187 protein-coding genes, 2 tRNA genes and 2 riboswitches (1 of these 191 cut by a window edge) are annotated in these 230,686 nt (G+C 33.2%); of the genes, 93 read left to right on the top strand and 96 right to left on the bottom strand.

The window, feature by feature from the left end:
* From pbpC to ACHRVX_RS10560, 5 genes are all read right to left on the bottom strand, one after another.
* Nucleotides 1–2,217, bottom strand: partial view of a penicillin-binding protein 1C gene (gene pbpC / locus ACHRVX_RS10580; RefSeq protein ID WP_395331974.1) — the 5' portion only. The gene continues 159 nt to the left of window position 1, outside the view; only the first 2,217 of its 2,376 coding nucleotides appear in the window; the start codon lies at nt 2,215–2,217; its stop codon lies beyond the left edge, outside the window.
* 129 nt (nt 2,218–2,346) lie between these two features.
* A complete protein-coding gene (locus tag ACHRVX_RS10575) occupies nt 2,347–8,031 on the bottom strand; it encodes an alpha-2-macroglobulin family protein (protein WP_395331972.1) in 5,685 nt (1,894 codons plus the stop codon).
* A gap of 311 nt (nt 8,032–8,342) precedes the next feature.
* Nucleotides 8,343–8,975, bottom strand: a complete 633-nt coding sequence (locus ACHRVX_RS10570; RefSeq protein WP_395331970.1) for a hypothetical protein — start codon at nt 8,973–8,975, stop codon at nt 8,343–8,345.
* Nucleotides 8,976–9,008: 33 nt separating this feature from the next.
* Entirely contained in the window at nt 9,009–9,452 is a 444-nt protein-coding gene (locus ACHRVX_RS10565; RefSeq protein WP_395331968.1) for a nucleoside deaminase, read from the bottom strand.
* A gap of 70 nt (nt 9,453–9,522) precedes the next feature.
* Nucleotides 9,523–10,632: a Fic family protein gene (locus ACHRVX_RS10560; RefSeq protein ID WP_395331966.1), complete on the bottom strand. Its 1,110-nt coding sequence runs from the start codon at nt 10,630–10,632 to the stop codon at nt 9,523–9,525.
* A 145-nt stretch (nt 10,633–10,777) separates the two neighbouring features.
* On the opposite strand from ACHRVX_RS10560, the gene ACHRVX_RS10555 reads away from it, so the two are divergent.
* The 3 genes from ACHRVX_RS10555 to ACHRVX_RS10545 are packed head-to-tail and all read left to right on the top strand — an operon-like array spanning nt 10,778 to nt 14,510.
* Nucleotides 10,778–11,668 (top strand): energy transducer TonB, encoded by an 891-nt coding sequence (locus tag ACHRVX_RS10555; protein WP_395331964.1) that lies wholly within the window; start codon nt 10,778–10,780, stop codon nt 11,666–11,668.
* A 19-nt stretch (nt 11,669–11,687) separates the two neighbouring features.
* The gene (locus ACHRVX_RS10550; RefSeq protein WP_395331962.1) at nt 11,688–13,475 is read left to right on the top strand and encodes a 1-deoxy-D-xylulose-5-phosphate synthase; all 1,788 of its coding nucleotides are present in this window, start codon (nt 11,688–11,690) and stop codon (nt 13,473–13,475) included.
* A 33-nt stretch (nt 13,476–13,508) separates the two neighbouring features.
* Nucleotides 13,509–14,510: a DUF3078 domain-containing protein gene (locus tag ACHRVX_RS10545; RefSeq protein ID WP_395331960.1), complete on the top strand. Its 1,002-nt coding sequence runs from the start codon at nt 13,509–13,511 to the stop codon at nt 14,508–14,510.
* A 101-nt stretch (nt 14,511–14,611) separates the two neighbouring features.
* On the opposite strand, the gene ACHRVX_RS10540 is transcribed toward ACHRVX_RS10545, so the two are convergent.
* Together ACHRVX_RS10540 and ACHRVX_RS10535 are read right to left on the bottom strand one after the other, a co-directional pair.
* On the bottom strand, nt 14,612–15,958 hold the full coding sequence (locus ACHRVX_RS10540; protein ID WP_395331958.1) for a deoxyguanosinetriphosphate triphosphohydrolase: 1,347 nt from the start codon (nt 15,956–15,958) through the stop codon (nt 14,612–14,614).
* A 301-nt stretch (nt 15,959–16,259) separates the two neighbouring features.
* Complete coding sequence (locus ACHRVX_RS10535) at nt 16,260–16,721, bottom strand: Lrp/AsnC family transcriptional regulator (RefSeq protein WP_089477889.1); 462 nt, start codon at nt 16,719–16,721, stop codon at nt 16,260–16,262.
* Nucleotides 16,722–16,878: 157 nt separating this feature from the next.
* Here ACHRVX_RS10535 and metE point away from each other — a divergent pair, with 157 nt between their 5' ends.
* Nucleotides 16,879–19,200: a 5-methyltetrahydropteroyltriglutamate--homocysteine S-methyltransferase gene (gene metE / locus ACHRVX_RS10530; RefSeq protein ID WP_395331956.1), complete on the top strand. Its 2,322-nt coding sequence runs from the start codon at nt 16,879–16,881 to the stop codon at nt 19,198–19,200.
* A gap of 293 nt (nt 19,201–19,493) precedes the next feature.
* Here the strand turns inward: metE and ACHRVX_RS10525 are convergent, their stop codons facing one another.
* Nucleotides 19,494–19,799 (bottom strand): hypothetical protein, encoded by a 306-nt coding sequence (locus ACHRVX_RS10525; RefSeq protein ID WP_395331954.1) that lies wholly within the window; start codon nt 19,797–19,799, stop codon nt 19,494–19,496.
* A 171-nt stretch (nt 19,800–19,970) separates the two neighbouring features.
* Here ACHRVX_RS10525 and ACHRVX_RS10520 point away from each other — a divergent pair, with 171 nt between their 5' ends.
* From ACHRVX_RS10520 to ACHRVX_RS10510, 3 genes are all read left to right on the top strand, one after another.
* Nucleotides 19,971–20,387: a helix-turn-helix domain-containing protein gene (locus ACHRVX_RS10520; protein ID WP_395331952.1), complete on the top strand. Its 417-nt coding sequence runs from the start codon at nt 19,971–19,973 to the stop codon at nt 20,385–20,387.
* Nucleotides 20,388–20,754: 367 nt separating this feature from the next.
* Entirely contained in the window at nt 20,755–21,459 is a 705-nt protein-coding gene (locus ACHRVX_RS10515; RefSeq protein WP_395331950.1) for a hypothetical protein, read from the top strand.
* 3 nt (nt 21,460–21,462) lie between these two features.
* Nucleotides 21,463–22,245 carry a hypothetical protein gene (locus ACHRVX_RS10510; protein ID WP_395331948.1) on the top strand — a complete coding sequence of 261 codons (783 nt, stop codon included), beginning with the start codon at nt 21,463–21,465 and terminating at the stop codon, nt 22,243–22,245.
* 97 nt (nt 22,246–22,342) lie between these two features.
* Here ACHRVX_RS10510 and ACHRVX_RS10505 read toward each other — a convergent pair whose 3' ends face one another.
* From ACHRVX_RS10505 to ACHRVX_RS10495, 3 genes are all read right to left on the bottom strand, one after another.
* The gene (locus ACHRVX_RS10505) at nt 22,343–22,930 is read right to left on the bottom strand and encodes an outer membrane beta-barrel protein (RefSeq protein WP_395331946.1); all 588 of its coding nucleotides are present in this window, start codon (nt 22,928–22,930) and stop codon (nt 22,343–22,345) included.
* Between the two features lie 197 nt (nt 22,931–23,127).
* Entirely contained in the window at nt 23,128–26,799 is a 3,672-nt protein-coding gene (locus ACHRVX_RS10500; protein ID WP_395331944.1) for a T9SS sorting signal type C domain-containing protein, read from the bottom strand.
* A 501-nt stretch (nt 26,800–27,300) separates the two neighbouring features.
* On the bottom strand, nt 27,301–27,882 hold the full coding sequence (locus ACHRVX_RS10495) for an outer membrane beta-barrel protein (RefSeq protein ID WP_395331942.1): 582 nt from the start codon (nt 27,880–27,882) through the stop codon (nt 27,301–27,303).
* Between the two features lie 145 nt (nt 27,883–28,027).
* On the opposite strand from ACHRVX_RS10495, the gene gldA reads away from it, so the two are divergent.
* Together gldA and ACHRVX_RS10485 are read left to right on the top strand one after the other, a co-directional pair.
* The gene (gene gldA, locus ACHRVX_RS10490) at nt 28,028–28,924 is read left to right on the top strand and encodes a gliding motility-associated ABC transporter ATP-binding subunit GldA (protein ID WP_395331940.1); all 897 of its coding nucleotides are present in this window, start codon (nt 28,028–28,030) and stop codon (nt 28,922–28,924) included.
* 532 nt (nt 28,925–29,456) lie between these two features.
* Entirely contained in the window at nt 29,457–31,580 is a 2,124-nt protein-coding gene (locus ACHRVX_RS10485) for a TonB-dependent receptor domain-containing protein (protein ID WP_395331938.1), read from the top strand.
* A gap of 283 nt (nt 31,581–31,863) precedes the next feature.
* Here ACHRVX_RS10485 and ACHRVX_RS10480 read toward each other — a convergent pair whose 3' ends face one another.
* The 20 genes from ACHRVX_RS10480 to ACHRVX_RS10385 all read right to left on the bottom strand — a co-directional run bounded on the left by ACHRVX_RS10480 (nt 31,864) and on the right by ACHRVX_RS10385 (nt 56,902).
* Nucleotides 31,864–33,024 (bottom strand): PepSY-associated TM helix domain-containing protein, encoded by a 1,161-nt coding sequence (locus ACHRVX_RS10480; protein WP_395331936.1) that lies wholly within the window; start codon nt 33,022–33,024, stop codon nt 31,864–31,866.
* Between the two features lie 134 nt (nt 33,025–33,158).
* Complete coding sequence (locus ACHRVX_RS10475) at nt 33,159–34,382, bottom strand: DUF4374 domain-containing protein (RefSeq protein WP_395331934.1); 1,224 nt, start codon at nt 34,380–34,382, stop codon at nt 33,159–33,161.
* Nucleotides 34,383–34,431: 49 nt separating this feature from the next.
* On the bottom strand, nt 34,432–36,813 hold the full coding sequence (locus tag ACHRVX_RS10470) for a TonB-dependent receptor domain-containing protein (protein WP_395331933.1): 2,382 nt from the start codon (nt 36,811–36,813) through the stop codon (nt 34,432–34,434).
* A gap of 286 nt (nt 36,814–37,099) precedes the next feature.
* Nucleotides 37,100–38,503 carry a pyridoxal phosphate-dependent decarboxylase family protein gene (locus ACHRVX_RS10465; protein WP_395331931.1) on the bottom strand — a complete coding sequence of 468 codons (1,404 nt, stop codon included), beginning with the start codon at nt 38,501–38,503 and terminating at the stop codon, nt 37,100–37,102.
* A gap of 123 nt (nt 38,504–38,626) precedes the next feature.
* Complete coding sequence (locus ACHRVX_RS10460) at nt 38,627–39,850, bottom strand: dicarboxylate/amino acid:cation symporter (protein WP_395331929.1); 1,224 nt, start codon at nt 39,848–39,850, stop codon at nt 38,627–38,629.
* 168 nt (nt 39,851–40,018) lie between these two features.
* Nucleotides 40,019–40,672: a class I SAM-dependent methyltransferase gene (locus ACHRVX_RS10455; RefSeq protein WP_395331927.1), complete on the bottom strand. Its 654-nt coding sequence runs from the start codon at nt 40,670–40,672 to the stop codon at nt 40,019–40,021.
* Nucleotides 40,673–40,911: 239 nt separating this feature from the next.
* Nucleotides 40,912–41,868: a methylenetetrahydrofolate reductase [NAD(P)H] gene (gene metF / locus ACHRVX_RS10450; RefSeq protein ID WP_395331925.1), complete on the bottom strand. Its 957-nt coding sequence runs from the start codon at nt 41,866–41,868 to the stop codon at nt 40,912–40,914.
* A gap of 107 nt (nt 41,869–41,975) precedes the next feature.
* Complete coding sequence (gene metH, locus ACHRVX_RS10445; RefSeq protein WP_395331923.1) at nt 41,976–44,651, bottom strand: methionine synthase; 2,676 nt, start codon at nt 44,649–44,651, stop codon at nt 41,976–41,978.
* A gap of 375 nt (nt 44,652–45,026) precedes the next feature.
* On the bottom strand, nt 45,027–45,347 hold the full coding sequence (locus ACHRVX_RS10440; RefSeq protein ID WP_395331921.1) for an NTF2 fold immunity protein: 321 nt from the start codon (nt 45,345–45,347) through the stop codon (nt 45,027–45,029).
* Nucleotides 45,348–45,371: 24 nt separating this feature from the next.
* On the bottom strand, nt 45,372–46,376 hold the full coding sequence (locus ACHRVX_RS10435; RefSeq protein WP_395331919.1) for a homocysteine S-methyltransferase family protein: 1,005 nt from the start codon (nt 46,374–46,376) through the stop codon (nt 45,372–45,374).
* A gap of 325 nt (nt 46,377–46,701) precedes the next feature.
* Nucleotides 46,702–46,816, bottom strand: a riboswitch (SAM riboswitch).
* A gap of 201 nt (nt 46,817–47,017) precedes the next feature.
* Complete coding sequence (locus tag ACHRVX_RS10430; RefSeq protein ID WP_395331917.1) at nt 47,018–47,257, bottom strand: type II toxin-antitoxin system RelE/ParE family toxin; 240 nt, start codon at nt 47,255–47,257, stop codon at nt 47,018–47,020.
* A 44-nt stretch (nt 47,258–47,301) separates the two neighbouring features.
* On the bottom strand, nt 47,302–47,529 hold the full coding sequence (locus ACHRVX_RS10425) for a hypothetical protein (RefSeq protein WP_395331915.1): 228 nt from the start codon (nt 47,527–47,529) through the stop codon (nt 47,302–47,304).
* 148 nt (nt 47,530–47,677) lie between these two features.
* On the bottom strand, nt 47,678–48,730 hold the full coding sequence (locus ACHRVX_RS10420; protein ID WP_395331913.1) for an NAD(P)/FAD-dependent oxidoreductase: 1,053 nt from the start codon (nt 48,728–48,730) through the stop codon (nt 47,678–47,680).
* 243 nt (nt 48,731–48,973) lie between these two features.
* Complete coding sequence (locus ACHRVX_RS10415) at nt 48,974–49,555, bottom strand: bifunctional precorrin-2 dehydrogenase/sirohydrochlorin ferrochelatase (RefSeq protein ID WP_194658110.1); 582 nt, start codon at nt 49,553–49,555, stop codon at nt 48,974–48,976.
* 185 nt (nt 49,556–49,740) lie between these two features.
* Nucleotides 49,741–50,514: a uroporphyrinogen-III C-methyltransferase gene (cobA, locus tag ACHRVX_RS10410; protein ID WP_395331910.1), complete on the bottom strand. Its 774-nt coding sequence runs from the start codon at nt 50,512–50,514 to the stop codon at nt 49,741–49,743.
* Nucleotides 50,507–52,597: a nitrite reductase gene (locus ACHRVX_RS10405; protein WP_395331908.1), complete on the bottom strand. Its 2,091-nt coding sequence runs from the start codon at nt 52,595–52,597 to the stop codon at nt 50,507–50,509. Before ACHRVX_RS10405 ends, cobA begins: the two co-directional genes overlap by 8 nt.
* Before the next feature lie 117 nt (nt 52,598–52,714).
* Complete coding sequence (locus tag ACHRVX_RS10400) at nt 52,715–53,959, bottom strand: sulfate adenylyltransferase subunit 1 (RefSeq protein WP_395332884.1); 1,245 nt, start codon at nt 53,957–53,959, stop codon at nt 52,715–52,717.
* A gap of 145 nt (nt 53,960–54,104) precedes the next feature.
* Nucleotides 54,105–55,004 carry a sulfate adenylyltransferase subunit CysD gene (cysD, locus tag ACHRVX_RS10395; protein ID WP_395331906.1) on the bottom strand — a complete coding sequence of 300 codons (900 nt, stop codon included), beginning with the start codon at nt 55,002–55,004 and terminating at the stop codon, nt 54,105–54,107.
* A gap of 261 nt (nt 55,005–55,265) precedes the next feature.
* A complete protein-coding gene (locus ACHRVX_RS10390) occupies nt 55,266–55,976 on the bottom strand; it encodes a phosphoadenylyl-sulfate reductase (protein WP_395331904.1) in 711 nt (236 codons plus the stop codon).
* A 23-nt stretch (nt 55,977–55,999) separates the two neighbouring features.
* On the bottom strand, nt 56,000–56,902 hold the full coding sequence (locus ACHRVX_RS10385; RefSeq protein WP_395331902.1) for a sulfite exporter TauE/SafE family protein: 903 nt from the start codon (nt 56,900–56,902) through the stop codon (nt 56,000–56,002).
* Nucleotides 56,903–57,210: 308 nt separating this feature from the next.
* On the opposite strand from ACHRVX_RS10385, the gene ACHRVX_RS10380 reads away from it, so the two are divergent.
* Nucleotides 57,211–57,993 (top strand): sulfite exporter TauE/SafE family protein, encoded by a 783-nt coding sequence (locus tag ACHRVX_RS10380; protein WP_395331900.1) that lies wholly within the window; start codon nt 57,211–57,213, stop codon nt 57,991–57,993.
* A 91-nt stretch (nt 57,994–58,084) separates the two neighbouring features.
* Here ACHRVX_RS10380 and ACHRVX_RS10375 read toward each other — a convergent pair whose 3' ends face one another.
* From ACHRVX_RS10375 to ACHRVX_RS10330, 10 genes are all read right to left on the bottom strand, one after another.
* Nucleotides 58,085–58,495 (bottom strand): Rrf2 family transcriptional regulator, encoded by a 411-nt coding sequence (locus tag ACHRVX_RS10375; protein ID WP_056244942.1) that lies wholly within the window; start codon nt 58,493–58,495, stop codon nt 58,085–58,087.
* A gap of 233 nt (nt 58,496–58,728) precedes the next feature.
* Nucleotides 58,729–59,901, bottom strand: coding sequence for a trans-sulfuration enzyme family protein (locus ACHRVX_RS10370; protein WP_395331898.1), 1,173 nt, complete (start codon nt 59,899–59,901; stop codon nt 58,729–58,731).
* Nucleotides 59,902–60,036: 135 nt separating this feature from the next.
* Nucleotides 60,037–60,462 carry an OsmC family protein gene (locus ACHRVX_RS10365; RefSeq protein WP_395331896.1) on the bottom strand — a complete coding sequence of 142 codons (426 nt, stop codon included), beginning with the start codon at nt 60,460–60,462 and terminating at the stop codon, nt 60,037–60,039.
* Between the two features lie 114 nt (nt 60,463–60,576).
* On the bottom strand, nt 60,577–62,991 hold the full coding sequence (gene thrA, locus ACHRVX_RS10360; RefSeq protein WP_395331894.1) for a bifunctional aspartate kinase/homoserine dehydrogenase I: 2,415 nt from the start codon (nt 62,989–62,991) through the stop codon (nt 60,577–60,579).
* Nucleotide 62,992: 1 nt separating this feature from the next.
* Nucleotides 62,993–63,982: an alpha/beta fold hydrolase gene (locus tag ACHRVX_RS10355; protein WP_395331892.1), complete on the bottom strand. Its 990-nt coding sequence runs from the start codon at nt 63,980–63,982 to the stop codon at nt 62,993–62,995.
* Nucleotides 63,983–64,054: 72 nt separating this feature from the next.
* A riboswitch (SAM riboswitch) is annotated at nt 64,055–64,163 on the bottom strand.
* A gap of 188 nt (nt 64,164–64,351) precedes the next feature.
* Nucleotides 64,352–64,555 carry a hypothetical protein gene (locus tag ACHRVX_RS10350; RefSeq protein WP_395331890.1) on the bottom strand — a complete coding sequence of 68 codons (204 nt, stop codon included), beginning with the start codon at nt 64,553–64,555 and terminating at the stop codon, nt 64,352–64,354.
* A gap of 611 nt (nt 64,556–65,166) precedes the next feature.
* Complete coding sequence (locus tag ACHRVX_RS10345; RefSeq protein WP_395331888.1) at nt 65,167–66,255, bottom strand: aspartate kinase; 1,089 nt, start codon at nt 66,253–66,255, stop codon at nt 65,167–65,169.
* Between the two features lie 218 nt (nt 66,256–66,473).
* The gene (locus tag ACHRVX_RS10340) at nt 66,474–67,778 is read right to left on the bottom strand and encodes an O-acetylhomoserine aminocarboxypropyltransferase/cysteine synthase family protein (protein ID WP_395331886.1); all 1,305 of its coding nucleotides are present in this window, start codon (nt 67,776–67,778) and stop codon (nt 66,474–66,476) included.
* 73 nt (nt 67,779–67,851) lie between these two features.
* Entirely contained in the window at nt 67,852–68,040 is a 189-nt protein-coding gene (locus tag ACHRVX_RS10335) for a hypothetical protein (protein ID WP_395331884.1), read from the bottom strand.
* Between the two features lie 467 nt (nt 68,041–68,507).
* Entirely contained in the window at nt 68,508–71,354 is a 2,847-nt protein-coding gene (locus tag ACHRVX_RS10330) for a TonB-dependent receptor plug domain-containing protein (protein WP_395331882.1), read from the bottom strand.
* A 529-nt stretch (nt 71,355–71,883) separates the two neighbouring features.
* Here ACHRVX_RS10330 and metK point away from each other — a divergent pair.
* Nucleotides 71,884–73,134, top strand: a complete 1,251-nt coding sequence (metK, locus tag ACHRVX_RS10325; RefSeq protein WP_395331880.1) for a methionine adenosyltransferase — start codon at nt 71,884–71,886, stop codon at nt 73,132–73,134.
* Nucleotides 73,135–73,459: 325 nt separating this feature from the next.
* Here metK and ACHRVX_RS10320 read toward each other — a convergent pair whose 3' ends face one another.
* Nucleotides 73,460–74,926: a M28 family metallopeptidase gene (locus ACHRVX_RS10320; protein ID WP_395331878.1), complete on the bottom strand. Its 1,467-nt coding sequence runs from the start codon at nt 74,924–74,926 to the stop codon at nt 73,460–73,462.
* Between the two features lie 180 nt (nt 74,927–75,106).
* Here ACHRVX_RS10320 and ACHRVX_RS10315 point away from each other — a divergent pair, with 180 nt between their 5' ends.
* A complete protein-coding gene (locus ACHRVX_RS10315; RefSeq protein WP_395331876.1) occupies nt 75,107–76,885 on the top strand; it encodes a DUF4153 domain-containing protein in 1,779 nt (592 codons plus the stop codon).
* A 39-nt stretch (nt 76,886–76,924) separates the two neighbouring features.
* Here ACHRVX_RS10315 and ACHRVX_RS10310 read toward each other — a convergent pair whose 3' ends face one another.
* From ACHRVX_RS10310 to ACHRVX_RS10295, 4 genes are all read right to left on the bottom strand, one after another.
* The gene (locus ACHRVX_RS10310; protein WP_395331874.1) at nt 76,925–79,144 is read right to left on the bottom strand and encodes a hypothetical protein; all 2,220 of its coding nucleotides are present in this window, start codon (nt 79,142–79,144) and stop codon (nt 76,925–76,927) included.
* Nucleotides 79,145–79,293: 149 nt separating this feature from the next.
* Nucleotides 79,294–81,519, bottom strand: a complete 2,226-nt coding sequence (locus tag ACHRVX_RS10305; protein WP_395331872.1) for a hypothetical protein — start codon at nt 81,517–81,519, stop codon at nt 79,294–79,296.
* 95 nt (nt 81,520–81,614) lie between these two features.
* Complete coding sequence (locus tag ACHRVX_RS10300; protein WP_395331870.1) at nt 81,615–84,302, bottom strand: carboxypeptidase-like regulatory domain-containing protein; 2,688 nt, start codon at nt 84,300–84,302, stop codon at nt 81,615–81,617.
* A gap of 101 nt (nt 84,303–84,403) precedes the next feature.
* Complete coding sequence (locus tag ACHRVX_RS10295; protein ID WP_395331868.1) at nt 84,404–85,306, bottom strand: GLPGLI family protein; 903 nt, start codon at nt 85,304–85,306, stop codon at nt 84,404–84,406.
* Nucleotides 85,307–85,528: 222 nt separating this feature from the next.
* Between ACHRVX_RS10295 and ACHRVX_RS10290 the strand changes: the two genes are divergently transcribed.
* From ACHRVX_RS10290 to ACHRVX_RS10270, 5 genes are all read left to right on the top strand, one after another.
* Entirely contained in the window at nt 85,529–86,344 is an 816-nt protein-coding gene (locus tag ACHRVX_RS10290) for a hypothetical protein (protein ID WP_395331866.1), read from the top strand.
* The gene (locus ACHRVX_RS10285; RefSeq protein ID WP_029271825.1) at nt 86,344–86,958 is read left to right on the top strand and encodes a deoxynucleoside kinase; all 615 of its coding nucleotides are present in this window, start codon (nt 86,344–86,346) and stop codon (nt 86,956–86,958) included. Before ACHRVX_RS10290 ends, ACHRVX_RS10285 begins: the two co-directional genes overlap by 1 nt.
* Before the next feature lie 81 nt (nt 86,959–87,039).
* Nucleotides 87,040–87,339 carry a hypothetical protein gene (locus ACHRVX_RS10280; RefSeq protein ID WP_395331864.1) on the top strand — a complete coding sequence of 100 codons (300 nt, stop codon included), beginning with the start codon at nt 87,040–87,042 and terminating at the stop codon, nt 87,337–87,339.
* Nucleotides 87,340–87,480: 141 nt separating this feature from the next.
* Entirely contained in the window at nt 87,481–87,753 is a 273-nt protein-coding gene (locus ACHRVX_RS10275) for a type II toxin-antitoxin system HigB family toxin (RefSeq protein WP_395331862.1), read from the top strand.
* A 1-nt stretch (nt 87,754) separates the two neighbouring features.
* A complete protein-coding gene (locus ACHRVX_RS10270) occupies nt 87,755–88,123 on the top strand; it encodes a type II toxin-antitoxin system HigA family antitoxin (protein ID WP_395331860.1) in 369 nt (122 codons plus the stop codon).
* A 59-nt stretch (nt 88,124–88,182) separates the two neighbouring features.
* On the opposite strand, the gene ACHRVX_RS10265 is transcribed toward ACHRVX_RS10270, so the two are convergent.
* The 5 genes from ACHRVX_RS10265 to ACHRVX_RS10245 form a co-directional block, all read right to left on the bottom strand.
* On the bottom strand, nt 88,183–90,732 hold the full coding sequence (locus tag ACHRVX_RS10265; protein ID WP_395331858.1) for a sodium-translocating pyrophosphatase: 2,550 nt from the start codon (nt 90,730–90,732) through the stop codon (nt 88,183–88,185).
* A gap of 113 nt (nt 90,733–90,845) precedes the next feature.
* Nucleotides 90,846–91,376 (bottom strand): inorganic diphosphatase, encoded by a 531-nt coding sequence (locus tag ACHRVX_RS10260; RefSeq protein WP_042566140.1) that lies wholly within the window; start codon nt 91,374–91,376, stop codon nt 90,846–90,848.
* A 132-nt stretch (nt 91,377–91,508) separates the two neighbouring features.
* Nucleotides 91,509–92,108 (bottom strand): DNA-3-methyladenine glycosylase family protein, encoded by a 600-nt coding sequence (locus tag ACHRVX_RS10255; RefSeq protein WP_395331856.1) that lies wholly within the window; start codon nt 92,106–92,108, stop codon nt 91,509–91,511.
* Nucleotides 92,109–92,342: 234 nt separating this feature from the next.
* Nucleotides 92,343–94,844: a DUF5686 family protein gene (locus ACHRVX_RS10250; protein ID WP_395331854.1), complete on the bottom strand. Its 2,502-nt coding sequence runs from the start codon at nt 94,842–94,844 to the stop codon at nt 92,343–92,345.
* Nucleotides 94,845–94,914: 70 nt separating this feature from the next.
* Complete coding sequence (locus ACHRVX_RS10245; protein WP_072954767.1) at nt 94,915–95,892, bottom strand: pyruvate dehydrogenase complex E1 component subunit beta; 978 nt, start codon at nt 95,890–95,892, stop codon at nt 94,915–94,917.
* A 490-nt stretch (nt 95,893–96,382) separates the two neighbouring features.
* Here ACHRVX_RS10245 and ACHRVX_RS10240 point away from each other — a divergent pair, with 490 nt between their 5' ends.
* The 4 genes from ACHRVX_RS10240 to ACHRVX_RS10225 all read left to right on the top strand — a co-directional run bounded on the left by ACHRVX_RS10240 (nt 96,383) and on the right by ACHRVX_RS10225 (nt 99,902).
* Nucleotides 96,383–97,129, top strand: a complete 747-nt coding sequence (locus ACHRVX_RS10240; protein ID WP_395331852.1) for an electron transfer flavoprotein subunit beta/FixA family protein — start codon at nt 96,383–96,385, stop codon at nt 97,127–97,129.
* 87 nt (nt 97,130–97,216) lie between these two features.
* Nucleotides 97,217–98,185: an electron transfer flavoprotein subunit alpha/FixB family protein gene (locus tag ACHRVX_RS10235; RefSeq protein ID WP_395331850.1), complete on the top strand. Its 969-nt coding sequence runs from the start codon at nt 97,217–97,219 to the stop codon at nt 98,183–98,185.
* Nucleotides 98,186–98,348: 163 nt separating this feature from the next.
* Nucleotides 98,349–98,972, top strand: coding sequence for a bifunctional nuclease domain-containing protein (locus tag ACHRVX_RS10230; RefSeq protein WP_395331848.1), 624 nt, complete (start codon nt 98,349–98,351; stop codon nt 98,970–98,972).
* 78 nt (nt 98,973–99,050) lie between these two features.
* Nucleotides 99,051–99,902 (top strand): thymidylate synthase, encoded by an 852-nt coding sequence (locus tag ACHRVX_RS10225; RefSeq protein WP_395331846.1) that lies wholly within the window; start codon nt 99,051–99,053, stop codon nt 99,900–99,902.
* Between the two features lie 148 nt (nt 99,903–100,050).
* On the opposite strand, the gene ACHRVX_RS10220 is transcribed toward ACHRVX_RS10225, so the two are convergent.
* Complete coding sequence (locus ACHRVX_RS10220; protein ID WP_316635271.1) at nt 100,051–100,347, bottom strand: isoamylase early set domain-containing protein; 297 nt, start codon at nt 100,345–100,347, stop codon at nt 100,051–100,053.
* A gap of 237 nt (nt 100,348–100,584) precedes the next feature.
* On the opposite strand from ACHRVX_RS10220, the gene ACHRVX_RS10215 reads away from it, so the two are divergent.
* The 4 genes from ACHRVX_RS10215 to ACHRVX_RS10200 all read left to right on the top strand — a co-directional run bounded on the left by ACHRVX_RS10215 (nt 100,585) and on the right by ACHRVX_RS10200 (nt 103,442).
* Nucleotides 100,585–100,929 carry a 2TM domain-containing protein gene (locus tag ACHRVX_RS10215; RefSeq protein ID WP_395331844.1) on the top strand — a complete coding sequence of 115 codons (345 nt, stop codon included), beginning with the start codon at nt 100,585–100,587 and terminating at the stop codon, nt 100,927–100,929.
* 12 nt (nt 100,930–100,941) lie between these two features.
* Nucleotides 100,942–101,424 carry a dihydrofolate reductase gene (locus ACHRVX_RS10210; RefSeq protein ID WP_395331842.1) on the top strand — a complete coding sequence of 161 codons (483 nt, stop codon included), beginning with the start codon at nt 100,942–100,944 and terminating at the stop codon, nt 101,422–101,424.
* Between the two features lie 574 nt (nt 101,425–101,998).
* Nucleotides 101,999–102,730 (top strand): bifunctional demethylmenaquinone methyltransferase/2-methoxy-6-polyprenyl-1,4-benzoquinol methylase UbiE, encoded by a 732-nt coding sequence (ubiE, locus tag ACHRVX_RS10205; RefSeq protein ID WP_395331840.1) that lies wholly within the window; start codon nt 101,999–102,001, stop codon nt 102,728–102,730.
* A 1-nt stretch (nt 102,731) separates the two neighbouring features.
* A complete protein-coding gene (locus ACHRVX_RS10200; RefSeq protein WP_395331838.1) occupies nt 102,732–103,442 on the top strand; it encodes a porin family protein in 711 nt (236 codons plus the stop codon).
* A gap of 9 nt (nt 103,443–103,451) precedes the next feature.
* Here the strand turns inward: ACHRVX_RS10200 and ACHRVX_RS10195 are convergent, their stop codons facing one another.
* On the bottom strand, nt 103,452–104,180 hold the full coding sequence (locus ACHRVX_RS10195; RefSeq protein WP_395331836.1) for an RNA methyltransferase: 729 nt from the start codon (nt 104,178–104,180) through the stop codon (nt 103,452–103,454).
* A 37-nt stretch (nt 104,181–104,217) separates the two neighbouring features.
* Between ACHRVX_RS10195 and ACHRVX_RS10190 the strand changes: the two genes are divergently transcribed.
* From ACHRVX_RS10190 to ACHRVX_RS10175, 4 genes are all read left to right on the top strand, one after another.
* The gene (locus ACHRVX_RS10190) at nt 104,218–106,773 is read left to right on the top strand and encodes a BamA/TamA family outer membrane protein (RefSeq protein ID WP_395331834.1); all 2,556 of its coding nucleotides are present in this window, start codon (nt 104,218–104,220) and stop codon (nt 106,771–106,773) included.
* Nucleotides 106,774–106,831: 58 nt separating this feature from the next.
* Entirely contained in the window at nt 106,832–107,899 is a 1,068-nt protein-coding gene (gene fbaA, locus ACHRVX_RS10185; protein ID WP_395331832.1) for a class II fructose-bisphosphate aldolase, read from the top strand.
* A gap of 74 nt (nt 107,900–107,973) precedes the next feature.
* The gene (gene accD / locus ACHRVX_RS10180) at nt 107,974–108,828 is read left to right on the top strand and encodes an acetyl-CoA carboxylase, carboxyltransferase subunit beta (protein ID WP_213294720.1); all 855 of its coding nucleotides are present in this window, start codon (nt 107,974–107,976) and stop codon (nt 108,826–108,828) included.
* A 345-nt stretch (nt 108,829–109,173) separates the two neighbouring features.
* Entirely contained in the window at nt 109,174–109,566 is a 393-nt protein-coding gene (locus ACHRVX_RS10175; protein WP_395331829.1) for a helix-turn-helix domain-containing protein, read from the top strand.
* A gap of 383 nt (nt 109,567–109,949) precedes the next feature.
* Here the strand turns inward: ACHRVX_RS10175 and ACHRVX_RS10170 are convergent, their stop codons facing one another.
* Both ACHRVX_RS10170 and ACHRVX_RS10165 read right to left on the bottom strand, forming a co-directional pair.
* Nucleotides 109,950–110,996 (bottom strand): NAD(P)-dependent alcohol dehydrogenase, encoded by a 1,047-nt coding sequence (locus ACHRVX_RS10170; protein ID WP_395331827.1) that lies wholly within the window; start codon nt 110,994–110,996, stop codon nt 109,950–109,952.
* A 96-nt stretch (nt 110,997–111,092) separates the two neighbouring features.
* A complete protein-coding gene (locus tag ACHRVX_RS10165) occupies nt 111,093–112,340 on the bottom strand; it encodes an ABC transporter permease (RefSeq protein ID WP_395331825.1) in 1,248 nt (415 codons plus the stop codon).
* A 165-nt stretch (nt 112,341–112,505) separates the two neighbouring features.
* Here ACHRVX_RS10165 and purH point away from each other — a divergent pair, with 165 nt between their 5' ends.
* The 6 genes from purH (at nt 112,506) to rodA (ending at nt 119,743) form a co-directional block, all read left to right on the top strand.
* Nucleotides 112,506–114,032: a bifunctional phosphoribosylaminoimidazolecarboxamide formyltransferase/IMP cyclohydrolase gene (purH, locus tag ACHRVX_RS10160; RefSeq protein ID WP_395331823.1), complete on the top strand. Its 1,527-nt coding sequence runs from the start codon at nt 112,506–112,508 to the stop codon at nt 114,030–114,032.
* Nucleotides 114,033–114,086: 54 nt separating this feature from the next.
* Entirely contained in the window at nt 114,087–115,115 is a 1,029-nt protein-coding gene (locus tag ACHRVX_RS10155; protein WP_007804822.1) for a rod shape-determining protein, read from the top strand.
* A gap of 108 nt (nt 115,116–115,223) precedes the next feature.
* Entirely contained in the window at nt 115,224–116,048 is an 825-nt protein-coding gene (gene mreC / locus ACHRVX_RS10150) for a rod shape-determining protein MreC (RefSeq protein WP_395331821.1), read from the top strand.
* Nucleotides 116,041–116,547, top strand: coding sequence for a rod shape-determining protein MreD (locus tag ACHRVX_RS10145; protein ID WP_395331819.1), 507 nt, complete (start codon nt 116,041–116,043; stop codon nt 116,545–116,547). Before mreC ends, ACHRVX_RS10145 begins: the two co-directional genes overlap by 8 nt.
* A complete protein-coding gene (mrdA, locus tag ACHRVX_RS10140; RefSeq protein WP_395331817.1) occupies nt 116,544–118,493 on the top strand; it encodes a penicillin-binding protein 2 in 1,950 nt (649 codons plus the stop codon). The genes ACHRVX_RS10145 and mrdA overlap by 4 nt, the downstream gene beginning before the upstream one ends.
* A 14-nt stretch (nt 118,494–118,507) precedes the next feature.
* Nucleotides 118,508–119,743, top strand: coding sequence for a rod shape-determining protein RodA (gene rodA / locus ACHRVX_RS10135; RefSeq protein WP_395331815.1), 1,236 nt, complete (start codon nt 118,508–118,510; stop codon nt 119,741–119,743).
* A 226-nt stretch (nt 119,744–119,969) separates the two neighbouring features.
* Here the strand turns inward: rodA and ACHRVX_RS10130 are convergent, their stop codons facing one another.
* The 6 genes from ACHRVX_RS10130 to xrtF all read right to left on the bottom strand — a co-directional run bounded on the left by ACHRVX_RS10130 (nt 119,970) and on the right by xrtF (nt 124,758).
* Entirely contained in the window at nt 119,970–120,650 is a 681-nt protein-coding gene (locus tag ACHRVX_RS10130) for a DedA family protein (RefSeq protein WP_395331813.1), read from the bottom strand.
* A 130-nt stretch (nt 120,651–120,780) separates the two neighbouring features.
* Entirely contained in the window at nt 120,781–121,125 is a 345-nt protein-coding gene (locus tag ACHRVX_RS10125) for a heavy-metal-associated domain-containing protein (RefSeq protein ID WP_395331811.1), read from the bottom strand.
* A gap of 95 nt (nt 121,126–121,220) precedes the next feature.
* A complete protein-coding gene (locus tag ACHRVX_RS10120) occupies nt 121,221–123,227 on the bottom strand; it encodes a TonB-dependent receptor plug domain-containing protein (RefSeq protein WP_395331809.1) in 2,007 nt (668 codons plus the stop codon).
* A gap of 114 nt (nt 123,228–123,341) precedes the next feature.
* Nucleotides 123,342–123,740 (bottom strand): HYC_CC_PP family protein, encoded by a 399-nt coding sequence (locus tag ACHRVX_RS10115; protein ID WP_395331807.1) that lies wholly within the window; start codon nt 123,738–123,740, stop codon nt 123,342–123,344.
* A gap of 45 nt (nt 123,741–123,785) precedes the next feature.
* The gene (locus ACHRVX_RS10110; protein ID WP_395331805.1) at nt 123,786–124,232 is read right to left on the bottom strand and encodes an exosortase F system-associated membrane protein; all 447 of its coding nucleotides are present in this window, start codon (nt 124,230–124,232) and stop codon (nt 123,786–123,788) included.
* On the bottom strand, nt 124,222–124,758 hold the full coding sequence (xrtF, locus tag ACHRVX_RS10105) for an exosortase family protein XrtF (RefSeq protein ID WP_395331803.1): 537 nt from the start codon (nt 124,756–124,758) through the stop codon (nt 124,222–124,224). The genes ACHRVX_RS10110 and xrtF overlap by 11 nt, the downstream gene beginning before the upstream one ends.
* Nucleotides 124,759–124,829: 71 nt before the next feature.
* Between xrtF and ACHRVX_RS10100 the strand changes: the two genes are divergently transcribed.
* The 3 genes from ACHRVX_RS10100 (at nt 124,830) to ACHRVX_RS10090 (ending at nt 128,075) form a co-directional block, all read left to right on the top strand.
* A complete protein-coding gene (locus ACHRVX_RS10100) occupies nt 124,830–125,285 on the top strand; it encodes a GAF domain-containing protein (RefSeq protein ID WP_395331801.1) in 456 nt (151 codons plus the stop codon).
* Between the two features lie 165 nt (nt 125,286–125,450).
* Entirely contained in the window at nt 125,451–125,717 is a 267-nt protein-coding gene (rpsO, locus tag ACHRVX_RS10095; RefSeq protein WP_041516556.1) for a 30S ribosomal protein S15, read from the top strand.
* A gap of 222 nt (nt 125,718–125,939) precedes the next feature.
* Complete coding sequence (locus ACHRVX_RS10090; RefSeq protein WP_395331798.1) at nt 125,940–128,075, top strand: polyribonucleotide nucleotidyltransferase; 2,136 nt, start codon at nt 125,940–125,942, stop codon at nt 128,073–128,075.
* 107 nt (nt 128,076–128,182) lie between these two features.
* Here ACHRVX_RS10090 and ACHRVX_RS10085 read toward each other — a convergent pair whose 3' ends face one another.
* Nucleotides 128,183–128,785 carry a CDP-alcohol phosphatidyltransferase family protein gene (locus ACHRVX_RS10085; RefSeq protein WP_395331796.1) on the bottom strand — a complete coding sequence of 201 codons (603 nt, stop codon included), beginning with the start codon at nt 128,783–128,785 and terminating at the stop codon, nt 128,183–128,185.
* Nucleotides 128,786–128,789: 4 nt separating this feature from the next.
* A complete protein-coding gene (locus ACHRVX_RS10080; RefSeq protein WP_395331794.1) occupies nt 128,790–129,536 on the bottom strand; it encodes an LA_2272 family surface repeat-containing protein in 747 nt (248 codons plus the stop codon).
* Between the two features lie 106 nt (nt 129,537–129,642).
* On the opposite strand from ACHRVX_RS10080, the gene ACHRVX_RS10075 reads away from it, so the two are divergent.
* The 11 genes from ACHRVX_RS10075 to rpe all read left to right on the top strand — a co-directional run bounded on the left by ACHRVX_RS10075 (nt 129,643) and on the right by rpe (nt 142,981).
* Nucleotides 129,643–130,605, top strand: a complete 963-nt coding sequence (locus tag ACHRVX_RS10075; protein WP_395331792.1) for a helix-turn-helix domain-containing protein — start codon at nt 129,643–129,645, stop codon at nt 130,603–130,605.
* 212 nt (nt 130,606–130,817) lie between these two features.
* A complete protein-coding gene (locus ACHRVX_RS10070) occupies nt 130,818–131,240 on the top strand; it encodes a hypothetical protein (protein WP_395331790.1) in 423 nt (140 codons plus the stop codon).
* A 227-nt stretch (nt 131,241–131,467) separates the two neighbouring features.
* Nucleotides 131,468–133,126 (top strand): ATP-binding protein, encoded by a 1,659-nt coding sequence (locus ACHRVX_RS10065; protein WP_395331788.1) that lies wholly within the window; start codon nt 131,468–131,470, stop codon nt 133,124–133,126.
* Nucleotides 133,119–133,865, top strand: a complete 747-nt coding sequence (locus tag ACHRVX_RS10060) for a LytR/AlgR family response regulator transcription factor (protein WP_395331786.1) — start codon at nt 133,119–133,121, stop codon at nt 133,863–133,865. Before ACHRVX_RS10065 ends, ACHRVX_RS10060 begins: the two co-directional genes overlap by 8 nt.
* Before the next feature lie 190 nt (nt 133,866–134,055).
* Nucleotides 134,056–134,307 (top strand): hypothetical protein, encoded by a 252-nt coding sequence (locus ACHRVX_RS10055; protein ID WP_395331784.1) that lies wholly within the window; start codon nt 134,056–134,058, stop codon nt 134,305–134,307.
* A gap of 203 nt (nt 134,308–134,510) precedes the next feature.
* On the top strand, nt 134,511–135,230 hold the full coding sequence (locus tag ACHRVX_RS10050; protein ID WP_395331782.1) for a hypothetical protein: 720 nt from the start codon (nt 134,511–134,513) through the stop codon (nt 135,228–135,230).
* Between the two features lie 20 nt (nt 135,231–135,250).
* Nucleotides 135,251–137,992, top strand: coding sequence for a carboxypeptidase-like regulatory domain-containing protein (locus ACHRVX_RS10045; protein WP_395331780.1), 2,742 nt, complete (start codon nt 135,251–135,253; stop codon nt 137,990–137,992).
* A 5-nt stretch (nt 137,993–137,997) separates the two neighbouring features.
* The gene (locus ACHRVX_RS10040) at nt 137,998–139,230 is read left to right on the top strand and encodes a DUF4249 domain-containing protein (protein WP_395331778.1); all 1,233 of its coding nucleotides are present in this window, start codon (nt 137,998–138,000) and stop codon (nt 139,228–139,230) included.
* A complete protein-coding gene (locus ACHRVX_RS10035; RefSeq protein WP_395331776.1) occupies nt 139,218–140,945 on the top strand; it encodes a hypothetical protein in 1,728 nt (575 codons plus the stop codon). Before ACHRVX_RS10040 ends, ACHRVX_RS10035 begins: the two co-directional genes overlap by 13 nt.
* Before the next feature lie 100 nt (nt 140,946–141,045).
* Nucleotides 141,046–141,909 carry an RNA polymerase sigma factor RpoD/SigA gene (locus ACHRVX_RS10030; protein WP_140508168.1) on the top strand — a complete coding sequence of 288 codons (864 nt, stop codon included), beginning with the start codon at nt 141,046–141,048 and terminating at the stop codon, nt 141,907–141,909.
* 409 nt (nt 141,910–142,318) lie between these two features.
* Nucleotides 142,319–142,981 (top strand): ribulose-phosphate 3-epimerase, encoded by a 663-nt coding sequence (gene rpe / locus ACHRVX_RS10025; RefSeq protein WP_395331774.1) that lies wholly within the window; start codon nt 142,319–142,321, stop codon nt 142,979–142,981.
* Nucleotides 142,982–143,065: 84 nt separating this feature from the next.
* Here the strand turns inward: rpe and ACHRVX_RS10020 are convergent, their stop codons facing one another.
* On the bottom strand, nt 143,066–143,905 hold the full coding sequence (locus ACHRVX_RS10020) for a helix-turn-helix domain-containing protein (protein ID WP_395331772.1): 840 nt from the start codon (nt 143,903–143,905) through the stop codon (nt 143,066–143,068).
* A gap of 84 nt (nt 143,906–143,989) precedes the next feature.
* Here ACHRVX_RS10020 and ACHRVX_RS10015 point away from each other — a divergent pair, with 84 nt between their 5' ends.
* On the top strand, nt 143,990–145,534 hold the full coding sequence (locus ACHRVX_RS10015; protein WP_395331770.1) for an MFS transporter: 1,545 nt from the start codon (nt 143,990–143,992) through the stop codon (nt 145,532–145,534).
* A gap of 2 nt (nt 145,535–145,536) precedes the next feature.
* On the opposite strand, the gene ACHRVX_RS10010 is transcribed toward ACHRVX_RS10015, so the two are convergent.
* Together ACHRVX_RS10010 and ACHRVX_RS10005 are read right to left on the bottom strand one after the other, a co-directional pair.
* Nucleotides 145,537–146,319 carry a DNA/RNA non-specific endonuclease gene (locus tag ACHRVX_RS10010; RefSeq protein ID WP_395331768.1) on the bottom strand — a complete coding sequence of 261 codons (783 nt, stop codon included), beginning with the start codon at nt 146,317–146,319 and terminating at the stop codon, nt 145,537–145,539.
* 94 nt (nt 146,320–146,413) lie between these two features.
* A complete protein-coding gene (locus ACHRVX_RS10005; RefSeq protein ID WP_395331766.1) occupies nt 146,414–148,600 on the bottom strand; it encodes a carboxy terminal-processing peptidase in 2,187 nt (728 codons plus the stop codon).
* Nucleotides 148,601–148,813: 213 nt separating this feature from the next.
* Here ACHRVX_RS10005 and surE point away from each other — a divergent pair, with 213 nt between their 5' ends.
* The 5 genes from surE (at nt 148,814) to ACHRVX_RS09980 (ending at nt 153,637) form a co-directional block, all read left to right on the top strand.
* On the top strand, nt 148,814–149,593 hold the full coding sequence (gene surE / locus ACHRVX_RS10000) for a 5'/3'-nucleotidase SurE (protein WP_395331764.1): 780 nt from the start codon (nt 148,814–148,816) through the stop codon (nt 149,591–149,593).
* The gene (locus ACHRVX_RS09995; protein WP_395331762.1) at nt 149,586–149,858 is read left to right on the top strand and encodes a hypothetical protein; all 273 of its coding nucleotides are present in this window, start codon (nt 149,586–149,588) and stop codon (nt 149,856–149,858) included. Before surE ends, ACHRVX_RS09995 begins: the two co-directional genes overlap by 8 nt.
* Before the next feature lie 67 nt (nt 149,859–149,925).
* Complete coding sequence (lpxB, locus tag ACHRVX_RS09990) at nt 149,926–151,044, top strand: lipid-A-disaccharide synthase (RefSeq protein ID WP_395331760.1); 1,119 nt, start codon at nt 149,926–149,928, stop codon at nt 151,042–151,044.
* An 11-nt stretch (nt 151,045–151,055) separates the two neighbouring features.
* The gene (locus tag ACHRVX_RS09985; RefSeq protein ID WP_395331758.1) at nt 151,056–151,559 is read left to right on the top strand and encodes a C40 family peptidase; all 504 of its coding nucleotides are present in this window, start codon (nt 151,056–151,058) and stop codon (nt 151,557–151,559) included.
* Nucleotides 151,560–151,615: 56 nt separating this feature from the next.
* Nucleotides 151,616–153,637 (top strand): ComEC/Rec2 family competence protein, encoded by a 2,022-nt coding sequence (locus ACHRVX_RS09980; protein WP_395331756.1) that lies wholly within the window; start codon nt 151,616–151,618, stop codon nt 153,635–153,637.
* A gap of 14 nt (nt 153,638–153,651) precedes the next feature.
* Here the strand turns inward: ACHRVX_RS09980 and ACHRVX_RS09975 are convergent, their stop codons facing one another.
* The 7 genes from ACHRVX_RS09975 to ACHRVX_RS09945 all read right to left on the bottom strand — a co-directional run bounded on the left by ACHRVX_RS09975 (nt 153,652) and on the right by ACHRVX_RS09945 (nt 161,640).
* Complete coding sequence (locus ACHRVX_RS09975) at nt 153,652–154,101, bottom strand: thioredoxin family protein (RefSeq protein WP_395331754.1); 450 nt, start codon at nt 154,099–154,101, stop codon at nt 153,652–153,654.
* 258 nt (nt 154,102–154,359) lie between these two features.
* Nucleotides 154,360–154,806: a thioredoxin family protein gene (locus ACHRVX_RS09970; RefSeq protein WP_395331752.1), complete on the bottom strand. Its 447-nt coding sequence runs from the start codon at nt 154,804–154,806 to the stop codon at nt 154,360–154,362.
* 270 nt (nt 154,807–155,076) lie between these two features.
* Nucleotides 155,077–155,529, bottom strand: coding sequence for a thioredoxin family protein (locus ACHRVX_RS09965; protein WP_395331750.1), 453 nt, complete (start codon nt 155,527–155,529; stop codon nt 155,077–155,079).
* Between the two features lie 221 nt (nt 155,530–155,750).
* Nucleotides 155,751–156,218, bottom strand: a complete 468-nt coding sequence (locus ACHRVX_RS09960; RefSeq protein WP_213294607.1) for a thioredoxin family protein — start codon at nt 156,216–156,218, stop codon at nt 155,751–155,753.
* A 51-nt stretch (nt 156,219–156,269) separates the two neighbouring features.
* The gene (locus ACHRVX_RS09955) at nt 156,270–157,754 is read right to left on the bottom strand and encodes a peptide MFS transporter (RefSeq protein ID WP_395332882.1); all 1,485 of its coding nucleotides are present in this window, start codon (nt 157,752–157,754) and stop codon (nt 156,270–156,272) included.
* Nucleotide 157,755: 1 nt separating this feature from the next.
* A complete protein-coding gene (locus ACHRVX_RS09950; protein WP_395331748.1) occupies nt 157,756–159,432 on the bottom strand; it encodes a peptide MFS transporter in 1,677 nt (558 codons plus the stop codon).
* Nucleotides 159,433–159,468: 36 nt separating this feature from the next.
* The gene (locus ACHRVX_RS09945) at nt 159,469–161,640 is read right to left on the bottom strand and encodes a S9 family peptidase (RefSeq protein WP_395331746.1); all 2,172 of its coding nucleotides are present in this window, start codon (nt 161,638–161,640) and stop codon (nt 159,469–159,471) included.
* A gap of 183 nt (nt 161,641–161,823) precedes the next feature.
* Between ACHRVX_RS09945 and ACHRVX_RS09940 the strand changes: the two genes are divergently transcribed.
* Nucleotides 161,824–163,137: a hydroxymethylglutaryl-CoA reductase, degradative gene (locus tag ACHRVX_RS09940; protein WP_395331744.1), complete on the top strand. Its 1,314-nt coding sequence runs from the start codon at nt 161,824–161,826 to the stop codon at nt 163,135–163,137.
* 122 nt (nt 163,138–163,259) lie between these two features.
* Nucleotides 163,260–164,180 (top strand): GYDIA family GHMP kinase, encoded by a 921-nt coding sequence (locus ACHRVX_RS09935; RefSeq protein WP_395331742.1) that lies wholly within the window; start codon nt 163,260–163,262, stop codon nt 164,178–164,180.
* A gap of 67 nt (nt 164,181–164,247) precedes the next feature.
* On the opposite strand, the gene ACHRVX_RS09930 is transcribed toward ACHRVX_RS09935, so the two are convergent.
* From ACHRVX_RS09930 to ACHRVX_RS09900, 7 genes are all read right to left on the bottom strand, one after another.
* A complete protein-coding gene (locus ACHRVX_RS09930; RefSeq protein WP_395331740.1) occupies nt 164,248–164,658 on the bottom strand; it encodes a hypothetical protein in 411 nt (136 codons plus the stop codon).
* Nucleotides 164,659–164,924: 266 nt separating this feature from the next.
* Nucleotides 164,925–167,024, bottom strand: coding sequence for a peptidylprolyl isomerase (locus ACHRVX_RS09925; protein ID WP_395331738.1), 2,100 nt, complete (start codon nt 167,022–167,024; stop codon nt 164,925–164,927).
* Between the two features lie 108 nt (nt 167,025–167,132).
* Nucleotides 167,133–168,395 carry a hemolysin family protein gene (locus ACHRVX_RS09920; RefSeq protein ID WP_395331736.1) on the bottom strand — a complete coding sequence of 421 codons (1,263 nt, stop codon included), beginning with the start codon at nt 168,393–168,395 and terminating at the stop codon, nt 167,133–167,135.
* Between the two features lie 2 nt (nt 168,396–168,397).
* Nucleotides 168,398–168,592 (bottom strand): hypothetical protein, encoded by a 195-nt coding sequence (locus ACHRVX_RS09915; RefSeq protein WP_395331734.1) that lies wholly within the window; start codon nt 168,590–168,592, stop codon nt 168,398–168,400.
* A 2-nt stretch (nt 168,593–168,594) separates the two neighbouring features.
* Nucleotides 168,595–169,152 carry an LPS export ABC transporter periplasmic protein LptC gene (gene lptC / locus ACHRVX_RS09910; RefSeq protein WP_395331732.1) on the bottom strand — a complete coding sequence of 186 codons (558 nt, stop codon included), beginning with the start codon at nt 169,150–169,152 and terminating at the stop codon, nt 168,595–168,597.
* A gap of 52 nt (nt 169,153–169,204) precedes the next feature.
* A complete protein-coding gene (locus ACHRVX_RS09905; protein WP_395331730.1) occupies nt 169,205–170,437 on the bottom strand; it encodes a hypothetical protein in 1,233 nt (410 codons plus the stop codon).
* Nucleotides 170,430–171,164, bottom strand: a complete 735-nt coding sequence (locus tag ACHRVX_RS09900; RefSeq protein ID WP_395331728.1) for a type III pantothenate kinase — start codon at nt 171,162–171,164, stop codon at nt 170,430–170,432. The genes ACHRVX_RS09905 and ACHRVX_RS09900 overlap by 8 nt, the downstream gene beginning before the upstream one ends.
* Before the next feature lie 98 nt (nt 171,165–171,262).
* Between ACHRVX_RS09900 and ACHRVX_RS09895 the strand changes: the two genes are divergently transcribed.
* The 4 genes from ACHRVX_RS09895 to ACHRVX_RS09880 all read left to right on the top strand — a co-directional run bounded on the left by ACHRVX_RS09895 (nt 171,263) and on the right by ACHRVX_RS09880 (nt 174,590).
* A tRNA-Phe gene (locus ACHRVX_RS09895) sits at nt 171,263–171,338 on the top strand.
* A gap of 802 nt (nt 171,339–172,140) precedes the next feature.
* Nucleotides 172,141–172,569 (top strand): helix-turn-helix domain-containing protein, encoded by a 429-nt coding sequence (locus ACHRVX_RS09890; RefSeq protein WP_395331726.1) that lies wholly within the window; start codon nt 172,141–172,143, stop codon nt 172,567–172,569.
* Between the two features lie 285 nt (nt 172,570–172,854).
* Nucleotides 172,855–174,351 (top strand): MFS transporter, encoded by a 1,497-nt coding sequence (locus tag ACHRVX_RS09885; RefSeq protein ID WP_395331724.1) that lies wholly within the window; start codon nt 172,855–172,857, stop codon nt 174,349–174,351.
* Nucleotides 174,352–174,362: 11 nt separating this feature from the next.
* Nucleotides 174,363–174,590, top strand: a complete 228-nt coding sequence (locus ACHRVX_RS09880; protein ID WP_395331722.1) for a DUF6814 family protein — start codon at nt 174,363–174,365, stop codon at nt 174,588–174,590.
* Nucleotides 174,591–174,679: 89 nt separating this feature from the next.
* Here ACHRVX_RS09880 and ACHRVX_RS09875 read toward each other — a convergent pair whose 3' ends face one another.
* The 4 genes from ACHRVX_RS09875 to ACHRVX_RS09860 all read right to left on the bottom strand — a co-directional run bounded on the left by ACHRVX_RS09875 (nt 174,680) and on the right by ACHRVX_RS09860 (nt 183,391).
* Complete coding sequence (locus ACHRVX_RS09875) at nt 174,680–177,556, bottom strand: alpha-amylase family glycosyl hydrolase (RefSeq protein ID WP_395331720.1); 2,877 nt, start codon at nt 177,554–177,556, stop codon at nt 174,680–174,682.
* Nucleotides 177,557–177,635: 79 nt separating this feature from the next.
* A complete protein-coding gene (locus ACHRVX_RS09870; RefSeq protein WP_395331718.1) occupies nt 177,636–178,733 on the bottom strand; it encodes a SusE domain-containing protein in 1,098 nt (365 codons plus the stop codon).
* A 17-nt stretch (nt 178,734–178,750) separates the two neighbouring features.
* Nucleotides 178,751–180,379: a RagB/SusD family nutrient uptake outer membrane protein gene (locus ACHRVX_RS09865; RefSeq protein WP_395331716.1), complete on the bottom strand. Its 1,629-nt coding sequence runs from the start codon at nt 180,377–180,379 to the stop codon at nt 178,751–178,753.
* Between the two features lie 36 nt (nt 180,380–180,415).
* Complete coding sequence (locus ACHRVX_RS09860) at nt 180,416–183,391, bottom strand: SusC/RagA family TonB-linked outer membrane protein (RefSeq protein ID WP_395331714.1); 2,976 nt, start codon at nt 183,389–183,391, stop codon at nt 180,416–180,418.
* Nucleotides 183,392–183,626: 235 nt separating this feature from the next.
* On the opposite strand from ACHRVX_RS09860, the gene ACHRVX_RS09855 reads away from it, so the two are divergent.
* From ACHRVX_RS09855 to ACHRVX_RS09805, 11 genes are all read left to right on the top strand, one after another.
* Nucleotides 183,627–184,658: a LacI family DNA-binding transcriptional regulator gene (locus ACHRVX_RS09855; RefSeq protein WP_395331712.1), complete on the top strand. Its 1,032-nt coding sequence runs from the start codon at nt 183,627–183,629 to the stop codon at nt 184,656–184,658.
* Between the two features lie 179 nt (nt 184,659–184,837).
* Complete coding sequence (locus ACHRVX_RS09850; protein WP_395331710.1) at nt 184,838–186,190, top strand: MFS transporter; 1,353 nt, start codon at nt 184,838–184,840, stop codon at nt 186,188–186,190.
* 21 nt (nt 186,191–186,211) lie between these two features.
* Nucleotides 186,212–186,865 (top strand): beta-phosphoglucomutase, encoded by a 654-nt coding sequence (gene pgmB, locus ACHRVX_RS09845; RefSeq protein WP_395331708.1) that lies wholly within the window; start codon nt 186,212–186,214, stop codon nt 186,863–186,865.
* A 413-nt stretch (nt 186,866–187,278) separates the two neighbouring features.
* A complete protein-coding gene (locus ACHRVX_RS09840; RefSeq protein ID WP_395331706.1) occupies nt 187,279–189,582 on the top strand; it encodes a glycoside hydrolase family 65 protein in 2,304 nt (767 codons plus the stop codon).
* A gap of 22 nt (nt 189,583–189,604) precedes the next feature.
* The gene (locus ACHRVX_RS09835; RefSeq protein WP_395331704.1) at nt 189,605–191,719 is read left to right on the top strand and encodes a glycoside hydrolase family 97 protein; all 2,115 of its coding nucleotides are present in this window, start codon (nt 189,605–189,607) and stop codon (nt 191,717–191,719) included.
* Nucleotides 191,720–191,824: 105 nt separating this feature from the next.
* Nucleotides 191,825–193,690, top strand: a complete 1,866-nt coding sequence (locus tag ACHRVX_RS09830) for a glycoside hydrolase family 13 protein (protein ID WP_395331702.1) — start codon at nt 191,825–191,827, stop codon at nt 193,688–193,690.
* A gap of 372 nt (nt 193,691–194,062) precedes the next feature.
* Complete coding sequence (locus ACHRVX_RS09825) at nt 194,063–195,652, top strand: alpha-amylase family glycosyl hydrolase (RefSeq protein ID WP_395331700.1); 1,590 nt, start codon at nt 194,063–194,065, stop codon at nt 195,650–195,652.
* 207 nt (nt 195,653–195,859) lie between these two features.
* Nucleotides 195,860–196,537 (top strand): glycerophosphodiester phosphodiesterase, encoded by a 678-nt coding sequence (locus ACHRVX_RS09820; RefSeq protein WP_395331698.1) that lies wholly within the window; start codon nt 195,860–195,862, stop codon nt 196,535–196,537.
* Between the two features lie 110 nt (nt 196,538–196,647).
* The gene (locus tag ACHRVX_RS09815) at nt 196,648–197,856 is read left to right on the top strand and encodes an NAD(P)/FAD-dependent oxidoreductase (protein ID WP_395331696.1); all 1,209 of its coding nucleotides are present in this window, start codon (nt 196,648–196,650) and stop codon (nt 197,854–197,856) included.
* Between the two features lie 3 nt (nt 197,857–197,859).
* Nucleotides 197,860–198,522 carry an HAD family hydrolase gene (locus ACHRVX_RS09810; protein WP_395331694.1) on the top strand — a complete coding sequence of 221 codons (663 nt, stop codon included), beginning with the start codon at nt 197,860–197,862 and terminating at the stop codon, nt 198,520–198,522.
* A 153-nt stretch (nt 198,523–198,675) separates the two neighbouring features.
* Nucleotides 198,676–199,425 (top strand): hypothetical protein, encoded by a 750-nt coding sequence (locus ACHRVX_RS09805; protein WP_395331692.1) that lies wholly within the window; start codon nt 198,676–198,678, stop codon nt 199,423–199,425.
* A gap of 2 nt (nt 199,426–199,427) precedes the next feature.
* On the opposite strand, the gene ACHRVX_RS09800 is transcribed toward ACHRVX_RS09805, so the two are convergent.
* Nucleotides 199,428–199,904, bottom strand: a complete 477-nt coding sequence (locus tag ACHRVX_RS09800) for a TspO/MBR family protein (RefSeq protein WP_395331691.1) — start codon at nt 199,902–199,904, stop codon at nt 199,428–199,430.
* Between the two features lie 153 nt (nt 199,905–200,057).
* On the opposite strand from ACHRVX_RS09800, the gene ACHRVX_RS09795 reads away from it, so the two are divergent.
* The 7 genes from ACHRVX_RS09795 to ACHRVX_RS09765 all read left to right on the top strand — a co-directional run bounded on the left by ACHRVX_RS09795 (nt 200,058) and on the right by ACHRVX_RS09765 (nt 205,612).
* A complete protein-coding gene (locus ACHRVX_RS09795; RefSeq protein WP_395331689.1) occupies nt 200,058–201,158 on the top strand; it encodes a diphosphomevalonate/mevalonate 3,5-bisphosphate decarboxylase family protein in 1,101 nt (366 codons plus the stop codon).
* A gap of 30 nt (nt 201,159–201,188) precedes the next feature.
* Complete coding sequence (locus ACHRVX_RS09790; RefSeq protein ID WP_395331687.1) at nt 201,189–201,407, top strand: hypothetical protein; 219 nt, start codon at nt 201,189–201,191, stop codon at nt 201,405–201,407.
* Nucleotides 201,407–201,712 carry a type II toxin-antitoxin system RelE/ParE family toxin gene (locus tag ACHRVX_RS09785; RefSeq protein WP_395331685.1) on the top strand — a complete coding sequence of 102 codons (306 nt, stop codon included), beginning with the start codon at nt 201,407–201,409 and terminating at the stop codon, nt 201,710–201,712. The genes ACHRVX_RS09790 and ACHRVX_RS09785 overlap by 1 nt, the downstream gene beginning before the upstream one ends.
* Nucleotides 201,713–201,714: 2 nt before the next feature.
* Nucleotides 201,715–202,653, top strand: a complete 939-nt coding sequence (locus tag ACHRVX_RS09780) for a mevalonate kinase (RefSeq protein WP_395331683.1) — start codon at nt 201,715–201,717, stop codon at nt 202,651–202,653.
* Between the two features lie 71 nt (nt 202,654–202,724).
* Entirely contained in the window at nt 202,725–203,315 is a 591-nt protein-coding gene (locus tag ACHRVX_RS09775; protein ID WP_395331681.1) for a DUF502 domain-containing protein, read from the top strand.
* A gap of 66 nt (nt 203,316–203,381) precedes the next feature.
* Nucleotides 203,382–204,338, top strand: coding sequence for a geranylgeranylglycerol-phosphate geranylgeranyltransferase (locus ACHRVX_RS09770; protein WP_395331679.1), 957 nt, complete (start codon nt 203,382–203,384; stop codon nt 204,336–204,338).
* Between the two features lie 365 nt (nt 204,339–204,703).
* Nucleotides 204,704–205,612, top strand: a complete 909-nt coding sequence (locus ACHRVX_RS09765) for a pseudouridine synthase (RefSeq protein ID WP_395331677.1) — start codon at nt 204,704–204,706, stop codon at nt 205,610–205,612.
* A gap of 63 nt (nt 205,613–205,675) precedes the next feature.
* Here ACHRVX_RS09765 and ACHRVX_RS09760 read toward each other — a convergent pair whose 3' ends face one another.
* Together ACHRVX_RS09760 and ACHRVX_RS09755 are read right to left on the bottom strand one after the other, a co-directional pair.
* Nucleotides 205,676–206,278, bottom strand: a complete 603-nt coding sequence (locus tag ACHRVX_RS09760; RefSeq protein WP_395331675.1) for a DUF937 domain-containing protein — start codon at nt 206,276–206,278, stop codon at nt 205,676–205,678.
* Between the two features lie 264 nt (nt 206,279–206,542).
* The gene (locus ACHRVX_RS09755) at nt 206,543–207,043 is read right to left on the bottom strand and encodes a DUF456 domain-containing protein (RefSeq protein ID WP_395331673.1); all 501 of its coding nucleotides are present in this window, start codon (nt 207,041–207,043) and stop codon (nt 206,543–206,545) included.
* 48 nt (nt 207,044–207,091) lie between these two features.
* Between ACHRVX_RS09755 and ACHRVX_RS09750 the strand changes: the two genes are divergently transcribed.
* Nucleotides 207,092–207,475: a hypothetical protein gene (locus tag ACHRVX_RS09750; protein ID WP_395331671.1), complete on the top strand. Its 384-nt coding sequence runs from the start codon at nt 207,092–207,094 to the stop codon at nt 207,473–207,475.
* Nucleotides 207,476–207,523: 48 nt separating this feature from the next.
* On the top strand, nt 207,524–208,009 hold the full coding sequence (locus tag ACHRVX_RS09745; RefSeq protein WP_395331670.1) for a hypothetical protein: 486 nt from the start codon (nt 207,524–207,526) through the stop codon (nt 208,007–208,009).
* A 245-nt stretch (nt 208,010–208,254) separates the two neighbouring features.
* Here the strand turns inward: ACHRVX_RS09745 and ACHRVX_RS09740 are convergent, their stop codons facing one another.
* Together ACHRVX_RS09740 and ACHRVX_RS09735 are read right to left on the bottom strand one after the other, a co-directional pair.
* Nucleotides 208,255–209,361, bottom strand: a complete 1,107-nt coding sequence (locus tag ACHRVX_RS09740) for a glycosyltransferase (RefSeq protein ID WP_395331668.1) — start codon at nt 209,359–209,361, stop codon at nt 208,255–208,257.
* A gap of 254 nt (nt 209,362–209,615) precedes the next feature.
* Nucleotides 209,616–210,566 carry a hypothetical protein gene (locus ACHRVX_RS09735; protein ID WP_395331666.1) on the bottom strand — a complete coding sequence of 317 codons (951 nt, stop codon included), beginning with the start codon at nt 210,564–210,566 and terminating at the stop codon, nt 209,616–209,618.
* 111 nt (nt 210,567–210,677) lie between these two features.
* On the opposite strand from ACHRVX_RS09735, the gene ruvC reads away from it, so the two are divergent.
* The 8 genes from ruvC to ACHRVX_RS09695 all read left to right on the top strand — a co-directional run bounded on the left by ruvC (nt 210,678) and on the right by ACHRVX_RS09695 (nt 215,824).
* Nucleotides 210,678–211,232, top strand: a complete 555-nt coding sequence (gene ruvC, locus ACHRVX_RS09730; RefSeq protein ID WP_065449180.1) for a crossover junction endodeoxyribonuclease RuvC — start codon at nt 210,678–210,680, stop codon at nt 211,230–211,232.
* Between the two features lie 89 nt (nt 211,233–211,321).
* Nucleotides 211,322–212,455: a radical SAM family heme chaperone HemW gene (hemW, locus tag ACHRVX_RS09725; RefSeq protein ID WP_395331664.1), complete on the top strand. Its 1,134-nt coding sequence runs from the start codon at nt 211,322–211,324 to the stop codon at nt 212,453–212,455.
* A 116-nt stretch (nt 212,456–212,571) separates the two neighbouring features.
* Nucleotides 212,572–212,949 (top strand): GxxExxY protein, encoded by a 378-nt coding sequence (locus tag ACHRVX_RS09720; RefSeq protein ID WP_395331662.1) that lies wholly within the window; start codon nt 212,572–212,574, stop codon nt 212,947–212,949.
* A 77-nt stretch (nt 212,950–213,026) separates the two neighbouring features.
* Nucleotides 213,027–213,806: a cyclase family protein gene (locus tag ACHRVX_RS09715; RefSeq protein ID WP_395331660.1), complete on the top strand. Its 780-nt coding sequence runs from the start codon at nt 213,027–213,029 to the stop codon at nt 213,804–213,806.
* A 101-nt stretch (nt 213,807–213,907) separates the two neighbouring features.
* Nucleotides 213,908–214,306 (top strand): GNAT family N-acetyltransferase, encoded by a 399-nt coding sequence (locus ACHRVX_RS09710; protein WP_395331658.1) that lies wholly within the window; start codon nt 213,908–213,910, stop codon nt 214,304–214,306.
* Nucleotides 214,306–214,656, top strand: coding sequence for a DUF4260 domain-containing protein (locus tag ACHRVX_RS09705; protein WP_395332880.1), 351 nt, complete (start codon nt 214,306–214,308; stop codon nt 214,654–214,656). The genes ACHRVX_RS09710 and ACHRVX_RS09705 overlap by 1 nt, the downstream gene beginning before the upstream one ends.
* A gap of 8 nt (nt 214,657–214,664) precedes the next feature.
* Nucleotides 214,665–215,036 carry an MmcQ/YjbR family DNA-binding protein gene (locus tag ACHRVX_RS09700; RefSeq protein ID WP_395331656.1) on the top strand — a complete coding sequence of 124 codons (372 nt, stop codon included), beginning with the start codon at nt 214,665–214,667 and terminating at the stop codon, nt 215,034–215,036.
* A gap of 71 nt (nt 215,037–215,107) precedes the next feature.
* The gene (locus ACHRVX_RS09695) at nt 215,108–215,824 is read left to right on the top strand and encodes a PH domain-containing protein (protein WP_395331654.1); all 717 of its coding nucleotides are present in this window, start codon (nt 215,108–215,110) and stop codon (nt 215,822–215,824) included.
* A gap of 122 nt (nt 215,825–215,946) precedes the next feature.
* On the opposite strand, the gene ACHRVX_RS09690 is transcribed toward ACHRVX_RS09695, so the two are convergent.
* The gene (locus tag ACHRVX_RS09690) at nt 215,947–217,047 is read right to left on the bottom strand and encodes a DUF4407 domain-containing protein (protein WP_395331652.1); all 1,101 of its coding nucleotides are present in this window, start codon (nt 217,045–217,047) and stop codon (nt 215,947–215,949) included.
* Between the two features lie 232 nt (nt 217,048–217,279).
* On the opposite strand from ACHRVX_RS09690, the gene ACHRVX_RS09685 reads away from it, so the two are divergent.
* Both ACHRVX_RS09685 and ACHRVX_RS09680 read left to right on the top strand, forming a co-directional pair.
* Nucleotides 217,280–220,090, top strand: coding sequence for a TonB-dependent receptor (locus tag ACHRVX_RS09685; RefSeq protein WP_395331650.1), 2,811 nt, complete (start codon nt 217,280–217,282; stop codon nt 220,088–220,090).
* 73 nt (nt 220,091–220,163) lie between these two features.
* Nucleotides 220,164–221,219 carry a phytase gene (locus ACHRVX_RS09680; protein ID WP_395331648.1) on the top strand — a complete coding sequence of 352 codons (1,056 nt, stop codon included), beginning with the start codon at nt 220,164–220,166 and terminating at the stop codon, nt 221,217–221,219.
* A gap of 240 nt (nt 221,220–221,459) precedes the next feature.
* Here ACHRVX_RS09680 and pckA read toward each other — a convergent pair whose 3' ends face one another.
* Nucleotides 221,460–223,064, bottom strand: a complete 1,605-nt coding sequence (gene pckA / locus ACHRVX_RS09675) for a phosphoenolpyruvate carboxykinase (ATP) (protein WP_395331646.1) — start codon at nt 223,062–223,064, stop codon at nt 221,460–221,462.
* 299 nt (nt 223,065–223,363) lie between these two features.
* Nucleotides 223,364–223,750 (bottom strand): DUF423 domain-containing protein, encoded by a 387-nt coding sequence (locus tag ACHRVX_RS09670; protein WP_395331645.1) that lies wholly within the window; start codon nt 223,748–223,750, stop codon nt 223,364–223,366.
* Between the two features lie 191 nt (nt 223,751–223,941).
* Between ACHRVX_RS09670 and ACHRVX_RS09665 the strand changes: the two genes are divergently transcribed.
* Nucleotides 223,942–225,306, top strand: a complete 1,365-nt coding sequence (locus ACHRVX_RS09665; protein WP_395331643.1) for a saccharopine dehydrogenase family protein — start codon at nt 223,942–223,944, stop codon at nt 225,304–225,306.
* Between the two features lie 369 nt (nt 225,307–225,675).
* Here the strand turns inward: ACHRVX_RS09665 and ACHRVX_RS09660 are convergent, their stop codons facing one another.
* The 4 genes from ACHRVX_RS09660 to ACHRVX_RS09645 all read right to left on the bottom strand — a co-directional run bounded on the left by ACHRVX_RS09660 (nt 225,676) and on the right by ACHRVX_RS09645 (nt 229,878).
* Nucleotides 225,676–226,899 carry a M56 family metallopeptidase gene (locus tag ACHRVX_RS09660; protein ID WP_395331641.1) on the bottom strand — a complete coding sequence of 408 codons (1,224 nt, stop codon included), beginning with the start codon at nt 226,897–226,899 and terminating at the stop codon, nt 225,676–225,678.
* Entirely contained in the window at nt 226,896–227,267 is a 372-nt protein-coding gene (locus ACHRVX_RS09655; RefSeq protein WP_194620443.1) for a BlaI/MecI/CopY family transcriptional regulator, read from the bottom strand. The genes ACHRVX_RS09660 and ACHRVX_RS09655 overlap by 4 nt, the downstream gene beginning before the upstream one ends.
* Nucleotides 227,268–227,488: 221 nt before the next feature.
* Entirely contained in the window at nt 227,489–227,911 is a 423-nt protein-coding gene (locus tag ACHRVX_RS09650) for a hypothetical protein (RefSeq protein WP_395331639.1), read from the bottom strand.
* 578 nt (nt 227,912–228,489) lie between these two features.
* Nucleotides 228,490–229,878 carry a dipeptidase gene (locus ACHRVX_RS09645; protein ID WP_395331637.1) on the bottom strand — a complete coding sequence of 463 codons (1,389 nt, stop codon included), beginning with the start codon at nt 229,876–229,878 and terminating at the stop codon, nt 228,490–228,492.
* 108 nt (nt 229,879–229,986) lie between these two features.
* Here ACHRVX_RS09645 and ACHRVX_RS09640 point away from each other — a divergent pair.
* Nucleotides 229,987–230,068, top strand: a tRNA-Leu gene (locus tag ACHRVX_RS09640).
* Nucleotides 230,069–230,686: the final 618 nt, after the last annotated feature.

The raw sequence follows: 230,686 nt of genomic DNA, 5'->3' as shown, positions 1-230,686 counted from the left end.
ACGTTCTGAATAGGCAACTTTTAAAATTACAGGCTGCACTTCGCTATTAAAATTCTTAGTTAAATAGATTTTACTATTCGTTTTCGGGTAAATAAAATCCATACTTGTAGTTTGTGTTCCCTGACAATCTTCCTTGAACGGAGGCAAAGGTAAATACTCTATATGCTGGCTTTTGTAATACCAAGCCATTACAGGAGGTAAAACAAACCAATTTTTAGTGACGATATTATCAATACTTTCGCAACTGCTATTGACCTGAAATTGCTGCGCCTTATCTAAATGCACCGTTTTATGATACGGACAAGCTACCGTAGATTTTCCTTTTTTAGGAACCCATTGTTTGATTTTCGGACAGCCGTCTTTTGCCAGATAACCACTTAAACGACAAACCTCCACCTGATCTAAATCTTTATAAGGGGTTTGAAACCATCTTTGTCTTGGCAATAGATTAAAAACATCAAATAAAATTGGTGCCGCACTTGTAACGCCGGTTAGAGTAGGTCTTCCCTCGCCTGTTGCGTTCCCAACCCAAATTCCCACTACATATTTTGAATTTGTTCCAATTGCCCACGCATCTCTGTTTCCAAAACTGGTTCCGGTTTTCCAGGCAATTTTCAACGAACTGTCATAAAACTTCCAGGCTTCATCCCCTTCCGGTCGGTTTACTTCTTCCATTGCATTATACGTTAACCAAATTGATCCTGCGCCTAAGATATTCTTATGATCACTTTCAGAACCAAAATCAGGCTCAAAATCATTTCTATAATTTAATTCGGTAAACTCTTTGGTACGATATTTTGCATTATTTTTAGTGTAATAATTTACTGTTGAAGAGAGATTAGCATAGGTTCGGCACAAATCCCACAAATTACTTTCTGCACCTCCCAAAATAAGCGATAATCCGTAATGATCCGGTGTTTTATTGATGTCTCTCAATTTAAACTTTTGCAGTTCTTCATAAAATTTATTTACTCCAAAATCCTGCAACATCAAAACTGCGGGAATATTTAACGATCTCGACAAAGCCCGATGTGCCGGAACAGCTCCGTCAAACGTAAGATTAAAATTTTGCGGCGTATAACCTGAAATTTGAGTTGGAATATCAGCTACTAAAGTATTGGGCAATAATTCACCATCATCTAACATTGCAGCGTATAAAAGTGGTTTCAGGATACTTCCGGTACTTCTTGCAGCATCAATAATATCCACATCTTTTTGATGGTCTTTATCTGTTGGCGCATTCCCAACATAACTCATTACGTTTCTGTTTGAAACATCAATAACTAAAATCGCTAAGTTATTGACTTCATTCTGTTTATACTGATTGTAATAATATTTTGCAATTTGGTTTACTCTATTTTGTAAAGCATAATCAATAGTGGTTTTTACACGTGTTCCTTCATCGCCTTTTGCTACTCTTTGTAGTAAATGTGGGGCGATTTGTGGTAAATCATACGGTTTTTGAGGCAATGGTTCTTCAACAGCAAGTTCGTAAGTCTGCTGATCGATTATTCCTTCATTGTGAAGTTTTAGTAGAAGTTTGTTGCGTTTGTTTAATAATTTAATCTGGTTTTTACCCGGATAAATCAAACTGGGCGCATTTGGTAAAACAGCCAAAGTCGCATTTTCCGCCCATGATAATTGATTTGATTGCACGCCAAAATAGCGCCACGCTGCCATTTCAAGCCCAACAACATTTCCGCCAAATGGCGCATGAGCAGCATATAATTCCAGAATTTCGTTTTTAGAATATCCTAATTCTAATCTGGTCGACAAAATAATTTCGATAAACTTTTCAAAATAAGTTCTTCCTTTTCCTTTTCGGGATAATCGGATCACTTGTTGTGTCAGTGTACTTCCTCCCCTTACTACTTTCCCCGCTTTTCTATTTTGTTTGATCGCATTTACCATCGCAATCGGATTAAACCCGGGATGTTTATAAAAATATTCGTCTTCAAAATAAACAATACATTTTTTGAATTTATCCGGCACACTATCCTGAGCAGGAAAACGCCATTGTCCGTCGCGAGCAATTTTAGCACCTAATAATTCTCCTTCTTTACTTTCTATAACGGTAGAATAAGGTTCCTGAAACAACGTTCGGGGTATAGAGAAATAATAAATCAGCAAGAGCGTAAACGCAATTGCTGATTTTATTTTATTCTTTTTTATCCAATTTATAATGCGTTGTGAGAACGCTATAAGTTTATTTTTCAAAGCTTTTAATTTTAGCCCACAGGTTTTACGGGTTGAACGGGTTTTCGCAGTTTAAAATTTATTTTATACAATCTTATAAAAAAAGACCTGTGCAAATCAGTTAAACCCGTAAAATCCGTGGGCCATTTTTTATTTTACAACCTCAACCCAAAACCCTTTTGTTCTTGCCAGGAATGTATTATCATACATAGCCTCACATTGCAATCCAGGTAAGTAATAATTCCCTAAATAAGATGCATTTAGCAAAATCCTGAAAACTTTTGTCTCTCCGGCTTTCATTCCAAAATAAAAATTAGTTCTGTCATCACGAATGTCAATATAATCTGCAATGTTGTTTGTTGCATCTCCATAATCGGTAAAACGGGTATTTACAATTTCGAACCCTGAAGGAAGAATTTGTGATAACGCCACATTTTGTACACTTTCGTTTCTTTGATTTCTAATTGTAACCTCGGCAATAAATTCAGTTCCCTGACTAATTTTTGAAACATTTATCGTACTTCCTTTTCTATTTTTGAAAACAATATCGGCAGAGACATCACTCTGAATTACATTTTCCTGTCCAATTGGTAATATTCCGGTGTTTAGAACACGAACGTAAATAGTATTATTTTTCAGGTTTTTCAAAGTCACATTATTCGAACCAGTCTGAACAATTAAGCTTCTGTCGGCAATTGTTTTTTGTGTGCTTATCGTTTCGCCTTTTCCGTTTTTACTAAACTGGATATTAATTCCTTTAGGACCATTACTCACAGCAAATTTCGACATTGCATACAAACAATACGCTGTTGTTTGGGTACTCATCCACTGATTATTCGACATTTCTTTGGCTAATTTTGAAGCTGTTGAAAATGCCTTTTGTTTCTGACCTAAAAGCAACATTGTTTCTAAGACCATTGCTCTGTTTCTTTCGCTTGAACCATAATAGTAATAGTTGTATTCGCTGGATTCATTATCAATGCTGGTGTGCAATAATAAGTTTTGTCCTGCTGATTTTTGTCCCGCCAAAACATATGCTGCTGCCAAACGAAGTTTACTTTCATTCGAAATACCTTTTGTTTCACGTAATCTGTTCATCGATGATAAGTCTGCATTTCCGGCTAAAGCCAATGTATATAATCGGTATGCCTGAGCTAAATCATTACCGTATTTGGGTTCAAAACGCCATTGTTTCGATTCTTTTTGTTGATACAAAACCCATTTTGATTTGAAATTAATGGGTAAAACATACCCTTTTTTCTCTGCTTCTATCAGGAAATGTCCAGCGTATGAAGTTCCCCAATCATCAGCAATTGTATTTCCCTGCCAGTAAGATAATCCTCCATTTGATAACTGAAAAGTTCCTAATCTGGTAATTCCTGCACTAATATTCTTTTGAATAAGTGCTTTTCTGTTGGCATCTAAATCAACCACATCATTTAAAAATAATTGTGGAAATACAGATGAAGTCGTTTGCTCAACGCATCCATGAGGATATTGAATCAGGAATTGTAATCTTCCGTTCAAATTGATTGTTGGCATTGACGAAACTTCTAATCTCGCTTTATTACTTCCTGAAACTCCAAACGTTTTCCATGAAATAGTTTTTGTGCTGTTTGGAGGTAAAATAACATCTGTATAAGTATTCGTAACCGGATTAGGATTCGTCATATCAATTTCGACATCATAAACCGACTTTTCGCTTCCTGAAGTCGCAATAACCTGAACCTTAGCAATTCCTGTTGCCGAACCTACAACTAAATTAAAATAAGCCATTTTTTCGTCGGGTTGGGCAAAAGTCAGTCTTTGAGTTGCGCTTCCCATTACTTTTAGTCCGGCACTTGTTTTTATCTGAATTGAAACATTTTTGATCTTACTTTCAGTCGCAAAAACCGTTACCGGAATCGTCACTTTTTCTGAAGGTGAAATTTTTCTCGGCAACGAAGCCAATACCATCAGCGGACTACGAACCGGCGTAGCTTTTTCTACACTTCCGTAAGCACTTGTATTTGCATCTCCTGCAACAATCATTGTTCTGACAGAACCAATGTATTTTGGCAATTTTAACTGATGTGATTTTGTTTGTCCTTTTTCTAATTTATAAGGTCCGTAATACAATACAACGGGTTTAAAACGATTGGCTTTTTTGGCTTTTCCACCGCCTAAATCCTGATCTCCACCAATACTGAAAATCTGATTTATTTTTCCGCCATATGCGCCAATTACATCATCATAAATATCCCATGTTTTAACGCCTAAAGCTTCACGAACATAAAAACTATCCCAAGCATTTGGTGTTTTAAAACGGGTTAAATCCAGTAAACCTTCATCAACAACTGCAATTGTATACGTCATTTCCTTGCCTGTTTTCTCTCCTACTTTTACAGTAAATGTCTGCTCTGGTTTTAGAACATCCGGCATGGAAAGTGTTGGTGCCAAAATCGTATTTTTGTCTACCACCTCAATTGGAACAATTCCGTACATACGAATTGGCGAATCGTTTTTAGTAGAAGCATGAGGCTGTAAAAGCGTGATATCAAAATATACATTTGGCGCCATTGCTGAAGTAATTGGAACTTCAACTTTAGTTTCTCCTTTTTGTGTTTTTGCCCAAATTGTCTGTACTACTTTTGATCCGTTTTCGATAGAAATCAAAGCGCGTCCGCCTTCACTTGAAGGAAAAGATATTTGCGCTTTTTCTCCAACAGCATAATTTTTCTTATCAGTCGAAAAAACCAACATATTAGCTGTCGAAGCATCTCTGTTACGCGTTTTTCCGGACCAGATTGGCCAATCGATATTTACGGTCAATGCCGTTGCATGTCCATCTGTACCATCTGCAACACGAACTAAATAACGTCCCCATTCTTCATCTGACAGATTAAACTGAATACTTCCTTTTCCGTTTGAATCTGTATTGATTACGTAAGTCTTATACGAAGTCGTGGCATCCGAAGAATTATAATTTGATAAATTATCACTTGATGAATCCCACCACCAGCGCCAGTCTACTTTAAATACTTTTACTTCCAGATTTCTAACAGATTTTGGTCTTCCGTTTTCATCCACCGTAACAATATCAAAACGATTGTTGGTTCTGGTTTCCAGCATTCCGTATTTGTTAGGTTCCGGAGCTTTTATCCCTACGTATGTTTGATAAGGCGAATAAGTAGTCGAAATAACATCTGTACTAAAATCCCCTCCTTCTTCATATACTTTTGTGATGAATGCCGCGCGAAGCATTCCCGGCGCCTGACCTTGTAATTTTGGTTCAATATTAACCGTAGCTTTTCCGCTTTCATTTAATTTTCCGGAGAAAACATTAATTTCTTCTGTACTAAATTTGCGCACTAAATCATCAAAAGTAAACTTCTCGTATCCTTTAAAAGTGGTTGTTTGCTGTGAAAATTTAGCCTGCATTTCTACATTCAGATTTTTAGCAATTGCACCGTGAAGCCAAGTCACTTCTAAGTTACTATTATTAGGATAAGAGGATGAAAGTGTTTTTCTTGAAAAATTATTTTTAATTTTTAAACGGTTGGGTTTTATCGTTTCAATTTTAATGCTTTTGTAAAACTTGGCACCACCAACGCTTATCATTGCTTCCCAGTTTCCTGTTGGCGCATCTGCACTTGTTGGAACTATAAAGGAATAATGATTTAAATCGTTTGTTTTCTGGATGGTCTGATACGTAGTTTTTCCGTTAGGATCATTCAATCTTAATTTAATAGGATGTGATTTCGGAAGTTTATTCGACGCATCATTTAATATAAAGGACAAATACAAATTATCTCCCGGACGCCAAACGCCACGTTCTCCATAAATAAATCCTTTGAGTCCTTTTTGTAAAGTCTCGCCAGAAACATCAAAGTTACTTACCGATAACGAAAGTCCGTCATCGAGTTTAACATACGTCGATTGATCTCCTAAAGTAACAATTGCAAAATAGGCGAATTTATCCAATTGAAAAGTCGCTATTCCTTCGCTATTTGTAGCCGCAGTTGTTATTTTTTGTTGCTGAAAGGTGTATAAATCTACTCTTGCATTGGAGACTGGCTCTGTTGTAACTATATTATTTACGGCAAATAAGTATGATTTATTTTCGCCTCTTTTGGCAATAACCCCTAAATCAGTTGCTAAAATATTTGTTCCAATTTTGGCATTATAATAATACGAACCGGAACATGGATCTTCACTTTCTCTCCAGTCATAATCTCCGTAATCAGAATCGTAATCATCATAAGAGTTACCGCTGTAATTTACATCATTTTCGTCAACCTCTTCTTCTTCCTCATTTTCATCTCCGTCTGATGTTTCACATTTGTACAGCGAATATTTCTCTTTATACGCAAATTCCACTCTGTAAATTGCTCCGGGTTCTGGCGTAATAATTTTAGATAAATCTAATGCAAACGTGTTCCATTTACTCGGATTTATCAAACTGCTTTCATTTAATTTAAGTGTTGTTTTCGCAATTGGCTGTCCAACTTTCTTGAGATTCTGACTTCCGTTTAATTGGTTATATTGAAGAAACTGAAGAATATTATTTTTATAAATTTTATATACTTTTACATCGACGGCGCTTAAATTCACCGCTTCAAAATTCAGTTTTAAATTGTTTGAACTTGGCAGAATTGTTCCGTTTTTAATAAATCGAACACTTGGTTTTATCTGGTCAAAAGTAATTTTCTCCGTATAATTTGCGTCCATTTTTTTACCATACTGACTTTCGATTCCTTCAAAAACTTCCAGAAGTAATTCACCTGTTATAGCGGTTGCAGGTTCTTCGTCAGGAACAACCTCTACTACTGCTTCTTCATAAACAGTATCTACTGCAACAGCGGCAGAATCTACAATGATCGTAGTTGAATCTGGCGTAATTGTCGCCGTTTCTTCTTGAACTACAACCGGAGCAGGAACTTCTTTTTTAGCCACGGCTTCATTAGTAAAATAGACTTTCAATACATTTCCCTGAGTCGAAAATTTCAGGTTATTGGTGTTCTGAATCGAAACTAACCCTTTAAAATCCTGTCCTTTTTCCAGTGGTTCTGAGAAATTAATTAAAACCGATTGATTGCTGCCTTCCGGAACATCAACTTTTACAATTTTAAATTCGTTTATGCTTGTAATCGCATAATCGATTTCGCCTTTTTGATCGATATCAAAATCACTTCCGTCATATTCAATTTCAATGTTTGATGCTTCATTATAACGCTGAATACTATCAATTATAAAATTGAACTCTTTAGCGGTTCCTGATTTTTTTTCGAATTTTATTTTAAGATCATTCCCTTTTTGATTTGCCGAAACCAGTTTTACAGCGGTTTCAAGATCAATATTATCAGCTGTTTTCAACACACAATTCAAATATTGATATTGTTTGCTATACGACTGAATATCTACCGTATTGATTGTAAAATCCTGTTTGATTGTTTTAACCGTAAAGTTGAATTTTGAAAGTGCCGCCTCTTTCTCTTTCGGAATTGTGATTAGTTTATCTAAATTTAAAGTAACCTGATATTCTGTTCCGGGTTTTAACTTTTCGTCAGGAATAAAAGCAAGCGTATTAGTGGAAAGTGCCACCACTTTTCCATGAACACTTGGCGAAATATCAAATAAATCATCGTCCAGTTCCTGATTGACTTTCCAGTCTTTTTTATCGAAAGCCAAAACTACCCGAATATCAGATTCCGAAGAAACAATTCCCCCCGTAAAACTGACTATATACTCTTTAAATAGTGAAAAATCCGAATTGAAATCGGCAGCAGATTTTCTACCGCAAGATTGAAAAATAAAAAACACACAAAACACGAGAACTAATCCTTTTGCTTTCACTTTTATTTAGAGTTTTTAGGTTACAAATTTAAAATTGACAGTATGTTTTAACTTTTCACAGCCAAATCCATAACTAGTGGTTTGTCAATTATGTTGTAGTAAATGTAAAGTATTTTTCTAAATAGTTTAAGAGGAAAATTCGGTAAATGAAATTATTTAAATTCTTAAAAAAGAAAAAAGAATATTTAGTTTTATAAGGCGCTATTTCTCCCGAAACTTCTGGATCCGTTATATATTTTCCTTCCGCCGCGACAGAAGAAGAAAAGGATACCTCTCCCACCGAACCAGGCATTTTCTTTTCACAAGATTATTTAAAGTTCTGTTCCCAGCTTCGATAAAACTTTATTCATCTCAAGAAAATGAGTTTTTGAATTTGAAGCATAAAACAATTGGTTGCCATCCATAATTATAATCACATCATCTTGATAATTACCATAGAAATTTATTCCATCAAGCCATTTTCTAAAAGAAACATCCTTGTTAGCGAAATTTTGAGTTATAAAATCGAGTTCATGCAGTTCTAATTCGTAAAATGTATTACATGGAAAATCTAATGCAAATCCAGCCTGAAGATAAGCCATAGCAGTAAAAAAACCTATTAAAGTTTCGGTTTCTAATTCCCATTTTTTTTGATCGTAACTCATGTAAACAGGAGGATTATCAAGAAACAAATCATCTTTAAGAATTCCCCATACACAAGCGTGCTGATTTTCAGTATAAAAAATCAAATAATTATCATGATTGTAATATTGAAATCTTTCGGGAATAATTAAGGAATCCTGAGTTTGATTTATAATTTGAATTTTACCTAACTCAGCATAATAATCAACGAATACTTTTGGGAGATTTCCAAAAATATTTTTTACAATTTGAATTTCATCATTAGTAAAACCACAACATTCTGTAATATTAAATAGTGTTTTAATTGTGGAGAAATCAGTCATGTCATTAATTTATAAAAGATAATTCAGCTTATCTTACTTACGTTTTTCAACAAAGAATCGCTTCATTAAATCAGCAGCTTCATTTGCCATAATTCCAGAAACCACGGTAGTTTTGGGGTGTAATTTTGTTCCCATTGTCATGAAACCACGCTGTTCATCGCGAGCACCAAAAACAATTTTAGAAATCTGACTCCAATACAAAGCACCTGCACACATCTGGCACGGTTCAAGCGTAACATAAAGCGTACAATCTTTCAGGTATTTTCCGCCAAGGAAATTTGCGGCGGCAGTTATGGATTGCATTTCGGCATGAGCTGTAACATCATTTAGTAATTCGGTTAAATTATGGCTGCTTGCAATTACTCTGTCGGCAACAACAATTATAGCTCCAACAGGAATTTCGCCTTTTTCAAAAGCAATTTCAGCTTCCTGCAAAGCTTTCTTCATAAAATATTCGTCGGTGAAGGGATTTATCATACTTGCAAAAATAAGGTTTTGAAATAATTTTTGCTGAAATTAAAACTAATATGTCTTAACTTTTATTTGCTTATTTATTTAACAAGTTCAAATCATACGCTCGATTTCTACCTTCTCCTCTTGGTATTAGAATGTTTTTTTCTGCTAAATCCTGCAAATCTCTTGTGGCTGTTGCCCGTGAAGTTTTAGTTATAGAAATATATTTTATAGCTGTTATTCCACCCACAAAACCAGAAACGCCGTTTTCGAACATTTTCAAAACAACTTTTATCTGTCTTTCATTCATTATATTTTTAAACTGATCTATAAATTTGCTTTTATTTAATGTAAACAGAACAATTTGCTTCGCATTTTTTTGTGATTCTAAAATCAAGGTAGAAAAATATAAAATCCAATCTGTAACGTCACTGCTTCTCTGCGCTTGTTTTAAAGATTGATAATACATTTTTTTATTTTGTTCAATAGTACTTGAAATGCTCATTAAAACTGGGCGATTCAAAGATTCAGAAAGACATTTTTCGGCAATAGCCCTGCCAATTCTTCCATTTCCATCCTCAAAAGGATGAATGCTTTCAAAATACAAATGAGAAATAGAAGTTTTAATTAATGCTTTTTTTATATCATTTACTTTTACCTCAAAATCATGATACCATTTAATAAATTTTTCCATTTGAACAGGCACTTGATCTGAAGGCGGAGCTTCAAAATGAACAATTTCGTGATTGTAATTACCTGAAACAATTTGCATAGGTTCTTCGGCAGTTCGATAATCGCCCGGACTAACGCGTTTTGAATATTCCATCAAAATAGAATGCCATTGTTTTATGGTGGATTCATCTAGTTTATCAGAATAAGAATTTCGAACCATTACCATTAATTTCGCAATTCCTTGCGAATTTTTGTCTCTGATTTGATCATAAGTTTCGACTATTCCCAAATTTTTCTTGATGGAAGACATGATATCTTTTCTGCTAAAAAATTCGCCTTCGATTTCTGAAGTTTTAATAGCTTCCGAAATCATAAATTGCAAAATAGTTTCCTGCTGGATAGCAGTTGGTAATGAATCCAAAAGTCCCTTTACTTCTCCACTTTCAAATGCAAATTCTATACATAATGAATCTATTACAGTATCGTTATATACAAATTTTCCCCAGTCTGGTAGTTGCCAATTGTATTTCATGAGGCGATTAATTAAAATAATTGCCTCAAATATAGCGATTTTTTGAGGCGATTAATAGATTTAATCGCCTCATGTTTCAAACAAAATCATTTTTCAAACACTTTAATATGTATTTTTCATTACATTTAAATCCTGATATTCAAACATGGAAAGAGATTTTAAAATAACCATTCCCAAACCCTGTCATGAAAACTGGGACACAATGACGCCTAGAGATAATGGTCGGTTTTGTATGAGTTGTTCTAAAACTGTTGTGGATTTTACGACGATGTTACCGGATGAAGTTCAGCATTTTTTTATCCAAAATAAAAATACTAGCATTTGCGGAAGATTTAAGAAATCTCAATTAGATACAATAACCATCCAAATTCCAAGTCGCGTTTTATATACACAAACGCACTATAGTAAAATGTTTTTACTGGCATTGTTTATTGCTATGGGAACAACTTTGTTTAGTTGTGCGGATAAGGATGGGAATAAGAAAAAAATTGATAAGATAGAAGTTGTTCAAGATGTTGCACCTGTAGAACAAATTTCTGTTGGCAAGTCAAAAATCAGTACTTTAAACGACACTCTTTTACTGCCCCCACCTCCGCCAAAAGTAGATCAGGTTAAATTTGTGAAACCTTTATATAAAGATAAAAACAAAAAAGCAAAAATAAATTATGTGGAAAAAATTGCTAAGGATTCTATTGTAGAAGATGAGACTATATTTATGGGAGCAGCAATTGAAACGTCGCCATGTTATTCAGGAGGAATTAGTAATTTTTATGATTTTTTCATAAAAGAATTTAAATTGCCAGAAGGAGCTGAAAATTTTAAAGCGCCTATTATAGTTTCATTCGTTATAGGGAAAGACGGTTCATTGTCCTCTTTTAATATTCCAAAAGAGACAGATCCACAATTAGAAGCAGAAATAATTCGTGTTTTAAAATTGTCGCCAAAATGGATTCCCGGCGAACAAAACGGTAAAAAAACCAGTACGAAATATAGCGTAGAAATTATCTCCGACAAAAAATTAAATTTAAAAACGTAAATTTGCTTTTTACCAAACAATGAAAAGCAACTTACTTTCAAACATAAATAATCCCGCTGATTTACGCTTGCTTCTTGAAGCGCAACTTCCTGAAGTTGCTCAAGAATTAAGGCAATTTATTATTGATGTTGTTTCTGTTAAAGAAGGACATTTAGGTTCAAGTTTAGGTGTAATCGAATTGACAATTGCTTTACATTATGTTTTTAATACTCCCGAAGATTTATTGGTTTGGGATGTGGGACATCAGGCTTATGGACATAAAATACTGACCGAAAGAAGAGAAAATTTCCATACCAACAGACAAATAGACGGCATTTCAGGTTTTCCTAAAAGAAGCGAAAGTGTTTACGATACTTTTGGCGTAGGACATTCCTCAACTTCAATTTCTGCGGCACTGGGAATGGCAATTGCATCTCAGTTAAAAGGGGATTATGACAAACAACATATCGCTGTAATTGGTGATGCATCGATTGCATCCGGAATGGCTTTTGAAGGTTTGAATCACGCTGGTGTTACTGATGCGAATGTTTTAGTGATTTTAAATGATAACGCTATTGGGATCGATCCGAGTGTTGGCGCATTAAAAAAATACCTGACTGCTGTTAAAAACGGAAAAAACCCGCGACAGAATAATATGATCAAATCATTGAATTTTGATTATTCGGGACCAATTGACGGGCATGATCTCCCTGCTTTAATTAAAGAATTAAAGAGATTAAAAAATATAAAAGGACCTAAGTTTTTGCACATTGTAACGACAAAAGGAAAAGGTTTACAACAAGCTGAAGAAAATCAGGTAAAATATCATGCTCCCGGAAAATTTGACGCTTCAACCGGAGAAATTCATTTAAAATTTGAAGAAAATCTTCCTCCTAAATATCAGGATGTTTTTGGTTTAACCATTTTGGATTTAGCCAGAAAAAATGATAAAATTATCGGGATTACGCCTGCAATGCCTTCCGGAAGCTCATTGAAGTTTATGATGGACGAAATTCCGGAACGCGCCTTTGATGTGGGGATTGCAGAACAACACGCTGTAACCCTCGCTGCCGGAATGGCAACCCAGGGAATGATTGTATATTGTAATATTTATTCGACTTTTCTGCAACGTGCCTATGATCAGGTGATTCATGATGTGGCTTTACAAAATTTACCGGTTATTTTTTGTTTAGACAGAGCAGGTTTAGTTGGTGAAGACGGTGCAACACATCACGGTGTTTTTGATATTGCTTATTTACGGGCAATTCCCAACATGATTATATATGCTCCACTTAATGAAATTGCGTTACAAAATATTTTATATACTGCTCAATTAGGTCTAAATCATCCTATCGCAATTCGATATCCAAGAGGTCGCGGCGTTATACCAAATTGGGAAGTAGAAAATTTCGGACATTATCAAGAAATAAAAATAGGCGAAGCACATCTTTTAAAAGAAGGAACAAAAATTGCTGTTTTATCTACCGGAACAATCGCAAATAATGTGACTTTAGCCATTAATGAAACCAGGAATCCTGAAGCAATTGCCCATTACGATTTTCCATTCATTAAACCATTAGATATCAATTTATTAAATCAAATATTTTCTGCTTTTGACACTATAATTACTATTGAAGACGGCACTATAAACGGCGGTTTCGGAAGCGGTGTTTTAGAGTTTGCAGCATCAAAAAACTTCAGGAATAAAGTAAGAATTTTGGGTGTTCCGGATGTATTTATTGAGCACGGAAGTGTAAGTCAGCTACAACAATTGTGCAAAATAGACGTTAAAAGTTTGATAAATCTTTTTTCAAACGAGACAAAATAATTATTTTGCACTACCAAAAAAACTGAAATTCTAATGAAATTATTGCGTTCTACCCTTTTGCTTCTATTGCTTTTGTGTACCTCACATAACTTTGCTCAAATTATACAAACCACTTTAGCGCCAAATGAATTACCGCCGCCTCCATCAAACTGGACTAAGAAAAATCAGGTAGGTTTTGATATTTCCGAAATTGCTTTCGTGAACTGGAGCGCCGGGGGAACAAGCTCGATTTCCGGTCTTTTTAAAGGCGAATTTAATAGAACTTATGTAAAAGGAAATCATAAATGGGTAAATGAACTTATTGTAAAATATGGTTTAAATAAACAGGATGGTACTGAACTTAGAAAAACAGATGACGCTCTTATGGTGAATTCTACTTACGGATTCAGAAAAGATACACTTTCAGACTGGTATTACTCGGCTAAATTCAATTTTAATACTCAGTTTACTGATGGATACAATTATCCAAACAGAGATATTGCAATTTCCAAGCCTTTTGCACCAGCTTATGTATTTTTAGGAGCTGGAGCTGAAAACTCAAATAAAGATAAAAACAGGGTGTTTTATTTCTCTCCTATTACTTTAAAAACCACTTTGGTTTTAGATCAGACTTTAGCAGATCAAGGATCTTTTGGTGTTAAAAAAGCAGTTTATATGACAGATCCTGCAAATCCTGACAATGAAATCCTAATCGAAAACGGACAAAAAGTAAAGGCGGAATTTGGTATTTTATTAACCGGATATATGAAAAATGAGATTTATAAAAACATTTTCTATGAGAACCGTTTAAGCTTATATACTGATTATCTGAACAAATTTGGGAATGTCGATGTTGATTATGATACTCGTCTAGATCTTGTGGTTAATGCTTATGTAAAAGCAAATGTAGGTGTTCATTTAGTTTATGACGATGATATCAAAACCAAAGTGGATGTGATTGATCCGGTTACAGGATCAACCTCTCAGGTTAACGACGGACCAAGAGCTCAGTTACGACAAGTTTTAGGTGTTGGTTTGGTCTATACTTTCCAATAAATAATCTTATTTGCTCAAAACATTTAAGCAATAAAAAACACCACATAGAAACATTGTTTTTATGTGGTGTTTTTCTATTTTAAACTATTCTATAGATTGACTTAATTTTTTTTCCTTCCGTTTATAGTTTCGAATAATTCCAGCGCATTTCCATCTGTTAAAAGAGAAACATAATGACAAATGTGTAATAAACGTTCGTATAAATTCGTTTTCTCCAGATGATGCTTTTCAGGCAACATTTTCAAAATCAATTTATCATAGTTTGAAGCAGTTCCTTCAAAGTTATTATTAAAAGCAGTTATAAATTTATCCAGTAAAGTCTGTATGATTTGATAGCCTACAATTTCTTTTTCGATAACCTCGCGGCTCTGATAGATTTTATCAACGCTTAATTTGATAATATCATCCATTTGGGCTTTGTATTTACTTTTATCTGTTAAGGCAAAAGGAAATTGTCCGGCAAGAATAGCTTCTTCATTTTCAACAAAAACATTTACCGCATCATTGATTAAAGTTCCAATTGCCAGAGCGCGCAAATAACTAATTCTATCCTCTTTAGTCGTTAAAGTCTTGTATTTAGCAACACCAATATTATCTTTTACGAGTTTTATTAAATATTCAAGAGCATAATCTTCAGATACTAAACCTAAATTTATACCATCTTCAAAATCTATAATGGTGTAGCAAATATCATCTGCCGCTTCTACTAAATAAGCTAAAGGATGTCTTTCAAAACCAATATCGTCTCCGGATTTATTAGCAATCATTCCCATATCTTTTGCTACTTCTTCAAAAAATGATTTATCCGTCTGGAAGAAACCATATTTTTTATCGGCAATACTATTTGTGGGTCTTTTAGGCAAGCTTTCTTTTGGATATTTCATAAAAGCTCCTAAGGTTGCATACGAAATTCTAAGTCCTCCTTCAATTCCCGGACGACTTGCTGTAAGAACCGAAAATCCGTTTGCGTTTCCTTCAAAATCAATTAAATCCTGCCATTGTTTTGCTGTTAACTGCTCTTTATATTTTAGTCCGTTTCCTATTGAAAAATATTCTCCAATGGCTTTTTCACCGGAATGTCCAAAAGGCGGATTCCCAATATCGTGTGCCAAAGAAGCCGCTGCTACAATTGCACCAAAATCATTCATATGATAACCGTGAATTTCTTTTAAATGCGGATATTTCTCAATGATCTTTTTTCCAACCAAACGTCCCAGCGAGCGTCCTACAACCGAAACTTCTAAACTATGCGTTAATCTGGTATGGACAAAATCTATTTTTGAAAGCGGAATAACCTGCGTTTTATCTTGTAGTGATCGAAATGCTGATGAAAATATAATTCTGTCATAATCAACCTCAAAACCCAATCGGGTATCATCTTGTTCTACACGTAATCTCTTGCTTGTATCGCCTTGGCGTTTAAGTGATAAAAGTTGTTCCCAGTTCATTTTGTTATTTTAGATATCAGATTTTAGATTTTAGATTGAGTATCTTACGTCAAAAATACGTTTTATTTTATTATTTTATCAAAACAAAATACACTTCTAACGCTAATAATTATAAGTAAAACTTGCTTAAAAAATTATTTAACACATAGAAACATAGATTTTAAATTGAAGTTAGAGGAGTTTTAAAAAATCATGCTTTTTCACATAGCACTATGCGATTTATTTTGAGTGAAACATCTTTTTATGCCAGTTTAGCTATGTCTCTATGTGTTCAAAATTAAACGCAAGAAACTTGAAACTATTAAAACTCTAACGCCGTACTGTGTTTAATTTCTCCCATTACAAAAATGCTGTTCGTATTGCCTATGTTTTCTATTGTCGATAATTTATTCATTACAAAATCCTGATAACTCGCCATATCCTGAACCAGAATTTTAAGCATAAAATCATAATCACCGGCAATATTGTAGCATTCTATAATTTCAGGAAGTGCAACAATATCTTTTACAAAATTACTTCCTACATTTTTTGCGTGCTCTTTTAAACGAACGTTACAAAAAACGATCATGCCGCGATTCATTTTTTTCTTATCCAGCAACGCCACATATTTGGTAATATATCCGTCTCTTTCTAACCTTTTGATTCGCTCATAAACTGGCGTAACAGTCAGAAATAATTTACTTGCAAGGTCTTTTGTATTGATATTTGAGTTTTCCTGAAGGTATTTTAATATCAGCAAATCGGTTTTGTCCAGGTTTTCCATAGTTTTTTTTACGGCTAAAGTTCTCTTAAAAAGGTTTTATCAGTAATATAATCTTCAAATTATTGAATTCAAAACACTATTTACTTAAATAATAGTCAAATATAAGTTATAAAACCTAAAACAATAAATTTGTTCAGTAAAAAATACTGAAACAAAAATGAAAACAAATAATTTAGGTTATCCAAGAATTGGTAGCAACAGAGAATTAAAAAAAGCATGCGAATTGTATTGGGCAGGGCAACTTTCGGTGGATGAATTACTTCAGACCGGAAAAGACATTCGTCGCAAAAACTGGCATTTACAAGCAGAAGCCGGAGTAGATCTGATTCCGTCTAATGATTTTTCATTTTATGATCAGGTATTAGATTTGACTTTAACATTAGGCGCAATTCCGCAGCGATACCACGAACTGGCAAAAACAAACTCCTCAATTGATTTGTATTTTGCAATGGCAAGAGGCGCTCAAAAAGACGGTCAGGATGTTGTGGCAATGGAAATGACAAAATGGTTTGACACCAATTACCATTATATTGTTCCTGAATTTACGAAGAACCAAAAATTCGAATTGTTTTCAGAAAAAATAATCAATGAATTCAAAGAAGCAAATACCTTAAAAATCGCTACAAAGCCAGTTTTAATAGGACCAATTTCGTATTTACTTTTAGGAAAAGAAAAAGAAGAAGGTTTTCACCGAATTGATCTTATCGATAAATTATTGCCTGTTTATTTTGAAATTTTCGAAAAACTACAAACCGAAAAAGTAGAATATATTCAGCTTGACGAACCTTTCCTGGCTTTAAATTTATCTGATAAGGAACGTAATACTTTTACAGAAGTATATAATGAAATCAACATTCGTTTCCCGAAAATCAAAATCGTTCTCGCGAATTATTTTGACTGTTTTGGCGAAAACCTTGAAACAGCATTGGCTTTGCCGGTTGATACTTTTCACCTTGATTTAGTACGTTGTCCATCACAATTAGATGATATTTTAGAATCCGGAAAACTGGCTGAAAGCGTAAATCTTTCTTTAGGAGTAGTTGACGGACGAAATATCTGGAAAAATGATTACAAGAATTCTTTGGCATTAATCAAAAAAGCAACCGATGCATTGGGAGAAAACCGAATTCTCGTTGCGCCATCCTGCTCTTTAATTCATAGTCCTTGCGATCTGGATTTAGAAACAAATGACGAAACGCTTACGCCGGAAATTAAACAATGGCTGGCTTTTGCCAAACAAAAAGTAAACGAAATTGTTGTTTTAAAACAATTAGCATCAAACGAAGTTATTGCTCAAAATTCTGTTGCTTTTGAACGAAATACAATTGCAAATGACAATCGTAAAACCTCAACATTAATTCATAATAATGACGTTAAGGCACGTGTCGCCGGAATTACAGCAACTGATGATCAACGTAAAAGTAACTTTGCTACAAGACGAAAAAGCCAAATCGAAGCTTTGAATCTTCCGTTATTCCCTACAACCACAATTGGATCTTTTCCTCAAACAGCCGAAGTAAGAAGCTGGAGAGCAAAATTTAAAAAAGGAGAATTAACGACAGAAGAATACAACGAATTAATCGAAAAAGAAACCGAAGCGACAATTCGTTTTCAGGAAGAAACCGGCATTGATGTTCTGGTTCATGGTGAGTTTGAACGTAACGATATGGTGGAATATTTTGGGGAACAATTGTCCGGTTTTACCTTTACAAAAAATGGCTGGGTACAAAGTTATGGTAGCCGCTGCGTGAAACCTCCCGTAATTTACGGTGATGTTTCAAGACCAAACCCAATGACGGTAAAATGGTCAAAATATGCACAATCCCTAACCTCTAAATTGGTAAAAGGAATGCTTACAGGTCCTGTAACTATTTTGCAATGGTCGTTTGTTCGTAACGATCAGCCTCGTTCTGAGACTTGTACGCAAATTGCTCTTGCGATTCGTGATGAAGTTGTCGATCTTGAAAAAGCAGGAATTAAAATCATTCAAATTGATGAACCAGCGATTCGCGAAGGTTTGCCTTTAAGAAAAGAAGAATGGGCAAATTACCTGGATTGGGCAGTGAAAGCGTTTAGAATTTCGGCAAGTGGCGTTCATGACGATACGCAAATTCACACGCATATGTGTTACAGCGAATTCAACGACATTATCCAGAATATTGCTGACATGGATGCCGATGTGATCACAATTGAATGTTCGCGCTCGCAAATGGAACTTTTAGATGCTTTTGCTAACTTTAAATATCCTAACGAAATTGGTCCCGGCGTTTACGATATTCACTCGCCACGCGTTCCTTCAAGTGCCGAAATGGTGCGTTTGCTGGAAAAAGCTTCGGCAGTAATTCCTGTTGATCAATTATGGGTAAATCCTGATTGTGGTTTAAAAACACGTCATTGGGATGAAACTAAAAAAGCCTTGATCGAGATGGTTGCCGCCGCTCAGGAAATGAGAGCAGCCGTTGAAAACCCTGTTACTTAATAATTTTTTTTAGATATATTTTTGTTTTTTAGTGTCAACTGGTGGAGTCGAAGTTCTTGTAGTTATGAATTAGTTTCGACTTCACCTTTGTTGGCATTTTTGCATTTTGGGTTTTTGGTCTCTTCTGAAAATTTTAGTTTTCAAAACACCTTTTGTCCCGCTATCCGCTATATCTATTTTGGCGAACCCCGCCAAAACAGGATATCGCTTCTATCGGGGCTAGATGAGAAATTTTGTTTTTAAAATACTTTTTAGAGAAAAACACAAGATAATCATGTCAACACAACACGATTTTAAGAATGTGTTATCAACATTTGATTGAGTTCGCCTAAAAGTTCAAATTCATCCAAAGGAAACATTTCGATTATCATTTCTAAAATAAGAGACACATTTATTAACTGACTTTTATTTGCATCATGCTCCAACGCCAAAACACACATTTTTAGCATATTGGTAATTAAACAACCAAGCTCATAATAATCCAGTTTTTTTATTTTAGTTTCAACTTCTAATTTGTCATCGACAGGTTTTAAAGTATTGATATACGAAGAAAGTATTTTTTTAAGATGCTGTAATTTTTTGATTTCGTTAATTTCCATAATTATATATTTTGTTGTTTTTTACTATAAGTAAAATCGTACTTTTGTTTACCGATTCAAAACTAATCAATAGATTTTGAGGTAGCGAACTATTTAGAATTGTACGCCACTAATGCATATTGTATTTTACCAAAAGAAAAGTTTTACAGAATTTTTAAATATCTTTGAATTATGAGCACAGCAACAAAACCAAAACACATTGGCAGAAATATTAGCCGAATCAGAGAACTTCGTGGAATGAAACAAGAATCTCTCGCAATTGCAATTGGTGTAAGCCAACAATCTGTTTCGAATATTGAAGGAAGCGAAAATGTTGATGACGAAAAATTAAATGCTATTGCCGAAGTTTTAGGTGTTTCGGCTGAGGCAATTAAAAATTATAGTGACGAAACTGTTCTTAATAATATTCAAAATAATTATGAAGGATCAGTTATTAATAGCGGCCCAACCGTAAATCACAATTGCAACTTCAATCCTTTAGACAAATTAATTGAAGCTTACGAAGAAAATAAAAAATTATATGAGCGTTTGTTACAATCGGATAAAGATAAAATCGAATATTTAGAAAATTTCATAAAAACGAAATAGCTTTTATAAGATATATTTAAAACAAAAAGAGACTTTCGAGTCTCTTTTTTGTTTTAAAGAAATTGTGTTAATCCCTAAAATACGGTATTGTATATTATCACTTTATTGCGTATATGCTTTAAATAATCAAGAACTTTATAATTAAATGCTCTAAAAATCTTATTGCCCACTGTCAAAGGCGAAATTGAACATTTAAAAAAATTTAATAAACCAGAATAGCTTTTTTAAAGCTTAAAAAAAAGAGAATCACGACTCTTTTTTTATTTTATTCAAAATTATGTTAATCACTAAAACACGGTATTGCAGGTGAATCATTTTGCACGTATCATTACTTAAAATAAGTAATAGCTTACAAAATTAATTAGCCATGTTTAAAAACTTTGATAACTTTCATACTTTTGACAATTTTAAGATAGAGGAAGATCTAGGACAATATTCTTCATATTCAGCTTATAACAACGATTTATTACGTCTAGTAGATTTTTACGGACGAACTCCATTTGATTGGTATCGAAATAAAAAAACGGGCGAAATAAAGTGGCTTGACGGAAAAGCTAAAATTGACCATTATTCTAATTTAGGACATACTTGGGGCAAAACCTTTAGTAACAACAACAGAATATTACTGGACGGAGACACGAAAAAAATATATTATAACGGAGAAGTAATCCATAACTTCCAGAAAAAGAAATCATCATTTTTTAGTGGAGGATATGCATTATCTGACGGAGGAGCGTTTCAAAATCCCGGTGCTTTACCAAAAGGCGGAAGAAATGTTACATGGATTGATTTTGGCGGTGTATTTGACTTTCTTATTGTTTTACTGGCATTTGAAAAGAGCGGCACGACAAGTTCCCCAAAAGGAAAAGGAACAAACGGAGGAAAACGAACAATAGATAATAAAAACGATGATGTGATGAATGCTTTTGATAATGGTGCGAATGCGGCAAAGGAAATAAGGGAGTTGAAAAAGGGTAAAATTGATATAGAAAAAGGGAAAACTACAGATTCCGTAACTATTTTTAATTATGAGAATGGAATATTTATTAATAAAGAGCGTAAAGCAAAATAAACAATGACAAAAAAGAACATAATAATTATAGCTACACTATTCACTATGATATTGTCTTTCATACTGTTGTTTTTTCTCTATAAAGCTGAACATACAAATGTATTAAAGCAATATGATGCTGAAACAAAAGAGACAACAACGTTGGAATACATCCTCAAAAATGGAGACACTATTTTTCATGGAAAGTTTGTTAATTACAATGAAAAAGGAAATAAAATATATGAAGGTAAGTTTGTTAATGGGCACATATCCGGTAAAAGTTTTTCTTACTTTGATAACGGCACAGTAGAATCAATACATTATAGAAAAAATATCAATATAATACAAGAAAGTACATACAATCATCCCAATGGAAAGATTATGAAATATATGATGTACGATGATTTTGGTATACTTGATTTTTTAATTCGTTATGATGAACTTGGTAATATGAAAAGCTACGAAGGTTTACCATTAATAGAAATTTACCAATATAAAATAGCAAACAAAGAACAATTTAAAACAAAAATTGAACAACATCTTAAAGTTGGAGATACTTTAAAACAGCATTATTTAATAGCGAATATCCCAAATGCTAAACGTACTCTTAAAATAGAAAATCAAGGCGTTGACAATACAAAAGTGTACCGAACAATCAAAAAAATATCTCAAACTGGTCTTGAAGTAAAAGAAACACTAATCAAAAAGGGAATCAATAAAATAAGAACTATCGTTAAATATGAATTTAATGATAAAAGAAAGTCGGTTATTAATGATACGGTTTCTTTTGAGGTTGAGGTTCATTAACCCATATATCTCATAAACAGCTTTCATTAGAACTTTTCTATAAATTAAAACAAAAAACACCCCAATTGGAGTGCTTTTTTATGGAATGTAACTAAGATTAAAAATTCTTTGAAATCCCTACAGAAAATGCTTTTCCAAAGGAAACCTCGAAATTTTTAACTTTATTTCCATCTACATTTTCTCCGTCTATATTCAGGGTATTATAGCCTAAACCTCCAATATTAAAGTTTAAACCAAATCCTTTACTCACATTGATAAAGATCGCCGGAGTAATACCAATATAAAAACCATTCCCTTCAGTTTCAGACATTCCAATATCTGTAGCGTTTGTAGATTTTCTTTTTTGATAACCAGCACCTAAATCAGCATACGCGGCAAAAGTTTCGCTTATTGGTTTAGAATAACGTAAAAATCCACCTATTGAAAAGTCTGTAGCTTTACTTTCGGCAAACACACTGTTTTGCTTTGAATTACTAAATGCTGATTCAACTCCAGCCGTCCAGTTCTCGTGAAACTGATACCCCACTTTAGGTGAAAAAGCAAAATTATGGCTTTTGGTTTCTAAATTAGAAACCGATAAATTCTGAGAACTGTAAGTAACATTTCCCATAACTAAAATTGTTCCCTTTTGGGCATTTGCAAAGCTAATCATAGCTAATGCAAGAATAAGTAGCATTTTTTTCATATGTAATAATTGTTTAAATTTCACATATACATAACAACAAAAATACCAACATTTAAATGTAAGACATTTATTAACAATTTGTTAAAACCACTAGGCTTTCAATTGAACTTTAATGATGCTTTTAAATTTTTTACAAACAATAAAAAAGCCACTGGTCTTTCGATAAGTGGCTTTTGAATTTTCTAATCTTTTATAATTTAATAAATTATTTTTTTTGTTTTGACTTCATTATTATCCAAAACTACTTTGACCACAAGAACCTGATTGCTTCTTGTTACAACATTATCGATAATTAATTTAGAATCTCTAACTCCGTCTTTCTGGTAGATTAAGTAACCTGATACATCATAAACAAAAACCTTATTGATATTATGTTCTTTATTTTCAATATTAATCACTTTGTTTGCAGAAGTGATTGAAATTTGGTTTTGAGCTGATTTACTTGTTTCTACAATTTCAGGACTATTATCAATTGTTCCTCTAGCTCCTGAAGAATTAATAACAAGAGTTATTATTGGACCACTTCCCTGACAAAAAGTACCATTAGCATATATTGCGCCTTTATAAGTTCCAGCTGGAACATTTGCAGGTATCACAATACCAGTTATAGTACCACCGCTTGGAGAAAAAGTAAATGGAGTACTTGCCTGATCTGCTAATGACGCCGCATTTGCAGCAGTATCCCAATCAATTACATATCTTACCGGCTGATTAAAGATACCAATATAATTTAATGTTGTCGTTTGCGAGCTGGTACTTGCAGTAACAGTAGTTACAACTCCATTAGTATTAACAGTAGCATATCTTTCCAAATTCACATTAAAAACTATTGAGGTACTTACGAGACCGTTTGCATTTTTTACAGTCAATGTACCCTGATAAGTTCCGGACGGTTCTGTATGTGGAACCGGAACATCAATTCTGGTTGAATTCAATACAGCATCAGTAACTGGTACAAAAGTATTGGGTAATGATGAATTCCAAACTATACTAAATGTCGTAGGGCTTCCTGTTGTTGCGGTATATGGCAATGCAACATAGTGCTGATAATTATAATTATCCAGACATCCATCTACTGTAGAAGATGAAAGGGTGATTGTTGGTGCTGCTGCTGGATTAACCGTAATAGTTACATATTTAGAATTTAAAGCACAAAAAGCTCCTTCAACAATCAAAGTACCAGTATAAGTTCCTGGCAGCACATTAGCCGGAACCACAACATTATCTATAAATCCACTTCCTGGAGAAAAGTCAAATGCAGTAAAGGGCTGATTTTGCAATAAAGCAGCATTTGCTTCGGCATTCCAATCAATACTATATCCCAAAGGATTAGCAAAAACAGTATCATATTCTAGTGTTGTAGTTTGTTCACTGGCACTTGTGGTAACAGAAGTTATGTTTCCATTCGTCTGAAAATTAGGAGTTGTTTCTACATTTGCAGTAATTAGTATAGGATTACTAACATTACCATTGGCATCTTTTACAGTTAATGTTGCCTGATAAGTCCCATCGGCTGTGCCTACAGAAACTGAAACGTCAATTGGACTTTCAGGCAATACGGCATCTATAACTGATGGAATAGTATTAGGAGGTGATGAACTCCAGACTAAACTATATGTTACAGGGTTTCCTGTTGTCCCGGTATACGGTAACGCACCATAATAACTACTGCTTCCACAAATTGATATTGTATTGCTTGCCAGAGTTATAGTAGGTAAATCCTGTACTGTAACAGTTGTTGGTTCAGAATAGGCAAAAGGACAAAGTCCTTTTCGAACAATCGCTCTAAATTGTGTCGTTTCTGTTAATGGTCCTGAAGTATAGGTAACATTTGTATTATCAATTTCTGTCCATTCTGTAAAAGGACTTACAGATGATTCCCAGGCTACGACAGTTCCTGTCTGACCAGAAAGTGTCAATAAACCACTTGTGCTTCCGGAACCAATAGTTGCACCACCTGTAACGGTACCTCCAACTGCTCCTGATGTTATTGTTATGGATATTGTCTGAGCTCCAAAACAAAGCCCATTAAATATATAGAGTATTCCTGTATAGGTTCCTGGTACAACATTTGCCGGCACTTTGATATCGAGAGAACCTCCATTAGGATCAAAAGCATAGTCCGTAGAAAGTTCATCTTCAAATAACGCATCATTTGCCTGACCACTCCAATCAATAGAATAACTTGTAGGATTAACAGTTGTGCCTGTGTATTCTAAAGTTGAAACTTGTGCAATGTTAGTACTACAAGTCGCAGAAACTACTCCATCTGTAATAAGGGAGCCAGGCGCATTTATAGGTACACTAAAATTATAGCCCGTACTAACGCCTCCACCTGCATTTTTCACAGTCAATGTCCCTGTGTAAGTCCCGGCAGCAATACCCGCAGGAACAGCGATCGTTATTGGACTATCTTCCATGGCTGCATCTGTAACCGCTGCAAAATCATTTGCTGGTAATGAATTCCAAACTATACTATACGTTGTTGGAGAACCAGTTGTTGCACTGTATTCCAAAAATGTAGTTTGCGCATTAGTATTTAAACATCTGGGAATTGTTGAGGCTGATAATGTTATAGTTGGTCTTGGATTTACTGTAACCGTTGTTGGCTCAGAATTTACAACACTACAAACACCACTTTGAACGACAGCTCTAAATTGAGTCGTTTCTGTTAAAACTCCTGAAATATAGGTAGTAGTTGTATTAGCAATATCTGTCCATGTTGTAAACGGACTTACAGATGATTGCCACTTAACAACTGATCCTGTATGACCTGACAAATTTAATACGCCACTTGTGTCTCCTGAGTTAATTGTAGTACCTCCTGTAACTGTGCCTCCAACTGTTGCCGGCGAAACTATTACTGTAACCGTATTATTGGTTGTAATAGTAGAAGAACAAGTCTCTGAAGTAAGTTTGGTAATTGTTATAGTACTAGAACCTGCGGTCGTTAGTCCCCCAACTGTAAAAGTTCCTGTTCCTGCTGTACTAACCGTTAAATTTGCAGTTAATGCTGTAGCACTTGGAATGCTTCTATTATAAGTTACTACATAATTACCAACTGGCAAAGCCCCTGCTGTAGATATTAATGTCACTGTAGTTGTTGAACCTGTCGAAGAACAAACATCTGTAGCTGATGTACTTGAGATATTAAAAACAGGACAAGTGTACGAAATAATAACCTGTCCCGCGCCACCGGTTCCGCCTGACTGAGCAGCACCCAATGCAGAATTTATTCCTCCGCTACCTGCTCCTCCGGGAGCTGAGCCTGAACTTCCGGCTGCATTACTAAATATTAAACCAGAAACAGCTGCACCTCCGGCACCACCTGAATTTGCTCCATTACCACCTGCACCGGATGAAAGTAATAAACCTAATAGATTCCATGAATTACCATTTCCTCCGTTTGCACCTGCAAATTTAGTAGAGCCAACAGAAGCTGCAACTGTTCCCCCAATTCCTCCTGATGGAGTGCCGCCTGCATTATTGGCTGAACCGCCTGATCCTCCGGCTGCTAAAATAGAGGATTCAAAACCTGTAATAGTAGAGTTTCCTCCTGCTGTACCATTTCCGGTCGTTCCGGAAGTCTGACCTGCAACGACAACATTTAAAGTTGCTCCGGCGGTAACCGAAATAGCAGCGCTCGCAAAAGCACCTCCGCCTCCACCGGCTGCACCTCTTCCTAATAGTAACGGAGCACTACTGGCACCTCCGCCAGATCCGCCACCACCCCAGGCCTGAACATTAATACTGGTTACACCTGCGGGAACAACAAATGCTCCACTGCCGGTAAATGTTTTCATAGATCCTGATTGACCCCACGAATACGTAATAATAAAAACGAGTAAAAAACATAATTTTAGTCTCATAATAATAATTTTTAAGGATTAAAAAATTAAATTTTGGTAATTATGAGGCGTGTACTAAAGAAACTATCGAAATAAGTAGAATAAATAGTTCTTTACTTTTACGGGGTATTATTTCACAAATCACTCATTAACAATGAGTTGAAAGCTTGTTTTGTGAATTTAACAAATAAACATATAAATATCGTGTATAATTTCGTACTTTTTTATACGCTTGAACAGATATCGTAGTATTATTCTTTATTTATTAACAATTTTTATAATAAAAAATTACAATTAGCGTTTATCGATAAAAAATAAGTTTTATATTACATTTATTTTGTTCGATTTTTCTAAAATTCATCAATATACCCCTTATATAGAATAAGTTATAAGATTATCATCTTAATCAGCGGTAATAGTACCATCAATAAATAGTAGAGTTTAACATTAACGACACTGTTTAAAACAAAAAAAGCATCCGACGACGCGGATGCTTTCTGAAATTGAATCTATAATTTAAGATTAGAAGTTTTTAGAAACTCCAATATTAAATGTTTGCCCAAAGTTGAAGTAGAATTTACTGTAATCAGCACCGTTATTATCATAACTTAGTGTTTCATATCCTAAACCACCAATGCTAAAGTTTAAACCAAAACCTTTTTTCATATTGATAAAAAGAGCTGGAGTTACACCCACATACATTCCATCTGCTTTAGATTTTGAGAACGCGTTTCCAGGACCGTAGATTTTAGATTTTGCATTTTGAAAACCTGCACCCATATCAGCAAAAATGGAGAAAGTCTGGCTCAATGGCACTGCATAACGTACAAATGCTCCAATTTTAAAATTGTTGTTTTTTTCTTCAATAGTACCATTGTCATCATTAGCTGAAGCCACTGTAAATTCACCCCCAACAGTCCAGTTGTCATTAAATTGGTAACCAACTTTAGGAGAAAAGCTAAAGGTATTTGTTGTTGCTTCACCAAATTGAAATTCTGATTTTTCAGAAGTGAATCCAATGTTTCCACCAACTAAGATTGTTCCTTTTTGTGCATTTGCAAAGCTAAACATAGCTAAAGCCAGAATAAGTAAAATTTTTTTCATTATAAATTATTTTTTTAATTACTACTGCTTTAACAATAACGGTGCCGTTGCACTTGGGCTTTGTGATTTTTTTATGATTTCTTTAAAAGACAAAAATTTAGAAATGAAGACTATTTCTGTTTACTTTTGTAGCAAATAAATATTCATGTCGATAGAAGTAAACAACATATCAAAAAGTTACGGAACGCAAAAAGCGCTAAATTCAATTTCGTTTTCTATTCAAAAAGGAGAAATCGTAGGATTTCTAGGGCCTAACGGAGCGGGAAAATCTACATTGATGAAAATTTTGACTACTTATTTATTGGCAGATGATGGCTCAGCCCTTGTAAATGGTCACGATGTCATGACAAATGCAAAAGCTGTTCAACGTTCTATTGGTTATTTACCGGAGCATAATCCGTTGTATCTGGATTTGTATGTTCGTGAGTATTTGGCTTTTAATGCCGATGTTTATAAGGTTGAAAAATCAAGAATTGAAGAAGTAATTCAACTGACAGGACTGTCAGCCGAAAGCCATAAAAAAATTGGACAGCTCTCAAAAGGATATCGCCAGCGCGTGGGACTTGCGAATGCTTTATTACACAATCCTGATGTTTTAATTCTGGATGAACCAACTACCGGACTGGATCCTAATCAGTTAATGGAAATTCGTAATGTTATCAAAAATGTTGGGAAAGATAAAACTGTTTTTTTATCCACTCATATCATGCAGGAAGTCGAAGCCATTTGTGACCGTGTCATAATTATTGACAAAGGACAAATTGTTGCCGATAAAAAATTAGATCATCTGGTATCCGAAAATAAAGAACAAGTAATTGAAGTAGAATTTGATTATCAGATCGAAGAACAACTTTTAGCCAAACTTGAAAATATTACTTCTTATAGAAATATTCACGATATGACATGGGAACTAACTTTTGTTGCTGAAAAAGATATGCGTCCGGCTATTTTTGATTTTGCCAATGCAAATGGTTTAAAAACATTGCAACTTAATCAGAAAAATAAAAATCTGGAAGCAGTTTTTAGAGAAATTACTAAGTAGTTTTTAGTTTACAGTCTCAGTTTACAGTCTCAGTCTACAGTCTCAGTCTACAGTCTCAGTCTCAGTCTACAGTCTCAGTCTAGAATAATTCCAATACTTTTTTAAAACTAAAAAGTATTGGAATTATTATTTTACCTTCCTTCTTAGTCATAAAGAACACCTTTATTTACTGAGTTTTTGTCTCAAATTCCTCATTTATTTTAAATATCATATTTTTTATCAAATTGCGAATAACTTATTATCAATAGGTTATATTTTTTTCTGCCAAATTTTAATTATTTTTATTTAGACTTGATATAAATAGTGTTATATTTGAAAACTGAAACTTCAAAAATACCACTTCGATGTACTCCGTATTCCGATTTATCAAAACCTGTTTTCATAAGCTAATAAGCCGTATTCTGCGCTTTCGCGAAAAACTTTCTGATAAACTGGAACGAATTGTTTTAAAATAGAGCGAGACTGTTTTAAACAATTGAAAGTGGATTGCATTAAAATCAATTATTAATTCCCAAAAAAACAATCTAATATCATGAAGAATTTTATAACATCAATTATGCTCGCATTTTCGGTTTATGGATACTCACAAACAGAAAAAGAAACCGACAGTATTGTTGAAACCTCTATCAATGTTTTAGATGAAATTGTAATTACAAAAAAGAAAGTTTTATATACTCAAAAATCAGATCGATTGGTTTTTAATGTTGAAAATAGTATTGTGTCTGAAGGCGGAACTGCATTAGATGTTTTATCACGCGCTCCGGGAGTTGTAGTGTCTCAGGATGGCGAATTATCTATTCGCGGACAACAAGGCGTTGGCGTCATGATAAATGGTAAATTAACGCAGCTTTCTCAAAAGGAACTGGCGAATTATTTAAAATCTACTACCTCATCGAATATTAAACAAATTGAGGTAATTACAAATCCTTCATCTAAATATGATGCAACGGGAAAAGCGGGAATTATTAATATCATATTAAAGAAACCAAATGCCGGCGGACTTAAAGGAACTGTTTTTACCAATTACGCAAGAGGAAGAAAAAACAGAACAAATTCTGGTGCCAACTTAAGCTACAACAAAGAAAAATTTGGTGTTTACGGAAATTACAGCTACACTTTTAGAGGTGAAGAAGAACGTAAAGAATTCGATCAAAATCAATATACTGATGCAAATCGTCAAACCATTTTGATAAAAAATCATCAAACTTCGACTACGGATGAACCTTTGACTTCAAACAATTTTAAGATAGGAACTACTTATGAAATCACTCCTAAAACTAATTTAGAATTTTATGTTGATGCAAAATTAGGTCGGTACCAAAACATTGCTAATGGTCGAAATACAGTAGTAAATGCATTAGATGAAATTCAATTTGATGCTTCAACTTACAACGACAGCAAAGAGAAATGGAATGATTACACTTATGCTTTTTCCGGAATTCATAAATTTAATACTGAAGGAAAAAATATGTCTTTTGATTTTGAATATGAAACTTCAAAATTCAGGTCAAATCAGTTTCAGAGTGCTACAAACATAGACGCTTCTAATGCAAATGCTATTAATGACCGAAGAGGTTTTATCCCATCACAATTAAAAGTTTTTACCGGAAAAATTGACTTTACAAATCCATTAAAGGAAAAGCAATCTATAGAATGGGGATTTAAAGCCAGCGTTAAAAACAATGATAATCCATCTGTTTACGAATACAAAACAAATAATCAATGGATTGTTGATCTTAACTCTACCAATCATTTTGAATATAAGGAACAAATTTATGCGGCTTATGCCAACTATAAATATCAAATGGAAAAATTGAATATTCAGGCAGGTTTACGCTCCGAATATACTGCAATAAACATTTTACAAAAAACGCTGAATGAAGAGCATAAAGACGATTATTTAAAATGGTTTCCAAGTGTTGCCATGAAATATGAATTGAGCAGCAATCATTCGCTTCATGCATCCTACAGTAAAAGAATCAACAGACCAAGCCAGTTCGATTTGAATCCGTTTCGTTTCTACGATGATTCATTCAACTATTCTCAGGGAAATCCTAATTTAGTTCCTGAAATTACACATTCAGCAGAGATTGGTTATGCGTGGAAAAGTGCTTTTATGGCTTCATTATATTTTAGTAAAAACAAAGATGTATTTACAGAAGTTTACGTTTATAATCCTGCTGATAATACTACGGTTACATCACAAATCAATGTAGACAAATCATACAATTACGGTGTGAATATTACCAATACAGCCGAAATTTATAAATGGTGGTCCGTCAATACGCTTTTTAATATTTTCGAAAATAAATTTATGGGCAATGTCGTCAATACAGAAAAAATTGACCCAATAATCACTTTGAATTTAAGCGTACAAAATTCATTTACAATAACTGAAAGCTGGAAAGCCGAAGCAAATGCACAATACCAGTCAAAATCGAATCTTGGTATTTATGAAAGAGATTCGTTTTTTGATTTCAGTATTGGGATTTCGAAACAGGTACTTGCTAAAAAAGGAAATATCAAATTGAATGTTACCGATATTTTCAACACTAATAATTTCCACATCAATTCGGTTATAGCACAAACGAGTATCAATAAAAGATATGATCTTGATAACCGTATTGCTACGATAGCGTTTACATATAGAATCTAATATTTTGAGTCTTTAGTTTCCCTTGTTTTTTGTTTTTTTTGATGTTAGTTAAGAGCCTGTTGTAGTTAGCGGGCTCTTTTTTTAGTCAATAAATCAATTAGTTAATATTGTGAAGAATGGCACGCTTATGACGCGGATTTAAATGGATTTATGCTGATTTATTTTTTTTATTTTATTGCTATATATTCAATATTGTCAGACAAAAATCATTTCTATAAACAATTCGTTACTCATTGTTATCTTACTTATTAAACAAGAAAAAGTTAAACAAATAAACTCAGAGTTACATTTTTAATTTTTGTTTTTTCTTTCTTCCCCACCAGATATAAAACCCGGTAACAGGTAAACTGGCACATACTAAACTAGCCATAGAATAAATAATCTTAGTGGTTATTCCTCCTATTGCACCAATATGAAGACTATAATTAGATCGCATTAACCACATTGAAAAACGTTCGTCGTTGATATATTTATGCGAATTAGGAAGTAATTCTAATGTTTGTGAATTAAAATATAAATCTCTCCAGACTCCTTTATTCATATCGGTACAAGCGTAAAAATCGTCTTTGGGCTCATCCGGAAAATGAATGATTACGGCTTCTTTATTTTCTTTGGCAATTTCTGTTCTTACCTTTTTCCAGATAAAATCGGCTCCGGCCAAATTATCTAATTCTTGTTTCGATAAATTGTCTTTTTTAGTTGCAGCAACTTGTTCTTTCTTGTCCTTTTCATCTGCCCATCCACCAGCTATCCAATAGGTGCTTTCACGTAACCAATGAAAACTCATCAACAAACCGCTAAAAGCAATAAGCATGGCTAAAATCAGTGTATAAAATCCCATTACATTGTGCAAATCATAATTCAGTCGTTTGAACTTTGCATCCCATTTTATTTTAAAACTACTGTTTCGGGTGGTTTTATTCCATTTTTTCGGAAACCAAAGTATCAATCCGCTTATCAACAAGAAGAAAAAAATTACTGTTGCCCAGGCTGTTATTTGAGAACCAATCTCACGATCCAGCCAAAGATTACGATGTCCTTCATCCATAAAATGAAAGAAATCTTCATGATGAACCATTCCGGTAATTTTACCGTTATACGGATTTACATAAATCAAGGAATCTGATTCGATATCAACTTTAATTGATTTGTCTAAACCATTATACCAGAGTCCATGAATTTCTTTATTGGGCAATGCTTTATGCACAGCAGCATAAATTTTTGAAGGCGGTAATAATTTGTCCGGATTTTGAGCTTCGACATTTAAATACGGCGATGTTAGCGCTTTTATTTCTTGTTCAAAAACCAAAATACAACCGGTAATTCCCATAATAAACACGATAATTCCTGAAGCCAGGCCAAGCCATAAATGAAGCCAGGCGTTGATTTTGCTGAAACGCGATTTTTTACTTTTTTGATTTTTTGATGACGATGAAGAAAACATATTTAAAAGAGTATAAAAGATAAAAACCACAAGCCATCAAAATGACTTGTGGTTCAAAAAATAATTTAGTATTTTAATTTAATGATAGTAATTGAACCAATTAATCAAATAAAAAAACAAGTATTTTATTTAGATTATTTCAAATTATCTAAACGTAAAATATAATCGTAACCACCTATAATTTCTACACCCGGAGTTACAGCGCCTGTTGTAGTATTCACTTCCCAAACATAATCTTTAGTGGTTTCAGCATTCACCTGAATAAATACTTTACCATTAGATACAATTACATTTTGCAATTGACTTCCTTTGTCTGCAGGTAAATCTAATTTTTGAATTACCGAGCTTGTAGCTATATTGATTAAAGCAAATTTAGTATTAAACAATGTAGAAGGACTTGCTGCTACTATTTTTGAATCTACGTATTTAACAATAGCTTTACCATTACCCACATACCAAAATCCATTAGCAGTTTCTCCTCCTAAAGCAGTACCAAGATTAAAATTATAAGAAGCGTCTATTGCACTTGTACCTTTTTTAATTCTAAATATTTTTGTTGGACTTTCTTTAGCAGTCATCCAATCTGCAAAAAACATCATATAAACATCACCAGCCTCATCTGTACAAGATGTTGGCATCCACATATTAGATCCTCCATTACCATCAGCATCAGCGCTTTCGATAATTTTTTCAACAGCAAAACTTGGATAATTTACTACTGCAATATTCATTCCTGATTCTGCAAGTGCCGGCCAAACCCCCATGTTTGAGAATGCTACATATAGTTTTCCGTTTGAATATTCAATATTACCCTGATTATAAGTTTTATATCCTGTTGGAATTGCAGGCAAAGCCAATTCTCCATTTTTAATTTCAAGCGTTGTGGCATTTACAACAGTATATAATACTTTGTTTCCATCACCATTTGTACCAAACAATAATAATGTATTGTCATCTACCCAAGTATAACAATTTATGGCTTTTTGATACGTATAAGGAACTTCTTTTACAACAGCTAATTGATTGTTTTTGAATTCGAATTTGGTCATTTTACCAAAGTTAGAACTTGTACTTGGATAGTAGTAAAAGCCATTTTTAGCAATAATTCCATAATCTGCCTTGCTTGTAACTTCGGCACCATTACCTACTAAACTTACACTGCCTTTTGATAAATCATCAACTCCTACAATGTATTGAGTTGTATTGGGCCAGCTCCCTAATTGCAGCCAAAGTGCGTAATCAGCTTTTCCATCATCAGCAGTACTGCCAGAATCATCATTGCTGGAGCAAGAACTAGCTGTACCCATAATCAATGTACTTAGAAATAGAAAATAAAAGGGTTTAATAAATTGTTTCATGTTTAAAATATTTTTTTATATAGTTATTAAATAAAAGTTCGTTCGGGGGTTATTTTAAGAAATAGTGAAATTTAATCGAAAAAGAGCGTCCTTGTTTTTGCAGCTTAAAATTATCATAAGCCAAATCGTTTGTTAAATTGTTACACTCTAACGAAACATTATATCTTCCTTCGTTCATAGAATACGAAACAGATGCATTTTGTATATATTGGTCAGGAATTATACTTTTTCCTTCTTTTGTACCATAGTTTTCCCAAGTAAGGTAATACCAGTGTGTATATTGCAAATCCCAATTAAATTGTAGATTATTTCCTTTTTTTATAAAGTCAGCTTTTCTATATCCTAAATTCGCATTACCAAACATCCACGGTCTATTAGGCAAATCATCTTTGTATGTTGCTGATATTGTTCCTGAATTTGATCCATTAGGATATTTCGTATTATCAATTGTGCTTTGATAAGTGAAATTTATTCCTGCGTTTATTTTATTCTGATAATTGTATTTGATATCTGCCTCAACTCCTTTGATAAGAACATTTGAGGTATTCTCGAATCTGCTTATCTGGCTATTAGACTGATAAACAACTGCGGAAATAAAGTCTTTAGCATTTCTTAAATATCCTCCGGTTTCAACAAAAAAGTGGTGATTTTCGGCTTCATTTTTCCAATAAGCGCCCACATTGTAATTGTTGCTATTTTCTGGATTAAGTCCCGGGTTGGCTACAACCGAGTATCCATTACCAAATACTTCATCTACTCTTTGTAAACGATATGCTTTTTCATAAGATGCTTTTACCCCTATAGATGGCGTTATTTTATAGCGCGAAGCAATTCCATATCCGGTGTAACCATTATTATCTTTAACCGTTTCACCCGCTCCACTTCCTGAATCAGTAATAGCAAAAGGCTGTTGCAACAGCATACCATAATATTTCCCGAAAAATGTGTTGGTCAGTTTTTCTTCCAGGAAATTCTGTTGATAGGATAATCCTATAATATTTTTTGTCAGTTTCCCCGGATTATGATCTTTGTCACTAATCAATTCGTTATAAGTATTATTTTCAACTTTATCTAAAGTATAATTAAGACTTAAAGAATTATTATCGTTTATTTTGTAACTAAGATTCGATCCTATAAAATATTTTGGACGTTGAATATTCCATTTAGTTGCAGGCCCTCCCATTTCTGAAGAAGTAGTCTGTACATAACTTCCATCCCAATAATATTTTCTAAATGCAGTATCTGTAACGGTATATTGATCGTCTGAATAGGAAGAAAAAAAGCTTAAATCAAGGTCTTTTGTGAACAGATTCTTTTTTAAATATCTTAGCGAAAATGAATATGCATCTCCACCTCTATGTACCTGACCGTATACTACATCTTGGTTAGTACCTGTTTGTATTCCTTTTTCTGTTGCCGAATAACTTCCTCCAATAAAAAACGTATCAGCCCATGATTTATTAACAAAACCCAGTTCCGCCTGCCCCATAGCCGCCTTATACTGATCATTGAATCTTTTAAAATCACCAGTAACAAAACGAGAATTATCCTGGTTAATCACTTCTATTACCTGTACATCTCTCATTTTATAATCATTATCAGAATAATTGAAGAAACCAGAAGCTTTAAAAGTTAGTCCTGATTTTTCATTACGAACCTGACCTGTCAATGATGCACTATGCGTATTAAAGGATCCGAAACTATACGACATATCAAAATAATCTGATATTTGATGATTCGTAATAATATTTACAGCACCACCAAGAGCATCAGAACCTAAGTTCACGGGAACTACTCCTTTATATACTTCAATTCTTTCAGATAAATTAACCGGTATATTGTTTAACGCCATTGAGCTTCCCATAATATCCAAAGGCACACCATCTATAAAAAACTTTACGGCACTACCGGAAAGACCATTGATAGAAAAATCAAAATCAGAACCCATACCTCCCTGTTCCCTAACTTTTACTCCAGTCGTTTTATTCAACACCTGGCTCAAATTAGATGTAATATTAGCCATTGATCTGGTATCAACTGCATTAACCTGAAAAGCAGATTCTTTAATTTTAGTTACTTTCGATAGTCCTTTAACCTGAACTTCATCTAACGCAGCCATATCTTCCTCAATAGTGAGAGTTGGAACTATTTGATCTGTTTCTTTTAAATTAATTTTTATTTGCTTTGATTTATATCCAACAGAAGTAATAGACAAAAGGTAAGTCGATGGTTCTGCTAAAATTTCGTATTCACCATTATCATTCGTTAATGTTGAATAAGCAGTACCCTTTAAAACTACAGAAACACCTGCTAAAGGCTGACCGCTGTTTTCTAAAATGACGCCGGTTAATTTTACTTTGTTATTCTGTGAAAAACCCTGAATTGAGGTTAAGATTACTAAGATTAAGATAAATATTCTATTTATTTTCATTACCTAAAGTTGAAATTAATTTGGCACAAAATTAACTTCTATATATGCACTTTGCAAGTTATTTTTAATTATTCTAAATAAGAATACTAATTAACTTTTTCATTGAGTTATCTTCAAAAAATGAAATGTATTTTAATATTAAATTAATTTTAGCTTAATATTTACTTAAAATTAAGTGTAAAAAGAGTTAAATATCCGCGAAGTATTTTGTAAAAAAACTTACAAATAAAGCAAAAAAAAGTCCTGTCTAATAAATAAACAGGACTTCAAAAAAGAGTATAAAAATTTACATTTTTGAAAACACAGACTTAATTTCTTCAATAATAATTTTAACGTCATTTTCGGTTGTGCGCCAGTTTACAAACGAAGCTCTGATTCCTTTACGTCCTTGATAAACTGTTGGCGTCATAAAAACTTTTCCACTATCATTTAAAAGAGTTAAAAACTTACTTACATTTTCCTGATTCTGATTACCTTTTAAAGTAAAACAAACATTATTTAATCGGATTGGTGCCAGAAGTTCAAAATTATCATCTTCTATAATTGCATTTGCAAAATGTAGTGCTAACGCTGCGCTATTTTCTATAATGTCCTGAAAACCTTCTTTTCCGTAAGCCAATAATGAGAACCAAACTGGTAAAGCACGCAAACGACGTGAGTTTTCCGGCAATACATTCAGATAATTAAAATTCTCTAATGGATTTCCTAAATAGGGTGCATTCGAATTTTGAAAAGTTTCTACCTGAAAACTCATATGCTTTTCATTAACTAAATAAAAAGCACTTTCATAAGGCACATTGAGCCATTTGTGGCAATCAATGGTGATACTATCAGCTCCTTCCCATCCTTTAACAAGATGTTTGAATTTATCTGATACTGCTGCAAATCCGCCAAAAGCAGCATCAATATGCCACCAGAAATGATATTTCTCTCTTAGTTTTGCAATGGCTTCAAAATCATCAAAATCTGCTGTATTAACTGTTCCTGCACTAGATATTAAGATAAAAGGTTTACCATTCAAACTTTGAATATTTTTTTCTAAATCGTCTATATCAATTGCTTCACGATTGCCTTCGATAGTTTTAATTGTCGTGTAATTATTACTTCCTATACCTAACATTGACAATGTTTTTATAGAAGAAGAATGCGGAGTTGCGGTTACTATATTGATGGTTTCAGATATTCCGTTTTTTGCAAAGTCTTTTCCTGATTGAGCACCAAACCATTGTCTTGCAACGCCTAAACAAGTAAAGTTTGACATTGTAGCTCCAGTTACAAATCCTCCAAAAAATGATTTTGGCAAGTTTAATAATTGCAATAACAAATTAATTGTCTCAAACTCTATCAAAGCCGAAGTTCCTCCCTGTGCTTTTACAGCTTGTGTATTTTGATCGTAAACTGTTGCCAGCCAATCGCCCACAATTGAAGCCGGAGTTGAGCCTCCTGTAACAAATCCTAAATATCTTGGTCCGGACGAAGCAACCATTAATGGCGCTAATCGTTCATTAAACTCTTTTAAAGTGGCTAAAGATCCTAAACCTAATTTATTTAAATTCCTTGTGGGATCAATTGAATTTTTATTTGAAGTTGGAATGTTTTCGAGATTGTTTAGAAAATCTATTCCTTGTTGTTTGGCCTCATTAAGTATATTTTCGAGATCATGAAGATCGTGCTGAAGTACTGAATTCATTTTATGCTATTTAATGTGCCTCATTGATTGCTTAAATTTAGTCCACAAATTGAACTGCTTAAGCAGATTGACACTGATTTTTAATTTATTTGATTTAGGATTGAGGTTTATTTGTAAAGTTTTTTACCACTTTGTCCTTTCAGAAAATCGAGAAACTAACATTGAAGAAATAACATCACCATTTGCATTTAATAAAGTGGCTATTGGGTCAACAAGAGTTCCCAGAATCATAGCTACCGGCAAAGCTTGTTCCATTGGTAATCCATAAACGGTGATTGCTAAAACTTCTCCTATATAACCTCCGTTTGGAATTCCGCCTTCTACAATTGAAACGATTACTGTAATTCCTAATGCTAAAAGTAGGGTTGACGGAGATGTAAAATCTTTCCCAAACATGGCAAAAAGAAAGGTGATTTTTAAGATGGATGACATACTTGAACCGTCTTTATGTAATGGGGCTCCTAACGGAATAACCAAATTGCGAACATGTTTAGGGATTCCCATTTTTTCGGCTGCTTCCAGATTTGCGGGAATTGTTGCGATACTTGAACATGTTCCAACTGCTGTTAATGACGGTGTAATATTATTGATCCAGAAAACTTTGAAAGCTCTTTTTCCTCCTGCTACAAAAGCGTACAAACTAAAGAATACAAAGAAATAAAAAACACAGGCTCCATAATAAACTCCTAATGGTTTGGCATAAATCCCGAATAATTGTGGCCCGAAAACACCGACCTGATAAGCAAAATAAGCACCTAAACCTAGTGGAGCTAATTTCATAATCATGTTTAAAAGCTGCTTCATTACTTCGTTTCCTGAATCCAGAAAACTTCTAAAAGCACTCCCTTTTTCTCCGGATTGTAAACTTGCAAAGCCTATAAGGAAAGAAAATATAATTAATGCCAGCATACTTTTCCGGGACAATAATTCGAAGAAATCATTTACGGTCAATAATTGTGCAATTTGATCGCCAATACTTCCCGATTGAATATTTTCTAAAGGAACTTTAGAAATGATTACGTTTTGATGAATTGGAAAAATATAAACAGCAACAATCATCACTATTCCCGAAATCAGAACCGTGCTTACAAATACGGTTATCATGATAATGAACAATTTTCCTAATTTTTCTGTCCTTTCTAAACTGGCAATTGAAGAAGCGATTGTAAAGAAAATAAGCGGAATAATAGCCGTGAAAAGTAAGTTTAAAAATATATCTCCAATAGGTTTTATAACGGCAACTTTCTCTTTAAAAATTAATCCAAATATACTTCCAACTGTAATCCCGCCCAGAAGCAGTAAAATACTGCTGTAACTTTTTAGAAAATTGATCTTTTTAACCTCCATAATTAGTCGTATATGATTTGGAATAGAAACGTGAAATAAGAATTAATTAAAGTAATCAAAAATAGAATGCTAAATTATTTTTTTAATGCCACAGATTTAAATGATTTTTTTAATCTGTGTTAATTTATGAGATCAGGAGTTAAAACGAAACATTAGGCACTTAATTAGCTATTTTTCTAAAACTAAAGTAGTAAAAGCCCTGTCGACTAATTCACCGGTTTTTGTTTTCACTTTCTCTGTCAACGTCTCTTTATGAATGATTGTAAAAGATGTTTTCTCCATTAATTTTTCAGCTTTTTGCGTGGTGTAAAGTTCAAATTCAAATTGCGTAAATGGCAATTGTTTCATGAAACTCTCTTCGGCAAAAGTGATGCACAGAATTCCTTTTGGCTGTAAAACCCTGTAAATTTCCCAAAGTAATTTTTCAGGTTCCTGCCAGAAATAAATGGTGTTTACTGTAAATACTTTATCGAAATATGCATCTTGAAACGGAATTATATCCCCATCATAAAGTGAAAAGAAAGCTTGCTTTTGAGATACATAATTTCGATTAATCTGACGCGCTTCCTGAAACATTAATTCAGACATTTCAAGTCCGTAGTATTTAATATTTTCAGCTTGTTGGAATATATATTCTACGTGTCCCGCGTTTCCATGTCCTAATTCTAAAATGGTATTTCCTGATATTATATTTAGATTTTGAATAGAATGAAGCGTCATGTTGATGTTGGTTTCATTCATCATATGACCCATTTCGGTTCCTTTTTGTCCCGTTGGATGTTTGAGCTGAGAAGCTATTGCTTGTAATTCTTCTTGTTTCATAATTTAAAATTAAATTCCAATTAAAAAATTCCAAATTCCAACTCACGAATACCTAATAGAGATCTTAATTTAACTCCTGATATCCTAGCCCAGATGGGAGCGGCATCCTTTTGTGGTGGGGTTCACCACAAAAGATATAGCGGACAGCTGGAAATAGCTCCTAAAAACTTTTATTCTCTTTATCATTAAAAAATTAAGCCCACACTTCATAATCTTAATTTTTTAATGGTGAAATAAAATCAAAAAAGATGGCTCGCAATCTGGCGAATATTCTCAGATTTTCCCATTGAATAATAATGCAAAACAGGAACTCCGGCAGCTTTTAATTCTAATGATTGCTGAATTGCCCATTCAATTCCCACTTGTTTAATCTCTGCGTTATTTTTGCATTTATCTACTGCATGAATTAAATCTTCCGGTAAATCAATGCGGAAAATCTGTGGTAGAACCTGTAAATGTCTTTGAACCGCGATTGGCTTAATTCCAGGGATAATAGGGATTGTAATGCCCATTTCTCTGGCTTTTTCTACAAAATTAAAATATTTTGAATTGTCAAAAAACATTTGTGTCACTACATAATCAGCTCCTGCATCTACTTTTTCTTTCAGCCTCTTTAAATCAGATTGCAATGATGGCGATTCTAAATGTTTCTCAGGATATCCGGCAACTCCAATACAAAAATCAGCTTTGTTGTCGATATCCATTACTTCATGAAGATATTTTCCCTGATTTAATAAATTAATTTGCTTCACCAAATCAATCGCATAATCATTTCCTCCGGCTTTCGGGATAAAATATTGTTCGTCTTTCATGGCATCACCACGCAAAGCCATAATATTGTCGATTCCAAGATAGTTACAATCTACCAAAAGATATTCAGTTTCTTCTTTTGTAAATCCTCCGCATAGTACGTGAGGAACAGTATCTACGTTGTATTTATGTTTTATAGAAGCGCAAATTCCAAGCGTTCCCGGACGCATACGAGTCAGTTTTTTATCTAAAAGTCCGTTGCCTTTATCAATATAAATGTACTCTTCGCGAGAAGTCGTTACATCAATAAACGGCGGATTAAACTCCATCAACGGATCAATATTATCGTATAATTCCTGAATGCTTTTCCCCTTTTGAGGCGGAATAATTTCAAATGAGAATAATGTATTTCCTTTGGCGTTTTCTATATGTTGTGTTACTTTCATGATCCTCCCCCGACCCCTCCAAAGGAGGGGAGAACTCGGGTAATTTTAATTGAACAATATTTTTTTATCTCTTTTTGGCCCTCCCCTTTGGGGAGGTTGGGTGGGGATTAGTCTGCTATATTAGGGTTTAACCATTTCATGGCGTAATCTGTTGGTACATTGCGTCGTTTGGCGTAATCTACCACCTGATCTTCTTTTATTTTTCCGAGTCCAAAGTATTTACTTTTTGGATTTCCAAAGTAATATCCAGAAACTGAAGAGGCCGGCCACATTGCCATACTTTCTGTTAAGGTTACTCCAATTTCTTCGTCTACGTTTAAGAGTTTCCAGATTGTTGGTTTCTCTAAATGATCCGGACAAGCAGGATATCCTGGCGCAGGACGAATTCCTTTGTAATTTTCTTCGATTAAATCTTCTGTCGAAAGCGATTCTTGCGGATCATAACCCCAGAATTCCTGACGTACTTTTTCGTGAAGATATTCGGCGAAAGCCTCTGCAAAACGATCGGCTAATGCTTTTACCATAATCGAATTATAATCATCCAAATCTTTCTCAAATTCGGCTGCCCATTCATCTACACCAAATCCAGTTGTTACACAAAAAGCTCCCATATAATCTGTAATACCAGAATCTTTTGGTAAGATAAAATCAGATAAAGCGATGTTTGGCGCTCCTTTTGTTTTTTGTGATTGCTGACGAAGTGTTAGGAATTTCTCCAAAACTTTTCCGTTTTCATCACGCAATTCAATATCATCGTCATCAATTTGATTTGCAGGGAAAATTCCGTAAATTCCTTTTGCAGACAGTTTTTTCTCTTCTAAAATTACTTTTAGCATTGCCTGAGCATCCGCAAAAAGAGAAGTCGCTTCTTCACCCACAACCTCATCTGTCAAAATCGCCGGATATTTCCCGAACAATTCCCAAGTTCTAAAAAATGGCGTCCAGTCGATATACGGAACCAAAATATCAAGATCAACTTCAACGATTTGTTTACCAATTACTTTTGGTTTGGTTGGTGTATATTCAGCCCAATCCAATTGTAATTTATTTTTACGTGCCTGTTCAATTGTCAGGAAGTTTTTGTCTCTTGAACGATTCAAAAACGTTTCCCTAAACGCATCATAATCAGCACGAATATCGCTTGCATATATTTTACGGTTATGATCTAAAAGGTTTCCTGCAACGGTAACGGCGCGCGAAGCATCGTTTACGTGAATTACAGTTTCTCTATATTGAGGCGCAATTTTCACGGCGGTATGCGCACGCGAAGTGGTTGCTCCACCAATCATAATTGGGATTTTAATTCCTTGTTTGTCTAATTCTTTTGCCAAATAGACCATTTCGTCAAGCGAAGGCGTAATCAATCCGCTTAGTCCAATTATGTCAACATTATGTTCTATCGCAGCGGCAATAATTTTTTCCGGAGGCACCATAACACCAAGATCAACAATCTCATAATTGTTACAAGCCAAAACCACCGAAACGATATTTTTACCAATATCGTGAACGTCGCCTTTTACAGTTGCCATCAAAATTTTTCCATTCCCCTGCTTGTCGCCGGCCTGTTTGCTGGCTTCAATGTAGGGCAACAAATAAGCAACGGCTTTTTTCATCACACGTGCCGATTTTACAACCTGAGGCAAGAACATTTTTCCGCTTCCAAATAAATCTCCTACCACGTTCATTCCCGTCATCAAATTGATTTCGATCACTTCAATAGGTTTTACAGCGGCCAAACGAGCTTCTTCAACATCTTCTTCAATAAAAGCATCAACTCCTTTTACCAACGAATGCGTAATACGTTCCTGAACCGTACCTAAACGCCATTCCTGAATCGCTTTTTCATCACTTTTTACCTCGCCTTTTACATTCTCCGCAAAATCCAAAAGTCGTTCAGTCGCATCATCACGTCTGTTAAGGATTACATCTTCTACATGTTCTAATAAATCTTTAGGGATATCATCATAAATCGAAAGCATTTCCGGATTCACGATTCCCATTGTCATTCCGTTCTGAATCGCATGGTATAAAAACACCGAGTGCATCGCTTCACGAACGTGATCATTTCCTCTAAAAGAAAACGAAACGTTACTTACTCCACCACTAATATGGGCATGTGGCAAGTTATCACGAACCCATTTTGTACCTCTAAAAAAGTCCAGAGCATTTAAGCGATGTTCTTCCATTCCGGTTGCAACTGGGAAAATATTCAAATCGAAAATAATATCCTGTGGAGGAAACCCAACTTTATCAACCAAAATATCATACGAACGCTGACAAATCTCTACTCGACGTTCAAAATTATCCGCCTGACCTACTTCGTCAAAAGCCATGATAATAGCCGCAGCTCCGTATCGTTTGATTAATTTGGCATGGTGAATAAAGGCTTCTTCACCTTCTTTCAACGAGATCGAGTTTACAACACTTTTTCCTTGTACTACTTTAAGACCTGCTTCGATGATTTCCCATTTCGAGCTGTCGATCATAATCGGCACTCTCGAAATATCCGGTTCTGATGCAATTAAATTCAAAAATTTTGTCATTGCCTGAACACCATCAAGCATTCCCTCATCCATATTAATATCGATGATCTGTGCTCCACCTTCTACTTGTTGCCTTGCAATATCAAGCGCCTCGTCATATTTCTCTTCCTTGATTAAGCGAAGGAATTTTCGCGAACCTGTTACATTCGTACGCTCGCCAATGTTTACAAAAACACTGTTTGGCGTAATAATCAACGGTTCTAATCCTGCTAATACAAGGTCTCTTCTGTTTTCTGCCATTTTTTCTAAGTTACTGAGTTCCTAATTTGTTTAGGTTCTGAGTTTTATATGTTATAAGGCTTTTAATACCTTTAATTTTTACAATCTTATTTTGGGCGTGTCCCTCCGGGTCGGGCTATCCGTTTCTAGTCCTCGCACTTCCTTCGTCAGGCTGTGGGCTATCCTCTTCTATCCCTCACGCAAACTCGGTTTCATAAGAAATTTTATGTTTTTCCCGAGATTTTAATTCTATTTTTATTGTGCTAGCGCGTGCTTCACGCTCGTGCAGATTCCAATTATAAAATTCTTACAATAATCTTTCTTTGCGTTCACGAGCTAGAAGCTCGCGCTAGCCGGAGTTCCTTCGGAACTTTTCTAAAAAGCGTTTGCTTCGAATTATTTTCCATGTATCATATAAAGAACTTTACCATTTTTTGCTGAGATTTTAATATCAAACACACCACCAAAACCAATTTTATTAAAAGTCCCTTCAATATGCCAAATAGAATCATTTTCAATTGTTACCGTATAAGGTCTTTGATCTTCTATTTGATCTTTACCATATGATTCAAACAAAATAGGCTCTGCTATTCCTACAGCTGTTTCCTCTTTTGTAACTAAACAATCTTCACATTTAATACTTTTCTCAAAAACTGTATCCGTTGTGTAATTACAACTAATTAACATTAAAACAAACACAAACAAAATTCTCTTCATTTTAAATTTTAAACTTCAAGAAGGTTATGCCAAGACTGGCGCAACTCTCGGCTTATAATCCTTCGCCACCTCAGCAATCAGTCGAATATGATCCGGAGTTGTTCCGCAACAACCGCCAATGATGTTGATTAAATTATCGTCTAAATATTCTTTGATGAAAGCCTGAGTTTGTTCGGGTGTTTCATCATATTGTCCGAATGCGTTTGGCAAACCTGCATTTGGATGCGCCGAAACGTTAAAACTAGTATTTTGTGATAATGTTTTAAGATATGGTTTCAACAAATCGGCTCCAAGAGCGCAATTGAAACCAACACTCAATAACGGAATGTGTGACACTGAAATCAGGAAAGCTTCTACCGTTTGCCCTGAAAGTGTTCTTCCTGAAGCATCGGTAATTGTTCCTGAAACCATGATTGGAATATCGATATTACGGTCGTCTTTTACTTCTTCAATTGCAAAAAGTGCTGCTTTTGCATTTAGTGTATCGAAAATAGTTTCTACCAAAAGTAAATCGCATCCGCCATCCATTAAAGCTTCTACTTGTTGTTTGTACGCAATACGCAAATCGTCAAACGTTACCGCTCTATAACCCGGATCGTTTACATCTGGCGACATACTTGCGGTTCTGTTTGTTGGCCCGATTGAACCCGCAACGAAACGTGGTTTGTCCGGATTTTTAGCGGTGAATTCATCGGCTACTTCTCTGGCAATTTTAGCCGATTCGTAGTTTAATTCATAAACCAAATCTTCCAGGAAATAGTCGGCCATACCGATCGTAGTTCCTGAAAAAGTATTGGTTTCTACGATGTCTGCACCAGCTTCATAATATGCGGCGTGGACATCGCGGATCGCTTGTGGTTGTGTTATGGATAGTAAATCGTTGTTTCCTTTTAAGGGATGTGGAAAATCTTTGAAACGCTCTCCACGAAAATCTTCTTCCGAGAAATTATAGCGCTGCAGCATTGTTCCCATTGCTCCATCAAGGATTAGGATATTTTTTTTTATTGCTTCCTGAATTGTTATTGCCATTTCTTTTGTCTTTTAGCTGCTAAGGTGCTGATGTACTAAGATGCTAAGTTTTTTATTCTATTATTAAAACATACCTAACAGGTTTTAAAAAGCTGTTAGTATATGCGTTTTGATTCCCATTAATTCCAAAAATTCACTATTATACGCTAACTAGCCCCGATGGAAGCAAATATCCTTTTATTCTGGGGTTCAGAATAAAAGATATTGTGTACAGCGGGAACGATGACAGCAAAAAATGCGTCAATGATTCGCTCATAATACTGAATTCAGTAAAATAATATTGTAGTTTGTCAGGAAGAGTTTTGGAAAATACTTTTATGTATTTGTGTTATCTATCTTATATACTATGAATTAGTATTAAGTAGAATGTAGCACCTTCTTTATGATAAAGGGTTGCTAAGGTTTCATTGGGTCTATCCCTCCGCCTTTCGTGATAACTTTCAATAATTTTAAGAACAGTGCAAATGTATGAAATGAACTTGCTATTTGCAAGTGTTTTTTTTTTAAGTTTCTGAGGTTCTGAGTTGCTAAGGTTTAAAGCTTAAAAAAAGAGAATAAGTTGCTAAGGGACCAAGATGCTGAGTTTAATGCTTTGTTTGAATTAAAAGCTCCAGCGGAGCGATATGATTTACAAAGATGATTTAGTGCTTAGGCTTTTGTTTTGTTCCTCTAAAATTAATAATCTCAATAATATTGGACTGATCATTAATTTTGTAGACTAAATAATTATTTTTATCTACAATCGCTTTAAATAAAGATTTGTTTTTTATCGATTTTGGAAATTGCCCTGGATTAATATTGATTTGACTGATAACTTGTTGAATTTTATTTTCTAAATTTAAAATTTCTTTCGCTGTCCATTCTGCTTCTAAGTAATCCATAACCTTATTAAAACCTTTTACAGCTTATGAAGTCCAAATAAATTTTAATGCCATTTTGTAAATCTTTTCATGACATCTTCATGACTTGTAAATTCACCTTTTTCAGCCTGATCTAGTCCAATATGAATTTCAGCTTTCTCCGAATCTGATAATTCATCAAACCAATCGCTTTGATTTGCTTTCAAAACCAATTCAAGTTTTTCTAAAATACGTTCATCCTCAACCTTAACCAATTCTTGAATAAACTGATATTTTCTCGTTTCTAAATTCATGATAATCAAAATTTATATAACCCAAAGGTACGTTTTTTTAGGTTCTGAGATGCTAATGTTCTAAGTTACTAAGCTTAAAAAAAGCCCAAACTTTAAAGTTTGAGCTTCTATATAAAATATTAGAATCTTAGTCCCTTAGAACCTTAGATTAAACTATCGCCTTAACAACTGCTTTTGGCGCTTCTTTACGAGTTCCGTCGAAACCGTCTACACCTGAAACTGTTGTGTATTTAAGGACGTATTTTTTACCGGGATTGATAATTCCGTATGCTGCCTGACACATTAAAGTTGCTTCATGGAATCCACAAAGGATTAATTTTAATTTTCCAGGATATGTATTGATGTCTCCAATGGCAAAAATTCCAGGAATGTTTGTTTGGTAATCTAATGCGTTGTTTACTTTGATTGCATTTTTTTCGATTTCTAATCCCCAGTCTCCAATTGGACCTAATTTAGGAGTCAATCCGAAAAGTGGAATAAAGAAATCTGTTTCGATTTTACGGTGTGCACCGTTTTCTTCAATATCTAATGACTCAACGTGTTCAGCACCATTGATTCCGATTACTTCTGCCGGAGTAATCATTTTTATTTTTCCGGATGTTTTTAATTCCTGTACTTTTTCTACAGAATCAAGAGCTCCTCTAAATTCGTTTCTACGGTGAATTAAAGTTACTTCTGATGCTACATTTGCAAGGAAAATACTCCAGTCTAAAGCTGAATCTCCTCCTCCTGCAATTACAACTCTTTTATCTCTGAATTTCTCCGGATTTTTGATGAAATATTTTACTCCTTTATCTTCATAAAAGTCGATATCTTCAATAAGTGGTTTGCGTGGCTCAAAACTTCCTAAACCTCCTGCAATAGCAATTACCGGTGCGTGAAATTTTGTTCCTTTATTTGAGGTTACAATAAAACTTCCGTCTTCTTGCTTGTCGATCGTTTCAGCACGTTCACCTAATGTATAACCTGGCTCAAATTGTTTAATTTGCTCTTGCAGGTTATCAATTAAATCTCCTGCTAAAACTTCCGGGAAACCAGGAATATCATAAATAGGTTTTTTGGGGTATAACTCTGAAAGTTGCCCTCCTGCTTGTGGTAAAGCATCTAGGATATGACATTTTAATTTTAATAATCCTGCCTCAAAAACGGCAAATAAACCTGTTGGTCCTGCTCCAATTATCAGTATATCTGTTTTAATCATTATGTTGTTGTTTATAATCATTCTTAATAATGCAAAGAAACGAATAATATCTTCTAATATCAAATGATTTTTATCATCGTTTTCTTTGTGAATCTTTTTTCATCGGGTTAAAACCAGACGCTATAATATGAACCTTTCCTCCGAAATCATCAGATTAAAACCTAACGATACAATATAAATCGTTCCTCCTCCATCGGGTTGAAACCCGACGCTACAATATGAAACGTTCCTCCGGAACTCTTACTATTCTTTATTTTTTAATGAAGAGGTAATTTCGTTCATTCTTTTAACCTTTTCTTCAAAATCACCTTTTAAGGTTTTCCGGTATTCATTTAGGTTTTCGACCATTTGGTTGATATCTTCCGGAATAACTTCTTCGAAAAACTCTCTTAATCTTTTAGCCGTTGTTGGTGATTTTCCGTTGGTCGAAATGGCGATTTTCACATTTCCTTTTGTTACGATTCCGCCTAAATAATAGTCACATAAATCTGGCGTATCGGCAATATTGCAAATCAAATAACGCTTTCTGGACAAATCATATACCCTTTTATTGACTTTTAAATCATCGGTACAAGCAATTACCATATGTCGTTTTTTGAGCATTTTCTTTTTGAACTTTGCTTCGGTCAATTTAATTGAAGGATGATTTTCAGCTAAAACCTTAATTTCTAAGTGAAAATCCGGTGCCACAACCTCAACATTTGCATTTGGACTTGACTTTAGTAAAAAAGAGAGCTTTTCTAATCCAACATTTCCTCCTCCAACAATTAAAACATTCAAATTGTGAAGTTTTAGAAATATTGGATATAATTCATTTTGTTCCATTTTAATTTATTTTCATCTAAACAAAATTAGATGATTTATTTTTAACAACATTAAAATATGTCATGTGTCATCGGGTTGAAACGATTTTATATGCTATAGGTAAATCGGATTGAAACCTGACGTTATTACCATGCGTTCATCGGGTTGAAACCCGACGCTACAATATTGTTCATCCCTCCGGGATTTTATCTGTCGATTTCTTTTGATAGAAATTCTTCGTAAAAGCCTTTTAATTTATTGCTTGCTTTTACAACTTCTCCGAGAACAATAATTGCCGGTGAACTCAATTTTTGCTGTTTTACAATCTCTAAAATCGAATCTACTGTTCCAACACCTAATTTTTCTTGAGATGTTGTTCCATTTTGAATGATCGCTACGGGCAAATTGCCTTTATTTTCTTTTTGAAACAAATCAATAATCTGAGGCAATTTGTGCATTCCCATCAAAATTACCACTGTTGCAGATGATTGTGCTGCCAAAGCTACATCTGAAGATAATTTTCTATCAGAAGTTGTTCCTGTAATTGCCCAAAAACTTTCTGAAACACCTCTTTTTGTAATCGAAATTCCCTGACTTGCAGGAACTGCCACTACCGAAGATATTCCGGGAATTACAACTGTTTCAATTCCGAAGCTTTCTGCAAATTCTATTTCTTCGCTTCCACGACCAAAAATAAATGGATCTCCTCCTTTTAAACGCACGACATTTCCATACGTTAATGCATTATCAACAATCAATTGATTGATTTGATCTTGCGTATAAGCGTGGTTTCCTATCTTTTTTCCAACAAAAATTTTGATGGAATTTTTAGGAGCGTGTGCTAATATTTCGTCATTGGCTAAGGCATCGTACAAAACCACATTTGCTTCAGCTAGTGCTTTTACGGCTTTGAGCGTAAGCAAATCCGGATCGCCGGGACCTGCACCAACTAAAGTTACTTTTGGTTTGATATTAAGCATTTGCTAATTCTTGAGCTCTGTATTTTTCTATAATTGCAAAAAATGCAATTCCTTCTTCAATATATTGTTTTGCAAACGCTTCACTTGGTTCATTTTGATTGATTTGATAAACCAATTCTCTGAATGTTGTTGGCAATCCAATTTTATCGGTTGCAATAAAAACAGTATCAAATAAATCTACAATTCCAGCGTGATTGTTTGTTTTTTCGTTTTCTGAAAGTAATAATGCTTTGGCACCATTTACAAATCCTGCATAAGCATGGTAAATAGCATCTGACCATTTTCCTTCGTCAAATGATTCTTGTGCGAATGTCAATTTATCTTTGGCTTCTAATAATAAAGTAGCTACTAAATCGATCACAACTCCGGCACATTCTCCTACGCCAACTGCTTTTACGTAGTTATCTGCGTTACCCCAGTCTACAAAATCAGCTTCGGTTAAATTGGTTACGTCTGCGAAAGGTTTTAAAATTTCATAGAAATATTTTTCTCCTTTAAAATCATAATAATTAAGGAATTTTTCTCCGTTTGCATTTTTGTCAAAATCATTTAAGATGGTACGCAATGCATCTGGTCCTCTACGGCTTGGAATTTTAATTACTTTGTCAGCAAAACGTCCTGAACCGTTTCCTAATCTTCCTCCACCTAATAAAACCTGCAATGCCGGAGCGACTAATTTTCCTGAATTGATTGACATTCCCTGAAAACCAATTGCTGACATATTGTGTTGACCGCAAGCATTCATACAACCAGAAATTTTAATTTCAATTTCATGATTGTTTAAGTACTGAGGATATTCTGCATTTAGAACTTTTTCTAATTCTTCTGCAATACCGGTACTACTTGCAATCCCCAAATTACAAGTATCTGTACCGGGACATGCCGTAATATCTGCTGTAGAATTATATCCTAAATCTACAAATCCTAATCTGGCTAATTCCTGATAAAAGAAAGGCAAATTAGCTTCTTTTACGTGACGAATTACAATATTTTGACGCAATGAAAAACGTAATTCGTTTGCTGCGTAATTTTTAATTAAAGCGGCTAATAATCTGGCTTTATCGGTATAAAAATCTCCTAATAAAACTTTGATTCCAATCGCGTAATAACCTGCTTGTTTCTGAGCAATTACATTCGATTTTTTCCAGGCTTCATAAGCTGCAGTATCCTCAATTGTAACTTGTGGCGCTTGTAATAATGGTTCCGGAATTGGTCCCTCAAAAGCAGTTGTATCAATTTCGTAGGTTTCAAAAGCGATGGCTTTTTTCTCTTTTTCAACCAAATCAAGAAAAACATCTCTTCCCATTTCTTTGATTAAGAATTTCATACGGGCTTTCATTCTTTTTGCACGTTCACCGTAACGGTCAAAGATACGGATGATCCCTTCTGCTGTGGGGATGATTTCGTTTGCGGGCACAAATTCTGAAAGTAATTCAGCATGCGCCGGCTGAGATCCTAAACCTCCACCAAACATGATTTTGAAACCACGAACGCCATCTACAATTTTCGGAATAAATCCTAAATCGTGCAAATAACTCAAAGCCGTATCTTCATCAGATGATGAGAACGAAATTTTGAATTTACGCCCCATTTCCTGACAAATTGGGTTTCTTAATAAGTATTGAAATAAAGCGTGTGCATAAGGCGAAACATCAAATGGTTCATTTACATCTACACCTGCCAATTCGCTTCCTGTAATGTTTCTTACCGTGTTTCCACAAGCTTCACGCAAAGTAACATCGTCTTTTGCTAAATTTGCCCAAAGCTCAGGAGTTCTGTCTAAACTTACATAGTGAATCTGAATGTCCTGACGCGTTGTAATGTGCAAACGTCCTGTAGAATATTCATCAGAAACTTTAGTAATACGCACCAATTGTTCGCTGGTTACTTTACCGTAAGGCAACTTAATACGAATCATTTGAACGCCTTCCTGACGTTGTCCGTAAATTCCACGCGCTAAACGAAGACTACGAAAACGCTCATCATCAATTTTTCCTCCACGGAATAAATGAATCTTTTTTTCTAAATCGATGATCTCTTTCTGAACTATCGGATTTTCTATTTCTGTTCTAAAACTTTCCATTTTATTTTCTTGCTTTCCCCTCCCCAACCCTCCCCAAAGGGGAAGGAGTAAAAAACTGGAGAATTAATATATTTTTTCTTTACATCTAAGCATTCCCCCTTCGGGGGCTAGGGAGATTTATCGAATAAATCCTACTCCTGCTGTGGTATTGGTTGCTGTATCAATTAAGATAAAAGCGCCGTTTGATTTATTATCATTATAGGCATCAAAATATAAAGGTTTGCTTAATTTGATGCTTACTTCTCCAATTTCGTTTATGGCTAATTGAGATGCTTCTTTTGTTCCTGAATAATCTGTTGAGATGGTATTTTTGATACTTTCTACTTTTGCCAAAACTGAGTTTGTATTGTGCTGTACAATATATTTTGTTCCTGCAACCAGTTTTTTACTGTCCATCCAGCAAACAGTTGTGGTGATTTCTTTTTCAATTTTTGGAAGTTCTGATGATTTTACAATCATATCACCTCTTGTAACATTAATGTCATTTTCTAATTCAATAGTAATCGAAGAACCTGCAACGGCTTCATCAAATGTTTTATCAAAAAAGTGAATTTTAGATACTTTTGATTCTGTTAAAGAAGGAAGAACCGTAACGGCATCTCCAACTTTAATTGAGTTTCCGTATAATTTTCCGGCATAACCTCTAAAATCATGATATTCTTCTGTCTTTGGACGAATAACCGTCTGAACCGGGAAACGCGCTTTTCCAGTTTCAAAAACATCTGAAGAATGTAATCCTTCTAAATGTTCCAATACCGTTTGACCAGTGTACCAAGGCATATCTTTAGACTGATCGACTACGTTTCCGCCATTGATAGCACTTAACGGAATGTAACTTACGTTTTGTTCCTTGAATGTGCTTTTAGCATTTAATGCCTGAAAATCGGCTTTGATTTTGTTGTAAACTTCTTCAGAATAATCAACTAAATCCATTTTGTTAATCGCAACAATTACTTCTTTTACTCGCAATAGATTATTGATAAAAAAGTGACGGTATGTTTGCTCAATTACCCCTTTTCTTGCATCAATTAAAATGATAGAAACCTGAGAAGTTGAAGCTCCTGTAACCATGTTTCTCGTATATTCTACGTGACCCGGAGTATCGGCAATAATGTAACTTTTCTTTGCTGTCGAAAAATAAATATGCGCAACGTCAATCGTAATTCCTTGTTCTCTTTCTGCTACTAATCCGTCAGTTGCCAAAGAAAAATCAAGATAATCGTATCCTTTTTGTTTACTGCTTTTTTCGATTGCTTCTATTTTGTCTGTAGTCAACGATTTTGTATCATACAATAATCTCCCGATCAAAGTACTTTTTCCGTCATCTACACTTCCTGCTGTTGCTATTTTTAAAACTTCCATTTCTATATTTTGTTTCAAGTTTAATTTTGTTTCAAGTTTCAAGTTTTGAAAAACTTTGTCTAAAATTTAAACCTGTATGTTTTTTTGTTTTTGAATTTACTGTAGAATACTTCTAACTTCTTTCGTCTTTCTTCTAACTTCTTTCTTAAAAATATCCTTGTTGTTTTCTCTTTTCCATTGCGGCTTCAGAACGTTTGTCGTCGATTCTGGCGCCTCTTTCAGAAATAGTTGATGTTCTGATTTCTCCAACAACTTCCTTGATTGTTGCTGCATAAGAATCAACTGCAGCGGTACAAGTCATATCTCCAACGGTTCTGAAGCGAACAATTCTTTCTTCGATTTGTTCGTCTTCTTCCTGGTACACAAAAGGAGAATGCGACCAGATTAAACCGTCTCTCAAAAAAACTTTTCTTTTATGTGAAAAATAGATAGATGGAATTTCGATGTGTTCTTTTTCGATATAACTCCAAACATCTAGTTCTGTCCAGTTTGAAATTGGGAAAACACGAACGTTTTGACCATTTTCAATCTTTCCGTTCAAAATATCAAACAATTCCGGACGTTGATTTTTTTCATCCCACTGACCGAAATCATCACGAACTGAAAAAATACGTTCCTTTGCTCTTGCTTTTTCTTCATCACGACGAGCACCACCAATACAAGCATCAAACTTAAATTCTTCGATAGCATCTAAAAGTGTTGTGGTCTGTAAGCTGTTTCTACTAGAATATTTCCCGGTTTCTTCCACAACTTTTCCTTCATCAATCGCATCCTGAACATTACGAACGATTAACTCTAAACCTAATTCTTCTACCAATTTATCTCTGAAAGCAATAGTTTCAGGGAAATTGTGTCCCGTATCAACATGCAAAAGAGGAAACGGAATTTTTGCCGGAAAAAATGCTTTTTGTGCTAAACGCACTAATGTTATAGAATCTTTTCCTCCAGAAAAAAGTAAAACCGGTTTGTCAAACTGTGAAATTACTTCTCTGAAAATGTATATCGCTTCACTCTCTAAAGCGTTTGTTTTTAATACTGAACTCATTTTTGTTTTTTGTTTCAAGTTTTAAGTTTCAGGTTACAAGTTTTGTGGTGACCTAAAATTTTCAACTATTGTTTTATTCTTTTTTGTTTATTCTTTTTTGAATCTCCATCGGGTTGAAGACCGACGCAATGATTTAAATCTCCATCGGGTTGAAACCCGACGCTACAATATGAATCGTTCCTCCGGAACTTTAAATACATATTCTTGATCTTACTCTTTATATTCTATTCTCTTTTATCTTGACTCTTTCCTCTTGACTCTCTACTCTTTCTTCGCTCCATGCAACCCACATTCCTTATGGCTCGATTCCCACCACCATCTTCCGGCTCTGATATCTTCGCCCGGAAATATTGCTCTGGTACATGGCGCACAACCTATACTTACGAAGCCTTGTTTGTGTAGAGCATTTTGCGGAACATTGTTTTCTTGTAAATAGGTTTCAACTTCTTCTAAAGTCCATTTTAATAACGGATTGAACTTGATGATTTCGAAACCTCCGTCGTATTCAAACAATTGCAAGTCATTTCTGTTCTCAGATTGTTCGGCTCTTAAACCTGTAATCCAAACTGAATTTCCTGCCAGAGCTTTTCGTAAGGGAATTACTTTTCGAATAAAACAGCATTCTTTTCTGTTTTCTACCGAATCATAAAAGCTGTTTGGTCCTTTTTGTTTCAGTAAACTTTCTACCGCTGTTGCTTCAGGGAAATAGACTTCAATTTGTTTTTTATACTTTTTTAAGGTCTTATGAAAAACATCATAAGTCTCTTGAAATAATCTTCCGGTATCTAAAGTAAAAATGGTAATATCCTGATTACTTTTGGCAATAAAATCTGTAATTACCTGATCTTCCTGACCAAAAGAAGTCGAAAATATTACTTTTCCCGGATATTGACTGGCTAAAAAAGCTAAAGTTTCGTCAAGCGAAAAATCCTTTGTTATGTCTAATAATACTGTTATATCTTTTGCATTCATGTTATTCTCTTCCTAAAAATCTATTACAATAATTTAGATAATGTTTTTAAACTCAATAATATAATTAAAATTCCAACGGCAATCATCATAGGCGTCCTTTGAATTTTGTTTACCAAATATGCCCCGACCGGCGCTGCAATTACTCCTCCTACAATTAAACCTATAATTACCTGCCAACCGTGAATTCCTCCGAAAAGCATAAAAGTGATACCGCTTGCAAATGAAACAGCAAACTCGGCAGCATTTACAGAACCTATTGTATATCTTGGATTTCTTCCTCTTCCTAATAATGTAGAAGTTACAATTGGTCCCCAGCCACCACCACCAACGGCATCCATAAAGCCTCCAAAAGTCGCCAGAATTCCTAATTTTTTAGTTTTCTTTTTTACGATTGTTTTTTTCAGTGCTTTTCTGATAATTATAATTGCCAAAATAATCATGTAAACAGCAATAAATGGTTTTATAACATCTCCACTAATAACATCAGATAATAAATAAGCTCCTATGATTGAACCCAAAACTCCCGGAATTAGTAAATTTTTTACGAGTTTTTTATTGATATTCCCAAATCGATGATGCGAAATTGCCGATGCTCCCGTAGTAAACATTTCTGCAACGTGAACTCCTGTACTGCTAATAACTGGCGGAACTCCGTAAGCTAATAAAAACGAAGTTGAAGTAGCTCCGTAACCCATTCCTAAGGTACCGTCAACTAATTGTGCAAAAACACCTATAAGGAAAAAGGCTAAAAAATCCTCATTGAAACCTTCAACAAGTCCGTTCCAGGAAAAATCAGCATAATGGTTGTATATTAACACCGTCAACAAACCCACTAATAAAACAACAGGTATTGCGACCCATAATTTTTCTTTTAGTGCTGTATCAGACTTAAAATCACCACTATTTATTTTTAATTCCTTCTCCATATTGTAATGTTTCTTCTCTTTTTAACTATTACCCTATCGGCTTAATAGATTACTATGCAAAATTACTACTTATTTCTAAATATCAAAGTAATATTTATTTTTTTTACATCTCTATTGCTCTTTCATTTAACTTGAAAAGCACTTTAAGGAATTTCACAAATTAACAGAATAAGTTAAAACACATAAATACCTATAAAACAACAACATATAAATTTAATTATCTTGATTACCAAAATACTCTTTTAATGTCTACCACATCCATAGGATAATTATAAAATTGTTGTTATTTTTACCGTAAATATTTATACATGGATTTTCAAATAGGTCTTGTAATTGCGGGTCTGCTCGTAGGTTTCATAGTAGGTTTGACAGGTGTTGGAGGTGGTTCCTTGATGACTCCAATTTTATTATATTTTGGAATTCCGCCAACAACAGCAGTAGGAACAGACTTATTATATGCTGCGTTTACTAAAATGGGAGGCGTATTTGTACATCATAAAAAAGGCAATATCAATTGGCAAATTACAGGCTGGCTCACTTTAGGAAGTGTTCCCGCAGCTTTATTGACTTTATGGATCTTGAATAGTATTAAAACCGATATTTCGACTATAAATGCTGTGATAAAATACAGTTTGGGATGGGCATTGCTTTTTACCTCGATTGCCATTTTATTTAAAAAGAAATTATTAGTTCTTTCTCAAAAACATGCCGGAGATCGATTTCATAGTGAGAGCCACACTCAAAATATGTTAACTATAGGAATTGGTGTATTATTAGGGGCAACTGTAACATTGACTTCTATTGGTGCAGGTGCATTAGGAACGGTTACATTGTTTTTCCTGTATCCTCTTTTGCCAACGCCTCGGTTGGTAGGAACTGAGATTGCTCACGCCGTTCCGCTAACTCTTGTTGCCGGAATAGGACATGCCTCGATGGGAAATCTTGATTTAGTTTTACTGGGGCAATTATTAATGGGATCGCTTCCGGGGATTTTTATAGGAAGTATGTTAAGCGGAAAAGTTCCTGATTTATTTCTTAGAAACGCTATTGCAATAATGCTGTTTATAGCGGGATATAAATTGATATTTTAATTCTTTTCACTATATAAGTAATATAAGTTCATTTAATAAAAACTTACATCTATTTTAAATCAGCACTTATAATAACTTATATGGTTTAAAATTAAAATGCAATATCTGCAAGAGAATTACTTTCTAATATTTTAAGAGTATTATCTCTAACTTCCATCATTAAACGTCTTGCTGCGCAGGTGGTTTCATCATCGCAATCATCACATCTTTCATAGAAATTATGACTTGCACAAGGCAATAATGCAATTGGACCTTCAAGAATTCGATATACTTTTGCCATACTGATATCTTTTGGATCTTTTATCAGATAATAACCGCCGCCTTTTCCTTTTTTTGCGCCAAGAAAACCTGAATTCCTAAGTAACAGCAAAATACTCTCTAAAAATTTAATTGAAATATGTTCACTTTTCGCAATTTCAGCAATTTGTACTGGTTCGTTATTATCACGTCTCGCTAAATAGGTTAAAGCTTTAATTCCGTATTTTGTTTTCTTTGAAAGCACTTATATATATTTTAGATTTAGATTATTGATTTTAGTTCCGATAACTATCGGGATAAGCTAAAATAACAACTGAATATTTTTCTGCAACAAAAATAAGCTTTTTGAACGAGAATAATAACAGAATGAAAAACTAAGTTCTACTAAATTAGTATAGTTTAAAAAAATAGCGATTTCCACTGTATTATTTACAGTTGAAATCGCTATTTATATATTGAAATGGATTTAATCTACAATTAAGAAAGCGCTTGCTCTAAATCAGCAATTACATCTTTCACAGTTTCTAAACCTACAGAAACACGTACTAAACCTTGGGTAATACCAACTGCTAATTGATCTTCCTCAGATAATTTACTGTGTGTTGTTGATGCCGGATGAGTTACAATTGATCTTGTGTCTCCAATATTAGCTGATAATGAACATAATTTTATTTTATCTAAAAATTTTCTTCCTGCTTCGATGCCGCCTTTAATTTCAAATGCAATTATGTTACCACCTAAAAGCATTTGCTTTTTAGCGATTTCATATTGTGGATGCGATTTCAGAAACGGATATTTCACACTATTCACATTTGGATGTGCTTCTAAAAATTCAGCTACTTTCAAAGCATTTTCGCAGTGCTTTTCAACACGAACAACTAAAGTTTCTAAACTTTTGGATAAAATCCAGGCATTAAACGGAGATAAAGCCGGACCCGTATTTCTGGAGAATAAATATATCTGTCTGATTAAATCTTCACTTCCAACCGTAACTCCTCCTAAAACACGTCCTTGACCATCAATTAATTTTGTGGCAGAATGTACGACTAAATGGGCTCCAAATTTTATGGGCTGTTGAATATATGGCGTTGCAAAACAGTTGTCGATAATTAAAATCAGATTATGCTTTTTAGCGATATCTCCCAACAATTGTAAATCAATTACATCAACACCGGGATTTGTAGGTGACTCTGCGTATAATATTTTCGTATTGGGTTTGATTAAAGCTTCAATCGTTTCCGGTTTGTTGATCTCAAAATACGAAGTTTCGATATTCCATTTAGGAAAGTAAGTCACAAATAATGCATGGGTTGAACCAAAAACGCTGCTTGCAGATACAATGTGATCGCCGGCATTTAATAAAGCTGCAAATGTTGAATAAACGGCTGCCATTCCTGTTGCAAAAGCATAACCGGCTTCAGCACCTTCCATTTTGCAAATTTTATCTACAAATTCAGTCGTATTGGGATTACTGAAACGGCTGTAAATATTTCGTTCTTTTTCTTCTGTAAATGAAGCTCTCATATCTTCGGCATCTTCAAATACAAAGCTTGACGATAAGTATAATGGCACCGAATGCTCTAAATACTGAGATCTTTCTAATTGTGTTCTTATGGCTTGAGTTTCAAAACCAAGTTCTTGTTCGTTCATTTTTTTTGTTTTTCTTGTTTCAGGTTTCAGGTTTTACTATCATATAAACCAAAACTTAAAATTTAACTGAAGTCAATTATTAGTTAACGCTCAATAGAGAATTTTCTAATTTTCTAATTGACTAATTTTCTAATTCTATAATGCTTGATTATTCAGGACAACTTTATAACTTATTGTCGCTGTTGGTTCAACCGTTTTGGCTACTGAACAATATTTCTCGAAAGAAAGCTGGGCAGCACGATGTGCCTTTTCAGGGTTGATATCTCCTTCTAAATAAAAAACTACATTGATTTCTTTAAAAGGTTTTGCTTCGCCAACTTGAACGCGTTCTCCTTCGACCTCAGCATTAAATGAGGTGATTTCCTGACGTTGTTTCTTTAAAATCGAAATCATATCAATCGCGCTGCATCCTGCAACTCCCATCAATACTAATTCCATCGGACTTGCACCTAAATCGCTTCCGCCAAATTCGGCTCTGCTGTCAACATCAACTACATGACCTCTTTCATTTTTTAGTTTGAAATGAAACGCGTCGTTTACTCTGTTTAAGGTTACTTTCATGTTATTCCCCTCCCCAACCCTCCCCGAAAGGGAGGGAGATAAGACTGGAGGTCGTCACTTTTTAATTAATAAATCTTCTTAATTATTCATTTCATTCCCCTTTGAGATTAGAGATTACCCTTTATCTGATAATCTCAAAATATCGCCAAAAACTCCTCTCGCCGTAACTGCAGAACCTGCACCGGCTCCCTGAATTACGATTGGACGATCTCCGTAAGATTCTGTGTAAATTTCGAAGAAAGAATCAGAACCTTTTAATCCGCCTAACGCTGTATCAGAAGGTACCGAAACTAATTTTACTTCCAGAATTCCTTTGTCATTTTGTAAATCACCGGACAATTCACCAATGTATCTTAATACATGATTTGGTTTTTGATCGGCTTTTATTTTCTCGTAAATTGGGTCAAATTCTTTTAATTTAGTTAAGAAATCAGCAACATTTCCTTCACGTAAATGTTCCGGAATTAAATTCTGAATCGAGATTTCTTCAAACTCATTTTGCAGGTCTAATTCTCTAGCCAGAATCAGTAATTTTCTTCCTACATCATTTCCGCATAAATCCTCACGCGGGTCTGGCTCTGTATATCCGTTATCGATTGCTTCTTTTAGAATTTCGCTAAACGGAGCGTCTTTTGAAGAGAAATTATTGAACAAATAACTTAATGTTCCCGAGAAAACTCCTTTTATTTTTGTGATATTTTCACCTGAAAGGTGTAATAACTTAATCGTATCAATTAATGGTAAACCTGCTCCAACATTGGTTTCATACAAATAATTCTTCTGATTATCTGCTAAGGACTTTCTCAGTTCCTTATAAAAACCGTAGCTTAATGTATTGGCAACTTTATTGGATGAAATCAAGTCGAAACTGCTTTCGATCAACGAAATATAATTTTCTACAAAAGTGGCACTTGCCGTATTATCAATTGCAATTAAGTTTTCCAGATGATGTTGGTTTGCATAAGCAATTACATCATTTATTGTATATTCAAGTCCGTCTTGCTGAATGTCATTTCTCCAGTTTAGACTTACGCCATTTTTGTTTAAAAGTAGTTTCTTAGAGTTCGCAATAGCAAAAACATTTAGTTTAATGTCTTTACGTTTTTCGATTGCTGCGGTTGATTCTAAAATTTGATTGATTAAAGTTCCGCCTACTAAACCGTGACCAAAAATTGCGATGTTGATTTTCTTGGAAACTCCAAAAATCTCTCCGTGAATTACGTTTAATGCTTTATTAAGTTCTGACTTTTTAACCACCAAACTCACGTTTTTACCTGTAACGGTGTTGTTAAACAAAATTGGAACTATTTTATTTTTAATTAATGCGGTATATGGTTTGTGAAAAGTACTTAAATCCTGACCAATAATCGAAATAACCGAAACATTATCTGTTACTGTAATTTGGTTTACATCCTTAGAATAAAAGTCGTTTTCGAACTCTTTTTCTAACTCAATCATCGCTGTTGTTGCCTTATCTGTCGCAACAACCAACCCAATTCCCCTTTCTGAAGAACCTTGGGAAATGATACTTACACTGATATTATGATCGCCCATTACCTTGAAAATTCGGGCATCAACACCGGCTTTCCCTAGTAATCCTCGACCTTCAAGATTTACTAATGATAAATTCTCTAAAACCGAAAGTGTTTTGATTCCTTCTTTTGCAGAGTCTGAAGTGATTAATGTTCCGCGATTTTCATGATTGAATGTATTTAAAATACGTAACGGAATATTTTTTTCTAATAAAGGAATTATCGTTTTTGCGTGCAAAATTGTTGCTCCAAAATTCGCCAATTCATTTGCTTCATTAAACGATAAAAATTCAATTTTTTTAGCATCGGCAACTAAATCCGGATTTGCTGTATAAATTCCATCAACGTGCGTAAAGTTTTGAAGTTCTTCGGCATTTAAATAATTAGCAATTAATGATGCGGTATAATTGCTGCCGTTTCTGCCTAAAGTTGTAGTGTCATTATTATTGTTTGAACCAATAAAACCAGTTACAATATTAACCGTTGAACCGTTATGTTGTTTGAAATAATTGATGACATTTTTCTTAGATAGCTGTTCTAAAGGTTGTGCATCTCCAAATTTTGAGTCGGTTTTTAATAATTCTCTCGAATCAACAAAATTGGCAGGAATTCCTTTTTCTTTTAAAATCGCAGTCAACAATTTAGCCGAAAGCAACTCACCTTTAGACAAAATCTGATCTTTGATTTTATTGCTGTAATCTCCAATCAAACTAACGCCTTCAAAAAGTTTTTCTAAAATATTAAATTCTTCAGATAAATCTACCTGTGGATAGTCTGAAATTTGATAGGTTTTGAAATTTTCAAATAATGGTTTGTAATTACCGTTTTTAGCGGCAAGTTTCAAAATATAATCTAATTCGTCTGTTGCTTTTCCGCGAGCCGAAACGACAACTGCAATTTGTTCGCCTTGATTTACTTTATCAGAAATGATTGAAACTACTTTGTTAAGTCCTTCTCCGTTTGATAACGATTTACCTCCAAATTTTAATATTTTCATTTTATTTTTCTATTGTTTCTGCCTTAAAAATATCGGCAAGTAAATGATCTAATTGTTTGTACTCGATTAAAAAAGCGTCATGTCCGTGAACGGAATCTATCTCGCTGTAAAAGACATTGTCTTTGAACTTTTTTAATTCATTAAAAGTTTCCCGATTTTCTTTTGGTGTAAAAAACAAATCTGAGTTGATTCCGATAATATGGATCGCTGCATTTGTTCTGGACATTAAAGTTTCGAAATCGGCACTATTTCTGGTAATATCTATTGTTTTGAGCAATTGGTTCATCAGCTTATATGATGCCAATTGATATCTTTTTTGTAATTTTTCGCCGTGATGTGCCAGCCAGCTTTCAATATTAAAAATCAAAAGTTGGTTGTTGATCGTGCGTTGAAATTTTTCTTTGAATGATTCAGGAGAGCGATAACACAACATGGCATGGATTCTGGCATCTTCAATAGGTTTTGAAGAATTGTTAAGGATTTGCTCTTGCAGGTAGCAATTAGCAATCATCCAGTCTGTCGATTTCCAATCAGTTGCAATTGGAATTAAGTTTTGGGTAATGTGAGGTTCTAATGCAAGGATTTCCCAGGCAATTCCTCCACCTACAGAGCCGCCAATGATAGCGTAAACCTGATCGATTTTTAAGACTTCAAGTCCTTTTATAAAAATTCGGGCAATATCTCTTGTTGTGAAATCCTGATAGTTTTCAACTACAAACGAATCATTTCCGTTACCCGGAACGTCAAATGCTAGTATGGTATATCTGTGGGTGTCAATTGTTTTTTCATCTCCAATTAAATCATTCCACCAACCGTTTTCACCTGTAACCTGAGCGTTTCCGGTTAAAGCGTGATTGACCAAAACAATAGGCGCGCTGTATAATGGCAAACCAGAAATGGTAAAACTTAATGGTAGTGAATGATATGATGCACCACTTTCTGTGATGAAATCATGAATTATAATGGGACTTGGTATATTTTCCAATTTCAAATCTTTTTATTATTGATTTGTATGTGGAAATATTAGAAAGAAAGTACTAGACTGAAACTAGAAAAATTCTTGTTGTTATCTTTCCACGTTTGGGCGTGGTAGAATGCAGCACCTTCTTCGATTTAACGAAGGGTTGCTAAGGATTCATCGGGTCTAATCCCTCGTCCTTTCTTTATAACATTTCAATACGTTTTTGAACTTAAAGGTGCAAATTAACTACTAATTTCTTAAACAAACAAATTTTATCGAAACTGATTCCTCATTTCCTTAAAGATAATTCAAACACAAACTCTTGTACGCAAAAAATTACCGAACAATTAGCCCAGTAAAATTAAGCAGGTATTCCCCTATTTTATGATACTTTTTGATTTAGATAAAAAGTGTTTCATTTTCTTTTGAATACATCAAAAACAATAATGAGTTTGGCTCTTTTTTTTCTGCTATTTTATCTGCCTCAGTAATACCAAATCTTGGATGTACCAATTCATTTGTTGTCGGTGGCGGATTGTTTCTTTTAGTTCTTAAGTTTTTCAACGTAGAAAATGTTCTTGTTATGTAGTTTAATTTGCTCATGATATTTAAGTTTATGTTAGTTTGTGTTTTATAATCTTTATTGTATGTTTAATTTTTTGTTATGGTGCCAAATGAAATAAAAAAACCCTTTTGGACGTGAATACCAAAAGGGTTTAAGTTTTTAACAACTTATATATACTTTTAGTATCAACAGACGCGTACACAAATACGTGCGACGTTAAACATCTTGTTCATCTGTAGGGATTTATTCATCTGTGATTTAATTGCTATTTTAAAAAATTCTTGCATTTGTTTACTTTTAATAAGCTACTCGAAACTGTTGAAATATTTAAAACCATCCTTCTTTCAAAAATCAAAAAAGAAATAAAGCAGTACCAGCTTTTGTTTCATTTTAGATAACTAATGTTAAAAAGTTAACTTTTTTGTTTTTGCAGTTTGAGGTATTACAAATGTGCGAATATTTTTTCAATTACGCAAGTGATGTTCAACACATTAATCATAAAAATCGTTAAAAAACAAAATTTAAACGTTAAAAAACATCTTACAAAATTAACAATCCAATAATTGAAAGCTAAAACTTACAAAAAATTACACAACGAACTTTCCTGTTTCATTATATCAAAGAACAACTGACTACTATTTCAAACCACTTACAACCAAACTGCTTCTTTATTTTTAATTTTCTCGGCCACTTTCAAAATGTCAGTTATTATCCCTCTTGAAATGGCTTGCTTACATGCCGAAGCACTTTGAATCGCAATAGGAACATCTGCGTAAGATTGTGTGTAGATTTCAAAAATAGTATCTGAACCTTTTAATTGTCCAATTGCAGATGTTATGGGTTCTGAAACTAATTTGACTTCTAAAGTATTTTTCTCTACATCAAATTCCCCAACATATCGCAATACATGATTATCCTTCTGGGTAATTTTTGCAATTTTAAAGTATCTGTCAATTGCTTCCTTACTAAGAATGCCGTTTTGTTCAAGATGTTCTTGTTGTATTAATGAATTGATTTTTATATCCGAAAGATCAAAATCCTTCCCGATTTCCCTGGTCAAAATCAGCAGTTTTCTTGCTGTATCATTTCCGGATAAATCTTCTTTGAAAGTTGAACGCATTAAACCAAGTAAACTGGCATCTTTTAAAAGAGAAGAAAAAGTAACTTCTTCATTAGCAAATCGATTAAAGACATAACTCAGGTTATCTGAAAAAACACCTCGGATCTTTGTGATTTTTTCACCTGAATAATACAAATCTCTTAAAGTTTGCAATACCGGAAATCCTGTATCTACTGATGTTTCATACAAAAACTCTTTGTCGTATTTTTTTAAATTCGACCTGATTTCTTTATACAGATCGATTGGTAATGTATTTGCCTTTTTATTTACCGCTACAATATTAAATCCGTTTTCAATCAGGGTATTATAATGATGAATTAACTCGTCGCTTGCCGTTGCATCAACCGCAATCAGATTCTCAAATTCATTTTCTTTGGCAAATTCAATAATATCCTGCACTTTAAACGGAACTGCCAATTCCAGAAAATTGGTTTCCCAGGCATATCCTACGCCTTCTTTCTCGAAAAAAGCTACTGTTGAATTGGTTATAATCGGAAAATGAAAATCGACGTTTCTGCTTTCGAGAAAAAATTCCTGACTTTCGATAATTTGATTGATCAAAGTACTTCCTATATTTCCAATTCCAAAAAGGATGATATTTATTTTAAGCTTTGACATAATTTCTAATTTATTGGGGGTTAATTAAAACCATATAAGCGATATAAGTTCATTTAATGTTATCAACTTATACAATTTAGAGGCATTGCTGTGCGTCTCTACTAAAATGAACTTATATTACTTATATGGTAAAAATATATGCAGTGTTTTTATAAAAAATCACCTCTAGCAGAACTCACGCTACTAAAGGCAATTTTTCAAACAAAAAACAAAAAAACCTAATTTTTATTAACGCTGTATTGCGATTGGGTTACGCTTGCGAAAGCAGCTTGCAAATCAGCTATTAAATCTTCGATATCTTCAATTCCAACAGAAAGTCGGACTAAATCTTTTGAAACTCCTGTTTCTAATTGATCTGCATCAGATAATTGTTGGTGCGTTGTACTTGCCGGATGAATGATTAATGATTTTGTATCACCAATGTTCGCCAAAAGCGAAAATAATTTCGTTTGATCTACTACTTTTTTAGCAGCATCAAAACCACCTTTTAATCCAAAAGTCACTACTCCACTTTGTCCCTTTGGTAAATATTGTTGTGCTAAATCATAATATTTATTGGTTTTTAGTCCCGGATAATTCACCCAGACAACCTCATCTTGTTTTTCTAACCAAGAGGCCAATGCCAAAGCATTTTCGCTGTGCTTCTGGATTCTGATTGGTAAAGTTTCTAATCCCTGAATGATTTGAAAAGCATTAAACGGACTTAAAGCTGCACCAAAATCACGCAATCCTTCGATTCTTGCTTTTGCAATAAAAGCAGCATTTCCTAAAGCTTCGTGATAGACTAATCCGTGATATCCTGCTGAAGGTTCTGTAAATTCAGGGAATTTTCCGTTTGACCAGTCAAAATTTCCTGCATCTATAATAACGCCTCCTAATGAAGTTCCGTTTCCTGAAATATATTTGGTTAAAGAGTGAATTACAATATCTGCTCCGTATTGAATTGGATTCAATAAATAAGGTGTAGCAACCGTATTGTCTACAATAAAAGGCACTTTAAAGTTTTTGGCTTCCGCCGAAATTCCTTTTAAGTCTAATACATCTAATTTTGGATTCCCCAAAGATTCTACAAAAAAGGCTCTTGTATTTTCTTTGGCGGCTTTAGTGAAATTTTCCGGTTGGGACGGATCTACAAATGTGCTGGTAATTCCTAAACGAGGCAATGTCACGCTAAGTAAATTATAAGTTCCTCCGTATAAACTATTTGAAGCCACAATATGATCTCCGGCTTTTAACAAAGTCAGGAAAGTAGTCGAAATTGCCGATGCTCCTGATGCTGTAACAACAGCGCCAATTCCGCCTTCAAGCGCTGCAAGACGTTGTTCCAGCACATCGTTTGTAGGGTTGTTTAATCTTGTGTAAATAAATCCGGCTTCGGCAAGACCAAATAAATTGGCAGCATGATCTGAATCGTTAAATACATATGATGATGTCTGATAAATAGGTACTGCTCTTGTTCCTGCATTTTTAGTAACATCGTGTCCTGCATGTAGTGCGTTTGTTGCAAATTTTGGTGTGCTCATGATTTCTTAGTTTTTTAGATATTGTTAATATTGTATATTTTGTAATTGATTTTTGTAATTGTAATTGAATTCTTTATGCAAAAAAATCGTCTGCTTCTTCTTCAAGATCATACATTTGAAACAGTAATGATTTTTGACTTTTGATATTCTGCTCTGCATTTATTCTAATAACTTCTCCTAATAGGTCTTCTGACGTAGTATTGTTTTTTTGAGAATCGTTTCTCAATAAATATTCTATTGCAATTGAATTTAATGTTTTCATAATTTGAATTTTAAAAGTGTGGAAATAAAAAAGCCCTTTCGGATGGCTACCAAAAGGGCTTATAGTCTAACTATAACAAAGATTTACTCTTTCACTTTTGGCAACAGCGATTTGGGATGCACATTTGCATCATCTCACAACATATAATCATATTATTCGCTATTGTTTTCATTTTCATTTTATTTAAATTAATTCTTTTTTTAAACTCGACTAATTTGATAGAGTAAATATATAAACTATTTTCAGAACTACCAAATCAAAAAGTGAGATTTAATGTTATTTTTTTCAAAGCCCTGAAAATACAAGATTTTTATTTTATTTTGCCCACGGATTTTACGGGTTTGAACCGGTTTACGCGGATTTTTTTATTTTCCTCATCTGCTTAAAAAAAGTTACCACAGATTATAATGATTAAAAAAAATTCGCGTAAATCCGTTTAATCCGTAAGACCCGTGGCCAATTTATTTTTAAAATTTGAAACTTAATCTTGCAAAACCAAATCTTCCGTTTAATCCAAATTGTGAAACTGCTCTTGAATACGCAAACTGATTCGCATTTGTTAAATCTACGCTTGGTGCCGGAGACAATGTTGGCGTTGTATTTGTAAATGCCGGAGTTGCAGGATTATTTCTGTCCGGATAAACATCTCCTATATTATTAAATCCAACCGTCAACCTGAATTTCTCATTGATTTGATATCCGAAAGATAAATCGGTTACTAATTTCGCGCTATATACAGGATGTTCATAAACTGAAGATGATCCGTCTAAATTTACATCTGTTGCTCCGGGATCTGTAACTTCTCCAAAATAACTGTTTCTCAAATAAATATCGAGCTTTTTAATATTGAAAGTCGTCGTTAAATTTGCTTTCAATTTCGGAATCGCTTCTTCTAAATAAATTCGGCTTGACTCCGGGAAAAATGAATATTTATAAGCATCTCCGCCGGCATCAATAATAGATTGGGGAACATTTAAATCTCCAACTCGTTTAGTTGTATTATAACTTAAAGCAAAATCATTTCGGATAGTGAAATCCTGAATAACATCGTATTTTTGAGAAATTACAACATCAATTCCTTTTGTTTCAGAGTTGATTCCGTTCGTCCAGAACGAAGCTCTTTCTACTCCTTTCAAATCAAATGCTTGTTGAAATAAAGTCAAAGCTTCTCCTTGTGCAGGCGATGTTGCTCCACTTATTTGCGCATCTGTTGGTCTTGAATATTGTCCCGTTAAAACCACTCTGTCATCGATTCTTGTAAAATAAGCATCTGTTGCAATGGTGATATTTGCTTCAGGAATTTTGAAGGTAAATCCGGTACTGATACTTTTTGATTTTTCAGGTTTCAGATTTTCAACTCCAATACTTTTTGCTGCCTGCGAATCATTTGTAAAATACCCTACCTGATAAGGAGAACCGTTGATGAATTGGGTTGAACTTGCTTCAAAATATTTTTGTTGTAATGATGGCGCTCTAAAACCTGTTTGTCCCGAAATTCTCCAATTGATATTATCGTTTATTTTTACAAGAGAAGCCAGTTTAAAAATAACGGTACTTCCAAAATCTGAATAATTCTCATAACGAACCGCTCCGTTTAAAAGCCAGTTTTTAGTGGCATTTAATTCTAAATCAACATAAGCAGCGCCACTTTTTCTGTCTTTTTCTTTAGCATCTGTGGGTTGAAATCCTGAAAATCCCTGTGCGCCTGCTCCGCGTTTATTACCAAAAAAGTCTGTCACAATTAATGGAGAAGTGCTTGGCAATAATCCAGGAACCACATTTCCGTTTGTATCGTATAATCCGTAAGAAGCTTCTTCTCCTTGTTTGATCTGATAATTTTCATATCTGAATTCTCCACCAAAAGCAAGATTTAATCCCTCTAGAACATCGAGCTTTTTACTGAAATCTAAATTAGTTGTACTTTGCAAAAACGAAACTTTACCGGCATCAAAACTTGAAGGCGAGTTCGTTCCCAAAGTTGCATTAATAGTATTGTTTACATCATATTGAAAAGAATTTGATCCAAGGTTTGTACTAAGATCTGTATCAAACCCAAATAATTCTGTTGTAACCCCAACCGCAGATGAGGCATCTAAAATATCCGATTGAATTTCCGGCAGGAATCCGTTTTCATATACCTGAGTGAAAGTTCCGGAACCGTTTGGCAATCTGTTAAAGGCATAAGATTTACCATTTCTGTACGAAACTCCACCAAAAGAGTACAAAGCGGTAGTTTCAGTCAAAGGATATTTTGTGTTATAATACAATTGCCCTGATGCCAGTTCTGACTGACCTACACTCATATTATAATCGCTTCTTTCCTGGCCTCTGTATGCAATCTCATTATTGGTTACATCAAAATTCAAAGCGGTTTGCATTTGAGTAAGTGTCGTAGCCGATGAAATTGCAGTTTGTTGTGCCGGTGTAAAATAACTAACCTGTGGTGCATATTGCTGTAATGAGCTTATAATTTGTGCAGAATTGGGCGTGTTATTGATATTGCTAAATAAGGAATTAATTGCAAGTCCATTTTGAGCAGCTCTGTTTTCGACCGCGTTATAAGCATTAAAAATACCATTGCTTCTAATTCCTGCACGGCTTGTTGCTTGTCTGGTTACGGCGCTTCCGGTAACATTCAGGAAACTTCCTGTTTTACCTAATGATGTTCCGTAATTAAGATCTACTTGTAAAGTCTGACCATCAGCTCCGCCTTTGAAATTATTTGATCCTGAAGATAAATTAGTTCCGTACTGAATTCCTCCTGAAATAAAATTAGCACTCTTTTTCAATACAATATTGATAACTCCTGCAATTGCATCAGAACCATATTGCGCTGCTGCACCATCACGCAAAACTTCGATTCTTTCGATTGCAAATGATGGAATCGCATTTAAATCTGTTCCTACAGATCCTCTTCCCGGCGATCCGTTAATGTTTACCAATGCACTTGAATGTCTGCGTTTTCCGTTGACCAAAATTAAAACCTGATCCGGCCCTAATCCTCTTAATTGTGCCGGATCAACGTGATCTGTAGCATCTGCGGTAGAAGTTGCATTACTTGTAAAGGATGGCGCAACATAATTTAAAATCTGGGTAACGCTGGTTTGTGGGGAACCTTTTGTGATTTCAGAGATATTAAAAATATCCACAGGAACAGGAACATCGGTTTTTACGCGGTTTTTACTTCTGGATCCTACTATAGTAACTTCTGATAATTCGTTATTTTTTAAGCTGTCCTGCTCTTTTTTATTTTCCTGAGCATAAACTCCCGAAATTGTCAAAAGACCTAATGCCAGTAATACATTTTTTTTCATTGCTTTTTCTGATTGATTATTATTTTGGTTTGAAAAGTGATCCTGTTTCCGAGCTTTTTACAAATAAAAAAAGCCTCTGCGGTTGGCAGAGGCTCTATATATATTTTTGAAAAAAAACTACAACAGTGTCTCTGCGGAAGGCTCCGGCATCATACAAGACATATTGCAAACAGTTAATTTCATCTTTTCTTTTATTTTGATGGGGCAAATTTGCAAACTATTTTTTAATCGACCAAACAAAAACAGAAATAATTTCTATTACCCTATCAAAATAGTATGTTATGTTAAATTTCTGCATATAAAATTAAAAAAAAGAGAACTTTAATTTGCAAATCAAAATGGTTTTATACCTTTGCACCCGAATACAGAGGAAAAATTTGAACTGATTGCAACCTCTTCATAATGAAACGGTTCGTTATGAATACTGAAGAATTTAATTTCAGTAGTAAAAAATGCTAAAGCAGATATTCTCCTTTAGCCCTTTTTAAGCAATTTTTTTCCTCACTTAATTTTAATTTAATAAATTATTATGGCTTATTTATTTACGTCAGAATCTGTTAGTGAAGGGCATCCAGACAAAGTTGCAGATCAAATTTCGGATGCATTAATTGATAACTTTTTGGCATTTGATGCTGACTCAAAAGTAGCTTGTGAAACTCTTGTTACTACAGGTCAGGTAATTTTAGCTGGTGAAGTAAAATCGAATACCTATCTTGATGTGCAGCAAATTGCGCGCGATGTAATCCGTAAAATTGGATATACAAAAAGCGAGTATATGTTTGAGGCCAATTCTTGTGGGATTCTTTCTGCAATTCATGAGCAATCTGCAGATATTAATCAAGGTGTTGACAGAGCTAAGCCAGAAGAGCAAGGTGCAGGAGATCAGGGAATGATGTTTGGTTACGCAACTAACGAAACTGAAAACTACATGCCTTTGGCACTTGACTTATCTCATAAATTATTACAGGAATTAGCAATTTTGAGACGTGAAAATAAGGAGATTACTTATTTACGTCCTGATGCAAAATCGCAGGTAACTTTAGAATACAGCGATGATAACAAGCCAACCCGTATTGATGCTATTGTAATCTCAACTCAACACGATGATTTTGATGAAGAAGCTACTATGCTTGCTAAAATCAAAAAAGATATTATCGATATTTTGATTCCAAGAATCATTGCTAAAAATCCAACTCACGCGCATTTATTCAATGATAAAATCAATTACCATATTAACCCAACAGGAAAATTCGTTATTGGAGGACCTCACGGAGATACTGGTTTAACAGGGAGAAAAATCATTGTTGATACTTACGGTGGAAAAGGTGCTCACGGTGGTGGTGCATTCTCTGGAAAAGATCCAAGTAAAGTGGACAGAAGCGCTGCTTATGCTACACGTCATATCGCTAAAAACTTAGTGGCTGCCGGTGTTGCTGATGAGATTTTAGTTCAGGTTTCGTACGCAATTGGAGTTGCTGAACCAATGGGAATTTTCATTGATACTTACGGAACTGCTAAAGTAAACTTAACGAACGGTGAAATCGCTAAAAAAGTAGAAGCTATCTTTGATATGCGTCCTTACTTTATCGAGCAACGTTTAAAATTAAGAAATCCTATTTATAGCGAAACCGCTGCTTACGGACACATGGGACGTACACCAGAAGTTGTAACTAAAACTTTTTCGGCTCCGGGTGGACATGTAAAAACGGTTACTGTTGAGTTGTTTACTTGGGAAAAACTTGATTTTGTTGACAAAGTAAAAGCTGAATTTGGATTGTAATTTAATCTGTAACATTTACATACATAAAGAGGCTGTCTATTTATTTAGACAGCCTCTTTTATTTTTACTGGATTTTGAAATTTAAAATCTGTGTGTTTATTGAACGCGGATAACACGGATTCGCTATCGCGAAAACGCGGATTAAAACGGATTAAAACGGATTTTTTTGGTTTATATTTTGCTTTGAGCAGAATATAAAATAATCTTCGTCTGATTTTAACTCAATCTAAAATAAAAAATTCGCTTTAATCCGCGTCTTTACGAAGTAAATCCGTGTCATCCGCGTTCAAATAAATAACAAGCAAACATTGAACTGTAAAACAATTTATCTCTCTAATTGTACATTTGGTAATGTTTTAGGGCGTGTTGCATCATTAGATAAAATCCAGCCTGTGCGGTACATCCACTCTGTCATTTTGTGCAATTTTACAAAGTCAATGTTTTCAGATTCATCCATTGGTGTATGGTATTGGCTGTGCAAAACACTGGTGTAGAAAACAGATGGAATTCCTCTTTTTGCATATGGTAAATGATCTGAACGAAAGTAAAAATACTCAGGATGTTCCGGTCTGTCCCAAAGTTTATCCAAGTCAAATTTAGGCCCTTCGTCATTGGCTCTTTTGGCAATAGCCACTAAATCTGATGAATTTTCATGAGGAGAACTTGAACCTAAAAGCGCTGCCTGGTTTACATTATTTCTACCAATCATATCTCCGTTTAATACTGCAATAATATCTTTTTCGGGAACTGTTGAGTGCGATGCGTACCATCTTGAACCTAACAATCCACGTTCTTCTGAACCATGAAATACAAATAACGCTGTTCTTTTTCCGGGTTGTTTTTTATAGGCTCTTGCGATAGCTAACATTGCTACACAAGTACTTGCATTATCATCGGCACCGTTGTAAATAGAGTCCTTTCCGTATTTTTGTCTTACACCATCATGATCCTGATGTCCGCTAAAAAGAACATATTCATTTTTCAATTTAGCATCAGTTCCTTCAATTGTACCCACAATATTTACTGAAGGATATTTATACGTTTCAGAAATAACTTCGGTAGATAAAAGATCTTTAGTCGTTTTTAAATAGTCTAATTGATCGTTGTGTACCCAGAAAACCGGCATTGTTCCTCCAATTTTATCTCTTAAACCTTCAATTCCGTAAACACCTCTTGTCATTTGCGGTTCAACCTGCGACCAGCTTTCTTCTGCTAATGCATCAGCTACCATAATCAGGGCAGTTGCTCCTTTTTTAACTACAAGATCGTAATATTTGTTTCTGACAAGCCCAGGATAACGTCTGTCAAACAGCGAGATATCATCTGCAATTCCTTGTTTGGAAGCTAAAATAACAACTGCTTTCCCTTTGATATCTGCTTTTTCAATTTCTTCTTTTGTTGCAGCTCCTAAATAGACTAGGGATGCATCAACTTTAATATTGGTTGTTTCTGCTACCAGAACATCTTTCCACAATTTAAATTCTTTTTGTCCAATTTTAAATTTCGTGTTCGGAGTTACCTGATGCCTGTACATATCAAAAAACTGAAAGTACGTTCCATCATCACCTGCCGGAGCCATTCCTGCCTCTTTGGCTTTATTTGCCAGCCACATCGATACCTTTAACTCATCTAAAGTTCCTGCTTCACGACCATTAAAATGATCACCGGCCATTTGGTACATATCGGTTTTAAGGTCTTTATCTGTAATTGCTGAAACTAGCGGTTTTTTAATTGCCTGCGAGAAAACTACACCACCACAAGCAAGTAAAACGAGAATCATTTTATTTTTCATACGTTTTAATTTAGTAACCCAAACTTACTAATTTATAGAGAAAAAATCGCCTGTTTGCATTTGAAATAGTACTGAAATGTTAATTCAATAAAATGATCCCAACATTTTTTTATCATTATTACTTTTATTTGGTTATCTCTCACAATTTACCTTCCTTAGTACAATATAACTGATTAAAAAATGAGCCGACTTCCTTCGTTACAAAACGTTCTAAAAGCAACAATAAAAACAGTTTCAAGATTTCCGCTGGAAACCTTAACTACGGTTTTAGGGACTATTATAGCCATTATTCTTAATGAAAAAGAATATAACGATCCAAACAAAGAGCTTTACGAGAAGGCTTTGATGAGTTGCTCTTTATGTTTGGTTCTATTTCTTTCTGTGAGTTTGTATTTTTTAGCTTCAAAAAAGAATAATCTTTTGCGCTTTTTAACGAGTTTAGTTCTTGGAAGCCTTATTGTTCTTTTTGTTTTTAACTTTCATAAAAACGTCACAGATCTCGAAATACAACAATTCTTTGTTCTTAATATTGCATTGCATTTATTAGTTTCGTTTGCGGGTTTTATACCCAGAACGTATCATCAGGATGAATTTTGGGAATTCAACAAACAACTTTTCCTCAGGATTTTAACCGCGGGATTATACAGCGTTGTACTTTATTCCGGTTTAGCATTAGCAATATTAGCGGTTGATAAATTATTTAAGGTTGAATTTTACGATCATATTTATTTCCATGTCTTTTTTGTAATTGCCGGAATATTTAATACTATTTTCTTTTTAAACGGAGTTCCTGAAACTAATAACAGCGAAGATCCTTTAATTTTAAATTATCCAAAAGGTCTTAAAAATTTCACTCAATATGTTTTATTGCCACTTATAAGCCTGTATTTAGTGATTTTAATATGTTATGAAGCTAAAATTCTGGTAACTCTTTCATTGCCTGTTGGCTGGGTTTCCTACCTTGTTTTGGTATTTGCCATTTTCGGAATTTTATCTTTTTTATTGGTTCATCCTATTGCGACTGAAACTAATAATTTATGGATGCGAACCTTCAGTCGCTGGTTTTATTTTTTATTGATTCCGTTATTGGGATTGCTTTTTTGGGCAATTTTGTACAGAATCAATCTTTACGGATTTACGAATGAACGTTATTATGTTTTATTATTATCGATTTGGTTGTGTATTGTTGTGGCTTATTTTTTAATCCAAAAACAGCCAAAAATTAAGTTTATTCCAATAAGCATGTGTTTGGCAGGATTGTTTTCTATTATTGGCCCACAAAGTGCTAATTCTATTTCAAAAATCAGTCAGTTATCCCGTTTTGAAATTTTTATGCAAAACGCAGATCATAAAAAACTGACTTTTAAACAAGAGCAGGATTTAAGCAGTATTGTTACCTTTTTAGAAAACAATTATGGTGTAGAAGTTATGATTCCGTACGCGAAAAATAAATTAGACGCGCTTCTTAAAAAAGATAAAAATCCGGGCGATTATAAAATAATGGAAGCTTTGGGTTATGAATACAGAGCTTCATATGATAGAGAAGATAAAAACAAAAACGAATTTTATTACTATTATTATGAAAACGACCAAAACGCTGTAGAAAACATTCATGGATATGATATGTCGTTTAATCTTTCTTCCTACGAGAAAAATTTTGACTGTAAAGATTGTTTAACAATTGAAAATAAAAGTTATTCCCTAAAATCTACAGTTGTTGATGCTGGTTTTACACTACAAATTAACCAGGATATTATTCCGTTGCCCATTACCGATTTTGTAAATAAAAATGCTGATTTTGACAAAAATTCTAATCTGAATAAAAAAATAGTTCAGTATGTAGAAACTTCAAAATATAAAATAGTGATCTCTTATCTTAATACTAATGGTAAAATTGTAAACCATAAAAAAGTACTTAACAATTACAATATTAAAGTTCTGGTAAAAATCAAGAACTAAAAAAAAGCCTTTGAAAATAAATTCAAAGGCTTTGTTATTTTAATACGTTCCGTTTTGCATCTTGCTTAACGTTTCTTTTATTTCAATTGCTGTTTCCTCTTCGACCTCAGCAGTTAAATATTTAACGGCGAGAGTTTGTGTTTCAATTGCTTTTTGCTTTTGGTCGTCTTTATAATATAATTGCGCCAGCGTATCTAAATAAAACGGATTGTTTTTATTTAAAACTAAACTGCACTCAGACCAATTAATGGCTTTTTTTATATAAATCAGATCTTTAGAATTTAATACTGTAACAGCCCAAGATATTTCATTACATAAATTAGCATAATACTCTTTAAATCCTTTCCAATCATAATAATAAAGGGTAGTAGAATCAAAAGCATTGTCATATAATTTATCCAGATTTTGAATTAAATTTTCTTTATTGACTAAATATTTATCAAAATATTTTTCAAACTCTTGTATATAAACAGCATTATCATTTGTTTTCTCAGCATTATCAGCTAAATAAAGGAAGTAATTTCTATAAAACTCAAAATTTACTTGATCAATTAAAAGTATCTTCCCGTATGTTTCCTTAATATTTTTCTCATTGGATTTTTTATAACGCCCATTTTCTGCCTCGTAACTGGAAGTTGAATTTTGCAATACATTTGAAATCTCTGTGCTTAAATTTCCTATTTGAATTGAAGCATTTTCCTGATCGTTACATTCTGTGCGTTTCGCATCAATTGCAATATAATGTTTTATCAAATAATCTATAGATTTAAAATCAGTCTCGTCTAAAATTTTACGTTCTGAATATACTTGTTTTGTATAGCCAGCATTTTTTATTTCCTGCAAAATTGCCTGAACGAGCACTATATCCGGACTTATATCATTTTGATGTGTTTCTATTAGTTTTTTCCAAACCTGTCTCGCTTTCTTTTGGTCTAAATCGAATTTAACAAACTTAAAATCGTCTTTGTTGCCATATTCCTCACTATATTCATAATCATCGCCCAATGATGCAAGTGCTGAAACATTATAAAATGCCTGTACTAATTCGGCATCTTTCGAGTCTTTATTATTTAATGCTTGAGCAAAATTATTTTTTAGGTAAGTTCTTTTAAGTTTACCATTAAAAGAATCATAATACATAAACTTATCTATTTTATCAGGAGATAAATTTGATTTTGCCCATGCTAAAATAATTCCCTTTTTATCTAAAACCATTAAAACTGGCGAATCTGTCATTTTATTCTTTTTCAGCCAGTTTTCATCATCTTTCGATGTCAAATAAAAATTATAAAGATCGTATTGAGGCTCATAAGTACTTGAAATATATCCTATATAACGTTGTTGTTTTTCTATTAAATTATCAAATTCAGCCTGTGCTTCTGCATTTTTCGGATCACTATATACGGCTAAAAATTTATTTCCATCTGTTTTAGTTTGTTTAATGGCATCATCCAAAGTTTTTTCGATTTTTAGTTTAAAATCTGTATCTGGTAAATCACTTATTTCTTGAGGAGAGGCAACATCTCCATAATCATCGGTTTCTTTTCCTGGATAAGTCCAGCTTAAAACTTCTTTCTTTTCTAAAGGCTGGATTATAGAATTATTTGAGTCTGCAACAGCTTCATTTGGATGAAAAATGGTAACAACATCACTAGTAGAACTAATCAATAATTGATTTTTACTTTTGTCATAAAAACACGAAAATTCTTTAATACCGGATGGAGCATAGTTAACGTTTATTTTTAGTTCAGTAATTGTATCTGGTATTTCATATTTGAATATTTTTCTTGGTTCAAAGTCAAATCCTTCACTTATGAGATATAAATACTGAGTTCTTTTAATATCAAAACTTTCATTAGCATCACCATGTGAATTATATTCTATTATTGTTGATATTTTTTGATACTGAATAGGATCTGTTCCGTCTTGTGTTCCCAAATAGAGACCGTAAAAACCGTGGTCATTCTGAAAACTTAATTTTATTTTATCTGAAGCAATCGAAGTCTTTTTTAAGTACTTAACTTCAAAAAAAGGTACATCAACATTCGAGTTCTTAAATAGTAATGAGTCGCCCTTTACTTCGTAATCTCCATAAAGTGTTATTAATTCGAACTTACTATTATCCAATAAATTAAATTTCATTCTTCGGCCTGAATCATTAAGCGAATAATATGATTTACTTTTTAAAGTCTCTTGCTGGGCAAAAGACGGGACACTTAAAAACAAAAGAAGTAACAAAAAGTAACAATAATTCTGCATAGCTAACTTATTCAAAAAATACATATAATTCTTACAAATGTGTTTGATTAAAATATGCTATCAAAGTATTTGTAACTAATAATTACAAATAAAAAAAGCCTGACAGTTGCTAATTGTCAGGCTTTCGCTTATAGTGTTTTTTAAATAATTTAATACGTTCCGTTTTGCATCTTGCTTAACGTTTCTTTTATTTCAATTGCTGTTTCCTCTTCGACCTCAGCAGTTAAATATTTAACGGCGAGAGTTTGTGTTTCAATTGCTTTTTGCTTTTGCCCGTCTTTATAATATAATTGTGCCAGCGTATCTAAATAATACGGATTATTTTTTGCTACCACTAAACTATATTCTGACCATGTAATTGCCGATTTTATAAAACTACTATTTCCGGGTTTAGAAACTACTGTCCACGCTGCAGAATTAGCCAAATTAGAATGATATTCCTTAAAGGAATTCCATCCGTTATACGAATAATCAGAACTTGGATCTAACGACGTAAACATATCGTCTAATTTTTCGATCACGCTTCCTTTATCTGTTGCCAGATTAACATTAAAATAAGTGCTGAACTCTTTTAAATAAGTAGTATTAGAACCGTCTTTATCTTGTGCTTCTTCCAGAAATGTGAAATAATTTTGATACGCCTCAAAGTTTCCTTTTCCACCAGCAATTAACTTTTTATAAACCGAAATTGTTTTGCCTTCATTTTTATCTGCTGCAATATCATTTTCAGTTACATATTTATTCTGCTGTAAAGCTGCGGAAATTTCAGTATTCAAACTTCCTATTAAGTGTGTTTCGCCTTCTTTTGCATTAAATGCTGCGCGTTCTGCATCTATAGCGTCATAATGTTTGATTAAATAATCTATCGAAAGAAAATCAGTGTCGTTTAAAACTTTATCATCTTTAAAAAACTGTTTAGAGAATCCCTGATTTTTAATTTCTTTCAGAATGGTTTCTACGAGATACATATTTGGTTTTGTATCTTTTTGATGTGCTGTAATTAAATTTTTCCAGATTTGATTGACTTCTTTTTTATCCAAAGCAGTATTTACAAACTTAAAGTCTGTTGGATTTTCATCATTTGATTCTGTTTCATACTCGTAAGTTGCTTCAAGAACCGCAACTTTATTAAAAGCCTGAATTATATCAGCATCAGTTGCCTTTTTGTTTTTTACTGTTTTACTAAAAGCAGAGAATCCTTCTGTTCTTTGTAATTTTTTATAAAGTCCGTCATAATAATTAAACTGATATTGTTTCTCTGTCAAATTAGAATTTGCAACAGCTAAAACATCTCCGTTATTATTTAAAATAACCACACTTGGATCTGTAATTTTATTTGTTTTCAACCATTTTTTATCATCGGCTGTAGCCAAATAAAAATTGTACATGTCATATTCCGGATGATAGGAATCGTACATTGTATATCCTATTTGCGTTTCCTGATCTTTAATAAAAGTATCAAAATCAGCTTTTGCCGAAGTATTTTTGCTATCAACTGCAACTACCAAAAATTTATTTTTAGCTGATTTGTTTGATGAAAGAGCACTTTTTAAATTGTTTTCGATTTTTAATTTAAAATCATATGTTGCAGGAAGAGGATCCGTTTCAACAACGGTAGAGTCAACGGCAGTACCAAAATCATCATTTACCAAAGGTTCTTTACCTGGATACGTCCAGTTAGGAATAGTTTTATTTTCTAAAGGAGTTATTTGGGATGTTTTTTCGGGCTGAACATCTTTTGCATTACGAAAAACCAACGGACTTTTTCCTGATTGCTCAGAAATCATCAGCTCATTTGTTTTTGGGTCATAAAAACCTGAAATATTCAAATCACCTATAGCGTCTAAATTATATTTGATAGTAACTTCTGAAACATCTTTTGGTAAAGCAAATTTCGAAACTTTACTATCATCTCCTCCATATTGTTCATAAACCAAATACAAAAAATCTGCTTTTTCAATTTCAAAATCGACATCGATTTTATCACCCTGAGGGTTTACTTTATCTTTAATATCAGACAATCGCTGGTATTGAACATTGCCTGAACCCTTTTGCGTACCTACATAAAAAGAATAATAGTAGACAGCATCTGAGAATTTTATTTTTATTTTTTTTGCTTTTTTATCATTTTTAAAAGCAAGTTCAAAACCATTTTCTGATTTTGCACTTGGAGTAAACAATAATGAATCACCTTTTACCTGATAATTACCGGAATAAAAAACCAGCTCATATTTATTATCCTCCAGTAAATTCAATTTGATTTTCTGACCTTTGTTTGTAGAAAGATAAGATCCTTTTTCAATAGTTTTTGTTTGAGAAAAAGAAACGGATATTAAACAAAAGAATGCTAAGAAACTCCCTATATAATTGCGCATAATATAAATTTTGGCTTGTTAATATTAAACGTAAAGATATTCGATTATTATTGATACCAAGTCTCTTAAAACTCAAAATAGATACTTAATAGATACTATAAGTTATATTTCATCGAAAACATGATGTAACGCGGCTGCACGGTATACTGAGAAACTCTTGTAGAAAACTGCGAAAAACTGTCATCATTAAGATATTTTGTATTTAGTAAGTTTGTAGCCGCTATTTTGTATTCCCATTTACTGTCCTTTTTTTGATAAATTAAACTGGCGCTTAAAAAATCATATTCGTTATTGACCGTTTTATTGCCATTGTAATAATGGTAAAACTCATATTCTGAAACAAACGAAAAGCTGTCCAGAAAATAGTAATCTAATCTTGCAAAAGGTTTATCTGTATAATAAGTTGAACCGCTATATTTATTAATCAACGCATTATAACCAAACTCAATATTGGGTAATCCTTTATAATTTGTTGAAGCTTTTACGGTATAACTCTGACTAAAACTTTCTGTGGTTGCTAATACTTCATTTTGAATATTGTTGAATTTTGACCAATTAAAAGTCGCATTGACAGAAGCTTTATAATTCTTTAAAAAAGAACGTCCATAATTTCCCATTCCGGTAAAAGTTTCATCTGCCAGATTTGAATTATAAGGCGATGAAGATTGGTTAATTCCTTCAAAATCTGCTTTGGTTTTAATTGCGTCAACTTTTTTAGTGTAGGTTGCATTGGCAAAAATGTTCTCAAAATTGAACATATTGTATTTAAAATAACGAAGCGAATGTACTTGCGAAGTTGCATTTTCAAGCAAACGATTTCCGCGGAACAAACTGCTGTAATCTGATAAAACATATCCAGCCGCCAATTGATTAATATCTGTAAAATCATTTGACAACGAAAAATTATAAGTCAACGTTTCAGCCTTTTTGATTTGATATAAAGCAAAAAAATCAGGTAATACTTTTGTGAAATTCTGCGAATAATCCGTTCCTAATTGTGTGTTTTTCATCGTGTAAGAATGCACACTGACACCGGGAGTTAAGGTAAATTTCCCTGATAATATTTTGTAATGAAATCCCAGAAATACATCATTAAAATTATAATTGACGTTGTTGTTGTTTTCGGGACTATTCAGATCATTTTTATCTCCATTATCTAACATTTGAAAAATATGAGAATTAAAATCCTGGTATGAATAGGTATTTCCAAGCGTGATATTGATGTTACTTTTTGGCGTTACCATATAATAGTAATCCAGTTTGGCATCTAACTTATTCGTTTTTACAAATCGGTCCTGATTCAGGTCATTTCTTTCCTGTCCTGAAGTATAACCTGCCAGACTAAAAGGTTGCGTACGCAAATTGGCATTGTAAAATGGATTTTCATCCTGATACAAATGCTGCATTTCAAAAGCAAAAATATTCTTGTCACTTTGGGTATAATACAAACTCAGGTTTTGATTTATGGATGTTGGATCTTGTTTTTTATTGGTCAAAATTGTTTCTAAAACCGACATATTACTCACAACCGATTCACGCAACAATTCTGTATCTTCATTTTGTTTGGACAATTTTGTTAAGATGTCATAATCAAACTGAAATTTGTCATTTGGTTTATAAGTCGAACTTAATTTAAAAAGTCCCAGATTATTTTTTTGATGCGTTTCTTCCTCTCTTTTTTGTTGATCACCGGAATCTAAAATTGTAGTTTGGGATTTTGTTTCCAGATCTGTTTTTGAAGTAGATAATATTCCAAAACCACTAATATTCCATTTTTTAGTAACCGAATAAGCAAAGTTTGTCGCACCAAATTTTGTTTCAATTTCCTTAGCCCGATTATTTCTTAAAATCGAAATTCCTAAATCATTTGTTGAAACATTAAAATTACTTCCGCCTTTTTTCATCATATTTTTAAATCCTCCCGTGAACTTAAAATAATCCTGAGCCGTTAGAGGTAATTCTCCAATATTATTAAAATTGGTAATTAAGTTAATACTGTATTTTGGACTGTAATAAAATAATTTCGGGTTAATAATATAGCGGCTGTCCAATTCTCCAACTCCGGTTCCGGCGGTTACATCTCCAAACCAAAAGTTCTTTTTACCATCTTTAAGTTTAATATTCATCGCCACATTATCCTGATCGTTTTCCAGACCTTTTAGTGCACCAATTTCATTATAATTTCTTAAAACCTGAATTTTATCAATTGCATCGGCAGGAATGTTTTTAACGCCGAGTTTTGTATCTCCATCAAAAAAATCTTTTCCTTCAACCATTAATTTACTCACTTTTTTTCCTTCAACCTCAATTTCTCCGTCTGCATTTACCTCAACGCCCGGTAATTTCTTCAGGATATCTTCGAGTTTTTTTTCTGTTCCGGATTTAAATGAATCGGCATTATAGACAATCGTATCGCCTTTTATAGAAACAGGCATTTCACGAACAATCTCAACGCCTTCGAGTTCAATTCCGGCATCATCCATAACAATGTTCTGAACCATATTTGCAGTTTGTGTAGCAACCGTAATTTCTTTCGATTTCATGCCCAGATAACTTACTTTGATCGAGTAAGAAGTATTTGGTTTTAAGGTTAACTGAAATTTCCCTTTATCATTCGTGATTCCGTATGAATCCATTGCTTTTGTTGTATTGTTAACCGCCATAACATTAGCCATTTCCAATGGATTTTTTTGATCGTCCTGAATAAAACCATCAAAACGAATACTTTGAGAAAAGGAAACAAAAGTCAATAAAAAGGCTGTGAAACAAAATATTTTGTTCATTTTAAAAAGATTGAAATTTAAACCCGAGGCTAGCGATAGCCACAGGCGAAGCAATTGAAATTTGGAATTTGGAATTTAAAAAATTGGAATTTTATGAATTCTTATCTTCCCATCATTGGCGGTCCTCCTGCGCGACCACGATTCATTTCTCTAAATTCTTCCATTTTTTTAATTACCGTGTCATCATACTCTTTTTGCGAAACTACTTTTCCTTTTTTAGATGGTTTTATCTCGACTTTCTCTTTTGCATTCAAAACAATTTTTGAACATAAAATAGTGGTTCTTCCATCATTAACTTCTAAAATTAAACCTGGTAATCCCCAATAATTTTCAGGTCCCTGATTGACCGGAATCTCTGGCGAATACCACGCTGTAATTGTTACTTCTTTTGGCATTTCAAAATTATCCTCAAAGTTGGTTTTCGTTTCTCCAGACGTTTTCTTTACATCCTCTTTTTTCTCTTCTGGTTTTTTATCGTCATTATTTTTAGGCCTGAAGTTTCTAAAATCAGTTTTACTTGCCTCTTTTACTGCCGTTGCTTTATAACAGGTATAACCGCCAATTTGTTTGGTTTCAGATTCCATTTTCCAGTTTAATTTTGGCAAAGAATCTATCACAAGAAATTCTTTTCCCATAAATTCTTTATCAACTGTATAGGATTTTGTTTTTACATCTTTATAAAAAGTTCCGCCACCGCCCATAAACGAGTTCATCATAACACGCATTCCCCCTCCTTGTTGTCCGGGAGTTTCCAGTTTTTCTTCTTCTTTATATACTGAAGCCGATTTATCAAAATTCAGGATAAACGTTTTTTCAAGCATTTTTTTCATTCTCTCCTCGATATTTTTCTGCATTTCCGGCGTAATATCCCGATTTCCTTTCATGCCTTCAAATTTAGGCGCTTGGGTTTTGGTTTCGTAAACAGCCATTCCCTGAAAGTCTTTTTGTGCCTGCATTTGAGTAAACACAAGCATTAAGGACATATAATAGATTATTTTTTTCATCACGTTTTCTTTAAAATTGAGTTAATCCAATAAAACTTATACTCAAATGTATCGTTTATTTTAAAATCCCGAAAGTTAAATATATCAATACCTATAAGATATAGACAAAATCGACTATTACTTAGACTATTAGTATATAAATAGATTAAAGACTAAATCTCCCGCATTTCGTGATTACTACTTTAGTTTTTTGTAATTTGGCTCTTCAGAAACCCAATTCTAATGAGTAAAACGGCCTCTTTTTTTTTATATTTTTTATTTATTTGCTGCTCTTTTTCGGCTGTATTTTCACAAAGTCAAAGAATAACAGCGCCTTCCGTTTCTCATTTTACACTTGACGCTGATGAATTTTTAGGTTATGATTCTTTTGGATTTTCTTATCAGATAAAAAACAATGTTTTTAGTAAAATGAAAGGAAAAGAGATTTTTGAATATAAAAATGTCTCATTAGGAAATATTACTAAAGTCGATTTACAAAATCCGCTTAAAATAGTTTTGTTTTACGAGGATTTTAATACTGTAGTTTTATTAGACAATCAACTGAATAAAATCACCGAAATTAATTTTTCCTTAAACAATACTCCCATTGTAGTTTCGGCAATTGGAATGTCAACACAAAACCAACTCTGGATTTACAACGCACTAAACCAACAAATTAGTCTTTTTGATTATTTAAAAAATGAGTATAAAACGGTTTCTACGCCTTTAATAGAATCCATAAAATATTACCAAACAGATTTTAATACTTTTTATTGGATTGATAAAAAAAACAACTGGTTTTCCTGTGATATTTTCGGAAAAACAACTGCTTTGGGAAAGGTTTCTGATTTTGATTCCATCGAAATAATTAACAATCATCAATATCTTTTCAGCAAAGCTAATTTGTTGTATTTTAAAGACATTACAAGTACAAATTCAAATGCATTTTCACAAATTGAAATTTTAGAAAAATCGTTTGATAAATTCTGCTACAAAGACCAAATTTTATCTATTTTTACAGCCAAAGAAATAACAAATTATAAAATCGTAACACCGTAATGCACATAGCAATAGCAGGAAATATAGGAGCTGGAAAAACAACTCTGACTAAATTATTAGCCAAACATTTTAAATGGGAACCTCATTATGAAGATGTCGTTGATAATCCCTATTTAGATGATTTTTACCATCAAATGGAACGTTGGTCGTTTAATTTGCAGATTTATTTCCTGAACAGCCGTTTTCGTCAGGTATTACAGATTCGTGAAAGCGGTAAAAAAATTATTCAGGATCGAACGATTTATGAAGATGCTTATATTTTTGCTCCCAATTTATATTCAATGGGATTAATGACGAGCCGTGATTTTGAAAATTATACTTCTCTTTTTGAATTAATGGAATCATTGGTTAAAGCTCCTGATTTATTGATTTATTTGAGAAGTTCGATTCCTAATCTTGTCGGGCAAATTCACAAACGCGGACGCGAATATGAAAACTCTATTTCTATCGATTATTTAAGCCGTCTGAACGAAAGATACGAAGCCTGGGTTCAGACTTATACTAAAGGAAAATTATTAATTATTGATGTTGATAATATCAATTTTGTAGATAATCCTGAAGATTTAGGAAACATCATTAATAGAATTGATGCTGAATTAAATGGATTGTTTTAGAAAACAAATCCTTAATTCGTAAAAACCATATAACTCAAATCCTGATTCTGTCGGGATTTTTTATTTTAAACCGTATTATTTATGTCTATAACTAAAACCAGAATATTTGTAATCAGTCTTGTCTCCTGTATTATTGCAGTATCTATAGCCATTTTTATAACTGACAATCGAGAATTTGAAATGTTGTTTTGGATACCATTATTTGTTTATTTTCTCATTCAATGTTATGTATTGTATATAAGTATAAAAACAAAAATTAAAAAAACATGGATCATAGCGTTGATTAATTTAATCATCGCTCTGTTACTTGCTCTTTTCTTTGCAGGCATTTTATTGTACGGTATGGGAATGCGCAGCGCAATGGGAGCCATGAAGGGATAATTTTTTAAATATTTTTTATGTTGTAAAAGTATTTTTTATAATTAATTTCTTACTTTTATTGATTATTAAAAATAATTCCCAAATTGGGAAAAAATTACTACATTTGCAGTAATCATTATAAGAATAATAGCTAAAAGGACCTTGCAGAAATTTTGGGAGCGATTTCCAAATTCAAAGCAACAATTATTATCTTGGTATCAGATTTTTGATAAAAACAATTTTGACAATTCAAATTCCGTAAAAACATTTTTTAGTTATGCTGATTTTGTGGGTAATAATAAAGTAATCTTTAATATTTGCGGAAACCACTATCGATTAATTGTAAAAATAAATTACGACACACAGATTGTTTATATATTGTTTGTAGGAACTCATGCTGAATATGACAATTTAAAAGATATTAAAAATTTGTAATATGGAAATAAGACCTATAAAAACCGAAAAGGATTATGATTTAGCGCTAGAAAGAGTAAATATTCTTTTTGATGCTCAACCTAATACAAATGAGGCTGATGAATTAGATATTTTAGTGACACTCATTGAAAAGTATGAGCAAATACATTATCCAATTCCGGAACCTGATCCTATTGAAGCTATCAAATTTATGATGGAACAAAATGGATTGACAGATGCTGATTTAGGTGTAATACTGAATAGCCGTTCAAGAGTATCTGAAATTTTTAAACGTAAAAGAGCTTTAACTATTACTCAAATTAGAGTTTTAAACGAAAAGCTACATATTCCAGCCTCAACTTTAATTAAGGAATATAAATTAAATGCATAAAAAATGCCTCTAAAAATTTTAGAGGCATTTTTGGTTTTAACTTTTACAAACCTATTCCTTTATTTCGCTGCTTCGATTTTTGATTTTACATCAGCTTCTGTACCTTCATAAACTTCTGTAGTAGTTTTTCCATTTTCAGTTTTAGTTACGGTTCCAACTTTAACGCCGTTTGTTGTAGATAAATTTACCTCAACGCGGTTTTTCTCGTATTTACTTGTATCAAAACAATCTGTTCTTTGGTTTGCATATTTTCCTTTTGCATCATAATGCGCTAAACATTTTGCAGTTTCTTCGGCAGTACAACCTTTTTCTTTGCACATTCTGATACATTCTTCTTTTGTCATTCCGGATAAATCACCACATTTAGAGACTCCGGCAGCATGCATTTCGGTTTTAGTACAACAGGAATCCTTTCCTGCTATTATTGAAGATGAATGACCTTCACCTAAAATAGGCGCAATTACTAAACCAATCAAACAAGTTAATTTAATTAAAATATTCATAGATGGTCCTGAAGTATCTTTAAACGGATCTCCCACTGTATCTCCTGTTACCGCTGCTTTATGCGCATCAGAACCTTTGTACGTCATTTCACCATTGATTAAAACTCCTGCTTCAAATGATTTTTTAGCATTGTCCCAGGCTCCTCCGGCGTTGTTTTGGAAAACTGCCCAAAGTACTCCAGAAACTGTAACTCCTGCCATATATCCGCCTAACATTTCTGCAATTAATTGGTTGTTGCTTCCGTAAACTAATTTTCCTAAAAGTACAATGGCAATTGGGAAACCAATTGTTAGAATTCCAGGCAACATCATTTCGCGTAAAGCGGCTTTTGTCGAAATTTCAACACATTTTCCGTATTCCGGTTTTCCGGTTCCTTCCATAATTCCCGGAATTTCCTTAAACTGACGACGTACTTCGTAAACCATATCCATCGCTGCTTTTCCAACAGAATTCATGGCTAAAGCCGAGAATACTACCGGAATCATTCCGCCCACAAATAACATGGCCAAAACTGGTGCTTTAAAAATATTGATTCCGTCAATTCCTGTAAAAGTTACATAAGCTGCAAATAATGCCAATGAAGTTAATGCTGCAGATGCAATTGCAAAACCTTTTCCGGTTGCTGCAGTAGTATTTCCAACTGAATCTAAAATATCTGTTCTGGTACGCACTTCTTTTGGTAATTCGCTCATTTCGGCAATTCCTCCGGCGTTGTCAGAAATTGGTCCAAAAGCATCAATTGCTAATTGCATTGCCGTTGTAGCCATCATTGCAGATGCTGCCAAAGCTACTCCGTAAAATCCTGCTAATGCGTATGAAATCCAGATTGCTGCTGCAAACAAAATTACGGTTGGAAACGTAGAAATCATTCCCGTTGCCAAACCTGCAATAACATTTGTTCCTGCTCCTGTAGATGATTTTTGTACAATTGCCATAACTGGTTTTGTACCTAATCCTGTATAATATTCTGTTACTGATGAAATTGCTCCGCCCACTATTAAACCAACTATAGTAGCGTAGAAAACACGCATTGAGGAAATATCTTTAGAACCTTCGCCAAAAAAGCTCATTTGCATGGTTTCCGGCAACATATACTGCACTAAAAAGTAACACGCAATTGCAGTTAAAACAATTGAAACCCAGTTTCCTATATTTAATGCTTTTTGTACTTGTGCTTCTTTTGCATTATCATCAGATATTTTTACCAATGTGGTTCCGATAATCGAAAATAAAATTCCGAAACCGGCAATTGCCATTGGTAATAAAATTGGACCAATTCCGCCAAAAACATCCTGAATGTTTCCGCCCATATCTTTGATCACGTAATTTCCTAAAACCATTGCAGCTAAAACTGTTGCCACATACGAACCGAATAAATCAGCTCCCATTCCCGCAACATCACCAACATTGTCTCCTACGTTATCTGCAATTGTTGCGGGATTACGAGGGTCATCTTCTGGAATTCCTGCCTCAATTTTACCCACTAAATCCGCACCAACATCAGCTGCTTTTGTGTAAATTCCGCCACCAACTCTCGCAAATAAAGCAATTGATTCTGCACCAAGAGAAAACCCTGCTAAAGTTTCTAAAACCTTAGTCATATCTTCAGATGAAGTCCAGACTCCATGCATGAATATCTGGAAGAAAATAATAAAGAATCCTGTTAATCCTAAAACTGCTAAACCTGCAACGCCTAATCCCATTACGGTTCCGCCCCCAAAAGAAACTTTTAAAGCTTGTGGCAAACTTGTACGTGCTGCCTGAGTAGTTCTGACATTTGTTTTAGTGGCTATTTTCATTCCCATATTTCCGGCTAAAGCCGAGAAGAATGCCCCAAAAATAAATGCCACCACTATTAATATATGTGTAGTAGGAACAATAAAAGAAATTCCGGCTAAAACTAAACTTGCACCAATTACAAAAAAAGTGAGTAGTCGATATTCGGCCTTTAAAAATGCTAAAGCGCCTTCATAAATGTAATCTGAAATTTCTTTCATCTTGCCATCGCCGGCATCTTGTTTTAAAACCCAAGTCCTTTTTATTCCCATGAAAAGCAATCCTATAATTGCCATGACAATTGGCAGGTAAATCATAAATTCGTTCATAATATTATAATGGTTATTGGTTAATATTCAACAAACTAACTAAAACGAATTTAAACAAAAAAGCAATACTCCTGACGGAATATTGCTTTTTTTATAATAGAACAGGGTTAAAATTATTTAATACTAAATAATCCCTCCGGTTTGTTTTCAATATCGTTAAAACGTTTTGTACACTCTGCAATAATTGCAAAAGCTTCGTTTACGTCTCCCCAACCTTCAACATCTACTTTTTTGTTTTCAAGATCTTTGTAAACCTGAAAGAAATGTTCTATTTCTTTTACTAAGTGAGGATTCATATCTGAAAGATCATTTAATGAATTCCAGATTGGATCAGAAACCGGTACACAGATAATTTTCTCATCCGGTCCTTTATCATCTGCCATGTGGAAAACACCAATTGGTTTTACTTCCATTACACATCCTGGAAAAGTTGGTTCATTTACTAAAACCAATACATCAAGAGGATCTCCGTCAAGTGCTAAAGTTTCCGGAATAAATCCGTAATCTGCAGGATACATCATTGAAGAGAATAACATTCTGTCAAAACGCATTCTTTTAATTTCAAAATCGTACTCGTATTTATTTCTGCTTCCTCTTGGTATTTCGATTAATACATCGAAAGTTGTTAGTTTGTCTGCGGTCATTTTCGTTTTTTATTATTTCTATAATTTCGATTGCAAAAGTAACTAAAGAATCCTTTTTTACAATAAAAAAACGACATTAATCCACATACTTTATTCATTAATTAATATACTTTCCTTTTAATAAACAGCTACTTAATATGTAATCTTACGATTTCGTTTATTTAGGTAATAATGCCACAGTAAATATGTTGCATAAGATCGATACGGACTCCATTGTTGGGCATGAATTTCCATTTCTAATTTGTCGTGAATATTGAGCAATTCTTTGATCGTATTTATAACTGCAATATCTCCTAACGGAATCAAATCCGGTTCCTGAAGACAGAACATCAGGTAAATATCAATTGTCCAGTTTCCTATTCCTTTTAATTTGATGAGTTCTTCCCTGACTTGTTTTGCAGATTTTGTGGCCAGACTTTCAATATCTAAATCTTTGTTTAAAATGGCTTCCGCCAAAATTTTAATATATTTTGTTTTTTGCCGGCTTACTCCTAAAGCACGAAATTGTTCGTCTGATAAAACCGACATTGTTTCAGGATTACAGGTTGTATATGCTTTGATCTTTAAAAATGTGGCTTTCGCCGAATCTATAGAGACTTGCTGCTCTAGTATCAATAGTACCAAAGTTTCAAAACCCTGAGGACGTTTTGGAATTTGCGGTAATCCGTACTTTTCTATAATATCCTGAAATATGGGATTTTTAGCAGATAAAAAATCGATAGCTTCTTGCATGACGTGATTTTAAGTCTATTCAAAATTAAATAAAAAAGAATGTCACAAAGTCGCCAAGTTTTTTTTCACGCAGATTTTGCAGATAGAGCAGATTTATTTTTCAATCTATTTTATTGATCTGCCTAAATCTGCAAAATCTGCGTGAAATAATTTTAATCAATAAAAAACGCCAAGCAGCAAGAAATTAAACTTTGCGACTTGGCGTCTTTGCGAGATTATTTTTAGTCTTGTGTTTTAAAAATAGAATCCGAAAGATCCTTTTACTGCAAATTTATTAGCATCAGGAGCGTTTAGATAACTTCCTCTCCAGGAGAAATCAATACGGAATACTTTAAAGATATTCCCTATTCCGGCATTATATTCCCAGTATACATTTTCTGGTGCATTATACGGCTGGTCTGATGCATTTATGGCTCTGTTTGCGTTTGAAATAGTTCCGTAAACTCCTTTCACTCCCACAAATTCTCTCCAGTTTAATTTTCTCATGAATGGAATTCTGGAGAATAATCGTCCGCCAAAATCATGATTCCATTGTAAAGTCGTGTATTGATCTGTAATAAACTCGTAGAAATTCAAGTTACTAAACGTATTTTCAATGGTAAAATAAGTCTGGTTTCCAGGAATCACACTCATTAATCCTAGTGGGATTGTTCCGAAAGTTTTTCCGGTTTCAAGAATTATATTCGATCTTCCTAATGGTCCAATAATTATAGGCTGTTTGTAGAATAGCTGTATTTTTTCGTAGGCAAAATCACTATCCATAACTCCCTTAAGTCCATAACTAAAATTCACAAAGAAATGACTGAACGGACTATCTACTAAATCTCTTTCTACACCAAAACCAATTGTTTTACGATTTGGCATAAATTCAAACTGAATGTTTGCTTCTGATTGTTTTACGGTACTTGCAATAACTCCTGCAGGATTTGCAGCAGTTGGCAAAGTGGTATAATAATCTAGACTAAAAGTTGGCGAAGCCGATTCTAACGTTCGGTACGAAACACCTGCCTGAACAACAAAGTTCTTTATCGGTTCCATTTCAACCGAAACGTTGGTTAAATTAATATTAGTTAATTTTCCGTTACTTCCCGTTGTAAACAATGCCGAAGAAGCAAAACTTCGTCCTAAAATATCGTTTGTTGTGGTTAAACTGGCACCAATTTGTTCAATATCACGCCTGTTTCCACCGGAAATAATAACCCGATTTTTTTTATCGACCATCCATTTTCCGGAAACTCCATATTTAAATTTATTATCATCAAAGCCATATGCGGTATAAGCCTGAATACGCCAAGGATCATTTGGTCCAAAATAGGTTCTTCCTCCTGCACGGATTCGTAAACCTTCGACTTCATTGTAACCAAAAGTGGAAAATATAGGTCCGAAATCAAAGTTTTTAAACTCGACATAACCACTTCCTAAAATAGAAACTAAACTGTAAAGCTGTTTAAATCGCTTGACAGTTTGTAAGGTGTCAAGCATTTTATAAATACCTTGTTCGTCTTTATTTAATTTTTCAAAACGGTTTTCTTCCCAGAATTCATCCGGTCGGTCATAAACGGCGTTGTCTATATAATTGACTTCCTGTTTATAAAAACTTTCGGGTTTTTGAATGTTGAATTTATGACCTTTATATAAGGTGGTTCTTTTTCCGTAAACTCCTTTTGATTTTTCTTTTTTATTCAAAGCAAAATCAGACATCATATAATCGCGGGTCAATAGAAAAACCGAATCGTTTTCTACTTCAAATTCCTGCTCGATATAAATATCTTTTACCCAGTTAATATTAGCACTTTTAGTAACTGCCATATTAATTTTTTTGATGGCAAAAGTGGTATCATTTACCCAAAAATCTCCTTTAAAAGTCAATTCGTTTTTACGTCTTGGATAAAATACAATATTATAACACCATTTTTTGTCAATGTAAGCACTGTCTTTCAATACATAATTATAAACGTCAATTCCGGTTTTTGAAAGCGGGCTTGTAAAACTCTTGTCAAAAAATTTAAGGTGATTGTCGTAAATATTATAATCTGAATAAAGATCTTTTACAAATGATAAAATCTGTTGATTTCCGTTGAAACCAGAGGTTTTACTTCCGGTAATATTTTCTTTTGTTTTCTTTAATTTATTATCTCCGTAAACATCATATAAAGATTCGTTGATAAAAATCGGCAAATACGTTTTTCCTGTAATATCTGACGTATCAACGTGTTGAAACACAAACTCCATTCCTTTAAAGAGTTTGTTTTTCATAAAAGCACTGTCGATTGTGTTCATATCAAACTCCACTTTCTCGTACTTTTGCATTTGATACTGATTGAACTGGTACAAACCGTTTTTACGTTTACGTTCCCAAATTTTTCTCAATATATCTAATGCCGGATTATTTTTTTTAGAAGTTTTTCCGGTAAAAATTACAACTTCGTTTAATGTTTCAGCTTCGCTTAAAACTATTTTGAAATCATAATTCACCGCTTTTTCCAAGGTTACTTCCCTATCTGAAAATCCTGCTGAAGTAATTAATAAAGCGGTATATGTTGTTGGAGATTCTAAGTAAAACCTACCGTCTTCATTAGAAACTATTCCTGTGTTTGAACCTTTAAAAACAACATTGGCAAAAGGAACAGGCTGATTCGATTTATCCAAAACAATTCCACTCACTTTCGTTTGTGCAGTAGCAATAGCCGCAAATGCGAATACAAAAAACAGGCTGAGTAAAATTATTCTTTTCATTGGCTGGGCAAAAAAAAACTTCATCGATTAACTATGAATGATGAAGTTTTGTGAGTATTTTAAATGTGTATTATTTGTATAACACTTTTTTAACTGCTTTTACTACATCACCTGCATTTGGCAACCAGTCTTTTAATAATACTGGAGAGTACGGCGCAGGAGTATCTGCAGTTGTAATACGTTGAATTGGCGCATCAAGAAAATCAAAAGCTTGTTCCTGAACGATATAGGTAATTTCAGATGAAATACTTGCAAATGGCCAGGCTTCTTCTAAAATTACTAAACGGTTTGTTTTTTTAACAGATTTAAGAATAGCATCTTTATCCATAGGACGAACTGTTCTTAAGTCAATAATCTCACAAGAAATTCCTTCTTTAGCTAATTCATCAGCAGCAATAAAAGCTTCTTTGATAATTTTACCAAAAGACACAATCGTTACATCAGTTCCTTCACGTTTAATATCAGCAACTCCTAACGGAATTGTGTATTCTCCATCCGGCACTTCACCTTTGTCACCATACATTTGCTCTGATTCCATAAAAATTACAGGATCATTATCACGAATTGCAGATTTTAAAAGTCCTTTTGCATCATAAGGAGTTGAAGGCACAACAACTTTAAGACCCGGAGTATTAGCAAACCAGTTTTCTAAAGCTTGTGAGTGAGTAGCTCCTAATTGACCTGCCGAAGCAGTTGGTCCACGAAAAACGATAGGCACATTAAACTGTCCTCCAGTCATTTGACGCATTTTAGCAGCGTTATTTATAATTTGATCAATACCTACTAAACAGAAGTTGAATGTCATATACTCCACAATAGGACGACAACCGTTCATAGCTGATCCTACTGCAATTCCTGTAAATCCAAGCTCAGCAATTGGAGTATCGATTACTCTTTTTTCGCCAAACTCAGCAAGCATTCCTTTTGAAGCTTTGTATGCTCCGTTATATTCTGCAACTTCTTCGCCCATTAAATATATGGATTCATCGTGACGCATTTCTTCGCTCATCGCTTCGCAAATGGCCTCTCTAAATTGTATTGTTCTCATATTTATATTGTATGTTGAATTTTCTGAAGAGCAAAAATAATTATTTTAAATAACTTAAAAGCATAAATTGAATTTAAAATCACACGATCTTCTTCTGCTCGTGCGCTTTTAACTTTTTAAAAATTATTATGACATTTACGAAATCGATATAATTGCAGTTATTTCGTTCATAAATACTTTCAAACAATATCATCTGTTTTTGTTCAATAGTGTTTTCATAAAATTATTCCCTAAAAACGCAACAATTCAAAAAGCAGTATAAAGCAAGCTGTCTTTAACAGTTGTTTGAACCTGGTACTTTGCGAAATTGCTAAGAATCAATAGAAATGCATAAATTATATCTTTCACGTTATAGTAATAACAGCTATTAATTTCATAATCTTCGAAATCGTAATAGTTTTTAAAAATATTATGCATGCATAGTATAATTATTCCAAATAATATTCTAAATTTGTGACAATGAATTTTTAGAACTATAAAATATATACTTATGAAAATATTAGTTTGCATCAGCCACGTGCCTGATACTACTTCAAAAATCAACTTCTCCAATGGTGACTCAGAATTCGATACCAATGGTGTTCAATATGTAATTAACCCTAATGACGAGTTTGGTTTAACACGTGCCATTTGGTTTCAGGAGCAACAAGGCGCTACTGTAACTGTAGTAAATGTGGGCGGACCTGATACTGAACCTACTTTGCGTAAAGCATTGGCAATTGGTGCAAACGAAGCAATTCGTATAAATGCGACTCCTACTGATGGGTTTTTTGTTGCAAAACAATTGGCTGAAGTAATTAAAAATGGTGGTTATGATTTAGTAATCGCAGGAAAAGAATCATTAGACTATAATGGTGGAATGGTTCCCGGAATGATCGCAGGAATTTTAGGTTCTAACTTCTTAAACTCTTGTACAAGTGTTACTGTTGATGGAAACAACGTAAAAGCGGTTCGTGAAATTGATGGCGGGAAAGAAACTGTAAGTACTACTTTGCCTTTAATCATAGGTGGACAAAAAGGTCTTGTTGAAGAAAAAGACCTTCGTATCCCAAACATGAGAGGAATTATGACTGCAAGAACTAAAGCACTTACGATTCTTGAGCCTGTTGACGCTCCTGTAAATACAAAAGCAGTGAAATTTGAAAAACCAGCTCCAAAATCAGCAGTGAAATTAATTTCTCCTGATAATTTAGATGAGTTAATCAATTTATTACACAACGAAGCGAAAGTAATCTAGTAAACAGTTTTCAGTCGCAGTTTTCAGACTTCAGTTTAAAACTTGAAACCTGAAACCTGAAACTAATAACCTTTAAACAAAAAAATCATGTCAATATTAATATATGCAGAATCTGCAGAAGGAAAATTTAAAAAAGTTGCTTTTGAATTAGCTTCTTACGCTAAAAAAGTAGCAGAATCTTTAGGAACAACCGTAACTGCTTTAACGATAAACACAAGTGACGTTAGCGAATTAGGTAAATACGGAGTTGATAAAGTATTAAAAGTAACTAATGATAAATTAGCCGGTTTTACAGCTAAGGCTTATGCCGATGTTATCAAACAAGCCGCAGAAAAAGAAGGAACAAAAGTAGTTTTACTCTCTTCAACTACAGACAGTATTTATCTTTCATCTTTAGTTGCAGTAGCATTAAATGCTGGTTTCGCATCAAATGTTGTTGGATTACCGGTTAGCACTTCACCTTTTCAGGTAAAAAGAAATGCTTTTTCAAATAAAGCTTTCAATATTACAGAAATCAGTACAGATGTAAAAGTTCTTGGATTGGCTAAAAACTCTTATGGAATTTTCGAAAGTGCAGGATCTGCGACTGAAGAAGATTTTAATCCAACAATTGGAGACAATGACTTTGGAGTAAAAGTAGAATCTGTAGAAAAAGTAAGTGGAAAAGTTTCTATTGCTGATGCTGATATCGTAGTTTCTGGCGGACGTGGATTAAAAGGTCCTGAAAACTGGGGATTAGTTGAAGATCTTGCTGCTGTTTTAGGCGCTGCAACTGCTTGTTCTAAACCAGTTTCAGATTTAGGATGGAGACCTCACAGCGAACACGTTGGACAAACAGGAAAACCTGTTGCTACTAACTTGTATATCGCTATCGGGATTTCCGGAGCTATCCAACATATTGCTGGTATCAACTCATCAAAAGTAAAAGTAGTAATCAATAGCGATCCTGAAGCTCCTTTCTTTAAAGTGGCTGATTATGGTATTGTTGGAGATGCATTTACAATTATTCCAGAATTAACAGAGAAATTAAAAGCTTTTAAAGCACAGCATTCTTAATTTAAAATTCTCTATAAAAATATAGCTGCCTAAAAACAAGATAATCGTATCTTTGTTTTAGGTAGCTTTTTTGTTCCATATTTTTTGATTAAAATTGCACCTTTATTTTTCAATCAATAAAAGTATTAAAATGAGGCATTAATTGCCCTTTTTACCCACATATATGAGTCTAGTAAAATTATCTATAAAAGGAATTTCATACAGTCAAACTCAAAATGGCGCTTATGCCTTAATTTTGAACGAAGTTGATGGCGAAAGAAAATTACCAATAGTTATTGGCGCTTTTGAAGCCCAATCGATTGCTATTGCTTTAGAAAAAGAAATCAAACCTCCTCGCCCATTAACGCATGATTTATTCAAAAACTTCGCTGAAAGATTTGACATTGTCGTTAAACAAGTGATTATTCACAAATTGGTTGATGGCGTTTTTTATTCCAGTTTGATCTGTGAAAGAGACAAAATCGAAGAAATTATCGATGCAAGAACTTCTGATGCAATTGCATTGGCATTACGTTTCAATGCTCCAATTTTTACTTATAAAAATATCCTGGACAAAGCCGGTATTTATTTAAAATCAAATACTGCAGAAGCGGATCAGGGTTCTCAGGAAATTGATGATGTGCTTTCTAATCCTGAAACTTTTGGACATGAAGAAGAAAGCAATCAATCCGGAGATGTTTATGCAAAACATAGTTTACAGGAACTAAATGAACTTTTAGATCAGGCAGTTTCTCAGGAAGATTATGAAAAAGCAGCAAAAATCAGAGACGAAATCTCAAAAAGATAAATTCTTATTGTTAATCGTGAATTTGTTTATTCGTTTAACCGATTAAAACAAATAACGAATAACCGAATAAACCAAATCATGAAGCAATACCTAGATTTAGTACAACACGTTTTAGAAAACGGTTGTCAAAAAGGAGACAGAACAGGAACGGGAACTAAAAGTGTTTTTGGTTACCAGATGCGTTTTGATTTAAGTGAAGGTTTCCCAATGGTCACAACTAAAAAATTACATTTAAAATCAATCATTTACGAATTGCTTTGGTTTTTAAAAGGTGATACGAATATAAAATACCTTCAGGAAAACGGAGTGAAAATCTGGGATGCATGGGCAGATTCTAATGGCGATTTAGGTCCTGTTTACGGGCACCAATGGCGCAATTGGAATAGCGAAGAAATTGATCAGATCTCTGAATTGATTACGGAACTAAAAACAAATCCAAACAGCCGCAGAATGTTGGTTTCAGCGTGGAATCCTTCGGTTTTACCAGATACTAAAAAATCATTTGAAGAAAATGTAGCCAATAATAAAGCTGCTTTACCTCCTTGCCACGCATTTTTTCAGTTTTATGTATCAAGTCCTGATCTTGAAAAAGGCGAAACAAAAGGAAAATTATCTTGTCAGTTGTATCAGCGAAGTGCTGATATATTTTTAGGAGTGCCTTTTAATATTGCTTCTTATGCATTGTTAACCATGATGGTTGCTCAAGTTTGCGATTTAGAATATGGTGAATTTATTCACACTTTTGGCGATGCACATATCTACAATAATCATTTTGAACAATTAGAGTTGCAGTTAACCCGCGATCCTAAACCATTACCAAAAATGATTTTGAATCCTGAAATTAAAAATATTTTTGATTTTGACTTTAATGACTTTACACTTTTAGATTATGAACCACACGCTGGTATAAAAGGAAGTGTTGCCGTATAAATAAAATTATTATTTGTAAAGCTGTCTTGACATAACTATAAAAACAAACACGAATTTCACAAATTGCCACTACTTCGCTCGTGAAATTAATTACGCAAACTAATTTAACAGTTAAAATTTTTGAAAATTCGGGAAATTCGTGTTTAAATTATACTACTAATACACTATTTTCACTTCCGGCATAATCATTCCATTTATATGAATCTGCTTCGGGATCGTTAACATAACTACCGTCAATTACGTATTTGAACTCGTAAATTGCATCTTTAACTAAATCATAAGTTGCTTTAAAAGTTCCGTTTTTCAACTTACTCAAAGTTCCCTCTTCAACATTCCAGTTGTTAAAATCACCAACAACCGCTGCCGAACTTGCATCTTTAGCATCTATTGAAAATGTTACTTTACACACCGGCTTCGTTTTAATAAATTGCTTCTTTAAAGACATAACTATTTAATATTTAGATTTTTATACTAAATTAAACAAATTCGCACGAACTTTTGATACCTTCACAACCGATTTATGATAATATCAAAAACCCAATATTTTTTTCGCTTTATCTATAATTAAACCCATATTAAATTTTGAATTTCAAACTCACCGCTCATTTTAGCAGAAATATTCTACAATCTAAATAGGGTGGTTACAAAATAAATTTTAACTTTATGACCTCATTTATATCTTATGGAAAAAGAAGTGCACGAACAATACGAATACGCCAGAAGAAGACTTAGACAAAAAAAGATCCTGTATTTTCATTTTGTTCTTTTTCTACTAGGAAGTTTATTTATATTCATTGCTAACAGATTTTTTGGTTTTGGTGCTAACACAGATCAAAACTGGTGTATTTGGGGGATTACAATATGGTTTTTTATTTTTATCATGCATTTTATAAAGGTCTACATCACAGATCGATTCATGAATAAAAAGTGGGAAAGAGAACAAATTGACCGTCTTGTGGGGTTACAGCAAAAAAGAATTACTCAATTAGAATCCCGAATAAATGAGGATTCCGAAAATAAAATTTAGCTTTATAATACCATGATTATAATGATAGCGGCTGTTGCCGAAAATAACGCACTTGGAAAAAACAATGAATTAGTCTGGCATTTGCCTAATGATTTTAAAAGATTCAAATCGCTTACTACAAACCATCATATTATTATGGGAAGAAAAACTTTTGAAAGCTTCCCAAAACCACTTCCAAATAGGGTTCATGTTGTTATAACACGTCAAAAAGATTATAATCCTGAAGGTTGTATTGTTGTAGAAAGCATTGAAAAAGCAATTACCGTATGTCCTCAAAATGAGGATTCCTATATTATAGGCGGAGGTGAAATTTATAATCTGGCTTTACCTTATACAGACATTATAGAAATTACAAAAGTTCACCATACTTTTGAAGCAGATGCTTTTTTTCCTGAAATCAATAATGACGAATGGCAACTGGTAGAAAGTGAAGAGAATTTTAAAGATGAAAAACATCTTTATGATTATACTTACGAAACATACATTAAAAAATAAAAAAACACCCTCTTGTGGAGGATGTTTTTTAAAACGATTGATTTTTAGATCTGACTCATTCGAGTAATAGTTTTGGTAACAAAAATTACAGATATTAAAACATCTGAAATAATAAACATTTAATATATTGAGAACTGGTCTCAAAAGTGCCTTTAATAACAAATACCACTAAGATATTAAAGGCAAGAAAATTAAAATTTCCAAAAACAAATTTAATCCTAAGAACGTACTTCGCACTTTAAAAAGAGTATTGACCCCAAGAACAACACTTTCAAAACTACTTACAAGAACAAATGAATTACCAGTGCAAAAAAAGCATTCATCTGATTCAAGTCATTTATTTACTATCAATCATTAAAATTTTATCTTTTAACTGAAGCAAAGTTGGGTATAAAATCTGCAGTGCACAATACCGTGTTTTAGGGATTTTTTAAAAATACCCTGTTTTAGGGATAGCCAAAAATTAAATAACAAAAGCCTATTACGGGCTTTGATCTCAAATATTTGATTTTACAAATTAAAAAACTCAATTACAGTTAAGTCAGATTGTATTATATTTGCGTAAATAAAAAAAATGTCTGAAAAAATAACTCCATATAAAGACTCTTCTTTAGGTAAAAAAGAGCAGGTTGCCCAAATGTTTGATAACATCTCTGGGAACTACGACAATTTAAACCGTGTCATTTCATTTGGAATTGATATTAAATGGCGAAAAAAAGTATTAAAAATAGTTTCGGATAAAAAACCAAAAATCATTCTTGATATTGCAACTGGAACTGGTGATTTAGCCATATTAATGACGCAAACAAATGCCGAGAAAATAATTGGTCTGGATATTTCTGCAGGAATGCTGGAAGTTGGAAAAAAGAAAATTGAAGACAAAAAATTGTCGAATGTGATTGATATGGTTTTGGGCGATTCTGAAAACATACCTTTTGAGGATAATTATTTTGATGCTATTACTGTTGGTTTTGGCGTTAGAAATTTCGAAAATCTGGAGAAAGGTTTTGCTGAAATTTTGAGAGTTTTAAAACCAAATGGTGTTTTTGTAATCTTAGAAACTTCGGTTCCTGACAAAACACCTTATAAACAAGGATATAAATTTTACAGCAAAAACATACTTCCAATCATTGGAAAATTGTTTTCTAAAGACAATTCTGCTTACGGATATTTGTCTGAATCTGCTGCTGTTTTTCCATATGGAGAAGCTCTGAACAATATTTTGAGAAAAATTGGGTTTATAGATGTTGTAGCTATGCCTCAAACTTTTGGGGTTGCAACCATTTATTCTGCATCTAAAAAATAGTATGAAAAAAACTGTAGTCTTACTTTTATTAGTCTTAACGACACAAGGATATTCTCAATTTGCTAAAAGCATGTTTAGTAAAGATCCCATTATAAATCTTGAAAACTGGCAAAAACAACGCCTGTATTTTGGGTATTACTTAGGATTTAATAGTTTCGATTTTAAATTTGACTATAAAAATCCTGCTCCGGATATTCAGGTAAAAAAAACTACGGGTTTTAACGTTGGTGTTGTAGCAGATTTAAGATTGCAGGAATATATTAATTTACGTTTTGAGCCAGGTTTATACTATACAAAACGTGATTTATATTATCCGAATTTACCTTTAGAAAAAGATTATTTCAGAGAAGTAAACAGTACCTATATCCACTTTCCTCTTTTATTAAAATTCTCAGCTTTACGTACCGGAAACATTCGTCCTTATTTAGTTGGAGGAATGTCTACTACATTAAATTTATCGAGCAATTCTAAATCAAAAGACGACAATTTTGAAGGCAAATTCAGGGTTAAACAATGGACTGCTGCTTATGAGCTTGGTTTTGGAATAGATCTTTTCTCTGAATACTTTATTTTCTCTCCTTCTATTAGAGGTATGTTTGGTATTACTGATGAATTAATTCGTGATAATCCTGCAAACGGCCCAAGTCCATGGACCGGAAATATTGACTCTATGAAATCAAGAGCGATTTTAATTAATTTTACTTTTCATTAAAACAAATTCTTAACTATTTCGTTTAAATTCACTAAGAATAATTGCAGTTGCGGTAGCTACATTTAAACTTTCGGTTTTTTGAAGCTCTCCAAATCTTGGAATTGTGAGTCGGCTGGTAACCGTTTTTTCAATCTCTTCTGAAATCCCATTGGCTTCATTACCCATAATAATGATGCCGTTTTGAGGCAGACTTGATTGATAAACATTCTCGCCATCCATAAAAGTTCCAAAAACAGGAAGACTCGTTTCTGCAATAAATGTTTTCAAATCAACATAATTCACATTTACTCTCGCAATAGAACCCATTGTTGCCTGAACTACTTTTGGATTATAAATATCGACGGTTTCTTTTGAACAAATAATTTGCTTGATACCAAACCAGTCACAAAGACGCAAAATAGTGCCTAAATTTCCGGGATCACGAATGTCGTCTAAAGCCAAGATCAAACCTGAATTTATTATTTTATTTTCGGTTGGGATTTTAAAAACCGCCAAACATGAATTTGGAGTTGATAATGCACTTATTTTTTTAAGGTCCTGCTCATAAATCATAGTACGTTTTGAAGATTGAACTTCTTCAAAATCATTTTGAGTCGTGTATAAATGCTCTAATTCAAAATTGGATAATAACAATTCTTGAATTACTTTTACTCCTTCGGCAAAAAATAATTGATTTGCAAAACGTTGCTTTTTTTGATGTAAACCTGAGATAAGTTTTATTTGGTTTTTACTAACCATAAAATAATGTACTTTTGAATTAAATATTTAAAAACACTTGAAAAAGAATTCCACAAAAATAACAGCATTTATTCTAATAGCAACATTTATTTGCGGTTGTAATGCTGTAAAAAGAGTTCCCGATGGAAAAAACCTTCTTGTAAAAAACACTATTCTTGTAAATGGCAAGGCAACCAATGATGAAATTGCCTCAAACCAGATGTACCAAAAACCAAATGGAACATTACTGGGATATCGTTTACGCTTAAATTTATACAATTTAGCCAATTTAAATCCTGACTCTACTTATCAGGCTAAATTTAAGAATCATCCCGGACTTTATGAACGCCAGTCTAAATTATTGTCAGCAAAACAAGTAGACAGACTTGGGCAATCTTTTTTAAATAAAGGCCTTAACGAATTTTTAAAAAATACGGGGGAACCTCCTGTAATTATCGATACTGCAAAAACAAAAAAATCTCTGTTACGTTTAAAATTCTATTATTTTAATAATGGTTATTTTAATGTTGCAACAGATTATAGTATTGATAGCGTTGCCACAAAAAAAGCTAAAATAAATTATCTTATCACTACTGGTCCAGCATATACTTTAGACACTATTAAAACTAATATCAAGACTCCTGCGCTGGATTCATTGTATAGAACTAATAATGAACCTTCGTTTTTAAAATCCGGCAAACAATATAAAACTGCTGATTTTGAAGAGGAAAAAAATCGTCTTACTACTTATTTCAGAAATCACGGTGCTTACTTTTTCCAGCCTACTTATGTTACTTTTGACATTGATACAATTGGCAAAAAAAACAAAGCCGATGTAACGCTGATTATTAACAATAACAATATTCAGGAAAGAGATTCAAGCAGAACCGAACCTTTTAAATTGTATAAAATCAGCGACGTTAATATTTATACAGACTATTCTCCTGCAAATTCAAAAACTAAAGTAAACGATAGTACAACTTACAACAACTTCAACTTATACAGCTATAAAAAACTAAAATATAAGCCTCGCGCTATTACCGATGCTATTTTCATAAATAAAGGAAGTACTTTTTCTGACACCAGAACAACGCTTTCGTCAAGATACTTAAACAATTTAAAGATCTTTAATTATCCTTCTATTCAATATGAAGTTGATAAGCGCGACTCAACAGCACAATCGTTAATTGCAAACGTTTACCTGACTCCAAGAAAAAAATATAGTTTTGGAGCTTCTTTTGATGTCACACACTCAAATATTCAGGATTTTGGAATTGGCGCAAGTATTTCTGAAACTATCCGAAACGTGTTTAACAGAGCCGAAACTCTTGAGATTTCTACTCGTTTAAACATTGGATCGTCGAAAGATATGGCGAATCCTAATAATAATTTCTTTAATGTTTCAGAATACGGTGTAGATTTAAAACTGAATTTCCCGAGGATTCTACTGCCTTTTGGAACTGAAAAAATTATTCCGAAAAGGATGATTCCCTCTACAAGTATTGCTGGAGGTTTCTCCAAACAAAGGAATATTGGTTTAGATAAGGAAAATTTTACAGGAGGAATTGCTTACAACTGGTCGCCTAAACGAAACAATACGGCAAAACTTGAATTGCTTAATGCTCAATTTGTACGTAATTTAAATCCGGGTAATTATTTTAGAGTTTATACTTCATCTTATAATGAATTAAACAATATTGCAGAAACGTATAATACAGATGCTACTAATCTTGATACTAATGGCAATTTAATTATTACAAAGGGAACTACTGATTTTACTAAAGAAGTATTGAACGGACAAACTGCTTTAACGCCTGACAGAGCCGAATATAAAGATGTAGAAAGCATCGAGGAAAGAAGGGTTCGTTTGACTGAAAATGACTTTATCTTAGCGACAAGTTACACGTTTACCAAAACAACAAAAAAAGATCTTGCCGATAATACTTTTTATCAGTTTAAAACTAAAATTGAATCTGCAGGTACTTTACTTTCAGCTATTTCAAGCATAGGAAATCTTCCTAAAAATTCTAATGGAAACTATGACATATTCAATTTAGAATATTCAGAATATATCAAAACCGAATTTGATTATATCAAACACTGGGACTTTGGAAAAGAGCAGGTATTGGCAGTAAGAAGCTTTTTTGGAATAGCGATTCCATTTGGGAATTCAAATTATATTCCGTTTTCACGAAGTTATTATTCCGGAGGTTCAAATGACAACCGTGCATGGCAGCCTTATGCTTTAGGTCCCGGAAGTACGAACGCCGTAAATGATTTTAATGAGGCAAATATGAAGATTGCAATGAGTGCCGAATTTAGATTTAAAGTTTTTGGCGATGTCAAAGGAGCGATCTTTGCAGACGCCGGAAATATCTGGAATGTGATGGATAATGTAATTGACGATAAGGCAAAATTCAACAACTTAAACGATTTAGCTGAAATTGCTTTAGGTTCAGGATTTGGTTTACGTTACGATTTAAGCTTTTTTGTTATTCGGTTAGATTTAGGGTTTAAGACTTATAATCCAGCACATGAGAAGGGAGATCGATGGTTCAAAGAATACAATTTTGGGCACTCGGTTTTAAATTTTGGAATAAATTATCCTTTCTAATGCTAATTAATTCTTATTTTTGCAACCTAAAAACTAAAAACAACTAAAAAAAATTACAATGGCACACAATATCAAACCGGGAGTAGCTACAGGAGATCAAGTACAGGAGATTTTTAATTATGCGAAAGAAAAAGGTTTTGCTTTACCAGCAGTAAATGTTACTGGTTCAAGCACAATCAACGGAGTTCTTGAAACTGCAGCAAAACTAAATGCACCGGTTATCATTCAATTTTCTAACGGAGGAGCTCAATTCAACGCTGGAAAAGGATTATCTAATGCTAACGAAAAATCAGCTATCGCTGGAGGAATTGCGGGAGCACTACACATTCATACCTTGGCAGAAGCTTACGGTGCAACTGTAATTTTACATACTGACCACTGTGCAAAAAAATTATTGCCTTGGATTGATGGTTTATTAGATGCTTCTGAAAAACATTTTGCAGAAACAGGAAAACCATTATTCAGTTCTCACATGATCGATTTGTCTGAGGAGCCAATCGAAGAAAACATCGAGATCTGTAAAGAATATTTAGCCAGAATGAGCAAAATGGGAATGACATTAGAGATCGAACTTGGTATTACAGGTGGTGAAGAAGATGGTGTTGACAACTCTGATGTTGATAGCTCAAAATTATATACTCAACCAGAAGAAGTTGCGTATGCTTATGAAGAATTATCTAAAATAAGCCCTAAATTTACAATTGCAGCAGCTTTTGGAAACGTTCACGGTGTTTACAAACCAGGAAACGTAAAATTGACTCCAAAAATCTTAAAAAATTCTCAGGATTTCGTTCAAAACAAATTCAAAACTGGTCCTAACCCAGTAGATTTCGTTTTTCACGGAGGTTCAGGTTCTACACTTGAAGAAATCAGAGAAGGAATTAGCTACGGAGTTATCAAAATGAACATTGATACCGATTTACAATTTGCATATACGGAAGGAATTCGTGATTATATGGTTAAAAACATTGACTATTTAAAAACACAAATTGGTAACCCTGAAGGTTCTGAGGTTCCTAACAAAAAATATTATGACCCAAGAAAATGGGTACGTGAAAGTGAAGTGACATTCAACACAAGACTTGAACAAGCTTTTGCAGACTTGAACAATGTGAATACACTATAAGTAAAAGTTTAAAGTTTCAGGTTTCAAGTTCCACAACTTGAAACTTGAAACCTGAAACAACAAAATTAATAAATATGGCTTGGTTTAAAAGACAGGAAAAAGGGATTACGACCGCTACAGAAGATAAGATGGACGTTCCGAAAGGATTGTGGTACAAATCTCCTACCGGAAAAATTATTGACGCTGACGAATTAGCCAGAAACTTATTTGTTAGTCCCGAAGATGATTTTCACGTTAGAATTGGAAGCGCAACCTATTTTGAAATTTTATTTGACAATAACGAATTTGTTGAATTAGATAAAAACATGACATCAAAAGATCCTTTGCATTTTGTGGACACAAAAAAATATGCAGAAAGATTGAAAGATGTAATGGAGAAAACTCACCTTAAAGACGCTGTGCGTACCGGAGTGGGAAAATCTAAAGGAAAAGAACTTGTTATTTGTTGTATGGATTTTGCCTTTATTGGTGGATCTATGGGAGCTGTTGTTGGAGAAAAAATTGCAAGAGGTATTAATCACGCGATTAAAAACAAATTACCATTTGTAATGATCTCTAAATCTGGTGGTGCCCGTATGATGGAAGCGGCTTATTCGTTAATGCAATTAGCTAAAACATCTGTAAAACTGGCGCAACTTGCCGAAGCTGGTTTACCTTACATCTCATTATGTACAGATCCAACTACCGGAGGAACAACTGCATCATACGCCATGTTAGGAGATATCAATATCTCTGAGCCAGGTGCTTTGATTGGTTTTGCTGGTCCTCGTGTTGTTCGTGACACTACAGGAAAAGATTTACCTGAAGGTTTTCAAACCGCTGAATTTCTTTTAGAGCACGGTTTCCTTGACTTTATCACACCAAGAAAAGAATTGAAAGATAAGATTAACTTATATATTGATTTGATTCAAAACAATACAATTAGATAGTTTTCAAACTTCTAAAACATATAAAATCCTATTTGCTACGGCAAATGGGATTTTTTTTATTCTATAAATATGTCGTTCCTCCGGAACTTCTGAACGCGTCCGGTTTGAATAGTAACGAAATGATCTCTTAGCTAGAGGGACTTTGTTACAAACATTTCATTCCTACGGAATTTTCTGAACCTATTATTTTATAATCTCAAACAATTAATTGCTATAAGAAAAAGTGTACTTTTGTTTCGGTATCAAATTTTAGAATAGTTTTACACGAAAAATGTATCAAACATAATTTGACTTGTTTTTTACCAAAACCTATTTTTTTTAAAGAAATATAAATATCTTTGAATTATGAGCACAGCAACAAAACCAAATCATATAGGGCGAAAAATTAGCCGTATTCGTGAACTGAAAGACATGAAGCAAGAAGCATTGGCACAAGCTTTAGGAATATCTCAACAAACTATATCTGCAATAGAAAACAGCGAAACTATAGAAGATGAAAGGCTTTTAGAAGTAGCTCAAGCACTTGGAGTAAGTGTTGAAGCTATAAAAAATTTTACCGAAGAAAATATGATTAATTATTTTAATAGCTTTTATGACAATAGCACTGCTAATGGAATAAATAATCCTGTTAATTGTTCATTCAATCCATTGGATAAAGTAATTGAACTTTACGAGCGTATGATTCAAACAGAAAAAGAAAAAGTTGAGTATTTAGAAAAATTGCTAAGAGAAAAATAAGATTCTGAAAAGATATATTGATTGCAAAAAAAATCCTGAGAAATATTTTCTCAGGATTTTTTTATATAATAGATTTTCTTTCCGAGTATTATTTGGCTAAAGCCTGTTCTTTGTCTGCATTTAAATCTCCAGCTAAAGCTGGAGGCAATTCAACTAAAAGCTTAGATATATATTGTGGAATTTCAACCCAATTTCAACGGAATAAATTCCGTCTCTACAATACATATTGTTGCTAGAAATGGCAATATTGCGATAATTGCGATGGATTGCGAAGAATGGATTAAAATCCGTCCCTACAATATAAATCGTTCCTCCGAAACTTTATATTAGATTAAAAACCTTTGAGCCTTTGAACCTCTGCAACTTTGAACCTTAAAGAAAACCTATTTAAGCGAAGCCATATCAATTACAAAACGGTATTTTACATCGCTTTTATTCATACGATCGTAAGCTTCGTTAATGTACGACATATCTATTATTTCAACATCTGATGTAATATTATGTTCTGCACAGTAATCTAACATTTCCTGAGTTTCTTTGATTCCGCCAATTAAACTTCCTATAATACTTCTTCTTTTCATGATTAAAGTAAAAACAGGAATTTCAGCCGGTGCCGGCGGAGCTCCAACTACAATCATGGTTCCGTTTGTGGTTAGTAAATTCAGGTAAGCGTTATGATCGTGTTTTGCCGAAACAGTATTCAGGATAAAGTCAAAACTATTTGCTAAAGATTCCATAGTTTCAGGATTTGAAGTCAGTGCAAAATGATGCGCTCCTAATTTTTTAGCATCAGCTTCTTTTGATGGAGAATGACTTAACATTGTAACTTCGGCACCAAAAGCAACTGCAAATTTAACTGCCATATGCCCTAAACCTCCAAGTCCTAAAACTCCAACTTTATGACCTTTACCTACTTTTAAATATTTTAAAGGTGAATAAGTAGTAATTCCGGCACATAATAATGGAGCAACTCCTTTGATGTCTAATTTTTCAGAAACATGAAGTGTGTAACTTTCGTCAACAATTATACTGGTAGAATATCCTCCGCGAGTTGGAATATCAGTTCCTCTTTCAACACTGTTGTACGTTCCTGTCATTCCTTCATCACAAAATTGCTCTTCGCCAGATTGACAACTTGGACAAACTCTGCATGAATCAACAAAACAACCTACTCCTGCTAATTCTCCAACTTTAAATTTAGATACTTCGCTACCAACAGCAACAATTCGACCTACAATTTCATGTCCCGGAACTAACGGGTAGTTTACAGGTCCCCAATCACCTTTTGCAGTATGAATATCTGAGTGACAAACACCACTGTATAAAATATCTATTTGAACCTGATGAGCACCAACTTCCTTTCGTTCAAACGTATAAGGTTTTAAAGGATTTTCGGCATCATAGGCTGCATACGCTTTTACTGGTATCATATTATTATTTTTTTAATTTAAGCTATTAAAATTACAACAATATTGAACAATAAAGCAAACTTTGAAGTTCTAAAAAATGACTTTAACTTTTTAGATTTACATTCCGGTTCTAATAGCTTCAACCGGATCTAATTTTGCTGCGGAAATTGCAGGTAAGATTCCCGAAATCACTCCAACCAAAATTGATAATCCTGCACCAATAATTACATTCCAGAGACTTAAAACAAATTCAAAATCTAATAAATTGGTTAACAGAACAGACATTAGAAAAACAATTATTAAACCAATAATTCCGCCAATTAAACAAAGTATAACAGCTTCAAACAAAAACTGAAACAATATAAATCGATTCTTTGCTCCTAATGATTTTTGAATACCTATTAAATTAGTACGTTCTTTTACCGAAACAAACATAATATTGGCCACACCAAAACCTCCAACCAGGAAAGAGAAGAAACTAATAAATATTCCTCCAAATCGTAAACTTCCCAGAATTCCATCGACAAAATCAGTAAATCCGGAAAGTACATTAATAAAGAAATTATCAGACTCCCCCGCTTTCATCCCGCGAATTGCCCTAAGTTTTTGAGCAACTTCGGCTTTATAAGCAGCCATATCAACACCTTTTACAGGTTTTAAAACAATTACAGGAGTCATCGAATCGCTGTCGCCATACATTCTGCGTAAAAAATTTGTTGGCAAATAAACCGATGTATCATTACTATCTCCAAAAAATCCGGCACCTTGTTTTTTAATTACACCAATAACTGTAAAACGCTGTCCGTATAGACGAATATTTTTTCCGATGGGATCACTTGTTCCAAAAAGTCCTTCGGCAATATCATATCCCAAAACAATAACGGCGCTTCCTGAATTTGATTCGGATTCATTGTAAAATCTTCCTTTATCAAAACTCAATCCTTCGATATCGACCATTTCGCTTGACGAAGGAACAATATTCACATCACTAACTGTTTTTGAATCATATTTTAAGGTTTCATGATTTACAAAAAGCTGATAAGCGACCTGATCCGTATTATTTAATGAATTTTTTAAACTGACATATTCATCATATTTTACATTGGGAAACTGTTCCCTTTTCCATTGCGGAATTTCAGAAGGTCCGAAACAGTATTTCATTAAATAAATCGTGTTTTTATCTAAGCTGCTCAAGTCTTTTGAAATTTTTCTATCTAAAGAATCTACTGCTGCCAAAACTGCAATAATTGAGAAAATTCCAATCGTAACCCCTAACAGGGACAATAAGGTACGTAATTTATTATTTCGCAAAGCGTTTATGGCAAAGCGAAAACTTTCTTTTAATAACCTTAGATAAACCAGCATATATGTGTATTTTTCAGTAAAGTAAAATTCAATAAATTAAAATCAAAAACCTAATAAAAGTTAACTTACTCATAAGTAGATTTATTTAGCATAATGTTACATTAATTTTCTTTAAAATAATATTTAAAAAAACTACTTTTGCAGTCTGAAAATCATAACTACACAATGAACACAACTAAAACAATACAATCTGCATTAATATCTGTTTTTTCGAAAGATGGACTAGAGCCAATCGTTCGAAAATTACATGAACAAAACGTAACACTTTATTCGACTGGAGGAACAGAAGATTTTATAAAAAACCTTGGAATTCCTGTAGTTCCGGTTGAAGATATTACTTCATTTCCTGAAATTCTTGGAGGAAGAGTAAAAACGTTACACCCTAAAATTTTTGGAGGAATCTTAAACCGTCAGGATAACGAAGGTGATGTTCAACAAATGAAGGAATTTGATATTCCTCAGATTGATTTGGTTATTGTTGATTTATATCCGTTTGAAAAAACGGTTGCTTCAGGCGCGAGCGAACAGGATATTATTGAAAAAATTGATATTGGCGGAATTTCATTAATCCGTGCCGGTGCAAAAAATTTCAAAGACACTGTAATTGTGGCTTCTGTAAACGAATACAGCTTGCTTCTTGATTTAATTACAGAGCAAAACGGAGCAACAACTCTTGAAAACAGAAGATTGCTTGCTACAAAAGCTTTCCACGTTTCATCTCATTACGATGGTGCCATTTTTAATTATTTCAACACTGACGAGACGATTTATAAAGAAAGTATTGAAGGTGGACAAATTTTAAGATACGGAGAAAATCCGCATCAAAAAGGTTTCTTTTTTGGAGATTTTGATGCTATGTTCAAAAAAGTTCACGGAAAAGAATTGTCATACAACAACCTTTTAGATGTTGACGCGGCGGTAAACTTAATCAATGAGTTCAAAACTGACGGTCCAACTTTTGCTATTTTAAAACATAATAATGCTTGTGGTCTGGCTTCAAGAAAAACAATCAGCGAAGCTTATTTAGCAGCTTTGGCTTGTGACCCAACTTCTGCTTTTGGCGGAGTTTTGATTGCAAACACTAAAATTGATTTAGCTACTGCCCAGGAAATCAATAAATTATTTTGTGAAGTGGTAATTGCTCCAAGTTATGATGATGACGCAATTGCAGTTTTACAAGAAAAGAAAAACAGAATTATATTAGTTCAAAATGAAGTTGAATTACCTTCAAGACAAGTGAGAACATGTCTTAACGGTTTGTTAATTCAGGACAGAAATAATATTACAGATACTAAAGAGCATTTAAAAACCGTTACAATTACTGAACCTACTGCTCAGGAAATAGAAGATTTAATTTTTGCATCTAAAATCTGTAAAAACACAAAATCAAACACGATTGTTTTTGCAAAAAACGGAACATTAATTTCCTCAGGTACAGGTCAGACATCAAGAGTTGACGCTTTAGTACAAGCTGTAGATAAAGCAAAAGCTTTTGGATTTGATTTAACCGGCGCTTCAATGGCGAGCGATGCATTTTTCCCGTTTCCGGATTGTGTAGAATTAGCTAAAAATGCAGGAATTACGGCAGTAATTCAGCCCGGAGGTTCAATAAAAGACGAATTAAGCATAAATTATTGCAACGAAAATAATCTTGCAATGGTATTTACAGGAACACGTCATTTTAAACATTAATTTGTTTAACTTTGTTCAAAATAATTTATAACATTTTAAACCCCTAAAAAACTTATGGGATTTTTTGATTTCATGACCGAGGATATTGCGATAGACCTTGGTACCGCAAACACTTTAATCATACATAATGATAAAGTTGTTATTGATAGTCCGTCAATCGTTGCACGTGATCGAATATCAGGCAAAATCATTGCTGTTGGTAAGGAAGCCAATATGATGCAAGGTAAGACGCATGAAAATATCAAAACCATAAGGCCTTTGAAGGATGGTGTTATTGCCGATTTCGATGCTTCGGAAAAGATGATCAACATGTTCATCAAAAGTATACCGGCTTTGAAGAAAAGAATGTTTACTCCGGCTTTACGCATGGTAGTATGTATTCCGTCTGGTATTACTGAAGTGGAGATGAGAGCTGTAAAAGAATCTTGTGAAAGAGTAAACGGAAAAGAAGTGTACTTAATTCATGAGCCAATGGCAGCAGCAATTGGTATTGGTATCGATATTATGCAGCCAAAAGGAAACATGATTGTTGATATTGGTGGTGGTACTACTGAAATCGCAGTTATCGCTTTAGGCGGAATTGTATGTGACAAATCTGTGAAAATTGCAGGTGACGTTTTTACAAATGATATTGTTTATTACATGCGTACTCAACACAATCTTTTTGTGGGAGAAAGTACTGCTGAAAAAATAAAAATTCAAATTGGAGCTGCTATCGAAGATTTAGATGGTCCTCCGGAAGATATGTCAGTTCAGGGTAGAGATTTACTTACCGGTAAACCTAAACAAGTTGATGTTTCTTATAGAGAAATTGCAAAAGCATTAGACAAATCGATTCAGCGTATTGAAGATGCTGTAATGGAAACGTTATCTCAAACTCCTCCAGAATTAGCTGCAGATATTTACAACACTGGTATTTATTTAGCCGGTGGAGGATCTATGTTAAGAGGTCTTGACAAACGTATTTCACAAAAAACAGATTTACCGGTATATATTGCCGAAGATCCGTTAAGAGCTGTAGTTCGTGGAACAGGAATGGCACTTAAAAACATTGCAAAATTCAAAAGTATCTTAATTAAATAAGATTCACATAATCAAATATATTTTTATAAAAGTCAAATTGATCGAATTTGACTTTTATAAAATTTGAAACTTAATAGCATATCCTGAAACAAAATAACCGAACAAGAAATGCAGCAAATTTTTAATTTTATTATAAGAAACAGTAATCGATTGCTGTTTTTGCTGCTTTTAGGTATTTCGTTGGCACTCACAATTCAATCTCATTCCTTTCATAAAAGCAGAGTAATCAGTTCCGCTAATTTTTTAAGCGGCGGTGTTTATGAAAAAATTAATCATGTAAATGAATATTTGAATTTAAGAACCGAAAATGACGAACTGGTACTTGAAAACGCAAGATTAAAAAGTCTTTTATTTAATAAAGAAGATACCACAAAAGCACCTTTACCAGACAGCATTAAGGGAGTAAAACCTGCCGATATTATTGTTTCAAAAGTGATTCATAACTCGTACAATACACACGAAAATTACATTACATTAAATTCCGGCGCTAATGATGGCATAAAACCAGATATGGGTGTTATCAACAGCTTAGGTATTATTGGCGTAATTGACAATACTTCACCAAGATACTCAACAGTGATAAGTATTTTGAATATGAAATCACACATTAATGCCAAATTAAAAAAATCCAATCATTTTGGTTCTTTAACCTGGAACGGAAAGAGCACCGGAGTTGTTCAGCTTGAGGATGTTCCCAGACTAGCTTCTATTAGAAAAGGCGATACAATTGTTACCGGCGGTCAATCTGTGATTTTTCCTGAAGGAATTAACATTGGTACAGTCGACAAAATATACATTAAAACAGGTACTAGTTATTACGTTATAGATGTTAAGTTATTTAATGACATGACAAATTTAGGACACGTATATATTATTAAGAGTAAGGATAGAGATGAACTTATTAATTTAGAAAAAAAGGAAAAAGATGAATAGCGCTTTGTTAGTCAATATTTTTCGATTTATTATGTTACTAACAATTCAGGTTGTTATTTTCAATAATATGAATTTTTTAGGGTACATAAGTCCCTTTCCATATATCTTGTACATTATTTTGTATCCGGTAAACAGCAATAGAGCAGGTTTAATATTTTCCAGCTTTTTGCTTGGATTAACAATGGATATGTTTTGTAATTCCGGCGGAATTCACGCCACGGCATGTGTTATTCTGGCGTATTACAGACCTTATATTTTTAAATTTTCATTTGGATTAAGTTATGAATACCAAACTATCAAACTAAACGAATCTTTAACCCCTGAACGATTTTCATTTATTTTAGTATCAGTTGTGTTACATCATATTGTACTATTCATACTAGAGGCATTTGAATTCAAATTTATCTGGGACATTTTACTCCGAACATTATTTAGTTCTATATTTACAATAATCACCTCAATTATAATAATTTACCTTATTAAGCCCAATAAACGATGAGAAAAGTACTGCTGCCCTCTTTAATTATTATCGCAGCATCTTTGCTGGTGATGAGGGTATTTTATTTGCAAATTGTAGATGATTCTTTTAAATTAAAATCAGAAAATAACGCAATAAAGAAACAGTATGACTATCCGGAAAGAGGTTATATCTACGATAGAAATGGCAAATTACTAGTTGCTAATCAGGCTTCTTATGATATTATGGTTATCCCCAGAGAAATCAAGGAAAACCTGAATGTTAATGAATTCTGTACTTTACTAAACATTACAAAAGAAGACTACGATAAAAGAATCGCAAAAGCTAAAGTCTATAGTCCGCGATTGCCTTCTGTATTTTTATCTCAGTTAAACAAAAATGAATTTGCCGCTTTCCAGGAAAAAATCAGAAAATATGAAGGTTTTTATTTCCAAAAACGTTCTCTTCGTGATTATGAAGTAGATTATGGTGCTAACATTTTTGGTTTCATTACTCAGGTAACCGAAGGACTAATTGCTAAAAACCCATACTATAATAGTGGGGATTTAATAGGTCAACAAGGAGTTGAACAAAGTTATGAAGAAATTTTACGCGGTATAAAAGGTGTAAAATACATTCAAAAAGACAAATACAACAGAGAAATCGGCTCTTATAAAGAGGGTAAATACGATACTATTGCCGTAGCCGGAGAAGACATTAATCTAACAATTGATGCTGAACTTCAAAAATACGGTGAGGAATTAATGATCAATAAAAGAGGAGGAATTGTTGCCATAGAACCTAAAACAGGTGAGATATTGGCATTAGTTACTGCGCCATCTTATGATCCGGGAATTCTTGTTGGAAGACAAAGATCTAAAAATTACACTCTTTTATACCACGATTCAATAGCAAAACCATTATACGACAGAGGACTTTTAGCAGAATATCCTCCAGGTTCTCCATTTAAAATCTTAACCGGTTTAGTGGCTTTGCAGGAAGGTGTAATTAACGAGCAAACTACTTTTATGTGTCATCATGGATTTAGCTACGGTCGAGGTCGTTTTATGAAATGTCACGGTTTTGGTCCCCATCAATTACATAACGGAATTTATAACTCCTGTAACACCTACTTTGCACAGGCGTATATGTTGACTATCAACAAATATAACAATCCGGGTAAAGCAGTTGATGTTTGGAGCGATCACGTAAAAAGTTTTGGACTTGGTCAGTTTATGGGATATGACTTACCAATTGGTAAAAAAGGAAATGTACCAACATCTAAAACCTATAAAAAAATCTATCCTAACGGTGGCTGGAGAAGTACAACTATTGTATCGAATGCTATTGGTCAGGGTGAGGTTTTAATGACACCTATTCAGTTGGCCAATATGATGGCTACGGTTGCCAATCAAGGTTATTATTATACACCTCATATCATTAAAAAGATTGAAGGAAAAAAAATAGACGCTAAATTTACTACCAAGCATGAAACTACAATTGACAAAAAGTATTTTCCTCCGGTAATCAGCGGTTTATTTGATGTTTATAATATGGGAACTGCACATGCACTTCGCGTAGAAGGTATTGATATTTGTGGAAAAACAGGAACAGCTGAAAACTACGCTAAAATTGACGGAGTTAGGACAAAACTTAAAGATCACTCTATTTTTGTGGCTTTTGCTCCAAAAGACAATCCTAAAATTGCTATCGCAATTATGATTGAAAACGGAGGTTTTGGTGCTACAGTTGCTGGACCAATTGCTAGTTTAATGATTGAAAAATATCTAAGAAAGAAAATTACAAGAAATGATTTAGAAATTCGTGTGCTCAACAAGAGTTTAGCAAGCGAATATGCAAAATTAGGAGGAATGACGGAAGCCAGCGCAATTGAATCCACTCCAAAAGATTCTGTTATGAAAGCTAAAATCGTTAAACCAAAAGCAGAAATTAAAAATATTCCTGTAGACACCATTAAAGAAAACTAATAAGATTATTTCAAATGAAAAATCAAAGTGTAAAAAATAACATTGACTGGATAAGCGTTTTTATCTACATTTCGTTAGTGATATTAGGGTGGCTAAACATCTATTCTTCATCACTATTATCAACGGAAGGAACTTATCAAAAACAACTAATTTTCATAGGATGTACAATTCCTTTGATTTTCGTGGTGCTTTTTGTTGATGGAAAGTTTTATGAAAAATATGCCAGCATCATTTTTGGAGTTTCACTATTATCATTAGCCGGTTTATTTCTTTTTGGAAAAACAATTGCCGGTCAAAGATGTTGGTACGCGATAGGAAGTTTCACTTTACAGCCCTCTGAATTTGCAAAAGCTGCAACATCATTAGCATTGGCAAAATACTTAAGTGACACACAAATAAACCTGAAAGATGTAAACAGGCAAGTTCAGGCATTAGCTATTGTTTTTTTACCTGTATTACTAATTTTGCCTCAACCCGATCCCGGAAGTGCTTTAATATATAGTATTTTTATTGTTGTCCTTTATAGAGAAGGATTGCCTTCATGGTATGTCTGGACTGGTTTTATTACTATTTTATTATTTGTATTAACGCTCGTTTTAGAACCTTACGCCGTTATTTTAATTGCTTTGGGAGTTTTAATAATCATACATTTTAAAGGACGGGCCGTCGATCGAAACATTCTTTTAAGCGGTATTTTACTCGCCATTATTTCTGCCTTTGTATTATCTGTAGATTATGTTTTTGATAATATTTTCAAGCAGCATCACCGTGATCGTTTTAATATATTATTAGGTAAAACGGTCGATATGAAAGGTATTGGATATAATACTAATCAATCCGAAATCGCTATTGGTTCAGGAGGCTGGATAGGAAAAGGTTTCCTCGAAGGAACTCAAACTAAAGGAGGATTTGTACCTGAGCAACATACAGATTACATTTTTACCACAGTTGGTGAAGAATGGGGTTTTGCAGGTTCTTTAGTGGTTATAATTCTTTTTGTGGGTTTATTTTTGAGAGTTATTTATTTGGCAGAAAGACAAAAGACAAAATTCAGCAGGGTTTATGGTTATTGCGTTGCCGGAATTTTATTCACTCACTTTTTTGTAAACATAGCAATGGTAATCGGGATTTTCCCGACAATTGGAGTGCCCCTGCCCTTCTTTTCATACGGAGGTTCCGGACTTTGGGGATTCACTATTTTGCTGTTTATCTTCCTGAAGATGGATGCTAATAAAGTTAATGAGTGGTAATATTAAGGAAATTCTAATATAAAACCCAAAATCCAACTTGATAATTGTCTTCATAAACAGAAACACAAATAGTCAGACTTTAATTTAGCCAGCACTTTAAAATCAATAAATTAACAACATATATAATAGTCTTGACAACCTTCTTAAATGATTTCTCAAATCATTTTCAAGCATAAAAAAAGTCCGAAGTTTAAAACTTCGGACTTTTTTTATGACCTGTTTTTAATTAAATCTTTTCGCTTGGTCTCTTTTTTAAAAGTTTTACTAAAACCGGGAATGTAGAAATAATAACGATTATAATAATGATGTATTCGATATGATGTTTTAGATCAATTCCTTGTTTTAAAAATACGCCGTATAAATAATGACCCGCAAAAATCAAGATGAAAGACCATAAAAAAGAACTTAAAACATTATAGAACATGAACTTCTTTTTATCCATAGAAACTATTCCTGCAATAATAGGAGCGAATGTTCTGAATATTGGAAGAAAACGCGCATAAATAATCGCTTTCCCACCATACTTTTCAAAGAAATCTTTTGATTGTAATAAGTACTTTTTCTTGAACCAAAAAGTATCTTCCTTTTTAAATAAATAATAACCGCTTTTTGCTCCAAACCAATATCCTGTCATATTACCTAAAACGCCCATTATTGCAACTAAAGTTGAAAGTAAAAAAACGTTCAAAAAATCAGACGGAATATCAACAACATTCAACATTAAGTCACGACTGTAAATCCCTGCCAAGAAAAGCAAACTATCTCCGGGAAGAAAGAAACCTGCAAAAAGTCCTGTTTCAGCAAATACTATAAACAAAACAATAAATAAACCAATTTGAAAACCTCCGATACTTAATGTTATATAAAATTCGGGGTTGATTAATTGCGTCCAATCAAAATTATTCATAAATGCGTTGGTTATATTTATAAGTTCGTGAAATTAACAATAATTTGCTTCAACACCAATAAAATGCTATATTTTAAAGATAAATTAACTATTGAAAAGCCCAAGTTTTACACTTGGTCCCTTAACATTATTATTCTCTTACATACTTGCAGCAAGCATGTAAATTATCATAATCGGCCTCTGTTGCCTTAACATCCTTAGTATCATGCCCTACTTTAGCGATCGCAGTGTTTAAATCTGTTGAAGATGATTTTTCTTCATTTAAAATCACTGCTAATTGATGGGAACTAATATCCCAAGTCGCTGTTTTTACTCCAGGAACACTAAAAGCCGCCTTTTCAATACGTTTTTTGCATTGCTCACAATTACCATTTACCTCTGTAGTGTATTTTAAATTTTTATTTTTTTTAGTCTGAGCCTGAGCTGAAAAGCCTAAAAAAGTGATCATTGCAATTAAAATTAAATTTGTACTCATGCTTTTTTTATTGTTTTTTTTGTATTCGTGAATCGGTGATTTCATTTTATTTAATATTGTACTGTTATTTAAATTGATTTTTGAAATTGAATTCTTTATTTTATTTTAAATCGTAATCCTGCATAATACATTTGTCCAAAAATTGGCGCGTATGCGATTGATGCATCAAAATTAGGTCCAAAAGGATCTTCGGAACCCAAAATTGCTTTTTCCTGTTTATAATTCCCAATGTTTTCTCCGCCAACATACACTTCTAAAACCGGTGAAATAACTCTGGTAACCTGAACATTCATAACTGCGTATGAAGGTGAGAAATCCGGAAACTGATCTTCAACAGGATTTGATGCCGTGTAAGGTAATTGCTGTTTTCCAGACCAATTAAAAGTATAATCAAACTTCCATTGTTTACTGTCATTGAGATTTGTTTCGTATTCCAGATTTCCTAAAAAACGATGTTTTGATTGTAACGGACGTTGAAAAGTACCGGTTAAATAATCTGTCTGGATATCATAATATTTGTATGCTGTTCTTAAATTGAAATTATGAGCAAGCTCATAGTTAAATTCAACCTGTAAACTATTTGCAAACGAATTTCCTCTTAAATTATAAAAAGAAACCTGCTGTGGACTTTCCATCAAATCGACGACGGCCTGATTCTGAAAATCAGTTCGATAGAAATCAAATCCAGCTTCGGCATTTTTATTGAAAATTTTAAATTTCTGAGAAAAACTTACGCCATAGTTCCATGCAATTTCAGGATTTAAACCATAAATTTTTCCATTTGTATCTAAAATCGAAAACGATCTTGAACTAGCAAACAATTGTTGGTTCTCTGCAAAAATATTCGCAGAACGTTTTCCCCTTCCGGCAGAGAAACGAATTACTCCATCTTTCCACGGATTGTATCTCATGTGCAGACGAGGTGTTACAAAAAAGCCCAAACGATTATGATTATCAACTCTTCCGCCTAAAATCAGACTAAAATTATCGGCATTATCATATGTATATTCAAAAAATGCTCCAACTGAGTTATCAATTCTGCTATAATCATTCACGTTTACAAACTCCTGATATTGATCGTATGTAAAATTCAAACCTGTCGAGAATTTGTGCATCGTGTTGTTGATAATCGAATTGAATATCAAATTCGAATAAAAACTATTTTGCTTAATATCATATAAATTCAGACCAAAATAAGAATTCTGATTATGACTATTAAAAGCATTCTGAAAACCTATACTTTGATAAGGCATATCTTTAAAAACATACCCAATTTTTGTAGAAAGATCAAAACGTTCTGTGTTGATTTCTGAACCCCAAAAATTTGTCGTTCCGCGATCTCTGTCTTTATCAAAATCAACTTCTCCGGTTTGTTTTTTATCATTCATATATCTGAAATTGATAAAACTAACCACACCACTTTCAGGGTTGTAATATTGATAACGATTCAGGACATTAATTTGTTTCCCTAACGGATTATCCAGAAAACCATCATCGTTCATGTCATTTTTTGCAACACGGGCATTTCCATGAACAAACAAACTGGTTGCCCATTTATCAGATAACTTTTTATTAAAATGTGTATTTATCTCAAAACGAGCATCAGTTGAACCATATACGTTTAAAAAGAACGGAATATCACTCAAAGGTTTTAAAAGTTCAGTATTGATTTGTCCTGAAATACTCTCGTAACCATTAATAACACTTCCGGCGCCTTTAGTAATCTGTACACTTTCTATCCATGTTCCAGGTGTAAATGATAATCCATATGCCTGAGAAGCTCCACGTACCGAAGGGATATTTTCTTCGGTAATCATTAAATACGGACTTGTTAAACCAAGCATTTTTATTTGTTTGGTTCCGGTCAGGGCGTCAGAAAAATTGACATCAATTGATGGGTTTGTTTCGAAACTTTCAGCCAGATTACAGCAAGCAGCTTTTAGTAACTCTTTGCTGGTAATCATAGTGGTGTTAGCGGTAAGCGTATAGGATTTTTTAAGTCCTTTTTGCTTTTTGGTGATTTTTACTTCCTCTAAATCTTCTTGCGAAAAAGCAGAGACAGAAAGTAAAATCATACCCAAAAGCATAAGATGTTTTTGCATAAAAAAGATTTTAATTATTTAGAAAATTCTGTTTTTAAAACTTTCCTGAATAAATCAGAAAGTAAAAAACAGCACATTACAAACCACAAAAAGGTTTGATTCTAAACATTAAAATCAGGCGTAAAAAATATATTGTCTGTATAACTTGTATAACGGAGGTGCATTCGCATCAGAATAATACGAAATGATCTGATTACTTTTGAAATTTGGGATTGATAAAAAAGCAATTGGTCTAAATTCCTGAATTACGGCTGGAAATGCAAACTGAAAAAAGAAAAACTTAATGGTTGCATTATCGGATTTTTTCTCAAAATGAACTACTTTGTCTTTACAACAAGATGATTTTTTTTCAGATGCACCACAACATTTCTTTTCAGGAGATGCAGCAACCGAAGTATTTAATGAAACAGAAGCAATTTTTCCTCCGCAATAATGCACATCAAAAGCAAACCCAATGTTGGAAACCAACAAGAGTAAAGCTAAAAATAATCCTGTGCACTTTTTTAAATTCATGTTGCAAAATTACCTAAAAGACTTGAAAAAAGATTTAATTATTTGTTATTTTTTAAGATTTTGCTGCTGATAATAAAACGCAGGAATAAATAACAAGACAAATATGGGCTGAATAATAAACCTTCGGACATAAAAAAGAAGCCAATTTCCGTCAGGAAAATAATTAAGAACGATAAAAAACATCCCTAAAAGTATCACTAAAAAGAATCCATATATTAATGTGCTAAATTTTAAGATTTCAATATCCTGAAATAAAGTATAAATTAAGAGTAATGACAAGACAGTATTTAAAACAAACCGAACTAAAAGTCCCAAAAATAGTTTAAGCGAATCTACTTCGGGAAAAGGCAAGTCTTTAAAATCTGATTCGAAATAAACTAAAAACGGATCATAAAATATTTTATTCTCTAAAGCGCGTACAAGTCCAAAACAAAGTATAATAATAAACGCTATCAGGATTTTGAATTTATGTTCAAACAGTTTATTTAGCATATTTAGAAAATTTATTGATCCAGATTACCCATAAAATAAAAACTGCTCCATAAATAATTAACGGAAAAAGAACGCCGTGCAATATATGTTGGTACTGAGGGAAATGAAACAATAAAACTGCCAGTAAAGCGATTCGGACCACATTAAGGACGTAAATAAATAAAATACCAAACAGGATATAAAGTACTGTGGTTTTGAGTTTTCCTGAAAAAGCAAGTATAAACGAAAAAAACAAAATAAAAATACTTACGGCATTACAGCCTTCAACAATTCTAATGACATATTTTTTATTGTACCAAACTTCTAACCAGGCATTAGAAATACTTTCGTTGATTTTGATATCACAATTAAATAAGTTCATTAATTGTTCTACATTTTTACCCACAACATACGTTATTCCGTCAACATCAGTTGTTTTAAAAGAATCCAGATAAAACTTATAAACTATTGTAAGCAAAATATATGCAGCAAAAAAAGTGCTTATAAATATAAGGAAGGGTTTAAATTGTGTAAGGTATTTTTTCAATGGAAATTTTTTTCAAATTTATGTATTTTTTGAGATTAGCTTTAAATACTTTTGTATAAAATTTTCACATCATGACATTTCAGGAATTACAACCAAAAATAAGCGCTATTGTAGCTGATAGCAATACTCTTAGAGACGAAAAATTATTAGCAATCTGCCAACTTTTAAATGAAAATGTAGAATATTACAACTGGGTTGGGTTTTATTTCGCCAATCACGAGGCTAAAACTTTACATTTAGGTCCTTATGTTGGAGCCGAAACGGATCATACTGTAATCCCTTTTGGAAAAGGAATTTGCGGACAAGTAGCAGAAAGCAATGCAAATTTTGTTGTGCCGGATGTTGCCGCACAAGACAATTATATTGCATGCAGCTTCACTGTAAAGTCTGAAATCGTGGTTCCTTTATTTGTAAACGGACAAAATATTGGTCAAATTGATATTGACAGCCATGTAATTGACCCTTTTACTGAAGCTGACGAAAGGTTTTTAGAATTTGTAAATGAGGAAGTTGCCAAATTATTCTAAAAAAATCGACTTTTAAAGATTCATATAAAAAGATTTTCAGTCCTTAATTGCTAAATCTTCAAATTTTTCAATCTTTAAATTTATTTTTTCGGAAAAAAAGTATTATTTTTGCACGGTCTTACAAAAGATGTATGACATACATAAAAATCATTAAATAATATTGGAATGTATTTAACTAAAGAGAAAAAAGAAGAGATTTTTGCACAACACGGTGAAGCAACAAACACTGGAAAAGCAGAAGCTCAAATCGCATTGTTTACTTACAGAATTAGTCACTTAACTGAGCACTTGAAAAAAAATCGTCATGATTATAACACAGAGCGTTCACTAGTACTATTAGTAGGTAAAAGAAGATCGTTGTTAGATTACTTGAAAAAGAAAGAGATCAACAGATATCGTGAGATTATCAAAGTATTGAATATCAGAAAATAATCAATATAGAAAAGAGGTGCGAAAGTGCCTCTTTTTGTTTTTAGCCCCCTAACCCCCAAAGGGGGAATATCGAAAGATATTTTTATGAATTATAAGCTCCCCCTTTGGGGGTTGGGGGGCTAAAAAGTTTGGTTTTTCATTGGGTTTTAGAATAAACAACAACTACACACAACAACTACAACACAACTAAAACCCATTGTATAACCCATAAGGAAAAAATTTATGATTCCACAATTATTTGTAGAAAGTATCGATTTAGGTGATGGCAGAAGCATCACAATCGAGACAGGACGTTTAGCAAAACAAGCTGATGGTTCTGTAGTAGTAAGAATTGGTAAAACTGTTATTTTAGGAACAGTTGTATCATCAAGAAAAGCAAGTCCAGGTATTGACTTTTTACCGTTAACGGTAGATTACCGCGAAAAATTTGCAGCAGCAGGTCGTTTTCCAGGTGGTTTCTTCAAGAGAGAAGCTCGCCCTAGCGACAGCGAAGTATTAACAATGAGATTGGTTGACCGTGTTTTACGTCCGCTTTTCCCAAGTGATTATCACGCAGAAGTTCAGGTTATGATTCAGTTGATGTCTCATGACGAAGATGTAATGCCGGATGCATTAGCAGGATTAGCCGCTTCGGCAGCACTTGCTTTGTCTGACATTCCTTTTGAAACTTTAATTTCTGAAGCAAGAGTTGGAAGAATTGACGGTAAATTCATCATCAATCCATCTCGCGCACAATTAGAATTATCAGATATTGATATGATGATTGGAGCTTCAACTGATTCTATCGCAATGGTAGAAGGAGAAATGAAAGAAATCTCAGAAGCTGAAATGTTAGAAGCAATTAAATTTGCTCACGAACATATTAAAGTACAAATTGCTGCTCAGGAAAGACTAGCAGCTGCTTTTGGAAAAAAAGAAGTTCGTACTTATGAAACTGAAAAAACTGACGATGCTATTTACGCAAAAGTAAAAGCAGCGGCTTATGATAAAATTTACGCTATTGCAAGTAAAGGTTCGGCTAAACACGAACGTTCTGCTGCATTTGATGCTGTAAAAGAGGAAGTAAAAGCATTATTTACAGAAGAAGAATTAGCAGAAAACGGAGATTTAGTTGCAAAATACTTCTACAAAACTAATAAAGAAGCTGTTCGTAATGTAACTTTAGATTTAGGAACTCGTCTTGACGGAAGAAAAACTACAGAAATCAGACCTATCTGGTGTGAAGTAGATTATTTACCATCTGTTCACGGTTCTGCATTGTTTACACGTGGAGAAACTCAAGCTTTGGCAACTGCAACTTTAGGAACATCAAGAGAAGCAAACCAGATTGATTCACCATCTGAACAAGGAGAAGAAAAATTCTATTTACACTATAACTTCCCACCATTTTCTACAGGAGAAGCTCGTCCTTTAAGAGGAACTTCAAGAAGAGAAGTTGGTCACGGAAACTTAGCACAAAGAGCATTGAAAAACATGATTCCTGCTGAAAATCCATACACTATCAGAGTTGTTTCTGAAGTATTGGAATCAAATGGTTCATCTTCTATGGCTACAGTTTGTGCAGGTACATTAGCATTAATGGATGCTGGTATTCAAATGATTCGTCCAGTTTCCGGAATTGCAATGGGATTAATCACTGATGGTGATCGTTTTGCAGTTTTATCTGATATTTTAGGTGATGAAGATCATTTAGGAGATATGGATTTCAAGGTAACAGGAACTTCAGTAGGTATTACAGCTTGTCAAATGGACATTAAAATTGACGGATTGAAATACGAAATCATGGAGCAGGCTTTAGCTCAGGCTCGTGATGGACGTTTGCATATTTTAGGAAAATTACTTGAAACTCTTGCTAAACCAAATGCAGATGTTAAAGCGCATTCTCCAAAAATCATTACCAGAACTATTCCTGGAAACTTTATTGGAGCATTAATTGGACCTGGTGGAAAAGTAATTCAGGAATTACAAAAAGCTACAGGTACAACTATTGTAATCAACGAAGTAAACGAAGAAGGGGTTATCGAAATCTTAGGTACAGATCCTGCTGGAATTGAGGCGGTATTGGCAAAAATCCAATCTATCACTTTCAAACCTCAAATGGGAGAAGCTTACGAAGTTAAAGTAATCAAAATGCTTGATTTTGGAGCTGTAGTTGAATATACTGCTGCACCAGGAAATGAAGTATTGCTTCACGTATCTGAGCTTGCTTGGGAACGTACTGAAAACGTTACTGATGTTGTTAACATGGGAGATGTTTTTGAAGTTAAATATTTAGGACTTGATCCTAAAACAAGAAAAGAAAAAGTGTCAAGAAAAGCACTTCTTCAAAGACCTCCACGTGAGGAGAAAAAAGAGTAATCAGATCTTAGTTTACTAAAGGTTTATTCATAGAAAACCCCAATTCATTCATTTGAATTGGGGTTTTTCGTTTTTTTTAATTCAAAACTAATCAATTTTCCAAACAACTATCCATTAAACCATTTATGTCTTTTAATTGATTCTCCACGTCTAATTAAATAAGCATGATATGAACTAGGAACATCATGTGTCCATTTAGGTAAAAAATAAATGATCAGGTAAACATCAAGATGCCCTATAATTCCAAAAAATACTGCCAAAAAAAAAGGAATCCCTGCATGACCAAAACCAATCATAGAAACAAATGTAGCTAACAAAGTTACTCCCCATAATTTAGACAAAAGAGAATGAGTACATGTTTCTTTTCCGAATTTTAGAAAACTAAAAACATAAGTCAATCCTTCCATTACAAAAATTGAAATAATAGCATATTTATGGTCACGAATTATTTTAGGATTTAATAACCAGGTACACCAACCCACACAAAGCCAAAAAACCAAATCTACCTGACTATCCATCCTACGTAATTTTTCTGATGATAAGCCAACTTTCCGAGCAATTATACCATCAAAAATATCTGTCAATAACCCAAATATCATTAATAACACTAAAATCATTCGAACATGAACAAAATTACTGTTCGCAATTAAAATCATTACGAAACCTAATACTAATCGATTAGCAATAAGCATAAAAGGAACTTTTTTCATCATCCTACCAGTTTAAAAAAGGCATTGCCCTTTTGTTATTTATATTCCAAAACCCTAATTGAAAACCCTTCGAGTCTGATTTATTAAGAACTCCTATCTGCAGTCCTTTATTAATTCTGGTTTTGTTAAAAACACCAATATGCAATCCTCTTAAATGATACGATTGATTATAAAACCCAATCGTAGAACCTGCTAAATCGTTATTAGCATTATAAATTCCAATCGCAATCCCGTTTTGATTATCAGAAATTGTTCCCAAAACAGTAATTGAAATACCATTAAAATCTACAAACTTATTTGCTGTCGAAACATTTATTCCGTTCATACTTGTAGTCGTAAAAAAACATCCAGAACTTACATTCAAACCATTTAATTTCAAAAATGGCTTATAATCCATGTTTTTAATTTTATAATTATCTTCAAGCTTTTTAATACTATCAGGTTTTCTATTAGTTTTAATAATTTCGGGCAAATACATTAACGCCATAAAAGTCATTAAAGCACCAGCTGCCGGCGCTGGATTTGCTTCTACATTTATACCGTTTATTGTTTGTGAACTCACATGTTTATTTTCTACATGTCCAACTCCAAGAACTAATCCGTTTACCATATCTACTTTTTTAGAAATAGGAGAAAGACTAAAAATTCGCGAATGCTTCTCAATAGAATCTAGAGCCTGAATTTTTAGTTTATCCTGGGCATGTATTGACCCAAAAGCAAAGAAGAAGAATGCCAAAAATGATGTTTTCATTATTATATATTTAAAAATTATCAAGGCAAACTTATTGCAATTATCACATATCAATTTGTATAAATCAATAATTTCATTTTGTATATTTGCGATTATCACAAAAATCATGAAATATCAAGAAATGTTTTTAAAAGCAATTAGAAGTAAAATTTCAACTTCAGTTTCTTTGATAGATGAAATTGCAACTATTTTAGAAATCAGTTATGATGCATCACACCGACGAATATCCGGAAAAAGTAAGTTTTCAATAGATGAAACCATAAAAGTGGCTCATCATTTCAACATTTCTCTGGATAATTTATTTTCGAAAAAAGAAAAAGTTATTGTTGAGAAAACAATCGAAATAGAAACATTAAAAGATATGCGTCAATATTTCAAAACATCAGCAGAACAAATTGAAATATTAACGAAAAGTTCCACAGCTACACTTTTCTATTCTGCGAAGGATATTCCGTTATTTTATTTTATGGACGGAACTATTTTATCAAAATTTAAAGCTTTTGTATGGCTGAATCTTTTAAATACAAATCAGAATAAAGTTTCATTTGAGAATTTTGTGATTGAAGATTCTTTTTCAGAATACATGCTAAAACTTAAAACTGTTTACCAAAATACTATTGTAAATGAAATATGGAACGACACGACAATAAACAGCAGTTTACAGCAAATTTTATATTTTTATGAAGCTGGTTTACTTAATCTGAAAAATGCAAATGCATTATGTATAGACTTGAAGAGAATTATCAATTTGATTAAGGAAAAGTGCAACAATTCTAATAATAAATTTTCTATCTATTATAATGAACTAATATTACTAAATAATAATATGCTAATAGAAACAAATGAAAAATTAACAATGTTTATACCCTACACCCTTTTAGGCTATTTCATTACTGACAATGAAGAGAGCTGTAAAAATGTACATCAATTTTTCAAACAACAAATCATCAATTCTAAGCCTTTAGGACAATCCGGTATTAAGGAGCAAAATCTATTTTTTAATAGAGCAATTAGGAAAATAGATTATTATGTAGAAAAAATAAATTCTCAAGTTGATTTATTTTTCTAAAAAAAGACTAGAAAACCTCAATTCATTCATTTGAATTGGAGTTTTTCGTTTTTGTTCCGAAAACAAGAAAGTAATAAATTACAAGAAAGTTTACTACTTTATTTTTTAACGGGAATTAAACTAAAAAAACATATTAATTTCACCCGTTATTCAAAGAAAAAAAATAACTTTAACCCACCAAAAATAAACGTATTAACCCTAAAAACCCTATTATGACATTGAAAGTCGTTCAAAACAAAAAAATCAACTGTGAAGATTTTAGATTTAAAGACATAAAAAATCTAACTTTCCCCATTCCTCCTTTAGCTTCTGCAAACTTTTATGAGAATGATGGAGTACAAACCCTAAAAATCTGTGCTACTTTATACATCAACTCTGTGGAATCAGAAAAACCGACAGTACAAAAAGCAATAGAAGACGGCAATACTTTCAAAATTTATTTTGATTATGAATGGGATAAAGTCTCTCCAGATACTTATGATGTTTACTATGTAGAAACAGATTACACCTCTGATACTGTTGGAAACATCACAGAAGTTATTTCTTACTTACAATATACAATTCCTGGTGTAGGTGGTGGAGATGGAGATGACCCAAAACTATCAAGAGGCACAAAAACTAGTTTAGCAGATTAACCATAAAAATAATTTTTTACCTCTCAACTTTGTAGGTTTACATTTTATTTATTGATGATTATCTTTTCGTAGTAATATTTGATAATTATTAAATCTACAATTTATAAGCATTATTGCAATCAAGCTTTAGTGATTTTAATATATAGATAATGATTCAAAAAATACTTATATTTCTCTTATTTTCTCTTTTTTTACCTTTAATGGTTTTCTCACAAGAAGAAAAAAAAATGAACTATTTTGATATTGCTATTCAAAAAAAAGCAGAGTCGTCTAAAAATGAAATTAATTTCAAAAAAGCGCAACAATTTTTCTTTAAAAAAGAATGGGATTCCACATTGGTATATTCTATGAAACAATTGAATTCTAATTCTAACTTAGAGACTAAGGCATATTGTCATTATTTCAGAGGCTTTTCATTAAAAAAGAAAGAGCTTTACAAACAAGCACACATTGAATTTGGCCTTATAAACAAATCTTTCCAATATTATTATTTAGTCAATAATAATATTGGAGGTTTGTTTTATTTTGAAGAAAATTTCGAAAAAGCACTTACTTATTTTTTGAAAGCTGAAAACGAAATACTAAATCATAAAGACGAAAGTGAAATAGCCGACCTGTATTCAAATATTGGAATATGTTATATGCATTTAAATCAATTTACTAAAGCAGAATCTTATTTAAAAAAAGATGCTTTTCTAAACCCTAAGCAAATTACAAAAAGCTTAGTTAGATCCTACATAAATATTGCAAACTTCTATTATGAACAATACAAAGATCAAGAAGGCATATACTATTTTAAAAAAGCATACACGTTATCTAAAAGCATAAAGGATTTCAAGCTAAAGGAAAATGCAGCATTTAACATGGCTGTTGTAGAGGAAAATAGAAGTAATTACAAAAAAGCCCTAGACTATAGAAAAGAAGCAGAAGATTGGAAAGATTCCCTCAACAATCAAAACAAAATATGGGCCGTTGCTGACTTTGAGAAAAAATTTGCTGTAGCGCAAAAACAAAAACAAATTAAAGTTCTGCAAGTTGAAAACAAACTTAAAAACACAGAACGCAACAGTTTATTTTTTGCTGCAATTGGCTTACTATTAATCTTAACCGCAGGAGTTTATTTATACGGTCAAAAAGTAAAGAACACTAAAATTATCGTATTGCAAAAAAACAAACTCGATGAACTTAATGCTACAAAAGATCAGTTATTCTCTATAGTTAGTCATGATTTAAGATCATCAGTAAATGCCTTAAAAACAAGTAATGCAAAATTATCTGCCACGCTTGAAACTAAGAATTATAATGAATTAAATCAGCTTATTATCCAAAATAGTACTATCGCAAATGGCGCTTATAGTTTGTTGGATAATTTACTGCATTGGGCGATGCTGCAAACCAAACAATTGTATTTTCATAAAGAATCAGTACATTTATACTCTGTAGTACAGCAAATCGAATACAATTACAAGCCTTTACTTCTTGACAAAGCGATTACTTTTGAAAATTCGGTTTCAAAAAATATTTTCATATTCGTAGATCTTGATTCCTTAAAAATCATACTTCGGAATTTATTGGATAATGCTATTAAATTTTCTAATGAAAATGGAAGTATAAATTTCCATACTCAGGAAACCGATTCTGATTTTTGTGAACTTATTATTCAAGATAACGGAATTGGCATGAATGAAAACACAATTAAAGAACTACTGCAAGAGGGAGAAATATTAGCCAAAAAAAATAATTCTGAAATTATAGGAACCGGTTTAGGCATGCAATTATGCAAACAAATGATAAAGAAAAATAGCGGTACAATAGCTATAGAAAGTGAACTTCATAAAGAGACTAAAATGATATTAACTTTTCCCAAAACAAGAAACAATGGATAATATTAACGTTTTAATCATAGAAGATACTCCTGAACAAAGTGATGCGCTTGTAAAAGTGCTGACTCAAAATAATTATACTGTTACAGGGGTTGCTACAAACTTCACAAACGCACTAAAACTTTTTTATGAAAATACGGTAGACATTATTATCATTGATGTTTTTCTGGACGGAAAACCAGACGGAATTACTTTTGCAGAAACTATTAATATTATACCCAATTCATCTAAACCATTTGTTTTTTTGACGAGTTCACAAGACCGCCAAATTTTTGAAAGAGCTAAGCTTACAAAGCCTTTTAGCTTTTTAATGAAACCCTTTAACGAACTTGAAATTTTGTATGCTATTGAAATGGCTGTTGAAAAATTCTATGCTCAAACAAATGTTTTTATGAGTGAGGAACAAGACACGGTAATTAGCAACGATTATTTGTTTATAAAGAAAAAGAACTCATTAAAAAAAGTAGCCTTAAACGAAATCCTATATATTGAAGTCGAAGAACGATATTGCAATATCATTACCGAAAAAGAAAAATTTGTCATTCAAATTTCCTTGACTAAAATCAGTAATTTACTGGATAAAAATAAATTTGTAAAAACACATCGAAACACAATTGTGAATACTGATAAAATTGAAGAAATTATTCTGGCAGATAATCTTATTATCTTAAAAGGAGATCACAAAATAAACCTAAGTGATACTTATAAGGATTTTCTAAAAAAAATGAATATCCTTTCTTAAAAATCCAAAACCAAATCATACAAATCCTTTCAGTATTCTGAAAGGATTTTTTGTTTACAGGAGATTCATCAAGCTATCAGCATCTTAACTATTTCATGACAAGGAAAATGGCTTTCATGACATTTTTAATTTTAAACCAATTAATGAAAATTACTTTTATGCAAAGAAACCCCAAAATCTATAGACATAAATGAGAATCGCAATAATTAAACAGCCAGAAATGAAAATTCTATCTATTATAAAAAAAATAAAAAATAATCCCTGGGTTGGTATTGCTGTTTCTTTAGCCATAATTATTCCGAGTTTATTTGAAATTCTAGACGATGTTACTATTCTAAGAAAAGAATACATATTATTAATTATTGCATTTCCCCTTTACATAAAATCGCTAAAAAAAATATTCGATGATATGCTTGATGTATCTGACGAATCATCTGAATAAATAAAATTTGTCCTTTTTCAATAAAAAACACCCAACTTAATCTTTTTTAGGCTGCGTGTTTTTTTGTATAATTCAGAAATAATTACCCTAAAATCATCTAAATATAAAAAAATAACATATTTTAACAATAATAAGCTGAGTATTAACATTTTTTTGATATTTTTGAAATGCTTTAACCAAAAACATTCAAATAAACCAATCCTTTGAAAAAAAATCAAAAAAAGCCTTCATATCTTGCAATTATAGGAATATTCTTGATGTTTTATACTTCTTATTCCCAAACTAGTAACGAAACCTCTGTATACAATTGGTTTGATAAAAATCTTGGTGTAGAATCATTAGATTTTGAAAATGGACCAGCGCATTTAAATTTTGATAAAACAGTAAACAATAATAATCGCTATTATATATCGGAAGATTTTAAAAAAGGTAGTATTAATTATAATAGACAGGACTATTTTGATCTATTATTAAATTATGACACTTATAACGATGAAATTGTTTTAAAACCTTATGGAGAATCAAACACTACAAAAATCAACATCATCAAGGAGAATGTCAGCTATTTTAAAATAGGAAATGAAAAATTCATTAAACTTGAAGCATTAAACATTCCTAATTTCAGAAGAGGATATTACGAAGAAGTTTTGGTAGGAAATAATATAACGCTCTTTGTCAAATATTATAAAGACAAGAAAAAAATCAATAAAGATGAAATTGATTTAGTTGAATTTATTCCCAAATATGAATTCGTACTACTAAAAGACAGTAAATTTTATCTTGTCAATACTAAAAAAGAAATCCTGGTATTATTCCCCAATAATAAAAGAAAAATAAATGATTTCTACCTTTTGCATAGAGACTTAAAGAGTGACAATCCAGCTCTATTTACAAAGAATCTATTAAAATTTATCAATAATTAAAATCAGTAGAAATTATTACAATGAGAATATTTATCATCTTTTTATTATTTTTCGGTTTTAATCAATTCATCTATTCACAAGATCAAAATAGCAATATTACTGTTAGTTACAGTAATATAAACAGGATTGATGTTTTAAAAAAAATAGAAGCCTCTACGAACTACAGATTTTATTTTCAGGATGATTGGTTCGACAAGAATGTCTTAATATCCGGCGATTATACAAACAAAACTATAGAGGAAATTTTAAGTAAGGTATTTGCAGATACGGAGCTTAATTTTTACATCAATAAAAACAAAATCATCTTAACTAAGAATAGTATTATCTACGATAAGTTTGGAAACAATAAAACAAAAGATGGTAATATTCCCATCTTTTTTCAACAATACGATTCGGTTAAAAAAAATAAAACAGAAAAAGCAGATCCAATTGCATTAATTGGCAAGGAAACTGTAGATTCTGAAACTGAATTCTATACACTTTCCGGTCATATTACAGATCTGAAAGACGAGAAATCACTGGCAGATATAACTGTAAAAGTTAAAAATACTGCAATCACAACTATCACAAATAAGGAAGGATTTTATAGTGTAAAACTTCCTGTAGGATTGGCAACGATTGAAATTGAATCTTTACTCTACAACAATACTTCCCGTAAAATAATGATCTACAGTAACGGTACTTTAGATTTTTCGATAATTGAAAAAATAAATCAATTAAATGAAGTTTTGGTAAAAGGAAAAAACAGTCAAAACATTAGAACTGCAATAACCGGAGTTACTACAATTGAAGCCGAAGGCATAAAAAACATTCCGCTGGTTCTTGGAGAAAGAGATGTTTTAAAAATTGCCTTAACCATTCCGGGAATAAAAACTGCAGGAGAAGGTTCTTCAGGATTTAATGTCAGAGGCGGAAAAGAAGATCAAAACTTAATGTTACTGGATAATGGAACGATATATAATCCTGCGCATCTCTTTGGATTTTTCTCTTCTCTTAATCCTTATACAATAAACAAAGTGGACATTTATAAAGGTGGAATTCCATCAGAATTTGGCGGCAGATTGTCATCTGTTTTTGATATCACTTCTAAAAACGGAAACACAGAGAAATTTTCCGGCGAAGGAGGTATTGGTCCGGTAACAAGTAATCTTACAGCTTCAATTCCGGTTGTGAAAGGAAAAGCAAGTTTATTAGTTGGCGGAAGAGCAACATATTCTGATTGGATTTTAAAATCATTAGATGACGAAAACCTAAAAAACAGTGAAGCTTCTTTTTATGATTTATTCGCAAAATACACTCATAAAATCAACAAGAACAATGCGGTTGAAGCCACAGGATATTACAGTAAAGATAAGTATAGCATAACGCCGGATTCTTTGTACAGATACAGCAATAGTCTTGTTTCATTAAAATGGAAACATTCGTTTAACGAGAAAAACAACAGTGAATTGAATGTCACAAACAGTGAATATAAATTCAGCATTGATTATGAATCTGCTAATCCAGAATCGTTTCTCTTAAAATATAAGATAAATGAAACTCAGGCAAGTTTAAAATTCAATAGCGAATTCAACAGCAAACATAGATTCACTTACGGAATCGCAAGTAAATTATACAAAGTTAATCCGGGAGAATTATCTCCTAACGGTTCATCTTCATTAATTACGCCAATGAAAATTGAGAATGAAAAAGGATTGGAATCTGCCGTATTTTTTTCAGATAAATTTAAAATTTCAGAAAAATTATTGTTAGATGTTGGCGCCAGATATTCGTACTATTTAGCACTTGGCCCTTCGACTCAAAAAATCTATGAAGATGGCGTGCCCAAAACTCCATCAACTGTAACAGAAGAAAAAGTATATACCAATAATGAAGTCATAAATTCCTCCGGAGGTTTTGAACCCAGAATTGCGTTACGTTATATTTTTGATGAAAGTTTATTTGTAAAAGCTGGCTTTGATAAAAACTATCAATACATTCATTTACTTACCAATAACACTACGCAATCTCCAACAGATACCTGGAAATTATCTGATATAAATGTTAAGCCCGAAAGCGGTTTACAGTATTCATTAGGTATTTTCAAAAAACTGGAATACAATGATCTGGAACTAAGTCTGGAAGGTTACTATAAAACATCAAAAAATATTCTTGATTATAAGGTGGGAGCCAACATACTTTTAAACGAAAATTTAGAGACCGAATTACTTCAGGGGGATGGTAAAGCTTATGGAATTGAACTTTTATTAAAAAAATCAATAGGAAGGCTTAATGGCTGGATTGGATACACTTATTCAAGAACATTTATCAAATTAGACAGTCAGTTTAATGATGAAAAAGTGAATAACGGAGCCTATTTCCCCACTAATTTTGATAAACCTCATGATCTGAGTATTGTACTGAACTATAAATTTACGCATCGCTATAGTTTTTCTTCTAATTTTGTTTATCAAACCGGAAGACCAATTACTTATCCTATAGGTAAATACTCTTATAATGGTGCCGAATACACGCTTTATAGTGATCGAAATAAATTTAGAATACCTGATTATTACAGACTTGATATTGGGTTAAACATTGAAGGAAACCACAAAATAAAAAAGCTAGCGCATAGTTTCTGGAATATATCTGTTTATAATGTATTAGGAAGAAACAATCCGTATTCTATATTTTTTGTAACAAAAGAAGGTCAGGTAAAAGCCTATCAGACTTCTATTTTTGCTGTACCAATACCAACTATTACTTATAATTTTAAATTTTAATCGTTATGAAAAAAATCTTTTTAATTAGATTTCTGATAACAATAATACTTGTATCGGTATTGGGCTGTACAACTCCTTACTCCTATCAGACAAACGCATATGAAGATGTTATTGTAATAGAAGCAACGATAACGAATGAAAGTAAAAATCAGGAAGTAAAAATTTCGCGATCGTATAAACTGGAGGAAAACAAATCTAAATTTGAAACCGAAGCTGTTGTTTATGTAACCGATGATTTAGGCAATAAATATGAATTTGATGAAAGTGATGAATCTTATAAATCTGTAAATACTTTTCAGGCAAATACAGACAGGCAATATCAATTGCATGTACTTACAAAAGATGGAAGATCATACGTTTCAAGTACAGAAACACTGCCACAGCAAACCCAAATAGAGAGTTTAAATGCGACGGCAATTACAAAAAATGGTCAACTTGGTGTTGAAATTACTGTAAACAGCACAGATCCTACTAATAAATCTAAATACTATCGATATGAGTATGAAGAAACCTATAAGGTTGTCGCTCCTAAATGGTTTAATGAAAAGGCTGTAGTTCAATTATTTGCGCCTGGATCAAGTCCAAAAGGGAAAGTTAATTTTGTACCAAGAACTGAAGAAGCCCGCATTTGTTATTTAAGTCAAAAATCCAGCGAATTACTTTTGACCAGCACGAATGATCTGTCTGAAGATAAAGTAATCAATTTTCCTGTTAGGTTTCTTTCAAGCACAGATCCTATAATTAGAAACAGATACAGCATTTTAGTAAAACAATATGTTCAAAGTCTCGCTGCCAACACCTTTTATACTACTTTAAAAGAATTATCAAACACAGGAAGCCTGTTATCTCAGACACAGCCTGGATTTTTCTACGGTAACATACAATCCGTTGATAATCCGGGAGAAAAAGTTATTGGTTATTTTGGTGTGTCCTCTTATTCAGAAAAAAGATTATTCTTCAATTTTACAGATTTACTGCCAGGACAACCTTCACCGGAATATCAATATGATTGTCCTGTATCAATTCCTGAGAGCGAAATTAAAGATTATCTTTTTAAATATTGTTTTAGTAAAGTAAATCCTGATTGTCAGGGAGATTTGATTTTAGACCTTTTGCAAACTGGTCTTAAATCTTATTTTCCAACTGAAGACCCAACAGGATATCTTTTATACCCTATAGAATGCGGAGATTGTACTTCATTTTCATCAAATATAAAACCATCATTTTGGATAGATTAATACATATAGTACTTATAGCTTTGACAGTTGGTTTTCAGCAAATTTCATTTGCACAAAAAAGCAATCCTGTAAGCGAACTGAATGAAATTGACAAAAAACTAAATGAGTCAATTTATATCAGTACAAATGGCAATTCATATTTAACGGGGGAAACTCTATTGTATAAGATTTTCTGCATTGACAAATCAACAAATATCGCGTCAAAATATAGTAAAATTGCCTATTTACAACTTGTTGACAGTAATAAAAAAACCGTTTTTATTCATAAATTATTTCTTGAAAATGGTACGGCTAATAGTGATTATTTTATCCCAACTACTTTAGAAACCGGAAACTATAAATTAATTGGATACACAAACTGGATGCTGAACAAAAAAGTTGTCGAATATTTCGATGTAGACATTTATATCCTAAATCCATATAAAGAAAAATCAACTAATGTCATTTCTCAAAAGGAATCAAGCCCATCAGCAAATATAACGAATGAAAATATTTCTTTTGATTTAAAAAGCAAAACATACTCAAACAGAGATTTAATTGACTTTACAATCAATACAACTTCTGAGGAATTTAAGCAAGGTAATTATAGTATTTCGGTAAGAAAAGCAGATGGTTTTTTATCTCAAAGCAAAACAAATTTTAACGACCTTCAGATAAATAGAAATTCTACAACCGATATAAATAATCCCGAATTTAGTTTACCTGAATTACGTGGAGAGCTTATTTCGGGGAAAATATCCGCAACTGGCGCAGAAGTAAAAAATAAAAAAATTGCACTTTCTATTGTAGGAAAAAATGATATCTTAAAGTTAACTAAAACAGATGCTGAAGGTAAATTTATTTTCAATTTAGAAAAATCAAATTCCGGATCAAATATAGTGGTTCAGATTATTGAGGACAACAAACAGGATTATTCTATTGAAATTGACAAAACAAAGAATATTGACTTCTCAAATTTGAAATTTCCAAGCCTTCAATTCAATTCAGAATTTAAGCAGAATATATCTGAAAGATTAATTTCAAGTCAAATAGAAAATGCATACTACAATATCAAAAAAGACAGCACACTGGCTTCTACAGACACAGTTCCGTTTTATAATAAACTGTCAACGGAATTTAAATTAGATCTTTTTACAAGATTCCCCACTATGGAAGAAACTATTACGGAGGTTGTAAAGGGAGTTGTCTTTGCAAAAAACAAAAATAATTATTCGATACACGTATATGATTACGATCCTAATTATGAATCTGAATTACCCGCTCTAATTGTAGTTGATGGGTTAATCATTGAAGATCTAAAAGAGCTTTTTGCTTACTCACCAAAAAACATTAATAAAATTAATGTTGTAAAAGGAATTTACTATTATGGTGCAAAATCTTTTAATGGGATAGTTGCTTTTACTACCAAAAACGGAGATTATGAGACTAAACTCAAAGGAAATTTCATTTTAAGACCAGAACTTTTAAGACCTCAGTCAAAAAAAGAATATTTTCAACCTGATTATGCAAATAATAAAAACGAAAGAATTCCTGATTACAGACATCAGTTATTATGGACACCAAAAGTTGATTTAAACAATCCTGCACCTGTATTAAAGTTCTATGCATCAGATGTATCAGGCAAATACGAAATAGTATTAGAAGGATTTTCAACTAATGGAAAACCCGTATTTATTAAAGAGATTATAGAGATAAAAGATTCAAATCTGAATTAAATTTCAATAAAACAAAAACTTTTTTCGATATAATTGTAACCTTTTCACATCTCTTTACGTATAACTACTTGTACACTTAAAAATTGAGGAGACAAAAAACATGAGACAACTTAAAATCACCAAGCAGGTAACAAATCGTGAAACTGCATCGTTAGACAAATACCTACAAGAAATTGGAAAAGTTGACCTAATTACCGCTGATGAAGAGGTAGAATTAGCACAAAGAATAAAGGCTGGTGATCAAAAAGCTTTAGAAAAATTAACAAAAGCCAACCTACGTTTCGTTGTATCGGTTGCTAAACAATATCAAAATCAAGGATTAACTCTTCCGGATTTAATTAATGAAGGAAACTTAGGTTTAATTAAAGCGGCTCAACGTTTTGATGAAACTCGTGGTTTCAAATTCATTTCTTACGCTGTATGGTGGATTCGTCAATCGATTCTTCAGGCTTTGGCTGAACAATCGCGTATTGTTCGTTTACCATTAAACAAAATTGGTTCTATCAATAAAATCAACAAAATGTACGCTTTATTAGAGCAATCTAACGAGCGCCCACCTTCTGCTGAAGAAATTGCAAAAGAACTTGATATGACTGTAAATGACGTAAAAGAGTCTATGAAAAACTCTGGTCGTCACCTATCTATGGATGCTCCACTTGTTGAAGGAGAAGATTCTAACCTTTATGACGTTTTACGTTCTGGAGAATCTCCAAACCCTGACAGAGAGTTAATTCACGAATCATTACGTACTGAAATTGAGCGTTCATTAGAAACACTAACTCCAAGAGAAGCTGATGTTGTTCGTTTGTATTTTGGTCTGGGAGATCAACATCCAATGACTTTAGAAGAAATTGGAGAAACTTTCGACCTAACTCGTGAGCGTGTTCGTCAGATTAAAGAAAAAGCAATCCGTAGATTAAAACATACTTCAAGAAGTAAAATTCTTAAAACCTATTTAGGTTAAATAATATTTGTTTCAGGTTTAAAGTTTCAAGTTACTTCCGGGCAATTTGAAACTTTAAACTTGAAACTTTTTTAACGCAAACAACAGTTTGATTGACTGTTCGTTTTTTGATTGATGATTGAAACTCCGGCTGATTACCGGAGTTTTTTATTTTTTATTGGTATGTTTTCTTAACCGCAAAGTCCGCAAAGGTTTTTTATCTTAGGATTTTATAAAACACAAAGTTCGCAAAGCTGTGCAAACTTTGTAAATTCATTAAAAAATCAGCATAAAACCTTGTGAACTTTGCGTATCCCGATAGCTATCGAAATTACGGACTTTGCGGTTAAATAAACTTTACCTACATCATTGCAAAATTTGCGTTTAAAAAAATTATCTTTGCAAAAAATAACACACACAACTACACACAATGAAGAATACACTTATTGCACCTTCTGTTCTTGCAGCTGATTTTGCGAATTTACAACGTGATATCGAAATGATCAATAACAGTCAGGCTGATTGGTTTCATATTGATATTATGGATGGGGTTTTTGTTCCGAATATATCGTTTGGAATGCCGGTTTTAGAAGCAATTTCAAGACATGCAAAAAAAACAATCGATGTACATTTAATGATTGTTGATCCGGATCGATACATCAAAACTTTTGCAGATTTAGGCGCAAATATTTTAAGTGTTCATTATGAAGCTTGTACTCACCTTCACAGAACACTTCAGGCCATTAAAGCCGAAGGAATGAAAGCTGGAGTTGCCATTAATCCTCATACTAATATTGATTTATTAGAAGATGTTATAAACGATATTGACTTAGTTTGCATCATGAGTGTAAATCCAGGTTTTGGAGGACAATCCTTTATCGAGAATACTTATGATAAAGTAAAAAGATTAAAAGCTTTAATTACCCGCAAAAATGCTTCAACAATTATTGAGATTGATGGTGGTGTAACAAGTAAAAATGCAAAACAATTAGTAGAAGCCGGAGCTGATGTTTTAGTTGCAGGAAGCTTTGTTTTTAAAGCAGAAAACCCAAGGCAGACTATTGCTGAATTAAAAACTTTGACCACTTTTTAAGTCGCAAATACAAGTAAATACAAAAGCCGAAGAGAAATCTTCGGCTCTTTTTATAATTAATCTGCACTAATTATATCTTTAAAATTAATTCAGTAAAATTTTCGACTTTCTATATGCTGTCAGACTAATATTTCTATGTTTCTTAAAAAACTTATTGAGATGACTTTCGTCAGAAAAACCAAATTCAGCTACAATCTCATTAATTCTCATATCACTAAAACTCAAGCGATGTTCTATCAACCGAATTTTATAATTTGCGATAAAAGACTGAATAGTTTCTCCACAATGAGTTTTAAAATAACTTCCTAAATAAGTATCAGAAATATCAAACTTCTCTCCTATAACCGCAGCTTTCAATTTTTGAGGAACAAAAATATTTGCCTGTATATAATTAATGATTTCAAGGATTCTTTTATCTGCACTTTCCTTAACACCTGATGGCTTTATTTTGGCAATATTTCTTGCAGCAATTACAATGAGGGCATTTACATAATGAGTAGTTAAATCTTCATCATAAATATCAGTATTATCTATAGAATGTATCAAGGATTCTGCTATTGATTTTACCAGGAATTCATCTGCCTTTCGTTTCAAAATACATCCTGATAAATGTGTCGCATAATGTAACAAACATCCTATGTGATCAATACTTTTTGATTTATATTCCTTTACATATTCACTATTAATCTTAACCAGCAAAAACTCTGTTGTGTCTATAATATCAAAAGTATGGTAATCATTTGGAGTCAGTAACATTAGATTTCCTGTTTGATAAGTAATTGCATTTCCATTAATATGGAGAAATCCATTTCCCGAAAGAACATACACCATCTGAAAAAAACTAAACTGTGAATTTACAATTGGGCATTCGTTTACCTTTTTATAAAGTACCTCTACTGATTGATGCATGTTTTCTTTTCTCATATTACAAAAGTACTTTTTTATCATTTAATTGTACCGAAAAATGAGTCTTATTCAGTTTATTTTTGCTAAAAAATATAATAAAAAATGAAACAAAAATTTTATTCCAGCAAAAACAACATCGTTTTAATCGCTATATGTCTGGCAACATTAATTTTCTCTCTCGAAATTTCAAGTGTTCCTGTTATACTCCCAACACTTGAAAAAGTATTAAACGCAAATCTTAACGATATGCAATGGATCATGAATATTTATACAATAGGCTGCACTACTGTTTTAATGGCAGCAGGAACTCTGGCTGATCGATATGGGAGAAAACGAATTCTGATTATAACTTTAATTCTATTTGGCGTCTCATCTTTAGTTTGTGGTTTGTCAAATAATGTTGCTTTACTGATTGTGAGTCGCTTCTTTCAAGGAATAAGTGGTGGTGCAATGCTAATTTGTCAAGTTGCCACTTTATCACATCAATTTCAAGAAGGAAAAGAACGCAGCAACGCTTTTAGCATTTGGGGGATTATTCTTGGTGTTGGCTTGGGATTTGGTCCCATTATAGGCGGATCAATCATAGCAATATTATCGTGGAAATGGGTATTTCTAATTCATGTTCCGCTAGCTTTGATTGCCGTAATTTTAGTTTATGGCTATGTCGACGAGTCGAAAGATCCTAATGCTAAAAAAATCGATATTTGGGGAATGATTACTTTATCTCTCGCTGTTTTTGGACTCACTTATTTTATTACCCAAGGACCTAATCTAGGTTTTTTGAGTCCAATAGCTTTAAGCAGTATAACGATTACAATAATAAGTTTTATGCTGTTTTTATGGATCGAAAAAACAACTTCATATCCCATGTTTGATTTTTCGGTATTTAAAATTCGTAATTTTTCAGGTGCTATTTTTGGATCAATTGGAATGAATTTTAGCTTTTGGCCCTTTATAATTTATTTTCCTATTTATTTTCAAAGTTGTTTAGGATATGATGTTGTTGCAGTAGGACTTTCTTTGCTCGCATATACACTTCCCACTTTGATCATTCCACCTTTTGCAGAACAACTTTCAGATAAATATCGTTCAGGAATTATAATTCCGGCAGGATTATTTATAATAGGAATTGGTTTTATAGGCATGAGATACGGGATTATAGCCGAAGATCCAAGTTGGCTAACGATGCTTCCCGGTTCTTTATTAGCAGGAATAGGATTAGGTTTAACTAATACGCCGGTAACTAATACAACCACAGGTTCAGTCTCTCCAAGTCGCTCCGGTATGGCTTCTGGAATAGACATGAGTGCAAGGCTCATTACTTTGTCTATTAATATTGCCTTAATGGGTTTTATTCTTGTAAAAGGTATTTCATCCTATTTAAATACTTCTTTTTCCGGAACAATAAATAAAACAACATTACATGCGATGGCAGAAAAAATAGCCTCAGGGAATTTTTCATCATTAAATCAGAAGTTCCCTAAACTAGCCACATTAGATTCTTCAGGAATGATTGTACATAACGCACTTGCTCACGGGTTTGAAATAGTACTTTTTTATGGAGGTATTGGTGTCTGGATCTTAGCTTTATTGAGCTTTATAACCTTCAACACAAAAAACAAAGTAGTTTTTAAACTTGTCAGATGAACTTAAAAATCCTTATCGCTTTTTAAGCCTTTTAAATTTGGGAAGAAATCAATTCCGGTCATTTTTTCTAATGTTTCAATTGGCACTACAAAATCATATAGTGACTTATCGCTATCATTATTTGGCACTAAAAAAGCAATTGCTTTATGTCCTTTACTCGTTTTTGCTAAAATAATTTTATAAAAATAGTTAGGAACAGCCACTTTTTCTGTTCCTATTTTTTTATCAGAATCTTTCAAAATTCCTCCGGTTACAACATAAATATCATTGTATTTACTAGCCCAATAACGGGTTTTCTGTTCTAATCTATTCCAGATTCCGCTATTAAAATCATGATTTTGAGGTGAAATATTTGAGGTGTAAAATGTATCATTATAAGCCTCTTTATCAAACTCCATATCTCCTGCAGGACAAAGATGTCCTTTGTCATATCCTGACTTTTTATAATTTCTCCAATCTGCAGAACCTGTTGTGACTTTTGGATCTTCAATAAAATAAGGGCGTTTGTAATTCGCGTTTTTTAAATATTCTTTCTTTAATTCATAAGCAACCCATTCGGCTTGCTCGAATTGTTCATTATATGAAAGTGTGTAATATTTATGTTTTACAATTTGTTTCGTTGTCGATGAAGGCAAATAAGTATAATTATACAATGAATCTGTACTACTTTGATTTGAAACAAAAGCTTCGTTTTGAGTTTCATTCATTTCATTTTTTTCGCTACTTTCTTTTTTACAGGAAATTAACAAAAAACCTATAACAATTAACGTAATAAAATTCTTCATCTATTATAATTTATGTTCGCTAAACTACAAAAAAAAAGCTCCAAAAAGAGGAACTTTTTGGAGCATTTCAATAACAAATTAATTCTTTAAAGAACTAAGATTTTACTAATTTATCTTTTTTCATTTTTGGCGAAACTGATCCTTTTACAACACCAGTTTTAGATTGCAAATCATCTAAAACATTCAATGCTTCTTCAACATAAACATCTTTAGATAATGCCTGATGCCAAACATCTCTTTTCTCTTTTAAAGTTGCATCACCTTTCATTTCAAGTTCTTCGTATGGCAAAGATTTAAAAACCAGGTTATTTTTGTAATCTGCAATTGGTTTATATTTTTTACCCTCATTTTCAACTTGTTCCTGAGTAGCTTTAAAACTATTGATATTTAAGCTATAGGTGTTTTCTTTATTTTTAACGTCAATCCATTTTGCATTGTCTTCAATCAATTTGAATTGAGCATTTTCAGCAATTCTTCCTTTACTTTTCTCAATCGCTTTAGTAAAGTTTTCATTAGATTTCCATGTACTGTAATCTGCCGGATCAATTTTATCCCACGGCATTGCATTGTCAATATCACGCTCTCCCATTTTTAAGTACGCATAACGATCTGGCATAACCACATCACTATGAACTCCTTCTAACTGAGTTGAGCCTCCATTGATTCTGTAGAACTTTTGTCCTGTAATTTTTAAAGCACCTAAATCACCATAATTTGCATTACGAACAAATTGATTTAAATCCAGCACATTTTGAACCGTTCCTTTACCATAAGTTTGTTTACTCCCAATGATAACTCCACGTTTGTAATCCTGAATTGCAGCAGCCAAAATCTCTGATGCCGAAGCGGAGAAACTGTTCACCATAATTACTAATGGTCCGTCCCACTCGATTTTTTTATCTTTATCGTATAAAACTTCTTTCTTTTTTCCTGCAGATTTTACCTGAACAATTGGTCCTTCTTCAATAAATAAACCTGCAATATCAACTACTGTAGATAAAGATCCTCCTCCGTCATCACGAACGTCAAGAACAATACCGTTGATATCTTCTTTTTTCAGTCTTTCCACTTCAAGAGCAATATCTTTTCCTGCATCACGACCATCTTTATTTTCAAAATCGATATAAAATTTAGGTAAATAAATTACTCCGTATTTCAATCCGTTTCTTTCTACAATACTAGATTTAGCATATGTTTCTTCGATTTCAACAACATCTCTTATAATAGAAATTACCTTAATTGTACCGTCTACTTTTTTAACCGTAAGTTTTACTTCAGTTCCTTTGTGACCTTTAATTTTTTTCACAACATCGTCTAAACGCATCCCTACAACATCTACAGGTTCTTCGTTTCCTTGCGCTACTTTTAAAATTAAATCTCCCGCTTCAAGTTGTTTTCCTTTCCACGCCGGTCCACCGGAAATTAATTCATCTATTTGAGTAAAATCATTTTTCTTAGTTAATCTCGCTCCGATACCTTCCAGTTTTCCACTGATATTAACGTCAAAACGATCTTTTTCTTCCGGAGCAAAATAGCTTGTATGCGGATCAAAACGAGTCATGATTGAGTTTACATATACAGAAAACCAATCTTCTTTATTTAAATCTTTAATCAAACTAAAATTATCATCTAACGATTTTAGTGAACTATCACGAGTTTCTTTCTCTAAAGTTTCAAAAGATTTTACTTTATAAGCAGGATCTGTTTTCTTTTTATCTTCTTCTAATTTTTGCTTGGTTACAAGCGAAGAAAGCGTTGATAATTTGATTTGTTTTCTCCATCTTTCGTTGATTTCAGTTGCATTTTTTGCATAAGGCAGTTTATCATAATCTGCATTAAATGTTTCATCAACATCATAATTGAAAGGCTGAGCTAAAATAGTTTTATAACGTTTTTTGCTTTCTTCCATACGCTTCATCAACCTTGTATAAGTAAGGTTGAAAAAAGTTAAATCTTTGTTCAGAAACTGATCGTCTAACTGCAGCTCATATTGTTTAAATTCATCAATATCAGACTGCAAAAAGAATCTTTTTGAAGGATCTAATGCTTCAATATAATCTTTAAAAATTCCTTTTGAGAATTCGTCGTTTATTTCTGCCGGACTGTAATGTCCTTTTTCAATAACAAATGCAAGCAATTCTAAAAGCGTTTTATCTCTGTTCGGATCCGGATCAGCACTCTTATCTGCATTAATTTTAAAAGCAAATAAGGTTAAAGACAAGCATAATACGGCTATAAGTATTTTATAATTTCTTTTCATAAACTTAATAATAGCATTCATCAAATTTTTTAATCTAAGTTAACGGTAAAATTAATGTCGACTTGCCAAGTTCTCTATAATTTTTTGTTAAAGATATAAAAATGTTTGACGCCTAAAAGTCTTCTTGAATTTAGTTTATAATTTTTATCTATTTGTTAGTATTCTACCAAAATCTGTTATTACATTTGCTTTTACAAGCTTTAATTTTGATAAATCAGAATAAAATCCCCAGCAATGAAAAATGAAAAACCTTTAATATTAGTCACTAATGATGACGGAATTCTTGCACCGGGAATCAGAGCTTTAATCAGCGTTATTGAAACAATTGGAGATGTAATTGTTGTCGCTCCGGATAAACCTCAAAGTGCAATGGGACATGCCATTACAATAAACAATACTTTATTTCTTGACAAAATTTCAAAAGATGAAGATCTTATTACTGAATACAGCTGCTCCGGAACTCCTGTTGATTGTGTGAAATTAGCGGTAAATGAAATTTTAAAACGAAAACCGGATTTATGCGTTTCAGGAATTAATCACGGCTCCAACTCTTCTATAAATGTCATTTATTCAGGAACAATGAGTGCCGCTGTCGAAGCTGGAATAGAAGGTATCCAGGCAATTGGTTTTTCCTTATTAGATTTTGACTGGAATGCTGATTTCGAGCAAATAAAATCTTTTGTAAAAAGGATAACCCTAGAAACACTGAAAAATAAATTACCTCCGGGCGTAGTTTTAAACGTGAATTTTCCAAAATTAAAAGAAAAAGAAATCAAGGGAATAAAAATTTGCCGTCAGGCGAAAGCGTATTACGCGCAGAAATTTGACAAACGCCAGACTCCGTATGGCAAGGATTATTATTGGCTTACCGGAAAATTTACAAACGAAGATCAGGGAGAAGATACAGATGAATGGGCTTTAGAAAACGGATACATTTCTGTAGTTCCTGTGCAGTTTGATTTAACAGCGCATCATTCTATGCAACAACTTAATACCTGGAATTTAAATGAATAAAAAAGACTTACTTATTGGATTTGTAATCGGGATTTTTACTGCTCTACTCGGGAGCTATCTATTCGTTACCTTTTTTACAAGATTTGATATTTCAACAGGAATTCAAACCATAAAACAACAAGGATATATGGGAAAAGTAATAACTATAGGTACCGTTTTAGATCTTGCTGTTTTTTGGCTTTTATTAAACAGAAATGAAGAAATGAAAGCAAGAGGTATCATTTTGGCAGTGATTGTTCTGGCCATTTCAACTTTATTTATTTAAATCTTATCTTTGCTAAGCAAAAAAATTGTTGTGTTTAAAATTGGAACACACTTTCAATAAAATTCATATGAAATATTACATAATTGCAGGTGAAGCCTCTGGAGATTTACACGGTTCAAATTTAATGAAAGCAATTTATGAGGAAGATCCTCAGGCTGACATTAGATTTTGGGGAGGTGATTTAATGCAAAAAGCCGGAGGAACTTTAGTAAAACACTATCGCGAATTAGCTTTTATGGGTTTTGTAGAAGTGATTTTTAATTTAAAAACCATTTTAAACAACATCAAAATCTGCAAAAAAGACATCTTAGAATTTAAGCCTGATGTTTTGATTTTTATCGATTATCCAGGGTTTAATATGCGTATTGCCAAATGGGCAAAAGCTTTAAATTATAAAACCCATTATTATATTTCTCCTCAAATCTGGGCATGGAAAGAAAACCGAATTAAAGCAATCAAGGAAGATGTCGATAAGATGTTTGTGATTTTGCCTTTTGAAAAAAGCTTCTATGAAGACAAACATCATTATCCGGTAGATTTTGTTGGACATCCTTTAATTGATGCAATTCAGAATCAGCCACCTTTTGATGAAACTATATTTAGAAAAGAAAATCAATTGGGCGACAAACCTATTATTGCGGTTTTACCGGGAAGCAGAAAACAGGAAATTACTAAAATGTTAAGCGTGATGTTAAGCGTTGTAGATGATTTTCAGGAGTATGAATTTGTAATTGCAGGCGCTCCCAGTCAGGATTATGAATTCTATCAGCAATTTATAAGCAATAAAAACATCAAATTTATTTCGAATAAAACCTATGATTTATTGCGTTCTTCGACTGCAGCTTTAGTAACGTCCGGAACGGCAACTCTGGAAACTGCCCTTTTTAAAGTTCCTGAAGTAGTTTGCTATAAAGGAAGCTCGATTTCGTACCAAATTGCAAAACGTATTATTACTTTAAAGTATATTTCCCTTGTGAATTTAATTATGGATCAGGAAGTTGTGACAGAATTAATTCAGAGTGAATGTAACACCAAACGTATTAAGGAAGAATTACAAAAATTATTACAACCTGACTATCGTGAAAAACTACTTAAGAATTACGATATTCTGGAGCAAAAATTAGGCGGAGTTGGCGCAAGCAAAAAAACAGCAAAACTTATTGTTGCCGATTTAAAACAAGTTTAAATATTTTTGATTTGAAAAAAATATGCATTTTATTGCTTTTAGCCGTCACTTTTGCTTCTTGTAAATCAACTTCAAGCGCAACCGTTGTAAGCAAAAAGGAACCCAAGAAGGAATCTAAGAAAGAAAACAGATCTTTGGTCAGGAATCTGATTGAAAAAGCTACAGCTAATATTGGCGCACCCTATAAAGCCGGCGGAACAACAAAAAATGGTTTTGATTGTTCCGGATTGGTATTTACTACATTTGCATCAGAAAATATCAAACTGCCAAGACCTTCCTATGAACAAGCAAAAGTGGGTAAAATAATTCAATTTAACGATGCTGAAAAAGGAGATTTAATCTTTTTTAAAACCAACAAAAGCAAACAAATTAATCACGTTGGACTTATTACTGAGGTAAACTCCAATGAAATTAAATTTGTTCATTCTTCTACTTCAAAAGGAGTTATAATATCTTCTACTAAAGAACCGTACTATCAAAGTTCCTTCGTGCAAATCAATAGAATTATTGACTAAACCGAATTAATTAAAATATATCTTTTTTCTTACAAATAATTTAATACTTTTAAACCATGAAAGTATTAGATTTTCCTTTAGTCAAAATTACAATTTGGTTTCTTATTGGTATTTTATTATGTTATTATGGTCAGCCATCACTTGATGTTGCTTCAGTGATATTTATAATTTGTTTATCTGTTTTTATTTTTTCTTACTTTTTAAATAAAAGAAACAAAAAATTCAATTCCTTTTTTGGAATAAGTACATATTTAGTTTCTTTTTTCATTGGCGTTTTAACTTTATTATTTCATACAGATTCTCTTCAAAAATCAAATTATATTCATTGCACAAAAGCATTTCAAACTCCGCAAACCATAACATTTACTTTACGTGAAAAGCTCAAAAGCAATAGTTATAACGATAGATTTACAGCATTAATAAACACTATTGACGGAAAGGTCTATTCAGGAAAGATAATAGTCAACATTCAAAAAGACAGTTCCAAAAATGCTATAATTGGTGACATAATAAAAGTTAAAACTACTCTTCAACGCAATAGTATTAATAAGAATCCTAATCAATTTAATTACAGTAAATATCTCGAAGACAAACAGATTTTCGCACAGGTTTACAGCAGCAAAGCCGAAATTAATATTAATAAAAAAGCAAAAAAAGACATTTGGTATTATTCGGGACGACTACATTCAAGAATAGTGCGCAATCTTGAAAAATCAAATTTTAATAAAGAAGAAATGAATGTTGCATTGGCACTTATTTTAGGGCAACAGCAAGACATTTCAACCGAAATTATTCAGGATTATCAATATTCAGGAGCTACGCATATCCTGTCTGTATCAGGATTGCATGTTGGCTTTATTATGATATTTATAAATTTTATTCTAAAACCTATTCCCAATACCAGAAAGGGATCTTTGATAAAATTAATCTCCATCCTGATTTCATTAACGTTTTTCGCCGTAATTTCAGGTTTATCACCATCTGTTTTGCGATCTGTAGTAATGTTTTCTTTTTTAGCAATTGGAAATCATTTACGCAGAAGCGGCAGTATTTATCATACCCTATTAGTTTCCATTCTTTTAATATTACTTTTTGAACCTTATTTTCTATTTGACGTTGGTTTTCAGTTAAGTTATCTCGCTTTATTCTTCATTGTTTGGTTGCAACCTTTATTAAAAACAATGTGGACTCCACGATATAGAATCCTAATCACCATCTGGAATGCATTAACGGTTTCATTTGCAGCACAAATAGGTACGCTCCCATTGTGTCTGTATTATTTTCATCAGTTTCCCGGATTATTCTTTGTTACAAACATTGTAATTATTCCGTTATTGTCTTTTATAATGATTGCCGGAATTATAGTAATGATATTGGCCGTTTTTATTTCTCCTCCTATTTTAATAATTGAAATTTTCGAAAAAAGTATTTATCTATTAAACAAAACAATTCATATTGTAGCTTCGTTTGAATGGTTTGTTATACGTGATATCAGTTTTAACTCTTACTATCTGGTCACTTTCTATTTGTTTATTATTTCAGTAATTATTTGGAATAAAAAACGGGATTATAATAAATTAGTATTTTTTCTGATCTCTGTGATCCTGTTACAAATTTCATTTATATACACAAAAAAAGAAGTAGAAAACAAACACGAATTAATCGTTTATAATACAAAAAGAAACACTTTAATTTCTGAAAGAAAAGGAAAGGAAATCACACTTTTTACAACTGATACGGTTTCAAAGAATACTACTTTAAATTCTTACCTGGTTGGAAATTTCAGCAAACTAAAATCAACTCAAAAAATTAAAAACGTTTTATTTTTTAACGGAAAAAAAATAGAAATAATTGACAGCACCGGAATTTACAAAAACAAAGTTCAACCCGATATCCTGATTCTTACTCAATCTCCTAAAGTAAACCTTGATCGCATTTTAGAAGATTTACACCCTCAAATAATAATTGCGGATGCTTCAAATTCATATGCGGTTTTGAAAATCTGGAAAATATCCTGCCTTAAAAAAAACATCCCTTTTCACGCAACAAGTGAAAAAGGATATTACAAATTAAACTAGGGAAATTAATTTTCTTACTCTCCGCGCAATATTATTTTTGCTTCAGAGATCCATTTTTTTGCTCCTCCCATTTTATATTCTAATAGGCCAAGTTTATTTATGGTAGGCTTATTTCGCCTGATAGAAGCTGTGGCCAGACAAACTTGTGGTAATTCATCAATCCCTAAAGCTTCTTTTAATTTGACATTCTGCTCTTTCTCTTCACTTGATATTGAAGGATCAGACAAATCAAGTTTTAATAAAATGATATTTTCGCTTGACCAATCCATAAAATCAGGTGTTGCAAAAATTTCATTCTGGATTTTCTGTGAAGTCCCGGAAGCAGTAAAAAAAATCAATAAAGGTTTTCGTTCATCATCGCACATCTTAATGGCATCATTCATATTCGTCTTCCAAACTAAATTTTGCGCCTGCAGAAAAAATGAACCTAAAAAAAACAGTAAAATAAGTAGTTTTGGTGTCATGTTAGTTTTTGGTTTTAGATTGTATTTATTCAACCAATTTAACACAAATACATCATTAAACAATCAAAATAAAACAATTAAATAATTAATACATAACACAAATGATATTAAAACAATAAATATGCAATATTTTTAACAAAATAAAGAAAAAACGCTCTTTAAATAGTAAAGTACTGATTAACAACTAATATCACCCATAAAAAAAAATCCCTTATCGCTATAAGAGATAAGGGATTAATTTGTCATTTAATTAACTATTTATGGATTTAAAATTAAATTTGCATCAGCAATCCAAACTTTGGCTCCGCCTTGTTTAAAAGGAACTATGCCTAAGTTATTAAAAGTCGTTTTGCCTTTTTTAACAGAAGCTAATAAAAGGCATACCTGAGGTAATTCATCAATACCCAAAGCATTTTTCAGCTTTACATTTTGGTCTTTTGCAGTTTCAGACATGTTAGCATCAGCTAAATCAAGTTTAACTAAAATAACGTTATCACGTGACCAAACGGCAAAATCCGGCGTTGCAAAAACTTCATTCGGAATCTTTTGTGAAATACCGGTTGCAGTAAAAAAAATTAATAATGGTCTTTTTTGAGCATCACTTGCAATTATAGCGTCATTCATATCGGTCTTCCAAACTAAATTTTGTGAATGTAGAAAAAATGAACCTAAAAAGAAAAATAGGATAAGTAATTTTCGGGTCATATTAAATTGGTTTTAAGTAGGTTTACGCGACTAAATTAGCATAATATCCTTATGAAACAAATCATATTGAAACAAAAATTACTAAAAAAACAATAAAAACGATAATTCATTAATAAAGCCTTAGTTTTTTAATAAAATCATAAAAATATATCTCCTAAAATAACAAAAACTACTATTCAACATGACAAATAGTACTACAAAAATATCCCTTTTCACACAAAGGCAAAAAGGGATCTACAAATTAAACTAAGAAACTTAATTTAAATTTAATTATTCACTGGGATGCAAAATCAAATTAGATTCTGCAATCCACGCTTTTGCTCCTCCGGGCTTATAGGCGATTTTTCCTAAAGCACTAAATGTTGTTTTATTTTTTCGGACTGAAGCACTTGCAAAACACACTTCCGGCAAATCTTCAACTCCAAATGCGTTTTTCAGTTTAATATTCTGCTCCTTATCACTTTGATCAGCAGAAGAATCAGATAAATCAAGTTTTACAAGAACTACGTTGTCACGCGACCAAACGGCAAAATCCGGTGTTTTAAAAATCTCATTTTGAAGATTGTCCGGTACACCTGAGGCAGTGAATAAAATCAACATTGGTTTTCTTTGTTCATTACTTATTGCAATAGCATCTGTCATGTTTGTTCTCCAAACTAAACTTTGCGAATGCAGGAAATATGAACCTAAAAAAAATAGTAGGATAAGTAATTTTTTAGTCATAATATAATTGGTTATGGTTAGTATAGCACGACTAAATTAACATAATATTTTAATTTTCCAATTTTTATTAATACAAAAAATACATTATGTGTTTTTTTAAACATAATAAAATAAGAAACCCATAAAAATACACAAACAATCCAAGAACTTTTCTTACTAAACAAAAAAAACTCCTTACGCAACCGTAAGGAGTTTTTAAAAATATTGCAAATTTATTTTTTTTAAGATTTTTTAGGATGAACAATTCCCTCTGCAACTGTTAACCAAGCAGATGGTCCACCTGCAACATAACCCGTTTGTCCAAGTCCTTTAAAATTTACTTTTCCGTCTATAGATTCAGCGCTGGTAAAATAAACAGTTGGAAATCCCTGAATCCCGAATGCTTGCTGCAATTCATTATTCTGATTTTTTATTTCAGGAGTCTGAGGCGTTCTTCTAGGATAATCCAATTCGACTAAAACAACATTATCAGTAGCCCATTTTTTAAATTCCGGTGTTTTCAAAACTTCATTCTGTAAACGAATACACCATCCGCACCAATCACTTCCGGTAAAAAACATCAACATTGGTTTTTGTTCTTTATTACTAACCGTAATGGCTTCTCTTACGTCAGTGTACCATTTTAATTCCTGCGCTTGTGTTACAAAGGCTCCAATTAAAAACAATGTTATTAAAAATATTTTTTTCATTTTATTTTATTTTCGACAAATTTAAACAAAAAAAGAATTGGTAAATGTCATCTATTTTACTTCTTGCATTAATTTTCTAATAATTGGCGAAATTGCTATTAAAACAACTCCGGCAACAATAGAATAAATAGCTAATTGATAATATCCTTCAGTATAAGATTGCAGCTTCGAAACCAAATCAGTACCCGTGTTTGATCGTGATATTTCGGCACCTAACTTTCCTGCAAACAATTGTCCGAAGGCGCTGGCAAGAAACCATAATCCCATCATCATACCAAATAATCTTTTTGGAGATAATTTAGTGATGATTGACATCCCTATTGGCCCTAAACAAAGCTCTCCAATTGTCGTTATCAAATAAGCAAAAGTAAATACGTTTAATGACGCAATACCTTTAGAATTTGCAAAGAATTTAGTCAAATAAAAGATATAAAATGACGCTCCTAAAAACAAAAATCCAATTCCGAATTTTATTAATGTATTAGGTTCTATTCTTCTTTTACCCATCCAAATCCACAACAAACCAATCAGCGGACTTAAAACAACTACAAAAAAAGTATTGGAACTATTATTTACAATGTTTGGATCAATGGAGAAAAACAATAATTTGTCATTCAGATTGTCTTTTGCAAAAAGTGATAACGATCCTCCACTCTGCTCATAAATTGCGTTGAATAAAAGATAAAAGAATACAAACAAAAATGCTGCAAAAAGCTTCTTCTGTAATTTTACATCTCCCAACTTGATCAATTCATAAGCAAAATAAGCAACGGCAACTATTCCAATGGTGTACATGAAATAATCTGTGTAATCTGTATTTTTTACCATTATAAAAATAAATGGCAAGCTTAATATTGATAAAGCATATACTGCAATTTCACGAATTCTGCGCTTACCAGGTTCCAGATTCAATAAAGGAGAATCACCAATTGGACCTAAATACTTTTTAGTAAATAAAAAAGTAACCAGACCTAAAAACATTACTACCGCAGCGGATAAAAAGCACAATTGCCATGAATAATATTTTCCCAAATAAATACACAAGGCACCTCCTAAAAGACCACCAACATTTATACCGGCATAAAACATTCCGTAACCTGCATCTCTTCTCCCGTCATCTTCATGATACAACTCTCCAACCATTGAAGAAACATTCGGCTTAAAAAAACCTGTCCCAATAATTGAGAACGCAATACCATAATAAAACATAGTCTGGGGAGAAAAAGCAATCAATAAATTCCCCAGAATCATAACGATTCCACCAAAAAATAATGACTTTTTAAATCCTAAAACCTTATCTGCAAAAATACCTCCAATAAAGGTGAATGCATATACAAAAGCCTGAATAGCTCCGTATTGCAAATTGGCATGTTCATCTTTTAAAAAAAGCTGATCTACCATGAAAAATGTAAGCACTCCACGCATTCCGTAAAAACAAAAACGTTCCCACATTTCAACAAAAAACAAATACCACAGTTGTTTTGGATAATTGCCTTTAAAATTTTGAATTTCTTCTAAAGTAATTTTGTGTTCCATTTTATCTAACACCATGCATCATTTTTTTCAAGAATGGAGTCAAAGCAAACAATACTATTGCAGCAATACCTGTAAGAACTACAAATACCATGAAAAACTCATATAGGTTATGGATTTCAAATCCTGCAAAAAAGTGATTATGAGCGCTAATCTGATGTTTTTCTAAAAGTGATAATTGCTCCGCAGTTGGTATAACTTTATTATCTAAAACGGCCTGAAGATCGATCCCTAATTCTTTTGCTTTTGCAAATTTATCTCCTGTCGCAGGTAAAATAGAACCTAAAGTTCCACCTAAAGCATAACCAGATGCATTAGACAAAAAGAATACTCCGTATAATAAAGATGCAAAACGTTTTGGAGATAATTTCCCTACCAATGATAAACCAATTGGCGACAAACATAACTCAGCACATGTATTTAAGAAATACAATAAAATAAGCCATTTAACCAATAACAAACCTGAAGTTCCAATGTAAGAAACCTGAGTCGCAATCATAAAGAAACTGATAGAAATCACAACTAAACCAACCGCTAATTTTACAGGTGAAATAGGCTCTCTATCCTTCGCTCTTAATGTATCCCAAAGTATACTGAAAGGCACCGCTAATAAAACCACAAATAGTCCGTTAAAAATCTGAACCATTGACGGCGGCATTAACCAACCAAAGAAATTTCTATCTGTTTGATTGTCCGCAATAAAAGTTAATGATGAACCTGCTTGTTCAAAAGCTGCCCAAAAGAAAATAATAAAGAACGAAACGATATAAATTACAATAATTCGATCTCTTTCAATTTTAGTCAAAGAAGTATCTGAAATAATTAATCCAGCCAAAGAAATACCACTAGAATAAATTAGTGTGTAAATTAAATTCTGACCTACACCATAATGAAAAATGAATCCTAAAGCAACAAATGCAATTCCTGCAATAACTAAAGATTTACTAGAAAAATTAGCTTTTTGAGCTTCTCCTTCTTCAAAATCAGAAGCTTCATTTTTAGATGGCAAACCTCCTAATGGTCTTCCTTCGGGAGTAACCACATATTTATTTTTCAAAAAGTAAAAAAGAATTGTTCCTAAAAGCATCGCAACAGAAGCCGCCATGAATCCCCATCTAAAAGCGTGGATATCCCTAATTCCGCCAGCATCTTTTACATCACCTAATAAAGGACAAATAGACTGACCTAAGAAAGCCCCGATATTAATTCCCATGTAGAAAATAGTAAAAGCACTATCTAATTTTGTTTTTTCCTGTTTAGGATATAAACTCCCAACCATACTTGAAATGTTTGGTTTGAAAAATCCGTTACCAAAAACAATAACTCCTAACGCAGAATACATGATAATTTTTGCCAAATCTAAGTTTGATTCAAAAATACTACCACTGGTAAACAACAACATTTGCCCAATAGCCATCAATAATCCACCTAACAAAATACAGTTTCTGTTCCCTAAAAAACGATCGGCAACAAAACCTCCCAACATTGGCGTTAAATAACAAAGTCCAAGGAAACCTCCATATATTAAAGAAGCTTCTTCTTCCTTCATCAATAATGAATTCACAAGAAATAAAGTTAATAAAGCTCGCATTCCATAAAAATTGAATCGCTCCCACATCTCCGTCCCAAACAATACCCAAAGTCCTTTTGGATGCGCAGTTTTTACTTGAGTTTCTCCCATATTCTTCATTATTTATTTAAGGTTTAAAGTTTTATATTATAAATTTTCTTTGATAAAGTTAGTCATTTTATTATAAAGCTGAATTCTCGTTGCACCACCAAAAATACCATGATTTTTATCCGGATATATCTGAGAATCAAATTGTTTATTCGCCTGAATTAACGCTTCCATCATTTGCATTGAGTTTTGCACATGCACGTTGTCATCACCTGATCCGTGGATCAGTAAAAACTTTCCTTTTAATTTTTCAACGTGATTTATTGGCGAATTTTGGTCGTAACCGCTTGCATTTTCCTGAGGTGTCTGCATGTATCTTTCAGTATAAACGCTGTCATAAAAACGCCAGTTGGTTACCGGAGCAACTGCAATTGCCATTTTGAAAACATCGTTTCCTTGAAAAATACAGTTTGAAGCCATAAATCCACCATAACTCCAACCAAAGATTCCAATTCTTGAAGCATCAACATATGGATAAGCACCAAGTACTTTTGCAGCATCAATCTGATCTTCTACTTCGTATTTACCTAATTCTTTCTGAGTTACTTTTTTGAAATCTGCACCTTTAAAACCAGTCCCTCGACCATCAACACAAGCTACAATATAACCTTGTTGTGTAAGAGATAAAAACCAATAATCATCAGAGTTGTTCCAATCGTTATTTACCTGTTGAGATCCCGGACCCGAATATTGGTACATGAAAACAGGATATTTTTTTGAAGGATCAAAATCTTTTGGTTTTAGTATCCATGCATTCAATTCGTTTCCTTTTGCTGTTTTTAAAACAAAAAATTCTTTTGCCGGCAAATTATATGACGCTAGTTTAGCCGAAAGATCTTTATTATTTTCGATAACCTGAATTTCTTTTCCTGTTTTTGACTCATTCAAAGTATAAGTCACAGGCTGTGAGTTACTTGAAAAAGTATTAATAAAGAATTGGAAGTTCGGACTAAAAGTAGCCGAGCTGGTTCCCACTTTTGAAGTTAAACGTACTTTGTTTTTTCCGTCTAAACCAATTCTGTAAATATCTCTGTTGATAGACCCATTTTCTGTAGACTGATAGAAAATAGTTTTGTTTTTTTCGTCGAAACCATAGTAAGATACGACTTCCCAGTTTCCTTTTGTAACCTGATTTTTAAGCTTTCCTGTTTTATCATAAACATAAATATGATTAAAACCGTCTTTTTCGCTTGTCCAGATAAAACTATTGTCTTTTAAAAAGGTTAAATTATCTGTGATATCTACGTAAGCTTTATCTTTTTCATTCAAAACCACTTTTGCCACGGCTGTAGCTCCGTCAACAAATAATAAATCAAGATTATCCTGATGGCGGTTTAAAACCTGAGCTGATAATACATTATTATCATTTGTCCATTGTAATCTCGGAATATAAAAGTCGTTGTAATTTCCTAAATCAACTTTTTTAGTACTATTTCCTGCGGCATCATATATATGTAATGAAACTACCGAATTTTTTTCTCCTGCTTTAGGATATTTAAACGTTTCAATTGTTGGATATAGATCTTTATGAAACATCGACATTGAAAATTCCGGAACAGCGCTTTCGTCAAAACGAATATAGGCTAATTTTTTACTGTCTTTACTCCAGTCAAAAGCCCGCACAAAAGCAAATTCTTCTTCATTAACCCAATCCGTAATACCATTGATGATGGCGTTTTTCTTTCCGTCAGTTGTAACAGCTGTCGATTTTTTTGACGCCACATCATAAACATATAAGTTGTTTTCTTTAGCGTAAGCAATTTTAGTTCCATCAGGTGAAAAAGTAGGTTCCTGAACCTGAAAATCAAAAAGCTTAGTCAATGATTTTGTTGTTATATCATACAGGAAATAATCTGCAGTAAAAGAGTGACGAAAGATTTTATTTGTATTACACGCAATCAGAATCTTTTTTTCTGAAGCATCAAACGTATAACTGTCAATTCCTTCAGCAAGTTCCCTATGATTTTTAGTATCAATTAAATTAGAAACCTTTTTTAAAGTTGCAAAATCATATAAATCAATCTGCATACTTCTACTCGCCTGATCAACGTTTAAAACAGTATATTGATCTGTATTTTTTAATGATTGCAACTCATCCATTCCTTTTGCACGAAATGCTCCATTATAAATATCTTCGACAGTAATTTTTTGTTGACCAAAGACAGCAGCAACTAAAAATAAAAATATTACAGTAATTTTACTCGTATTCATTGAGAATTATTTTAAATATAAAAAAGACCCCAATTTTAGTAAAAAAAATGAACATAATACGCATTTCAACTGTTAAATGTTAAAAAAAATAACGATTGCGTGCTTTTCAAATTTCAAATACATTATAAACAAAACTCTTAAAATGGTATCTTTGCCGCAACTTTATTATTTAAAATACTGAGAATGAACAACGCCGTTGCCGGATTTTCGAAATTATCCAAAAAAGAAAAAATAAACTGGATCGCCAATACCTATTTTTCAAACCCTGAAGAAGCGCTTACGATTATAAGAAATTACTGGAATTCAGACGAAAAGCTACAACAATTGCATGATGAATTCATCGAAAACACTATTACAAACCTTTATATTCCACTAGGAGTTGCTCCTAATTTTTTAATTAACGGAAAGTACAAAACAATTCCAATGGCAATTGAGGAAAGTTCAGTAGTTGCTGCCGCATCAAAAGCAGCAAAATACTGGTCAACAAGAGGCGGTTTTAAAGCAACCGTAATCGACACTCAAAAAATTGGACAAGTGCATTTTACCTATAATGGAGATGCCGAAAAACTACAATCTTTCTTTGACCAAATAAAACCTAATTTTTTCTCTGACACACAAAGCATTACTAAAAACATGCAGCAAAGAGGTGGCGGAATTTTAGATATTAAACTAAAAGACAAAAGAAGTTTACTTGAGAATTATTTTCAGCTTCATGCTACTTTCGAAACAAAAGACAGCATGGGAGCCAACTTTATTAACTCCTGTTTAGAGCAATTTGCAACAACTTTAAAAGATGAATTTCAAAATTCTGATTTATTTTCAGATGACGAAACGCTAAAAGTTGTGATGAGTATTTTATCTAATTATGTTCCTAATTGCATCGTTAGAGCCGAAGTTTCCTGTCCAATCGAAGATCTAACCGAAAAACATATTACAAATCCTCAGGAATTTGCCGAGCGTTTTGTACAAGCAGTTCAAATTGCCGAAGTCGAACCTTTTAGGGCCGTAACACACAACAAAGGAATTATGAACGGAGTTGACGCTGTGATTCTCGCAACCGGAAATGATTTTAGAGCTGTCGAAGCCGGAGTTCATGCTTACGCTTCAAAAAATGGTCAATATGCGAGTTTATCTCATGCAAAAATCGAAGACGGAATTTTCACTTTCTGGCTTGAAATTCCATTAGCTTTAGGAACCGTTGGCGGATTAACTTCTCTACATCCTTTAGTGAAATTATGTTTTGAAATACTTGAAAAACCATCCGCAAAAGAATTAATGGAAATTGTTGCTGTTGCAGGTTTGGCGCAAAACTTTGCCGCTTTACGTTCTTTAACTACAACCGGAATTCAGGAAGGTCACATGAAAATGCATTTAAACAACATCATCAACCAATTTGAAGCCACCGAAGAAGAACGCCGTTTAATTAAATCTCATTTTAAGAAAAATGCCGTTTCACACAGTGCGGTTGTTGAGTTTATTGAAAATTTGAGAAAGTAGTCTAAGCAAACCCAATCAAAGTTGAAGGATAAGGAGCTATTCCCGCTATCCGTTGCAATCTTTTACTTTTTAAAGAAAAAAGCAAAAGGATTTCCACTTCTATCGGGGCTAAAAAACAAAGAATGAAAACAACCTTTTACAGTAACGGAAAACTCTTAATTACAGGAGAATATTTAGTTTTAGATGGTGCAAAAGCATTTGCGTTACCCACAAAATTTGGACAAAATTTAATTGTAGAAAATGGTTCAAACCAGGAAATACAATGGAAAAGTTATGACTTTGATGGACATCTTTGGTACGAAGACACAATTTCATTTTCTGAAATTATAAATAATACTGATTCAAAAAACGAAACGGTAAAAACAACTTTAATTCAGATTTTACATGAAGCTTATCTTTTAAATCCTCATTTCATTAATAATGCCGAAGGGTATATAATAAGCACACAACTTACGTTTCCAAAAAACTGGGGATTAGGCACCTCTTCTACATTGCTGAACAATATTGCTCAATGGACCAATATTGACGCTTTTACGCTATTAAAAAACAGTTTTGGAGGCAGCGGTTACGATATTGCCTGCGCACAAAATAATACACCAATTGTATATCGATTAGAACAGAATTTACCAATAGTTGAAACTGTAGAATTTCATCCTGATTTTACACAAAACATCTATTTTGTCTATTTAAATAAAAAACAAAACAGTAAAGCTGCCATAAACGCCTATTACAATAACAGAAATGGGAATCTGGAGAAAACTATTTTAGACAATAATAAAATCACAGATACTCTTTTAAATGCACAAACTGCAAATGAATTTGCATTAGCTGCAGAAAAACACGAAACACATTTGAGTACAATACTGGAAATGCCAACTATTAAAGAAGCTTCTTTTGCTGATTTTAATGGCACAATTAAAAGTCTTGGTGCCTGGGGCGGAGATTTTGTAATGGTAATTTCAGAAGAAGACCCAACAGTATATTTTTCTGAAAAAGGTTATAAAATAATCCTTTCTTATGATGAAATGATTTTACAGGAATAAATTATTTATTTCAAACCTTCTTAAAACAAAAAAAGTAAACTTTCCAGTTTACTTTTTTTGTTTCTTATTATGATGATTTTTCAAGACGTCGAACTTTTTGAGTTTCCAGCTCATTAGATTCTATAAGAGTATTGTGCAAACGCTCCGCCATTTTTTCAATACTATTTGTAATAGAATCATATACCACTTCCATTCTGCGGTGTTTCTCCTCTTTTACAGCTTTCAAAACATCTTCAACAAAAAGTTTGTCGTATTTTTCAGCTACAGAATCGCGAGTATTTGTTAACCTGATCACATAATCGTTACTCATAATGGTAACCTTAAAATGCTGTTCTTCGTTACTTAAATAATATTTACCGCCCAATTCATCACTATTGATGTCAGTAGTGCCGAGTTTTAAAAGCTCCGTAATTATTCCAAAAATATGATTTTCAATTTTAGAATATACTCTCGGTCTTTTCTTTAATAAATTAAACATAAACATTTAATTCCCCGTAATTAAAGTATTCAGTCATAGCTCTTTTGGTCATTTTATTTAAATGTTAAAATAAAAATTTTAACAAATTAACTGCAATATTTTGAATATCACAAATTTTTTATTTGTATTTCGATTATTCCTATATAATTGAAGAAAATGCGTAGATTATTATTACAAAAACAATAAAAATTTTAGTAAAAAAGAAAAACCCGAAACATCTGTAAGGACGTTCCGGGTTTTTATATTTAGATTTTCTCTACTAAAAACTAGTAGTTAAATTGCAATCTGTTATCTTCAATTTTAGCATTGTTTTTCAACGCTGGTAAAATTCTGCTTGCATCAGATGCACTTTGAGCTTTTACTTTAGCAACATACTCAGCGTGATTCGTTAAAGCAGGTGCTTTTACAGTACTAATGTTTTTTACAACATAAACTCCTGTGTTTCCTTCAATTGGAGCAGAAATTTTGTTTGCAGCTAATGCAAATGCATTTCCAACAACTTTAGGCTCTTGTCCAACTCCACCAGGTAAAACCGGATTGTCTAAAGTTACGTTAGCAGCTTGTTGAACTGCAACACCAGCGCTTTTAGCAACAGCTTCGATTGTTGAACCTGTTAATTTAGCTTTTAGCATTTCAGCTTTTTTCTTGTTTTTCAAGATAGACTCTACATAAGGTCTTGCTAATGTTACAGATACTAAACCTGATTTGTTTTCGCTTTTGTACTGAGCAATTACGTGACCAATATTAGCAATTTCAAAACGCTTAACATCTCCTACATTCGTTTCTTTATCATATGCCCATCTAATAATGTTACGTTGATTTCCTAAAGGACCAAACGCTTCATCCATAGCTTTTGCTGTTACAGGAGGAGATACTTTTAAACCTAACGCTTTTGCAGTAGCATTAAAATCTTTATCAGCAGCATCCATTTCAAATTTAGTTGCCAATGTAAATACTTTATCAGAAGTAGCTTCAGAAGGCTCAATTTTTTGAGCGATTGTAGCTAAACGAATTCCGTCTTGTTTATCCGTAATTTTGATAATGTGAAATCCAAAAGGAGTTTCAACTAAACCAACTTTTCCAATTCCGTTATTGAATACGAAATCGTTGAATGGTTTTACCATTTGGTTTGGACTAAAATATCCTAAATCACCACCTTGTTGTGCAGATGGATCATCAGAACTTGTAAATGCCAACATCATGAAACTATCCGGATTTGCCTGAACCTGAGCAAGAATTTCTTCTGCTTTAGCTTTAGCTTGTTCTTTTGTTCTTTTTTCTTTTTGGTTTGGAGTCTGAGATCCTGTGTAACCTATTAAGATATGACTTGCTTTTGCGTTAACACCAGCTTTAAATCCTAAAGATTTAGAAATAGCATAATATCTTCCAAAAACGTATGGTCCGTAAATTGATCCTGCCGGCAAACTGAATAATTTATCAGCATCTACTGCTGGTAAAGAATTTTTAGCCACATAAGTTGAATCGTAAGGAACATCAGAATTTGAGTTTACAAATTCAGCAATGTTAGTCGCATTTCTAAATCCTGGCAAAGTATCATTTTTACCGGTTTTTGCATTGTACTCCACTCTTCCGTTAAGTAAACCTGTGATTTTAGCTTTGATTTCAGCTTCGTCTTCTTTTGACGCTTTATCTTCAACTAAAACATATTGAATTTCACGAGTTGCATCCGCTTTGAATTTTTTCTCGTTTTTCTTCATATAATCAACGATGTCAGAATCTGAAATTTTAACTTCACTATCTTTAATAGAAGAATATGGTGCAGCAACATAAGCAAAGTTTACTTTGTTAGCTTCCATTTCATATTTCAGTTTTCCTTCACTAGCTGTAGTGTAAAGACCTGATTTTACTAATGTATTGTAGATTTGAAATTTTGCATTCAATTCAGCATCTTTTTCTTTTTCAGAAAGATATTGGGCTGCTTCAGGATTAGTCTTGAAGTATTGTTTAAATTTTACAACGTCAAAACCGCCTGCTGCGTTTAAGAACATTGGGTTTTTACCAATATTTGGATCTGATTTTAAAACTTCAAGTAAGTGTTTTTCACCCACTCTTAATCCTAATTTATCAAATTGAGCTGATAATAATGCGATTGAAACCTCTTGGTCCCAAACTCTGTTTGCAGCTTCAGTGGAAGTAATTCCTTGTCCACTTTTTTCAACATTACTCACTTTAACTCTAAAGTCTTCAAATGAAATATCTTTTCCATCGATGCTTCCCACATCTTTTGAACTTTGACCGAAACTTCCTCTAGTGAAAAGATCTTGTATTATAAATGCAAATAATGCAAGTGCAATAACTCCTATCAATAAAGCGGAACGCTGTCTAATTTTTGCTAAAACTGCCATTTTTATTATCGTTAATTTTATATTCAGTTTGCGAAAATACAATTATCTAGTTAATAACAATACAACTAGCGTTTTATTTTACACAATTTTTTTTATTAATTTAAAAAATCACTCTTTTATTGTCAATTTAACCAATTCAATTTTCTTATTTGTTGCCTCTTCAATTACAAAATAATAGCTGTCAATCACTATTTCCTCGCCTTTTTGAGGGATTTCCTTGGTAGAATTCACAATAAAACCTCCCAATGTTCCGTAAGAATCTTCTTCAGGAATATTCAATTTATATGTTTCGTTAAGATATTCAACATCTAAGCGTGTCGAAAACAAATATTTACCCTCGCCTAACTCTTTTTCAATCAGCTCTTCTTCTTCTGAATCGTGTTCGTCTTCAATTTCGCCAAAAAGTTCTTCGACTATATCTTCAATTGTAATTATCCCGGAAGTTCCTCCGTATTCATCTAAAACAACGGCTACGTTTTTGCGTTTTTTGATTAATAAATTCAACGCATCTTTAATCAGAATGGTTTGTGGCACAAACTCAACGGTCATTAAAACTGACTTTATTGTTTTCGGCTTTTTAAACAAATCAAATGAATGCACATAACCCACAATATCGTCCACCGAATTCTGGCTCACTACTATTTTAGAGTATCCTGTTTCTACAAATAATTGTTTTAAGTCGGCAATACTGTCAAATAAATCGATATCAACAATTTCAGTTCGCGGCGTCATAATATCACGCGCTTTTACACCTGAAAATTCTAATGCATTCTGAAAAATCTGAATTTCCGAATCTACTTCTTCATCATCTTCGACAGAATTCATTTGCTCTGTAATATAATTACCGAGTTCGATTTTACTGAAATACAATTGCACCTGATCGCCTTCTGTTTTGAAAAATTTTCTCAAAACAAAATCCGAAATCCAAATAAAAAAAGTCGAGATATAGTAAAACAATCTGTAAAACAGATAGGCCGGAATTGCAAAAATCTTAATTAATGAATTGGCATAAATCTGAAAAAATACTTTCGGAAAAAATTCTGCGGTTATTAAAACGATAAAAGTCGAGAGAATCGTCTGAACCACTAAACTTGTTAAATTAGAGAAATGAAATCCTAATTTGATAATGCATTCCAGAATCAAATCTCCCATATAAAAACCATACACTACCAATGCGACATTGTTACCAATAAGCATTGCGGCTATAAATTTTGAGGGATTCTCTGTAAGTTTGGTCAGGATTTGAGATAAAAAATTATCTTGTTTCTTTTCGATTTCAAGATAAATTTTATTCGAGGAAATAAAAGCTATTTCCATTCCTGAAAAAAACGCTGATAGTATTAAACATAGTATTATAATACTAATCTCCATTTTTATTGTTTTTTATAATGGTCATCAAATTTCTTGGCATATTTTCTCCTGAAGAAAAACATAAAAATGCTCACACCTGCAATTATAAAGCTTAACCACGCATTTTCAGTATGTGAAATTAGCTTAGTAACCCCATCATAAATGAAGGCAGCTGCAATTATTAAATAAAGATATTGTGTATATTTTAAAATGCCCATAATTATATTTTTTCGTCTGATTCAATTTCACCGCTTACACGTTGCGAATTAATCACTTTAAAATCTTTACTAAAATCTATTCCCTGCCCGTAAGAAACGCCCTTTGCATCAGTAAGCTTAAACTTTCTTTCGGTATAAAACCATTCGTTTTTCTGATCAAAAAACAATTGCTCCGTTTCGAGCATTTGCCCTGTTTCTGACGTTATTTTAACCTTTCCCTGTAAATCAATTACCTGAGTTGGTTTATACGACACAGCATAATTTGAAACGATAAAAGTACGCTTTTGTTTTTTATCATATAAAGTAACATCTATTCCTTTTGGAAATTCGGTGAAAGGAAAATCCAGATTGGAATAATCCAGCATCTTGCGGCTTTTTAAAACTCCTGTTATACGGCCGGAATCGGTATATTTTATATTAACGGTATCTGCGTCACTTCCCGGAACAAACTCTGAGAAGTTAATTTTTTGAACATCCTTAAAATTACTTTCGCATCCAAAAAACAGTGTCACAGTAATAACTGTGACAACGCTTATAATATATCTCTTTGGTAAATTCATTTGCCAAATGTAGTAAATTGTAATGAGCTTAGAAAAACATAAAAATTTATGCTTAGTTGAATTTACTTTTCACGAACCATCTGTCGTTGAAAGAGAAACTCAAACTAACATTGAAATAATTTTCCTGAACTAAATCAGCAGTCATAGTTCCTCTTTTTCCAAATTCCAAACCTACGTTTACATTTGAAAAAGAACCATTTCCAAGAGGAATTCCTGCTCCTAAATTCATTCCAATATCATTGATTGATTGATTATTAACTATCAAACCAAGTTTTTCGTATTTAAGTCCGGCTCTGTATGTAATTCTGCTTAAATAACTGGTGAAAGATGCATAATTAGGAATAAAATATCCACCTACTGCATATTTTTGATACTTTTCATAACTTACATTGTCTGCAGCATTGTAATAATTTGCAAGTTGTCCGTTCCCCTGAAAAGAAGCTGTTGTACCTACAAGCCATTTTCTTGGCTCACCAATACCAACACCAAATGTTACTTTATTAGGTAACTTTAATTTATCTTCATGAGGATCACCTACAACAGGATCTGCATCACCATCTACTGCAATAACTCTTGTATTATCTGCCGTTAAATTAGTAGCAAAAGCATAACTTAAACTCGTAAATAAAGTTAGTTTTTTATCAATCTTAGTCTGATACATTGTACCAAGGCTAAAACCAACACCAGACAATTCAGACGTATTTGTTTCTGCAGTCGCATTTTGAACTCCCGTAACCAGCTCTACGCTTGTTGTTGTGATTTTACCAAAATTATATTGAGCATCAGCCCCAATAGTCCAGTTTTTTTTAATTTTATATCCTAAACCAAAATACACTTTATTAACTCCGCCTTTTCCCTGAAGTTGTGTACTTGTAGCTCCGTCTGTTCCTGTATTGTCGTTTTGAATTTTATATCCAACTGAAGTCACGGGAATCAAACCAAATGATGCTCCGAATTTTCCCATTGGAATTCCTATCGCTAAATAATCAAAAGTTGATCTTTGTGCTTTAGCAGATCCTTCATTCGTTTTTAATGTTGAAGAGCCAAATGTTCCTCCAATTGTAAAAGTAGTTTGTCCCAAACTGGCATAACTTGCTGGATTTTCAATATTCAAATGGATACTATCCTGCTCTACCGAAACTCCTGCCATAGACCTGTTTTCAAGGGTTCCTTTAAATCTCACATCACCAATCCCGAAGAAAGAATAAGGAGAAGCTGTACCCTGTTGAGCAAATGAAACGAACGAGATAAGCAAACATGCGCTTACTATAATTTTTTTAATCATTGTCGATTTTATATTGAAATGTTTGGTTCAAACTTTCTAAAAGAAAATTTGAATTGGCAAATATGGTATTTTTTAATCGTTTAGCCAAAAAATCTGCATCTCCTCCCGTTAAAATTATTATAAAATTTGAAAAGTTTGCCCGATATTCATCGATAAAACCGTCAATCTCATAGACGAAGCCATTGACTACTCCGGAATGAATCGCCTGCGCTGTGGAGTTTCCTATATATAGTTCCGGTGTTTCAAAGGTCAGCAAAGGCAGTTTAGCCGTATAGTTGTGCAAAGCTTCATAGCGCAATCGCAAACCCGGAGAAATCGCTCCGCCCAAATAATTGTCGTTTTCGTCGATGAAATCGTAGGTTATGCAAGTTCCCGCATCAACAACTAACCTGTTTTGTTTCGGAAATTGTAAAGTGGCTCCGGCAGCCAAAACCATTCTGTCAATTCCTAAAGTTTTTGGGGTTGCATATTTATTTACAAAAGGAAAAACATCTTCATGAGTTAAAAAATGAATATTTAAGTATTTTTCGAAAGACAAAAAAGATTGTTTTTCGATATTCCCTACCGAAGCAACAACCAAATCTGAGCAGTTTTGAAATTTTTTTAAAATATTTTCTATTTTTTCCTGAAGTTCATTTTTCTCAAAAACAAAATTTCCAAGAACAGTATTTCCCTCAAAAACAGCTGCTTTAATTCTGGTATTACCAACATCGACAGTTAAAATCATGTTTCCTTTTTTAAAACACAAAGATACGAATTGATTTTTTTTAAAAAATGTTTTGGATAAACGAAAAATGATTCTATCTTTGCACCCGCAATCAGCACGGTGCCTTAGCTCAGATGGTAGAGCAATGGACTGAAAATCCATGTGTCCCTGGTTCGATCCCTGGAGGCACCACCAAAACCCGAATAGTAATATTCGGGTTTTTTGTTTTTAATCACTAACTACCGAATTTAACGAAAAGAGCGCTAAGATATTTTTACTGTCAATTTATTAAAAGGCAAAGTTCGCAAAGCTTTGTATTAACCTGACTTGCCAAATTTGCGCTTTTAATTGATTTTCTACCAAATTATTTTCTACAAATATGTAATCTCTCCATGATATTTTTTTGTTACTCCGTTAGGAGTTAAATATTGGTAGTAGAATATTAAATCTACCAGAAAAATATCCCGTGGGGATTAAACTTTTTAAAGCAGAAGCTCCGATTTAAAATCGCGCAAAGACGCTAAGTCGCAAAGTTTTTAATGATCAATAGGAAAAACTTTAGAGAGAGAAAAAAATTACCACGGAGCACGCGAAGATTTTTTACCAAGGAGGATGGACATAAACACAAAGATCACAAAGCCAGGTCAACCCAAAACTTTGCGCGCTTTGTGTTAAAAATCATCCAGTCTATAAATGTAATCTCTCCATGATATTTTTTTGTTACTCCGTTAGGAGTTAAATATTGGTAGTAGAATATTAAATCTACCAGAAAAATATCCCGTAGGGATTAAACTTTTTAAAAGCCAATTTATTTATTAAATTTTTAAACCAGCAACTTGAATTAATAAATTTTCTTTCTCTACTTTGTGGCAAAATTTATAGAAAATCGTATTTTTGTTTACTACATAATAAGCTGCAATAAAATTGTATCTCACCAAATCGATCTTGTTTTTCACCGAATGTTATTTTTTAAAAAAGTTTTTAAATACCTTTGAATATGAGTACAGCAACAAAACCAAAGCATATTGGGAGAAATATAAGTCGAATAAGAGAACTTAGAGGCATGAAACAGGAAGCTTTAGCATTTTCAATAGGAATAAGCCAGCAATCTGTTTCGAATATTGAAGCAAGTGAAACTATTGATGAAGAAAAACTACAAGCTATTGCCGAAGTTTTAGGAGTATCCGCAGAAGCAATTAAGAATTACAGTGACGAAGCGATATTTAACATCATAAGCAATACCTTCCACAACACTAGCACCGATAATTCTACTTTAATTGCAAGTTCCATGAATTATCAACCAACATTCAATCCTTTAGATAAACTAATGGCGGCAGTAGAAGAAAACAAAAAACTTTACGAACGTTTATTACAATCTGAAAAAGAAAAGAATGAATATCTTGAAAAATTATTAAAGGAAAAATAATCTTTTGAAAATCATATTAAAAACAAATTTCACCGCAAAAACCGGTAAGATTATGCAAAGTTCCCAAAGCTTTATTTTATAAGCTTTGGGAACTTTTTTATTTATAAAGCATTGATAGATGAAATCTTTACGTTCGCTGCGGTAAAAAAAATTACTACCAAAAAACCCAAAGTCAATAATTAAGTTGTTTTTGTTAAAAAAGTACTAACTAAATAAAAAAATATCTTATATATTCGTAAAATGATACTTAATGATTTTATTAATTATTAATAACACATCGCGTTTATGGGTAAAAATTCTACAAAAGGCATTTGGAAAGTAATTTCTGCTTCTTCAATGGGTACAATGATTGAATGGTATGATTTTTATATTTTTGGAAGTTTGGCCGTTGTAATTTCGACAAAATTCTTTCCAAGTGACAATCCAACCGCAGCATTTTTATCAACTTTGGCAACCTTTGCAGCAGGATTTGTAGTGCGTCCGTTTGGTGCATTATTCTTTGGAAGACTTGGCGATATTATTGGAAGGAAATATACTTTTATGGCAACTTTGTTATTAATGGGTGGATCAACATTTTTAATTGGTTGTATTCCGAGTTATGAAACGATTGGCTTTCTTGCTCCTTTATTAGTGTTAATTCTGCGTTTATTGCAAGGACTTGCGCTTGGCGGAGAATATGGCGGAGCGGCTACTTATGTTGCTGAACACGCGCCTGTAGGACAAAAAGGATATTGGACTTCCTGGATTCAGACTACAGCCACAGTTGGTTTATTTATTTCCCTAATGGTTATTCTGGCAACAAAAAATATTCTTTCGGCTGAAGATTTTGATACCTGGGGCTGGCGTGTTCCGTTTTGGGTTTCAATTGTAATGGTGGGAGTTTCGTATCTGATCAGGAAAAATATGGATGAATCTCCGGCATTCGCCAAAGCAAAGAAAGAGGGAACAACAAGCACAAATCCCTTAAAGGAAAGTTTTGGAAACAGATATAATCTCAAATTCGTTTTGCTTGCTTTATTTGGAGCCACAATGGGCCAAGGCGTTGTGTGGTATACGGGACAGTTTTATGCAATGAGTTTCATGAAAACGGTTATGAATATTGATTCATCGCAAGTCGACGGATTATTGGGAATTGCCTTATTATTAGGCACTCCGTTTTTTATTGTTTTTGGCTGGCTCAGTGACAAAATAGGACGAAAATATATTATGATGAGCGGCATGTTGCTGGCTATTTTGTTCTACAGACCTATTTATAAAATGATGTACAATACTACTGATGTCAACCACAAAACCGAACTTACTCAGGCGACGAAAGAAACAATTGAGATCACAAATAATAAAGATTCTATTTACACGACACATAAGGAATATAGTGACGGAACTGTTTTTCTAGAAAAAAAGACGCACTTTGCGAATAAAAAAGAGGCTCAAACCAGTATTTCTATTGCTATCAATTCAAACGACGAATGGACTTTGATTTTATTGGTTTTCATTCAGGTTTTATTTGTAACGATGGTTTACGGACCAATTGCTGCATTTTTAGTGGAAATGTTTCCAACAAAAATACGATATACTTCAATGTCACTTCCTTATCATGTGGGAAATGGAATTTTTGGAGGCTTACTTCCTGCCATTTCAACTTATTTTGTAACGCATTCTAAGGAAGCCGGAAAACCTGAATTTTATCTCGACGGACTTTGGTATCCTATTATTATAGCTTCGGTTTGCTTTGTAATTGGAATGATTTATATCGATAATAAAAACAAAACTAATCACCTTTAATAATATAAATTATGAATACGGTCAAACAAATTTTAGGTGTTTTATGGATCATTCTCGCAGTGGCAGCGGCTTATTTTTGTGTATTTGAATTTGGTTTGCCCAAACTACTTTCAGACAAACAGGATGACGTAGTCTTTGGCATTATTATTCTTTTTATTCTTACTCCGTTAATCGTTTTAGGATTAGGGACTTTTGGCTATTTTGCTGTTCTTGGCGAATATAACAAGGAAAAATTGTAGCAAACAAAAGGGCTGTCCATTACAGACAGCCCCTTTACATTACTAACAAAACCAAATCTTTTGACTTTCTCAGGTATTTTCCCGAAATATTACTTCTTAATAAATTTCATAACCTGAACTTTACCATTTTCATCATTAGCTTTAACTACATATAAACCCGTTTTTAATTCGCTTACGCCAAATTGAAAATCTGAATTTTTATTGGTATTAAAACTTTTAACCAATTGACCGGAAACACTATAAATCTGAACTTTAACAGTGGTTATATTCAAGGTAAAATAATCTGAAACCGGATTTGGATATAAATTAACGGAGTTTCCTTTTTCGAAATCAGTAATGGCTAAATTGGCTGGTTTATTCCCGTAAATCCTGTATTCGCCGGCAGGTATATTTAAAGGAGAATTTACATCTGTAACATTAATCGTTGTATTATCCATTAAATCATACCACGTTCCGGCATATTGAAATCCTGTTGGAATATTTTGTGCAATCACATCAAAATTCGCCAGGATTAAAACATCTTTTAATTGTGTGGCTGATAAATTATTATCGCTAATTTTTATGTTAACAGCTAATGAACTTGCACTTGCCATTGTAGCAGTTCCTGAGAATACTGGTTCTTTTATTTTAAGAGTAATCATTTTTGCCCAATCGTTGTAAATCTTATTTCGGCTTGAGTTTCCTGACCAATTATTTACCCATTGAGGCTGTGGTTTTTTATCTAATTTACAATCTCCTGAAATAGCATCAAAATCTGAGTTTACGGTATTATCATTACACGTAAAAATCGAATTTTCCCAACCTAATTCTCCAAAATGCCAAATCATTTTAGGACCTGGAACTAATAACGAAACCGCTCCAATTGCTGACATTCTTGACAAAGCTGTGTCTAAATCTTTCACATTATAAGTTCCGCCTGAATTTCCGTATTGTATGTTTTTATACATCAGTCTTTCTTCGTCATGACTTTCAGCATATCCCATTAAACGATTTGCCGTAAAACCTCGACTTGTACTTGTCATTCTTGAAATATCACTATCAGATGAGTATCCCATTGACAATTGATTGTACTGATTTGTCATTTTTCCCCACATCATAACTCCTTTGCTTGGCGTTTCGGCAATTCGGTAATTTGCCCATTGCTGTTCTTCGGGATCAGAACCTAAATGCTCAAAAATCGTATAATGTGTAGGATCTAAACTCCAGGAATAATCAGCATATTTCTTTAAAATATCAACTCTGTCTTGTTGATAGGCATTTGTACAAGTCTCATCTGCTGCCGTACAATTTTGCGTAAATCCTTTAGTTAAATCCCAACGGAAACCATCAATTTTATATTCCTCAATCCATTGTTTGACTACGCGTTCTACATAATTCTGAGTTTTAACCGACTGATGATTAAAATCTTCACCTACATTATAAGCATGTTTGGCTACGGTATTAAAATACGGATTTTCGATAGTTGGCGAACCAAAACCATCTCCATCAGGATCATTCATCCACATTCTCACCATTGGATTTCGTCCGAAAGCGTGATTTAACGCCACGTCCAGAATTACTGCGATTCCATTTTGATGGCATAAATCAATCAATTCTTTTAGTTTATCTGATGTTCCGTAAAATTTATCCAAAGCCATATGAAATGACGTATTATAACCCCAGCTTTCATTGCCCTCAAATTCCATTACAGGCATTAATTCGATTGCATTTATTTTAAGCTTTTTAAAATAATCTATTCGGTCAATTAAGCTTTGATAATTTCTGGCTGCATCAAAATCCCTAACTAAAACTTCATAGACTACTAATTTTTCTTTTTCAGGTTTTGCAAAATTGGTTACTTGCCAATTGTACGGATTTTGCCCTGTTTTTAATACCGAAACTTCAAAATTTTGTCCTGCAGGATAAACCGGCATATTAGGATATGAAGTTGCCGGAATCGTAGCGTCATCATAAGGAGACAAAACTAAAGTAGAATATGGATCTGCGGTTTTAACCAATGATGGTGAATTGGCGATTGGAGTTGTTTCGACCACCCAATATTGATACGTATTATTTTCACCAGAAACCAATCCCGTTAATTCTAACCAGAATTTCCCTGAAACCGGATCTTTTTTCATGGCATACGCCGATGAAGGCTGCCAGTTATTGAAACTTCCGGCAACGTAAACAAAGTCTTTTAAAGGCGCATCCAGAACTAACGTCGCTTTTGTAGCATCGGCAGTATTATAATTGATTCCATCAACTAAACCTGACGGCATAGTTTCTGAAACCGTATTGGGATTTACAACAACCGAAAACTTTTTTACAACTGTTGTAACTCCTTGCGTTACCGCTAATTCATAAGTTTGATTATTGGTTATATTAGTATGAGAATAGGTGTAATTTGAAGTGCTTGCATTTGTATCAATTATATTTCCGTTTGCTTTTAATGAATAGCTTGCCGCTCCATTAGTATTGTTAGCGGTAATATTAAAATCGGAACCCGAAGTTATAATCGATGCACTATTTTCAGCAGGATTTGTTAAACTCACCTGAAATGATCCCACTTTTACAAAAAAATCAGAACACGAAGGAGCTTGTTTTAAGGTTTGAGAACCGGCTGCATTTCTAAACACTAAACCCATTTTTGTAGCTTCATTTTGCTGAGTAGTTGTGAGTCCAAAATAAATATTTGGCGTAATAACAATACTCCAGGTGTCGTCTGGATTTTTGGTCATTAAGCCAATTCCGTCATCAGCTCCCCAATTTCCTTTTGCAGATGCCCAGGGATTTGCTTCTGGTCCAATTCCGGAATGCATATATACTTTTGCGGGATTAGCTCCCATTTCATTACAAGTTGATGATGCAAATGAAACCGTAATCGTTACAGGTTCATCGACCTGAAATATCGCTGGTGAAACTGTAATTTGCTGCGCATTCGCAACAATCGACAGTAGAAGTAAAAATAATAGTACAGTTTTTTTCATAATGTGGTTGGGTTGATTGGTTAGTTGGTATAAAAAAGGGCTACCTCACAGATAGCCCTTATTAATTTCAAGAAAAAAATTACTCTTGATTTGGAATCATTAAATAGCTTCCGTCTAAATCATTAAAATAAATAACATATTTAGATTTTGAAACTGGTATATTATCACCTGTTCCTCCTCCTGAAAAAGGAGTATTTCCTCCCCAGGAAACATCCCAAGCGTCATTTGCTCTAAATTTAAGTCCGCCATCTTTTAAAGATGTTATGCCTAAACTCCAAATATGACCATTAAAAGTAGATTTTTTCATAGCTGTTGATGCATCCCAACCTCCTGGCGTACTGTCTCCAATAATACCAACTGTTGTAAATGATTTTGCAGCAGTAGCATCATAAGGAACTAATTTATAAGTTAGTTTTTGTACATCCATTGTAAAAGTATAATATCCATCAGTTGCAATGACAAAACTAGCCGGATCAGGATCAGCATCTTTTCCTCTGTATGCTAAAGTACCATCTGCACCTCCATACATTGGAGCCCAGCTGCCTAAAGTATTAATAGTTTTAAAAGCTCCTGCTTTAAAGAATCCTGTAAAAGTATATTCGTTAGCATTTTTTGGACTTCTGAATAAAATTTGGTTTCCTTTATTATTATCCCAACCAGAAACTGTTGCATCACCTACTAAATACCATTCAACAAAGTTATAATCTACTCTACCAGTATAAGGCGTTACACTAATTGTTATTGCAGTTTTAGAAACTTGCGGAACTCCTCCTGAAACACTTGAAGCAATTTTTACATCAAATAATGAAGCAACTTCTGTTGGTGCTCCAAGATCAATTGCTGCCTGATTCAATTCTTTAACAAGTACTGAAGCCTCTGTGATATTACTTGTTGCAGCAAGAGTTTTTGCAGTTGAAAAATCACCACCTTTTTTATCAATTAATAAGGTATATTTTACTACTACAGCAGCAGAATATTCTGCTTTTGACCAAGTAAATTTAGCAGCTTCATCCAGCCCTTTGTCTACTTCCAGAACAAAAGCTTTCCCTGTCGCAGGCGCGGTAATTTCAGGTGTTACTTCAGCTGAAACAATTTGTCTATTCTCTACATCATCAGCATTACATGAAACAGCTAGAACACCAATAAATGCGATTAAAATTTTATATATATTTTTCATTTTAATGTTTTATAAAGTTAGTATCCAGGATTTTGTTTCAAAGTTGGATTTGCCTGAATATTTCTTGCAGGAATAGGCATTAAATCTCTGAACGCTTCTGTAGCGTTACCATTTATAGACCCGCCTTTCCATTGCCAGATTTTAGACGCACCACTAAATTTTCCAAAACGAATCAAATCTGTTCTTCTGTGACATTCCCAGAATAATTCTCTTCCTCTTTCATCTAAGATAAAATCAAGCGTTAACTGAGGAAGCGTAATTGCTGTTGCACCTGCTCTGGTTCTGATTTGATTGATATAACCTAAAGCAGTAGTAGGATTACCGCTTGAAGCTCCTCTAAGAGTTGCTTCTGCATACATTAAATAAGCATCCGTTAATCTGAACATTGGGAAATCGATATCCGGAATATCATTTCTTTGTGCTGCAGAACCATCAGCATTTTTATTGATGTATTTTGTTACTGCATAACCATCTGTAAAAGTGGACACATTATTAATGTCTTTAGATTGTCCATCTGTATAAAATGTACCTCTCTTATCACCAGTGGCAGTTGCATCAGGAAAAAGGTTTACAAACTCTCTACGAGTTCTAATCCCTTGCCATCCACCATCCATACCTCGTGACGCAGCATCCATGCTACCTCCAATAGAAGCGTGCATAATAAAACTCATTCCTCCACCTGTTGCTCTAATGGCATTACCATCACCAACAATTGGGAAAATAACTTCAGATTGAGCACCATTTCTATTATTATCTGCAGAGAATAAATAACGATAAGGAACATTTGCAAAAGTATATCCTGAACCCGTAATTATTTCATTACATAATGTTGCAGCTTCATTGTTTTTGTCTACACCAATATAAACTTTGGCATTCAAATAAATTTGTGCCAATAAAAATTTAGCAGCAGTTTTATCCACTCTTCCATATTCATTTGCTTTTGAAGCCACTAAACTATTGTCTAAGTCTTTCAATTCAGATTCAACAAAAGCAAAAACTTCTGCTCTTGTTTTTTGTTCTGGATAAAAGAATCCAACCGGATCTTTCTCTGTAGTAATTGGGACATTACCAAATAAATCCATTAAGTTATAATAAGAGAAAGCTCTTAAAAAACGGGCTTCGGCTCTAAAATTAGCGATTTCAGCTTTTAAGCTTGCATCAACACCTCTTGCTGTTAATTTCTCGTCTGTAGTTTGTCTTAAAAACTCATTTGCCACACTAATGTGATAAAATGCTCTTGAAAAAGTCCCTTCTAAAAATTCATTTGCAGGAGACCATGTCTGAGCGTTTAATGTTGGCAAAGTACCATCAGCCCAGGCAATAATTGCCTCATCTGTAGTAAATTCCTGTGTCACAAAAAGCAATCTTAAGTAACTGCTAAAGTCACCGCCAAGTCCTGCAATGTCTGGATTTTTTCCAGGTACTGATGCATCACCATCACCATCATTACCACCAACGTACAAACCTGCGTATAATTTAGCCAGTACTTCTTTGTACGACTTAGGATCTTGAAAAAAGGTTTCAGATAAAAATTCATCATCATCCTTTGGCGTCACGTTTAAGTCGTCCGTACACGAAGTAAGCGTCATACTTAATCCTAAAACGAATAGGAAAAAATAAGATATATATTTAAATGATATTTTCATTTTGTTTGTTTTTAAATTTTTGATTTCAGTCTACTATTAGAAATTCGCATTTACTCCAAACAAGAATGTTCTTGCTCTCGGATATACATTATTATCAATTCCGTTGAATTTCTCAGGATCTAAACCATTGTATTTTGTTAGAATGAAAACATTCTGAACACCAGCTGTAAATCTTAAAGAAGCCGCTTTTATGATTGTTTTATCAAAAGTGTATCCAAGTGTAACGTTATCTAATTTTATGAAAGAAGCATCTTTTACAAAATAGTCAGACAAATAACGTGATGTACCATTATCTTCAAAAGTAAAACCAGTATTATAGTAATCAGAACTTACGTTAGATAAATCAGTTTGTCTTCTTAATCCGGCATCAGAATATCCTAAATTAGAACTTACGTTATCAAAAATTTTGTTTCCAACACTTGCTCTCCAGTTCATTGTAAAATCAAACTTTTTGTAGTTTAAAGTAGAGAATAAACCAAAAGTATAATCCGGAGCCGCTTTTCCTGCTCTGTAACGGTCAGCTGTATCAATTTTTCCATCTGCATTTCTATCTACATAAGCACCTGCAATTGGTCTTTTGTTTGCATCGTATAATTGCTCATATACAAAAAATGAATTTGGTGAATAACCTACTGAGTTGATTAGGATTTTATTTCCGTTTCCACCCGCGATATTATCTCCGGTCAGGTAACCTTGAAAACCAGGAACTGTAATTCCTAATTCAGAGATATTCTGATCAATGTAAGTTGTATTAAAAGCTACATTCCAGGTTAAGTTATCGTTTTTAACAATATCAGAAGCAATACTAAATTCTACCCCTTTTGTTCTTACACTACCAATATTAAAGAAACCTTGATTTCTAAGATTCGCACCATCAGGAACTGCAATATCTGCCAATAAATCTGTTGATTTTTTATCAAAATAGTTAATAGATCCTGTAATTCTGTCGTTAAGGAATCCGTAATCGATACCAACGTTAGATTCTGCCAATTCTTCCCATTTGATGTTTTCGTTATATCCTTCTGGTCTTGCCGTAGAATAAACAGTATTACCAAAAACATATTGTGAGTTAATTGTTCCTAAAGTTACCCTGCGTAAATAATCATACTGAGCAGAGATATCTTGTTGACCAGTTGTACCGTAACCAACTCTTAATTTTAAAGTTGAAACAGTATTATTATCTTTTAAGAAAGCTTCTTCAGATAAATTCCATGCAAAAGCACCACCTGCAAAATTTCCCCATCTGTTATCTTCAGAGAAACGAGAAGTTCCATCTCTTCTATAATTCAAAGTCAATAAATATCTGCTGTCATACCCTAAATTCAAACGTCCGAAGAACGATTGTAAGTTAACGTCAGGATCTGTCGCAACATCCTCATTAGGATTTGGCTGTCTTGTTTCACCAGATGAATATTTTTCTTTTTGAAACAATTGGTAGTTATAACCTGCAGTTGCATCAATTTTAATTTTCCCGATATCCTTAGTGTAATTCAAATAAGCATTTAAGTTTTTATTTTGAAGTGCATCTGTATAACTTGAGTAGTTTCCTAAATTAACATAACCTGGATCACTAAACGGTTTTGGCTGATATCCTAAAGCACTTTGAGTACTTACTTCAGTATAACCGCTACTGTCAAATCTATCAATACCTGCCTCAGCAACAACTCTTAAATCTTCAAAAAAGTGAAGTTTATAATCTACTCTTACATTACCCCATTTTCTGGTAGAAGTTGCTCTTCTGTCATCCTGGTTTAATCTTGCAACAGGATTTCTTGCCGGTAATAACGGTAAGTTTCCGGTTGGTTCTAACCATTCATAATATCCTCCGTAACGAGAACCTGCCTGATATACAGATTGAGTAGGATCAAATCCAATAGCGCTTCCAATAATTGCACCTTCATCCTGAAATTGATTTTTACCAAAAGATAAATTTCCGCTAATATCAATTTTTAAATGATTATCAAATAAAACCGGATTTAACGATATCGATGTCGTAGTTCGTTCAAAAGAAGTGTTTCTTAAGATTCCTGGATTATCAACATTTCCAACAGATAAACGTACCGGTAATTTGTTGAACAAAGCACCACTTACAGAGATATTGTTGTTTGTTGTCAAAGCAGTATGAAAAATTTCATCTTGCCAGTTTGTATTTGCAGTACCTAATAACGCTTGTTGCGCAGGACTTCCTTTTGTATTTACTAATTCACGGTACTGGTCTGCACTCATTACATCAACCGTATTTGCTACAGTATTGATACCAACCTGAGAACTAAAGTTAACTTTTACGCCGCCTTTTGATCCTTTTTTAGTTGTAATAACAATTACACCATTTGCAGCACGAGAACCGTAAATTGCAGCAGCAGAAGCATCTTTTAAAACCGTAAATGACTCAATATCATTAGGGTCAATTGTAGATAATATACTTGTTGCACCACTTGGAACCGCATTACTCAACGGAAGTCCGTCTAATACAATTAAAGGCTCATTTGAAGCATTTAATGATGATCCACCACGAATTCTAATATCAGCTTTTGCTCCGGGAGCTCCTCCTCCGGTTACATTAACACCCGAAATACGACCACTGATTAAACTTTCAGGAGTAACGTTAATTCCTTTATTAAAATCTTTAGCAGCAATTTGTGATACAGAACCTGTTGCATCTTTTTTCTTAACAGTACCATAACCTACTTGTACAACAACTTCCTTAAGTTGGTTTGTATCTTCCTCTAAAGTAACCGGTAATGTTTTTTGTCCGTTAAAGACTATAGTTGACGTTTTATATCCAATAAATGAAACCAAAATTTTGTCTCCATTTTTTAAATTCGATAACTGAAATTTACCGTCAAAATCTGTTGATGTTCCGCCCGGAGCACCTTGTACACTTACATTTACCCCTGGGATTGGTTGTCCCGTTGCCAAGTCGGCAACCGTTCCGGATAAAGTACTTTGAGCTAGTACGCTAAACGGTAACAGAAGGAATAAAAATAACAACTTTTTGTAAATTGTTTTCATACTTTTTGTTTAAATTAGTTTGAGTTTTTGAATGTTAGTTAAGTTTTTAATTTTACTTCGAATTTCAAAATTAGGAATTTATTAACATGGTCAACCACTTACCATTTATATTGTATTACGAAAACGTGATAGTGTTGAAAACTTTCTATATTTTGTAATCTTTTCAGTCAAAAAATGACAAATCAAAAAATAAAAGATACCTTTATTAACAATTAGATTTTTTTCAATAATAACTATGAAACGCAAAATAACCTTAAAACAGATTGCAAGGGAACTTGACGTATCTATTTCAACTGTCTCAAAATCACTTAGGAACAGTCTCGAAATAGGAGAAGAAACACGTTTAAAAGTTCAGGCTTTTGCAAAGTTTTACAACTACAAACCCAACAATATTGCTCTTAGTTTAAAAAATCGAAAAACCAAAAGTATTGGTATTATCATTCCGGAAATTGTACATTATTTTTTCTCTACCGTAATCAACGGAATTGAGCAGGTGGCAAACGAAAACGGCTACAGTGTTGTTATTTGTTTATCTGATGATTCATTTGATAAAGAAGTCTTAAATATGGAAATGTTAGCCAACGGAAGTATCGATGGTTTTATCATGTCACTTTCTAAAGAAACACAATATAAAGGTGATTTTCACCACATTACCGAAGTTATCAATCAGGGAATGCCGGTTGTAATGTTCGACCGTGTTACCAATGATATTTTATGCGACAAAGTTATTATTGATGACAAAGCTGCCGCTTACGAAGCCGTACAAAGTTTGATTGATAATGGCCGAAAAAAAATCGCTCTTGTTACTACTGTTGATTATGTAAGTGTTGGGAAATTAAGAACCGATGGATATGAAAAAGCGCTATTAGACAACGGTTTACCATTCAACGAAGATTTAATTATAAAAATTGAAGACGTTGATACTTGCGAAATCACCATCAGTCAACTTTTACACGACAGGGCTTTTGATGCTGTTTTTGCGGTAAATGAACTTTTTGCCGTAACGATTATAAAAACAGCTAATAAAATGGGATTAAAAGTTCCCGAAGATCTTGCCGTAATTGCATTTACCGACGGAATTATCTCAAAATATTCTACCCCAACGATTACGACTGTAAGCCAGAGTGGTGAAAAAATGGGAAATAAAGCCGCTAAAATGCTGATCGAAAGACTTGAAGCCGGACACGAAGACGACGAAGAAGAAAACGAAAATTATACCACAGAAGTTATAGAAACACATTTGATAAAAAGAGAATCCACTGATTAATTTTCTTAAAATCAACACATTCTAAGACCATAAATGTTATTTATGGTTTTTTTATGATTTGAATTAAAAAAATAATTAATACTTTTACGCCTGCTCAAAGCTTTTACTTTTACTTCGAACCATAAGTAAGTTTTGATAAGCAAAGCGCTTATCGTCTAGTTAATTATTTAATTACGATAATGGAAAAGCGTAAATTAAGTTTCTGGGAAATTTGGAACATGAGTTTCGGTTTCTTGGGAATACAAATGGGATTTGCACTTCAGAATGCAAATGCCAGCAGAATTCTTCAAATTTTTGGCGCCGACGTTCATGAACTATCATGGTTTTGGATTATTGCTCCTCTTATGGGATTAATAGTGCAGCCTGTTATTGGTCATTACAGCGATAAAACCTGGGGGCGATTTGGTCGACGAAAGCCCTTTTTTCTTGTTGGTGCAATCCTGGCTTCGGTTGGATTAATATTAATGCCACAAGCTAATATTTTCATTTCTGTTTTGCCTGCATTATGGGTTGGAGCCGGAATGTTAATGATTATGGATGCCTCTTTCAACATTGCCATGGAGCCATTTCGTGCTTTAGTTGGCGATAATTTAAGAACAGATCAGCGTACTGCAGGCTTTAGTATTCAAACTTCATTAATTGGTTTTGGAGCCGTAATTGGTTCTGCTTTGCCTTATGTTTTAACAAAGTATTTTCAAATTTCAAACAATGCCGCTCCCGGAAGCATTCCTTTAAATCTAAAATTATCTTTTATCATTGGTGCAGCGGTTTTAATTGGTTCGATCTTAGTCACATTATTTACAACAAAAGAATATACTCCGGAAGAATTAGCCAATTTTGAAGATCCGCAAAGTGAAGTCGACGTTCCTACTGAAGAAAAATCAAAACTTACAGATATTTTTACAGATTTTGCAAAAATGCCAACAACAATGCGTCAGCTAAGTTGGGTACAATTTTTCTCGTGGTTTGGATTATTTGGTATGTGGGTTTTTACAACTCCCGCTATTGCTCATCACATTTACGGATTGCCATTAAGCGACACTTCAAGCCAGCAATATCAGGATGCCGGAGACTGGGTTGGAATTCTGTTTGGAGTTTACAATTTAGTTTCTGCAATTATCGCACTATTTTTCCTGCCTTACATCGCTAAAAAAATCGGACGAAAATCAACTCATGCCGTTTCATTAATTATTGGAGGAATTGGATTAATCTCCATTTATTTCATGCCAAATGAAGACTGGGTGGTATTACCAATGATTTTAATTGGAGTTGCCTGGGCAAGTATTCTGGCAATGCCTTATGCTATTCTTGCAGGATCAATTGCGCCTAAAAAAATGGGAGTTTACATGGGAATCTTCAACTTCTTTGTTGTTATTCCGCAAATTGTAAACGCATTAATTGGTGGTCCAATTGTAAAATACCTTTATAATGGCGATGCAATTTACGCCTTAATTACAAGTGGAGTCAGCTTTTTAATTGCTGCACTTTTAGTTTACAAAGTAAAAGATGTTGACGACACTATTCAAAAATAATAAAGAACAATCTCTACTATAATGAGCAAAAAAGCATTCATATTCGACCTTGACGGCGTAATTGTCGATACTGCTAAATATCACTTTTTAGCATGGCAGAAAATTGCCCAATCATTAAACATAAATTTCACACACGAAAACAACGAATTACTTAAAGGAGTAAGTCGCATACGTTCGTTAGATATAATTCTTGAATTAGGGAACGTTCAGGCTTCTCAGGAAGACAAAGACAAATGGCTGATTCAAAAAAACGAAGATTACTTAACTTATTTAGTTGACATGGACGAAAGCGAGATTCTTCCGGGAGTTTTTAAAACCCTTCAACTATTAAAAGAAAAAAATCAGGGAATTGCATTAGGTTCTGCGAGCAAAAATGCCCGACCAATTCTGGAGAAAACAGGAATCCTTTCGTATTTCGATGTTATTGTTGACGGAAACGATGTTACCAATGCCAAACCGGATCCGGAAGTTTTCTTAAAAGCGGCTCAATTATTAAACATTGACCCAAAAGATTCCATTGTATTTGAAGATTCAGTTGCCGGAATTCAAGCGGCAAACATTGGCGGAATGGTAAGTGTAGGAATTGGTGAGGAAACAATTTTACATGAAGCTGATTATATTTTTAAAGATTTCACAGAAATAGACTCACAGTTTATTGAGAAACTGATTAATTAGAAAATAAGTCAATTAGATAATTAGATAATTTTCCAAACTTGAAATTTTCTAATTATCCAACTGAACCATCAACTGATAATTAAAAATATAAATCATTTAATTAAAAACCCGTTGGTGGTAATACAATAAAATTTGAATTAAACACATAGAAACATAGATTTTATGTTTTATGAAAAAAGTAAATCAAAAGAAACTAGTTTCTCACACATAGTCCCGATAGCCATCGGGATTAATGCAAGTGAAACGCCTTATTTGAGTTCAATAATGCCATGTTTCTATGTGTTAAAAGAATTACGCCCAACAAGGTTAAAATAGTAAAATAGTAAAACAACGAGCAATTAATCAGATAAATCAAAAAGCCCAAAAAGGGAATTATCTCATTATCAAATTGCCACATTATCTAATTTGAGAAAATGAATCAAGATTATATAAAACCAGACAATTGGTCCATCATTGAAGAAGGATTTGATGTAGAAAGAGTAAAATCGTCTGAAAGTCTTTTTAGTATCGGAAACGGTGCGATGGGACAACGTGCCAATTTTGAAGAAACGTATTCCGGAGAGACTTTTCAGGGAAGTTATATCGCCGGAATTTATTACCCGGACAAAACAAAAGTAGGCTGGTGGAAAAACGGATATCCTAAATATTTTGCGAAAGTATTGAATGCGCCAAACTGGATAGGAATTGACGTTGAAATCAATGAAGAAAACCTTGATTTAAATACGTGTACCGAAGTTAGAAATTTCCGCAGAGAATTGAATATGAAAGAAGGCTGGTACAACCGTTCTTTTGAAGCTACGTTGAAAAACGGAACTGAAATTGCCGTAAATATTCGTCGTTTTCTTTCTTTAGATTTAGATGAAGCCGGAATTATTAAATATGAAATTACGCCTTTAAACAAAGACGCAAAGATTGTTTACAAACCCTATATTGACGCTGGAGTTACAAATGAAGATGCCAACTGGGAAGAAAAATTTTGGGAACCTCTTGAAGTAAAAAAATCAAATAGTGATGCTTTTGTAACCGCGCAGACTTTTAAAACGCATTTTAAAGTTACGACTTTCATGCACAATACGATTTTTGCAAATGGTGAAAATGTAAATATTTCGCCTTCAACAATCGATTCAACATCAGATAAAGTTCAGTTTACGTACGGAACGATTATCGCAAAAGGACAAACCTCATCAATTCAAAAAATTGGTGGATATACGGTTTCTTTAAACCATGAAAATACTTTGGCTGCAGCCGAAAAAACAATAAAAGCTGCTGTTAATTTAGGATATGATGCTTTGCTTGAAAATCAAATTGATGCCTGGGCTAAAATCTGGGAAATGTCAGATATTACAATCGATGGCGATGTAAAAGCACAACAAGGAATCCGTTTCAATATCTTTCAGTTAAACCAAACATATTTAGGAAAAGATTCTCGTTTGAATATTGGTCCAAAAGGTTTCACCGGAGAAAAATACGGAGGATCAACCTATTGGGATACTGAGGCGTATTGTATTCCGTTTTACATGGCGACAAAAGATCAGCAAGTTGCGAGAAACTTATTGACCTACCGTTTCAATCAATTAGATAAAGCGATTGAAAACGCGAAGGACAATTTAGGTTTCAAAAATGGAGCAGCGCTGTATCCAATGGTTACCATGAATGGAGAAGAATGCCACAACGAATGGGAAATCACACACGAAGAAATTCACAGAAATGGTGCGATTGCTTTTGCGATTTATAACTATTACCGTTTCACCGGAGATTACTCTTATATTCCTGAAAAAGGTCTGGAAGTTCTAATTGGAATTGCGCGTTTTTGGCATCAAAGAGCCTCTTTCTCTAAAGACAAAAATCAGTACGTAATTCTTGGCGTTACAGGTCCAAATGAATACGAAAACAATATCAACAATAATTTCTATACCAATTATATTGCAAAATGGTGTATTGATTATGCATCGGAACAAATTAAAAAAGTCGCTGCAGAATATCCATCAGATCACAAACGCATTTTAGCAAAAGTAAATCTTGCTGAGGCTGAAATTCAGGAATGGAAAAAAGTAGCGGATAATATGTATTTTCCAAAATCAGAAGAATTAGGGGTTTATTTACAGCAAGACGGTTTCTTAGATAAAGATTTAGTTCCTGTAAAAGATTTGGATAAATCACAACGACCAATCAATCAGAAATGGTCTTGGGATCGCGTTTTACGTTCGCCTTATATCAAACAAGCCGACGTTTTACAGTGTTTTTATTTCTTTGAAGATCATTTTTCTAAAGAAGAATTAAAACGCAATTTTGAGTTTTATGAGTCATTTACGGTTCATGAAAGTTCACTTTCGCCTTGCGTACACTCAATTCAGGCTGCACATTTGGATAAAATGGATATGGCGTATACCTTCTATTTAAGAACTTCTCGTCTTGATCTGGATGATTATAATAAAGAAGTCGAAGAAGGTTGTCACATAACGTCAATGGCCGGAACATGGATGAGTATTGTAGAAGGTTTTGGCGGAATGCGTGTTAAAAATGACCAGCTTCATTTTTCTCCAAAAATCCCGAAAGAATGGGAAGGTTACTCTTTTAAAATAAACTTTAGAAATCAAATTCTGAAAGTTGATGTCAATCATAATGAAACCAATTTTACGGTAGACGGCGATCAGGATTTAACTATTGTTGTTAACGGAAATCCTGTAATTGCAAGTAAATTTGTACAAATAAATTAAATTACCCTTAAAACTAAAAAACATGAAAAACTTATTTTTCGCAAGTTTAATCTTGTTTGCTTTTAGCTCGATTGCAGAAGCGCAACAATTAAAATCACCCGAAGGCAAGTTCGTAATGGAATTTTCGCTTCAAAACGACGGAACTCCAACTTATAATTTAAAATACAAGAATAAAGAGGTTATCAAAACCAGTAAATTAGGTCTTGAACTTAAAGATGATAAAAAATCTTTATTGAATGATTTTACGGTTGTTGATACAAAAACTTCGACTTTTGATGAAACCTGGAAACCAGTTTGGGGAGAAGTTGACAATATAAGAAATCATTATAATGAATTGGCTGTTACCCTTAATCAAAAAGGAACCGAAAGACAAATCGTAATTCGTTTCCGTTTATTTGATGACGGTCTAGGATTTAGATATGAATTTCCGGCTCAAAAGAATCTTACTTATTTCGTAATTAAAGAAGAAAGATCTCAATTTGCTATGACTGGAGATCACACTGCTTTTTGGATTCCGGGAGATTATGATACTCAGGAATACGATTATACAAAATCGAAATTATCTGAAATTAGAGGTTTATCTGAAAAAGCTTTTACGGCAAACGTTTCACAAAAAAACTTTTCGCCAACAGGAGTTCAGACTTCTTTAATGTTGAAAACAAACGATGGTTTATATATCAACTTACACGAAGCGGCTTTGATCAATTATTCTTGCATGCACCTGAATCTTGATGATAAAAATATGACTTTCACGTCTTGGTTAACGCCAGACGCAAAAGGAGATAAAGGATACATGCAAGCACCAAGTCATTCGCCTTGGAGAACGATTATGGTAAGCGATGATGCCAGAGAAATCTTAGCTTCAAAAATGACGTATAACTTAAACGATCCATCTAAAATCGAAAATACTTCGTGGATTAAACCTGTAAAATACATTGGCGTTTGGTGGGAAATGATTACAGGGAAAAGCTCTTGGTCGTACACAAACGATTTTCCAACGGTTCAATTGGGAGTTTCTGATTTCTCTAAAGCAAAACCAAGCGGAACGCACGGAGCAAATAATGCTAACGTAAAAAAATACATTGATTTTGCTGCTGCAAATGGTTTCGATGCCGTTTTAGTCGAAGGCTGGAATGAAGGCTGGGAAGACTGGTTCGGACATTCAAAAGATTATGTTTTTGATTTCGTAACACCATATCCTGATTTTGACGTAAAAGGTTTGCACGAATACGCAAAATCAAAAGGAATCAAAATCATCATGCACCATGAAACTTCAGGTTCTGTTCGTAACTACGAGCGCCACATGGATAAAGCGTATCAATTCATGAAAGACAACGGATATGATGCTGTAAAAAGCGGCTATGTTGGAGATATTTTGCCTCGCGGTGAAAATCATTACGATCAATGGATTGTAAATCATTATCAATATGCAATTGAAAAAGCAGCTGATTATAAAATTATGGTGAACGCTCACGAAGCGGTGCGCCCAACCGGAATTGCGAGAACGTACCCTAACTTGATTGGTAACGAAGCCGCAAGAGGAACAGAATACCAGGCATTTGGAGGTTCTAAACCAAATCACGTAACCGTTTTACCATTTACACGTTTAATTGGAGGTCCAATGGATTATACTCCGGGGATCTTCGAAATGGATATCAGCAAAATGAATCCTGACAACAAATCGCATGTAAACAGTACTATTGCAAATCAATTGGCATTGTACGTTACCATGTACAGTCCGTTGCAAATGGCGGCAGATACTCCTGAGAATTACAACCGTTTTCCAGATGCATTCCAATTCATTAAAGATGTAGCGGTAGACTGGTCTGAAAGTAAATATATTGAAGCTGAACCAGGCGATTTTATCACGGTTGCCCGTAAAGCAAAAGGAACAAACAACTGGTTTGTAGGTAATGTAAACGGAGAAACGCCACGTACATCAAACATCGATTTCAGTTTCCTTGAAAAAGGTAAAAAATACACGGCTACCATTTATGCTGATGCAAAAGATGCGCACTACAAAACAAATCCGCAGGCTTATACCATCAAAAAAATTGCTGTAACAAACAAATCAAAATTATCACAATTATCTGCTCCTGGCGGAGGTTATGCGATAAGTATTATTGAAACCAAATAATTTAATTAACGATATAAGAAATGTAAGTCCATTTAAATAGAAATCTCCCCAGTTTTTGTCTTAAATGTTCTTACATTTCTTATATGGTTTAAATTCATCTTTACTATGAACACCCTACAAATAAACCACCATTTCTATAAATTAATCTTAATGGTTTTGTTGTTTTCCGCTTCTGCGAAAGCGCAAATCCAGAAAGTAGAACCACCATTTTGGTACGCAGGAATGAAAAATCCAGAAGTACAGATTATGTTCTACGGAAAAAACATTGCACAATATGAAGCTTCGGTTTCAAATAATGTGGCCATTAAAAACGTAGAGAAAACAGAAAATCCAAACTATCTTTTTGTTACCATTGATACAAAAAACTTAAAGGCTTCAGAATTGGTTTTCTCTTTCAAAACCAAAAATAAAGTTGCCTTTACACAGAAATATTCGCTTAAAGAAAGAAGAGCAAATTCTGCAGAGAGAAAAAGTTACGATGCATCGGATATGATTTACTTAATCATGCCGGATCGTTTTGCTAACGGAAATCCAAAAAATGACAGCGATGCCATTTTAACTGAAAAAGAAAACAGACAAGATCCAAGCGGACGTCACGGCGGAGATATTGAAGGAATTATTAAAAACTTAGATTATATTTCTTCTCTTGGCGCAACAACAATCTGGAGCACGCCTTTATGCGAAGACAACGACAAACAACACTCCTATCATACATACGGGCAATCTGATGTTTACAAAATAGATCCGCGCTACGGAACTAATGAAGACTACGTTCGTTTATCTGCAGAAATGCATAAAAAAGACATGAAACTGGTGATGGATTATGTGACCAATCACTGGGGAATTACACACTGGATGATTAAGGATTTACCAACAAAATCGTGGATCAACCAATTCGAAAACTACACGCAAACACATCACCGTCGTGAGGTACTTACAGATATTCACGCCTCAAAATTAGATCAGGAAGTTTGTGTTGATGGTTGGTTTGTACCTTCAATGCCCGATTTGAATTTAAGAAATCCTTTGGTTGCAAAATACTTAACTCAAAACGCGATTTGGTGGATAGAATTTGCCAATCTTGACGGATTTAGAGTGGATACTTACAATTATTCTGATGCTACGGCAATGGCAAACTGGGCAAAAGCAATCACAACCGAATATCCGAGTTTTAATATTGTTGGTGAAATCTGGATGCACAATCAGGCAAATTTGGCGTATTGGCAAAAAGACAGTAAAATTGGTGCCATCGAAAACTACAATTCGAATTTACCAAGCGTAATGGATTTCACTTTACAAGATCAAATTGGTTCAGCATTTAATGAAAGTGAAGTAACCTGGGATAATGGTATGATTAAATTCTACAACAATTTTGCATTGGATTATTTATATCCAAACACCAACAGCCTTTTAGTTTTTGCCGAAAATCACGATACGGATCGTATCAATCATACTTATAAATACGATTTTACGAAATACAAATTGGTCATGACTTTATTGGCAACCGTTCGCGGAATTCCGCAATTGTATTATGGCTCAGAAATTGGAATGGGCGGCGATAAAGGTAAAAGCGGCGATGCAGCTATTCGTCAGGACTTTCCTGGAGGATGGGCTGGCGATAAAAATAACGCTTTTACTGCAGCAGGAAGAACACCCGAACAAGCTAAATTCTTCGATTTTACTGCAAAATTATTCAACTGGAGAAAATCAAATGATGCAGTTCATTTCGGTAAAATGACACATTATATTCCGGAGAATAATATTTATGTTTATTTCAGATATACCGATTCAAAAACGGTTATGGTGGTTTTCAATAATAATGCTACAGCACAAGTTGTTAAAACAAATCGTTTTAAAGAAAACATCAAAAACTTTAAATCAGGAAAAGATATTTTAACCGGAAAAACATTCGATTTATCATCTGAAATTACTTTAGAACCGAAATCGGCAATTGTTTTAGAATTGGAATAATTTTTTAAACAACGTATATCGTAGAGACGCACAGCATTGCATCTACCGCAAAGTAATTCCGCCAAGAATTCACTAATTTTATAAATAATAATTCGCGAATTCTTGGCGGTTTTTTTGTTCTCTAAGTTGTGTAATCCCTATGGGACAATTACAACCTACAACTAATATTTCTACCAATATTTAACTCCTAACGTAGTATCTCTCGTAGAGATTATATATTGGTAAACAAACATAACCTCAGAAAAAATGTCCCGTAGGGACTACACAATCAGGATAGATTATATGTTATATTGATAATAAATTCGTGGCGGTTTTTTCAATTATATGATTTCCTTTCTTTATCTTTAATATTCTGGCTCAAAATCAGTTTCAATGAATAAAGAAAATACTTCAAAAATACCTTTCGTTTGGGAAGGAGCAAATATATATTTTTTACTAACCGATCGTTTTTACAATGGAAATTTCGACAATGATTTAAATTTCAACCGAACCAAAACTGCCGGAAAACTACGCGGTTTTGAAGGAGGCGATATCATTGGGATCATTAAAAAAATCGACGAAGGTTATTTTGATCAATTAGGAATAAATGTTATTTGGCTTACGCCAATTGTAGAACAAATTCACGATGGAGTTGACGAAGGAACCGGACTTACTTATGGCTATCATGGTTATTGGGCAAGAGACTGGACAGCTTTAGATCCAAACTTCGGAACCAAAGAAGACTTAGCCAATCTGGTTAAAAAAGCACACGCAAAAGGCATCAGAATTATGCTTGACGGCGTTATCAATCATACCGGACCCGTAACTCCCGAAGATCCTATCTGGCCGGAAGACTGGGTACGAACCGGAGTAGTTTGTGATTACAAATCATTCGAAAATACTACCATGTGTACCCTTGTGGATAATCTTCCGGATGTAAGAACCGAAAGTACACAGGAAGTGGAATTGCCGCCTTTTTTAATCGATAAATGGAAAAATGAAAATCGTTATGATAAAGAAATTGAATCATTAAATGATTTTTTTGAAAGAACCGGATATCCAAGAACTCCAAAATATTACATCATAAAATGGTTAACAGATTATATTATAGAATTTGGAGTTGACGGTTACAGATGCGATACCGTAAAACATACTGAAGAAATTGTTTGGTTAGACTTTAAAAAACAATGTGATTATGCATTTGAAACCTGGAAAAAAAATCATCCTTTAGAAGTTCTGGATCAAAATCCGTTTTACACGATTGCCGAAGTGTACGGTTATGAAATAAGTGGTGGATTAGATTATGATTTTGGAGATCGAAAAGTAAATTATTTTCAGCATGGTTTTAACAGCATGATTAATTTCGAGTTTAAACTAGATGCTCAAAATGATTATGAAGTGATATTTTCGAAATATTCAGAAAAACTTCAAAATGAATTAAAAGGTTATAGTGTTCTTAATTATGTATCCTCGCACGATGATCCTGAACCTTTTGATGAGAATCGTAACCGAACTTTTGAATCCGGCACAAAATTACTGCTTTCGCCCGGAATGTCTCAGGTTTATTATGGTGACGAGTCAGGTCGTCCGCTAGTAATTGAAGGCACAGAAGGCGACGCAATATTTAGATCATTTATGAATTGGGAAGATATTGAATCAAATCCCGAAACACAAAATATACTTTTACATTGGCAAAAATTAGGGCAATTCCGAAGAAATCATCCTTCGGTTGGTGCTGGAATTCACCAACAGATTTCAGAAAAGCCATATATTTTCTCCCGAATTTATACGAACGACAATTATAATGATGAAGTTATAATTGGACTTGATTTAGGAACTGGCTCAAAAGAACTTCCTGTCGATTCTATTTTTAAAGATGGAACGCGATTAAAAGATGCTTTTTCAGGAAAAGAAACAGAAGTTCAAGACGGAAAAGCAGTTATCGATTCAGAATTTGGGCTTGTTTTATTGGAACTTGCATAAAAGAGTCCTAAAGTTTTTTTCACGCAGATTTTGCAGATTTGAGCAGATTTAATTTATAAGATTATCTGAGTGAATCTGCTTACATCTTTTTAGAATCTGCCTGAAACAAAAATCATTTTAATCCCATAATCTCTGGCTAAACTTTTTATCTAATCCTAACGCACTTTGCGTAAAACTTTGCGACCTTTGCAGTTAAACTCTCAATACATGCTAAAAATAGCCCATCGCGGTGCAAAAGGATACGAACCTGAGAATACCTTAAGATCTTTCCAGAAAGCATTAGACTTAGATGCTGACGGAATCGAACTTGACGTTCACCTTAGTTCTGACGGACATATTATAGTCATTCACGACGAAACGATTGACAGAACCACCAACGCAAAAGGTTTTGTAAATACTTTCTCTTTAGCTGAATTGAAATCGTTTTTAATCGACGGACAATATAAAATTCCAACTTTAGATGAGGTTTTTACTTTAGTAAATAAAAAATGCCTGATCAATATCGAACTAAAAGGTTTAGGAACTGCGAGCAAAGTTGTTGCCTTAATTGAAGAATATATTTCAGGAAAAAACTGGAATTACAAAAATTTCATCGTTTCAAGTTTTGATTGGGATTTACTTCAGGAAACATCAAATCTAAATTCAAATATTCCTATTGGAGTTTTAACAGAAGAAGATTTGGATACCGCTTTGGCTTTCGCCGAAAAAATAAAAGCATATTCCATTCATCCCGATTATCAGTTATTGAATGCTGAAAACGTAAAACAAATGCAAGAAAAAGGTTTTCTCGTTTTCCCTTGGACAGTTGACAAAGAAGAAGACATTCAAAGAATAAAAAGCTATAACGTAGACGGAATCATCTCTGATTTTCCGGATAGATTATAATTAAAGATACAACATAGATTTCACAGATTAAAAAATGTACTAATCTTTGAAATCTGTGGCAAATAAAAAAATTAGTGCCAATTCGTTTAATTCGCGGCAACCCAAATAAAATGATTAAAAATTTCGACATAATAATTGTTGGCGGAGGCGCAGCAGGTTTTTTTACAGCAATCAATATTGCAGAGAAAAATCCCAAACTAAAAATTGCCATTTTAGAAAGAGGGAAAGAAGTTCTTTCTAAAGTTCGCGTTTCAGGTGGCGGAAGATGCAATGTAACGCACGCTTGTTTTGAGCCAAATGAACTGGTCAAATTTTATCCGCGTGGTGAAAAAGAACTTCGAGGGCCTTTTCATCAATTTTGTTCCGGAGATACAATTGAATGGTTCGAAAAACACGGAGTGGAATTAAAAATCGAAGATGACGGAAGAATGTTTCCGGTTTCCAACTCATCTCAAACTATAATCGATTGTTTCTTAGAAGCAACCGGAAAATTAGGCATTAAAATTCTAACCGGACAAAGTGTACAATCGATTTTTAAAGCCGAAAATCATTGGAAAATTGATACTCAGGATGAAAATTACGCTACCGAAAAATTAGTTTTGGCAACCGGAAGTAATCCTAAAATCTGGGAAATGCTTCAAACACAAGGACACGCAATTGTAAGCCCTGTACCTTCCCTATTTACATTTAATATTAAAGATCCTAGAATAAAAGAATTACCAGGAGTTGCGGCACAAGTTACCGTAAACGTAAAAGATACCAAACTTGAATCTACCGGACCTTTGTTAATCACACATTGGGGAATGAGCGGCCCGGCAATTTTAAAACTTTCGGCTTGGGGAGCACGTACTTTATTTGACAAGAATTATCAGTTTAGCATTTATGTAAATTGGCTAAATGATGTTGAGACTGAAGATGCCGAAAAAATACTGAAAGACTTAAAACAGGAACATGCTAAAAAAGCCGTTTCAAAAAAATCTCCTTTTGATTTCCCAAATCGTTTATGGGAAAGTTTGGTTTTAGCTTCAGCAATTGAAACAGAAACAAAATGGGCAGATTTATCTAAAACACAATTACAAAACTTAGCTTCTCAACTCACAAAAGCAACATTTCAGGTAAATGGAAAAAGTACTTTTAAAGAAGAATTTGTAACTGCAGGCGGAATTCATCTAAAAGAAATCAACTTTAAAACTATGGAAAGTAAATTACATCAAAACCTTTATTTTGCCGGAGAAATTGTCAATATTGATGCTATAACAGGAGGTTTTAATTTTCAAAATGCCTGGACGAGCGGGTTTATCGTTGCAAATAATATATAAAAAATGAAATTTAAAGGAATTATTTTTGATTTAGACGGAACATTGGTAAACTCATTAGAAGATATTTCAGACGCTATGAATATCGTCCTTACCGGTCTAAATCATCCAACTCATACTTACGACACATATCAATATTTTATAGGAAGCGGTCTCCGAAATTTGGTTAGTAAAGCTTTACCTGCATCAAACAATTCTGAGGAACAAATTGAAACCTGTTTTGAATGTATGGTAGATGAATATCGTAAAATCTGCACACTTAAAACAAAACCTTACGAAGGCATTATCGACTTATTGGATAATTTAGTTTCACAAAATATTAAATTAGCTGTTTTCTCCAACAAAGCCGATGAACTTACTAAAAAAATAGCGGCAGAAATATTTCCTGATTATTTTGATAATGTAGTTGGATTAAGTAACGAAGCCCTTAAAAAACCAAATCCGTTTGAAGCCTTAGAAATAGGTAAAAGCTGGAACTTAAAACCCGAAGAAATTCTTTTTGTTGGAGATTCTGATATTGATATGCAGACAGCCACAAACGCTAATATGTTTGCTGTTGGAGTAACATGGGGTTATAGAACAGAAAAAGAACTTTTTGAAAGTGGTGCAAAATTAGTAATTACCCAACCTTTAAATTTACTTGAGATTTTACTCTCAGTTAAATACTAATAAATGAAAGTAAAATTACGTACCACAATATTTTTTTTGACTTATCAAATCGCTATTTCTCAAACAGAAAACCTTTTAAATTAACTTTTCTCTGAAAGAATCTTGATGTAAAAATTAGCCAGAGAATAAACCAGGATTAACAAATACCACTAAATGAAAGTAATATTATTTACAATAATTTCTTTTTTAACTTACCAGCTTTCGATTTCTCAAACAGAAAAATTAATTCACGGAAGAGTCTTTTCTAATAATTATCCGCTTAATAAAGTTGAGGTTATCAATAAGACAGCTAAAACGAGCACAACTACAAATTACTTAGGAGAATTTTCAATTGAAGTACAAGCAAAAGACAGTTTACTATTTTTCGCTAAAGATTACTTTTTTACAAGATTAAAATTAACTCAGGAAAATATTGATCAAAATAATCTTGTTGTCAATATGAGCGCTAAAGCATTTGAGTTGAATGAAGTCGTAGTAACCAATATAAAATTTGATCCGGTCCGCACTTCCCAAAAAGATATAGATGGAATAAAATTTGCAAAAGACAACAATTCTTTACAAAAATATACGGGTGTTTACGATGGAACTATTGCCAATGGTATGGATTTTGGGCGAATGGGTAAAGGAATTTTTAATTTATTTAAAAAAGATAATAAGGACGAACTCAAAAAGAAAACTTCTGAAACTGTTTTTAAAAAGTTGGTTGCGGCTTCAATTCCTCGTGACTTTTTCACAAAAGAATTAAAATTAAAACCTGAAGAAGTTGATTTGTTTATTGATTTCTGTGATGCGGATCCAAGATCTGCAAAACTTATAGAAAATAACAACATCCTAACTACAATGGATTTTTTATACGCTAAACACGAAATGTTTAAGAAAGCAAAATCAGAAGTTCAAAACTAAAACTACTTGTTTAGCCACCAAATACTTGCATTTAAAATTGCGGCAAAAGCAACCCAAGCCATATATGGAATTAACAAATATCCGGCTGTTTTGTTGATTTTCATGAATTTTAAGTACGTCTCGTAAATCATCAGCCATAAAAGCGCAATCTCAATTAAAGCCAACATCGGATTTTTTAATCCGAAGAATAAATACGACCAGATGGCGTTTAATGTCAATTGAATCAAAAAGAAGCCTAAAGCCTTTTTTACTTCTTCGTTTTGTTCCTTTATTTTATCCCAGACTAATCCTGCTGCAACCGCCATTAAAATATATAGTAGTGTCCACATTGGCATAAAAATCCAATTGGGGGGATTAAAAGCTGGTTTTATCAGAGTTGGATACCAGCTTTCTACACTCGGTCTGGTTACAGTACTTGCAGAATATCCTACCATTAAACAAATAACCAGAGCTATGATGATTTTGACAACTTTATTCATTCTATTCAATTTTTATCCAAAAATAGTTAAAAAGAAAGGTTTAACCATATAAGTAATATAAGTTCATTTTAGTTGAAGCGCAACTTATAATTTCTGATATAACTTATAGGGTGAAATATTATAAAAACTATCTTTGCCAAAATTTTATATTTCATGTTTACAGCAACTGATTTTATTCCTAAAAAATATACTTCGACGATAGAAAATGGAAATTTTGAATGGAGCGCTCCCAGCAATATCGCATTAGTGAAATATTGGGGGAAAAAAGCCAATCAAATTCCGGCAAATCCTTCGGTTAGTTTTACACTTAATAATTGCAAGACAATTACTAAATTGGGTTTTGAGAAAAAAAATGCTTCGACTCCAATCAGTATGACAGACAGTTTTTCTTTTGATTTGCTTTTTGAAGGAAAACCAAAAGAAGATTTCAAACCGAAAATTCAAAAATTTTTAGAAAGAATTGAAGTCTATTTGCCATTTTTAAAAGACTATCATTTTACGATTGATACACAAAATACATTTCCGCACAGTTCAGGAATTGCTTCTTCGGCATCTGGAATGGCAGCTTTGGCAATGAATTTTATGAGTTTAGAAAAAGCTTTAAATCCGGAAATGACAGAGGAATACTTTTATCAAAAAGCATCATTTTTGGCACGTTTAGGATCAGGAAGCGCCTGTAGAAGTATAAAAGGAAATGTCGTTGCTTGGGGAAACCAAAAGAATATTGAAGGAAGTTCAGATTTATTTGGAGTTGAGTTCCCATATACTATTCATGAGAACTTTAATAATTATCAGGATACTATTTTATTGGTTGACAAAGGCGAAAAACAAGTTTCGAGTACTATTGGACATGATTTAATGCACAATCATCCATACGCCGAAAGACGTTTTGCTCAGGCACATGAAAACCTGGATCAGTTAATTGCCATTTTTGAAAACGGGAACTTAGAGGAATTCATTAAAGTGGTCGAAAGTGAAGCCTTGACATTACACGCCATGATGATGACGTCAATGCCGTATTTTATCCTGATGAAACCAAATACTTTGCAGATCATTAATGCGATTTGGAAATTTAGGAATGAAACACAAATTCCGGTTTGTTTTACACTTGATGCGGGAGCAAATGTTCATGTTTTATACCCCGAAAACGTTAGCGCCAAAGTACTGCAATTTATTAAAGACGAATTAGTTGTATTTTGCCAGAATGGTCAGTACATTTGCGATCAAATTGGAGACGGTGCAATTGCATTATAATTTTGCGTATCTTTAATTAAAATTTTGATTATGGACATTCAATTAGAAAAAATCAATGCAATGAATATGTTGAAGGAAACTAATGACCCATCACTTATTTTGGCTGTTGCAAAATTGCTAAGAAGAGAGAAAAACGATTGGTGGGATGATTTGACAGAAGCTCAGAAAGAAGATATTGCCCAAAGCGAATTAGAATTTGAAAGAGGAGAATATTCAAGCATTGAAGATGTGATGAAAAAATACAGGTAGTGAATCTTAAAGTAAATATTTCAAAAACAGCTGAAAAGAATTTAGATACTGTTTTGAATTTTATTGAAGCGAGATGGTCTAAAAAATCAAAAGAAATGTTTCTTGTGAAATTTGAAAAGGCAATTTCAATAATCAGCATGAATCCTGAAATTTTCCCTAAATCATCAGTAAATAAAAAATATCGAAAATGTGTTGTAACAAAACAATCAAGCCTCTTGTATAGTTTTGGCTCAAATGAAATTAGAATTCACGCTGTTTTCGACACACGACAAGACCCAAATAAAATTAAGAAAGACATAAAATAAACATGAAAGGACCATTATTTTACTCAAAAATATTACTCTTTGGAGAATACGGAATCATTCGCGACTCTAAAGGACTTTCTATTCCTTATAATTTTTACAATGGTGCTTTAAAGAAAATTGAAGATCCTTCGGCAGAAGCAATCGCATCAAACGCAAGTTTAAGACGTTATAGCACATATCTTGAAGCGTTACAAAATGAGCAGCCAGATTTGGTTTCTTTTGATTTGTTATCTTTAAAAAATGATGTTGAAACAGGCATGTATTTTGACTCAAGTATTCCGCAAGGATACGGAGTTGGTAGCAGCGGTGCACTTTTAGCAGCTATTTACGATAAATATGCTACACATAAAATAACAGTTTTAGAGAATTTGACTCGTGAAAAATTGTTACAGCTAAAAAATATTTTTGCTCAAATGGAGAGTTTTTTCCACGGAAAAAGTTCTGGTTTAGACCCTTTAAACAGCTATTTAAGCATTCCAATTTTAATCAATTCAAAAGATAATATTGAAGCAACCGGCATTCCTACTCAAAGTTTTGACGGAAAAGGTGCTGTCTTTTTATTAGATTCAGGAATTGTAGGCGAAACTGCTCCAATGGTTAATATCTTTATGGAAAACCTAAAAGATAAAGGTTTCCGTACAATGCTTAAGAATCAATTTGTAAAATATACTGATGCCTGTGTAGAAAACTTTTTGCATGGCGACATGAAATCGTTATTTACAAATACTAAAAAACTATCAAAAGTCGTTTTAAACAACTTTAAACCAATGATTCCGGAGCAATTTCACGGAATATGGCAAAACGGAATTGATACAAATGATTACTATCTAAAACTTTGTGGTTCTGGGGGAGGCGGTTACATTCTGGGTTTCACTGAGGATTTAGAGCGCGCAAAAGCATCTTTAAAAGATTATAAATTAGAGGTCGTTTACCAATTCTAAATTTAAACCTCTTTAAAACCAAGCTTATTGAATATGCTTTAATAGAAATCATCACCTGAAAGTTATTTAATATGAATAGTATTTTAAAGATTATCAAAACAACTTTTTTAGGTGGAATTCTATTTCTGGCGCCGTTAGTTTTATTACTGATTATTCTTGAAAAAGGATATCACATCATTCAGAAAATCACGCTTCCTATTATAAGTCATTTCCCAAAAGTAAAAATCTTAGGATTAGCAATTGAGGAAATAGCAGCTATAATGATCCTATTCATTATTTGCATTACTGCCGGTTTAATTGCCAGGACAGCTTACGCAAAAAAACTAATTCAAAGACTAGAAAACGGAATTTTAAGCTTCGTTCCCGGTTATTCGTTTATAAAGAAAACGAATGAAAACATTATGGGCATGGAGTCTAATGAAAATTTAAAAGTTGTATTAGTTCCTACAGATGCAGGTGTGCAATTTGCTTTTTTGATTGAGGAAATAAACGAAAACAACTTTGCAGTATTTATTCCCGCTGCGCCAAATCCATGGAGTGGCTCTGTTTGTTTTGTAGAAAAAAAAGACATCAAAGAAGTTAACATTTCTCAAAAAGAAGCCTTAGCTTGCATTCGCAAATTAGGTTTTGGTTCTAAAGCATTACTAAAAGACAAGCTTTAAGGTTTTTACACCATAACTCTAAATTAAAACAAACTCTAAATTAAACCCCAAAACTAACTTTAAAAAATGTTAAGCAGACAGCATAAACTTTTAGTAATGAAAATTGTTAGTTTGTTCTCAGTAGTGAGAGGTTATAACATTCCGATTATTGTTTTAGCACAATACTTATCTGCTATTTTCATACTAGCTCCGGAAAAAAGAGCCCTTGACATTTTACTTGATCTCAACTTATTCTTTATTGTATTTGCCTCGGCTATTACTATTGCTTCCGGATATATTATTAATAATTTTTATGATAGTCAAAAGGATTTAATTAACAGACCTAACAAATCTATGCTGGACAGATTGGTTAGTCAAAAGACAAAACTTTCCGTTTATTTTACATTGAATTTCATTGCAGTATTAATGGCATCGATTGTTTCCTGGCGTGCTTTTTTATTCTTTTCAGCATATATTTTCCTGATTTGGTTCTACTCTCATAAAATAAAAAAATATGCTATTATTGGCAATTTGACTTCAGCACTTTTAGCTGTTATTCCTTTTTTTGCCATTCTGTTGTATTTTTACAATAAGATTTCATTTGAAGAAATTGAGGACCACATGAGTCATTTTATGGTAATTTCGGCACATGCAGTTTTCTTGTTTTTGTTATTATTAATCAGGGAAATGATTAAAGATCTGGAGAATTTAAAGGGTGATTTAGCCAATAATTACAGAACAATCCCGATAATTTATAATGAAACGGTTTCTAAGCAAATCATCACGGCTTTGACGCTATTAACAATTATTCCGGTTTATATTTTAATCAACATTTATGATGTTGGTTTTATGGATATTTACTTTTACGTCTGTTTTGCTGTTTTATTATTTTTCCTGATTTATTTATGGAAATCAAATTCTAAAGGACAATTTTTACTTTTGCATAACGTGTTGAAATTCCTGATTGTTTCAGGTGTCTGCTGCATTGTGTTGATTAATCCAAGTGTTTTATGGCACGGAAAGAACCTGCTTTTACATCCTTAGAGTGATAGCCCACAGATTGTACGGATTTGACCGGTTTACACTGATTTTTTGTTTGCAATAATTACCACAGAGTTGCGCAAAGCTTAAAAAACTCCGTGAATTTTTGTGAAACCTTTGTGCATCTCTGTGGTAAAGCCTGTCTAAAAAAGAGAATTGCCTGAAAATAACCCCGATTGCAGTGGAAATACTTTTATTTTTTTTCTTTAAAAAAATAAAAGATTGAAATGAAAAGCGGGACAATATGCCTGAAAAAAGCCAATTGCACTGCTCCTGCAACCCTAAAAAATAATAGCTATTAATCTAAGAACAATGAACTTAGGATTATTTAGCAAGAATAAACTATCTTTGCACAAATTACAGAATTTATGAACAATAAGGAAGGCAATAATAAAGGAGGCGGATCGAGACCAAATAGCTCAAGATCAAACTCTAACAAGCCAAAACCTCCTATGGCGAAGCGCGCTCAAGGGCCAAAAAAAGTGAAACCTGCTGTTAAGGCTGCCGAAGAAGAAAAGGCTGAAAAAATCAAAAAACAGAATCAGGCTCCAAAAAGACAAAAAGCTGCAGACGAAATTCGTTTGAACAAATACATCTCTAATTCAGGAGCTTGTTCACGTCGTGATGCTGACATATACATTCAGTCTGGAAACGTTAAAGTAAACGGTATTCCGGTAACTGAAATGGGTTATTTAGTAAAATTAAACGATGTTATTAATTTTGACGGTGTTGTTTTGACTCCTGAAAAGAAAGAATACATCTTATTGAACAAACCTAAAAACTTTACAACAGCTCTTGACGAAGGTCAGGAATACCGTAACGTTCTCGAACTTGTTCGTGGTTCTACAACAGCAAAAATTGCTCCGATTGGTAGAATGGACAAAAATACAACTGGATTATTGTTATTTACTAATGATACAGATATGATTCGTAAATTTACTTTACCAAGTCAGAAATCATCTAAAATCTATCAGGTTTCATTAGATAAAAACTTGAAATTCGAGGATCTGGAAAAAATAAGCAAAGGTTTAGTTCTTGACGGACACCGCGTATTTGTTGAAGAAATTAGTTATATCGAGAAAGAAGCAAAAAGCGAAGTTGGTCTTAAATTACGTTCATCGAATGTAAAAGTGGTTCGTGCAATTTTCGAAAACTTTGACTACGATGTTTTACGTATTGATCGTGTATCATTTGCTGGTTTGACAAAAAAGAATTTACCCCGAGGTAACTGGCGCTTTTTGACCGACCAAGAAATCATCAATTTGAAAAACGTTTAAAAAACGCTTCAAATTACTTAAATACAAATCCTGTTTTACTTTTGTAAGATGGGATTTTTTTATTTAAAAACTGAAAAAGTTATGTCCGAATAAGGTAAAAATTGATCTTCCGATAGATTGGTTTTTTTCTTCGACTGTTTCGAAACATGAAAAACCTAAGATAATTTTGATTCCAGGCGGAATACTATTTAAAATATCTCTTTTTTGATCCTCTAGTAGTAATTTTAAACTATCTAAGATTTGGATATTATTTTTAAGATACGAGATAACTAATAAGGCTGAAAAATTAAGAATCTCTCTTGCTGTCTCACTTTTGATGCCGACTTCATTTGAAACCATCTCAGAAATTCTTCCTTTTTTATTGGCAAAAATTTCTTTCAGCAAATCGTTTCCTTCTAAACGGTAACAATCATCTACTGATAAAATTCGGCCGGATGTAAAATCAATTTCCTGATAAAATGTCGAATCTTCTTTTAGGTGTGAAATTATTCCTTTACAAAAATCCGATTCCTCGGTCCTATTATACAACCCCATTAAAACTGTACCTATTGAAACATCGATTCCTTTAATTAAAAGTGCATCATTTTCAAAATAAAATTTGTTCAATTTTGAAACAACATTAGAAGATATAAAACGTCTAAGTTCAATTTGTAGGTTTGGGGTCATACTTAAATTGTTTTAAAAATTATTTAAATCTATTCAAAATAACCGATAAAGTGAGGCTTTTTATCGTTTATCAGGATAAAAATATAAAATATTTTAACATTTCCAAAAAAACAGCAAATAAATACAATTGTATAATTAACAGTTGTTTAATAAAAAAATCAAGTAGAACCAGCAAACATAACCCTTTAGGTATCAATTCAAATTGAAAATAATTTTTCTTAAAATTATAAAAAATAAGAAAAAAGCTTAATGTATGTTACATAATTAAAACAAAAGGTTTCGATATTCCCATGTTGTATGTAAAAATATACCCAAAAAAATGATACAAAACATAAAGTTGATAAAACTGGATGCCAGAAAACCAAGTAACGATCCAGTTGCGGCTTTTAATGCCCGCTTATGGTTTTTAGAGTCATAGATTAATTCGCCTATAAAAGCCCCAACAAAAGGACCAATGATAACTCCAAAAGGGATAGGAGCCAGAATACCAACAATTAACCCAATATTAGTACCCCAAATTCCGTAAGAGCTTCCGCCAAATTTCTTTGTTCCTTTGGCAGGAATTACATAATCCAAAACTGTAATAATGATCGTTATCACAAGAGTAATTCCTAAAATCCAGTAATTATTTTCGACAGCTTTTGTCAGATATAACAATAACAATCCAACCCAACAACTGGATAAACCGGGCACAACTGGAAGAAAACTTCCAAAAACACCCACAATCACACATATAAAACCGAGCAGCAATAAAAGTAAATCCATAATTTTTTTGTAATTTTGCACTTACAAATCTTTAGTAAAAACCAGTCAATGCAAAGACTTTTGAAATTTGTATTATTATTTTCTTTGATTATTGTAATCAACAATAGTGGCTATGCGCAAGTTAAAAAGCTTTCGGTCGATGACCAATTACTACAGGATAGCATCTATAAAAGTAATAAGAAAAAAGTTTTAAATTTTTCTATGAAAGAATTTGATACACTTTTCTTTGAATACTTTAATCGCAAAATTGATCCAAATGTTGTTTTAACAAAAAAAGATTTTTACAATTACACGGTTCAAATTGCCACTTTCTCAGACCGACTGGCAAAATTATATCCTGAACAAAAAGAAGTTGCAGCACAAAACAAAGAAAAATGGCTTTCAGAAAGCTATGAAGATTATCTGCAATACAAAACTTCCCAAAAAAAATAATTGTATTTTTATACCAATAATCATTTCATTCAATTCAACATCAAAATCTTGAAGCATTTTTTCCTTTTATTAATTATTTTATTTTTCAATTCTTGTCAATATTTTGAGAAGCAGGTTCCGTCTGAAAAAGAATTACTTCAAAAAGAATTAAAATCAATAAACTGGAAGGAAGTTGATGAATATCCATCAGTCGCCAATTGCGAAAAAATTGCCGATAAAAAACTGCGCCAGCAATGTTTTTTTCAGGTAATGGCACAACTTATTCAGGAAAAATTAGATATCGATACACTTTCAATATTATATCCGGAACTCGATACTATCGAAGTAAAAGTGACCGTTTTCCCTAATTCCACTATGGAATTTGAACCACAGTTTCCTAAAGATTCTGTTGCTTATGATACCATTAAAATAGACAGTATTTTACGCGCTCGTTTGATTGATTTCCCAAAAGTAAATCCTGCACTAAAACGCGGACTTCCGGTAAAAACTCAATTTATTTTGCCGGTAATTTTAAAGGCTAAAGAGAAGAAATAGTTTTTTTAAAACCATATAAGTGATATAAGTTCATTAAACCAGCTCCTATTATAGAAGTTTTAACGAGCTATTCCTGCTGTACTTCGCGGAGTTTATTTGCGATTCTTCGTTTCTCAAGATGAAGATTGAAAACAGAAAACACAAAAAAAAATCCGTATAAATCCGCGTCTTTGCGAAGCAAATCCCTGCCATCCGTGTGCCATTCTAACTTCCCTAAATAATCCCAAAGTTTTAGAATTTGGAATTTATTTACCAAATCTTCTTCCTTTCCATTCGTACGAACCCAGCAAACTGTAAAATGCCACAGTCACACTAAAAAAAGGATAAAGCAAGCTACTTAAAACCAAGCTTTTTATTCTGGTTTTAGTTAAAAATTGATTTGTTTTATAAAGAAGTATAAAGTCAATCGTGAACTTTAAAAAAGCAAACAAAAAGAACAATTGGTAATGCAAAATTCTGAGTATAAAAAACAAAAAACCAATTACAAAACTCAAATTCCCAAAGAAAACAATCAAGCCCAGAAACTTCCCGAAATTACTTTGATATGAAGATGTTTTTGCTGCCCAACGCACTCTTTGATAAAATAAAGATTTCCAGTTTTCTGTTGGTTTTGTAACGACAATTGCTTCTTCTGACTTTAAATAATGAACCTGATCGGGGAATAAGTTAGCTGCTTTTTGCAAAAGAAAAACATCATCGCCACTGGCAATTTTATTGTTTCCATCAAATCCGTTTAGTTTTTCGAACAATGATTTTGTGTACGCAAAATTAGCTCCATTACACATAAAAGCCTTTTTAAGTCCAAAACTTCCTATTGTTGCACCTTGTAAGCTCGTTAAATCTAATTGTTGAAAATGATGCAAGAATAAATTTTCGCATTCATAAGTAACTGCGCCAGCAAGCATAGAAACGTTATTCTGGTGAATATAATTGTCAAATGTAATGAGCCAGTTCTCTGGCACTACGCAATCAGCATCAGTTGTAATAACCCAAGTTGTTTTAACCTGTTGCATTGCAGTTGAAATAGCATCTTTTTTAGGCGAATTCGAAACTCTGATATTGTCAATTATCGAAACTTGGAATTTGGAACTTAAAATTTGGAATTTCTCCTTCGAACTATCATCCACTAAAATTACTTCGAACAAATCAGTTGGATAATTCAACTTTGAAAAACTGTTTAAAAGATTCGGCAAATTTTCGGCTTCATTACGAAACGGAACTATAATAGTAAAACTAGTTTGCGGTTTTAAATCTGTTTTTTGATACTTTTTTGCTTTAGCAAAACCATATATAAGTACAATAATGCCGAACAAGTAAGTAACTAAAAATAAACTTATAACAGTGGCAATCATAACTTTAGTTTAAAATCAATATTCATAAGCAAATGTAGTCCCAACGGGACATTTTATCGTCGTGTATTCTATTTTATACCAATATTTAGCTCCTACGGAGTATTTGCCGGAATTATCAATTGTTGTATTCCCTATAAAAAACACTAAAACATATCTCGGAGAGATTATATATTGGTAACAAAAAGCAGCCCTTATATCATGCCAAATGTCCCGTAGGGACTATACAAATCTTTTAATTATATAAAATACAATTACTAATTTACCTGACTAGCAGAACTTTTAAAATTCAACACATAATAAGCACCAATGACTACAGGTAAAACAACATTAAGAAACCACATCAAAGTACTTATAAAAACAACAATCCATTCGTTTACACCTAAAATACCAAAGAAATAAATCGCCACACTTCCTTTTACAGCAAAGTCTAAAAATTGAAATGTTGGTAATGAAGATGCTAAAAAATAAACTACTGCAATTGTAGCAATCAAAGTGAAATAAGGCAAATGAACATCAAAAGCCAAAAACAAAAAGTAATATTGATGCGAGAATACCAAATAACGTAAAGTTCCTAAAAAAATATTTTTACGATGAATTGCTTTTGGAATTTCATTAATCTTATGCAATAATTTTTCAATGGAATATCCTTTGATTTTTATTTTCTTCAATGACAACAAAACAACAAAAAGCAATACAAAACCTCCAAACAAAATACCAACGGTTTGAGCTGTAATAACTTCATATTTTGAATTGAAATATAACAACCCGAAAATCCCAAAAATTACAGTTAGAATCATTTGGATTCCGTTGCAAATCAAATTCAGAAAAACTACTTTTTTAGCTTCAGATTTTGGATAAAATAATGCTTTTCCGGCATATTCTCCTACTCCATTTGGCGTGAAGATTCCTGCTGTTAAAGCAGCCAAAACCTGTTTTGTAGCTTCGCCGAGAGAAATTTCGTGAATTACTTTGGCTAGATTCTGCCACTTTAAAATCTCGAAATAACGATTCAAAACACTTAAAAGCAATATAAAACCAATCCCTGAAACGGACTGATTTTTACGAAACAGTGTGATGAACTTCTGCCAGTCTAATTTGTCATTGTGCGCCAACTGATTATAAATAAAATAAAATGCGCCACCTACAATCAAAAGTTTGACCAGAAGAACCAGGAATTGTTTAGCTTTGTGAGGAATTGAAATCATGCTGCAAAAGTAATCAATTTGAAAATGTGGCAATTTGAAAATTAGAAAATGAATAAGAACATTTTATAGAAATTTTCTAACTTGAAACCTGAAACTTGAAACAAAAAACACTTGACAAAAGAACGCATCATATTAGGTATTGACCCCGGAACCACAATTATGGGTTTTGGATTGATAAAAGTCATCAATAAAAAAATGGAGTTTCTGCAATTGAACGAATTGCAACTTTCCAAATACGACAATCATTACCAAAAACTGAAAATCATTTTTGAACGCACAATCGAACTAATCGAAACACATCATCCGGACGAAATTGCGATTGAGGCACCTTTCTTTGGTAAAAACGTACAATCGATGTTAAAGTTAGGTCGTGCGCAAGGCGTGGCAATGGCAGCAGGACTTTCAAGAGACATCCCTATAACCGAATATGAACCTAAAAAGATCAAAATGGCAATTACCGGAAACGGAAATGCCAGTAAAGAACAAGTTGCAAAAATGCTGCAACAACTTTTGGGTTTAAAAGAGTTACCGAAAAATCTGGATTCAACTGATGGTTTAGCGGCCGCGGTTTGTCATTTCTTTAATTCAGGTAAAATCGTTGCCGGAAAAAGTTACACAGGCTGGGATGCTTTTGTAAAACAAAACGAAGAACGAGTTAAAAAATAATGTGTCAATTGAGGAAATTTGATAATTAGATAATTTTAACACAACAAATTAATTATCTAATTGACTCATTATCTAATTATCTAATTAAAATGTCAGGTATCTACATTCATATTCCTTTTTGCAAGCAGGCTTGCCATTATTGCGACTTTCATTTTTCGACTTCGATGAAAAAGAAAGATGATATGGTTTTGGCTTTAGCCAAAGAAATTGCCATGCGTAAAAATGAGTTTTCAACTGAAATTGTAGAAACTATTTATTTTGGCGGCGGAACTCCTTCGGTATTATCAAATGACGAAATAAACTTTTTAATTGCTGAAGTTTATAAAAATTACAAAGTCGTTGCAAATCCTGAAATCACACTCGAAGCTAATCCTGATGATTTATCCACAGAAAGAATTCTCGAATTATCTAAAAGCCCAATAAACCGTTTGAGTATTGGAATTCAGTCTTTTTATGAAGAAGATTTGCAGCTGATGAATCGTGCTCATAATTCGGTGGAAGCCATAAATTGTTTGACAGAAGCAACTAAATATTTTGACAATATTTCGCTTGATTTGATTTACGGAATTCCGGGATTAACTGATGAAATGTGGAGAAAAAATATTGAAACGGCATTGTCATTTGGCATTCCGCACATATCGAGTTACGCTTTAACAGTTGAACCCAAAACAGCTTTAAGAAAACTAATCGATACCGGAAAAATTGCCGAACCTCAGGACGAAGTTGCTTCGAATCATTTTATGATTTTGGTTGAAACACTTCAAAAAAATGGTTTTATTCATTACGAATTGTCCAATTTCGGGAAAGAGGGTTATTTCTCTAAAAATAATTCGGCGTATTGGTTAGGCAAAAAATACATCGGAATCGGTCCTTCAGCACACAGTTATGATGGAGAGAAAAGAGGCTGGAATATCGCTAATAATTCTCTTTACATAAAATCAATTCAGAACGATGAACTTCCAATAGAAACTGAAATCCTCACGATTTCTGATCGTTATAACGAATATATTATGACTGGTTTGAGAACAATTTGGGGTGTTTCATTAGGAAGAATTGAAACTGAATTTGGTTTAGAATATTTGAATTATTTACAAAATCAAAGTCAGAAATTCTTAGATGATGATCTGCTTTTCATTGAACACAATATCTTAAAACCAACTCCAAAAGGAAAATTTTTGACAGATGGAATTGCTTCAGATTTATTTTATCTAAATTTGGAATAAGGTCTAACCGCAAGGTTCGCTAAGGTTTACGCAAAGAACGCTTTTTTGTAGGAATAAATTTATATTAAATAAATTTTAAACGTAGATTTGAGTTTTAATATTTATAATTAATACTCATGTCAGAAAATGAATTATCACGAATTGTGTTTGATTGCGCCTTAAAAGTTCATCAAAATCTAGGACCCGGACTTCTGGAAAGTGCTTATGAAGAATGCCTTTTTTATGAATTAAAAAAATCAGGTTTAGCAATTGAAAAGCAAAAACCTCTCCCTTTAATTTACGAAGAAATAAAATTAGAAATTGGTTATCGATTAGATATTATAATTGAAAATAAATTAATTTTGGAAATAAAATCGGTTGATGCTTTAAATGAAATCCATTTCGCTCAACTATTAACTTATTTAAAATTAACAAATTGCAAATTAGGTTTACTTATAAATTTTAATGTCGTTTTAATAAAGAATGGAATTCGCAGGGTTGTAAATAAACTTTAGCTTCTTAATTTAAAGAGACAATTAATAAAACCTTGCGAACTTTGCGTAGAACCTTTGCGACCCTTGCGGTTAGAACTATGATAGCAAAAATAAACAACTTCGAAATCGACTTATCAAAACCCATTGATATCTCAATTCCGCTAACGAATACAGACGAAAACCCAATTGCTTGGTATATTGAAAAACCAGTGATTGAACCTGTAGTTTTTGGAGACTGGATCGGGAAAGTTTCTGAAGGAAAATCATCGACTAATTTCAATAATATTTTCTTCAATCCACACGGACATGGAACTCACACTGAATGTTTAGGACATATAACAAATGATTTCTATAGTATTAATCAATCTTTGAAACAATTCTTTTTTTTTGCAAAATTAATTACGGTTGAGCCGGAAAATATTGGTGAGGATTTGGTGATTACCAAAGATCACATTTCGACTTCGCTTAATGGGACAAATGCATCGAATCCAGTCAGCATGAAAACTGAAGCTTTGATTATCAGAACACTTCCCAATCAAAAAGACAAAAAATCAAGAAAATACTCGAATACAAATCCGCCTTATTTATCTGAAGAGGCAGCGATTTTCATCCGCGAAAGCGAAATTCAGCATTTATTAATTGATTTGCCAAGTGTCGACAAAGAACATGACGAAGGTAAATTATTAGCACACAAAGCATTTTGGAATGTAAAAGATACTTTAAACTTAAATCCAGATGCCAGATTTAATGCAACAATTACCGAAATGATTTTTGCAGCAAATGAAATCGAAGATGGAGATTATATACTAAATATTCAAATTGCTTCATTTGAAAACGACGCAAGTCCTTCAAAACCAACACTATATAAGATCTTATAAACGTTCGCCACGAATTACACTAATTTGCACTAATTTTTATATGCAAAAACAGAAAAAATAATTCGTGATAATTCGTGTAATTCTTGGCAAAAAAACAAATTATGATTATAGTATCTACAGATAAAACTAAACTCGACGTTCCTTTTATACAAAACTTCTTAAAAGATATTTATTGGGCGGCAGGACGAACTATCGAAGAAGTTCAGACAACAATTGATGCTTCGGTCTGTTTTGGAATTTATTTAAATGATAAACAAATTGGCTTTGCCAGAGTAATTACAGATTATGTGGTTTTTGGATATGTGATGGATGTCTTTATTATCGAAGAACACCGTGGAAAAGGATATTCGTCTATTTTAATTGAAGCAATGATGAACGAACCCATTCTTAAAAATATTCAAATATGGAGATTGGCTACGACCGATGCTCATTTTTTATATCGTAAATTTGGTTTTAAACAATTAGAACATCCTGAAAAATTAATGGAGAAAAAACTATGATGAAAACTGTTATAAAACTGGAAGAATTTGGCTTATTTGCGCTTGGAATTTATTTATTTAGCCTTTTAAATTATCAATGGTGGTGGTTTTTGGTTTTGCTTTTAGCTCCGGATCTTTCTATGATTGGTTATGCTTTTGGGAATAAAGCAGGTGCTTTTTTCTACAATGTATTTCATCATAAAGGACTCGCAGTTTTGCTTTATATGACAGGTTGTTATTTGCAAATTGAAATTTTACAGCTTATCGGAATTATTCTGTTTTCTCATTCGGCAATGGATAGAATTTTTGGCTACGGCTTGAAATATGATAAAGGTTTTAAATACACGCATTTAGGAGAAATTGGTAAATAAAAAATGATATGAATCTGGAAACGTATTACGAATATTGCCTTTCAAAAAAAGGAGTCAGCGAACATTTTCCTTTTGATGAAGACACTTTGGTTTTTAAAGTTGGAGGTAAAATGTTTGCCTTATCATCTTTATTGCAATGGGAGAAAAACGAAGCTTCTGTTAATTTAAAGTGTGATCCTGAACGTGCTCAGGAATTACGAGCTGAATATGATGAGATAAAACCAGGCTTTCATATGAGCAAAGTACATTGGAACACAATTGCTTTAAACGGAAGTTTATCTACTGCTTTTGTCAAAGAATTAATTGATCATTCGTATGAATTGGTTTTCAAAAGTTTGACAAAGAAAATTCAGAATGAAATTATTGAATTAGAAAATTAGGCATTACATTTGTAACGTAAGACAAAAAACTTAACCACTCAATTAATTTGCAACTTAGCAACTTATAGAACATGAAAGAACAATTTAAAAAATTTCTGAACGAAGAACAAGATCCAAAAGCGATTGAAAAAATTACTTCAAAACTCAATGATTTATTGATGAAAGGTGAAGAAGTTGGATATATTGCTGTTCAAAAAAAACCGGCAATTACTGTTTTTCCTGATAGTATTGTATTAACAAATAAAAGAATCATCATTTGTGAACCTAAAAATCTAGGTCTTTCAATGAATTTCACAGATTATACCTGGGATACTGTTGCTGGTGCTTTTGTAAAAGAAAACATTTTAGGTTCTGAATTCTCATTTAACACCAATACTGATTTATCAATTTCTATTGATTATATCCCGAAGATTCAGGCCAGAAAAATATATACTTACGCAAAAGAGCAATTGGATTTACTTAAAAATCCTGCTTTTGCCGAAACTCCAATTGTAGAAACTGCACAAATCATTGAAGAAGAAGACGACATTGAAGATGACGTAGAAGAAGTTGAAGCTGAAGAAGTAACGAATTATGCTGAAATCATGCCTGCTACAACTCCATCTTATACAGAAACTTATGAGCCAATTCAACAAACTCAGCCTTCAACAGGAGATCGCAAATTAAGTGATTTATCTAAAGAAGAACTTTTTGATAAATTGCAGAATTACAAAAAATTGCTGGATAACGGATTAATCATGCAAGGCGAATATGATACTTATAAAAAAGAAATATTGAGTTACATGTAATTTAGTCTGAAAGTCTAAAGTTATAAAGTCAAAAGAAAGCCCGAAATAGAAATTCTATTTCGGGCTTCTATTTTTATGTAATCCAATTGAATTTCAGACTTTCGACTTTCAAACTTTAGGACTTAAAGAGTTGCTTTCTGTTTTTCTACAAAACTATGCGCCTGCAGTTCTAATAACTCCGTCGCTTTCCTGCGTTGAAGATCATACAAGCTTTTATCTTCTGCAATATCAGCATATACTTTATCATGCATTTGAGCACTTGTTTTCACCAATAATTCACGTTGGTATTTATTTTGCGTCAAAGTTGCTTTCATCGCTGTTTCGGCTTCTTCTTGTTTAAAATCAAATTCGCCTTTTGGGGCTAATAATTTCGCTATAATCGGAGACGTTTCAATCGCCAGAAACAACAACATAATAAAGAATGATGGCAACCACGGCAATTTATCCAAAGCATTAATACGCGCCATCAATCCGTCAAAACCTTCAATAATAGGCTGAGTTTGCGAAACTTTTTTATCTAAATCTGCTTGTAATTTTTGTCCTGTTTTTTCTTTTTCGGCAATTTTAGCTTCGTTTGCTGTCTTTAAAGCTGCAAATTCTTTTAAAGATGCATCGTGCTTTTCTCGTTTCTCTTTATAAACAGGTCCTTTACCCAGTTTTTTAGTTCCGGTAGTTCCCTCAGCTTCTGTGATATAGGTTGAGTACAGTGCATTTACTTCTTTTTCTTTTTTAAGAATATCATCTTTTAAAGCAGCGATTTCGGCTTTATTTTTATCTACATCTGATTTAAAATAATTACCAACTTGTTTTTTATTGGCTAATTCCATTTCATTTTTCTCTTTTAATAAAACGGTATTGATTTCTTTTTCGAAAATTTTAATCTCCAAAGGCTTAGAAATTACGATAGCAATAATAACTGCCAGCATAATTCTAGGTGTAGCTTGCAGAAATTCATCAAAAAAACGATCTCTTTTTTTGATCGTTGAAACGATAAATCGGTCTAAATTAAAGATTAATAAACTCCATACAAACCCAAAAGCCAAAGCCGGATAAATAGAATCAAAAACAGTAAAAAGCGCATAAGCACTGGCAAGGAAAGCCATAACTGCGGTAAAGAAAACGGTGGCGCCAATACCAACATATTTGGTTTGTTCGCCTTCTGAGCAACCTTCGAGTAAGTCCCGATCAGCTCCGGAACATAGGATAAAAAATTGTTTTAACATGATTGATGATTTTTGATTGTGATTGATAGGGCAAATTTAACGCCAAAAATTTAATTCTGAGTTAATTAGTTGATTTGTTTTTATTTGGCTGTCAATAATTTAGCTTTGAGATGTTATTTAAATATCATCTCGTTTTGATTTTAACGCGATAATCATAACACTACCTTAATTTTTTTCAACGCCTTTAATAACATTAAGGTTCTAGTTTCGCAACAAATCAAACTAAAACACAATGAAAAAAATTTATTTAGTAGTAACATTCATGCTATTAGCCTTTTCAGGTTATGCTCAAAAAGCCATAATCTCAGGAAAAGTATTAGATATTGATGATAAACTTCCTTTACCAGGAGCAATGATTCAAATTGTAGGTGAAAATAAATACACAGTTTCAGATTATAATGGTCGTTTTGAATTACTAAACATCAATGTTGGGACTTATAAAGTAGAAGTCAAATATATAGGATATACCGCCATAACACAGGAAATTACTGTAGAACAAGGCAAAAATAACGTTCTTGATTTTGCCCTTAAAACATCAGGAACTGAGTTGAACGAAGTAGTGGTTGGAGACATTTTAAAAGGTCAGGCCAAAGCTTTGAATCAACAAAAAAACAGCAAGAACATCGGAAATATTATTTCATCTGATCAAATGGGACGTTTTCCGGATGCCAATGTTGGAGACGCTTTAAAACGTGTTCCGGGTATTACGATGCAAAATGATCAGGGTGAAGCCCGTAACATTATTATTAGAGGTTTAGCTCCGTCATTGAACTCGGTAACTTTAAATGGCGACCGAATTCCGTCTGCGGAAGGAGATAACAGAAACGTACAAATGGACTTAATTCCATCTGATATGATTTCTACTATTGAAGTCAACAAAACCTTAACTTCAGATATGGATGCAGATGCGATTGGAGGTTCTGTAAATTTAGTAACCAGAGCAACTCCTAATGGCGAAAGAATCTCTGCAACTCTTGCCGGAGGTTATTTGCCAATTCGTGAACACGCTTCTTACACAGCAGGTTTAGTTTACGGAAATCGTTTTTTAGACAACAAACTTGGCGCTGTTTTTAGCGGATCCTATAATAATGTAGATTACGGATCTGATAATATCGAAAACGAATGGGTAAAAGATGATTTTGGGAATGAATATCTGCAAGCTTCAGAAATTAGAAAATATGATGTACAGCGTATTCGTCGTAGCGGATCTGTGGCTTTAGATTATAAATTTGACGAAAACAACACCATTTTTGCCAATGCGATTTACAACTGGAGAGACGACAGAGAAAACCGTTTCAGAACCACTTATGATGACATCGAACCAATTTATAACGGGGAACAAATCACCGGTTTTGAAGGTCGTGTAAAACGCCAGACAAAAGGTGGAGTTGATAATAATCGAAATAAAAACAGACGATTAGAAGATCAGCGCGTTCAGAATTATTCGATTCGTGGAGAACATTTAATCAACTCAAAATTAGATTTAGACTGGTCTGCAAATTATGCCAAAGCCAGAGAATATCGTCCGCAAGAGCGTTATATTGAATACCGCCAGAAAGGTCTTGAAATGACTGAAGATTTATCTGACATCAGATTTCCTTTAATGACAACCGTTGGAGAATCTACAGATGAATTCAAATTTGACTCTGTTACAGAAAACACAGATGAAACAAGCGAAAGTGAATTTGGAGCAAAAGTTAATATTCGTTTTCCTTTTACTATTATTCCTTCTGAAAAAGGACGATTGAGAACCGGACTTAGACTTCGATTGAAAGAAAAAGAAAGAAATAACAACTTCTATTCTTACGAGCCAGTCAACGACGGAATGGAATTATTATCTGAAGTTCCAAACAGTTATTATGATGGAAAGAACTTTAATCCGGGAAGCAAATATATTTCGGGAAGTTTTGCTTCTGCCAGTTTCTTAGGCAGTTTAGATTTAAATAATGCCGCATTATTTGACAAGGAATCAAATCCGGCAGAATATTTAGCCGTAAATTATAATGCCAAAGAAAGCATTTATGCCGCTTATGTAAGATGGGATCAGGATTTTAACGATAAACTATCTATGGTTTTAGGTTTTAGAGTTGAAAATACTCACATCGATTATACCGGAAATCGCGTTTTAGACGAAGAAGAATTAGAAAGCGAAATCAACACTAAAAACGCTTATACGAACTTATTACCAAGTATCTCTTTGCAATATAATGCGACAAAAGATTTAGTTTTAAGAGCGGCTGTTACAACGGCTTTGGCAAGACCTAATTATTATGCATTGGCTCCTTACGTAAACAACATTGCTGCTGATAAAGAAATTACAGCCGGAAATCCGGATCTTGATGCAACCTATTCATACAATTACGATTTCATGGCCGAGAATTATTTCAAATCTGTTGGTTTAATTTCAGGAGGTATTTTCTACAAAAGATTAGATAATTTCATTTACAATTATAGCGATAATCAATATACGGATGCAAAATTTGCTGCAGATTTCCCCAATCAGGCAAACCCTGTTCCTGCTGGTGAAAACTGGTCTTTTTTACAATCCAGAAATGGAGATACGGTTGATGTTTATGGTTTTGAAGTCGCATTTCAACGTCAGTTAGATTTCCTTCCGGGGAAATTCCTAAAAGGATTTGGTATTTATTTAAACTATACTTACACAAAATCAAAAGCAAAAGGAATTGCTGATGAAGACGGAAACCAAAGAAATAACATCAGTCTTCCGGGCACAACTCCACATATGTTTAACGGATCATTGTCCTGGGAAAACAAACGTTTTTCTGCCAGAGTTTCGACCAACTTTACGTCAGATTATTTAGATGAATTAGGTTCTGAATCGTATAAAGACAGTTATTACGACAAACAATTTTTCTTAGATGCCAATGCTTCTTTCAAGATTACACCAAAACTTCGTCTTTTTGCCGAGGCCAACAACTTAACCAACCAGCCTTTACGCTACTATCAGGGATTTGAGGCGCATACCAAACAAGAAGAGTACTATCAAGCCCGATACAATTTTGGTTTGAAACTTGACTTGTAATAATCAATTTATAAAATTCTTAAATTAGGCAGAGCTTAGCGGTTCTGTCTAATTTATTCAAATGAAATCCGTAATGAAAAATAAATCTATAATCTCATTTTTACTTTTAAGCACATTAATCGTCGCTTGTAAAGATGACAAACTCGCGCCAGTTGCTGCAAATGCAGTAAAACCAACTGTTGTTACCGAAGCTTTACCACATGATACAGATGATCCTTCTATCTGGATTCACCCAACGGATGCTTCTAAAAGTATTATTGTAGGAACTGATAAAGATACCGATGGCGGTTTGTATGCTTTTGATTTAAAGGGAAAAATCGTTGCAAAATCAGAGGTTTTAAAACGCCCAAACAATGTGGATATCGCTTATGGCTTAGTAATTGATGGAAAAAAAATTGACGTTGCCGTAACTACAGAACGTGAATCGAACAAAATAAGAATTTTTAGTTTACCTGATTTAAAAGCAATTGATAACGGAGGAATTTCCGTTTTTGATGGTGAAAAATTACGTGACCCAATGGGAATTGCTTTGTATACCCGAAAAGTCGATGGTAAAATATTTGCTATCGTAGGAAGAAAATCAGGACCTTCGGGAAGTTATTTATGGCAATATGAACTTTCAGGAAGTGGAAAATTTGTTACAGCAAAAGTCGTTAGAAAATTTGGCGCTTACAGCGGAAAGAAAGAAATTGAAGCCATTGCAGTAGATAACGAATTAGGAACTGTTTTGTATTGCGACGAACAGTTCGGGATCAGGAAATACAAAGCTGATCCTGCTTTAAAAGACAATAAAGAATTAGCTATTTTCGGAAAAACGGGTTTTAAAGCCGATAATGAAGGAATTGCGATTTACAAAAAAACTGATTCTACGGGATATATTTTAGTATCTAATCAGCAAGCCAATACTTTTATGGTTTACCCAAGAGAAGGCGCAAAAGGAAATCCAAACGATTATCCTTTACTAGCCGAAATTCCAACATCAACAATTGAATGTGATGGTGCCGATGTAACCAGCGTAAATTTAGGAGGAAACTTTAAAAACGGACTTTTTGTAGCCATGAGCAACGGAATGACTTTTCATTATTATGCCTGGGATTTGATCCAGAAACGTATCGACGATAGAAAATAGTTTTCAGTCACGGTCGCAGTTTTCAGTTTCTCAACTGTGAATGAATACCGAGACTGAAAACTGAGACTGAGACTGAGACTGAGACTGAGACTGAGACTGAAACTGAGACTGAGACTGAGACTGAGACTGAGACTGAGACTGAGACTGAGACTGAGACTGAGACTGAGACTGAGACTTGAAACCAACAAAAAAGCTGTTCATCACTGAACAGCTTTTTTTAGTTTGAATTAGTAATCTTCCTTATTCTGTAATCGGTGCTCCGGCTAAGATTTCAGCGTTTGCAAACTCTTCAAATTTGGCGAAATTAGCTTTAAATTTCTGAGCCAATTCAATTGCTTTTTTATCGTATAACTCAGGATCTTCCCAAGTATTTCTAGGATTTAAAATTTCACTTGGAACATTCGGGCAAGATTGTGGTTTTGCAATTCCAAATACTGCATGATTTTTAAATTCCACGTTATCCAATTCCCCGTTTAATGCAGCGGTAATCATGGCACGCGTGTATTTTAGTTTCATACGGCTTCCTGTTCCGTAAGCTCCACCTGTCCAGCCTGTGTTGATTAACCAAACTTTTACATCTGCATCTTTCATTTTTTTCGTTAGCATTTCAGCGTAACGCGTTGGGTGTAAAGGCATAAATGGTGCACCAAAACAAGCCGAAAAATTAGGTTGCGGTTCTGTAACTCCTGCTTCTGTTCCTGCAACTTTAGCTGTATATCCTGAGATAAAATGGTACGCTGCCTGACCCGGAGTTAATTTTGAGATTGGAGGCAAAATTCCGAAAGAATCTGCCGTTAAGAAAAATATATTTTTAGGATTATGACCAATAGATCCTGGCTGAATATTATCAATATGTGTTATTGGGTAACTTACACGAGTATTTTGTGTAATTGAAACATCATCATAATCAACTTCGTTTGTTCCTGCTTTGAAAACCACATTTTCTAAAAGCGCTCCTTTTTTGATCGCTCTAAAAATGTCCGGTTCGTTTTCTTCAGTTAAATTAATCACTTTTGCATAGCAACCTCCTTCGAAGTTAAAAACTGTGTTTTCTGCAGTCCAACCGTGTTCATCGTCTCCAATTAACTTACGTGCGGGATCTGCTGATAAAGTTGTTTTTCCTGTTCCTGATAATCCAAAGAAAATGGCTGTATCTCCGGCTTCACCAACATTGGCACTGCAATGCATTGGTAATGTATTTTCAAAAACCGGTAAAATGAAGTTTAAAGCAGAAAAAATCCCCTTTTTCATTTCTCCTGTATAACCTGTTCCGCCAATAAGTGCTACTTTTTTAGTAAAATCTAGAATAGCAAAATTAGACTGGCGCGTTCCGTCTACAGCAGGATCTGCCATAAAACTTGGAGCACAGATTACAGTCCATTCCGGTGTAAAATTAGCTAACTCAGATTCTTCTGGTCTTAAAAACATATTGTAGCAAAACAAGTTTGACCACGCAGTTTCTGTAACAACACGAACATTTAATCTATAATTGGCATCAGAACAAACATAAGAATCACGTACAAAAACTTCTTTGTTTGATAAAAACTGAGTTACCTTATTGTATAGTTTCTCAAAAGCTTCAGATGAAAACGGAATATTTACATTTCCCCACCAGACTTTGTCCTCTGTAATACTGTCTTTTACAATAAAACGATCCTGAGGAGAACGTCCTGTAAATTCACCCGTATTAATTGCCAGTGCGCCTGTAGAATTCTCAACACCTTGGCCTGATTGCAAAGTGATCGCATGCAATTCATCAGCAGATAATTGGTAACGAACTTTTGCATTTTCAATTCCTAATTCATTTAACGAAATCGATTGCGTGAAAACTGTGTGACTGTCCATAAATTTTTAGTTGTGTGTGATAATTTATAAGATGCAAAATTATAGATTTATTATTAATCCTCTAAAAATATTTAGATTTTACTTTTATTTATATCAATAAAGTAAAATCTGACCTTTAAATTAGTAAAACAAAAAAATAACCGCCTCTAATTTGTTTTCTTATAATCCAGTATATGAATTTGTTATATTATTTCCTCATTAAAGCAAAAAACAAAATAAATTCACATAAACAGGATGATATGTTATTTATGAGACAAAATTAAAGATTAATTTTTAGATAGAATTTTTTATTCGGCATTTTATGATTTTTTCCTAAAAATTGTGACAAATAATACTGCCCAAGCAATAATTAATAGAAATCCTCCTAGAGGAGTTGCGAATACAATAATTTTAAAATCGAAGATTGTAAGACTTTTAGTTGCTAATAAATAGATTGATCCACTAAACAGAATTACGCCTGAAACAACTAAATTATAGATAGTTTTAACCGTTTTTTCGGCGATATCTTTTCTGGTAGAAAGAAAAAGTAAAAACAAGGCGTGATACATTTGGTAACGAACACCAACTTCAAAAGTACTTAACTCTTCAACAGCTAGATATTTCTTTAGCAAATGCGCGCCAAAAGCACCAAAAATGATGGCGATCATTCCCATAAAAGCGCCGGCTAAAACAATTTTTCTTTTCATGTTTTCTATACTTTATTTATCCAGCAAAAATACTTCAATACATTTTAAAAAGCATTTTAGTTTTTAAAAATCTTTTATGGAAAAAGGAATTCATTATGTTTTGGCTTCAAAATAAAAAATAATGCATTTTTATAAAATTAAAATTGTTACATATTTAACAATTTAATATATTTGTGTTATATATTTAAAACATGAGAAGCATTTTAATCATTGGAGCCGGTAGATCTGCATCGTCGCTGATACGCTATTTATTATCAAAATCAGAAACTGAAAATCTACATCTGGTTGTAGCGGATTTATCTTTGGCTTTAGCCGAAAAAAAGACACAAAATCATCCTAATGCGACTCCAATTGCTTTGAATATTTTTGATACTAATGAAAGGAAATCGGCAATTGAAAAAGCTTCGATAGTAATCTCAATGTTGCCTGCTCATTTACATATTGAAATTGCAAAAGACTGTCTTGAATTCAAAAAACATCTTGTTACCGCCTCTTATATAAGTGATGCGATGCAAGGACTTGACGAAGAGGTTAAAAAAAGCAATTTAATTTTTATGAACGAAATTGGTCTTGATCCGGGAATCGATCATATGAGTGCCATGAAAGTTATAGACGAAATAAGAGAAAAAGGTGGCAATATGTTACTTTTTGAATCTTTTTGCGGCGGATTAGTCGCTCCAGAATGTGACAATAATTTATGGAATTACAAATTTACGTGGGCACCCAGAAACGTAGTTTTAGCAGGACAAGGCGGCGCAGCAAAATTTATTCAGGAAGGAACTTATAAATATATCCCCTACGGAACAGTTTTTCGCAGAACTGAATTTCTGGAAGTTGAAGGTTACGGTAAATTCGAAGCCTACTCTAACCGGGATTCGCTCAAATACAGATCGATTTATGGTTTAGACGATATCCTGACTTTATATCGCGGAACGATTAGAAGAGTTGGATATTCTAAAGCATGGAATATGTTTGTGCAATTAGGCATGACCGATGACAGCTACATTATGGAAGGTTCTGAAAACATGAGTTACCGCGAGTTTGTGAATTCGTTTTTACCTTATCATCCCACAGATTCTGTAGAAATCAAAACCCGATTGATTTTAAAAATTGATCAGGACGATATTATGTGGGATAAATTGCTGGAATTAGATTTATTTAACCCTGACAAAAAGGTGAATTTACCCAATGCAACTCCGGCACAAATTTTAGAAAAAATATTATCAGATAGCTGGACTTTAGAACCCAATGATAAGGATATGATTGTCATGTATCACAAATTTGGATACATATTAAACGGTAAAAAACAGCAAATCGATTCAAAAATGGTTTGTACCGGCGACGATCAAACGTATACAGCAATGGCAAAAACGGTTGGACTACCGGTTGCAATGGCGACATTATTGATTTTGAACGGAAAAATCACAACTCCAGGCGTACAACTTCCTATAAAAAAAGAAGTGTATTTACCTATTTTACAAGAATTAGAAGAATATGGGGTTATTTTTAACGAACAGGAAATGCCTTATTTTGGATATAATCCAGATCTTTTTTAAGCTCTGGGTTTGTTAGTTTTTTAGAATTTTTTTTTTTAGTTTTTTATTTATCCGCTTCTATATTTCAGAAGCGGATTTTTTTTTAAAAGGGACAAAGGTGTAGAGAGGCAAAGGTTCAAAGTTCAAAATTTTTGTTTCAGGTTTCAGGTTTCAAGTTGCTGAACGTTGAATAGGCTCCGGCTTTAGCTGGGGTTTTAATAAAGAATAGCGAGAAATGGCTTTAGCCGAATAAATCCTTATGCAATCAAAATATTTTGGCTAAAGCCAATTCATTTTACCTAAAAACCCCTAGCTAAAGCTAGGGCTATTCAATTTTGGCGCTAAAAAACCTTTGTTCCTTTGAGCCTCTGCAACTCTGAACCTCTTTTTTTACTTTTCAGGCTGAACCGTAATTGGCAAACTATACATTACCCGAACGGCTTTTCCTTTTTGAGTGGCAGCGATCCATTTTGGTGAAAGTTTCAAAACCCGAATTGCCTCATTTCCTATTCCGTAACCGGCATCTTTTAGAATTATAATATCTGATAGACTTCCGTCTTTTTCAATAATAAATTGCATATTGGTTTTGCCTTCAATCTTATTTTTACCGACTTCTTTTGGCATTTTAAAATTTTTACCGACAAACTTATAGAACTCTGCAATACCTCCCGGGAATTCTGGCAATTTTTCAACGTCGGCTATTTTATAAAGGTCTTTGTCTTTAACTTCGGCTTTGTTTGTCACTTTTTGGGCAATCGATTTTGTGCTAAAAGCAATTAGTAATACAGCCGAAATAACACCAACACTAAATACTTTAAATACAATTTTAATCGGAGATTCTTTTTTGGTCATCATGAGTAAACGTTTTTTAGTTATTAAATAATTAATATTACTTGCCAGAGCAATAGTGGTTGTATTGGATGCAAAGTCAAGTAATAAATTTTGATAATTTCGAACAGAATCAAACTGTTTATTTACAGCTTCATCTGCCAGAAATTCGTGATTAAGTTTAATTGATTTTTTATAAAGCAAAAGCAATGGATTGAACCAAAAAACGATTTGCAAAACTTCGATAAAAAGAATATCCAAAGTATGCTTTTGCTCTAAATGTGCTTTTTCGTGCGCTATTAATTCTGATGGAATTTTGCCTTTTTCGAATTCATTTTTATTGATAAAAATAGATTTCCAAAATGAATGCGGCAAAATAGATTCTTCGATTAAAACTATCTTTTCTCCGTTTATAAATTGCGTTTCATTGTTCTTTATTCTCTTATAAAATGAATACAAATTAAAAATAAACCGAATCGTCAACAACAAAACCATAAAACCATAAACAACTCCAGTTAAAACAATTATAAAATCATTTATTGAAATCATTTCTATATTTTGATTGTTCTTTTGAATAACCAGTTCGTCTAATTGAACCAATCCCATTTTATCCGAAAATGCCGCGCCAAACGAAATAATCTGCAACGGAATCACGAAACTAAAAACCAAACTTGCTAGCAAATAAGCGCGATTAAAACGAAACATTTTCTCGTTTTCTAATGCTAATTTATATACTGCATAAAAAATCAAAAGCAGTATTCCTGATTTTAAAAGATAGAGTATCATTTTTTCTTTTTTTGAATTTCTGAATCGATTATTTTTCTAAGTTCTTCTAATTCTGAAGTTGATAAATTGGTTTCTTTTGTAAAAAAAGAAGCAAATTGTGACGCCGAATTATTAAAGAAACTGCTAATTAATCCGTTTACGTGTTTAGAGAAATAAACGGTTTTTTCGACTAAAGGATAATATTCCCTTGAATTTCCGAATTCGTTATACGCAACGAATTTCTTGTCAATCATTCGCTTTAAAAGCGTTGCAACAGTTGTTGTTGCGGGTTTTGGTTCCGGATATGCTTCAAGCAAATCTTTCATAAAAGCCTTTTCAAGCTTCCAGAGATGTTCCATTAATTGTTCTTCTGAGTTGGATAGTTGCATGTTTATATTTTTGAGGTTCTGAGTTGCTGAGATTCTGAATTACTAAGTTTTTTGCCACGAATTACACTAATTTTCTCGAATTTTGATTATTTATGCCTTCTTGTTGCTTGCGTCTTGTTTCTTTATTCTTGCTTCTTGCTTCTTGCATCTTTATTCTTGCTTCTTGTATATTACTAAAAAAAAATCTGCGCCAATCGGTAAAAATCCGTTAAACCCGTGGGCTATTCTATTACTTTTTCTGAAATTAAATCTCCATTGCTATAGTTTTTAATTTCGGTCAGTTTTCCTTTATCCGAGTAGAATTTCCAATCACCAAAATAAAACCAATGTGTTTCTTCTGAATTGGTTTCTAATTTTGTATTTCCTTTTGATTGTATTTTTCCGTTTTCATAATAATATTTCACGAAGCAAATTCCGTTTTTGTATTTCTCGGTTTTGTAGATTTTTCCGTTAATGTATGATTTCCACTTTTTTACCGGTACGTCATGTTTATAATATTCAAATGACTTATATCTGATGCTATCTTGAGTATAATCATCAACCCAAACGCCTTCTTTTTTATGATCAATCTTTTGATTTATGAGTTTGCTTTTACAACCCAAAAGCAAGATTCCGAAAAAAAATAGTAAAAGAAAGTTTTTCATATTTTTAATTTAACTCTACAATTATAGATTGTGTTCTACAAATGTAGAGTTATTTTTTTAATATGCAAGAAAAAGTTGCTAAGTTTCTAAGGATCTGAGTTTTTAGAATACACAAAGTGCAAAGGTTTTTGAATAGACCCCAGCTTTAGCTGGGGTCTACTGTAGGAATAAAGAGCATGGCTTTAGCCAAATAAATTCTCAGGCGTTTAAAAATTTGGCTAAAGCCAATTCTTTTCATCTAAAAAATCCCCTGGCTAAAGCTAGGGGCTATTCAATTCTGATGCAAAAAACCTTTGTCGCTTTGTTCCTCTACAACTTTGAACCTTTTTTAAACCTTTGCACCTTATTTAAGCGTTAGGGATAGAAGCGATATCCTTTTTGTTTTTTCTTTAAAAACAAAAAGATATAGTGGATAGCCCGACCGTAGGGAACGCCCATAAAAAAATCCGCTCATTGCTGAACGGATTTCATATTATTTGAGATATATCTTTTCAAAATTTAAAGCTTCAATAAAGATGAACCTAAAAAAACTTTGTGTCTGAGTGCCTTTGTGGCAAAAGAAAACTTCGTGGCAAATTTTACTTACTTAATTCTACAAAATATTTGTAAAACAACGGAATAGTTTCGATTCCTTTTAAGAAATTGAAGATTCCGAAGTGTTCGTTTGGTGAGTGAATTGCATCAGAATCCAAACCAAAGCCCATTAAAATCGTTTTGCTTTTTAATTCTTTTTCGAATAAAGCAACAATAGGAATACTTCCGCCTGAACGAACCGGAATTGCCGGAACTCCAAACGTTTCTGTATAAGCTTTATTTGCCGCCTGATACCCAATACTGTCAATTGGCGTAACATAACCTTGTCCGCCATGATGAGGCGTCACTTTTACGGTAACTCCTGACGGAGCAATGCTCGTGAAATGTTTCGTGAACAATTCTGTAATTTCATGCCAATCCTGATTTGGAACCAAACGCATGGAAATTTTTGCAAAAGCTTTGCTCGCAATAACCGTTTTTGCTCCTTCGCCCTGATATCCGCCCCAGATTCCGTTTACGTCTAATGTTGGACGAATGGAGTTGCGTTCGTTGGTTACATATCCTTTCTCGCCGTAAACATCGTTTAAGGCTAGAGCATTTTTATATTTTTCTAAGCTGAAAGGCGCTTTTGCCATTTCGGCTCTTTCCTCTGTAGATAATTCCTGAACTTTATCGTAGAAACCCGGAATGGTAATATGATTGTCTTCATCATGCAAAGAAGCGATCATTTTTGCCAAAACATTAATTGGGTTCGCCACTGCCCCACCGTATAAACCTGAATGTAAATCACGGTTTGGACCTGTAACTTCAACCTCTACATAACTCAAACCACGTAAACCTGTCGTGATAGACGGTTGTTGGTTAGAGATCATTCCGGTATCTGAAATTAAAATAACGTCGTTTTTTAGTTTTTCCTGATTGCGTTCTACAAACCAAGCTAAACTTGCAGAACCTACTTCTTCCTCGCCTTCAATCATGAATTTTACATTACATGGCAAAGAATTGGTTTGCACCATAAGCTCTAACGCTTTTACGTGCATGTACATTTGTCCTTTATCATCACAAGCTCCACGAGCGAAGATTGCGCCTTCGGGATGAATTTCGGTTTTTTTGATTACAGGTTCAAATGGTGGCGAGGTCCATAATTCGATTGGATCCGGTGGCTGAACATCATAATGTCCGTAAACTAAAACGGTAGGCAAATTTGGGTCGATAATTTTCTCTCCGTAGATGATTGGATAACCCGGAGTATCGCAAATTTCGACTAAATCGCAGCCTGCTTTTGATAAACTTTCCTTAACAGCCTCGGCAGTATCAATAACATCTTGCGAATATGCAGTGTCAGCACTTACCGACGGAATTTTTAATAATTCGATCAATTCATTGATAAACCGATCTTTATGTTGTTGAACGTATGACTTTATATTTTCCATTTATGTGATTTTTATAGAATTTCAAAAATACAAAAAATAGAATTAATATTTTTTTACAAAAATGCTTTGAAAATTAGAAGTTATGTTTATCTTTGCACCCACAATTGAGCGGATATGGTGAAATTGGTAGACATGCCAGACTTAGGATCTGGTGCCGCAAGGCGTGTAGGTTCGAGTCCTATTATCCGCACTGAAAAAAGCTTCTGAGAAATCAGAAGCTTTTTTGTTTTTAGGCTTTGCCGAATTTTACGAGCATTTTTTGAACCATATAAGTTCATTTATTGGTTCGCGAAATCATTTACAAAGATGAATACAAAATAGCCACCCACATTGTCAAACCCGACAGGTTTTAAAACCTGTCGGGTTTAGAATGATCCGTAATAAATTAAAGTAACCCCAAAAGTTTGTCATTTCGACCGAAGGAAGAAATCACATCATAAACTCCGCTAAGAATATCATCAATCTTTGTCAAATTTCTTGCGAAGAATGGATTGAAATCCATCCCTACAATATGCTCCGTTCCTCCGGAACTCTTTGTAAAATTCCGGAGGAATCATTTATTTTGTAGCTAGGGATTTCAATCCCTTGAACACAAAGTAACCACAAACAGTGTCATTTCGACCGAAGGGAGAAATCACACTAGAGACTCCGCAAAGAATATGTCAATCTTTGTTAAATTTATTGCGAAGAATGGATTGAAATCCATCCCTACAATATGCTCCGTTCCTCCGGAACTCTTTGTAAAATTCCGGAGGAATCATTTATTTTGTAGCTAGGGATTTCAATCCCTTGAACACAAAGTAACCAC

The organism is Flavobacterium sp. FlaQc-47 (genome assembly GCF_044006475.1).
Classification (GTDB): Bacteria; Bacteroidota; Bacteroidia; order Flavobacteriales; family Flavobacteriaceae; genus Flavobacterium.
This window is presented reverse-complemented; position numbering and strand designations above follow the sequence as displayed.

Excerpts from the sequence above, each read along its gene's own strand:
- ACHRVX_RS10570 (WP_395331970.1), bottom strand. The coding sequence starts at position 8,975 with ATGACTGATTTCTCCACAATTAAAACACTATTTAATATTACAGAATGT.
- ACHRVX_RS10565 (WP_395331968.1), bottom strand. The coding sequence starts at position 9,452 with ATGATAAATCCCTTCACCGACGAATATTTTATGAAGAAAGCTTTGCAG.
- ACHRVX_RS10560 (WP_395331966.1), bottom strand. The coding sequence starts at position 10,632 with ATGAAATACAATTGGCAACTACCAGACTGGGGAAAATTTGTATATAAC.
- ACHRVX_RS10555 (WP_395331964.1), top strand. The coding sequence starts at position 10,778 with ATGGAAAGAGATTTTAAAATAACCATTCCCAAACCCTGTCATGAAAAC.
- ACHRVX_RS10550 (WP_395331962.1), top strand. The coding sequence starts at position 11,688 with ATGAAAAGCAACTTACTTTCAAACATAAATAATCCCGCTGATTTACGC.
- ACHRVX_RS10545 (WP_395331960.1), top strand. The coding sequence starts at position 13,509 with ATGAAATTATTGCGTTCTACCCTTTTGCTTCTATTGCTTTTGTGTACC.
- ACHRVX_RS10540 (WP_395331958.1), bottom strand. The coding sequence starts at position 15,958 with ATGAACTGGGAACAACTTTTATCACTTAAACGCCAAGGCGATACAAGC.
- ACHRVX_RS10535 (WP_089477889.1), bottom strand. The coding sequence starts at position 16,721 with ATGGAAAACCTGGACAAAACCGATTTGCTGATATTAAAATACCTTCAG.
- metE (WP_395331956.1), top strand. The coding sequence starts at position 16,879 with ATGAAAACAAATAATTTAGGTTATCCAAGAATTGGTAGCAACAGAGAA.
- ACHRVX_RS10525 (WP_395331954.1), bottom strand. The coding sequence starts at position 19,799 with ATGGAAATTAACGAAATCAAAAAATTACAGCATCTTAAAAAAATACTT.
- ACHRVX_RS10520 (WP_395331952.1), top strand. The coding sequence starts at position 19,971 with ATGAGCACAGCAACAAAACCAAAACACATTGGCAGAAATATTAGCCGA.
- ACHRVX_RS10515 (WP_395331950.1), top strand. The coding sequence starts at position 20,755 with ATGTTTAAAAACTTTGATAACTTTCATACTTTTGACAATTTTAAGATA.
- ACHRVX_RS10510 (WP_395331948.1), top strand. The coding sequence starts at position 21,463 with ATGACAAAAAAGAACATAATAATTATAGCTACACTATTCACTATGATA.
- ACHRVX_RS10505 (WP_395331946.1), bottom strand. The coding sequence starts at position 22,930 with ATGAAAAAAATGCTACTTATTCTTGCATTAGCTATGATTAGCTTTGCA.
- ACHRVX_RS10500 (WP_395331944.1), bottom strand. The coding sequence starts at position 26,799 with ATGAGACTAAAATTATGTTTTTTACTCGTTTTTATTATTACGTATTCG.
- ACHRVX_RS10495 (WP_395331942.1), bottom strand. The coding sequence starts at position 27,882 with ATGAAAAAAATTTTACTTATTCTGGCTTTAGCTATGTTTAGCTTTGCA.
- gldA (WP_395331940.1), top strand. The coding sequence starts at position 28,028 with ATGTCGATAGAAGTAAACAACATATCAAAAAGTTACGGAACGCAAAAA.
- ACHRVX_RS10485 (WP_395331938.1), top strand. The coding sequence starts at position 29,457 with ATGAAGAATTTTATAACATCAATTATGCTCGCATTTTCGGTTTATGGA.
- ACHRVX_RS10480 (WP_395331936.1), bottom strand. The coding sequence starts at position 33,024 with ATGTTTTCTTCATCGTCATCAAAAAATCAAAAAAGTAAAAAATCGCGT.
- ACHRVX_RS10475 (WP_395331934.1), bottom strand. The coding sequence starts at position 34,382 with ATGAAACAATTTATTAAACCCTTTTATTTTCTATTTCTAAGTACATTG.
- ACHRVX_RS10470 (WP_395331933.1), bottom strand. The coding sequence starts at position 36,813 with ATGAAAATAAATAGAATATTTATCTTAATCTTAGTAATCTTAACCTCA.
- ACHRVX_RS10465 (WP_395331931.1), bottom strand. The coding sequence starts at position 38,503 with ATGAATTCAGTACTTCAGCACGATCTTCATGATCTCGAAAATATACTT.
- ACHRVX_RS10460 (WP_395331929.1), bottom strand. The coding sequence starts at position 39,850 with ATGGAGGTTAAAAAGATCAATTTTCTAAAAAGTTACAGCAGTATTTTA.
- ACHRVX_RS10455 (WP_395331927.1), bottom strand. The coding sequence starts at position 40,672 with ATGAAACAAGAAGAATTACAAGCAATAGCTTCTCAGCTCAAACATCCA.
- metF (WP_395331925.1), bottom strand. The coding sequence starts at position 41,868 with ATGAAAGTAACACAACATATAGAAAACGCCAAAGGAAATACATTATTC.
- metH (WP_395331923.1), bottom strand. The coding sequence starts at position 44,651 with ATGGCAGAAAACAGAAGAGACCTTGTATTAGCAGGATTAGAACCGTTG.
- ACHRVX_RS10440 (WP_395331921.1), bottom strand. The coding sequence starts at position 45,347 with ATGAAGAGAATTTTGTTTGTGTTTGTTTTAATGTTAATTAGTTGTAAT.
- ACHRVX_RS10435 (WP_395331919.1), bottom strand. The coding sequence starts at position 46,376 with ATGGCAATAACAATTCAGGAAGCAATAAAAAAAAATATCCTAATCCTT.
- ACHRVX_RS10430 (WP_395331917.1), bottom strand. The coding sequence starts at position 47,257 with ATGGATTACTTAGAAGCAGAATGGACAGCGAAAGAAATTTTAAATTTA.
- ACHRVX_RS10425 (WP_395331915.1), bottom strand. The coding sequence starts at position 47,529 with ATGAATTTAGAAACGAGAAAATATCAGTTTATTCAAGAATTGGTTAAG.
- ACHRVX_RS10420 (WP_395331913.1), bottom strand. The coding sequence starts at position 48,730 with ATGATTAAAACAGATATACTGATAATTGGAGCAGGACCAACAGGTTTA.
- ACHRVX_RS10415 (WP_194658110.1), bottom strand. The coding sequence starts at position 49,555 with ATGGAACAAAATGAATTATATCCAATATTTCTAAAACTTCACAATTTG.
- cobA (WP_395331910.1), bottom strand. The coding sequence starts at position 50,514 with ATGCTTAATATCAAACCAAAAGTAACTTTAGTTGGTGCAGGTCCCGGC.
- ACHRVX_RS10405 (WP_395331908.1), bottom strand. The coding sequence starts at position 52,597 with ATGGAAAGTTTTAGAACAGAAATAGAAAATCCGATAGTTCAGAAAGAG.
- ACHRVX_RS10400 (WP_395332884.1), bottom strand. The coding sequence starts at position 53,959 with ATGGAAGTTTTAAAAATAGCAACAGCAGGAAGTGTAGATGACGGAAAA.
- cysD (WP_395331906.1), bottom strand. The coding sequence starts at position 55,004 with ATGAGTTCAGTATTAAAAACAAACGCTTTAGAGAGTGAAGCGATATAC.
- ACHRVX_RS10390 (WP_395331904.1), bottom strand. The coding sequence starts at position 55,976 with ATGAATGCAAAAGATATAACAGTATTATTAGACATAACAAAGGATTTT.
- ACHRVX_RS10385 (WP_395331902.1), bottom strand. The coding sequence starts at position 56,902 with ATGGAGAAGGAATTAAAAATAAATAGTGGTGATTTTAAGTCTGATACA.
- ACHRVX_RS10380 (WP_395331900.1), top strand. The coding sequence starts at position 57,211 with ATGGATTTTCAAATAGGTCTTGTAATTGCGGGTCTGCTCGTAGGTTTC.
- ACHRVX_RS10370 (WP_395331898.1), bottom strand. The coding sequence starts at position 59,901 with ATGAACGAACAAGAACTTGGTTTTGAAACTCAAGCCATAAGAACACAA.
- ACHRVX_RS10365 (WP_395331896.1), bottom strand. The coding sequence starts at position 60,462 with ATGAAAGTAACCTTAAACAGAGTAAACGACGCGTTTCATTTCAAACTA.
- thrA (WP_395331894.1), bottom strand. The coding sequence starts at position 62,991 with ATGAAAATATTAAAATTTGGAGGTAAATCGTTATCAAACGGAGAAGGA.
- ACHRVX_RS10350 (WP_395331890.1), bottom strand. The coding sequence starts at position 64,555 with ATGAGCAAATTAAACTACATAACAAGAACATTTTCTACGTTGAAAAAC.
- ACHRVX_RS10345 (WP_395331888.1), bottom strand. The coding sequence starts at position 66,255 with ATGTCAAAGCTTAAAATAAATATCATCCTTTTTGGAATTGGAAATATA.
- ACHRVX_RS10340 (WP_395331886.1), bottom strand. The coding sequence starts at position 67,778 with ATGAGCACACCAAAATTTGCAACAAACGCACTACATGCAGGACACGAT.
- ACHRVX_RS10335 (WP_395331884.1), bottom strand. The coding sequence starts at position 68,040 with ATGAAAACATTAAATTCAATTGCAATAGAATATTTATTGAGAAACGAT.
- ACHRVX_RS10330 (WP_395331882.1), bottom strand. The coding sequence starts at position 71,354 with ATGAAAAAAAATGTATTACTGGCATTAGGTCTTTTGACAATTTCGGGA.
- metK (WP_395331880.1), top strand. The coding sequence starts at position 71,884 with ATGGCTTATTTATTTACGTCAGAATCTGTTAGTGAAGGGCATCCAGAC.
- ACHRVX_RS10320 (WP_395331878.1), bottom strand. The coding sequence starts at position 74,926 with ATGAAAAATAAAATGATTCTCGTTTTACTTGCTTGTGGTGGTGTAGTT.
- ACHRVX_RS10315 (WP_395331876.1), top strand. The coding sequence starts at position 75,107 with ATGAGCCGACTTCCTTCGTTACAAAACGTTCTAAAAGCAACAATAAAA.
- ACHRVX_RS10310 (WP_395331874.1), bottom strand. The coding sequence starts at position 79,144 with ATGCAGAATTATTGTTACTTTTTGTTACTTCTTTTGTTTTTAAGTGTC.
- ACHRVX_RS10305 (WP_395331872.1), bottom strand. The coding sequence starts at position 81,519 with ATGCGCAATTATATAGGGAGTTTCTTAGCATTCTTTTGTTTAATATCC.
- ACHRVX_RS10300 (WP_395331870.1), bottom strand. The coding sequence starts at position 84,302 with ATGAACAAAATATTTTGTTTCACAGCCTTTTTATTGACTTTTGTTTCC.
- ACHRVX_RS10295 (WP_395331868.1), bottom strand. The coding sequence starts at position 85,306 with ATGAAAAAAATAATCTATTATATGTCCTTAATGCTTGTGTTTACTCAA.
- ACHRVX_RS10290 (WP_395331866.1), top strand. The coding sequence starts at position 85,529 with ATGAGTAAAACGGCCTCTTTTTTTTTATATTTTTTATTTATTTGCTGC.
- ACHRVX_RS10285 (WP_029271825.1), top strand. The coding sequence starts at position 86,344 with ATGCACATAGCAATAGCAGGAAATATAGGAGCTGGAAAAACAACTCTG.
- ACHRVX_RS10280 (WP_395331864.1), top strand. The coding sequence starts at position 87,040 with ATGTCTATAACTAAAACCAGAATATTTGTAATCAGTCTTGTCTCCTGT.
- ACHRVX_RS10270 (WP_395331860.1), top strand. The coding sequence starts at position 87,755 with ATGGAAATAAGACCTATAAAAACCGAAAAGGATTATGATTTAGCGCTA.
- ACHRVX_RS10265 (WP_395331858.1), bottom strand. The coding sequence starts at position 90,732 with ATGAACGAATTTATGATTTACCTGCCAATTGTCATGGCAATTATAGGA.
- ACHRVX_RS10260 (WP_042566140.1), bottom strand. The coding sequence starts at position 91,376 with ATGACCGCAGACAAACTAACAACTTTCGATGTATTAATCGAAATACCA.
- ACHRVX_RS10255 (WP_395331856.1), bottom strand. The coding sequence starts at position 92,108 with ATGCAAGAAGCTATCGATTTTTTATCTGCTAAAAATCCCATATTTCAG.
- ACHRVX_RS10250 (WP_395331854.1), bottom strand. The coding sequence starts at position 94,844 with ATGAAAAGAATAATTTTACTCAGCCTGTTTTTTGTATTCGCATTTGCG.
- ACHRVX_RS10245 (WP_072954767.1), bottom strand. The coding sequence starts at position 95,892 with ATGAGAACAATACAATTTAGAGAGGCCATTTGCGAAGCGATGAGCGAA.
- ACHRVX_RS10240 (WP_395331852.1), top strand. The coding sequence starts at position 96,383 with ATGAAAATATTAGTTTGCATCAGCCACGTGCCTGATACTACTTCAAAA.
- ACHRVX_RS10235 (WP_395331850.1), top strand. The coding sequence starts at position 97,217 with ATGTCAATATTAATATATGCAGAATCTGCAGAAGGAAAATTTAAAAAA.
- ACHRVX_RS10230 (WP_395331848.1), top strand. The coding sequence starts at position 98,349 with ATGAGTCTAGTAAAATTATCTATAAAAGGAATTTCATACAGTCAAACT.
- ACHRVX_RS10225 (WP_395331846.1), top strand. The coding sequence starts at position 99,051 with ATGAAGCAATACCTAGATTTAGTACAACACGTTTTAGAAAACGGTTGT.
- ACHRVX_RS10220 (WP_316635271.1), bottom strand. The coding sequence starts at position 100,347 with ATGTCTTTAAAGAAGCAATTTATTAAAACGAAGCCGGTGTGTAAAGTA.
- ACHRVX_RS10215 (WP_395331844.1), top strand. The coding sequence starts at position 100,585 with ATGGAAAAAGAAGTGCACGAACAATACGAATACGCCAGAAGAAGACTT.
- ACHRVX_RS10210 (WP_395331842.1), top strand. The coding sequence starts at position 100,942 with ATGATTATAATGATAGCGGCTGTTGCCGAAAATAACGCACTTGGAAAA.
- ubiE (WP_395331840.1), top strand. The coding sequence starts at position 101,999 with ATGTCTGAAAAAATAACTCCATATAAAGACTCTTCTTTAGGTAAAAAA.
- ACHRVX_RS10200 (WP_395331838.1), top strand. The coding sequence starts at position 102,732 with ATGAAAAAAACTGTAGTCTTACTTTTATTAGTCTTAACGACACAAGGA.
- ACHRVX_RS10195 (WP_395331836.1), bottom strand. The coding sequence starts at position 104,180 with ATGGTTAGTAAAAACCAAATAAAACTTATCTCAGGTTTACATCAAAAA.
- fbaA (WP_395331832.1), top strand. The coding sequence starts at position 106,832 with ATGGCACACAATATCAAACCGGGAGTAGCTACAGGAGATCAAGTACAG.
- accD (WP_213294720.1), top strand. The coding sequence starts at position 107,974 with ATGGCTTGGTTTAAAAGACAGGAAAAAGGGATTACGACCGCTACAGAA.
- ACHRVX_RS10175 (WP_395331829.1), top strand. The coding sequence starts at position 109,174 with ATGAGCACAGCAACAAAACCAAATCATATAGGGCGAAAAATTAGCCGT.
- ACHRVX_RS10170 (WP_395331827.1), bottom strand. The coding sequence starts at position 110,996 with ATGATACCAGTAAAAGCGTATGCAGCCTATGATGCCGAAAATCCTTTA.
- ACHRVX_RS10165 (WP_395331825.1), bottom strand. The coding sequence starts at position 112,340 with ATGCTGGTTTATCTAAGGTTATTAAAAGAAAGTTTTCGCTTTGCCATA.
- purH (WP_395331823.1), top strand. The coding sequence starts at position 112,506 with ATGAACACAACTAAAACAATACAATCTGCATTAATATCTGTTTTTTCG.
- ACHRVX_RS10155 (WP_007804822.1), top strand. The coding sequence starts at position 114,087 with ATGGGATTTTTTGATTTCATGACCGAGGATATTGCGATAGACCTTGGT.
- mreC (WP_395331821.1), top strand. The coding sequence starts at position 115,224 with ATGCAGCAAATTTTTAATTTTATTATAAGAAACAGTAATCGATTGCTG.
- ACHRVX_RS10145 (WP_395331819.1), top strand. The coding sequence starts at position 116,041 with ATGAATAGCGCTTTGTTAGTCAATATTTTTCGATTTATTATGTTACTA.
- mrdA (WP_395331817.1), top strand. The coding sequence starts at position 116,544 with ATGAGAAAAGTACTGCTGCCCTCTTTAATTATTATCGCAGCATCTTTG.
- rodA (WP_395331815.1), top strand. The coding sequence starts at position 118,508 with ATGAAAAATCAAAGTGTAAAAAATAACATTGACTGGATAAGCGTTTTT.
- ACHRVX_RS10130 (WP_395331813.1), bottom strand. The coding sequence starts at position 120,650 with ATGAATAATTTTGATTGGACGCAATTAATCAACCCCGAATTTTATATA.
- ACHRVX_RS10125 (WP_395331811.1), bottom strand. The coding sequence starts at position 121,125 with ATGAGTACAAATTTAATTTTAATTGCAATGATCACTTTTTTAGGCTTT.
- ACHRVX_RS10120 (WP_395331809.1), bottom strand. The coding sequence starts at position 123,227 with ATGCAAAAACATCTTATGCTTTTGGGTATGATTTTACTTTCTGTCTCT.
- ACHRVX_RS10115 (WP_395331807.1), bottom strand. The coding sequence starts at position 123,740 with ATGAATTTAAAAAAGTGCACAGGATTATTTTTAGCTTTACTCTTGTTG.
- ACHRVX_RS10110 (WP_395331805.1), bottom strand. The coding sequence starts at position 124,232 with ATGCTAAATAAACTGTTTGAACATAAATTCAAAATCCTGATAGCGTTT.
- ACHRVX_RS10100 (WP_395331801.1), top strand. The coding sequence starts at position 124,830 with ATGACATTTCAGGAATTACAACCAAAAATAAGCGCTATTGTAGCTGAT.
- rpsO (WP_041516556.1), top strand. The coding sequence starts at position 125,451 with ATGTATTTAACTAAAGAGAAAAAAGAAGAGATTTTTGCACAACACGGT.
- ACHRVX_RS10090 (WP_395331798.1), top strand. The coding sequence starts at position 125,940 with ATGATTCCACAATTATTTGTAGAAAGTATCGATTTAGGTGATGGCAGA.
- ACHRVX_RS10085 (WP_395331796.1), bottom strand. The coding sequence starts at position 128,785 with ATGAAAAAAGTTCCTTTTATGCTTATTGCTAATCGATTAGTATTAGGT.
- ACHRVX_RS10080 (WP_395331794.1), bottom strand. The coding sequence starts at position 129,536 with ATGAAAACATCATTTTTGGCATTCTTCTTCTTTGCTTTTGGGTCAATA.
- ACHRVX_RS10075 (WP_395331792.1), top strand. The coding sequence starts at position 129,643 with ATGAAATATCAAGAAATGTTTTTAAAAGCAATTAGAAGTAAAATTTCA.
- ACHRVX_RS10070 (WP_395331790.1), top strand. The coding sequence starts at position 130,818 with ATGACATTGAAAGTCGTTCAAAACAAAAAAATCAACTGTGAAGATTTT.
- ACHRVX_RS10065 (WP_395331788.1), top strand. The coding sequence starts at position 131,468 with ATGAACTATTTTGATATTGCTATTCAAAAAAAAGCAGAGTCGTCTAAA.
- ACHRVX_RS10060 (WP_395331786.1), top strand. The coding sequence starts at position 133,119 with ATGGATAATATTAACGTTTTAATCATAGAAGATACTCCTGAACAAAGT.
- ACHRVX_RS10055 (WP_395331784.1), top strand. The coding sequence starts at position 134,056 with ATGAGAATCGCAATAATTAAACAGCCAGAAATGAAAATTCTATCTATT.
- ACHRVX_RS10045 (WP_395331780.1), top strand. The coding sequence starts at position 135,251 with ATGAGAATATTTATCATCTTTTTATTATTTTTCGGTTTTAATCAATTC.
- ACHRVX_RS10040 (WP_395331778.1), top strand. The coding sequence starts at position 137,998 with ATGAAAAAAATCTTTTTAATTAGATTTCTGATAACAATAATACTTGTA.
- ACHRVX_RS10030 (WP_140508168.1), top strand. The coding sequence starts at position 141,046 with ATGAGACAACTTAAAATCACCAAGCAGGTAACAAATCGTGAAACTGCA.
- rpe (WP_395331774.1), top strand. The coding sequence starts at position 142,319 with ATGAAGAATACACTTATTGCACCTTCTGTTCTTGCAGCTGATTTTGCG.
- ACHRVX_RS10020 (WP_395331772.1), bottom strand. The coding sequence starts at position 143,905 with ATGAGAAAAGAAAACATGCATCAATCAGTAGAGGTACTTTATAAAAAG.
- ACHRVX_RS10015 (WP_395331770.1), top strand. The coding sequence starts at position 143,990 with ATGAAACAAAAATTTTATTCCAGCAAAAACAACATCGTTTTAATCGCT.
- ACHRVX_RS10010 (WP_395331768.1), bottom strand. The coding sequence starts at position 146,319 with ATGAAGAATTTTATTACGTTAATTGTTATAGGTTTTTTGTTAATTTCC.
- ACHRVX_RS10005 (WP_395331766.1), bottom strand. The coding sequence starts at position 148,600 with ATGAATGCTATTATTAAGTTTATGAAAAGAAATTATAAAATACTTATA.
- surE (WP_395331764.1), top strand. The coding sequence starts at position 148,814 with ATGAAAAATGAAAAACCTTTAATATTAGTCACTAATGATGACGGAATT.
- ACHRVX_RS09995 (WP_395331762.1), top strand. The coding sequence starts at position 149,586 with ATGAATAAAAAAGACTTACTTATTGGATTTGTAATCGGGATTTTTACT.
- lpxB (WP_395331760.1), top strand. The coding sequence starts at position 149,926 with ATGAAATATTACATAATTGCAGGTGAAGCCTCTGGAGATTTACACGGT.
- ACHRVX_RS09980 (WP_395331756.1), top strand. The coding sequence starts at position 151,616 with ATGAAAGTATTAGATTTTCCTTTAGTCAAAATTACAATTTGGTTTCTT.
- ACHRVX_RS09975 (WP_395331754.1), bottom strand. The coding sequence starts at position 154,101 with ATGACACCAAAACTACTTATTTTACTGTTTTTTTTAGGTTCATTTTTT.
- ACHRVX_RS09970 (WP_395331752.1), bottom strand. The coding sequence starts at position 154,806 with ATGACCCGAAAATTACTTATCCTATTTTTCTTTTTAGGTTCATTTTTT.
- ACHRVX_RS09965 (WP_395331750.1), bottom strand. The coding sequence starts at position 155,529 with ATGACTAAAAAATTACTTATCCTACTATTTTTTTTAGGTTCATATTTC.
- ACHRVX_RS09960 (WP_213294607.1), bottom strand. The coding sequence starts at position 156,218 with ATGAAAAAAATATTTTTAATAACATTGTTTTTAATTGGAGCCTTTGTA.
- ACHRVX_RS09955 (WP_395332882.1), bottom strand. The coding sequence starts at position 157,754 with ATGGAACACAAAATTACTTTAGAAGAAATTCAAAATTTTAAAGGCAAT.
- ACHRVX_RS09950 (WP_395331748.1), bottom strand. The coding sequence starts at position 159,432 with ATGGGAGAAACTCAAGTAAAAACTGCGCATCCAAAAGGACTTTGGGTA.
- ACHRVX_RS09945 (WP_395331746.1), bottom strand. The coding sequence starts at position 161,640 with ATGAATACGAGTAAAATTACTGTAATATTTTTATTTTTAGTTGCTGCT.
- ACHRVX_RS09940 (WP_395331744.1), top strand. The coding sequence starts at position 161,824 with ATGAACAACGCCGTTGCCGGATTTTCGAAATTATCCAAAAAAGAAAAA.
- ACHRVX_RS09935 (WP_395331742.1), top strand. The coding sequence starts at position 163,260 with ATGAAAACAACCTTTTACAGTAACGGAAAACTCTTAATTACAGGAGAA.
- ACHRVX_RS09930 (WP_395331740.1), bottom strand. The coding sequence starts at position 164,658 with ATGTTTAATTTATTAAAGAAAAGACCGAGAGTATATTCTAAAATTGAA.
- ACHRVX_RS09925 (WP_395331738.1), bottom strand. The coding sequence starts at position 167,024 with ATGGCAGTTTTAGCAAAAATTAGACAGCGTTCCGCTTTATTGATAGGA.
- ACHRVX_RS09920 (WP_395331736.1), bottom strand. The coding sequence starts at position 168,395 with ATGGAGATTAGTATTATAATACTATGTTTAATACTATCAGCGTTTTTT.
- ACHRVX_RS09915 (WP_395331734.1), bottom strand. The coding sequence starts at position 168,592 with ATGGGCATTTTAAAATATACACAATATCTTTATTTAATAATTGCAGCT.
- lptC (WP_395331732.1), bottom strand. The coding sequence starts at position 169,152 with ATGAATTTACCAAAGAGATATATTATAAGCGTTGTCACAGTTATTACT.
- ACHRVX_RS09905 (WP_395331730.1), bottom strand. The coding sequence starts at position 170,437 with ATGATTAAAAAAATTATAGTAAGCGCATGTTTGCTTATCTCGTTCGTT.
- ACHRVX_RS09900 (WP_395331728.1), bottom strand. The coding sequence starts at position 171,164 with ATGATTTTAACTGTCGATGTTGGTAATACCAGAATTAAAGCAGCTGTT.
- ACHRVX_RS09890 (WP_395331726.1), top strand. The coding sequence starts at position 172,141 with ATGAGTACAGCAACAAAACCAAAGCATATTGGGAGAAATATAAGTCGA.
- ACHRVX_RS09885 (WP_395331724.1), top strand. The coding sequence starts at position 172,855 with ATGGGTAAAAATTCTACAAAAGGCATTTGGAAAGTAATTTCTGCTTCT.
- ACHRVX_RS09880 (WP_395331722.1), top strand. The coding sequence starts at position 174,363 with ATGAATACGGTCAAACAAATTTTAGGTGTTTTATGGATCATTCTCGCA.
- ACHRVX_RS09875 (WP_395331720.1), bottom strand. The coding sequence starts at position 177,556 with ATGAAAAAAACTGTACTATTATTTTTACTTCTACTGTCGATTGTTGCG.
- ACHRVX_RS09870 (WP_395331718.1), bottom strand. The coding sequence starts at position 178,733 with ATGAAAAATATATATAAAATTTTAATCGCATTTATTGGTGTTCTAGCT.
- ACHRVX_RS09865 (WP_395331716.1), bottom strand. The coding sequence starts at position 180,379 with ATGAAAATATCATTTAAATATATATCTTATTTTTTCCTATTCGTTTTA.
- ACHRVX_RS09860 (WP_395331714.1), bottom strand. The coding sequence starts at position 183,391 with ATGAAAACAATTTACAAAAAGTTGTTATTTTTATTCCTTCTGTTACCG.
- ACHRVX_RS09855 (WP_395331712.1), top strand. The coding sequence starts at position 183,627 with ATGAAACGCAAAATAACCTTAAAACAGATTGCAAGGGAACTTGACGTA.
- ACHRVX_RS09850 (WP_395331710.1), top strand. The coding sequence starts at position 184,838 with ATGGAAAAGCGTAAATTAAGTTTCTGGGAAATTTGGAACATGAGTTTC.
- pgmB (WP_395331708.1), top strand. The coding sequence starts at position 186,212 with ATGAGCAAAAAAGCATTCATATTCGACCTTGACGGCGTAATTGTCGAT.
- ACHRVX_RS09840 (WP_395331706.1), top strand. The coding sequence starts at position 187,279 with ATGAATCAAGATTATATAAAACCAGACAATTGGTCCATCATTGAAGAA.
- ACHRVX_RS09835 (WP_395331704.1), top strand. The coding sequence starts at position 189,605 with ATGAAAAACTTATTTTTCGCAAGTTTAATCTTGTTTGCTTTTAGCTCG.
- ACHRVX_RS09830 (WP_395331702.1), top strand. The coding sequence starts at position 191,825 with ATGAACACCCTACAAATAAACCACCATTTCTATAAATTAATCTTAATG.
- ACHRVX_RS09825 (WP_395331700.1), top strand. The coding sequence starts at position 194,063 with ATGAATAAAGAAAATACTTCAAAAATACCTTTCGTTTGGGAAGGAGCA.
- ACHRVX_RS09820 (WP_395331698.1), top strand. The coding sequence starts at position 195,860 with ATGCTAAAAATAGCCCATCGCGGTGCAAAAGGATACGAACCTGAGAAT.
- ACHRVX_RS09815 (WP_395331696.1), top strand. The coding sequence starts at position 196,648 with ATGATTAAAAATTTCGACATAATAATTGTTGGCGGAGGCGCAGCAGGT.
- ACHRVX_RS09810 (WP_395331694.1), top strand. The coding sequence starts at position 197,860 with ATGAAATTTAAAGGAATTATTTTTGATTTAGACGGAACATTGGTAAAC.
- ACHRVX_RS09805 (WP_395331692.1), top strand. The coding sequence starts at position 198,676 with ATGAAAGTAATATTATTTACAATAATTTCTTTTTTAACTTACCAGCTT.
- ACHRVX_RS09800 (WP_395331691.1), bottom strand. The coding sequence starts at position 199,904 with ATGAATAAAGTTGTCAAAATCATCATAGCTCTGGTTATTTGTTTAATG.
- ACHRVX_RS09795 (WP_395331689.1), top strand. The coding sequence starts at position 200,058 with ATGTTTACAGCAACTGATTTTATTCCTAAAAAATATACTTCGACGATA.
- ACHRVX_RS09790 (WP_395331687.1), top strand. The coding sequence starts at position 201,189 with ATGGACATTCAATTAGAAAAAATCAATGCAATGAATATGTTGAAGGAA.
- ACHRVX_RS09780 (WP_395331683.1), top strand. The coding sequence starts at position 201,715 with ATGAAAGGACCATTATTTTACTCAAAAATATTACTCTTTGGAGAATAC.
- ACHRVX_RS09775 (WP_395331681.1), top strand. The coding sequence starts at position 202,725 with ATGAATAGTATTTTAAAGATTATCAAAACAACTTTTTTAGGTGGAATT.
- ACHRVX_RS09770 (WP_395331679.1), top strand. The coding sequence starts at position 203,382 with ATGTTAAGCAGACAGCATAAACTTTTAGTAATGAAAATTGTTAGTTTG.
- ACHRVX_RS09765 (WP_395331677.1), top strand. The coding sequence starts at position 204,704 with ATGAACAATAAGGAAGGCAATAATAAAGGAGGCGGATCGAGACCAAAT.
- ACHRVX_RS09760 (WP_395331675.1), bottom strand. The coding sequence starts at position 206,278 with ATGACCCCAAACCTACAAATTGAACTTAGACGTTTTATATCTTCTAAT.
- ACHRVX_RS09755 (WP_395331673.1), bottom strand. The coding sequence starts at position 207,043 with ATGGATTTACTTTTATTGCTGCTCGGTTTTATATGTGTGATTGTGGGT.
- ACHRVX_RS09750 (WP_395331671.1), top strand. The coding sequence starts at position 207,092 with ATGCAAAGACTTTTGAAATTTGTATTATTATTTTCTTTGATTATTGTA.
- ACHRVX_RS09740 (WP_395331668.1), bottom strand. The coding sequence starts at position 209,361 with ATGATTGCCACTGTTATAAGTTTATTTTTAGTTACTTACTTGTTCGGC.
- ACHRVX_RS09735 (WP_395331666.1), bottom strand. The coding sequence starts at position 210,566 with ATGATTTCAATTCCTCACAAAGCTAAACAATTCCTGGTTCTTCTGGTC.
- hemW (WP_395331664.1), top strand. The coding sequence starts at position 211,322 with ATGTCAGGTATCTACATTCATATTCCTTTTTGCAAGCAGGCTTGCCAT.
- ACHRVX_RS09720 (WP_395331662.1), top strand. The coding sequence starts at position 212,572 with ATGTCAGAAAATGAATTATCACGAATTGTGTTTGATTGCGCCTTAAAA.
- ACHRVX_RS09715 (WP_395331660.1), top strand. The coding sequence starts at position 213,027 with ATGATAGCAAAAATAAACAACTTCGAAATCGACTTATCAAAACCCATT.
- ACHRVX_RS09710 (WP_395331658.1), top strand. The coding sequence starts at position 213,908 with ATGATTATAGTATCTACAGATAAAACTAAACTCGACGTTCCTTTTATA.
- ACHRVX_RS09705 (WP_395332880.1), top strand. The coding sequence starts at position 214,306 with ATGAAAACTGTTATAAAACTGGAAGAATTTGGCTTATTTGCGCTTGGA.
- ACHRVX_RS09700 (WP_395331656.1), top strand. The coding sequence starts at position 214,665 with ATGAATCTGGAAACGTATTACGAATATTGCCTTTCAAAAAAAGGAGTC.
- ACHRVX_RS09695 (WP_395331654.1), top strand. The coding sequence starts at position 215,108 with ATGAAAGAACAATTTAAAAAATTTCTGAACGAAGAACAAGATCCAAAA.
- ACHRVX_RS09690 (WP_395331652.1), bottom strand. The coding sequence starts at position 217,047 with ATGTTAAAACAATTTTTTATCCTATGTTCCGGAGCTGATCGGGACTTA.
- ACHRVX_RS09685 (WP_395331650.1), top strand. The coding sequence starts at position 217,280 with ATGAAAAAAATTTATTTAGTAGTAACATTCATGCTATTAGCCTTTTCA.
- ACHRVX_RS09680 (WP_395331648.1), top strand. The coding sequence starts at position 220,164 with ATGAAAAATAAATCTATAATCTCATTTTTACTTTTAAGCACATTAATC.
- pckA (WP_395331646.1), bottom strand. The coding sequence starts at position 223,064 with ATGGACAGTCACACAGTTTTCACGCAATCGATTTCGTTAAATGAATTA.
- ACHRVX_RS09670 (WP_395331645.1), bottom strand. The coding sequence starts at position 223,750 with ATGAAAAGAAAAATTGTTTTAGCCGGCGCTTTTATGGGAATGATCGCC.
- ACHRVX_RS09665 (WP_395331643.1), top strand. The coding sequence starts at position 223,942 with ATGAGAAGCATTTTAATCATTGGAGCCGGTAGATCTGCATCGTCGCTG.
- ACHRVX_RS09660 (WP_395331641.1), bottom strand. The coding sequence starts at position 226,899 with ATGATACTCTATCTTTTAAAATCAGGAATACTGCTTTTGATTTTTTAT.
- ACHRVX_RS09655 (WP_194620443.1), bottom strand. The coding sequence starts at position 227,267 with ATGCAACTATCCAACTCAGAAGAACAATTAATGGAACATCTCTGGAAG.
- ACHRVX_RS09650 (WP_395331639.1), bottom strand. The coding sequence starts at position 227,911 with ATGAAAAACTTTCTTTTACTATTTTTTTTCGGAATCTTGCTTTTGGGT.
- ACHRVX_RS09645 (WP_395331637.1), bottom strand. The coding sequence starts at position 229,878 with ATGGAAAATATAAAGTCATACGTTCAACAACATAAAGATCGGTTTATC.